We start from the raw sequence: 226109 nt of genomic DNA, 5'->3' as shown, positions 1-226109 counted from the left end.
CGCTGACGCGCCGTCCTGGAATGACAGAAACAAAGGCGGTCGCAGGCGCGACCGCCTTTTTGCTGTGCGGAATTGCCCTGCGTGGCGCGCGCATGGGTCTGTCGTCACACCGTTTGCATCGGGGGAACACCGCCCTTAATCAGGACGGGCATCACCCTCGAGCGACTCTAGCCCGTTGTCAGAACCTTCCCCGAACCATCCAGCGCCTTCCGGCGACGCGGAATCCGAGCCGCGGCCGGGCCGGGTCCGCAAGCCGATCGGCTGGTCGACCATCATCATCGCAGCTCTGGTGGCGGTGAGTGCGGCACTGGTCTGGCGGCGGGACGGCACCGACGGCGTTCTGGACATCCTCACCCACGATCTCTCGCTGTTCTCGGGCATCCTGCCGCGCGTGCTCGCCGGCTGCCTGCTCGGGGCATTCATCTCGGAGATCTTGCCGCACGAGAAGGTCTCGCGCTCGCTCGGGCCGAAATCCGGCCTGATGGGCCTGCTGATCGGCACCGCCTTCGGCGCGATTCTGCCCGGCGGTCCCTTCACGGCCTACCCGGTGGCGAGCGCACTGCTCGCGGTCGGCGCCGATTTCGGCGCCACCATCGCCATGGTCGTGAGCTGGACGCTGATCGGTTATGGCCGGGCGGTCGCCTGGGAAATCCCGATCATGGGCACCGATTTCACGCTGTGGCGGATCGTGATCTCGCTGCCGCTGCCGGTGCTCGCCGGCGCCCTCGGCCGCTTCGTCTATGTCAGGCTCTATCCGAAGCCGCTCGCGAAGGACGACGAGAGTTGAGCGCAGCGCTTCTGATCGACATCCTGCTGTGGGGCTCGGTGCTCGGCGTCGGGCTGATCGCCTTTCGTCGTGGGCGCCCGGTGTTCGTGGCCTCGCTGCGCGAGGGCACGATGGATTTCGTCAACATCGTGCCGCGGATTGCGCTTGGCGTGATCGGCTCCGGCTACATCGCCGCCATCATCCCGCAAGAGGTGATCACCGGCTGGCTCGGCCCTGATAGCGGCTGGCTCGGGGTTGCCACCGCCGTGGTCGCCGGCGCCGCCACGCCCGGCGGTCCCGTGGTCGGCTTCTCCATCGGCACCGTGGCGTTGAAGTCGGGGGGCGGGGTGCCGCAGGTGGTTGCCTATGTCGTCGCCTGGGCGCTGTTCGCCTTCCAGCGGGTGATCTTGTGGGAGATCCCGTTCATGCCCGCCCGTTTCGTCTGGTTCCGCTGCGCCGTCTCGGTGCCGTTCCCATTCGTGGCAGCCGCCATCGCCATGGTGATCGGCAAGCCCTGAGCCGCGATGTCAGTCCCGCCGTGGACAGGCGTAATGTTATAATATAACATCCGCAAATGGCTCCCGCCGCGTCCCACGCCCACCAGCACGACCATGCTCATGGCCATTCCCATGGTCACGGCCATGGACATTCGCACGGGCACGATCACGCCCACGCCCATGTCCACGATGCGACCTCGCCGCATCCGGCCCAGACCGCGCCTTGGTCGATCCTGCGCATGACCATGGCGGGCCGTCTCGCGGCCGCGCTCGCGGTCTGTGCCGTGCTGTGGGGCATCGTCTTGCTGGCGATGAGGTGACGATGGCAGCGTTGCACTTTCACAACGTCACGCTCGGCTATGACCGGCACCCCGCCGTGCATCATCTCAGCGGCGAGGTCGCGCCGGGCGCGCTGGTCGCGGTGATCGGCCCGAACGGCGCCGGTAAGTCGACGCTGTTGCGCGGCATCGTCGGCATCCTCAAGCCGCTCGACGGGACGATCCATCTCGGCGGGCTCGATGCCCGCGACATCGCCTATCTGCCGCAGAGCGCGGAGATCGACCGCAGCTTCCCGATCTCGGTGTTCGATTTTATCGGCACCGGGCTGTGGCGTGGCACAGGCCTTTTCGGCGGCATCGGCAAGGCGGCGCGCGACAAGATTCTCCGCGCGATCGGAGCCGTCGGCCTCAGCGGTTTCGAGAACCGCCCGATCGGCACGCTCTCCGGCGGTCAGATGCAGCGCGTGCTGTTCGCCCGTGTGCTGCTCCAGGATGCCAGCCTGATCGTGCTCGACGAGCCCTTCAACGCCATCGACAGCAAGACCACCGCCGATCTGCTCGCGCTGGTGAAGCGCTGGCACGGCGAGGGCCGTACCGTGCTCGCCGCGCTGCACGACATGGAGATGGTGCGCAACCACTTCGCCGAAACGCTGGTGCTGGCGCGCGGCCCGGTCGCGTGGGGTCCGACGGCGGAGGTGCTGACGCCGGAAAACCTGCTGGTCGCGATGCGGATGTGCGAGGCCTTCGACGACAGCGCGGCGGCGTGCGCGGCCGATGATGTCAGCTCGCGGGCGGCCTGAATCCGATGCTCTATGACGCGCTGATCGGTCCGTTCACCGAATTCGAGTTCATGCGGCGCGCTCTCGCCGCGGTGATCGCGTTGGCGCTGGCGGGGGCGCCGATCGGCGTGTTCCTGATGCTGCGCCGGATGAGCCTCGTCGGCGACGCCATGGCGCACGCGATCCTGCCTGGCGCGGCGGTCGGTTTCCTGCTCTCCGGCCTCAATCTGTTCGCGATGACGGCCGGTGGCCTGGTCGCCGGCTTTGCCGTCGCGATCCTCGCTGGCGTGGTCGCACGCTCGACCGGGCTGAAGGAAGATGCCTCGCTCGCCACCTTCTATCTCGCTTCGCTTGCGCTCGGCGTCACCATCGTCTCGATCAAGGGCACCAACATCGATCTCCTGCACGTGCTGTTCGGCAACATCCTCGCAATGGACGATCAGACCCTGCTGGTGGTCGCCTTCAACGCCACGGTGACGCTGCTGGTGCTCGCGGTGATCTACCGCCCGCTGGTGATCGAGAGCGTCGATCCCCTGTTCCTGCGCACCGTGAGCCGCGCCGGCGGCCCCGCCCATCTCGCCTTCCTCGCGCTGGTCGTCATCAACCTCGTCAACGGCTTTCAGGCGCTGGGCACGCTGCTGGCGGTGGGGCTGATGATCCTGCCTGCGGGCATCGCAAGGTTCTGGTCGCGCGATCTCACCGCGATGATCTGCATCGCCGTCATTGCTGCTGCGGTGTCCGGCTATGCCGGCCTCGTGCTCTCATTTCAGACCCGCGTGCCTTCGGGCCCTGCGATCATTCTGGTGGCGACGGTGCTCTACATCGTCTCCATCCTGTTCGGCCGCGTCGGCGGCATCGTCCGGCAGCTGTTTCCTGGCCGGCATCTGGAAGCATGACGATGCGGCTCATCCTGGTCTTTGCACTGTTGCTGATCGCCTCGCCGCTGCGGGCCGCGGAGCGGCTCAACGTCGTCGCGAGCTTCTCGATCCTCGGCGATTTCGTCCGCAATGTCGGTGGTGACCGCATCAACCTGACGACGCTGGTCGGGCCCGACGGCGACGTCCACGTCTATACGCCGGCCCCTGCCGATGCCAAGCGGGTCGCGGCGGCGAAGCTCGTCATCGTCAACGGGCTCGGGCTGGAGGGCTGGCTGCCGCGCCTCGTGCAATCCGCAGGGAGCAAGGCCAAGGTGATCACCGCGAGCGCCGGCATCGCGCCGCTGAAGCTGGGCTCAGCCGCTGATCCCCACGCCTGGCAGTCCATCCCGAACGCCAAGATCTACGTTACCGACATTGCGAGCGCGCTCGCCGCGGCCGCTCCTGACGACGCGGAGTTTTTCCGCGGCCAGGCCAAGGCCTATCTGGAAAAGCTCGAAACGCTGGATCGCGAGGTCCGCGACGCCGTCGCAAAAATCCCGCCGGAGCGGCGAAAGGTGATCTCCACCCATGACGCCTTCGGCTATTTTTCCGCCGAATACGGTATCCGGTTCATTGCCCCCCGGGGCGTCTCCACGGAGAGCGAGCCGAGCGCGCGAGATATCGCCGCCATCATCGGCCAGATCAAGGCCGCGAGGATCCCGGCCGTGTTCCTTGAAAATATCAGCGACGATCGCCTGATCCGGCGGATCGCCGCCGAGACCGGCGCCAAGGTCGGTGGCATCCTGGTTTCGGACGGTTTGACCGGCGAAAAGGGCCCTGCACCCACTTACATTGACATGGTCAGGCACAATATAAAGGCCCTGACCAGCGCGCTTGACCATTAGGGCAGGGGCCACCCCGCCTCGCGTCGCGCGAAAAAGCCTTGAAGTCCGGAGTTGTTATGTCTGACGCGACCTCCCAGAAGATTCCCGTGACCGTGCTGACCGGCTATCTCGGCGCCGGCAAGACCACGCTGCTCAACCGCATCCTGTCGGAGAACCACGGCAAGAAATACGCCGTCATCGTCAACGAATTCGGCGAGATCGGCATCGACAACGACCTCATCATCGGCGCCGATGAGGAAGTGTTCGAGATGAACAACGGCTGCATCTGCTGCACCGTACGAGGCGACCTCGTCCGCATCATGGACGGCCTGATGAAGCGCAAGGGCAAGTTCGACGCCATCATCGTCGAGACCACCGGTCTTGCCGATCCCGCCCCCGTCGCGCAGACTTTCTTCGTCGATGAGGACGTGCAGAAGAACGCCCGGCTCGATGCGGTCGTGACGGTCGCCGACGCCAAATGGCTGTCCGACCGTTTGAAGGATGCACCAGAGGCCAAGAACCAGATCGCCTTTGCCGACGTCATCGTTCTGAACAAGACCGACCTCGTCAACAAGGGCGAGCTCGCCGAGGTCGAGGCCCGCATTCGCGGCATCAATCCCTATGCGAAGCTGCATCGCACCGAGCGCTGCGCGGTGGCGCTGGCCGACGTGCTCGACCGCGGCGCCTTCGACCTCGACCGCATCCTCGACATCGAGCCGGCTTTCCTGGAGGCCGACGATCATGACCACGATCATGATCATCACCACCATCACGGCCACGATCGCCATCACCATGATCACGGCCACGGCCTGAAGCACTATCACGACGAGGAGATGCAGTCGCTCTCGCTCAAGACCGACAAGCCGCTAGATCCCAACGTGTTCATGCCCTGGCTGCAGAACCTGGTGCAGGTCGAGGGCGGCAAGATCCTGCGCTCCAAGGGCATCCTCGCCTTCCACGACGACGACGATCGCTACGTCTTCCAGGGCGTCCACATGATGCTGGAGGGCAACCACCAGCGGAAGTGGAAGGAGGGCGAGCCGCGCGAGAGCCGCCTCGTCTTCATCGGCCGCGAATTGCCCGAAGAGGCGATCCGCAAGGGTTTCGAGAGCTGCATCGTCTCGTGATGAAAGAGTTTACGCCAGCGCCCGAGTCCGCTTCGATCGTTTCCGTCACCGACCGCGTCCAGCCGATTGCGCTCGGCATGGCCGTGACCTCGGTGCATTTCCTGAAGGATCGCGCCGCCTTCGTCGGCGGCGAGGAGAACGTCGCATTCGTCGATGCCAATTGCGAGATCACCACGGTTGCCGTGCATAGCGGCGGCATTCTCTCGACCGCCTCCGACGGCAAGCGCCTCGTCATGGGCGGCGACGACGGCAAGGTCGTCTCGATCGATGCCAAGGGCGAGGTGACGCTGCTCGCCACCGATCCCAAGCGGCGCTGGATCGACGCGGTGGCGCTGCACGCCGACGGCGCGTTCGCCTGGTCGGCCGGCAAGACCGCGACCGTCAAGAGCGGCAAGGCTGAGGAGAAGTCGATCGACGTGCCCTCGACGGTCGGCGGCCTTGCCTTCGCGCCGAAGGGCCTGCGGCTCGCAATCGCGCATTACAACGGCGTGACACTGTGGTTTCCGAACATGGCGGGATCGGCCGAATTCCTGCCCTGGGCCGGCTCGCATCACGCGGTCACCTTCAGCCCCGACAACAAATTCCTGGTCACCGCCATGCACGAGCCGGCGCTGCACGGCTGGCGGCTCGCCGACAACAGGCACATGCGCATGACCGGCTATCCGGGCCGCGTCCGCTCGATGTCGTGGAGCGCCGGCGGCAAGGGGCTGGCGACCTCGGGCGCCGACACCGTGATCATCTGGCCGTTCGGCAGCAAGGACGGCCCGATGGGCAAGGAGCCCGCGATGCTCGCGCCGCTGCAGGCGCGCGTCTCCGCGGTCGCCTGTCATCCCAAGAACGACATCCTCGCCGCCGGTTACAGCGATGGCACCGTGCTGATGGTCCGTCTGGAGGATGGCGCGGAGATCCTGGTCCGCCGCAATGGCACGCCGCCGGTGGCCGCGATCGCCTGGAACGCCAAAGGCACGCTGCTGGCCTTTGCCGACGAAAATGGGGACGGCGGTCTGGTCGAGCTTTAATCTGTCATGGTTCCCGCCGTATAGGGAACCATGCGATTTCTGACGACCTTCCAGCTTGCCGACTTTGGCGACACCCTGGTCAGCCTGATCACGGCCTTCGTGCTGGGCACGCTGATCGGCGCCGAACGGCAATACCGTCAGCGCACCGCGGGGCTGCGCACCAACGTGCTGGTCGCGGTGGGCGCTGCCGCCTTCGTCGATCTCGCCATGCAGCTGGATGGCGCCGACGGCGCGGTCCGGGTGATCGCCTATGTCGTCTCCGGCATCGGCTTCCTGGGAGCCGGCGTCATCATGAAGCAGGGCATGGATGTGCGCGGGCTCAACACCGCGGCGACGCTGTGGGCCTCGGCCGCGGTCGGCTCCTGTGCCGGCGCCGACATGATCGCACAGGCGGCCGCGCTGACCGTGTTCGTCATCGCCGGCAACACCATGCTGCGCCCGCTGGTCAACGCCATCAACCGCATCCCGCTGAACGAGAAGGCGCTGGAGGCGACCTACTATTTCAAGCTCGCGGTTGCGGCCAACGCCTTGCCCGACATGCGCGACCGCCTCGTCGACAAGCTCGAAGCGGCGAAATATGCGGTGGCCGATATCGAGGTCGCCGAGATCAGCGACGGCATTCTGGAGATCGCCGCCAAGCTGGTTGCGACCGCGGTCGACCCGAACGAGCTGAACGCGGTCGCGACCGATCTGCAGCATCTGCCGGGCGTGCGGCATGCAACTTGGGAAGTCAGCACGACGGAGTAGCGCGGCGTTTTGGCGCGTGCGGGTGGGTTCCGCGCGTTTTCGGTTCCGGAACCGGCGCGCCCCAGTTTCGTTGATTCCGCGAACAAAGGCGGTGATCGACATGCCCGGCCGAGATGACAAGCTTAGACTGAAGCTCAACCTGACAATCGCCGGTGCGCTGTTCGCAGCAGGCGTTGCGGTGTCGGTGATGTCCCTGGCGCAAATCCGCGCCGAAAGCCGCATGCAGCTGGCGCAGGCGACGCCCCCGCTCCAGGGCACCCCGTCCGACGAACAGAGCAAGGTGCCCGCGGAGGCGAAGCCCGGCGGCGATCGTCCGACGACGCCGGCCCCCGAGCCCGCACGGCCGGAGTCGCAGACGCAGGGCGCGGCTGGTGCGGCCAAACCGGCGCTGCCGCCGGCCCCGGCCGAGAAGATCGCGCCGCCCATGGAGAAGAAGTAGTTTTTCCGGTCATTCCGGGGCACGCGAAGCGCGAACTACGGTGCGCAATTGCGCACCTGAGAATCCATTTACCTGCAGAGTCTGCCGCCCGATGGATTCCGGGCTCGCGCCAAGTGGCGCGCCCCGGAATGACGGGCGGAGAGAGCCCCGCCTCACCGCACCAGGATATTCCGGAACTGCCAGGGATCGCTGGTGTCGATGTCCTCCGGGAACAGTCCCGGACGATCCGTCAGCGGCGTCCAGTCGGTATAAAAGCCCTTCACCGGGCCGAGATAGGGCAGCTGAATTTCGAGCAGGCGCTCGAAATCCATCTCGTCGGCCTCGACGATGCCTTCGTTCGGGTTCTCCAGCGCCCAGACCATGCCGCCGAGCACGGCGGAGGTCACCTGCAGGCCGGTGGCGTTCTGGTAGGGCGCGAGCTCGCGGGTCTCTTCGATGGAGAGCTGCGAGCCGAACCAATAGGCGTTCTTGTCATGGCCGAACAGCAGCACGCCGAGCTCGTCGATGCCGTCGACGATCTCGTTCTCGTCGAGGATGTGGTGCTTCTCCTGCATCTTCCCGGCGCGGCCGAACATTTCATGCAGCGACAGCACGGCATCGTCGGCCGGATGGTAGGCATAGTGGCAGGTCGGCCGGTAGATCGCCTTGCCCGAGGCGTCGCGTACGGTGAAGTAATCGGCGATCGAGATCGATTCGTTGTGGGTGACCAGGAAGCCATACTGGGCGCCGCGGGTCGGGCACCAGGTGCGCACGCGCGTGTTGGCGCCGGGTTGCATCAGATAGATGGCAGCGCCGCAGCCGGCTTCATGGGTGTGCGCATTCTCGGGCATCCATTTCTCATGGGTGCCCCAGCCGAGCTCGGATGGCTGCATGCCTTCCGACAGGAAGCCTTCCACCGACCAGGTGTTGACGAAGACGTCCGGCTCCTTCGGCTTCTTCGAGCGCTGGGTGTCGCGCTCGGCGATGTGGATGCCCTTGATGCCGGCCTGCCGCATCAAATCCGCCCATTCGCCTTTGGTCTTCGGCCTGGGTGCATTGAGCTTCAGATCGGCGGCGACATTGAGCAGCGCCTGCTTGACGAAGAAGGAGACCATGCCGGGATTGGCGCCGCAGCAGGAGATGGCCGTGGTCGAGCCGGCGGGACGGGCCTTCTTGGCGGCCAGCGTCGTTTCGCGTAGCGCGTAATTGGAGCGCGCTTCCGGACCCTTCGAGGAATCGAAATAGAAGCCAAGCCAGGGCTCGTTGACGGTGTCGATGTAGAGCGCGCCGAGCTCGTTGCAGAGCTCCATGATGTCGGTCGAGCCGGTATCGACCGACAGATTGACGCAGAACCCCTGGCCGCCGCCCTCGGTGAGCAGCGGGGTCAGCACCTCGCGGTAATTGTCCTTGGTCAGCCCCTTCTGGATGAAGCGGACATTGTGCTTCTCGCAAAGCGCCTTGCGGCCCTCGTCCTTGGGATCGAGCACGGTGATGCGCGACTTGTCGTAATCGAGATGCCGCTCGATCAGGGGCAGCGTGCCTTTGCCGATGGAGCCGAAGCCGACCATGACGATGGGGCCGGTGATCTTCGCGTAGATCTGCGAGGGAGGGCTCATGGGATGGGTTCTCCGGAACGTGCTGGCAGTGAGGGATGGATCAGGCGCTGCGGCGCTTGTCAGATGCTGCGGCGCTTGGCGGTGACTTCGATCTCGACCTTCATCTCGGGCCTCGCCAGGGCAGAGACGACCAGCAAGGTCGCCGCCGGCCTGATGTCGCCGAGGACCTCGCCGCAGACGGCGAAGTGGGCATCGATATAGCTGGCGTCGGTCACGTAATAGGTCGCACGGACGATATCGGCCATCTCGAATCCGCCCTCCTGCAGGGCGGCGGCGATGGTCTTGAAGCAGTTGCGTGACTGGCTCGTGACATCTGATGGCATCGTCATCGTGGTGTAGTCATAGCCGGTGGTTCCCGCGACGAAGGCGAACTCGCCGTCGATCACGGCACGGCTGTAGCCGACGGACTTCTCGAGCGGGGAGCCGGTGGAGATCAGGCGACGGGACATGGTCATGGGCCTCGACTGAAGGGGTGTTTCGCGGGGTTAAAGGGCGTTTCCGGCGCCTGCGCAACCCCAAAGGAACGGGCCTCGCGCAGGCGCGGCAGGGCGTCGCCACTCGATGCGGCTGCGGTCTTCGCTACGCCAGCGATCCCTCAGGCCGCGTGCGCCTCAGGCGCGCGAACCGACCTCCGTTTGGGCAGGGCCGCGCCGGTCGGGACGATCATCCCGGCGGCGCCATCGAGCGCGCCATCAGTGAACTCGATCGCCAGCAGGCGGTTGCGCTCGAACGGGCCGGGCAGCGACAGCTCGGCGGTCTTCTCGGCTGTGAAGCCGAAGCGGGCGTAATAGGGGGCATCGCCGAGCAGGATCACGGCGCCATGCCCGCGCGCCCGGGCGGCAGCCAGCGCTTGTTGCATCAGCGCGGCGCCGATCCCGAGCTCGCGGCAGGCAGGGTCGACCGCCAGCGGTCCGAGGACCAGAGCGGGCCTGCCTCCGGCGCTGACATGCCACAGCCGCACGGTTCCCACGAGCTTGCCCTCGCGCATCGCCGACAGGGCAAGGCCTGCAGCGGGCGCGCGTCCGTCGCGCAGGCGCTGGCAGGTGCGGCCATGGCGGTTCTCGCCAAAGCAAGCATCGAGCAGCGCTTCACGCGTCGCGACGTCTCCAGCACGTTCCGCACGGATCACGAACGGAGCGGCTTTCGAGGTGAGGGCAACTTGCGGCTTCCGAGGAGCAGTCATGGCACGTCAGTCCCCGCTTGAACCGGCGTGCGCACAGCACGCCTGTCCAAGACGTCGTCAGAAATCGAGATGTTGGATGAGGAGCCGGCGGACCGGCTCCCGGGTTCGTCAGGCCTCTGGAAAAGAGAGGCGGATCAGATGTGGTACGTCCGCAGCGGCGGAATGCCGTTGAACGCCACCGACGAGTAGGTCGACGTATAAGCCCCGGTGCCTTCGATCAGCACCTTGTCGCCGATCTCGAGCGTCACCGGAAGCGGATACGGGGTCTTCTCGTACAGCACATCGGCGCTGTCGCAGGTCGGACCTGCGAGCACGCACGGGGTCATGTCCGCGCCGTCGTGACGGGTGCGGATGGCGTAGCGGATCGACTCGTCCATGGTCTCGGCGAGACCGCCGAACTTGCCGATGTCCAGGTACACCCAGCGCACCTCGTCCTCATCGCTCTTCTTCGAGATGAGCACGACCTCGGATTCGATGATGCCGGCGTTGCCCACCATGCCGCGGCCCGGCTCGATGATGGTCTCCGGGATCTGGTTGCCGAAGTGCTTGCGCAGCGCGCGGAAGATCGAGCGGCCGTAGGTGACGACCGGCGGCACGTCCTTCAGGTACTTGGTCGGGAAGCCGCCGCCCATGTTGACCATGGACAGGTTGATGCCGCGCTCGGCGCAGTCGCGGAACACCTGCGAGGCCATCGCCAGTGCACGGTCCCACGCCTTCACCTTGCGCTGTTGCGAGCCGACATGGAAGGAGATGCCGCACGGCTCCAGGCCCAGGCGCTTGGCGAGGTCGAGCACCTCGACCGCCATCTCCGGGTCGCAGCCGAACTTGCGCGACAGCGGCCACTCGGCGCCGGCGCAGTCATAGAGGATGCGGCAGAACACCTTCGCGCCGGGAGCGGCGCGGGCGATCTTCTCGACCTCGGCGGCGCAATCGACCGCGAACAGGCGAATGCCGAGCGCGAAGGCGCGCGCGATGTCGCGCTCCTTCTTGATCGTGTTGCCGAAGGAGATGCGGTCGGGCGTCGCACCCGCAGCCAGCGCCATCTCGATCTCGGCGACCGTGGCGGTGTCGAAGCAGGAGCCCATGGACGCCAGCAAGGCCAGCACTTCCGGCGCCGGGTTCGCCTTGACGGCATAGAACACGCGGCTGTCGGGCAGCGCCTTGGCGAAGCTCTGGTAATTGTCGCGCACGACCTCGAGGTCGACGACGAGGCACGGCTCGGTGTCGAGGCCTTCGTTGCGGCGGTTGCGCAGGAATTCCTGGATACGTTCGGTCATGGCACTCTCCAACGGTCCCAGCGACGGGAGCCGTATCAACGTGACGTCTGATGAGAGTGCTTCGGCCGCATCGCGCGATGGAGGCGCGCTGGGGCCAAAAAACTCAAACCAGACTGTGCTGCCGTGGATTGGTTGGGAGAGTTTCCCGCCCGCTCACCTGGCAATGAAGGACAAGCCTTTTCAGTAGCCCGCGCCGGCGTTGGACTGCCGGTAGAGACCAAAAAAGCCCGATCCGTCGTTGCTTTAAGTCGCGTCCCCCGTTGAGAGCGGGGTGCGCCGGTTCGCCTCCGGCTGCCAGTCACGGTTGCAAAGAGCGAAGTCACCTTCGACATGGCATCTCTTTGAGAGAGATGCTGGGCGCTCCGGGTTTGCTTCGGTCGCTCGACGTTTCAGTCTCGACTTCCGCACTTCCGAAGAGCCCCTCGGCTTCTTCACCCCTTGGCGGCTGTCCGGCCTCTTGTCCGGATACCTACCGACTGACACACGACCACAGGCACGTGCGAAATTGGGCAAGTCCGCACATAAGCGTTTTGACTCTGGTTCGCAAGAATTTTTTTAGGCTGCGGACAGGATTGCCTAACATCTGCTTGCGCACTGTTGCGCGAGCGACGCGGAAGATGAACGCGCGTTAAGTTTTCGCCGCGCAGCGCGTGCTGCCCACGCGCGAGACGCGTCAGCCGCGCTTGGTGAAGGGCTCGATGCGCTGAGCGCCGCGGATGAAGGCGGTCATCACGAGCACGCCGAGTGCGAACAGCACGGCCTGCAGGATATGGGCGCCTTGGTCGCCGAGCCCGAACAGGATCGCGAGCGCCCAGCCGCCGGCAAACGCCGCGCCGAACACCTCGGCGCCGATCAGGATGGCGGCGCTGATGACGGTGATGACGCTGGACCAGACGATCTGGCGGGGCGATGAAGAAGGCGCGTTCATGGCTTCAGGGGATCCTGGCTTCGAGGGCCGCAATCTCCCCGAAAAGGAGGCTGGGGGCAAGGGCAAACGGCCCAAAAAAGCCCCACGCGTGCTATAGCTGGCCGCAACAATCGAGCCACGAAATCCGGGACTTGTGATGTCAGAACCCCGCCAAACTACGGACGCCGAGACCAATCCGCTGCTGAAGGCCTGGGTGACACCGTTCGCGACCCCGCCCTTCGACGAGATCAAGCCGGAGCATTTCCTGCCGGCCTTCGAGCAGGCCTTCGCCGACCATTCCGCCGAGATCGCGGCGATCACCAACGATCCCGCGGCGCCCGACTTCGCCAACACCATCACGGCGCTGGAGCGCTCGGGCAAGCTCCTGAGCAAGGTCGCGGCGGTCTTCTACGACCTCGTCTCGGCGCATTCCAACCCGGCCATCCTGGAGATCGACAAGGAGGTCTCCTTGCGGATGGCGCGGCACTGGAATCCGATCATGATGAACGCCGTGCTGTTCGGCCGCATCGCCCATCTGCACGAGAACCGCGCGGGTCTCGGTCTCACGCCCGAGCAGCTCCGTCTGCTGGAGCGCACCTACACCCGCTTCCACCGCTCCGGCGCCGGCCTCTCCGAGGAGGCCAAGACGCGGATGGCCGAGATCAACGAGCGGCTGGCCCAGCTCGGCACCGGCTTCAGCCACCATCTGCTCGGCGACGAGCAGGACTGGTTCCTGGAGCTCGGGGAGTCCGACCGCCAGGGCCTGCCGGAGAGCTTCGTCGCCAGCGCCAAGGCTGCGGCGGAAGAGCGCGGCATGGCAGGCAAGGCCATCGTCACGCTGTCGCGCTCCTCGGTCGAAACGTTCCTGAAGAGCTCCGCCCGGCGTGACCTCCGCGAGAAGGTCTACAAGGCCTTCATCGCGCGCGGCGACAACGGCAACGCCAATGACAACAATGCGACCATTGTCGAGATCCTGAAGCTGCGCGAGGAGAGCGCCGGGCTCCTGGGCTATCCGACCTACGCCGCCTACCGGCTCGAGGACTCCATGGCCAAGACGCCGGACGCGGTGCGCGGCCTGTTGGAGCGGGTCTGGAAGCCGGCCCGCGCCCGCGCGCTTGCCGACCGCGACGAGATGCAGGCGCTGATCACGGAGGAGGGCGGCAATTTCAAGCTCGCCCCTTGGGACTGGCGCTTCTACGCCGAGAAGCTGCGTCTGCAGCGCGCCAATTTCGACGATTCCGCGATCAAGCCGTATCTCGGTCTCGACAACATGATCGCCGCCGCCTTCGACTGCGCCACGCGCCTGTTCGGCGTCACCTTCGAGGAGCGCAAGGACGTTCCGGTCTGGCACCCGGACGTCCGGGTCTGGGAGATGAAGGACAGGGGCGGCAAGCACAAGGCGCTGTTCTATGGCGACTACTTCGCCCGGCCGTCCAAGCGCTCCGGCGCCTGGATGACCTCGCTGCGCGACCAGCAGAAGCTCGACGGCGACGTCGCGCCGCTGGTTCTCAACATCTGCAATTTCGCCAAGGGCGCCGGCGGCGAGCCGTCGCTGCTGTCGCCCGACGATGCCCGCACCCTGTTCCACGAGTTCGGCCACGGCCTGCACGGCATGCTCTCCAACGTGACCTATCCCTCGCTGTCGGGCACCTCCGTGTTCACCGACTTCGTCGAGCTGCCGTCACAGCTCTACGAGCACTGGCAGGAGCGGCCCGAGGTGCTGCAGAAGTTCGCCCGCCACTACCAGACCGGCGAGCCGCTGCCGGACGACCTGCTGCAACGCTTCCTCGCCGCGCGAAAATTCAACCAGGGCTTTGCCACGGTCGAGTTCGTCTCCTCGGCGCTGGTCGACCTGGAATTCCACACCCAGCCGGCCGCCGCCGCGCAGGATGTCCGCGCCTTCGAGAAACGCGAGCTGGAGAAGATCGGCATGCCCGAGGAGATCGCGCTGCGTCACCGGCCGACGCAGTTCGGCCACATCTTCACCGGCGACCATTACGCCGCCGGCTATTACAGCTACATGTGGTCGGAGGTGATGGACGCCGACGCCTTCGGCGCGTTCGAGGAGGCCGGCGACATCTTCGATCCCGCCGTGGCCAAGCGCCTGCACGACGACATCTATTCGTCGGGCGGATCGGTCGATCCGGAAGCCGCCTACGAGGCGTTCCGCGGCCGCCCGCCGGAGCCGGATGCGCTGCTCCGCCGCCGCGGCCTGCTCGAAGACGCCAGGGCAGCCTGATGAGCATGCGCGCCCTGTTCGGATACCTGCTCGCCGCCGCGATGACGCTCGCGGCCGGGGCAGCGAATGCACATCCGCATGTCTGGATCACCGCCACCAGCGAATTGCTCTATGCTGCCGACGGCAGCGTCACCGGCGTGCGCCACGCCTGGACCTTCGACGACATGTTCTCGGCCTATGCGGTGCAGGGGCTCGAGAGCAAGACCAAGGGCGCATACACAAGCGAGGAGCTGAAGCCCCTGGCGCAGACCAACGTCGAGTCCTTGAAGGAATACGCCTACTTCACCTTCGCCAAGGCCGACGGGAAGAAGGAGCGGTTCCAGGAGCCGGTCGACTATTTCCTCGACTACAAGGACACGGTGCTGACCCTGCACTTCACCTTGCCGCTGAAGAATCCGGTCAAGCCCAGGCAGCTGGTGCTCGAAGTGTTCGACCGCTCCTTGTTCATCGACTTCCAGATGGCCAAGGACAGTCCGGTCAAGCTGGTCGGTGCGCCCGCGGGGTGCCAGATGAAGCTGGAGCGGCCGAACGACGGCACCGCGAGCGCGCAGAAGCTGAACGAGCAGACCTTCCTGAACGGTGAGAACTCGAATTTCGGCATGATGTTCGCCAACAAGATCACGGTGGATTGCCCTTGAAGCCGCAACTCTCTTCGCTTGCGCGTGGGCTGCTCGCCACTGCCGCTGTGCTGCTGGTCGTGGCCGTGACTGATGCCGCCCTTCATGATCTTCTCGCGCAAAACCCGTTCGGTGCGCCGCGACCGGCGCAGGCGGCCCAGCCTGAAGCAAGCGGCCTCATCGGCTGGCTGCTCGCCAAGCAGTCGGAATTCTATCGCCAGATGTCGGCGACGATCCGCGCCGCGAAGTCCGATGGCTCGGCGGTGTGGACGCTGCTGTTCATCTCGTTCGCCTACGGCATCTTCCACGCCGCCGGTCCCGGCCACGGCAAGGCGGTGATCGCCTCCTATCTGGTCGCCAACCGCGAGACGGCGCGGCGCGGCATCGCGCTGTCCTTTGCCTCGGCCCTGATGCAGTCGCTGGTCGCGATCCTCATCGTCGGCATCTCGGCCTGGCTGCTGAATGCGACGGCCAAGACGATGTGCAAGGCGGAAGGCGTGATCGAGATTGCGAGCTACGCCCTGATCGCGCTGTTCGGCCTGCGCCTGGTCTGGGTCAAGGGCCGCACCTTCATCCGCGCATTTCAGGCCATCCAGCCGGTGCCGGCGATGGCGGGCGTGCCGCACGACCATGATCACCACCATCATGATGCGCATGATCATCATCACCACGATCACGGCCATGATCAACACCATGGCTACGGCCACGCTCACCATCACCACGGGCACGACCACGTCCACGACGAGCATTGCGGCCATTCCCACGGACCCACGCCAAGCGAACTCGCCGGCCCCGGCGGCTGGCGGCGCGGCTTCGCTGCGATCCTGACCGTCGGCATCCGCCCCTGCTCGGGCGCAATCCTGGTCCTGGTGTTCGCGCTGGCGCAGGGCCTGTTCTGGGCAGGGATCGCCGCGACCTTCCTGATGGGGTTGGGCACCGCGATCACGGTGGCGGCCATTGCTGTCGTTGCCGTCTCCGCCAAGGACATTGCCGCCCGCCTCAGCGCCGGACGCGACGGCGGTGGCGCGCTGTTTATGCGCGGCATCGAGTTCGGCGCCGCGAGTCTGGTCCTGCTGTTCGGCGTCGGCCTCCTGTTCGGCTACATTGCCGCCGAACGGACCACGTGTTTTTGAGGCGATAGATGTCGCGCGAACACTTCTGGTTCTTCCATCCGTTCCGGGTGCGCTATTCCGAGATCGACGGCCAGGGCGTCGTCTTCAACGCGCATTATTTGACCTATTTCGACACTACCATCACCGAATATTTCCGCGCGCTCGGCTTCGACCAATATGCGGATGCAAAGGCGAGCGGCATCGATTTCCACGTCGTCAAATCGCTGATCGAGTACAAGGCGCCTGTTAGGTTCGACTGGGAGCTCGACGTCGGCGCGCGCGTGGCGCGGATCGGCAATTCGAGCCTCCTGTTCGAGCTCGCCATCTTCCGGAAGGGCGGCACTGAGGCGCTGGTAACCGGCGAGATCGTCTGGGTCTACACGGACCAGAACACCCATCGTCCGGTCACGATCCCGGCATCAATGCGGGCACTGATCGCGACGCGAGAACGCCATCTTTCGGCGTGAAGCCGCTCACACCGGCAGAAACCGCTTCAATGCCGGCATGAAGAAGATGCCGAGATTGATCGCAAAGCCGATGCTCCAGAGGATCGAGCGCAGCGTCGGGCGGTTGCCGAGATACGTCAGCACATAGGCAATCCGCACGATCAGGAACAGCGCCGCGAGCTCGTCGATCAGCCGCTGCGGCGCTTCCCTGTATTCGGCGAGCAGCACCGCGAACGCAAAGAACGGAAACGTCTCGATGCCGTTCTGGTGCGCGCCGAGCGCGCGTTGCGACAGGGCGTCCTCATAGAAGGCGGGGTCGCGCGGCCGGGAATTGTCGAAGCGGCGAAACCTGATCCATTTGACCGTGACGATCGTCGACAGATAGAGCAGCAGCGCCCCGAAGACGCACCATTCCGCGAGTGTCATCCTGCCTCCCCCCGCTTGGGTGCGACCCTAGCGAACCCCGGCTCATCTTGACAAGTTCGGACCAACGCGCGACCCAACCAGTCATGAACAGCGTCCTCCCCCTCGAGACCGCGAAACCGGCCACCCGATCCGCCCTACCGCGCGTCGGCGTGCTCCTGATCAATCTCGGAACGCCCGATACGGCCGATGCTCCGGGCGTGCGGATCTACCTCAAGGAGTTCCTCAGCGACGCCCGCGTCATCGAGGACCAGGGCCTGATCTGGAAACTGGTGCTGAACGGGATCATTCTGCGCAGCCGTCCGCGCACCAAGGCGCTCGACTACCAGAAGATCTGGAACAATGAGCGGAACGAGTCGCCGCTGAAAACCATCACGCGCTCGCAAAGCGACAAGCTCGCGGCCGCCTTGTCGGACCGCGACAACGTCGTCGTGGATTGGGCGATGCGCTACGGCAATCCGTCGATCAAGTCGGGCATCGACGCGCTGATCGCGAAGGGCTGCGAGCGTATCCTGGCCGTGCCGCTCTATCCGCAATATTCGGCCTCGACCTCGGCGACCGTCTGCGACGAAGTCTTCCGCGTGCTCGCGCAGCTGCGGAACCAGCCGACTCTGCGGGTGACGCCGCCCTACTATGACGACAAAGCCTATATCGAGGCGCTCGCCGCCTCGATCGAGGGCCATCTGGCGACGCTGTCCTTCAAGCCGGAGCTGATCGTGGCATCCTTCCACGGCATGCCGAAAGCCTATGTCGACAAGGGCGATCCCTATCAGCAGCACTGCATCGCGACGACCGAGGCGCTGCGCCGCCGGCTCGGCATGGACGAGACCAAGCTGCTGCTGACCTTCCAGTCGCGCTTCGGCAACGACGAGTGGCTGCAGCCCTATACCGACAAGACCATGGAGCGGCTTGCCAAAGAGGGCGTGCGCCGCATCGCAGTGGTGACGCCGGGCTTTTCCGCCGACTGCCTGGAGACGCTGGAGGAGATCGCGCAGGAGAACGCGGAGATCTTCAAGCACAATGGCGGCGAGCAGTTTTCCGCGATCCCCTGCCTCAACGACAGCGGACCGGGCATGAACGTGATCCGCACCCTGGTGCTGCGCGAGCTCCAGGGCTGGATCTGATGGGCATCCCATGAACCGCCGCCGGTGCCTGGCGCTTCTTGGGATGCTCGCGGCGCTGCCGGCCCCGGCCCTGGCGCAGCAGCCGAACGCGACACGGCGGCTCGGCGTGCTCTCGGTCACGGCTGCTGATGATGCGATCGGCCAGACGCGCAGCATGGCCCTGGTCGAAGCGCTCGCCGGCCAAGGCTGGAAGGAGCGCGACAATCTCAAGATCGATTGGCGCAACGGCGGCGGCGAGCGCGCCCGCATCGCGCAGTTCGCCGACGAGCTGATCGCGCTCAAGCCCGACATCCTGCTTGCGGTCGGCACACCCTCGGTCGAAGAGCTGCGCCGGCGCACCACGACGATCCCGATCGTGTTCGCCGTCGTCACCGATCCCGTCAGCCAGGGTTTTGTCGAAAACCTCGCGCATCCCGGCGGCAACCTCACCGGCTTTACCGATTACGACGGTCCGCTCGCCGGCAAATGGCTGGAGATGCTGACGCAGGTCACGCCGAAGGTGTCCCGCGCTGCGGTCGTCTTCAATCCCGCCACCGCGCCGTTCGCGCCACTGATGTTGCGCGCCATCGAGGACGCCGCACGGACGCTGCGCCTGACGGTCGAGCCCGCGCCCGTCCATGACGCCGTCTCGATCGGGGCGCTGGCTTCCAGGCAAGACGGCGCCATCCTGGTCCTGCCGGACTTCTTCACCATGGCCAACCGCGCGCAACTGCTCTCGGCGATCGCACAGGCGCGTGTACCCGCGGTATTCTGGAGCCGGACGTTCGTCGATGAGGGTGGGCTGATGTCCTACAGCACCGACAGCGTCGAGCAGCTTCGCCGCGCCGCGGACTATATCGATCGGATCCTGAAGGGCGCACGGCCGGCCGACCTGCCGGTGCAGAATCCCACCAAGTTCGAGCTGGTGATCAACCTGAAGGCGGCGAGAGCGCTCGGCATCACGCTTTCCCCGGGCCTGCTTGCAATTGCGAATGACGTGATCGAATGAACCCGTCCGTGACGGACGCCTCGCCCGAATTCGCTAATTTCCGCTGCTAGAGCATGATCCGGAAAAGTGTGAAGCGGTTTTCCGAAAAGATCATGCTCAAACAATAACCTAAAGTGCGATGACGATTCATCCTGATCGCATCGCGCTTTAGGCCTGCGCCCGCGCGCTTTCAAGAGCCTGTCGCAAATACATATCGCGACCGTTCTCTTGCTGTGTGTCTTGTGTGGAATTGCTCCGATACCGACGTGAATTGCGACCGCTGAACCGGTAGGATCGTGATCCCGACCAATGACAGCGCCGGAAAGGGCTTTTTCCTGACGTCTTGTCCCGGCTTGGAGGAGATATGAGCGGCTTCGACATTTTCGCGATTGTTCTGGTTTTGCTCGTCATCGTCACGCTGGTCGCCGGCGTGAAGACGGTGCCGCAGGGCTATGACTGGACCATCGAGCGGTTCGGCAAATACACCCAGACGCTGAGCCCCGGGCTCAATTTGATCGTGCCCTATTTCGATCGCGTCGGGCGCAAGATCAACATGATGGAGCAGGTGATCGACATTCCCGAGCAGGAGGTGATCACCAAGGACAACGCCACGGTGACGGTGGACGGCGTCGCCTTCTATCAGGTGTTCGATGCCGCCAAGGCGAGCTACGAGGTCGCCAACCTGAACCAGGGGATCACGGTGCTGACCATGACCAACATCCGCTCGGTGATGGGCTCGATGGACCTCGACCAGGTGCTGTCGCACCGCGACGAAATCAACGAGCGCCTGCTCCGCGTGGTCGACGCCGCGGTCTCGCCCTGGGGCGTCAAGGTCAACCGCATCGAGATCAAGGACATCGTGCCGCCCGCCGACCTGGTCGAAGCCATGGGGCGGCAGATGAAGGCCGAGCGGGTCAAGCGCGCCGACATTCTCGCGGCCGAAGGCCAACGCCAGTCCGAGATCCTGCGCGCCGAGGGCGCCAAGCAGGGCCAGATCCTCCAGGCGGAAGGCCGCCGCGAGGCCGCCTTCCGCGATGCCGAGGCGCGCGAGCGGTCGGCGGAAGCCGAGGCCAAGGCCACGCAAATGGTCAGCGAGGCCATCGCCAAGGGCGATGTCGCTGCGCTAAACTATTTTATCGCCGACAAGTATATCAAGGCATTCGGGCAACTGGCCGACTCGCCGAACCAGAAGGTCATCATGCTTCCGGTCGAAGCGATGAGCATGCTGGGCTCGCTCGCCGGCATCGGCGAAATTGCGAAGGCCACGTTCGGGGAGAGCGCGGTGGCCGCGGCCCGCCGCGGCGGCTCGGTACCGTCGTCGGGCCCGACACCGCCGTTCGTGCCGCAGCAGTAACGGGACTATTCACAGAGGTCGTGTCATGACCGACATGTTCGTATCGCTCGGCAACTGGAACTGGCTGATCCTCGGCTTCATCCTGATGGCGTTGGAGGTGCTGGCGCCCGGCATCTTCCTGTTCTGGCTCGGGCTCGCTGCGCTGCTGGTCGGCCTGATCTCGTTCGCGGCGGCGATCTCCTGGCAGGTCCAGCTCGTGATGTTCGCGATCTTTGCCGCCGCTGCCGTGCCGGTCTGGCGCCGCCTCGCCAAGCCGAAGCCGGACGCCAGCGCCAGTCCGTTCCTCAACAAGCGCAGCGAAGCCCTGCTCGGCCGCGAGTTCACGCTGGAGAAGCCGATCATCGACGGCACCGGCACCGTGCGCATCGGCGACACGGTATGGCGCGTGGCTGGGCCCGATACGCCGGCCGGCACGCGGGTGAAGGTGGTACAGGTCGACGGCGCCAACCTGACGGTCGCCCCGGCGTGAGGACTTTTCCCCTCTCCCCTTGCGGGAGAGGGTGGCTCGCCGCAAAGCGGCGAGACGGGTGAGGGGTGTCTCTCCGCGATAGCTAAGCTGAGTTCGTGGAGAGAGACCCCTCATCCGGCGCTTCGCGCCACCTTCTCCCACAAGGGGAGAAGGAACACCAGCGCGTGGCAACGAGTGATGCTCACCTTCTCCATCGCTCCGCAAACCTGTGCAGTGGCATGAAGGTCTCGCACAATTCCCGGCCCAGCGGTGTCAGTCCGTAACCTCCGCCGTCGCCCAGCTCCACGAAGCCCGCCTCGCGCAGCTCGGTCAGCCGGGCCTGCAGCACTGTGGGCGAGGCCTCGTCGCAGGCGCTGCGCAGGGCGCGCGAGGTGAGGGGCTCTCCGCGCAACTCCCACAAGATCCGCAAGGCCCAGCGCCGGCCGAGCAGGTCGAGCAAAGCCATGATCGGCCGTCCGGTGCGCGAGCCGCGGACGCGGCGTTCTGCTGTTGTCGCCCGTTTCGCCATGGTCACCTCTTGCGTCATGCTACGGATAATGTAGCGTAGCGCTACGGTAAATGTAGCAACGGAAATCGCTCATGTCCCAGGCCTCACCGCGCATCGCCCCGCTCTCGCCGCCTTATCCCCTGGGCATCCAGGCGCAGTTCGACCGCATCATGCGCGGTGCGCCGCCGCTGGTGCTGTTCCGGGTGATGGCGGGCCATGACCGCGCCTGGGACAAGTTTCGCGCGGGCGGGCTGCTTGATCCGGGGCCGCTCTCGCTGCGGCAGCGTGAGATCGTCATCGACCGCACCTGCGCGCTGAACGGATGCGAATACGAATGGGGCGTGCATGTCGCGATCTTCGCCGGGCCGGCGAAGCTCACCGCGGAGGAGGTGCGCGCCACGGTGCTGGGTGATGCGAATTCGGCCCTTTGGTCGCCGGCCGAACAGGCGCTGATCGCAGCCGTCGACGCGCTGCATCATCGCGCGACGTTGAGCGACGATGAATTCGCCGCGCTCTCCGCGCATCACGACGAGGCGCAGATCCTGGAAATCATGCTGCTGTGCGGCTTCTATCGCACGGTGTCGTATTTGGCGAACGGGCTGCGCTTGCCGCTGGAGGAGAACGCGGCGCGGTTTCCGGCGCCGCTCTAGCGGCCGTCATTGCGAGGAGCGTCTCATCCTTACCGTCATTCCGGGGCGCGCGAAGCGCGAGCCCGGAATCCATCGGGCAGCGACCTCGGGGTGAAATGGATTCCGGGTTCGCGCCAAGTGGCGCGCCCCGGAATGACGGGTGAAGCGGGCTGCGCGCCCTACGCCACGCCCGCGCGCAGCAGATCGTGCAGATGCACGATCCCCACCACCTTGCCAGCTTCCGTCACCAGCAGCGAGGTGATCTTGCGGGTGTTCAGCACCTCGATCATCTCGGTCGCGAGCATCGAAGGCGGCACGGTCTTGGGCTGCTTCGTCATGATCTCGTCGACGGTCACCGTCAGCAGATCGGGCCGCATGTGGCGGCGCAGATCGCCGTCGGTGATGATGCCGACGGCCTCGCCCGCATCGTTAACGATGCAGACGCAGCCGAGCCCCTTCGCCGACATCTCGACCACGGCTTCCGACATCTCGGTGCCGAGCGGCTTGAGCGGAATCTCAGCGCCCGTGCGCATGTAGTCGCGGACGAATTTCAGCATCGCGCCCAGCTTGCCGCCGGGGTGGAAATGCGCGAACTCCAGCGCGGTGAAGCCGCGTCCCTCCAGCAGCGCGATCGCGAGCGCGTCGCCGATCGCGGCCTGCATCAGCGTCGAGGTGGTCGGCGCCAGATTGTGCGGGCAGGCCTCGCGCGCCTTGGGCAGCTCGATCACGAGGTCGGCGGCCTGGCCGAGCGAGGACGACGCGCTCGAGGTCACCGCGATCATGGGGATCGCAAAGCGCGCCGAATAGTTCACGAGGTTCTTCATCTCCGGCTGCTCGCCGGACCAGGACAGCGCCAGGATGACGTCGTCGGGCGTGATCATGCCGAGGTCGCCATGACCGGCTTCGGCGGCGTGCACGAAGAAGGAAGGCGTGCCGGTCGAGGCCAGCGTCGCGGCGATCTTGCGGCCCATATGGCCTGACTTGCCGAGCCCGGTGACGATGACGCGGCCCTTGGCATTGCGGATCAGCTCGACCGCCTTGGCGAACGGCTCGCCCAGCGGGCCGCGCAGCGCGCTAGCGAGCGCATTGATGCCGCCGCTCTCCGTCTCCAGCGTGCGGAGCGCGGATTCGACGCTATCGGGAATGGAGCCGGATGATTGGGTCATCAGCGGTTTCGAGCTCGGCATGGTCGGGTCCAGGGAGGAGGGGCGTTCGCCCATTGGCGCCTGCTTAGCACGCCCCGATCAGCGAGGCGACGCGCGGCCGGATGCCCTCAACCGGTCATTAACCATAATTGTTTTAACTCCATTAACGATGGTTCTCGCCAGTCGGCGGGGATGATCGAGAAAGTGTTTGATTTCGTTGGGGTAATTCCATCGTGGGGTCGTCTCCAGGCAGGGGCCGGAGCAAGGTCGCGCATTTCCTGCGCGCCTCTTTGCCGTGCCTCGCGCTGACCACCCTCGCAAGCGGCCCGGCGGCGGCCCAGGGGCTCACGCCCGACCTGTTCAATCCCAACCGCGGCGCCTTCGCCTCGCCTGAGACGCTGCCGACCCGCCGCACCGCCGGCGTACCCCAGGCGCCCTCCGATGCCTTGCCGAAACTGCCTGATCCCAACGCCGACCCGCGCCAGCGCCAGCAGGCGCCGGCGAGCTCGCGTGTCGGTCAGGTCCCGACCTACGGCCTGCCGGCCGCCACCGGCGCGAGCGGCTCCGGCTACGACTCGCTCAACCGCAAGCGCCAGCAGCCCAAGCTCTATCCGGGCCAGCCGAAGCCGAAGCGCGCCGCCGGTCCCGGCTCACCGCCGCCGCCCGCAACGCCGGCCACGACGCTGGGCCCGCCGCGCATCGCGCCACCGCCCTCCGAGACCGCGCACAAGGTCCCGGTGCCGGCGGCGATGGCGGGCAACGTGCCCGGCCAGCCGCTGCGCCGCCGCCTCAGGGCCGATGACGATCCGTTCGGCGCGGTCGGCGATTACGCCGGCAGCTTCCTGATCAAGGGCGGGCTCGAACTCTCCGCCGGCTACGACAGCAATCCGACGCGCCTCAACAGGCCCGTCGGCTCGCCGGCCTATGTCATCGCGCCCGATCTGCTCGTGGTGTCGGATTGGGAGCGCCACGCGCTGGTCGCCGATCTGCGTGGCTCGTTCTCGGGCTACACCAAGGACATGCCGGCGACGATCAACGGCTTGGCCTCGCCGTCGCCGGTCGAGGCCAATCGTCCCGATTTCAACGGCCATGTCGATGGCCGCCTCGACGTCACCCGCGATTTCAAGCTGACCTCGCAGCTGCGCCTGCGGCTCGCCACCGACAATCCTGGCAGCCCCAACGTGCAGGCCGGCCTGCAGAGATATCCGGTCTACGCCGCCTATGGCACGACGCTCGGCTTCGACCAGACCTTCAACCGCTTCCAGGTCGCGGCCGGCGCCACCATCGATCGCACCGCCTACACCGATTCCAAGCTCACCGACGGCTCGACCTTCAGCAACGACGACCGCAACTTCAACCAATATGGCGGCGTCGGCCGCTTCTCCTACGACCTCAAGCCCGGCCTAAAACCCTTCGTCGAGATCCAGGGCGATACCCGCGTCCACGACCAGGCTTCCGACCGCAACGGCTATTTCCGCGATTCCAACGGCGGCTATGCCAAGGTCGGCTCGTCCTTCGAGTTCTCGCGCATCCTCACCGGCGAGATCTCGGTCGGCTATTCCGCGCGCAGCTACACCGATCCGCGCCTCAGCCAGCTCGCAGGGTTTCTGACCACGGGCTCGCTGATCTGGAGCGCCAGCGGCCTCACCACGGTGAAGTTCTTCACCGACACGCAGATATCGGAGACCACGGTCCCCGGCTCATCCGGCGTCCTGGTGCGCACTTACTCCGCCCAAGTCGACCACGACTTCCGCCGCTGGCTCACCGCGGTCGGCAAGTTCACCTACGGCACGCTCGACTACCAGGGCCAGAACCGCAACGACAAGACCTACTCGTTCGAAAGCAATTTGATCTACAAGCTCAACCGCAACATCTGGGTCAAGGGCACGCTGCGCCACGACATCCTGAATTCGAGCCAGCCGGGCTCGAGCTCGCAGGGCACGGTGGTGCTGCTCGGGGTGAGGCTGCAGAATTGAGGCGCTTGTTAGCGCGTCGCACGAGACGAAGCCGAAAGGCGCGGCTCTCTCCAATTGTCATTCCGGGGCGCGCCACTTGGCGCGAGCCCGGAATCCATCGGGCGTCTGGGTTGGTGATGAATGGATTCTCAGGTGCGCAATTGCGCACCATAGCTCGCGCTTCGCGCGCCCCGGAATGACATCTCAGCGCGGCAAATCCGTCTTCCCCATAAGGAACGTATCGATCGACCGCGCGCACAGCCGGCCCTCGCGGATCGCCCACACGACGAGCGATTGCCCACGCCGCATGTCGCCGGCGGTGAACACGTTGGGGCGCGAGGTCTGGTAGTCCAGCGTGTTGGCCTTGACGTTGCCGCGCGGGTCGAGCTCGACCGCGAGCAGCTTGAGCAGGCCCTCGTGCACGGGATGGACGAAGCCCATCGCGAGCAGGACCAGCTCGGCATCGAGCTCGAACTCGGTGCCGGCAATCGGCTTGAACTTGTCGTCGACGCGGACGCAGTGCAGCTTCTTGACCTGGCCGTTCTCGCCCGAGAACTTCTGGGTCAGCACGGCGTATTCGCGCACCGCGCCTTCGGCCTGGCTCGAGGAGGTCCGCATCTTCAGCGGCCAGTTCGGCCAGGTCAGGCCCTTGTTCTCGCGCTCAGGGGGAGCGGGCATGATCTCGAGCTGCGTCACCGAGAGCGCGCCCTGGCGCAGCGAGGTGCCGATGCAGTCGCTTCCGGTGTCGCCGCCGCCGATGACGACGACATGCTTGCCGCCGGCCAGGATCTCCTGGACGCCGCCGAGCGGCTCCTCGGAGACGCGGCGGTTCTGCTGCGGGAGGAAGTCCATGGCGTAGTGGATGCCGGCGAGCTCGCGGCCGGGGATCGGCAGGTCGCGCGGGGCTTCCGCACCGCCGGTCAGCGCCACGGCGTCGTACTCGTTGAGCATCTCGCGCGGATCGACGTTGCCCTCAGCGCCGACATGGCTGTTGTAGTGGAAGGTGACGCCTTCAGCTTCCATCTGCGCCACGCGGCGGTCAATGACGCCCTTCTCCATCTTGAAGTCGGGGATGCCGTAGCGCAGCAGGCCGCCGGCCTTGGCGTACTTCTCGTAGAGGTGGACGTCGTGGCCGGCGCGCGCCAGCTGTTGGGCGCAGGCCATGCCGGCCGGGCCCGAGCCGATCACCGCGACCTTCTTGCCGGTCTTCTCCGCGGCGACTTCCGGCTTGAGCCAGCCATTGTCCCAGGCGCGGTCGACGATCGCGCATTCGATGGTCTTGATGGTGACGGGGTTGTCGTCGATGTTGAGCGTGCAGGATGCTTCGCAGGGCGCAGGGCAAATGCGGCCCGTGAACTCCGGGAAATTGTTGGTCGAATGCAGGTTGCGCGAGGCTTCTTCCCAATTGCCCTGGTAGACGAGGTCGTTCCAGTCGGGAATCTGGTTGTTGACCGGACAGCCCGGCGTGCCCGGCGCGACCGAGCCGGTGCCGTGGCAATAGGGAATGCCGCAATTCATGCAGCGCGCGGCCTGGTCGCGCACCTCCTTCTCGGAGAGCGGAACGACGAATTCCTTGTAATGCTTCACGCGCTCGGCGACCGGGGTGTACTTGCGGTCGTGCCGTTCGATTTCCAGAAAACCCGTGATCTTGCCCATTAAACCCGAAGTCCCTGCCGCTTAAATTCGTCTTGTTGTTTCCTCACCGTCATTGCGAGGAGCGAAGCGACGAAGCAATCCAGTCTTTTTTCCGCGGAGAGATTCTGGATTGCTTCGCTTCGCTCGCAATGACGAGGTGTAATGCCTTACGCCCCGATCGCGATTTTCGGCTCGGCGTCCGCGTTGGCCGCCATCTCGCGCAGCGCGCGCCGGTACTCGACCGGCATCACCTTGCGGAATTTGGGCAGCCAGTCCTTCCAATTGGCAAGGATGTCGGCGGCGCGCTTGGAGCCGGTGGCTTTGGCGTGGCGCGAGATCAGGACGTGCAGCCGCTCGACGTCGGAGGCGAGCAGGTTCCTGAACACGTCGACCCGGCCATGCGCCTCGAGGTCGCCGGCATGGTGATAGGTGCCGGCGTTGATCAGCTCCTCCGACAGCACCGGCTCGAGCTCGACCATGCTGAGGTTGCACAGCTTGTCGAAGTCGCCGGCCTCGTCGAGCACGTAGGCGATACCGCCGGACATGCCGGCCGCGAAGTTGCGCCCGGTCTTGCCGAGCACGACCACGATGCCGCCGGTCATGTATTCGCAGCAATGATCGCCCGCGCCCTCGACCACGGCGACCGCGCCCGAGTTACGCACGGCAAAACGCTCGCCGGCGATGCCACGGAAGTAGCACTCGCCCTCGATCGCGCCGTACATCACGGTGTTGCCGACGATGATGCTCTCTTCCGGCACGATGGCCGAGTTCCTCGGCGGCTTGACGATGATCTTGCCGCCCGAGAGGCCCTTGCCGACATAGTCGTTACCTTCACCTTCGAGCTCGAAGGTGACGCCGTGGGCGAGCCAGGCGCCGAAGGCCTGGCCCGCGGTGCCCTTGAGGCTGACATGGATGGTGTCGTGCGGCAGGCCGGCATGGCCGTAGATCTTGGCCACCGCGCCGGACAGCATCGCGCCTGCGGAGCGGTTGGTGCTGTTGATGGCGGCCTCGATCTTCACCGGCGCGCCGCGATCGAGCGCTGCCTGCGCCTTCTCGATCAGCGTGCGGTCGAGCACCGCCTCCAGATGATGGTTCTGGCGCTCGGAGTGATAGATCTTCTGGCCCTTCTCTTCCTTCTGCTTGACGAAGAGCTTGGAGAAGTCGAGCCCCTTGGCCTTCCAATGCGCGACCAGCTTGGTCTGGTCGAGCAGCTGCACCTGGCCGACCATCTCGTTGAAGGTGCGGAAGCCGAGCGAAGCCATGATCTCGCGGACTTCCTCGGCGACGAAGAAGAAGTAGTTGATCACGTGCTCGGGCTGGCCGGTGAAGCGCTTGCGCAGGACGGGGTCCTGGGTCGCGACGCCGACCGGGCAGGTGTTGAGGTGGCACTTGCGCATCATGATACAGCCGGCCGCAATCAAGGGAGCGGTGGCGAAGCCGAACTCGTCGGCGCCCAGCAGCGCGCCGATCACGACGTCACGGCCGGTGCGGAAGCCGCCGTCGACCTGGACCACGATGCGGCTGCGCAGCCGCTCGCGCACCAGGGTCTGGTGGGTTTCGGCGAGCCCGATTTCCCACGGCGATCCCGCATGCTTGATCGAGGTCAGGGGCGAAGCACCCGTGCCGCCCTCGAAGCCCGCGATGGTGACATGGTCGGCACGCGCCTTGGCAACGCCCGCGGCCACAGTGCCGACGCCGATCTCCGAGACGAGCTTGACCGAGACGTCGCCGGTCGGGTTGACGTTCTTGAGGTCGTAGATGAGCTGCGCCAGGTCCTCAATCGAGTAGATGTCGTGGTGCGGCGGCGGCGAGATCAGGCCGACGCCCGGCGTCGAGTGCCGGACTCTTGCGATGGTCGCGTCGACCTTGTGGCCGGGCAGCTGGCCGCCTTCGCCGGGCTTGGCACCCTGCGCCATCTTGATCTGCATCATGTCGGAGTTGACGAGATACTCCGTGGTGACGCCGAAGCGGCCCGAGGCGACTTGCTTGATCGCCGAACGCATGGAATCGCCGTTCGGCATCGGCTTGAAGCGGTCGGCTTCCTCGCCGCCTTCGCCGGTGTTCGACTTGCCGCCGATCCGGTTCATGGCGATCGCGAGCGTGGTGTGCGCCTCGCGCGAGATCGAGCCGAAGCTCATCGCGCCGGTGGCGAAGCGCTTGACGATCTCCTTGGCCGGCTCGACCTGGTCGAGCGGGATCGGCTTGCGCTTTTCTTCCTCCGCGTTCTTGATCCGGAACAGGCCGCGCAGCGTCAACAGGCGCTCCGACTGCTCGTTGAGGATCTTGGCGAAGGCGCGGTAGCGCTCCTGCGAATTGCCGCGCGCGGCGTGCTGCAGCAGCGACACAGACTCCGCGGTCCACGCATGGTCCTCGCCGCGGCTGCGATAGGCATATTCGCCGCCGACATCGAGCGCGGTCTTGTAGACCTGCGCCTCGCCGAACGCGTCGGCATGGCGGCGCACGGCTTCTTCCGCGATCTCCCCAAGGCCGACGCCCTCGACGCGGGTGTGCGTGCCGGCGAAGAACTTGGCGACGAAGTCGGCCTTGAGGCCGACCGCGTCGAAGATCTGCGCGCCGCAATAGGACTGGTAGGTCGAGATGCCCATCTTGGACATCACCTTGAGCAGGCCCTTGCCGATCGACTTGATGTAGCGCTTGACGATCTCATAGTCGTCGAGCGAGCCGGGCAGGCGGTCCTTCATCGCGGTGATGGTCTCGAACGCGAGGTAAGGATTGATCGCTTCGGCGCCGTAGCCGGCAAGGCAGGCGAAGTGATGCACTTCGCGCGGCTCGCCGGATTCGACGACGAGGCCGACCGAGGTGCGCAGGCCGGTGCGGATCAGGTGATGATGCACGGCGGCGCAGGCCAGCAGCGATGGGATCGGCACGCGGTCGGTGCCGACCATGCGGTCGGACAGGATGATGATGTTGACGCCCTCGCGCACCGCGCTTTCGGCGCGTGCGCAGAGCTCGTCCAGCACCTGGTCCATGCCCGCCGCACCGAGACCGGCGTGGAAGGTGGTGTCCAGCGTGCGCGACTTGAAGTGCGACTCCGCCACCTCCGAGATCGAGCGGATCTTTTCCAGGTCCGCGTCGGTCAGAATCGGCTGGCGCACTTCGAGGCGCTTGGTCGTGGCCATGCCCTGCAGGTCGAACAGGTTCGGCCGCGGCCCGATGATCGAGACCAGGCTCATCACCAGCTCCTCGCGAATCGGGTCGATCGGCGGGTTGGTGACCTGCGCGAAGTTCTGCTTGAAGTAGGTGAACAGCGGCTTGGCCTTGTCCGACAGCGCCGAGATCGGCGTGTCGTTGCCCATCGAGCCCGCGGCTTCCTCGCCCGTGGCCGCCATCGGCGTCATCAGGATGGTGATGTCTTCCTGGCTGTAGCCGAACGCCTGCTGACGGTCGAGCAGCGACAGGTTCGAGCGCACGCCCGTGGTCGGCACCTTCGGCAGGTCTTCGAGCACGATCTGGGTCCGCTCCAGCCACTCCTTGTAGGGATGGCTGGCGGCGAGCGAAGCCTTGATCTCGTCGTCCGGGATCAGGCGGCCTTGCTCGAGGTCGACCAGCAGCATCTTGCCCGGCTGCAGCCGCCACTTGGTGATGATCTGGTCCTCGGGGATCGTCAGCACACCCATCTCGGACGCCATGACGATGCGGTCGTCCTTGGTGACGAGATAGCGCGCGGGCCGGAGGCCGTTGCGGTCGAGCGTGGCGCCGATCTGGCGGCCGTCGGTGAAGGCGATCGCGGCGGGGCCGTCCCACGGCTCCATCAGCGCGGCATGATATTCGTAGAAGGCGCGGCGCTTCTCATCCATCAAGGGATTGCCGGCCCACGCCTCCGGGATCATCATCATGACGGCGTGCGGCAGCGAGTAGCCGCCCTGCACCAGGAATTCGAGCGCGTTGTCGAAGCAGGCGGTGTCCGACTGTCCCTCATAGGAGATCGGCCAGAGCCGGTTGATGTCCTTGCCGTAGAGCTCGGAGCTGACCGAAGCCTGGCGTGCCGCCATCCAGTTGACGTTGCCGCGCAGCGTGTTGATCTCGCCGTTATGCGCGATCATGCGGTAGGGATGCGCCAGCGACCAGGCCGGGAAGGTGTTGGTCGAGAAGCGCTGGTGCACGAGCGCGAGCGCGCTCTCGAAGTCAGCCTCGTGCAGATCGGGATAGTACTTGCCGAGCTGGTCGGCGAGGAACATGCCCTTGTAGATCACGGTGCGGCAGGACATCGAGCACGGGTAATAGCCGGCGAGGCCGCGGTCGCGGCGTTGGTAGATCGCCTGCGAGATCGACTTGCGCAGGATGTAGAGCCGGCGCTCGAACTCGTCCTCGGTCTTGGCGGTGCCGTTGCGGCCGATGAACACCTGCATGCAGGCGGGCTCGGTCGGCTTCACGGTGACGCCCAGCGAGGAATTGTCGGTCGGCACGTCGCGCCAGCCGAGCAGGGTCAGGCCCTCTTCCTTGATCTGGTCGGCGACGATGCTCTTGATGACGTTGCGCCAGGCGGTGTCGCGCGGCATGAACAACGCGCCGATGGCGTATTCGCCGGGCGCCGGCAACTTGAAGCCGAGTTCGGAGGCCTTACGGCTGAAGAAGGCGTGCGGGATCTGCACCAGAATGCCGGCGCCGTCACCCGCGCGCGGGTCGGCGCCGACGGCGCCGCGATGCTCGAGGTTGCAGAGGATGCTCAGCGCGTCCGAGACGATCTCGTGCGACTTCTTGCCCTTGATGTTGGCGATGAAGCCGACGCCGCAAGAGTCCTTCTCCAGGCTCGGATCGTACAGGCCTTCGGCTTTGGGGCGCGAATTGTGCTCTTGAATCGGTGAGGTGATCGGATCGGTCGTTTTCGAGGCGACCGTCGCCGACAGCTCTTCTGCCACGATGTTTGCGCGCTCGAATTGCGACCCGTTCATTGTTCCTGTCCTCTCCATGCGGCAAGCTGCCTCACCGCCATCTTCGGCGCACCTTGGGCGTCCCGCGGCACCCGCTCCTGGGCCACCGCTCGTCCTCTGCGAGCCGCATTTTCTTAAATTCAGGCCTAGGCGTTCTTCGTCCCCGAGAACGGCTTTGCCTGGTACCTTGCCGGCGCTCGAGAGCACCAGTTCTCGCTGCAATCCCTATGCCGGAACCGCAGGCAAAATTGAGACAGTCTTCCTGTCCTAACCATCACCTTGCCAAATTTTTGTCTAGCACACAAGCGCGCGGAAGTCCCGATTCCGCAGAAGTCAATCGATCGCTTTCCAAAAGTTGCGCAGCCCCGGTTTTGAGGCAAACACGCCCTGATCCGGCCCCGGCGGCGCCGAAATCCCAAATGAAGCTTCGGATCAACCCTTCGGAAGGCGCGCCACGCCGCGAGAAGCGAAAGAGGGCGGCCACCGGAGGGCCTGACAGGAGCGTCTGGATCATGAAGTTTTTCACAGGATGTGTGGCCGCCGCCGTGCTGGCGCTGGGTGCCAGTGCGGGGCAGGCCCAGGTTCCCGCGAGCGGTATCGCCAGAGGGGCCGTCATCGCGGTCTCGGATTTCGACGGGCCCTATGCGCCGCCGGAAGCCGCCCCGCCGCCGCGCTACGGTTATGGCTACGAGGAGCGCGGCCCTGCGCTGGCCTTGTTGCCGCCGACCGAGGTTTACGCCGTGCTGCGCGAAAATGGCTTCTCGCCGCTCGGCATTCCGCGCCTGCGCGGCGGCGTCTACACCATCGCGGTGATCGACAGAAACGGCGACGATGGCCGGCTGGTGATCGACGCCCGCGACGGGCGGATCATCCGCTTCATGCCCGCCCCTGACGCCTATGGCATGGCGCCCGCCTATGACGAGCGCGCGGTCGCGCCCTACGGGCCGCAAACCGCACTGCCGCCGACCGTGGTCCGCGGCGGCCCGCCGCGCCCGCCGGCGTCGATCCCGCATGTGGCAAGCCGCGCCGTGCCGCTGCCGAAGGCCGCCCCGCGGCGCGCCGAGCCGCCGGTCGTCGTTGCCAAGCCAGCCGAGCCGGCGGCGCAGGCAGCGCAGGCCCAACCCGCGCAGCAAGCCGCCGTGGTGCAAGCCAAGCCGACCGAAGCCGCTCCGCAAGCAACCGCGCCGACCGTCGGTCAGGTCAGGCCGGCCCCGACCATCCTGCCGACGCAGGAGATGCCAGCCGCACTGGGGCTGGATTAGGCCTCAGCAAACGGAAAGCGCCCGAGAATCTCTCGGGCGCTTTTGCGTGAACTGACTGCGCCTCAGCTCCGCGGATAGCCCGCCGCATCCAGGATCAGATTCGCCACCTCCTTTGGATGCGACACCAGCGAGAGGTGGCCGGCATCGAGCTCGATCGTGGTGGCGTTCATGCGCTTGGCGAGGAAGCGCTCGAAATCGGGGTTGATGGTGTAGTCGTTCTTCGACACCGCGTACCAGCTCGGCTTGGAGCGCCAGGCCGCCTCCGTGGTGCGGCCGGCGAAGATCGAGGCCGCCGTCGGCCATTGCACGGCGTAGAGCTCCTTGGCCTGCTCCGGCTTCACGCCGTTGGCGAAGTACTTCAGGAAGGCCTCTTCCGAGAGCTTGGTGTAGCCGTCGCGCTCGACGATGCCGGCGCGCGCCGGCCCGGCCGGAAACTGCTTCGACAGCGCCACGAAATCCTCGTTCGCATCGGGCGCGCGTGCGGCGACGTAGACGAGGCCGGTGACCTTCGGGTCGGTGCCGACCTGGCTGATCACGGTGCCGCCCCAGGAATGCGCGACCAGCACCGTCGGCCCGTCCTGCTCGGCCAGCGCCCGCTTGGTCGCCTCGACGGAGTCGCTGAGCGAGGACAGCGGATTCTGCACGGCGGTCACATGCAGGCCTGCAGCCTGCAGGATCGGGATCACCTCCGACCAGCTCGAGCCGTCGGCCCAGGCGCCGTGCACCAGCACGACGTTCTTCGCCTTGACCGTCTGCGGTGTCTGGGCATGAGCGAGGTTGAGGGGAGCGGCCAAAAGGCTCGCGGCGACGAAAAGGCTGCGCCAGAGTGACATGATCTTCTCCGTGTTTTTGGTTCGATGCCCAAAGGACGGAGAGCGAGGCGACGGTGTTACGCCATCACTGCTCTGTGATGCATTGCAACGAAAAAAACGCCCCGGGGCACCGGGGCGTTTTTCGCAACCTGGAAGTCGCTGGGTTTGGTCGCCTGGCTCAGGCGGCCTGCGCGGCGGAGTTCTCGATCACCTGCGCCTTGGCGCCGGCGTTGATCGCGATCTGGCGCGGCTTCTTGGCCTCGGGAATCTCGCGGACGAGGTCGACATGAAGCAGCCCGTTCTCGAGCGAGGCGTCCTTCACCTGCACGAAGTCGGCAAGCTGGAAGGCGCGCTCGAAGGCACGCGCGGCGATGCCGCGGTAGAGCACTTCGGATTTCGAGTTCTCGTTCGCGACCTTCTCGCCCTTGATCGTCAGCGTGTTTTCCTTCGCGACGATGGAGAGCTCATCCTTGGCAAAGCCCGAAACCGCAACGGTGATGCGGTAGGCATTCTCGCCGGTGCGCTCGATGTTGTAGGGGGGATAACCGGGGCTGCCGTCCGAGCTGGCCTGGTCGAGCAGGTTGAAGAGACGGTCGAAGCCGACGGTGGAACGATAGAACGGAGTGAGATCGTAGCTACGCATGGTCAAGTCCTCCATTGAGCGACTGTTGGTAACCCGCCCGCCAATCGGGCCGGGCTTTAGTCTGTGTGCAGCCTGATGTTCCGGTTCCGAAACACTGGTAGCGGCCTGCACGAAGGTGATATGGGTGGAACGAGACGGCGTTCAAGAGGGCGGGACAGGCGCCTTTTCGGCGCTTTGGCCCCTTGATTTGCAGCACTTCCCGCCCAAGCACGCCCAATGACGCTGGTCTCGATTCCCGCCAATCCGGTCCCCGAAAACGTCGTCAGCGGCACCATCAAGACCCCTGATGGCGTCGAGCTGCGCTTTGCGCGCTGGGCGCCGCCGGCGAACCGTAAGGGCACGGTCTGCGTCTTCACCGGGCGTAGCGAGCAGATCGAGAAATATTTCGAGACCGTGCGCGACCTGCGCGACCGCGGCTTTGCGGTGGCGATGATCGACTGGCGCGGGCAGGGCCATTCGTCGCGCCGCCTGCGCGATCCGCGCAAGGGCTATGTGCGCGACTTCGCCGATTTCGAGATCGACGTCGAGACCTTCGTGCAGCAGGTGGTGCTGCCGGATTGCCCGCCGCCATTCTTCGCGCTCGCCCATTCCATGGGCGGCACGGTGCTGCTGCGGGTGGCGCATGCCGGCAAGCGCTGGTTCGACCGCATGGTGCTGTCTGCGCCGATGATCGACCTGCCCGGGCGCACCACCTCGCTCCCCGTGCGTGCGCTGCTCAAGACGATGCGCCTGCTCGGGCAGGGCGGCCGCTATGTCCCCGGCGGCAGCGACCGCCTCACCGGGCTCGAACCCTTCATCAACAATCCCTTGACCAGCGATCCGGTCCGCTATGCGCGCAACGCCGCGATCCTGGAGGAAGACCCGACGCTTGGCCTAGCCTCGCCGACGGTCGCCTGGGCCGATACCGCCTTCCGCGCGATGCACACCTTCAAGCGCGTGAACTACCCCTCCCAGATCCGCCAGCCGATCCTGATGCTGGCGGCCTCCAACGATACCGTGGTCTCGACCGCGGCGATCGAGGAATTCGCCTATCATTTGCGCGCCGGCTCCCATCTCGTGATCGCCGGTGCCAAGCACGAGATCCTCCAGGAGCAGGACCGCTACCGCGCGCAGTTCTGGGCCGCCTTCGACGCCTTCGTGCCGGGCACGCCGCTGTTCAAGTGAGAAGAGATCGGGAGCCTCCACGAGGACGGTGAGAATCGGAGTCGAGGAGCGTCCTCATTCTCCGTCATTGCGAGGAGCTCTTGCGACGAAGCAATCCAGGCTATCTCCGCGGCGACAGCCTGGATTGCTTTGCTGCGCTCGCAATGACGAAGCAAGATTCTTTACAGCGTCTTCAGATACTCGATCAGGTCGTAGCGTTCGGCGTCGTCCTTGAACATGCGGCCGATGACGCCGGGGCGCTTCGACTCACCGTCCTTGCGCTCGAAGGAATGGCCGAGCACGCTGTTGCCCTGGATCGGCTTGCCGTCGGAGCCGGTCGCGGAGAACTCCGTTTCACCGGTCTTGCAGCGCTCGTCGGCGGCGACTGCGAAACCGACGGTGTCGGGGTCGTAGTCGCGGCGGCCCATGCAGAATTTTTGCGGACGCTCGTTCTGCGGCTTCAGCAGCCAGTACAGCGAAGGCACCGAGCCGTTGTGCAGGTAAGGCGCAGTGGCCCAGATGCCGTTCAAGGGCCTCGCGCGATAGCGCGGATCGGGCGCCGGATTGAGACAGTTCTTGCGCGCGAGATTCCACATCTGCGCCCGTTCGGCCTCCGGGATCTTCTCGTCGTCCATCCATTTGCGGGCGACGAGATCGACCACCGTCATGAGCCCGAGTGCATAGACCATCTCGTTGGGCGATTTGCTGGCGGTCGGGATCTCGCACTGCCACCACGTCTGCAGGTCAGCCGTGTTGACTTTCAGAAAGCCGGGCACGTCGACGGTCCGCTTGCTGAGAACGAGGGACTGCTCGGGATCGGTCTTGATCTCGTCGAGCGGGATCGTCACCGCATTCAGCACCTTGCTGTCGCCGCTCGGCTCCCAGCGCTTCGACGACCAGAAGGCCGGGGTGTTGATGTCAGGCAGATGGCATCCGGAGCACATCTCCGCGTAGATGGCGCGGCCGCGTTCGACCCGATCGGGCTTCAGCTTCCAGGCATCGCCGAGGATGTGCGAGGGCCATTTCGGTGCGAGCAGGCCGCCGAACTTCGGACCATCAGCCGCCTTGAATGGATTGGGGCCTCTCAGCATGTCCTCGATCCAGCCGAGCGTCCTGATGTTCACCGAGGAGCGCCACAGCCTGTCCTGCGGATAGGCATCGGACAAATTGAGCAGCGCCGTCACGCCGAGGGCTTCGCCGGCGTTGCGGATCAGCGGCTGCTCGATCGAGGCGTCGTACTGGGCGAATTTGAACCAGGGCACCGTCCAGATCGCGGGGTAGCTGACCGGCGCGTCCTGGGCGTGCAGGTTCTTCTCGAATCCCTTGACCCCGCTCATTGCGAGGTCCTGCGAAAACACCTGGTTGCCGATGCGGTTGAGGGCATCGAGCCGGCCGAACCCTTCCTCGGTGTCCTGCTGCTGCTTGCCGTCCCAGGTCGTCTTGCCTTCGATCGTCTTCTCGTAAGTCTTGGCCCAGTCGATCAGGAAGCTGCCGATCGTGCTCAGCTTCTGCTTGAGCGCGGCGCGGTCCGCCTTGCTGGCGTCGGGGCCGAGCACGCGATCGGCGAAACGCTGGAAGCGGAACGGGACGTACAGCGTGTAGGCGATCGACAGGCCGGTCGCGAGCTCGAGCTTCTTCAGGTCGGTCATCGCCGGGCCGCCGTCGAAACGGACGTCGATGCCCTGGTAATGGATCTGGCCGGTATGACAGGCGGCGCAGGTCAGTCCGATCATGTCGTCCTCGCGGCGGCTCGTCGCGGGATCGACCACGCCGGTCATGCGCGCGAAGCCGACCGGCAGGCCGTCAACGTTCTCCGCCGGCGTCCAGCGCGTCGACCAGTCCGACGCTTGCGTGGTCTCGTAGACATTGGCGTAGCCGAAGCGGCGCAGCGTCGCCGTGTCGGTCTGGATCGTCTGCGGGCTCGGGATGAAGCCGAAGCGTTCGAGATAGGCGCTGTCCTTGATCAGGCCCGGTTTGGAGAACAGGTGGAGCTGCGGCTGCTCCAGCGCCACGAACCACTCATAGGGCACCGGGAACGTCGCGGTGCCCTGGCTGGCGTGGTGGAACCAATGTCGGTCCTTGAGCGACCAGTTTTGCTCGAGCCAATAGGCAGCCTTGGTTTCGGGCATCGCCGGCAGGGGCGGCGGCAGGAGATTCACCAGCACGCCCTTCTGCGGCAGCATGGCACGAACCTGGTTGGGGAATTCGGCGACCGCGACCAGGGCGACGAGGCCGAGGCCGATGACGAACGCCGTGAGCGCGACCGCCCAGCGAAAGCGGAGCTGGCAGGACGACAGCAGCGGCTGCGATACGATCCGCTGATTGATGCGGTCGGGGAATTGGCGCTGTTCGAACAGCGTGCGCACGTCGGCCACGCTGAGATAGCGCTCTTCGCCCTGCTTGCCCTTGCCGATGATCTTCAAAAGGATGGGCCATTCGAACTTCATCAGCAGCGGGTAGTACCAGCGAGCGGCGCTGCCGGCGCGCTCGAGGTTGTCGCGCATGAAGGTCTTGATTTCCGCTGCGTTGAGGCCGGGCTCGCTGCTGCCGGTGTTCGGGTCGGTGTAGTTCCGGCCGAAGCTCGCGAGCCGCGCGATCTCGTCCTCGTCGATCTTGCCGTCGACGCCGAGGATGCGCGAGCCGGCGCCGCGCTTGTCCAGCGGGCCGCCGCGCAGCGCGTCGAGCTCCGCGCCCGAAAAGATGCTCTTCAGAATGTGCTTGACGCCGTTGGCGATCATCGCGACGCCGCGGACCTGGATGCGGGCCGAGACCTTCTTCAGCCCCGTCTCACCGGTCGCATTGGCGATGGTCTGCGACAGCGTGTTGAGCGGGACGGTGCCGCCCTCGACGAAGCCTTCGCCGACGAGGCCGCGCAGGAACGGGCAGGGATTGTTCGGCGAGACTGGAATCGAGGGATCGAGGGGCGGCTTCGAAGCGGGGTGATGCATGGCCCAAATCCTGAAAGCAGCGAATCTTGAAAAAGCAGGCGCGCTGTTAGAGCGCGGAAAGTCCTAACAAACCGACAGCACGATATACTACTTCAGCGTGTGACGAGTGTGGCCCATTTCACTGTCGTGTCAACAACGAGCAGGCGGTCGCACCGGAACCACGTCGGGCCTGCGGCCCCCTTCGTTCAGGATTCGGCGGCCCGTTTGACGTCGCTCTGGACCAGCGTCAGCTTGCCGAGCGGCACGCCGGCCTTCAGCAGCCCCTCGCGATAATGGGCGATGTCCTCGGGCCGCTTCCAGTGGAAGTTGCGCAAGTGCCTGTCGACATTCAGCGTTGGATAATTTGCCATCAGCACGCGGGCAGCTTCGCTGGCCTCGTCGCTTCGCCCGAGCTGCGCCAACGCCGCGGCGCGGATCGCCAGCGCCTGCATGTGATTCGGGTTGATGTAGAGCTGCTCGCGGGCCCACGACAGCGTCGCGTCATATTGGCGCAGAAGATAGTGACTGAACGCGTTCAGCGCCGACCATTGGTAGCGCGGGTCGCTGTTGTCGCGTTGCGCGGCCATCGAGAACAGCTCGATCGCCTCGCGGTGCTCGCCGATCATGAAATGGCAGATGCCGAGCACGCCGCGCGCGCCATTGTCGTAAGGGTTGAGCGCGACCGCGCGCTTGGCGGCGTCCATTGCCGCCTCGTGATGACCCTCCAATGCGTGCGCCCAGGTCAGGATCGAGAACGCGAAAGAGGAGCGCGGATCGAGCCGGACGCTGGTTTCGGCGAGGCTCATCGCCTCGGCCCACATCTCGCGCGTGCCCTTGACCCAGCCGAACTGAATGCTCTGGATCTGGATCGTGGCGAGATAGGCATGCGCGATCGACAGCTTGGGATCGAGCCCGATGGCCTCGCGGAATAGGTCGACCGCGACGGCCAGATCTTCCTTGGTTTGCCGATAGTAATGCGACAGCCCCTTGAGGAAGCGGTCCCAGGCGGTGACGTCGGTCGAGAGCCGCGCCGGCGCCGAGGCCTCGGCACGGACGATCTCTGTGGCGATGGCGGCGGACAAATTGGTGGTGATCTCGTCCTGCATCGCGAACAAATCGCCGATGTCGCGGTCGTAGCGGCCGGTCCAGAGCTGCTCGCCGGTCTCCGGCGCGATCAGCTCGGCGGTGACGCGGATCTTGGCGCCGGCGCGCCGCACCGAGCCCTGGATCAGATAGGTGGCGTCGATCTCGCGCGCGATCAGCCGGGTGCCCACGTTCTTGCCCTTGAAGGCGAAGGTCGAGTTGCGGCTCAGCACCCGATAGAAGGATTGCAGCGACAGCGCGTGGATCAGGTCCTCGGTGAGGCCGTCGGAGAAATATTCGTCCTGGGCGTCGCTGAGATTGGCAAAGGGCAGCACGCCGACGATGGCCGTGCGGTACTGCTGCGACAGCGCCGAGGCCTCACGGAGCTCGGGGGCAAGCGCCGGCGCGCCCTCGGGCGTCCAGGTAAAGACCCCGATCGCATCCTTGATGTTCTTGAAGCGATGGTTGCCGGCATCGGTCAGCGGCACGGCGAGATGCTTGCCCGCCTCCCGGTAGGCCTTGGCCGAGATCGCGAAGCCGCCGGGGCTCGCCACCGATTCCAGGCGGACGGCGATGTTGACATCGTCGCCGAAGACTTCGTCCTCGTCGGCGATGACGTCGCCCATGTGGATGCCGAGCCGGAACTGCATGGCGCGGTCGGCCGGCAGGTGGCGGTTGCGTTCTGCCATCAGCGTCTGCATCGCGATCGCCGCCTCGGCGGCGCCGACGATCGAGGCGAATTCCAGCAGGAAGCCGTCGCCGGTGTTCTTCACGACGCGGCCGCCGTGATTGAGGATAATCGGATGGATCGCGGCGCGATGGGCCTTGAAGGCGGCATGGGTGCCGGCCTCGTCGCTGCCCATCATGCGCGAATAGCCGGCGACATCGGCGCAGACGATGGCGGCCAGACGTCTTTCCATATCCTCAAAGCTCCAGGGGATTAGATGACCGGCCACAGCGTGGCGGTTGCCGCGAATCCCACATTTCAAGAACCCCGCCTTTATAGAGCAGATGCGCCGCAGCGGAAGCATGATCCGCATTGCAAATTCGAGGTAAATCCTGCGCAATCCCGGCGGTGGACGGGAACGGGCGAACCGACTAAGCGGAACCAGGACCGTCAGGACGGCAGCGGAGGACCTTCATGCTGGGCATTCACGAGATCGGGCTTTTCATCCTCTCGGGCGTGGTGCTCAACATCACGCCGGGGCCGGATTCGGTCTATGTGATCGGCCGCAGCATGCAGATGGGCTGGCGGGGCGGCGCCGCTGCCGCCCTGGGCATCAGTTGCGGCTGCTTCGTCCATGTCGCGGGTGCGGCGATCGGGCTCTCGGCTCTGCTGATGGCCTCGTCCACGGCCTTCTCGATCCTGAAGCTGGTCGGCGCGGCCTATCTCGTCGTGACCGGGCTTCAGATGCTGTGGTCGCGCCCGACGCTGGCTTCAGACCTGGACGAGCCGGTGCGGAGCTCATTGCAGCGGGTCTTCCTGCAGGGCGTCTTCACCAACGCGCTCAATCCCAAGGTCGCGCTGTTCTTCCTCGCCTTTCTGCCGCAATTCGTCGCAGCCGATGCCCCGCACAAGCCGCTCGCCTTCCTGACGCTCGGCCTGATCTTCATCTTTACGGGGACGCTGTGGTGCCTGGTGCTGGCGGCGTTCGCCGCCAGAGCCGCCTACCGGCTGCGGCAGCCCGAGGGCGCGATCGCCTGGGTCAACCGCGCGCTCGGCGGCCTCTTCATCTATCTCGGCATCCGCGTCGCCATGCTGGAGACACGGTAGCTCCTTCTAGTGAATGAGAAGCGGTCCGATCGAGGCTGCGCTCGGGAGGTTTCGATGATCCGTGGAAGCTGTCTGTGTGGCACCGTGCGGTTCGAGATCGAGAAGGTGCGCGCGCTGACGCACTGCCATTGCGTCAATTGCCGCAAGCTGAGCGGCGCGGCCTTCGCCACCTACGCGCATGTCGATGCCGACAAGTTTCGCTTCGTGGCGGGCGAGGACATGACGGCATCTTACGAATCCTCGCCGGGCAGTATCCGCTATCGTTGCAGGACCTGCGGCTGCCCGACGCCGGGCAAGGCGAGCTATCTCCCGACCGTCAGCATTCCCGCTGGCCTGCTCGATGACGACCCGGAAGTCCGGCCTCGCCTCCACGTTTTCACCTCGTCGCGCGCGTCGTGGTGGACAATCCAGGACGACCTGCCCCAGCACGAAAAATGGGTGCCGGGCTACGGGCCGAAATCGTAAGGCGCTTAAGCGAATTCTTTCGCCAGCGCGCTGCCGGCGAGGTAAAGGCCGAGCAGGATCATCGCGATCAGGAACCAGCGGCGAAACGCCTCCGCCGGCATCCGCGCCCGCACCGATTGGCCGATGAACATGCCGGCAAAGGCCATGGCGAGGCCCAAGGCGCCCGGCACGACATTGGCGGGCGTGAGCAGTCCGACCGCAGTCAAATTGAAGGCGAGCGCCAGTGTTGCGGTGGTGAAAAACACCCCGAGCGCCTGCACCAGTTCGTCCTTTTCCATGCCGATCGCCTGCATGAACGGCATCGACGGGATCACCTGCACGCCTGTTGAGGCCGAAATCACCCCGGTGATGACGCCGACCACGCCGCCGACCCATTTCTCGTTCTCGGGCGCGACGCGGAAGTGGAACTTGTTCAGTCCGATCACGGCGTAGACGACGAGCAGGGCGCCCAGCACGATCGTGCCGTAGCGCGCATGCGGCCCGGTCAGCGCGCCGGCATTGAGCCAGCAGCCGACCACGGTGCCGATCATCAGCGGCCACAGCCGCCGCAGGATGTCGCGCAAATACGGGCCGACGAAGGTCTGCCAGATGTTGGTGACGATGGCGGGAACGATGACGATGGCGATGGCGCGGCTCGGCGCCATGCTCACGGCGAGCAGGCCCATCGACACCGTCGGCAGGCCGAGCCCGACCACGCCCTTGACGAATCCGGCGAGCAGGAACACGGCGGCGATGAGGATGAGCAGCGGGTCGATCATGCCAGCACATTGACCGAAGCCGCGCCGGCGCACAATCTGGAGGTTACGGAGAGAGCCTTCGGCCTCAACGAAGGCTCAGGGAGCTCAAGGAGACATCGCATGCGCTTCGACCTGGTCGATCTCCAGCTCTTCATCGCGGTCGCCGACCAGCGCAGCATCACCCGCGGCGCGGAGCGCTCGCACCTCGCGCTGGCCTCGGCCAGCGCGCGCATCAAGGGGCTCGAGGATGCGCTCGGCGTCGCGCTGCTCAAGCGCGGCCGCCGCGGCGTCGAGTTGACCGCGGCCGGCGAGAGCCTGCTCGATCATGCCAGGCTCGTGATCCACCAGATCGACGCCATGCGCGGCGATCTCGCCGGCTTTGCCAGCGGCGTGCGCGCCAGCGTGCATTTCCTCGCCAACACGTCGGGCTTGTCGGAGCATCTGCCGAAAGCGCTCGCCGGCTTCCTGCGCCAGCATCGCGACGTCGCCGTCGACATCGAGGAGCGCGAGAGCACCGATATCGCGGCGGCGATCACCGCAGGCGCCGCCGATCTCGGCTTCGCCGCCGAGCACGCGCTGCCCGAGCATATCGAGCGCTTTCCCTTCAGCGAGGATCGCCTGACGCTGGTGACGTCGAAACGCGGCCCGTTCGCCGGCCGCCGCCAGATCGACTTTCAGGAGGCGGGGGCTTGCGACTTCGTCGGCCTGACCAGCGCCACCGCGCTCCAGATGCACATCGCGAAGCACGCCGCGCGGCTCGGCATGCGGCCGCATTTCCGCGCGCGCCTGCGCGACTTCGACGCGATCTGCCAAATGGTCGCGGCCGATGTCGGCGTGGCGCTGGTGCCCGAAGCCGCTGCCCGCCGCTGTGCCAAGACCATGCCGCTCGCCATGGTCCGCCTGCGCGATGCCTTCGCCAACCGCCGCCTCGTGATCTGCGCGCGCAGCTTCAAGGCGCTACCAAAGCCGGCCAAGCTGCTGGTGGAGCATTTGCGAGCAGAGGCGGTGTGAGGAGACTCTTACCCTCCCCTGGAGGGGTCCGGGACGAGCGTAGCTCGCCCGTGGGTCGGCTCACATTGAGCGGAGCGAAATGTGAGACGGGGTGGGGTGACGGTCTCTCCACTCCAACAGTGCCCGAGTGGAGAGATCACCCCACCCCGCTCGCGCTGCGCGCGATCGACCCTCCCCCTCCAGGGAAGGGTAAGAGCACTTACTTCCTGCGCCATCTCCGCTCCCGCGTCGGTGATGCAAGCTCGCCGCCCGCGCGCTACTGGTTCAAAAGCTTCAACGCTGCCTCGTGCACCCGTGCGTCGCCGGCGGCGATGATGCGGCCGCCGCCCTGGGCCGGCTTGCCTTCCCAGGTGGTGACGACGCCGCCGGCGCCGGTCACGATCGGGATCAGTGCCGCGATGTCATAGGGCTTCAGCTCGGTCTCGACCACGAGGTCGACGTGGCCCGCGGCAAGCATGCAATAGGAGTAGCAGTCGCCGCCATAGCGCGACAGCCGCGCGCTCTTCTCGATGTGGCCGAAGATGGCGCGGTCGCGCTCGTTCATCAGCAGCGGGCTGGTGGTGTAGGTCGTGGCCTCCGACAGCGAAGCGCAGCGGCGGACCTGGAGCCGGCGCTCGCCCGACGGCCCTTTATAATTGGCCGAACCGTTGTCGCCGGAAAAGCGCTCGCCGATGAAGGGCTGGTGCATCATGCCGAACACCGGCGTGCCCTTATGCAACAGCGCGATCAGCGTGCCCCAGATCGGAAAGCCGCCGATGAAGGATTTGGTGCCGTCGATGGGGTCGAGCACCCAGACATAGTCGGCGTCCTCGCGCTCGTTGCCGAATTCCTCGCCGACGATGCCGTGCTGGGGAAAGTTGGCCTTGATCAGCCGCCGCATCACCGCCTCCGCGGCGCGGTCGGCCTCCGTCACCGGGTCGAAATCCTTGGTCTTGCTCTTGTCGTCGATCGACAGCGAGGTGCGGAAGAACGGCAGGATGGTTTCGCCGGAGGCGGTGGCGAGCCGACCGATGAAGGCGGAGAAGTCGATCACCGTCACAGGCGAAATCCTCGAAGCGAAGTTGGAGAGCTTGCCTCCTGCCTAGCTCAATTCGACTGCCGCGTGCAGCGCTGTCTTGATGTTGCTCCCTGGTATTTTGGATGCCGGGGCGGGCTGCCCCATCCAGTCATCTGCTGGCCAAATATCGATCATGGAGTTGAAATCTTAGTTCCGACCTTGCCTTGTTCGTATGCAAATGACTATCAACCCATTGAATTCCCTTATCAAAGAAACTGAATCTGGGTTTCCATAGAAGCAACTGAGCCATGTGCGATTTGCATGGGAAACCGCGCAAAAGCCCTTGCACTTTGTGCGGCGCGGTCGCATATTGTTGCGGTGCGGTAGCGCCTCGCGTTACCGCTGCCCTCCTTGGGCGTTTCCTCCCTAGACTTGGGCCGCTTGCGTCATTCGCGAGCGGCCCTTTTTTCTGAGCCCCGCCGTTTTCATTTGGGGCGCGCAAGCTTGCGAAGCGAAAACGCAGTCGCGCGCAAGGCCTCGTCGTTTCAGAGAAGAAGCTGCGTCCTATTCCGCCGCGGCCTGGAACGGGCCGAGATCGGCGAACGGAATCGTGGTCGCCAGCACGTCGGCGAGAACGCCGAAGTCGGAGGCCACTTGCGCAAAGCGAGCGCTGCGCTCGCGCCGCCGCTCGTCCATGTAGATCGCGCGGTTGAGCTCGAGCTGCACGGCGTGCAGGCCGCTCGCGGGATTGCCGTAATGCTCGGTGATGAAGCCGCCGGCATAGGGCTTGTTGCGGCCGATCGAATAGCCGAGCCCGCTCATGGTCTCCTCGACGCGATCGGGCAAGAGCGGCGTGCAGCTGGTGCCGTAGCGATCGCCGATCACGACGTCGGGCCGGCGCGGCTCGTCCCTGCTGACGCCGACCGACGGCATCGAGTGGCAGTCGACCAGCACCACCGTGCCGAACATCTGGTGCACCTTGTTGATCAGCCGGCGCAGCGCGCGATGGTAGGGCTTGTACAGCGTCTCGATCCGCCCCAGCGCATCGTCGACCAGGAGGCGGTCGCGGTAGATCTCCTGGCCGTCGCCGACCACGCGGGGAATGGTGCCGAGGCCGCCGGCGACCCGCATCGAGCGGGTGTTGGCGAAGCTCGGCAGCCGGCCGGTGAACATGCGCGGGTCGAGCTCATAGGGCTCGCGGTTGACGTCGACATAGGAGCGGGGAAAGTTGACCCGCACCGTCGGAAAGCCGCGCGCGCTCAGATGGCCGATCAGCTCATCCATGAACGAATCTTCCGACCGTCGCAGCGTGGGCAGGTCGATCCGCGACGCCGCCAGGAATTCTTCAGGATAGGTCGAGCCGGAATGCGGCGAGTTGAAGATGACGGGCGCGCGCCATTCGGCAGGCTCGAAGATCTCGAAGGCTGGCGACATGTCGCCGTCAAAGCGGGTCATCTTCTCAGGCTTCGTCCCTTCGTGCCGCACGATCCGGACAAGCTCCGGGTCCAATGATTCGGCCGATCTCGCGGCTCTTATGTGTCGTCATTGTCCGGAATCGCAACCATTCTGCCAAGCGAAAAGATGTCATGGCCCCTTGGAACACGTCTTAACCGTGCAGGCATCGGGATGGGGACGCGCCGGTCCGGCTCGATTGATCTGGACCTCGTTCCGGTCCACAAAGAGCCGGCAGCGGGGCCGGCGCAGGGTTAAGATTTTCACCCCAAATTTACCCTCTGTCGGGCTTAGTGACCTCTGCTGATATCCTCTGGGGATTCGACGTTTCCTGCCATGCCAAAGATCCTGCTCGCCGAAGACGACAACGACATGCGCCGTTTCCTGGTCAAGGCGCTGGAAAACGCCGGTTTTCAGGTCTCGTCCCACGACAACGGCATGGCCGCCTATCAGCGGCTGCGGGAAGAGCCGTTCGAGATGCTGTTGACCGATATCGTGATGCCGGAAATGGACGGCATCGAGCTCGCCCGCCGAGCCTCGGAACTCGACCCCGACATCAAGATCATGTTCATCACTGGCTTTGCCGCGGTCGCCCTGAACTCGGATTCGGACGCCCCCAAGAACGCCAAGGTGCTGTCCAAGCCGGTGCATCTGCGCGAATTGGTCAGCGAAGTGAACAAGATGCTGGCGGCCTGAATCGGCCCCCTTCCGTCCTTGCGCCGGCTCCCCTGAGCCGTTATAGGGACCCCACCCGACACAAGTGGACTTTAGGGCACGTAGCTCAGCGGGAGAGCACTACCTTGACATGGTAGGGGTCACAGGTTCGATCCCTGTCGTGCCCACCACGCTTCGCCTTCGGCTTCGCGTGGCACAGCCTGGAAGATTGCGGCGAAGCGTGTCCGGCGTAGCTCGAAGAGCGAAGACGGACTGGTGCGGCTTGCTCGAAAGCTTCTAGCCCGTTGCAGCGACGCGCAATCCGGCCGCAGTTTCCCGGCCGCTGTCCCGGATGACCCTGCACTCCATCCGGGCTACAATGACATCTCCGACACGAGGCCGCCCATGACCGTGTCCGTCATCGAGCAAGCGAAGATCCAGGCGCAGGTGCTGGTGCCGCTGATCAAGACGTTGCAGGCCGAGCTCGGCGAGGCGCGCGCCAATGCGCTGGTGCGCAAGGCGCTCGGCGATCTCTATCGCGGCTTCGGCGAGGCGTTCTGGAAGGCCAAGAACGAGAGCAATCTCGGCAAGGCCGTGTCGTCGGCCTTCAAAACTTATGCCCGCGACGATGCGCTCGCTTATGACATGATCGAACAGACGGCGGACGCCTTCGCGTTCGACGTGACGCGCTGCGCCTATGCCGAGTTCTACAAGGCCCTGGGCGAGCCCGAACTCGGCTTCCTGCTGATCTGCACCGCGGACTTTGCGACCGCGGAGGGGTTCGGTCCCGACGTCAGGCTCACGCGCACGCAGACCATCATGCAGGGCGCCTCTCATTGCGATTTCCGCTACCGCCGGGATGGAGGCGGATCACAGTGAGAGGAGCGATGCGGACGATCTGTCTCGCCATGGCGATGCTGGCGCTGATGGCGCCGCGCGCCGACGCCGCGATCGTCGACTGGCAAGCCGAGCTCCAGCGCTGCCGCAGCTTGCGCCAGAACGTGGCGCCGCTGCTTCAGGCCGGCGAGGGGATCTCCGCCGTCGGCCGCTCCAGCAGGTCCGTCCGCCGCTGCATCTGGATCCAGCGGATGGCGGTGCGGAAGAGAATTCCCGGCGCGGAGGTGTGGTAGCCTGACCGAGCTCATGGCCCCGGCGTGACGAAGGCGGAGATGATCGTGCCGTCGTTGCCGAGCGCGATGTGCCAGTGCGAGGCTGCGCCACCCTGATGCCAGACGGAATAGACGTCCTGTCCTTGTGCGTTCACACCGAGGAATTCGATCGAGGTGATCGGACCCATTTCGGCAAGGCCCGGCTGCAGGCGCGGCAATTGCTTGCGTGTCGCCTCGGCCAAGTCGGCGCTCATCTCGCCGTAATTGGGCTGGCCCGATGCGACGCTCTCGATCAGACGGCGAAGCGCGGCCGCGGTCCCGGGATTGGCGGACCGGCTGCTCATACGAGACTCGATCGCGCGTTGGAGCTCTTGCGCCGTGCTCGTGTCGATGCGTGGCATGGTGTGATCGTTGCCGTGCTGGCGCAGGATCACGGCGGTAGGCACCCCATCCGGCCCGAGGGTAAACCGTAGCTCGACATCGATCTCCCGCGCGGCGAATTCCGTTTCGCCCACCGCGTAATATTGCGCCGAGCTTTGACCGCTCAGCCGTCCGGACAGATGATCCTGTTCACGCGTCACGGTGAAGACGGCGCTATGGAATTGGTATGTTCCGGCATAACGATCCAGCACCGCCTGCGGCAACTGAGTTTCTTTGGCTCTCGAGCGGAGCTGATCCGCAGCATCGGTCTTGGTGCTTTCCTCGTTGCTGCGGCCCGAGCCGGCCTGCTCCGCAGAACGGATTCGGGCCGCCAGGACATTCCAATCGGCCAGCCCGAACAACCTCGCGATGAGCTCGAGGCTCTCGCTGACGGTGAGGGAGACCGATCGGGCGTTGAGGGATTCTCGGAGCGTCTGCGCCATGGCTTTGGCGTCGCGGAAATCGCGCATACTCTGTTCCTTTGCAACATGAACGGAGAATGTCAGGGCTTGCGTTACTGACCCGTTCGCGTGAGCAAAGGAAGCGGGCGGCGGTCCGATACACTTCACCATACCCCGAAGGGCGCAAGCGGCCGGCGGTATCAACCTTTCGAAATTTTGCTTGAGAGCGCCATGCTTGTCAACCGACGTCGTCGGCGTCTCGACAAGGATCACGCATCACTCTTCCGTTGATGCACGACGCGCAGGCTGCAGCAGCAAGTCCTTCAGTCCGGTCGGATAGAGCTTCGGCCCGCCGTCCAGGTCGAGATCGGCAAGGTCGAACCACCGCGCGACGATCTGCTCTCCATTGTCCTCGCGGAAGTCGATGCGCTCCCGGCCGGCGAATGCGCCATCCGGAAACGCGACCTCCGCGATGTACATCACCTCGTGCCCGGTCGATCCCTCGTGCACAAAGATGTTCTCCAGCATCAAGGGCTCACCCACGATGCCGACGTCGATGCCGAGCTCTTCGTTGAATTCCCGCACCAAGGCCGCGCGCCAGCTCTCGCCGAACTCGATCGCGCCGCCGAGCGGGCGCCCCCCCTTGATCCGCCCCGCGTCGTCGCGCACCTCGGCCGCCAGCAGCCGCCCGCCGCGCCAATGCAGGCCGATCGCGACGACGCGGATACCGGGATGTGGGCGCCAAGTGGTCATGGCGGATCGTTAATCCGTGTCGCATGCTTTCGCAACGAGGGACGAGATCGTGTGCTTGCGATGGCGAGATGAGAGACCCGTCACTCCACCAGATACTTTTTCACCGCCGCTTCGTCCCACGCGATCCCGTTGCCCGGCTCCTCGCTCGGCAGCGCAAAGCCGTCCTTGATCTGCAGCCGCGTTGCCAGCACCGCGTCGGCCCAGTCGACATATTCCAGCCAATGCGCGGTCGGCGTCACGCAGAGCAGATGCGCGCTGACTTCAGAGAACAGGTGCGACGACATCTCGATGCCGGCAGCATGGGCAAGCGAAGCGGCGCGGAGCCAGCCGGTGACGCCGCCGATGCGCTGGACATCAGGCATCACGTAGTCGCAGGCCTCTGCCGAGAGCGCGGCTTGCATGGAAAACGCGCTGTCAAAATTCTCGCCGATCTGGACCGGCGTCTGCAGCGCGTCGGCAATGCGGGCGCAGCCGGCATGATCGTCGTGGCGGATCGGCTCCTCGATCCAGCTGAGGCCCTCGTCGTCGAGCATCTCACCGCGGCGGATCGCTTCGGTGACCGTCAGCGCCTGGTTGTAGTCGCACATCAGCGTGACCTCGTCGCCGACGGCCTTGCGCACCGCGCGCACGACGGCGAGATCCTCCCGCGCATCGCGTCGGCCGACGCGGATCTTTGCGGCGTGAAACCCCTCGGCCAGCAGCTTGTGGGCTTCCTCCACCGCGGCGCCTGCCGGCATGATGCCGAGCCCCTTCGAGTTGTAGGCGCGCACCGGCTTCGGCGTGCCGCCGAGCAGGCGGGCGAGCGGCAGGCCGCGCGAGCGCGCCAGCGCGTCCCATGCCGCCATGTCGATGCCGGATTGCGCCAGCCGCTGCAGGCCGGCGAGGCCCAGCAGCGTGAAGCGCTGGCTCAGCTTGCGCTCGATCTCGAACGGCAGCAGCTCGTCGCCGGCGACGAGGTCCGACATTTCCGTGACCATCGCCGCCAGCGGCTTCAAGGCCGAGGGCGTGAGCGAGAACAGATAGGAATGACCCACCGCGCCGTGGTCGGTCTCGCAGTCGATCAGCACCAGCGGTGCCTTGGCGACCGCCCCGGTCGCGGTCTGGAGCGGCAGGTTCATCGGCACGATCACGGGACGTGCCTGGAAGCGCTTGATGCGGACGGTCTCGGTCATGGCTCTCTCCCGGCGGAGCGGATGCAGGTCGGCGCCGATCTTAAGCATCCGTGATCAAACGAAAAGGCGCTTGCTGCGACCACCATAAAATGGGGTTGCGCCGGCCGGCAATTCTTGGCTCTGTGCCGCCGCATGCATTGTCTCGGATTCCGGAAGGATTTGCGACAAAATCGCACAGAACGGAGCCACAGGGTGAAACAAGAGATCTCCGAACAACAGCGCAAGAGTGGCATTCTCACGGGTGCCGCGATCGTCTTCCTCCTGCTCGCCCTGCCGGTCGCGGTGTGGCTGGACCTGACCGAGCTCAGCAAGACGGCGCTGCGCCGGCAGGCGATCGATCTCAACTCGGTGATCACGAGCGTGCGCAGCTACTACGCCTCCAACGTGGTCGGCCGCGTGCTGGCCAATCCGAACGGCAGCACCAAGGTCGTTCACAACTACGAATCCGTGCCCGGCGCGATCCCGATCCCCGCGACGCTGTCGCTGGAGCTCGGCCGGGTGATCGGAGCCCAGCAGGAGAACATCACTTATCGCTTCGTCTCGGACTTCCCGTTCCAGAACCGCGCTCCGCACCAGCTCGACAAGTTCGAGAAGGACGCGCTCGATGCGCTGCGCCGGGATCCCGAGCAGAAGATCGTGGAGACCGAGACCTCGCTGTTCAACGACAAGGTCCGCCTGGTTGCGCCCGTCACGATGGGTCCGGCCTGCGTCAGCTGCCACAACAGCCACCCCGAGAGCCCGAAGAAGGACTGGAAGGTGGGGGATGTCCGCGGCATCCAGGAGGTGATCATCGCCCAGCCGATCGCCGCCAACATCTTCTCGTTCAAGTTCCTGCTGGCCTATTTCGTGATCGCCGCCGGGAGCGGACTGGCGTTCCTGTCATTGCAGCGACGTCAGGCGCGCCGCATCAAGAACATGAACAAGGAGCTCGAATCCGCCAACGACTTCCTGGCCTCGCTGTCGATGAAGATCTCGCGCTACATCCCGCCGCAGGTCTACAAGAGCATCTTCTCGGGCCAGAAGGACGTCACCATCCATACCGAGCGCAAGAAGCTCACCATCTTCTTCTCCGACATCCAGAACTTCACCGCCACCGCCGAGCGGCTGCAGCCGGAGCAGCTGACCCAGCTCCTCAACGAATATTTCACGGAGATGTCGGCGATCGCCCACGAATATGGCGGCACCATCGACAAGTTCATCGGCGATGCCATGCTGATCTTCTTCGGCGACCCCGAGACCAAGGGCGATCGCGCCGATGCACAGGCCTGCCTGCAGATGGCCTGGCGCATGCAGCAGCGCCTTGCCGAGCTCAATGCGAAATGGCGGGCGTCCGGCATCGAGCAGCCGTTCCGCTCGCGCATGGGCATCAACTCGGGCTATTGCAATGTCGGAAATTTCGGGAGCGCCGACCGTATGGACTACACCATCATCGGTGCGGAGGCGAACCTCGCCGCGCGCCTGCAATCGATCGCTGAGCCCGGCGGCATCGTGCTGAGTTACGAGACCTTCGCCCTCGTCAGCGACATCGTCCGCGCCCACGCGCTGCCGGCGATCACGATGAAGGGCATCAGCCGCGAGGTGATCCCCTATTCGGTGGATGCACTGAGCGACAAAGCTGCGGAGAACAGCGGCATCATCACCGAACGCGCGCCGGGGCTCGAGCTCTATCTCGACCCCGCCGTGGTGAAATCAGGCGACGCCGCACGCGTGCGCTCGCTGCTGGAGAACGCGCTGGCCTCGCTGAAGCCGGCGTGAGGGTTTCTTACCCTCCCCTGGAGGGGTCCGGGACGAGCGTAGCTCGCCCGTAGGTCGATCGCGCGCAGCGCGAGCGGGGTGGGGTGATCTCTCAACACGGGCAGTTTACGACGTGGAGAGACCGTCACCCCACCCCGCTACGCATTCCGCTTCGCTGCATGCGTAGCGACCTACGGGCGAGCTACGCTCGTCCCGGACCCCTCCAGGGGAGGGTAAGTGACCTCACCTTGCCGCCCCTTCCGTGAACGCCGTCTCGATCACATCCCCAAACGGCTGCCACGACCGCCCGTCGAACTGCACCAGCCGCATCTGCCTGATCGGCAGGTAGCGGTTGGGCGAGGTGTTCATCCTGATGTTGGGCAATGCGACCGAAGGCTGATAGTCCCTGAGCGAGGCCGCCTGGCGCATGATGTTGTCGCGTGAAAAATCGTCGCCGCATTGCTTCAGCACCTGCGTCAGCGCCTCGGCCGCGGCGTAGCCATAGACGGCCGCACTGTTGTTGGTGCTTTCGACCCGATGGTATTTGTCCATGAAGGCGAACCAGTCCTTCATGCCGGGATCGTCCTTCCAGGCGGGATCGCTCGGATCCTTCAAAAAGGCCGCCGAAATCACGCCGGCAGAGTTTTCCAGCCCCGCGGGCGCCATCGCGTTGGCGATCGAGGCGGAGGCATCGTTGACGATGAAGACGGGACGCCAATTCAGGGACGCTGCCAGCTTGATCACCTTGGATGCGGTCGAGGGCACGCCGAGGAAGACGAAGATGTCGGCGCCGGCGCGCTTGAGGATCGAGACGTGCCCGTCGAGATGCTCGTCGGCAAGGTCGAAGGCGATGTCGACCAGGACGTGACGGTTGAGATCGCCGAGGCCCTCCTGGATGCCCTTGTAGAGCATGCGCCCGAACTGGTCGTTCTGCCAGAGCACGACGATCTTCTTCCTCGGGTAAGAGGCCTGGATGTAGTTGGCGTAGATGCGCCCTTCCGACCGGAACGACGGCTGCCAGCCCATGGTCCAGGGAAACGCGCTCGGCTGGCTCAGCTCCTCGTCGCCGGAGGCGACGAACAGTTGCGGGATCTTCTTCTCGTTCAGGTACGAGCGCGTGACGAGATTACCGGGCGTGCCGAACGAGCCGAACATCAGGTGCACGCCGTCCTTCTCGACCAGCTTGCGCGTCAGCTCCAGCGCGGTCGCCGGATCGGAATTGTCGTCGCGGGTGATGAAGCGGATCTTGCGGCCATTGATGCCGCCGCGCGCGTTGACCATGTCGAAATAGGCCGCTTCCGCCTGGCCGATCGCGCCGAATTCCGAGAGCGGCCCCGAATACGGCATAACATTGCCGATGCGGATTTCCTCATCGCTTGCGGGTTGATCCGAGTGCTGCTGCCGCGACATCGCGCCCAGCGATGCGATGGCAATCACGGAAACGAACAGCATCCTGCCGATGACGCGCATGTTCGATGCCTTGTGGTTGGCCCCCAACGAGGTCGGCTCAATCCCCACCAAGGCCGCTTGATCTAGGTCAAGCGTTTGGCAATCGTGTGGCTGTCGCGCTTCGATGAAAGCGGCAGGCGTGCTGCCGCAACGCGTTACGGCAACCCTCGCGCTTCCAGCTGACGCACCAGCAGCAGCGTCGGCTCCGCGAGGCTGTCGCCGGAACCATCGAGGCCGAAGGCGTTCGCGATGCCGTCGCGGCTGCGCAGCAGCGTGCTGCGCGGGCAATGGCCGGCGCCGCACAGCGTCTTCTTCAGCGTCTCGCCTTGCGCCACGAGGCCGGCGGAATCATCCGCGGCCCAGGCCAGCACGATCGGCACGTCGACATTGAGGATGCCGGGGAATACCGAGCGCTTGTCGTACTGGGTGGCGTCACCGCCGAGATAGGCCTTCTCGCTGTCGCTCGCGTCCTTGCCGACGCGGTAGATCCCGGACACCAGCACCACGCCCGCGACGTCGGCGCCGGCGGTCTGCAGCTCGGGATGCGCCAGCATGGTCGCGACGTGGAAGGCGCCGGCGCCGTAGCCGACCGCGACGATCTCGCGGGCATCGCCGTTGAAGAGGTCGATATTGCCATGAACCCAGGACAGCGCCGCGGCCACATCGGTCGCGCCGGCCGGCCAGGTCGCCGCGGGCGCCAGGCGATAATCGACGCGGACCCCGATCATGCCGTTGCGCGCGGCAAAGCACATGGCCTGGTCCTGGATCTGGCGCGCCAGCTCCGGCGCTCCGCGGTCGCCGGTGAAGGTATCTCCCGTCACGAACAGCAGCACCGGCCGCGGCGTGTCGGCCTTGGTTGCGCTGGTCGCGACATCGAGCACATTGGCCTCGCTCTCGCCATAGCGCAGGCCGCGCGAGAAGGTGACCTGCTCGCATAGCCGTGCGGTGCCGCCGGCGGTGGTGTCGGAATCGGTGAGGCCCGCCTGCACGAGACCCGAGGGCGGCCGGAGCCGGCCCGGCACGGGTCCGTGCGCGGAGGCCGCGGTCATGGCCAGAAACAGGAAAAATGTCAGAAAATGCTTCATGGGTGTGGCGGCCTTGCGGGGCTCATACTGGCTCGCTGATCTGGCTCGTCTTTTCGATTCATCTCATTAGTCAGCCGGCCTTGAGGCGAATTCGCGGCACCTTGGATGCGCAGCCGCCGTTTATCCCGATCCGTCAGGCCGTTGTCCAGCGCCGCCGAGGCTCGCGCCTGAAACGGCTTTCTACTGTGCATGGGGTTGTTTTCGCACCTTTTGTTTTGGCCTGGTCCGTCAGGCCCGCTTCATCGTCCGGAAGGTGATGGAATAGCGCCGCGCCGCGACCGGGGGGATGCTGTGCTCCCACTGCGACCGCGCCTCGCCGTCCATCATGTAGAGCGAGCGCGGCAGGGCGGTGAGCGTATGGCGCTCCCACTTGGCGCCGTTGCGGCGGCGGAAACGGAAAGCGCACGGCGAGCCCAGCGACAGGCCGAGCACCTTGTCGAAATGCGGCTTGTCGCGATGCCAGCCGATGCCGACGCCGACCTCGTATTCGGTGCACAGTACCTGCCGGACGCCGGCCTCCGGCAGCCCGGCCCAGGCCTCGACCTGGCGCGCGACCGGCCGCACCCAGTCCGGGATCGGATCGGCCTCGGCGAGACGCTGCAGCGTGTAGTCATAGCGATAGCCGAACGACGCCACCCGGCGGTTGCCCTCGAACGCGCCGAACTGAAAGCGCTGGAGCGGCAATGCTGCGATGCGGCCGATCAGATCCTGCTCGGCGGCATGATCGATAAAATCGTCCGTGTAGTGAAGGCCGGTCGGGCCTTCCTGCGGGTCGGCGAACAAACCTAGCTGCGTCATGCCTCGCATTTCCGTGATGGAACCTGTTGGCGTCTGATGCGACTTATCTATGACGCGGGAAGAAACGTGCGAGGCTGTCATGGCAGAGAAGCATACCGCCGATCCGGTTGAGATCATGCGGGCGACCGGTCATCCTGAGTTGGAATACGCCGCCGGCTGGACTATCGCCGGTCTCGCCACCATCGGCACCATCGTCGCCGTCTGGGTCTTTGCGATCTAGGCAACCGGAAACTGGAGCTCGAAGGCTGCGCCCTCGTCGGTCGGCTTAAGCCTGATCGAGCCGCCATGGCTCGCCATCACCGCGCGCGCGATCGCCAGCCCCATCCCGGTGCCGCCCTGGTCGCGGCGGGTGGTGAAGAACGCATCGAAGATCCTGTCGCGGTTCGGCGCCGAGATCGGCTCGCCGTCATTGCTGACCGTCACAAGTACGGTCGTCCGGGCGTCGACCGCCTCCAGCCTGATTGTCCCGGCCTTGTGCCGCAGCGCATTGTCGGCAATGTGCGACAGCACGATCAGCGCCTTCTCCGAGGACATTCCGATCGCCCGGTCGAGGCTGCCGCTGGCCTCGATCGCGCTTGCCGGAAACCGGCTTCTGAGATCGGCGATCACGGGCGCCAGCTCGGTGCGCTCGTTCTGCGGCAGGCTCTCGGCGCGGGCGAGCTCCCGCAGCCGCTGCGCCATCGCCTCCAGCCGCTGGGTATCCGACAGGATGTTGGCGATGAAGGTGTTCTGCTCGGCCGGCGTCAGGCCCTCGGCCTTGCCCTGAACCGAATCCTGCAGCAGCTCGGCCGCACCCTTGATCGAGGTCAGCGGCGATTTCAGCTCGTGGGTGAGATGGGCCGAAAAGGTCGCGATATAGTCGGAGCGCCGCGCCAGCTGCTCGGCCATGCCGAGAAAGCTGTGCGAGAGCTGGGCGAACTCGCGCGTGCCGTAATGCTTCAGCGGCTGGAACGCCTCCCGGTCGCCGCGGCCGATTCGGGCGGCGCGGTCGATCAGCTCGCGCATCGGCAGCGTGATGGTGCGTGAGAACACGAGGCCGATCGCGATGGTGCCGAGGATGACGGCAAGGCCGGCCAGCACGAACTTGGCCCGCTCCTGATAGAGATGGTCGAAAATGTTGCTCGGCGTGCGCGTCGTGTAGATCACGCCGGCGACGCGGTTGTTGACGATGACGGGCATGGCCGAAAACACGTGCACGCCGAGGCCGCGGCTGAAGGAATAGATCGGCGGCGGCGGCTTGTCCGGCACGCGGTTGCGTAAAGTCGCGCGGTATTGCCCGTGCAGGGCGTCCGCGACCTCCTCGATATGGGCGAGCGACTGCCCGACCTCCTGCCGCCCGGCAATCACCACGCCTTGCGGATCGAGGATGCGAAAGCCAGCCAATGTCACCTTCTGGGTCTCGCGGATGATCGGCGTCAGCCTGGCCCCGATCTCGACATAGGCTGCTTGCGCCTGCCCGGGCGCGGGCAATGCGTCGGGCCGCCGCCGCAACAGGTCGTTCGCGGTGAGGTCGAGCGCGGGGCGGATCGGTGTGACCTGGTCGCCGGGATCGGGCAGCACGCCCGGCGGCACCTCGGCGCCGAGCACGAGGCCGCTGTCGAGCCGGGCCGTCACCTCCTGCGCATAGATCGTCGCCAGCACGCGGCTCTGTGCGATCAGCTCGGCCTGGGTCTGGCGGATCAGCTGGTTGTCGTAGAGACGGAAGAAGAACAGGCCGACCAGCGGCAATATGCCGACCGTCGCCAGCACCGTGAAGATCACGAGGGTGAGCGACGGCCGCCATTTGTCGGGCGCGGCGCTCATGCCTCTTTCTCGCAGCGGCCGAGCTTGAAGCCGACGCCGTGGATGGTCTCGATCACGTTGTCGCAAGCAAGCGCCGCGAGCTTGGCGCGGATGTTGCGGATATGGCTGTCGATGGTGCGGTCGGAGACCTGGATGTTGAGCTGATAGGCCGCGCGCATCAGCTGCTCGCGGTTGAACACCGATGTCGGCCGGCTCAGGAACGCGCGCAGGATGCCGAACTCGATCGCGGTCAGCTTCAGCGGCGTGCCGGCAAAGGACGCGACGTGCTGCTCGGGATCGATCAACAGCCCGCCTTGCGTCAGCGCGGTGGGCCCGGCCTTGGCCTCGCCGTTGCGCGGGTTGAGGCGGCGCAGGATGACATTGACCCGCGCCACCAGCTCGCGCGGGCTGAACGGCTTCGTGACGTAGTCGTCGCCGCCGATCTCGAGGCCGAGGATGCGGTCGATCTCCTCGTCGCGCGCCGACAGGAACAGGATCGGCACGTCGGAGCCTTTGCGAATCTCGCGGCAGACGTCGAGGCCGTCGAACTCGGGCATGCCGATGTCCAGCACGATGAGATCGGGCCTGTCGGCAGCAAAGCGGAGAAGCGCCTCCCTGCCGTCGCGGGCATCGATCACGTCCATGCCGGCCTTCTTCAGGGCGACGCGGATGACCTCGCGGATGTGGCCTTCGTCGTCGACGATGAGAATGCGATGCGCCAAGAAACTCTCCGTGTCCTCGTCAACTCGCCGGCTGGCTGCCGGCCTGAGCTTTCGCCTCGGCGTCCAGCCTGCGCTGGAGTCGCCAGTTGCGAAAGCCCCAGCTTCGCCAGGCCAGGTCCTGACGCTGCTGTTCTACAAGGCGGTCGCGGCGTGACACAAGGCAGCCCTCTTTGACGGCGGGCCGTAGCGCGATCGCCTTGTCGATGGCTGGCACCGCCTGCGGCCCGAGCGTCAGGAGATAGTCGATGTCGATCTGCACGCCTTTTCCCGAAACTTCCCGGCTGTGGACGACATTGTAGTCGGCGATGAAGGCGTCGAAGTTCACGAGCGAGCAGCTATAGAGCACGATCGCCAATGCGGCGAGATTGGCGCCGATCAGCCATTGATTGGACCTGTCGAGCACGATGCGCGCGACGATCAGGATCAGGCCGAGCGCTACCAGTCCCATCCAGACGAACGCTGCAATCCGCCAATAGGTCAGCATGTAGATGTCGACATAGAGATCGAGCCGGCGGATGGAGGAGACGACCAGCAGCACGTTCTGTCCGACCCAGAGATAGACCAGCGGCCGGATCACCTTCGATTTCTCGGCCGGCCCGCCCGGACGCATCGCCACCAGCACGAAGGCAGCGGCGAGGAGGGCGGTCGCGATCAGCGGATAGGCGCCGCGATGGGCGTAGGCCGCATAGGTCATGTTGTCGGGCAGCGCCGCGTGGCCCCAGAGATAGATGCCGTCGAGAATGGACTGTGCCGCGAACAGCAGGTTGAACAGGATCAGCGAGCGCAGGACGGTGGAGGCGCCGAGAAATTCCGCCGAGACCAGGGGCGGCTGCGGTGACACGGGGCCCTCGGCCACGGCGGCGGCGACGATTGACCTGCGCCGCCAGCGCACATGGATGAACGGCCAAACCAGAGCCAGCATCAAGGTCCAGAACAGGACGCGCCACATATTGACATGGTTGAAGATGACCTTGGGATTGAGCAGGGACACCCATTGCTCGATCACCGGATTGGCGGCGGCGAACAATGCGATGAAGACGGTGCTGAGCGCAGCGGGCATCAGCCAGAGCGCGATGCCGCGGGTGAACGCCGACATGTTGAACATCTGGGGCGCCTCGAGGAAGAGCCTGAAGGGACCGACCAGGAGGAAATTGCACAGCGCGCGGGCGCGGTCGGTGACCCCGGTCGTATCAGGAGTGGTCGCAAGCAACAGCGCAATCGTCAGCGACGCGACGAGGATCAGGAAGGACAGCGTGTTGAGCTCCTCCACGGCCGGCGCGAGGCCGGCGGCGACGATGGCCCCGCTGATCGCCGCGCGCAGCCAGTCCACGGCCGCGTGATTGAACAGCACCGACACGCAGGCGGTCGCGACCGCAAACAGCGTCAGCGACAGCCCGATCCGCTGACCGTAGAACAGCCAGTCGGCGAGCCCGGCCAGCAGCAGCGCCATTGCGAGCTTGGCCGACAGTGCAGAAGGCCTGATCGGTTGGATATCCGTCGTCGAAGCCAGGCTCGTCATGTCCAGAAAGTCTCCGTGAATGGTGGCATCACGAATTCTGAACGGCACTTGTGCAGACGGCGGGATCATCGTCTGCACGGCTTCAGGAGTTTCTTGCAGTTTTCGTGCAGGCGCGCTTTTGCCTCTCGCGCAGCGCGATTCGCTTTGCTAGGTGCGAAACATTCATCGCCCATCGCACCTGGTGCATCATGCAATTGCTCAACCGCATCGGTCTCGCCCTGCTCTGGCTCGCCGCGCCGCTCGCTGCATTTGTCGCCGCGAACAAGAACGATCCCTATCTGCTCGTGCTGCGTGGCGCCGGAAACATCTCCCTTGTCGTCGCAAGCATCGCAATCGTCGCTCTTTTGTTGCGCAGCGGTCACTGGCGCACCTTCGCCGGCAAGGCGCTCGTCGTGCTCTGGTGCGTGCCGCCTGTCTTGATGTCCGCCGCGCATCTGAAGTTCGAGCTGCGCAAGCATGACGTTCTCGGCGCCGGCGCCGCCGAAGCGCGGCAGCTCGGGCCGCACTTCATGGTCGGCTATTCCTCCTTTCCCGAGGTCGCGCGTCTCGCCAGGCAGGGCCTGATCGGCGGCGTCTATGTCACCCGGCACAACATCCGCGGCCGTGCCATCGAGACGCTGCGGGCCGAGATCGCGGCGCTGCAGGATCTCAGGCGCGCAGCCGGCCTGCCGCCGCTGATCGTCGCCGCCGATCAGGAGGGCGGCATCGTCGGGCATCTTGCGCCGCCGCTGACGAAAGTGCCGGCGCTGGCGACGCTCACGGGACTGGCTTCCGATGAGCAGCAGGCCAAGGCCGAGGAGTTCGGCCGCATCCACGGCCGCGAGCTCGCCCACGTCGGCGTCAACCTCAATCTTGCGCCGGTGCTCGACCTCAAGCCGCCGGCGCGGCGCAACCGCCTCGATTTTCACACGCTGATCGGCCAGCGCGCGATTGCGAGCGATCCCGCCGTCGTCAGCACCATCGCGAGCGCCTATGTGCGCGGGCTGGAAGAGACGGGCGTCGGCGCCACGCTCAAGCATTTTCCCGGCATCGGCCGCGTGCGCGCCGACACGCATCACTTCAGCGCCAATCTCGACACGCCGGTGAAGGAGCTGGAGGCAACCGACTGGCTCCCGTTCCGCGAGGTGCTGTCGCGTTCGCGCAGCGCCCTCATGGTCGGCCACGTCACGGTCACAGCCGTCGATCCCGATCGCGCCGCCTCGCATTCGAAGCGCGTCGTCGAGGGAATCATTCGTGGGACGTGGGGCTACCAGGGCGTGGTGATGACCGACGACCTCATCATGGGCGCGATCTACCAGAACGACGTCTGCAAGGTCGTGGTCGAGGCGATCAATGCCGGCGTCGATCTGCTGCTGGTCGCCTATGACGGCGCGCAGTTCTACCGTGTCTTTGCCTGCGCCCTGGAAGGATCGCGACAGGGCAGGCTCGACGCGGCGATGCTGCAAGCGAGCACCGCGCGCCTGGAGCGCGGCTTTTCGACCATGCAGGCACGAGCTGCCTCACGCGCCATCAGCGTCGCCCGGCAGAATTAGCCCTTCGCGAACTGGCGGTAGTCCGGTTCACGGTGAAACCAGAATTCGTAGCCGGAGATGCCCTTTTGCATGGCAACGTCGTGGATCGGCTGGTTGAGCGGAACCACGGGGACGTCGCGCATACAGAGCGCGATGAAATCCTTCACCGTCCTGTCGTATTCGGCGGCATCGGTGGTGAAGCGCGCCTTGTCGATCAGGGCGTCCATCTCCCTGTTCTTGTATGAGGAGATGTTGAAGATCGAGTTGTTGCCGTGGAAATTCCAGTAGAAGTAATATTCGGGATAATCGAGCCAGCCGCTGAAGCGGTTGAGCGCGAGCGGCAGCTCCTTCTTGTTCAGCGTCGTGCGCCAGTTCGCGCCGGGAATCTTTTCGATTGCCGCCTTGATGCCGATCTTGGCGAGATTCTCCTGGATCAGGATCGCGGTCGGCTCGCCGACGGTGGCGGTGCCTGTGTCCAGCGACAGCGTCGTCTCCAGGCCGGCTTCGAAGCCCGCTTCCTTCAGCAGAGCCTTGGCCTTGTCGAGATCGGTGACGTAAGGAAACGGTTGCGGCCACACCGGCTTTGAGACTTCGGCGGTGCCGCCATACATGGGAACGGCGCGGCCGAAGAAGGCGCTGGTCTGAATCTGCTCGTACGGCATGGCCCAGGCGATGGCCTGGCGCAGCTTGACATTGTCGAACGGCGGCTTCGCGGTATTCAGCGCGACGTACCACAGCGCGTTCGGGATCGGCACGCCCGAGACCTTGACCTTGCCCTCCTTGATGATCTGCTCGAAATCGCGCGGGGCAAAGCCGCTGGAAATATCCGCATCGCCCCGCTCCAGCATGGCACGCCGCGTGCCGGCGGAGGGAACGTCGCGCGCGATCACGCGCTTGACCTTCGGCAGCGGCCCGCTCTTCCAGTCGTCGAAGCGCGTCAGCACGGTCTCGCTGCCCGGCTTCCAGCTCTCGATCTTGTAGGCGCCGCCGCCGGCCTCGTTGTTCTTCAGCCAGGCCAGCGCCCACGGGTCTTCCGGCGTCGCGTTCTTCCTGGCGAGCTCGGAATTGATGATGAAGGGCACGACGACGGCCACGTTGAACAGCAGCATCTTGTCCTTGCGGATATAGTCGATACGGAAAGTGTGGTCGTCGACCACCACGAACTGCTCCGGCTTTTCCAGCGATCCCGCCGACATCTGGAAGGTCGGAAAGCCGCCGACCTTCACGGCGCGGTCAAACGACCATTTGACGTCCTTGGCGGTCACAGGCGTGCCGTCGTGGAATTTTGCGTCCTTGCGAAGCTTGAAGGTGCAGGACATGCCGTCGGCGGCGACCTCCCAGCTCTCGGCGAGCTCGGGCGCGAGCTTCTCGCGGTCATACGACAACGTGCCGTCCGGCAGTGTCTTGGAGGCGTAGGTGAGCAGGCGGTCGTAGCAATTCCAGGACAGGCCGTTCACGGTCTGGTTGGAGCCGACGCCCTGCATGTCCAGCGAATTCGGCCCCAGCTCCTGCACCACCAGCAACGTCTCGCTGCGTCCCTGCGCCCAGGCAAGACGCGGCGCAAAGGCTGCCGTACCGGCGACACCGAGGCCGCCGAGCACGACGCTGCGGCGGTTCAAATCGAGGGGTGAAATGCTCAAGAGTGCCTCCCGTTCCGGAATTGTCCGGCATCGAGAGGCAAGCTGTATGCCAGAGCCAGGAAGCCCCAAGCCGCCCCGCGACAAGGCGAGGCGGCTTGGATCGATAGGTGTTGCGCGTCGGCGCGGACTACTCGGCCTGCTCCAGCGCGGCGGGCATCTTCGCCACCGACATCAGCGATCGCGCGACCTGGTTGAGCAGGAGATCGGCATTCTCTTCCTCGGCGAGAGATTTGGAGAGCAGGGCGACGATCGCGCTGTGGCGCAGCTGCTGCGCGAGGTTGCGCGCGGTGGTGTAGCCGGCCATCTCGTAATGCTCGACACGTTGCGCCGCAGAGATCAGCGCGAGGTCGGCGGCTGCATCCTCCTTCTCTTGGCTTTCCTTCATGACCTCCTGGCCTTCCTCGATCAGGCCCATCATGCCCTTGCAAGGCTTGGCGCGAGCGTTCTCGCCGAGCAGCTCGAAGCACTCGTTGATGCGCTCGACCTGGTTTTCGGTCTCGGCCAGATGCTGTTCGAACAGTTCCCGCAACTGGTCGAAGCGGGCGGACTGCGCCATCTTCGGGAGCGCCTTCGTCAGCTGCTTCTCGGCATGGAGGATGTCACGCAGCTCATGGAGCAGCAGATCGGTCAGGCCGGCCTCGTCTACAGGCGGCGAGCTCTCCGTGACGATCGGGGTGGCAGCGCCGGGATCGGCGGATTGCAGCGCAGGCGATTCCGTGAACACCCAGTCCTCGCCCTCGTTCCACGGGCCGCGGGTGTCGATTTCGCCATGGTCGCCGCTGCCGGTGGAATCGTTGAAGTACTGGTTCACGAGGCCGGGCGTCGGGGCAATCCGGCCGATGCTGAAGGCCGGCTTCGACAGGCTCTCGAGTGCGCGCGCGAACGCCTTCATATGCGTGATCTCGCGCGTCATCAGGAATTGCAGCGCGTCCTTGCTGCCGGCATCGTCGCAAAAATTGATCAGGCGCTCGTAGACGATCTTGGCACGCGCTTCGGCGGCGATGTTGCTGCGGAGATCGACGTCGAGCTCGCCCGTGATCTTGAGATAGTCGGCGGTCCAGGGATTGCCTTGCGAGTTGAACAGATTGACGCCGCCTCCGCCGGCAATCGCGATCAGAGGATCGGCCTCCGCCGCCTGGCGGTCATTCCGCGAGGGCGCAAGATGCATCCGGGCGAGGCAACCGACGACTTCGAGATGGCTGAGCTCTTCGGTGCCGATATCCATCAAGAGGTCCTTGCGGTCGGGATCCTCGCAATTCAGTCCCTGAATCGAATATTGCATCGCAGCCGCAAGTTCGCCGTTGGCGCCGCCAAACTGCTCGAGGAGCATATTGCCGAAGCGCGGATCGGGCTCGTCGACGCGCACGGTGAACATCAACTTCTTGACGTGGTGATACATGGGGGACTCGCGTGCTGGAGGAAAACTACGCGACAACGAGGCCTCCAGCCGTTCGTTCCTAAGTCTCTCCGATATTGAGGCTGTCGTTGCCCGGACGTCTGCCAGGGAGCGCGATGGCTTACGGTGTCACCGCACTGCGCGCGACGGCGCGCGGAGCCGTCAGTTCCTTCCAGGTCGAATTTGCCACATGCACCGGCGAGAAGGCGGGACGCTCGACGTATCGCCCATCGCCGGCCTCGGCGCGCAGGTCGCCATCCTTCCAGACGATACGGCCGCGCGACAGCGTCGCGGCCGCACCGCCGGTGCAGGCAAAACCCTCGAATACGTTGTAATCGATCCGGCTCATCTGCCGTTTGGCACTGATGGTCTTGCTCGACGTGGGATCCCACACCACAATATCGGCATCCGAGCCGACGGCGATCGCGCCCTTGCGCGGATAGATGTTGAGGATGCGGGCAATGTTCGCCGAGGTCACCGCGACGAATTCCTCTTTGGTCAGCCGCCCCGTGGCGACGCCCGCGGTCCAGAGCAGCGCCAGGCGATCTTCGAGGCCGCCGGTGCCGTTCGGGATCTTCCTGAAATCGCCGCGCCCGAACCGCTTCTGCTCGGTGGTGAAGGCGCAATGATCGGTCGCAACCACCTGGAGCGAGCCGGCTTGCAGGCCGGCCCAGAGGCTGTCCTGATGCTGTTTGTCGCGGAACGGCGGCGACATCACGCGCTGTGCGGCATGATCCCAGTCCTTGTTCTGATATTCACGCTCATCCAGCAGCAGATGCTGGATCAGCGGCTCGCCATAGACGCGCTTGCCGGCGGCGCGTGCCCGCGCGATGGCCTCATGCGCCTCGCGGCAGCTGGCGTGCACGATATAGACCGGCGTACCTGTCATATCGGCGATCATGATGGCGCGGTTGGTGGCTTCGCCCTCGACCTCCGGCGGCCGTGAATAGGCGTGGCCTTCCGGGCCCGTGACGCCGCGCGCGATCAGGGCGTCCTGCATCAGGGCGACGACGTCGCCGTTCTCAGCATGGACAACCGGCATGGCGCCGAGATGGGCGCAGCGCGCGAACGAATTGTAGAGCTCGTCGTCGTTCACCATCAGCGCGCCCTTGTAGGCCATGAAATGCTTGAAGGTGTTGATGCCGTAGGTTTTGACCACAATCTCCATCTCGTCATGGATCTGCTTGGACCATGACGTCACCGCCATGTGGAAGCCGTAGTCGCTGGCCGCCTTCTCGGATTTGTGCCGCCACTCCTGATATGCCGCGAGCATGGATTGGCCGGGATCGGGCAGGCAGAAATCCACCACCATCGTGGTGCCGCCGCTCAGCGCCGCCTTGGTTCCGGATTCGAAATCGTCGGCGGTGACGGTGCCCATGAACGGCATTTCGAGATGGGTGTGCGGATCGATCCCGCCCGGGATGACGTAGGCGCCGCCTGCATCGATGACCTCGCTACCTGTCGGCGCATCGAGCGCTGCGCCGATCGCGACGATGGTCTCGCCGTCGATCAGCACGTCCGCGCGGCGCGAATGATCGTGATTGACGACGGTGCCGCCGCGGATGAGGAGGGGCATGAGGTGCTCCGAGAGGTGAGGGACGGCTCGAAGGCTAAGCGCGCGACTGGCGATGCGACAGGTGAAATTTTAGTCAGCCGCCGCCGCTCCTTTCACGTCGTGCGCGATCAGCCCGTCGATCATCGCGCGCACGAGGCCCGTGATCTCCTTGCGCAGCGCCGGCAGCGGCACGGCCACCAGCTTCTGCTCCAGCCCGAGCGCCACCATGCCATGCACGGCCGAGAACAGGCTGCGTGCGGTGATGCCGAGTTCCTCCGGGCTGCGCCCAGGAAACAGTGCGGCTAGCGGCTGGTAGATATGACGGAACAGCTGCATCTGGTCGTGCACGGACCAATCCGGCACCAGCTTGCCCGCCTCCATCCGGTGCTCGAACAGCGCGCGCCAGAGCTGGAGGTTTTCGGCGGCGAAATCGCAATAGGCGAGGGCGATGCGGACCAGGGATTCCCGTGGCGATGGCTCGCCGGCATTTGTTGCGAGAGTCAGCGTCTCATCGAGCCGGAGCAGCGTGCGCGAGCCGACCCGCAGGATCAGTTCGTCGACATCAGCCACGAGATTGTAGACCGCGCCATTGGCGCAGCCGATCTCGCGGGCCAAATCGCGGGTCTTGAGACCCGCCAGCCCCCGCTCGGCGATCATCTGTTCGGCCGCCTGGATCAGGGCCGCACGCAATTTCTCTCGCCGTTCCAGGGCCTTAGTCATTCTTAACCAAATTCTTGAGCGTCGCTCAAAATAATATTGAACGATGTTCAAGGTTTCTGCTACAAACCATCTGTGAGCAACGCTCATAGACAGGGAGCAACCAATGTTCAAGACCGTCGTGACCCTCTTCCGCGGCAGCGTCGCCGCTGCGGGCGAGGAACTGGAAGATCGCACCGCCCTTCTGATCCTGGATCAGCAGATGCGCGATGCAGCCGCAGCCGTCGAGCGCAGCAAGCGCACGCTGGCGCTGGCAATCGCGCAGGACCAGCAGGAAGGCCGCAAGCTCGAGGCCACGAATGCGCGTATCGCCGATCTCGAGACCCGTGCCGTTGCGGCGCTGGATGGCGGCCGCGAGGACCTCGCCAAGGAGGCCGCCGAAGCCATTGCGGCGCTGGAGGCCGATCGCGATGCGGCCATGACGGCGCGCGCGCTGTTCGCGACCGAGATCATCAGGCTGAAGCGCCACGTCGCCAACGCGCAGGCCCGCATCACCGAGCTCGATCGCGGTCGCCGGATCGCCCGCGCCTCGGAAGCGGTGCGCTCGCTTCGCCGCAGCGGCATCGAGGCCGCGCGCCCCTATGAATCGACATTGCCGGAGGCGGAGGGGACGCTGAGGCGTCTGCGCGAGCGGCAGATGGAGGCTCAGGCGGCCGACGATGCCCTGGTCGAGCTCGACGCGGCCACCGGCCCGCTCGCCACCGCCGAACGACTCGCCGAGCAGGGCTTCGGCCCGCGGCTCAAGACGACCGCCGACGATGTGCTGGCGCGCTTGAAGTCCAGGCGCATGCCGGCGGCCTGATCTCAAGTTCCAATCCGAACGCAATCATCATTCCAATCGACAGGAGACCATCATGAACCAGAATGGCCAGCCCCACAGCGGCGCCTGGGTGAGCTTCACCTACGCGTCCTTCGCAGCTTCCGCCTTCCTCGTCGCCATCGGCATCTTCTTCCTGCCGATCGACCTCTGGATGAAGGGTTATCTCACCATGGGCATCGTGATGATGATCCAGACCTGCGTCACCCTGACCAAGACCGTGCGCGACAATCATGAGAGCAGCCGCCTCGTGAACCGCATCGAGGATGCCAAGGCCGAGCGGCTGCTGATGGAGGTCTCCAAGGCGGCGTAAGGCGAACGGTCGCAGCGCGCGCTCTGGGGCGACAGGGGCGCGCGCGGCAGGCAGGGTGCATTGTGCTTCGCGTGCAGGTGCGATATGGCTCTCGCGCTTTCCAGAGGCGGAGACGAGCTTTGTCGAAACAATCCCTGCGCGAGGAGGCCGAGCGCCTGATCCGCGAATCGATGGAAAAGAAGACCATCGTGGTCAAGCAGGGCACGACCCGCATCGAGGCTGTCTGCGGCAAGTGCGGAGCGCCGAACCGGGTGCAGGCGGAGAAGGGCCAGACCCGCGTCAAGTTCGCCTGCAAGAACTGCGGGCATAAGCAAGAGACGTTGTAGGCGTCTTCACCTCATCCGGGTCGCCCCCGGCGATGTGCGGCATCGTCCGGCGCGATCCGGCTAGAGGCCCTACGGCCTCTCCCTCACATCACCTGATGCACGTCGATCACGACGCGATCCGCATGGCGCGCCGCTGACGCCACGAAGATGTGCTCCATCAGCCAGCGGTACGTCTCGTGCCCGGTCTCGAACTTCGGCACGGTGCGGAAGTAGATCAGCTTCGGATCGACCGGCTCGCCGCGCTTGAGCTTGTGCAACAGCTCGACCGGGCCGAAGCGTATACCCTTGTTCTCGACATAGACGGTCGCACCGTCGTCGGTCTCGAAGGCGTATTTCGCTTCGAGATCGATCAGCTCGTTGGGCCGGATGGTCTGGAAGTCGGCGCCGAAGGGGAGCACCTTTCCGCTGACCGCGCCCGTCACCTCGCCGCCGATGATCGGAATGATCCGGCGGACGCCGATCCCGGTCTCGCCCGCGGTCACGACGTCGCCGATCCGCGCGGTGATGGTGAAGACGTATCTTGTTTCGAGGGTCGGGGTGGTCATGTCTGCCTCCAATTATCGACGAGCCTTCCCTTCTCCCCTTGTGGGAGAAGGTGGCGCGAAGCGCCGGATGAGGGGTCTATCTCCACAAGCGTGCTCGCGGAGAGAGACCCCTCACCCGTCTCGCCGCTATCGCGGCGAGCCACCCTCTCCCACAAGGGGAGAGGGGAAGCAGCCACGCCGTGCGGCATTCAATCTTGTCACCTCTAATGCGCCATCATGCGCGTCGGCAGCCAGGTTGCCAGCAGCGGGAAGGCGATCAGGATCACGAGGCGCACGAGGTCCGTTGCCACGAACGGGCTTACGCCCTTGAAGATGGTGGAGAAGGAGACGTCCTTCACCACGCTTTTTATGACGAAGACGTTCATGCCCACGGGCGGAGTGATCAGGCCGAGCTCGACGGTCACGACGATGATGATGCCGAACCAGATCGGATCGAACCCCAGATGCATGATCACCGGGAAGATGATCGGCACGGTCAGGATGATCATCGCCATGGCATCCATCAGGCAGCCGAGCACGAGATACATCACCATGATCAGCGCCAGCACGCCGTACGGACCGAGGCCGAGCCCGGTGAGGAATTCCGTCACCTTCTGCGGCGTCTGCGTCACCGTGAGGAAATAGCCGAAGATCAGCGCGCCGATCAGCACGGTGAACACCGCAGCCGCGGTGCGCGTCGCCTGCAGCAGCGAGGCCAGCACCTTCTCGCGGTCGAGGCGGCCGGTCAGCACGCCGATGATGAAGGCCCCGGTCGCGCCGACGCCGCCGGCTTCGGTCGGCGTGAAGCGCGGCAGGAAGGGCAGGCCGTAGAGGCCGCCGATGACGAAGATGAACAGCAGCACCGGTGCCCAGATCTCCTTCAACCCGGCAAAGCGCTCGCGCCACGGCGTCACCTTGCCCTTGGGCAGGAAGTCGGGACGGAAATAGCCGATCAGGGAGATCGTGATCATGTACATGGTCATCGCGAGCAGGCCCGGGATGATGCCGGCGATGAACAGCTTGCCGATGTCCTGCTCGGTGATGATGCCGTAGACCGCAAGAACAGTGGATGGCGGTAGCATCGCGCCCAGCGTGCCGCCGGCCGCGATCACGCCGGTGGCGAAGGATTGCGGATAGCCGAAGCGCCGCATCTCGGGATAGGCGACGGCGGAGAAGGTCGCCGCGGTCGCGACCGAGGAGCCGCAGATTGCGGCAAAGCCGCCGCAGGCGCCGACGGTGGCAATGCCGAGTCCGCCGCGCAAATGTCCGACGAAGCCGTTGGCGGCGCGGAATAGCTCGCGGCTCATGCCGGAATTGCTGACGAAGGAGCCCATCAGCAGGAACATCGGGATGACGCCGAAGGTGTAGTCGGTCACGGTGCGCATGGTGACCTGACCGACCATCTTCAGGGCCGGTGTCGAGCCCACGAGATAGCTGAAGCCGCACACGCCGACGAGGCCCATGGCCATGCCGACCGGCACGCGCAGCAGCATCAGGGCGAACAGGGCGACGAAGCCGATGACGGCGACGGCGTCGGTACTCATGGTTACTCCGTCACCTTGATCTTGGGTTCATGCATGTCTTCGGGGTGGAAGATCAGCCGGTACGTGCGGATCGCGATCAGCAGCACGGCGCAAACATCGCCGATCCACGCGACGAGGAAGAACGGCCATGTCGGCATGTGCAGGTCGAAGGTCTGAACGTTGTCGTTGTAGGTTAGCCGGACCTTGTCGAACAGCGTCCAGGTCTGCACGGTCACGACGAACAGCAGCACCAGGGTCGCGAACACGTCGATCCAGCGCTGATGGCGCGGCCCGACATTGCCCCAGACCAGGTCGACCGTGATGTGGGTGCCGCGATAGGAGGTCGCCGCGATGCCCCAGAAGATGAGGATGCCGAGCAGCATTCGGCCGATGTCGAAGCTGTCGGGGATCGAATAGTTCAGCGTGTTGCGCAAGAGCACCGACAGGAAGATGTCGAGCGCGACGATGCCGACGAAGCCGGCCGCGATCCATTCGATCGAGTCGATCACGCGATCCATCCAGGAGCGCTTCATGGGTGTTTCCTAAGCACTGCTATTCTCATTCTCGGCTCTGGCGACGGCACTTCGCCTCTCCCGCTTGCGGGGAGAGGCCGACACGCGAAGCGTGGCGGGTGAGGCGGACTATCCACGGTCCATTGTCACCGTCCTGCGGAGACTCCCCCTCACCCCAACCCTCTCCCCGCAAGCGGGGAGAGGGGGAAGAGACACGGTGCGCTCCTCACCTGCTCTCAGCTTGCAAGGCAACGGCGGCAGGACCAATCCCGCCGCCGCGTTTCCTTCGCCACCGCCGTCACTCCGCCAGCGCGTTGTATTTCTTCAGCGAGGCCTTGAGATCCGCGAGCGCGGCGTCGGGATCGGCGCCGGCCTTCTTGGCGCCGTCGCCCCAGGTCTTGACCAGCGGCTCGGCGGCCTTCTTCCAGGCCGCGATCTGCTCGGGCGTCAGCTTGTAGACCTCATGGCTGGATTCCGCCTTCACCTTGGCGATGCCGGCGTCCTCGAACTTGCCCCAATGCTCGCCGACCGCGCCTGCCATCTCGACCGTGCAGTTCTTGTCGATCGCGGCCTTCTGCTTGTCGGACATCGCGTTGTACTTGTCCTTGTTGATCACGAACACGAAGGTCGTGGTGTAGAGCGGCGCCTCCATGTCGTACTTGGTCACCTTGTCGATGCCGAACAGCACCAGTGAGCCCCAGGGGAAGGTGACGCCGTCGGCGACGCCGCGCTCGATGATGTCGCGCACTTCCGGCGCCGAGGACTGCACATTGGTGCCGCCAAGCGAGGTGACGAAGTTCGCCATGGTAGCGTGCGCCGGGCGGATCTTCATGCCCTTCACGTCCTCGGGGTTGACGATCTTCTTGGTGCGGGAATGGAACGAGGAGGGCGAGTGGACGAAGGCGAGGCAGTATTTGACGTCCTTCATCTCCTTCTCGGCAAATTTGCGATACCACGCGTCGAGCCCCATCGAGCCGCCCTTGGCATCCGAGATCAGGAACGGCAATTCCCCGGCGCCGATGATCGGGAAGCGGCCGGGCTGGTAGCCGGGATTGACATAGGTGACGTCGGCGATGCCGTCGCGCGCCATGTCGTAATGGTCGAAGGCCTTGCCGAGCTGCTGGGCCGGAAACACCTTGCCGGTAATGGTGCCGCCGGAATCCTTGTTCACCGCAGCCACCCAGTCTTCCAGCGATTTCTGCAGCGGATGCGATGCCGGCACCCAGTGCGAGACCTTCAGGTCAAATGTCTTGTCCTGCGCGAGCGCGGGGCTCACGCTTGCTGCCAGCAGCAAGGCCAGACAGGCTTTCCTCATCACGCGTCTCTCCCTTTTGCGACGGCGGGCTTCGTTGGCCCGGTCTCGTTAATTAACATGTTATCTAATTTGCCGGCGCGTTCAAGCCGGAACTGAGGCGCGCCGTGTCGCGCCATCTACGTCAGCCATGTTGCATGGATTTGTCGCTGCTCGGACGACCACCGCTCTCCTTTTGCGCAAACGTTATATGGTATAATTATCGCCTGCGAGCCTTTGCCACAAGCAGGCTGCGACCAAAGCCTAACAGGATCGGAAGCAGCATGTATTGCGGACAAAGGTCGCAATCGTCGGGCCGTTGCGGCGATGGGGGGCTCGTTTCAAACATCTGCACAAATTCCGTTTAAAGCTTTGTAGGTGATGCATTCCTCGCGTCATTCGCTTCCAATGCAGCCAAGGCAATGAAGCGAGACCGCCATGACCCGCACCGACATTCCCGCCGGCTACGAGCCACATTTCCGCAAAGCGCCCCTGACCGATCCCTGGGAGCCGCTCTATTCAAAGAAGACCGATAAGGGCGTCACCGTCGGACTGCGCCTGGCGACGCCGCACACCAACGCCCGCGGATTGATCCATGGCGGGCTGATCGCGGCGCTCGCTGACGCCGCCATGGGCTACAGCTGCGCCCAGGCGACGGGCTGGACCACGTCATTCGTCACCATCTCGCTGTCGGTCGACTATGTCGGCGCCGCCGAGATCGGCCAATGGCTGGCGGTCGAGGGCGAGGCGATCAAGACCGGGAACACGATCTGCTTCGCGCAGTGCCTGGTGAAGGCGGACGACGCCGTGATCGCGCGGGCCAGCGGCACGTTTCGGGTAGTGCCGAAGAAGGGGTGAGGCCCAACTCTCTCCGTCGTCATGCCCGGGGCAAGCCCGGCCATGACGGAAAAGATCACCCAAACCTCCACTCCGCCGTCTCCACCACGAGGTCGACGAACGCGCGCACCTTGGCCGAGAGCAGGCGCGAGGTCGGGTAGACGATGTGGATCGGCAGCGCCGGCTGCTCGTATTGCGCCAGCACGATCTTCAGGCGTCCGCGCTTCAGGCCCTCGGCGGCCTGATAGGCCAGTACCCGCGTCACGCCGCCGCCGGCCTCGGCATATTGCAGGGCGGCATCGGCGCTGTTGCTGATGAAGCGAGGCGACAGCGGCAGCCCGATATCGCGGCCGTCGCGCAGGAAGCGCCATTCGGACCAGGGGCCGAACTGGATGGTCTGGTGCGTGGCGAGCGCCTCCGGCGTCTTCGGCTCGCCATGACGCTTCAAATAGCCGGGCGCGGCCACCACGATCCGCCGCATCTCGCCGACCTGGCGCGCCACAAGCGAGGAATCGGCGAGATGGCCGATCCGCACCGCGGCATCGACGGCGTCCTCGACGAGGTTGACGAGATGGTCGGACAGCCTGAGTTCGGCGGCGACCTCGGGATAGCGCTTGAGATAGGCGGTCATGACCGGTCCGACATGCAGGCGGCCGAAGCCGACCGGCGCGGACACGACGAAACGCCCGCTCGGCCGGTTGCGTTCCTCCCGCGCCGAGCCGTCAGCCTCTTCGACGTCGGCGAGGATGCGCCGCGCGCGCTCCAAATAGCGCGTGCCGACGTCGGTCAGCGCCACCTGCCGCGTGGTCCGCTGCAGCAGCCGCGCGCCGAGATGCTCCTCGAGCGCCGCGATCATCCGCGTCACCGCCGAGGGCGACAGGCGCAGCTTGCGCGCCGCCGGCGCAAAGCCGCGCAGGTCGGCCACGGTGACGAAGACGTGCATGGCTTCGAGCCGGTCCATGGACATTATTGCATATATTGCAATGATGAAGTGTCAAGCTGCTCAATTGTTTTAGACGCCGAAAGGTCCAGATTAGGCGCGGAAGACGCAGCAATGCGCCGGAATTTCAGGAGATGTTCCGATGACGGCAGTTCACACCTATGCCAGCGACGTGGCCTTTTCGCCGGCGGTGAAGACGATCCAGGCGCGCAAGGGCTCGCGCGAGGCCTATGCGCGCAGCGAGCAGCGCGGCTGGCGCACCGAGGTCGACGACAATCTCGCCGCGTTCCTGGCCGACGCCAACAGCTTCTATTTCGCCACGGCTTCAGCCGACGGCCAGCCCTACATCCAGCACCGCGGCGGCCCGAAGGGCTTTCTCAAGGTGCTGGACAAGCAGACGCTCGCCTTCGCCGACTACGCCGGCAACCAGCAGTTCATCACGCAAGGAAATCTCTCGGAGAATCCCAAGGCCTACATCTTCGTGATGGACTACGCCCATCGTCGCCGTGTGAAGCTCTGGGGCGAGGCGCGCGTCGTCGAGGACGACGAAGCGCTGACCACGTCACTGATGCCGAAAGGCTACCGCGCCCGGCCCGAGCAGGTGATCCTGTTCAAGATCGCAGCCTGGGACACCAACTGCCCGCAGCACATCCCGCAGAAGTTTGATGCAGCCGATGTCGCGGCCGCGCTGGCCGCGCGGGATCAGCGGATCGCAGAGCTGGAGGCGGAGGTTGCGGCGTTGAAGGGGGAGAAGGCGGCAGGTTAAACGGCGCGCTTCGCCTCTCCCATCGTCCGGTGTCATGCCCCGCGAAGGCGGGGCATCCAGTACGCCGAGGCATTCGGTTCAATCGCGATCGTCTCGGAGTACTGGATCGCCCGCCTTCGCGGGCGATGACAATGAATAGGCCGAGGCGTCTCTAAACTAAATCACACTCTCGCCTTCGTGCTGGAAGCCGAGATAGCTCGCGGCCACCCGTTCGTTGGCGGCGATGTCGCTGGCCTTGCCGCTGAGCACGAACTCGCCGAGCTCCATGACGTAGGCGTGGTCCGCGATCTTCAGCGCGGCCTGCGCGTTCTGCTCGACCAGCAGCACGGAGACCCCGGCGGCGCGGAGCTCGGTGACGATACGGAAGATGTCGGCGACGATGATCGGGGCCAGGCCCAGGCTCGGCTCGTCCAGCATCAAGAGCTTCGGCTCGCCCATCAGCGCGCGGCCCATCGCGAGCATCTGCTGCTCGCCGCCGGAGAGCGTGCCGGCGAGCTGCTTGCGCCGCTCCTTGAGCCGCGGAAACAGCGCATAGACCCGCTCCATCGAGGCTTTGGCCTTGCTGCGCTCGATCCGGAACGCGCCCAGCTCGAGATTGTCCTCGACATTCATGGTCACGAACAATTCGCGATGCTCGGGAACGAGACCGAGGCCCATCGCGACACGGTCCTCGATGTCGAGGCGGGCGAGATCCTGCCCGGCAAAGGCGACGCGGCCCTTCAGCGGCAGGATTCCCATGATGGCCGAGAGCAGCGTGGTCTTGCCGGCGCCGTTGGCGCCGACAATGGTGACGATCTCGTTGGCGCCCACCTCGAGCGAGACCGAACGCACCGCCTCGACCTTGCCATAGGCGACATGCGCGTCGGTGACGGACAACAGCGTGCTCATGCCGCCACTCCGAGATAGGCCTTGATCACTTCGGGATTGGTCTTGATCGTCGCCGGCGTGCCCTCCGCGATCTTGGTGCCGAAATCGAGCACCACGATGCGGTCGGCAAGGTTCATCACGAAGCCCATGTCGTGCTCGACCAAGAGGACGGACATCCCGCCGTCGCGCAGCTCGCGGAGCAGCGCGGCGAGCCGCTGCTTTTCCATGTGGCGCAGGCCGGCGGCCGGCTCGTCGAGCAGCAGCAGCATCGGATCGACGCAGAGCGCGCGGGCGATCTCGACGATGCGCTGCTGGCCGAGCGAGAGCGAGCCTGCCAGCTGGTGCATCTGCTCGGCGAGGCCGACGCGCTCGATCTGGCGGGCGGCCTCGGCGAGCAGCTTGGCCTCGTCAGCGCGGTCGAGCCGCAGCATCGAGGAGATTGGGCCGGAATGGCCGCGCAAATGTGCGCCAATCGCGACGTTCTCCAGCACGGTCATGTCGGGGACGAGCTTGACGTGCTGGAAGGTCCTGCTGATACCGAGCTTGACGATCTCCTGCGGCGGCGCGTTGTCGACCTTCCTGCCGAGCACCGAGATCGAGCCCGAGGTTGCCGACAGCACGCCGGTAATCAGGTTGAAGGTCGTGCTCTTGCCGGCGCCGTTCGGGCCGATCAGCGCGACGATCTCGCGGGCCTGCACGTCGAAGGACACGTTGTTCACCGCGACCACGCCGCCAAATTGCTTTCGCGCCTTCTCGACCTGAAGCAGGACGCCGGTCTCGGCAGGCGCGCGGGTGCGATGCTCCAGCTTCAGCGAGGTGTCCGGCTTCCTGCCGTCGGTGCGCTCGGGGAAGAACGACATCAGCCAGGGCCAGAGGCCGCCGGGCGCAAGCTGCAGCAGCGCCACCAGCATGATGCCGAACACGATGGTCTCGACCTGGCCGGAGCCGGGCAGGATCAGCGGCAGATAGCTCTGCAGCACCTCTTTCAGGATCACGACAATCGCCGCGCCCAGCACGCCGCCCCAGACATAGCCGGCGCCGCCGACCACCGCGATGAAGAGATATTCGATGCCCATATGCGCGCCGAACGGCGTCGGGTTCACGGCGCGCTGGAGATGGGCGTAGAGCCACCCGGACAGGCCCGCGAGCACCGCGGCATGGATGAACACCAGCAGCTTTGCACGCGGCGTGTGGACGCCGAAGGCCTCGGCCGCGACATGGCCGCGGCGCAGCGCGCGGATGGCGCGGCCGGTGCGGGAGTCCAAGAGGTTCATCGTCAGCAGGGCCGAGAGGATCACGGCGATCCAGATCGCGTAATAGATCGAGCCGGGCGAGAGCATCTTGAAGGCACCGATCGACAGCGGCGGGATCGCCGAGATGCCGTCGTTACGTCCCAGAAACTCCAGCTTGCTGAACAGGTAGAACAGCCCAAGCCCCCAGGCGAGCGTGCCGAGCGGCAGGTAATGGCCGGAGAGGCGCACGGTGATCAGCCCGAGCAGCACCGCGAGCGAGCCGCTGACCACGAGCGACAGCGGCAGCGTCAGCCAGGGCGACAGGCCATAGGCCGTCGTCAGCACGGCGGTGGTGTAGGCACCGAAACCGACGAAGGCGGCCTGCCCGAACGAGGTGAGGCCGCCGACGCCGGTCAGCAGCACGAGGCCCATCGCGACCAGCGCGGCAAGGCCGATATTGTCGAGCAGCACGATCCAGAACGGGGGCACGCCCGGGATGAGCGGGATCGCCGCCATGAGGATCGCGAAGACGAGGATGGGAAGCCGGCTCTGCATCGGGCTCAGTCCTTCTCTTCCTCGACCGCGGGCGCGGCGAGCGAGCGCAGCAGCAGCACGGGGATCAGCAGCATGAAGACGATCACCTCCTTGTAGTTGGAGGCATAGAAGGACGAGAACGCCTCGACGATGCCGACCACCAGCGCCGCGACGGCGGTGAGGGGATAGCTGACGAGGCCGCCGATGATCGCGGCGACGAAGCCCTTCAGCCCGATCAGGAAGCCGGAGTCGTAATACAGTGTCGTGATCGGCACGATCAGGATGCCCGAGAGCGCGCCGATCACGGAGGCCAGCAGGAAGGCGATCTGGCCCGACAGCGTGGTGCGGATGCCGGCAAGCCGCGCCCCAAGCCGGTTGACCGCGGTCGCGCGCAGCGCCTTGCCGTAGAGCGTCAGGCCGAAGAACAGCCAGAGGGCGACGATGAAGGCGATGGTGATGGCATAGACGGTGATGCTCTGGCCGGTGAAGCGCAATGCGCCGGCGGTGAAGGCGCCGGACAGCACGGCAGGCCCGCGCTGGCCTTCGGCGCCGAAGAACAACAGGCCGAGGCCCTGCAGCGCGAGATGGACGCCGACCGAGGCGATCAGCAGCACCAGCACCGAAGTGTGCGCCAGCGGCTGGAAGGCGATGCGATAGAGATAGAGGCCGATCATCGCCACGATCACCAGCGACAGCGCGATGCAGACCGCGACCGGCGCCTTCTGCGCGGCGAGGGACAGGGTCAGCGCCAACACGATCGCGGGCAGCACGACGTTGGCGATGAAGCTGCGGACGACCAGCCGCCCGTGCAGCGCCTTGCGCGCCACGAACAGGTCGAAGACGAAGGCGCCGATGCCGAGCGCCAGCGCCAGCTTTGCCGTGCCCGGCATCTGGCCGGCGGCCAGCGAGGCATAGGTCAGCGCGCCATAGGTGACGAATTCGCCCTGGGGAATGAGGATGACGCGGGTGACGGCGAACACCAGCACCAGCGCCAGGCCGAGCAGCGCATAGATCGCGCCATTGGTGATGCCGTCCTGCACCAGGAACAGCATGATGGTGGTATTCAAGACCGGACGCTCCCCCTAATCCGGACCGGTCCCCTCGATTACGGTGGACGGTCCGCTCACAGCCATTGAAAAACGCAGGCGATATTTGGTATGGTCCATAACAATTATCAAATATAACTTCAAGGGTGGGAACGACCCGCCCCGGAATTTAGCGGGATTACGAGCACGAGGCGATGACCGTTTCCAAAACCGCTGAAAAGTCCTCCGACAAGCCGGCCGACGCGGCCAAGGGCCGCAAGGAGGCAGGCGAGCCGCAGGCGGAGGCCCTCCAGCTCGGCGAGCTTTCCGAGCAGCTCGGCTATGTCCTGAAACGTGCGCAGCTCAAGGTGTTCGAGAATTTCCTGCGCTGCATGGCCTCGCTCCAGCTGACGCCGGCGCAGTTCTCGGTGCTGCTCCTGGTCGAGAAAAACCCCGGCCGTAACCAGACCGAGATCGCCTCCACGCTCGGCATCCTCAGGCCGAACTTCGTAGCCATGCTCGACAATCTGGAGAGCCGCGACCTCTGTGCGCGGATCCGCTCCACCAACGACCGCCGCTCGCACATCCTGGTCTTGACCGACAAGGGCAAGGCCGTGCTGGCGCGCGCCAAGAAGCTCGTCGCCACCAAGCACGAGGCCCGGCTGAACGATCTGCTCGGCCAGGCCAACCGCGAAGCCCTGATCGAGATGCTCGCGAAGATCGCCAACGAGTTTTGACTCTTACCCTCTAGGGGAGGGTAAGCGAACGTCAATCCACCAAAATCACCCTGATGTCGTTCACGTTGGTCAGCGTCGGTCCAGGCTGTAGCAGGTCGCCGGTCGCCTCGAAAAACGTGGTGGCGTCGTTGTTGGCGAGATAGGCCTGCGGCTCGAGCCCCAGCGCCTTCATCTTCGCGAACGTCGCCGCATCGATCAGCGCGCCGGCGGGGTCGGTCGGGTGGCCGGCGCCGCCATCGGCGCCGTCGGTGTCGCCGGCCAGCGCCGCGATGCCGGAAGTGTCCTTCAAGAGCGAGGCCAGGGCCAGCGCGTATTCCTGGTTCGGCCCGCCGCGCCCGTTGCCGCGCACGGTGACCGTGAGTTCGCCGCCGGAGAGAATCGCGACGCGCTTGCCCTGGCTGCGTGCCTGAAGCGCCAGCCTGGCGTGATCGGCGGCGACCTCGCGCGCCTCGCCTTCGAGATCGGCGCCGAGATCGATGGTCTCGTAGCCGGCCTCGCGCGCGAGCTTGACCGCAGCGTCCAGCGACTGCTTGGGCCGCGCGATCAGCTCGAACGACGCGTGCGCAAAGGCGGCGTCGCCCGGCTTGCAGCTCTCGTTGTTGGGATCGTCGAGCGCGCGCCGCACCGCATCGTCGATGTCGAGCCTGTATTTCGCCACGATCGCGCGCGCATCCGCCAGCGTGGTCGGATCGGGCACGGTGGGGCCGGAGGCGATCGCGGACGGATCGTCATGCGGCACGTCGGAGATCGCGAGCGTCACGATCTCCGCGGCGTTGCTGCCAGCGCGGGCGAGGCGGCCGCCCTTGATCCGCGACAGGTGCTTGCGCACGACGTTCATCTCGCCGATCGGCGCGCCCGAGCGCAGCAGCGCCTTGTTGACCGCCTGCTTCTGCGCGAAGCTGATGCCGTCCACCGGCGCGATCCAGTTGGCCGAGCCGCCGCCGGTGAGCAGCACCAGCAGGAGATCGTCCGGCCCGGCCTCGCCCGCGAGTGCGAGCGTGTCGGCCGCGCCCTTCAGGCCCGCTTCGTCAGGCACGGGATGACCGGCCTCGACCACGCGAATGCTGCGCGCGGGCACGCCGTAGCCGTGGCGCGTGGTGGCGATGCCGACGAGGCGCTCCGGCGCCAATCCCAGCGCATCGAGATAATGCCGCTCCGCGGCTGCGGCCATTGCGCCGGCGCCCTTGCCGGCCGCAAGGCAGATCACGCGCCCCCTGGGCGCAGGCCGCAGGTGAGGGGCCAGCACCACGCTCGGATGGGCGGCAGCAACGGCAGTGTCGTAGAGCGCGCGGAGCAGGGGACGTCGGTCGGTCATGGACAATGGCCTTGCGCAGACTGGACTGGCGGCGACGAGGTCGCCGCCATCTGCCTACCGCATCGTGTGCCAAAGCGTAAGCGCCTTCGCCGTCATTCGATTGTGCAATCGCGTGATCATAATTGCCACACAAGCAAAAGCCCCCTGCGCGATCAGCGCAGGGGGCTCGTCGTCCGGGCTTTGAAGCTTCTAGCCGCCGGCGTCGGCGCTGATCACCTCGCCGAACAGGTCCCACTTGTCGCCCTTGAACTTCATCAGCTGCAGCGAGCTGATCGGTGCGAAGTCGTTCGGCCCGGTACTGATCTTGATGCCGGGCAGCAGCACTTCGGTGCGGAAGTCCTTCAGGCTCGCCGCCTGCTTCATGACGTTCTCGCGCGTGAGATTGTCGCCGCATTTCTTCAGCACTTCGACCAGCGTCTGCGCGACGCCGTAGCCGACGATGGTGCCGCCGTCGAGCTTGTCGCCCTCGGGGAAGTACTTCGTCATGAACTCCAGGAACGCCTTCATGCCGGCGTCGTCCTTCCACTGCGGATCGGAGACGTCCTTCAGATAGGCGGCCGAGATGATGTCCTGCGAATTCTCGAAGCCGGCGGGCTTGATCACGCTGCCGACCGAGGCCGAGACGTTGTTGAGGAAGTGGGTCGGCTTCCAGCCGATCTCGGAGATCTTCTTGATCGCCTGCGCCGCGAACTTCGGCGTGGTGATGTTGATGAAGACGTCGGCGCCGGTGGCTTTCAGCTTGACGATGTGGTTGTCGATGGTCGGCTCCGACGTCTCGTAGCTTTCCTCCAGCACGATCATGCTCGCGGCCTTGGCCCCCAAGCCGTCCTTAAGGCCCTTCAGGTAATCCTTGCCGTAATCGTCGTTCTGGTAGAGCACGCCGATCTTGGCGTTCGGCATGGCCTTGAGGATGTATTTCGCGTAGATCTGCGTCTCGCTCTGGTAGTTGGGTTGCCAGCCCATGGTCCACGGGAAGTTCTGCGGATCGTTCCACTTGGTAGCGCCGGTGGCGACGAACAGCTGCGGCACCTTCTTCGAGTTCATGTATTTCTGGATCGCGGAGTTCGGCGGCGTGCCGAGCGAGTTGAAGACGAGCAGCACCTCGTCGCTCTCGACCAGCTTGCGCGCCTGCTCCACCGTCTTCGGCGGCGAGTAGGCGTCGTCGTAGGAGACGAAATTGATCTTGCGGCCGTTGATGCCGCCCTCTTCGTTGATCTTCTTGAAATAGGCGGCTTCGGTGCGACCGATGATGCCGTAGGCGGAGGCCGGTCCGCTGTAGGGCATGATGTTGCCGATCTTGATCTCGGTGTCGGTCGCACCGGTATCGTATTTTTTTTGGGCCGTTGCGGTTGAGGCCGAGGCCGCGATGAGCGCGAGCGCCAATGATGCGGCCGCAAGCTTGCCGGTGACAGCAGGCATTCCAATCTCCCTGTTTCTTCTTTGTGTGTGCGTCCCTTTTCTTGTCTCGTTTTTCTTCGCGACGCGGCCGCAATTCAATACGATTTGCCTGAACGCTTCAAGGAAAAGCCCCTGCGGCATGGCCGCAGGGGCTGCGTCTTTAGTCGATTTGGCTACATCTTGAGCAAGTGGTTAATGGTCAGCCGCCGACGTCGCCGCTCAGCACCTCGCCAAATGGCACCCAATGCTCGCCCTTGAACCGGATCAGCTGCAGTTGCGAGAGCGGCGCGAAATCGGTCGCCGAGGTGTTGACCTTGATGCCCGGCAACAGGCCCGCCGGCTCGAAGTCCTTGATGTTGGCGGCCTGCTTCATGATGTTCTCGCGGGTGAGATTGTCACCGCAGGCCTTGAGCACGTGAACGAGGCCTTGGGCGACGATGTAGCCGTACATTACCGAGGCATCGGCGCGGTTCGCTTCCGGATAGTACTTATCCAGAAATTCGTTCCAGGCGATCATCGCCTTGTCGTTTTTCCACTGCGCGTCGGTGGGATCCTTGAAGTACTGCGACGAGATGATGTCCTGCGCGTTCTCGAAGCCGGCCGGCTTGATTACGCTGCCGATCGAGGCCGAGACGTTGTTGAGGAAGTGCAGCGGCTTCCAGCCGATCTCGGCGTTCTTCTTGATCGCCTGTGCCGCGAATTTCGGCGTCGTGATGTTGAAGAACACGTCGGCGTTGGTCGACTTCATCTTGACGATGTGGGAGTCGATGGTCGGCTCGGAGACTTCGTAGCTGTCCTCGATGACGATCATCGAGGCGGCCTTGGCGCCGAGCCCGTCCTTGAACCCCTTCAGATAGTCCTTGCCGTAATCGTCGTTCTGGTAGAGCACGGCGATCTTGGCGTTCGGATGGTTCTTCAGGATGTACTTGGCGTAGATGATCGACTCGATCTGGTAGTTGGGTTGCCAGCCCATCGTCCACGGGAAGGTCTGCGGGTCGTTCCACTTCGTGGCGCCGGTGGCGACGAACAGCTGCGGAACCTTCTTCTGGTTCATGTACTTCTGGATCGCCGAGTTCGGCGGGGTGCCGAGCGAGTTGAAGATCAGCAGCACCTCGTCGCTCTCGACCAGCTTGCGCGCCTGCTCCACGGTCTTCGGCGGGGAATAGGCGTCGTCATAGGTGATGAAGTTGATCTTGCGGCCGTTAATGCCGCCTTCTGCGTTGATCTTGCGGAAATAGGCCTCTTCGGTCTTGCCGATCACGCCGTAGGCGGACGCGGGACCGCTATAGGGCATGATGTTGCCGATCTTGATCTCCGTGTCGGATGCGCCGGTGTCGTATTTCTTCTGCGCGAGCGCTGTCGTGGACAGCGTGGCGGCTAGCACGAGGGCAGCCGAGAAGGCCCCCAATCGCACATGCATTGCAGGCATTTTGATCTCCCTGGACAGGATTGAATGTGTCGTTTGTTCTTATTGGGAGCGATCGTTGCGCGTCGCTCCGTCACGCATTCAATACCTATCCACGGCCGTCAGCAAGAAGAACGCCTGCACGGGCCTCGCGCAGGCGGCGATCTCGTCGAAGGCGGTGCTGAATATTCCGGCGCGTGAGATTCTTTTTGCGGGGCAAACTCACCGCTTGAGTTGCTTTACGAGAAGGCGGCTATTTTGAATTGCGTCGTTCAGTGGCTCATCTCGCTCGAGATGATGTCGCCGAACAGCTCCCATTTCCTGCCCTTGAAGCGCATCATCTGCAGCTGCTCGATCGGGGCGAAATCGTCGGGCGCGGTGTTGATCTTGATGCCTGGCAGCAGCGTGTCGGGTGCGAAGTCCTTCAGGCTGGCGGCCTGCTTCATGACGTTCTCGCGGGTGAGATCGTCGCCGCACATCTGCAGCACCTTCACAATGGTCTGTGCGGCGGCATAGCCGTACACGACGCCGGCATCGAGCTTGTTGGCCCTGGGCTCGTATTGCGCGAGGAAACTGTAGAACTTCTTCATGCCGTCGTCGGCATTCCACTGCGGGTCGGAGCCGTCCTTGGTGTAGGTCGCCGACAGGATGCCTTGCGAGACTTCAATGCCCGCCGGCTCCAATACGCCGCTGACCGAAGCCGAGACGTTGGAGATGATGTGCATCGGATGCCAGTTGATCTCCGCGGCTTTCTTGATTCCCTGCGCGGCGAATTTCTGGTTGGTGAGGCTGATGAAGATATCGGCGCCGGCCGCCTTCAGCTTCACGACTCGCTCGTCGATTGCGGGCTCGGACGTGTCGTAGGCCTCCTCCCGCACGATCATCGAAGCCTTGGCGCCGAGGCCCTCCTTCAACCCGTTTAGATAGTCCTTGCCGAAATCGTCGTTCTGGTAGAGCACGCCGATCTTTCCGTTTGGCTTCTCCTTCATGATGTATTTGGCATAGATCCGGGCCTCGCTGACGTAGCTCGGCTGCCAGCCCATGGTCCAGGGATATTGCTTGGGGTCGTTCCATTTCGAGGCGCCGCTCGCCACGAACAATTGCGGCACCTTCTTCTCGTTCATGTACTTGCGGATGGCGCTGTTGGTGGAGGTGCCGAGCGAGCCGAAGATCAGCAGCACATTGTCGCTCTCGACCAGTTTTCGCGCCTGTTCCACCGTCTTCGGCGGCGAATAGCCGTCGTCATAGGAGATGAATCTGATCTTGCGGCCGTTGATGCCGCCCTCGGCATTGATCTTGTTGAAGTAGGCTTCCTCGGTCCTGCCGATCGCAGCATAGCCGGAGGCCGGACCGCTGTAGGGCATGATGTTACCGATCTTGATCTCGGTATCGGACGCGCCGCTGTCGTATTTCTTCTGCGCCAGCGCCTCGCCGCTCATTGCAGTGCACAAGGCAAGCGCGGCCCAGAGCGTCGCAACCTGGGAACGAACGGCGGCCATTGCTCTCCTACCCCGGGATGGATCGATCGCATTGAACAAGATTGGCGCCTGTCGTCAACAAAAAGCCCCCGCGACTGTCCGCGGGGGCTCCTCGTCCTCGATCATCGCGTCACGCATCACTCGGAGGCGACGTCACCGCTGATGATCTCGCCGAACAGTTCCCACTTCTCGCCCTTGAAGCGCATCATCTGCAGCTGCGCGATCGGAGCGAAGTCGGTGGCGCTGGTGTTGATCTTGACGCCGGGCAGCAGCGTATCCGGGGCAAAGTCCTTCAACGAGGCGGCCTGCTTCATGATGTTGGCGCGAGTGAGATCGTCACCGCACATCTCCAGCACCTTGGCCAGCGTCGAGGCGGCGCCATAGCCATAAACCATGCTGGTGTCCGACTTGTCGGCACCCGGCATGTACTTGTCGACGAACTCGTTCCACTTCTTCATGCCGGGGTCGTTGGCCCATTGCGGATCCGTGGAGTCCTTGGCGTAGGCGGCCGACAGCACGCCCTGCGCGTTCTCGAAGCCGGCCGGCTTCATCACGCTGCCGACCGAGATCGACACGTTGGTGAGGATCTGGAGCGGCTTCCAGCTGAGCTCGGCGGTCTTCTTGATGGTCTGGGCCGCGAACTTCGGCGTGGTGTAGATCAGCAGCACGTCGGGATTGGCGGCCTTGATCTTGACGATATGGCCGTCGATCGACGGCTCGGAGACCTCGTAGCTCTCCTCCATGACGATCATGGACGAGGCCTTGGCGCCGAGGCCGTCCTTGGTGCCCTTGAGGTAGTCTTTGCCGAAATCGTCGTTCTGGTAGAGGATCGCGATCTTGGCGTCCGGCTTCTCCTTCATCAGCCATTTCGCGTAGATCTGCGCTTCGCTCTGGTAGGAGGGCTGCCAGCCCATGGTCCAGGGGAAGTTCTTCGGGTCGTTCCACTTGGTGGCGCCGGTCGCGACGAAGAGCTGCGGGATCTTCTTGGAGTTGAGATATTTCTGGATCGCACTGTTCGAGGGCGTGCCGAGCGGGTTGAAAACGACCAGCACCTCGTCGCTCTCGACCAGCTTGCGGACCTGCTCGACGGCCTTCGGCGGCGAATAGCCGTCGTCATAGGTGACGAAGTTGATCTTGCGGCCGTTGATGCCGCCCTTGTCGTTGATCATCTTGAAATAGGCTTCTTCGGTCTTGCCGATGATGCCATAGGCCGACGCCGGACCGCTGTACGGCATGATGTTGCCGATCTTGATCTCGGTATCGGACGCGCCGGTGTCGTATTTCTTTTGGGCGAGTGCAGCGCCGGAGGTGAGAGTGATGGCCGCCGTTGCCGTGATCAGCGCGGCGGCTCGCAGTGTTCTTCCAAAATACAATTCGGTCTCCTTGGTTAATTCAACGGGTCTTCAATTCTTCCTGAGCTTGCCGACGAGTTGCTGGCCCAGGATCGCGACCTGCCTTGCGCCGTGCGGCACGAGGTAGATGACGAGGAACAGCAGCACGCCGAATACCGCGCCGGAGAGGCCCTTGGAGATGCTCTCCGCCATGTTCGGCACGAAGATGATGAAGGCCGCACCGACGAACGAGCCGGGCAGCCAGCCGACGCCGCCGACCACCATGCCGAGGAACAGCGAGATCGCGAGCGTGATGGTGTAGCTGTCGGGCGCGACGAACTGCACCGCGATGGCGCCGAGCGAGCCGGCAACGCCGGTGATGCCGGCGGACACGCCGAAAGCCAGCGTCTTGTACAGCGCGACGTTGACTCCCATCGAGGAGGCCGCGATCTCGTTGTCGCGGATCGCCATGAAGGCGCGGCCCGAGCGGGAACGCAACAGGTTCACCGAGAAGATGTAGATCGCGACCGTCACGGCGAGCGTGAAGTAGTACAGCCACATGTCCTGCGACATCGGCAGGCCGAACGGCGCGTCCGGCTTGGTGACGACGAGGCCCTGCACGCCGCCGGTCCAGTGCTCGAGGAAGTTCAGCTTGAGCAGCTGCGGCATCGCAGTCGCAAGCGCGAAGGTCGCGAGTGCGAGATAGATGCCGGACAGCCGCAGCGCCGGCTTGCCGAACAGGTAACCGAATCCGAAGCAAATCACGGCGGAGATCGGAATGGTCAGCGCGTAGTTGACGTTGGCATGTTCCATCAGCACCGCCGACACATAGGCGCCGACGGCGTAGAACGCGCTCTGGCCGAGCGAGAACTGGCCGCTTCCGCCGGTCAGGATGTTCAGCGCCAGCACCGCGAGCCCGTAGATCAGGAGCATCGTCATTTGGAAGATGATGAAGTTCTTGACGAACATCGGCACGATCAACAGCGCGGCCAGCACCACCAGCGAGGTGCCGGTGCCCAGCGTCATGGCCCGCTTCGGAACCGCCTCGACCGCCTCGTGGCCCTCAGCGACGACTTCTTCTGCTGCGCTCATGATCAAACTCGCTTGACGATATGCCGGCCGAACAGACCAGCGGGTTTGACGACCAGGACGGAGATGATCAGCGCGAGCGCGATCGGGAGTTTCAGCTCATTGCCGACGCCGGGAATGTAGGTACCGGCCAGATTCTCGAACACGCCGACCAGGAAGCCGCCGACCACGGCGCCGAACGGGCTCGACAGCCCGCCGAGCACCGCCGCGGCGAAGCCGTAGATCAGCACGCCGCCCATCATGTTCGGCTCGAGGAATACGACAGGTGCGATCAGCATGCCGGCGATCGAGCCGATCGCGGTCGCCATGCCCCAGCCGAGCGCGATCATCCAGCTCGTGTTGATGCCGACGAGGCGGGCCGATTCGGGCACCGACGCTGCGGCTCGCATCGCAAGGCCGATGCGCGTGTACTGGAAGAAGAAATAGAGCGCGAGCAGCAGCGCCACGGTGACGCCGATCATGCCGGCCTGGTGCGTCGAGATCAGCTGGCTGCCGAGAAACGGTGCGGAGCCGAACGGGGTCGGATATTGCTTGATCGTGAAGTCCCAGATCAGGCCCGCCGAGGAGTTGATGATCGCAAACAGCGCGATGAAGCCGGCGACGTTGGTGAGCACCGGCGCCTTGACGAGCGGCTTGAACAGGATGCGCTCGATCGCGATGCCGGCAACGAAAGAAAATGCCAGCGTGATCAGGAAGGCAGCCCAATAAGATACGCCCCACTGCATCAGCTGCCATGAGATGAAGGTCGAGAACATCGCCATCTCGCCTTGCGCGAAGTTGAGATGGTCGATGGCCTGGTAGATCATGACCACGGCGAGCGCCATGCATGCATAGATCGCCCCCGTGGCGATGCCGGCCAGGACCTGGTTGGTGAACAGCTCCATTGTGCCGGCTCCCTCAGTAACCCAGATAGGATTTGCGGATTTCTTCGTTGTTCGCGATGTCCTTGGCCTTGCCCGACATCACGATGCGCCCGGTCTCGATCACATAGGCCTGGTCGGCGAGCTCGAGCGCGAGCTGGGCGTTCTGCTCGACCACCAGGATCGAGACCTTGTCCTCGCGGTTGATCTTGCCGAGGATGCCGAACAGGTCGCGCACCACCAGCGGCGCGAGGCCGAAGGAGGGCTCGTCGAGCAGCATCAGCCGCGGTCGCAGCATCAGCGCGCGGGCGACCGCGAGCATCTGCTGCTCGCCGCCGGAGAGCGTGCCGGCCTGCTGGGTATGGCGCTGCTTCAACACTGGGAAATGCGCGTACATGCGCTCGATGTCGGAGACGATGCCGGCGCGGTCCTTGCGGGTGATGGCCCCCAGCTGGAGATTCTCCTCCACCGTCATGTTGGTAAAGGTGCCGCGGCCCTGCGGCACGTGGGCGATGCCGAACCGCACGATGCTCTCGGTCGAACGGTTGTTCAGCGGCTTGCCTTCGAACTCGACGCCGCCGGTGGAGCGCACCATGTTGCAGATCGCGCGCAGTGTGGTGGTCTTGCCGGCGCCGTTGGCGCCCAGCAGCGTCACGAGCGAACCCTCGTTGAGCGAGAAGGACAGGCCATGGAGCGCCTGGACCTGGCCGTAATAAGCGCGCAGGTCCTTGACGTTGAGCAGTGGCGTCATTGATCCTTGCTCCCGAGATAGGCCTTGATGACGTCCGGGTCCGCCTGCACCTGGGCGGGCGTGCCTTCCGCGAGCTTCTTGCCGAAATTCAGCGCGACGACATGGTCGGCGATCGACATCACGAGGCCCATGTGATGCTCGACCAGGAGCACGGTCATATGGCGCTCGTCGCGGATTTTGCGGATGAGATCGCCGAGCACATGAACTTCCTCGTGGTTGAGGCCGCCGGCGGGTTCGTCGAGCAGCAGGATCTTCGGATCGGCCGCCAGCGCACGCGCCAGCTCGACCCGCTTCTGCGTACCGAACGGTAGGCCGGATACGACGGTATGGGCGACGTCCTCGAGGTCGAGGTAAGCAAGGATCTCGTGCACCTTCTTGTTGATGCTGGTCTCGCTGCGCCGGACCCAGGCAAGCTTCAGGGAGTCGCTGATAATGTCGCTCGAGGTCTTCGAATGGGCGCCGACGCGGACGTTGTCCATCACCGAAAGGTTGGGAAACAGCGCCACGTTCTGGAAGGTGCGGCCGATGCCGATCTCGGCGATCCGGTGCGGCGGCCGCGTCAGGATGCTCACGCCGTCCATCAAGATGTCGCCGGACGACGGCTGGTACAGCCGCGACAGGCAGTTGAAGAGCGTGGTCTTGCCGGCGCCGTTCGGGCCGATCAATCCGAGGATGGCTCCCTTGTGCATGTCGAAGGACACGCCGTTGAGCGCGACGATGCCGCCGAACACGACGCTGACGTCGCGAACCGCGAGCAGGGGCGATCTACCCTGCGCGAGCTGTGCCTGCGTCATCTCGTCTCGCTCACGTCGTTCAGTGAGCGATGGGGCGATGCGAGCCGCTCCCGATGATGACAAAGGCTATCTGAATCCCTCGGCCACACGCGCAACTTTTCCTCCTGATTTCAGCTTTTTGCTGATGTCTTTTTTTGAATGCGGCATCAGACCCCCGAGCGCCGCCTCGATGTTCCTTACCATCGCTAAGAGACGCGGTCCAATGTCGTTGATCAAACGCTCTTCCGTGAAACGGAATGCGGGCGCGCCGCAATTGAATGCGTAAGGCCCGGTTCCGTCGTTGAGCTTGAGCGCGACGCCGGCGGCGCCGATGTCGTCGTGCCAATCGCCGACCGAAATCGCAAAGCCGTATTTCGCGACCGTCTCGCCGGAACGTTCCAAGCCCTCGCGCATCTTCGGCCAGCGGCTGCCGTAATGTTCGCGCAGGATGCGCGACACTTCGGCGCGACCTTCGTCATCGAGTGCCCAGAAATAGGCGCGGCCCATCGCACTGGTTGCAATCGGCACGCGCGAGCCGACGTCAAGTTGAACGCCGACGGTCTCGCTGCCGCGGCTCTGCCCGAAATAGATCATGCTGTGGCGGTCACGGCCGCCGACGGCGACGGCGCCGCCGGTCGCGCGCATCACCTCTTCGCGGAACGGCTCGGACAAATGCCGAACGCCCAGATTGGCCAGCGCCGCGTAGCCGAGCGACATCGCTGCCGGGGCGAGCTGGTACTTCTCGAAGCGAGGAACCGGCGTCAGATAGCCAAGCTTGGTCAGCGTGTAGGTCAGCCGCGACACGGTGGGCTTGGGCAGATTGGTGCGGGACGCAATCTCCTGATTGCCCAGCAGGCCGTCATTGGGTTGGAACGCGCGCAATACTTCCAGTCCGCGGGAAAGCGCGACGACGAAATTCCGATCGGTCGCGGTCTTCTTTCCTGTACGCTTCATCCCTGATCTGCTTCTTGCGCGGAGTCGTTGACAACGTCCGTGCTTCAAAATAACCCTGCCGTCAAGATGCGGAATTAAATTCCGCAATGCGAAATCGAATAAAAGTAAATCCCCACCAAGGAGGGACACCGTGAGCGAAGTGGTCAAGCTTGAGCGTCATGATGAAGTCGGGATCGTCACGGTCAACAGCCCGCCGGTCAATGCGCTGAGTGCCGCAGTCCGCGGCGGGATCCTCGAGTGCATCAAGGCCGCGATCGCCGATCCCGCCATCAAGGGCATCGTGCTGACCTGCGCCGGTCGCACCTTCATTGCCGGTGCCGACATCACCGAGTTCGGCAAGCCGCCGAAGCCGCCCGCGCTCAACGACGTGCTGTCCGAGATCGAAAACTCGCCCAAGCCGGTCGTTGCCGCGATCCACGGCACCGCGCTCGGCGGCGGCCTCGAGGTCGCGCTGGCCTGCCATTTCCGCGTCGCGGTGAAAGAGGCCAAGCTCGGCCTGCCCGAGGTGAAGCTCGGACTTCTGCCCGGCGCCGGTGGCACCCAGCGCCTGCCCCGTGCGGTGGGCCCGGAGCTTGCGGTCAAGATGATCGTCGGCGGCGACCCGATCGGGGCGGCGGAGGCGCTGAAGAACGGCCTGATCGAGGAGATCGTCGAGGGCCCGGCCTCCGGCGGCGAGGCTTTCGTGCGCAAGCTGCTCGCGGAGAAGCGCCCGCTGCGCCGCCTGCGCGACGACGATTCCAAGCTCGCAGCCGCCAAGGCCGACCGCTCGATCTTCACCAATGCGGTCGCGGCCATGACCAAGAAGTCGCGCGGCCTGGAGGCGCCGTTCGCCGCAGCCGACGCCGTCGGCTACGCCATCGACCTGCCGTTCGACGAAGGTCTGAAGAAGGAGCGCGAGGGCTTCCTCAAGCTCGTCGCCAGCGATCAGTCCAAGGCGCAGCGCTACGCCTTCTTCGCCGAGCGCGAGGCCAACAAGATCGCGGGCGTGCCTGAAGGCACCAAGCCGCGACCGGTGAACCGCGTCGCCATTCTCGGCGCCGGCACCATGGGCGGCGGCATCGCGATGTCCTTTGCCAATGCCGGCATTCCCGTCACCCTGATCGAGACCGGCGAGGAGCAGCTCAAGCGCGGCATGGGCGTAATGCAGAAGAACTGGGAAGCGACCGCCGCGCGCGGCGGCATCCCGGCCGATGCGCCCGCCAAGCGCATGGCGCTGATCGACGGCAAGGTCGGCATCGAGAATGTCGGCGATGCCGATCTCGTCATCGAGGCCGTGTTCGAGACCATGGCGGTGAAGAAGGAGGTGTTCGGCAAGCTCGACCAGTACGCCAAGCCGGGCGCGGTGCTCGCCTCCAACACCTCGTACCTGAACATCGATGAGATCGCGAAGTCGACCAAACGTCCGCAGGACGTGCTCGGCATGCACTTCTTCTCGCCGGCCAACGTCATGAAGCTGTGCGAGATCGTGCGTGCCGACAAGACCGCGCCGGATGCGCTGGTGACTGCAGTGACCATCGCGCGCAAGATCGCGAAGGTGCCGGCCGTGGTCGGCGTCTGCGACGGCTTCGTCGGCAACCGCATGCTGGCCCAGCGCGGCAAGCAGTCCGAGAAGCTGCTGTTCGAGGGCGCGCTGCCGCAGCAGGTCGATGCCGTCGTCACCAAGTTCGGCATGCCGATGGGGCCGTTCGCGATGAGCGATCTCGCCGGCCTCGACATCGGCTGGCGCTCGCGTAAGGACCGCGGCATCAAGTCGGAGATCGCGGACGCGCTGTGCGAGGCCGGCCGCTTCGGCCAGAAGACCGGCAAGGGCTATTACAAGTACGAGCAGGGTTCTCGTGCGCCGCTGCCCGACCCCGACGTCGAGAAGCTGATCGACGAGACCTTGCTGCGTCTCGGCCGCAAGAAGCGCGTCGTCAGCGACGAGGAGATCCTCGAGCGCATGATGTATCCGATGATCAACGAGGGCGCGAAGATCCTGGAAGAGGGCATCGCCGCGCGTCCCAGCGACATCGACGTGGTCTGGCTCTACGGCTATGGCTGGCCGATCTACCGTGGCGGCCCGATGTTCTGGGCCGACAGCGTCGGCCTCAAGCACATCGCCGAGCGCCTCGCCTTCTACGCTAAGGAGACCAACGATCCGAGCCTCGAGCCCGCCCCGCTGCTGAAGAAGCTCGCCGCGGAGGGCAAGACGTTTGCGTCGCTGGCTGCGGAGTCGAAAGCAGCGTGATCGGGGCTTCGTCCCAACCTTCGTCATTCCGGGATGCGCCGCAAGGCGCAGGCCCGGAATCCATAACCCCAGCTGGTGGTTATGGATTCCGGGCTCGCGACTTCGTCGCGCCCCGGAATGACGGTCTGTGTTAGTTGTTCGCTCGAGCAATCAGGAAAATGACCCATCCCGGCGAACAGTTTTATCCCGAGGGCGTGCGGTGGGACGACCCCATCGTCCAGGGCACGCTGCCGGACCTTCTCGCAAAGGCCGCCGCCGATTTCGGCCCGCGCACCGCGCTGGAATTCCGCGACCGGCCCATCAGCTACGCCGAGCTCGCAAGCTTGGCCGATCGCGCCGCCGCGGCGTTCCTGCGCGCTGGCATCGGCAGGAACAGCTCGGTCGCGCTGTTCCTCGGCAACACGCCCGATCATCCCGTCAGCTTCTTCGGCGCGCTGAAGGCCGGGGGCCGCGTCGCGCATCTGTCGCCGCTCGACGGCGAGATCGCGCTGACGCACAAGATCACCGATTCCGGCTCGCGCCTGCTCGTCACCTCCAACCTCCAGGCCCTGCTGCCGACCGCGCTGAAATTCCTCGACAAGGGCCTGATCGACAAGCTCGTGGTCTGCGAGGACGATCATTGGGGCAAGGTTGGCACGCCGCAGGCGGCGATCCCCGACGATCCCCGCATCGTCACGTTCAGGACCTTCGTCGAGGGCGCCACCGCGCCCACGCAATGGCCTGTCGTCGCGGCCGACGACGTCGCGCTGCTGCAATATACCGGCGGCACCACCGGCCTGCCGAAGGGCGCGATGCTCACGCACGGCAATCTCACCTCGGCGGTGTCGATCTACGACGTCTGGGGCAGGCCGGCCCGCGCCGCCCGCGGCGAGACAATCGAGCGCGTGATCTGCGTGCTGCCGCTGTTCCACATCTACGCGCTCACGGTGGTGCTGCTGTCCTCGCTCCGCCGCGGCAATCTGATCTCGCTGCATCAGCGCTTCGACGTCGAAGCCGTGATGCGCGACATCGAGGTCAAGCGTGCGACGTATTTCCCAGGCGTGCCGACGATGTGGATCGCGATCGCCGCGCTGCCCGATCTCGACAAACGCGACTTCTCCTCGCTGGTCACCATCGGCTCCGGCGGCGCGCCGCTGCCGGTGGAGATCGCCGGCTTCTTCGAGCGCAAGGTCGGCAAGAAGCTGAAGAGCGGCTGGGGCATGACCGAGACCTGCTCGCCCGGCACCGGCCATCCGCCCGAGGGCCCCGAGAAACCGGGCTCGATCGGCCTGACGCTGCCCGGCATCGAGCTCGACGTCGTCGCGCTCGACGATCCCAGGCGCGTACTGCCACCGGGCGAGATCGGCGAGATCCGCATCAAGGGCCCGAACGTCACCAAGGGCTACTGGAACAAGCCGGAGGGATCCACGGAAGCCTTCGTCGATGGCCGCTTTCTCACCGGCGACATCGGCTATGTCGATGCCGACGGCTACTTCTTCCTGGTCGACCGCAAGAAGGACATGATCATCTCCGGCGGTTTCAACGTCTATCCGCAGATGATCGAGCAGGCGATCTACACCATCCCGGGCGTGCACGAGGTGATCGTGCTCGGCATTCCCGATCCCTATCGCGGCGAAGCCGCCAAGGCCTTCATCAAGCTGAGGCCCGAGGCAAAGCCGTTCACGCTCGACGAGCTGCGCGCGCAGCTTGCCGGCAAGCTCGGCAGGCACGAATTGCCGGCCGCGGTCGAGTTCGTCGACGACCTGCCGCGGACGCCGGTCGGGAAATTGTCGCGCCACGAATTGCGCCAGCAGCAGAAACCGCTATCCGGGATTCGCGCTGCTGATGCCCCCGCAATGACGAAAATGAAGTAACGTTTCACAGGAGGATCCAATGGATCTCGCATTCACTAGAGAAGAGCAGGCGTTTCGCGACGAAGTCCGGCAGTTCTTCCGCGACAACGTGCCGCCGGATACGCGGCGCAAGCTGGTCGAGGGCCGTCACCTCTCCAAGGACGAGATGGTGACGTGGTGGCGCATCCTCAACAAGAAGGGCTGGGGCGTCAGCCATTGGCCGAAGGAATATGGCGGCACCGGCTGGACCAGCGTGCAGCACTACATCTTCAACGAGGAGCTGCAATCCTATCCGGCGCCGCAGCCGCTCGCCTTCGGCGTCAGCATGGTCGGCCCCGTCATCTACACCTTCGGCAACGAGGAGCAGAAGAAGAAGTACCTGCCGCGCATCGCCAATGTCGACGATTGGTGGTGCCAGGGCTTTTCGGAGCCCGGCTCCGGCTCCGACCTCGCCTCGCTCAAGACCAAGGCCGAGCGCCGTGGCGACAAATGGATCATCAACGGCCAGAAGACCTGGACCACGCTCGCCCAGCACGCCGACATGATCTTCTGCCTCTGCCGCACCGACAACAACGCCAAGAAGCAGATGGGCATCTCCTTCATCGTGTTCTCGATGAAGTCGAAGGGCGTCACCGTGCGCCCGATCCAGACCATCGACGGCGGCCGTGAGGTCAACGAGGTCTTCTTCGACGACGTCGAGGTTCCCTACGAGAACCTGATCGGCGAGGAGAACAAGGGTTGGGATTACGCCAAGTTCCTGCTCGGCAATGAGCGCACCGGCATCGCCCGCGTCGGCGTCTCCAAGGAGCGCATCCGCCGCATCAAGGATCTGGCCTCGAAGGTCGAATCCGCCGGCAAGCCGATCATCCAGGATCCCGCCTTCCGCGAGAAGCTGGCGGCCTGCGAGATCGAGCTGAAGGCGCTCGAGCTCACCCAGCTGCGCGTCGTCGCCGACGAAGGCAAGCACGGCAAGGGCAAGCCCAATCCGGCCTCCTCGGTGCTGAAGATCAAGGGCTCGGAGATCCAGCAGACCACCACCGAGCTTCTGATGGAAGTGATCGGCCCGTTCGCCGCGCCCTACGACGTGCACGGCGACGATGGCTCGAACGAAGCCATGGACTGGACCGCCCAGATCGCGCCGAGCTACTTCAACAACCGCAAGGTCTCGATCTACGGCGGCTCCAACGAGATCCAGCGCAACATCATCGCCAAGGCGGTGCTGGGGCTCTAGCAGTCATTCCGGGGCGCGCGTCAGCGCGAGCCCGGAATCCATAACCACGATCGGGAGTATGGATCCCGGGCTCGCGCGATGCGCGCCCCGGGATGACGAAGCCAGATAATTTCGGGTACGAGGAACCAAAGAAATGGATTTTGATCTGAACGAGGAGCAGCGGCTTCTCAAAGAAAGCATCGACGGCCTGCTGACCGATTCCTACGATTTCGAGCAGCGCAAGAAGTACATGGCGGAGAAGGGCGGCTGGAGCAAGACGGTCTGGCTCAAGCTCGCCGAGCAGGGCCTGCTCGGTCTGCCTTTCAGCGAGGCCGATGGCGGCTTCGGCGGCGGCGGCGTTGAGACCATGATCGTGATGGAAGCGCTCGGCAAGGCGCTGGTGCTGGAGCCGTATCTCGCCACCGTCGTGATCGGCGGCGGCTTCCTGCGTCATGCCGGCACCGATGCGCAGAAGGCCGCGCACGTGCCCGGCATCATCGACGGCAGCAAGACGCTGGCTTTCGCGCAGCTCGAGAAGAACTCGCGCTACGATCTGTTCGACGTCGTCACGACCGCGAAGAAGAAGGGCGATTCTTACGTGATCGACGGCGAGAAGTTCGTCGTGCTGAACGGCGAGAATGCGGATACCCTGATCGTCACCGCGCGCACCAAGGGCGACCGCCGCGACAAGTCAGGCATCGGCGTGTTCCTGGTCCCGGCCAACGCCAAGGGCGTCGCGAAAAAGTCCTATCCGACCCAGGACGGCCTGCACGCCGCCGACATCACCTTCACCGGTGTCGAGGTCGGTCCCGACGCCGTGCTCGGCAACCCCGAGGATTCGCTCGCGCTGATAGAGCGCGTGGTGGACGAAGCCCGCGTCGCGCTCTGCGCCGAGGCGGTCGGCCTGATGGACGAATCGCTCAAGACCACGGTCGAGTACATCAAGACCCGCAAGCAATTCGGCGTCGCGATCGGCTCGTTCCAGTCGCTGCAGCACCGCGCCTCCGACATGTTCGTCGCCACCGAGCAGGCGCGCTCGATGTCGATGTTCGCGACCATGGCGAACGACTTCGAGGACGCCAAGGAGCGCAGCAACGCGATCGCCGCGGCCAAGGTGCAGATCGGCAAGTCGCTGAAGTTCGTCGGCCAGCAGTCGATCCAGCTCCACGGCGGCATCGGCATGACCATGGAGGCCAAGATCGGCCACTACTTCAAGCGCCTCACCATGATCGAGAACACCTTCGGCGACACCGACTACCACCAGCGCCGCGTCGCCGACGCGGGCGGGTTGATCTGACCTGTCATCCCGGGGCGCGCGAAGCGCGAGCCCGGGATCCATCGGGCGGCAATACGTGCGGTGAAATGGATTCTCAGATGCGCAATTGCGCATAGTTCGCGCTATGCGCGCCCCGGAATGACCAGGAGGAGGCAACAACAATGAAGAACACCCCGTTCGATCTCACCGGCAAGGTCGCCGTGGTCACCGGCTCCAGCCGCGGCATCGGCCGCTCCTCCGCCGAGTTGCTCGCCAAGTTAGGCGCCAAGGTGGTTGTCTCCTCGCGCAAGGCCGACGCTTGCAAGGAAGTCGCCGACGGCATCAATGCCGCTGGCGGCGATGCCATCGTCATCCCCTGCAACATCGCGCGCAAGAACGAGGTCGAGGCGCTGATCGCGGGCGCGACGAAGCATTACGGCAAGATCGACATTCTCGTCTGCAATGCCGCCGTGAATCCCTATTACGGCCCGCTGCTCGACATATCAGATGAAGCCTTCGACAAGATCATGGGCTCGAACGTCAAGAGCAACATCTGGCTCTCCGCGCTCGCGATCCCGCAGATGGCGGAACGCGGCAAGGGCTCGGTGATCATCATCTCCTCGATCGGGGGCCTGCGCGGCTCCACCGTGATCGGCGCCTACGGCATCTCCAAGGCCGCCGACTTCGCGCTGTGCCGTTCGCTCGCCGGCGAATGGGGTCCGAAAGGCGTCCGCGTCAACTGCATCGCGCCCGGCCTCGTCAAGACCGACTTCGCCCGCGCGCTCTGGGAAGACGAAGCCAATCTGAAGCGCCGCACCGCCACCACGCCGCTCCGCCGCATCGGCGAACCCGACGAGATCGCCGGCGCCGTCGCCTACCTCGCCTCCGACGCCTCGAGCTTCATGACCGGCCAAACCATCGTCATCGACGGCGGCGTGACGACGGCGGCGGTGTAGCTCTCTCTTCCCCTCTCCCCTTGCGGGAGAGGGTGGCATAGGCGGCCTTCGGCCGCCGTTCTCAAGAACGCCGATGCTTCGCATCGGCTATGGCGAAGCGGCGAGACGGGTGAGGGGTATCCCTCCGCGTGTGACTCTTTTGCGGCTGTGTTCGCCGAAGCATACCCCTCATCCGGCGCCGTAGCCGAAGCCTTGCTTCGGCGTTCTTGAGAACGGCGGCCGACGGCCGCCTATGCCACCTTCTCCCACAAGGGGAGAAGGAAGGGCAGCGGCCCCCACTGATCCAAACCTTGACCTTGCCGCCCTAATCCGCTCCCTTTGGCGCGACACAATGACCCCTCCAGGGAAGACGCCCAAAGAAAACGCCAAGGTAAGCCGCCATGTCTTTCGTCCTCGCCATCGACCAGGGCACCACCTCCTCGCGCGCGATCGTGTTTCGCTCCGATATTTCCATTGCGGCGAAGGCGCAGGCCGAGTTTCCGCAGCACTTTCCGGCCTCCGGCTGGGTCGAGCACGAGCCGGAGGACATCTGGACCTCGACCGTGATGGTCTGCCGCGAGGCGATCGAGCACGCCGGCATCAGCGCAAAGGACATCGCCGCGATCGGCATCACCAACCAGCGCGAGACCACCGTGGTGTGGGACCGTGCGACAGGCCAGGCCGTGCACCGCGCCATCGTCTGGCAGGACCGTCGCACCGCCGACATCTGCGCCAAGCTGAAAGCCGACGGCCGCGAGCCCGTGATCTCTGAGAAGACCGGCCTGATCATCGATCCCTATTTCTCCGGAACCAAAGTCGCCTGGATCCTCGACCACGTTCCCGGTGCGCGGGCCCGCGCCGCGCGCGGCGAATTGATGTTCGGCACCATCGATTGCTATCTGCTCTGGCGCCTTACCGGCGGCAAGGTGCACGCCACCGACGCCACCAACGCCTCGCGCACGCTGCTGTTCAACATCCACACTGGCGCGTGGGACGACGAGCTCCTGGAGATCATCGGCGTGCCACGCTCGATGCTGCCCGAGGTGAAGGATTCCTCCGCCCGCTTCGGCGAGAGCACGCCGGACCTGTTCGGCGGCCCGATCGTCATCGCCGGCATCGCCGGCGACCAGCAGGCCGCCACCATCGGCCAGGCCTGCTTCCGCCCGGGCATGATGAAGTCGACCTACGGCACCGGTTGTTTCGCGCTGCTCAACACCGGCACCACGCCCGTCGTCTCCAAGAACAAGCTGCTCACCACCGTCGCCTATCAGCTCGATGGCAAACGCACCTACGCGCTGGAAGGCTCGATCTTCGTCGCCGGCTCCGCCGTGCAATGGCTGCGCGACGGCCTCGGCATCATCAAGCATGCCGCCGAAACCGGACCGCTTGCCGATCAGTCGGACTCCATGCAGAGCGTCTACCTGGTCCCCGCCTTCGTCGGCATGGGCGCGCCCTATTGGAATCCGCGCGTCCGCGGCGCGCTGTTCGGCCTCACCCGCAACACCGGCCCCGCCGAGCTCGCCCATGCCGCGCTGGAAAGCGTCTGCTACCAGACCTTCGATCTCTGGGCCGCAATGCGCGCGGACTGGCCGAGTTCGGAAACCGCAAGCGTCGTGCTCCGCGTCGACGGGGGCATGACCGCCTCCGACTGGACCATGCAGCGCCTCGCCGATCTCCTGGATGCGCCGGTCGACCGCCCGGTGATCCAGGAGACCACGGCGCTGGGCGCCGCCTACCTCGCTGGCCTCCAGGCGGGCGTTTATCCCGAGCCGACCAAGTTCGCCGACAATTGGCGCCTCGAGCACCGCTTCAAGCCCAACATGAGCCAGGCCACGCGCGAGCGGAAGCTCGCCGGCTGGGCGCGCGCGGTAAAGGGCGTGCTGGCGAGCGACGAGGGGGAGGGGTAGCGGCAAATGTCGTAGCCCGGATGGAGCGCAGCGTAATCCGGGTCCGCTGTCGATGGTGGCACAAATCCCGGATTGCGCTGCGCTCCATCCGGGCTACACCACCGCCTCTACACCGTCATTGCGAGGAGCTCTTGCGACGAAGCAATCCAGACTGCCTCTGCGGAAAGATCCTGGATTGCTTCGCTGCGCTCGCAATGACGGAGTGTGGCGCTGCTGTGGTGCCTCAAACGGCGCCGCCCGCTAACCGCTAACATAAGAAGAAACGAAGCATGATCGTCCCCGACGGCTATTCCGACGTCCCGAACGGCAAGATCGCCGCAATCGTCACCCATCTGGAGATGACTGCACCGCCCGCGCGCCGCGATGATCCGCCCGGCGCCTGGACCTTGCGCAAGGTCGATGCCCCCGCGCTTCCCTGGTACCGCGATCTCTTCCGCCGCGTCGGCGAGGGCTGGCTGTGGTTCTCGCGCGCGCGCATGACCGACGCCGAGCTCGCCGCGATCATCCATGCGCCTGGAATCGAGGTCTATGCCCTCGTCCTCGACGGTCGAGACGAAGGCCTGCTCGAGCTCGACTTCCGCGAGCCCGGCCAGTGCGAACTGACCTATTTCGGCGTCACCGCTCCCCTGATCGGCACCGGCGCCGCCCGCTTCCTGATGAACCGCGCGCTGGAGCGCGCCTGGTCGCGCGACGTCCGCCGCGTCTGGGTCCACACCTGCACGCTCGACCATCCCTCCGCCGTCGCGTTCTATCAACGCTCCGGCTTCCGCGCGTTTCGCCGCCAGATCGAAGTGGCGGATGATCCGCGGCTTGATGGCACGGCGCCGCGCGATGCAGCGCCGCATGTGCCGATCATCGAATAGTGCGCGACTGCCTCCTCGCCGTCATTGCGAGGAGCCCTTGCGACGAAGCAATCCAGAGTGTCCGCACGGAGAGATTCTGGATTGCTTCGCTGCGCTCGCAATGACGGGAGTCTGCGCTGCCGTTCTACGATCTCAAAACACCTCCTGCTTCCCCCGCGCCAGCGAAAACCCCCGCTGCATCGCGTTGAAGCACGTCAACCCCATCTGCTCCGACCGGCAGGTGAATCCCCCGCGCTGCCACACCTCGCCGTAGGCCAGCACCGGCAGCGAAGGGTCCATCACGGTGTCGCCGGCGCAAATGCGGCCAGCGGCGCCCTTCGCGCTCATCTCGAAGGCGTGGCCCCAGTCGAGCTCGCAATCGGCGGGCCGGCGCGGGCGCGCGTCCATGTTCATGATGTCGCAGCGGAGGACGCCCTGACCGTTGTCGGTGAAGAACTGGCAGGCGATGTTCTTCGACGGTGTCAGAAAGCCGATCGGGCGCTCCTGGGATTGGGCGGCGCCGATCATCGGCAGCAGGATCGCCATCAGGATCAGTCCGCGCCGTGCCGTCATGTCATTCCCGCTCAGCTCTCGAAATTCACCGCCGTCGTGTTTGCCCCGCAGACCAGAACTGCGACGCGCTCGGTAGGTGAGGGACGATAGCGGCCGGAGAGCACCGCGGCAAATGCAGCTGCGCCGCCGGGCTCGGCCACGAGGCGCAAGTGCGACCACAGCGCGGCCTGGGCCTGCCGGATCGCATCGTCGCTGACCAGAACGACGCGCTCGACATGGGCCCGCGCGACCGGAAACATCAGCTCGCCGACGCGCCGCGGCGCCAGGCTGTCGGCGGCGATGCCACCGGCCGGCGCATCGACCGGCGCGCCCGCCTCGAACGCTTTGTGAAGGGTCGGCGATTGCTCCGGCTCGACCGCGACGATGCGTGTCCGGCCGCCGTACCACGCCGCAATGCCGCCGATCAGCCCGCCGCCGCCGACCGCCACCAGCAGCGTGTCGATGCCGGGCGCATCCTGCTCAAGCTCCAGCCCGACGCTGCCCTGGCCGAGCAGGGTTTCGGCTTGATCGTAGGCATGGACGGCCAGCGCGCCGGTCTGCGCGACATGCGCCTCGCTCGCGGCGAGCGCATCGGCGTAGCGGCTGCCGGCGATCACGAGCTTTGCGCCATAGGTCCTGATCCGCTCGGCCTTGGCCGGCGAGGTGATGTCGGGCACGAAGATCGTGGCGGGAATGCCGAGCCGATGCGCGGCATAGGCAACGGCGGCGCCGTGATTGCCGCCGGACGCGGCGACCACACCGGCCTGCGGCACCTGCCGCAGCAGCAGATTGGCGAAGGCGCCGCGCGCCTTGAACGATCCGGAATGCTGCAGCATCTCGAGCTTGAACGTGACCGGCGCGGCCGGCAGGCCGAAATCGGCGAGGTCGGCCTGAACAAGCGGCGTGCGCCTGATATGCGGACGGATGACCGGCTCGGTCGCCGCGATCCGCTCCCGTGTGATGTCCATTGTCGCTGTCGCGATGCCGTCCAGGATAACCCAAGTGAGAGTTGACATCAATTAGGTAATTAGCAAAATGGCTAAATGAAATTTGCCGTCGCCCTGCGCGCGCTCGCCAACGAACGCCGCCTGCAGATCCTGGAATGGCTGCGGGATCCGCGGAAGCATTTTCGCGAGCAGGAAGACGGCGACCTGGTCGAGGACGGCGTCTGCGGATTGCTGATCGCCGAAAAGCTCGGGGTCAGCGCGCCGACATTGAGCGAGCACATGCGGGTGCTGACGGCAGCCAAGCTGGTGCGCGCCAAGCGGATCAAGCAGTGGACGATGTACAAGCGCAACGAGACCGCCATTGCCGCGATCAAGCGCTCGATCCAGGACGGCCTTTGAGCGCAAGGCGGTCGCGGGTCGTTGCAGCCGGCGCAATGCTCCGTTTCCGAGATATTTGTTGCGCCGCGCCGAGCTGGTCGTGGAGACTGATCGGCCCTGTCGTGTTCAATGATCGAGAAGAGCGAGAACCATGTTCCTGATCGGCCAATATGATTCCCCCTTCGTCCGCCGCGTCGCGATTGCGCTGCGGCTCTACGGGCTCGCCTTCGAGCACAGGCCATGGTCGACCTTCGGCGATGCCGACAAGATCGCGCCGTACAATCCGCTCCGCCGCGTGCCGACGCTGGTGCTCGACGACGGCGAGGCCCTGATCGAGAGCATGATCATCCTCGATTATCTCGATGACCTCGTCGGCGCGGACAAGGCCATGCTGCCGCGCGGCGGCATCGAGCGGCGCAGGCATTTGCGCATCTGCGCGCTCGCCTCCGGTCTCGGCGACAAGGCGGTGAGCCTGCTCTACGAGCGCGTGCTGCGGAAGGAGCAGCTCGCGCTGTGGGTCAAGCGTTGCCAGGCGCAGATCGCGGACGTGCTGAAAGTGCTCGAGGCCGAGCGCGCCAGGGTGACGACGCCATACTGGCTGGGCGACCGCATCGGCCACGCAGACGTTGCCGTCGCCTGCGTCGTCCGCTTCACCAGCGAAGCGCATCCGCAGCTGTTCGATGCCGCGCGCTATCCGGCGCTCGCGGCCCATAGCGAGCGCTGCGAGGCGCTGGCCCCGTTCAACGAGATCGCGCAGCCGCTGGCCCCGCCAAAGGGGTGAAGCGCTCTGTCATTCCGGGGCGCGCGAAGCGCGAGCCCGGAATCCATCGTGCAGCGGATGATGTGGAGCAATGGATTCCGGGCTCGCGCCAAGAGGCGCGCCCCGGAATGACAGCGCGGGGCCTGGCGAGAGTATCGGACGGCCACCGCAGTCGATGATGCAATAATACCCCTGTTTTGCCCGACGCCGCAACCGTGTTTTCGGCAAGTCAGAAAACGCCAAGCCTTTTCAACCCCATCGCTACTGTGCATGGGGTTGTTTTTCACGTTTGTGTTTCGGCGGCGTCTACCCCGCGCCGGCGCGCTTCTTCTGCCAGACCAAGTGCACCGCGCAGGTGCAGCCCGGCGGATGCGAGGCGAGGTCTTTCGGCATTTCGTCGTTCGCCGGCGTGGCGGCGAAGGGCTTGTCCTGCGACGGGATGTAGTTCAGCACCGGCGCGAGCCAGCGCTCGGCTTCGGCCACGCTCATGCCCTTGCGCGCGGCGTAGTCCTCGACCTGGTCGCGCTCGATCTTGCCGACGCCGAAATAATAGCTTTCGGGGCTGGCAAAATAGAGCCCGGAGACGGACGAGCCCGGCCACATCGCAAAGCTCTCCGTCAGCTTCACCCCGGCGGTGGCTTCCGCGTCGAGCAGCTCGAACAGCGTCGCCTTCTCGGTATGATCGGGCTGCGCGGGATAGCCGGGCGCGGGGCGGATTCCGGAGTACTTCTCCAGGATCAGCTCCTCGTTGGAGAGCGCCTCATCCGGTGCATAGGCCCAGAACTCGCGGCGGACGCGGGCGTGCATGCGTTCGGCAAAGGCCTCGGCGAGGCGGTCGGCCAGCGCCTTGCACAGGATCGAGGAATAGTCGTCGTTCGCCATCTTGAAGCGGTCGGCGACCGCGTCTTCGCCGATCCCTGCGGTGACGACGAAGCCGCCGATGTAATCGGGCACGCCGGCAGGCGCGATGAAGTCGGAGAGCGCAGCGTTGAAGCGGCCCTCGCGCTTCTCCAGTTGCTGACGCAGCGTATGCAGCGTCGCGATGCTCTTGGTCCTGTTATCGTCGGCATAGAGCACGATGTCGTCGCCTTGCGCATTGGCCGGCCAGAAGCCGATCGTCGCGCGCGCCCTGAACCACTTCTCCTTGACGATGGTGTCGAGCATCTTGCGCGCATCGTCATAGAGCGAACGCGCGACCTCGCCGACCTTGGCGTCGTCGAGGATGGCGGGGAAGCGTCCGGCGAGCTCCCAGGTCTGGAAGAACGGCGTCCAGTCGATGTAAGGCACGAGCTCGGCGAGATCGTAATCGTCGAAGCTCTTGATGCCGAGGAAGGTCGGCTTCACGGGCTTGCTCTTGGCAAAATCGACTGGCACGCGGTTGGCACGCGCGTCAGCCAGCTTCAGCCGCTTCTTGTCGGCCTGTGCGCGCAGATGCGCCTCCGAGATCTTGGCGTATTCGGCCCGCACCTCGGCCGCATAGGCCTCGCGCTTCTCCGGCGAGAGCAGCGCGGAGGCGACGCCGACCGCGCGGCTGGCGTCGTTGACATGCACGACCGGACCGGCGCGATAGCTCGGGTCGATCTTGACGGCCGTATGCACGCGGCTGGTGGTGGCGCCGCCGATCAGGAGCGGCAGCCTCAAGCCTTCGCGCTGCAACTCGCCGGCGAAGAACGCCATCTCGTCGAGCGAGGGCGTGATCAGGCCTGACAGGCCGACGATGTCAGCCTTCTCGGCCTTCACGGTCTCGACGATCTTCGCCGCCGGCACCATCACGCCGAGGTCGATGACCTCGAAATTGTTGCACTGGAGCACGATGCCGACGATGTTCTTGCCGATGTCGTGGACGTCGCCCTTCACCGTCGCGAGCACGATCTTGCCGGCGGACGAGGAGCCCTCAGTGCCGATGCCGCTCGCAAGGTTGCGCGCCTTCTCCTCCTCCATGAACGGCATGAGGTAAGCGACGGCCTGCTTCATGACGCGGGCGGACTTCACCACCTGCGGCAGGAACATCTTGCCGTCGCCGAAGAGATCGCCGACCACGTTCATGCCGGCCATCAGCGGGCCCTCGATGACGTCGAGCGGGCGCGAGGATTTCTTGCGGGCTTCTTCAGTGTCCTGCTCGATGAACTCGGTGATGCCATGCACCAGCGAATGCGACAGCCGCTTCTCCACCGGCCATTCGCGCCAGGCGAGATCGGCTTCCTTGCTTTCCGTCTTCTTGCCGCGGAATTTCTCGGCGAGCGCGAGCAGCCGCTCGGAGGCGCCCGGATCGCGGTTGAGGACGACGTCCTCGCACACTTGCCGCAGCTCGGGATCGATGTCGTCATAGACGATCATCTGTCCGGCATTGACGATGCCCATGTCCATCCCGGCCTTGATGGCGTGATACAGGAACACCGAGTGCATCGCCTCGCGCACGGGCTCGTTGCCGCGGAACGAGAACGACAAATTGGAGACGCCGCCCGAGACATGCGCGCCCGGCAGGTTCTGGCGGATCCAGCGCGTCGCCTCGATGAAGTCGACGCCGTAATTGTTGTGCTCCTCGAGGCCGGTCGCGATCGCGAAGATGTTCGGATCGAAGATGATGTCTTCCGGCGGGAAGCCGACCTTGTTCACCAGGATGTCGTAGGCGCGCTTGCAGATCTCGGTCTTGCGCGCGAACGTGTCGGCCTGGCCGACCTCGTCGAACGCCATCACGACAACGGCCGCGCCGTGGCGACGGGCGATCTTGGCCTCAAGGATGAACTTCTCCTCGCCTTCCTTCATCGAGATCGAGTTGACGACCGGCTTGCCCTGCACGCATTTCAGGCCGGCCTCGATCACCGAGAATTTCGAGGAATCGACCATCACAGGCACGCGCGCGATGTCGGGCTCGGCGGCGACGAGGTTGAGGAAGGTCACCATCGCCGCTTCGGAATCGAGCAGGCCCTCGTCCATGTTGACGTCGATGATCTGGGCCCCGTTCTCGACCTGGTCGCGCGCGACCTGCAGCGCGGCGGTGTAATCGCCTGATGTGATCAGCTTGCGGAAGCGGGCCGAGCCCGTGACGTTGGTGCGCTCGCCGACATTGACGAAGGGAATCGCGTCCGTCAGCACGAACGGCTCGAGGCCGGAGAGTCGCAGGCGCGGGGTGATCTCCGGCACGATGCGCGGCTTGTGCGGCGCCACTGCCGCAGCAATCGCCGCGATATGGTCCGGGGTCGTACCGCAGCAGCCGCCGACGATGTTGACGAGGCCGTCGCGCGCGAACTCGCCGATCAGCCGCGCCATGTATTCGGGCGTCTCGTCATACTGGCCAAACTCGTTGGGCAGGCCGGCATTGGGATAGGCGCACACGAGCGTGTCGGCGACGCGGCCGATATCGGCGATATGCGCGCGCAGGTCTTCGGCGCCGAGCGCGCAATTGAAGCCGATGGTAACGGGCTTGGCGTGCCGCACCGAATTCCAGAACGCTTCCGGCATCTGGCCCGACAGCAGGCGGCCGGACTTGTCGGTGATGGTGCCCGACACCATCACGGGAACGTCGATGCCGAGCTCCTCGGTGATCTCGGCGATCGCATAGAGCGCCGCCTTGGCGTTCAGCGTGTCGAAGATGGTCTCGACCAGCAGGAGGTCGACGCCGCCGTCGATCAGGCCGCGGATCTGCTCGCCATAGGATGTGCGCAGATCGTCGAAGGTGACGGCGCGGTAGCCGGGATTGGACACGTCGGGCGAGATCGAGGCGGTGCGGTTCGTCGGCCCGATGGCGCCGGCGACGAAGCGCGGCTTGCCGTCCTCGGCTTCGACACGCCGGGCGGCATTGCCGGCGAGGCGGGCGCCTTCGCGCGCCATCTCGTAGACGATGTCGGTGAGGTCGTAATCGGCCTGCGCGATCGAGGTCGTCGAGAACGTGTTGGTCGCGACGATGTCGGCGCCGGCGCGCAAATAGGCGGCGTGGATGTCCTCGATCGCCTGCGGCTGCGTCAGGATCAACAAATCGTTGTTGCCGCGCAGATCGCGATGGAAGTTCTTGAAGCGCTCGCCGCGGAAGGCTTTCTCGTCGAGCTGCAGATTCTGGATCATCGTGCCCATGGCGCCGTCGAGCACCAGGATGCGCTCGCGCGCAGCGTTCAGCAGGGCAGTTCGCTTCGGAGAGACGGTCACGGTCATTTTCTCTTACGCCGCCTTCTGCGCGCTCTTGGCGCGAATGCCGAGCAAATGGCTGATCGCGAACACGAGATCGGCGCGGTTCATGGTGTAGAAATGGAAGGTGTCGACGCCGTGCTTGGCGAGCTTCTGCACCTGGCCGGCCGCAACGGTCGCGGCCACCAGCTTGCGCGTCTCGGCATCGTCATCGAGGCCCTCGAACTTCGCCGCGAACCAGTCGGGCACCGTGGTGCCGGCGCGGGTCACGAAATTGCGCGCCTGCTTGAAATTGTGCATGGGCATGATGCCCGGCACGATCGGGATGTCGATGCCGCGCGCACGCACGCGGTCGAGATAGCGGAAGTAGAGATCGTTGTCGAAGAACACCTGCGTGATCGCGCGTGTCGCGCCGGCGTCGACCTTGGCCTTAAGCGTGTCGATATCGGCATCGAAGTCGCGCGCTTCGGGGTGCTTCTCGGGATAGGCGGAAACGGAGATTTCGATATCGCGGTGCCGCTTCTTGATCCCGGCGACCAGTTCGGCCGAGCTCTGATAGCCCTCGGGATGGCTCGAATAGGGCGTGCCGATGCCGCCGACGGGATCGCCGCGCAAGGCCACGATGTGGCGGACGCCGACCTCGTGATAGCGGTCGACGATCTCGTCGATCTCGCCGCGCGAAGCGCCGACGCAGGTCAGATGCGCCGCCGGCAGCAGCGCGGTCTCTTTCAGGATGCGCGTGATGGTCGAATGGGTGCGCTCGCGGGTCGAGCCGCCGGCGCCATAGGTCACCGAGACGAATTTCGGCTCGAGCGGGGCCAGCCGGTTGATGGTCTCCCAGAGATTGCGCTCCATCTCTTCCGTCTTCGGCGGAAAGAACTCGAAGGAGATCGCGGGCCGCTTCAGGTGCCTGTCCTGCCGGTCGGCTGTCGCAGGCGTCGTCAGGTCAGTCATGGCGCCACTCACTCCAATGTCAGGCCGGCAATCGGGGTCTAGCCTCGGAGAGCTAAAATACGGCAAAGGCCCCTTGATCGACAGCCCATCATGCATGGGAAGTTGCCCATTCAGGTGCAGTTCGACGGGTCATTCTTGCGAATCATGTTTTGGGTGGGAAGCGCGCTGCATGACATAATTTGTTGAATTTTCAGATATTATCTCTCGTGAGCCATCTTTTATGAACGATTTTCCTGGTGGGCAGATCAGAATCGTCTGCAAAGTAGCAGCGGTTGTCCCAACTCCAGCCGCTGGCGTGCCAGCCCGTCCGTACACGTCAGGCCTGCGCAGCCTGCCCATTGTCGCCGCGACCGCCTCCATTACGTTAAGCCGCCATGATCCCGCTCTCCGTCCTCGACCTCTCCGTCGTCACATCAGGCACCAAGCCCGCCGCGGCGCTGCGCAACAGCATCGATTTGGCGCGTCACGTCGATGGCCTCGGCTATGTCCGCTACTGGCTCGCCGAGCATCACAATCTTGCCTCCGTCGCGAGCCCCGCGCCCGACCTGATGATCGGCCAGATCGCGGCGGTGACGAAGCACCTCCGCGTCGGTTCCGGCGGGGTGATGCTGCCCAACCATGCGCCGCTGGTCGTCGCTGAGCGCTTCAAGATGCTGGAGGCGCTATTTCCGGGCCGGATCGATCTCGGTCTCGGCCGCGCGCCGGGCACCGATGGTGCGACGGCTTACGCGCTCAGGAGCCGGCTCGACCGCCGCGAGGGCGACGATTTCCTGGAGCGGCTGCACGAGTTGATCCTGTGGGAGACGCGCGAATTCCCCGCGGGGCACCCCTACAACAACGTCGTCGCAATGCCCGACGACACCAGACTGCCGCCTATCTGGCTGCTCGGCTCCAGCGATTATTCCTCGGAGCTGGCCGCCCAGGTCGGCATGGGCTTCGCCTTCGCCCATCATTTCGCGTCCCACGACGCGATCGATGCAATGGTGCATTACCGCAATCGTTTTCAGCCCTCGGCCTGGCGTGCGAGCCCGCATGCCATTCTCGCGGTCGCCGTTATCGCGGCCGATACCGACGAGGAGGCCGAAAGGCTTGCCTCGTCCTTCGACCTCAATCGCCTTCGCCGCGACCGCGGCCAATATCTACCGCTGCCGAGCGTCGAGGAGGCGATGGCCTATCCATATACGGACGCCGAGCGCACCTCGATCCTGCGCAACCGCTCGCGCCTGTTCGTCGGCAGTCCCGCGACGGTGCAGAAGAAGCTGCAGCCGCTGATCTACGCGAGCAAGCCGGACGAGCTGATGGTGATCACGGCGGTGTATGATCACGAGGCGCGAAAGAAGTCGTACTCGCTGCTGGCGGAGACGTTCGGGCTGGCGGCCGGGTAGCTTACCCTCCAGGGGAGGTGAGGGATCAATCCTGCACCTCGCTGAACGTGGCGCGGAACGGATGGCCCGGATAGACGCCGACGATGCGGAATTCGCGCGAGAAGAATTTCAGCTCCTCGATGGCGAAGGCGAGGCCCTTGTCATCGGGATGGCCGTCGACGTCGGCATAGAACTGCGTGGCGAAGAAATTGCCGTCGACCATGTAGCTCTCGAGCTTGGTCATGTTGACGCCATTGGTGGCGAAGCCGCCGAGCGCCTTGTAGAGCGCCGCCGGCAAATTGCGCACCCGGAACACAAAAGTCGTGACGAGCGGCCCGGTGCCTTGGGGCGCCCATTTCGGCTCGCGCGCCAGCACCACGAAGCGAGTGGTGTTGTGGGCCTCGTCCTCGATGTCCTCGGCGAGGATGTCGAGACCGTAGATCTTTGCAGCAAGGCGCGAGGCGATCGCGGCCACCGTCTTGTCCTTGCGCTCCGAGATGTCGCGGGCGCTGCCGGCGGTATCGGCATGCACGATCGGCTTGATGCCGAGCTTGCGGATGATGCGCCGGCACTGGCCGAGCGCATGCACATGGCTCTCGACGCTCTTGATGTCTTCGAGCTTGGTGCCCTTCACGGCCATCAGCTGATGCCGGACCGGCAGAAACCATTCGCCGACGATGAAGAGGCCGGACGCCGGCAGGAGGTGATGGATGTCGGCGACGCGGCCGGCGACCGAATTCTCGATCGGGATCATGCCGAGATCGGCCTCGCCCGACGAGATCGCCGACAGCGCGTCTTCGAATGTGGCGCAGGGCATCGGTTCGGCGTCGGGATAGGCCTCGACGATGGCGATGTGGGAATTGGCGCCAGGCTCGCCCTGGAATGCGATCTTCATCTTGCTCATGCTCGGCCTTGTAGCAGCGGCTCAGGATTTGGAAAGGATGCTGCGCGCGGTCTCGAGGTCCGCCGGCGTATCGACCCCGCGGGGCACGGTGTCGACGATGGTGAAATCGATGCGCATTCCGGCCTCAAGCGCCCGGAGCTGCTCGAGCTTCTCCTGCAATTCCAGCGGAGACGGCGGAAGAGAGACGTAGCGCTCCAGCGCGGCGCGGCGAAAGGCATAGAGGCCGATATGGTGGTAACGCGGTCCGTCGCCGGTCGGGGCGGTCGCGCGGGTGAAATAAAGTGCGCGCATCCGCCTGCCGCCAACCGAGGTTCCGATCGCCTTCACCACGCTTGGGGCGAGATCCTCTTCCTCGGTGTGGATCCGCGAGGCCAGCGTCGCGATGTCCACGGCCGGGTCTTGCAGCGGCGGCAGCACCTCGCGGATGTTGTCGATCGTGATGGTCGGGAAATCCCCCTGGACATTGACCACGATCTCGGCCTTGCCCTCGGGATCGAGCTTCTGCATGGCCTCGTGGATACGGTCCGAGCCGGAGGGGTGGTCGCCGCGGGTCATCACGGCCTCGCCGCCATGGGCGGTCACGACCGATGCGATCTCGTCGGTGTCGGTGGCCACCGCGACCCTGCCGATTGCGGCGGCCTCGGCACGGCGCAGCACATGCACGATCATCGGCAATCCCGCGATATCGGCGAGCGGCTTGCCGGGCAGGCGGGTGGCGGCCATGCGAGCCGGGATCAGCACCAGGATGCGGGGATCGATCATCGGGTTCAAAGGTCTGAGGTCAAGAGCCTGAAAACGGAGCGTTTTCCGCACCGGGACATGGGATGGGGACGGGCCTGAAGCCGGGTCGCTTATACGGGTTGCCAGACCCCGGGCAAACCGATATCTCAATGGCAAAACTCGGGGAAACAATAAGGAACGTTTGATTCTCCGAGGCTCGTCCTGCGGCCATCCGGGCCGCTGTTTCCTTCTTGCGGTGGGGCCTGGCCGGAAATGGACTCTTTCGAACTCAACAAGATTCTCGGCGCCGTGTTCGGCACCTGTCTCTTCCTGCTGGTGACGAGCTTCACCGCGAGTGCGCTGTTCTCCCCCAAGATGCCGGAAAAGCCGGGCTTCGAGATCGCGGTCAAGCAAGATGCCGGCTCCGGCAAGGAGGGCGCCGCTGCCGCCGCACCGTCCGAACCGATCGAAAAGCTGCTCCAAACCGCCTCCGTCGAGAAGGGCGCCGCGGCCGCCAAGAAGTGTGGCGCCTGCCACACCTTCGAGAAGGGCGGCCCGAACCGGGTCGGTCCGAACCTCTATGGCGTCGTTGGCGAGCCCAAGGGCCAGGGCCGTGGTGGCTTCAACTTCTCGGCCGCCATAAAGGCCAAGGGTGGCAACTGGAGCTTCGACGACCTCAACAAGTTCCTCGCCAATCCGAAGGGCTTCATTCCGGGCACCGCGATGGGCTTTGCCGGTGTTGCCAAGGATTCCGAACGTGCCGATATCATCGCCTATCTGAATTCGCAGTCGGAGAAACCTCAGCCGCTGCCGACGGCGTCAAAATAAGGTCCCAAGAACCGGCGCTCGAATACGGCCAGGCTGAAAAGTCTGGCCGTTTCCTTATCCGGGCCTCGCGGCGACGTTATCGGGGCGTTTGGCCGCATCCGATAGGCCGGCCGGGCTTCCAAGATGAGGAAAAAGCAACATATTCGGTCGAAACCTCGCCTATATTGGGAACTTAAAGGAGTAGCCTCCTTCAAGACAGGGATGTTGATTTGGCCATTACCCGACGCGATCTCCTGCTCACCGGCACTGCAGCCGCAGCGCTTCCAGCCCTTGGCTCCCTCGCGGGCGTTCCCGTCGGCGTGGCGCATGCGCAATCAGCAACTGAGCTGCCTTCCGGCGGGTTGCCTTGGCGCCACGCGCTGTCGCTGTTCGGAAAGGTCAAGTACCCCGCCGACTTCAAGCGCTTCGACTACGTCAATCCGGACGCCCCCAAAGGCGGTGTCGCGCGCCAGATCGCCGTCGGCACGTTCGACAATTTCAACATCGTTGTCTCGGGCGTGAAGGGCCAGGTCGCTGGTGCCGTCGCGTTCATCTATGAATCGCTCCTGACGCAGTCGCTCGACGAGGTCTCGACCGAATACGGCGCGCTGGCCGAAGCGGTCAGCCATCCCGACGATTTTTCCTTCGTCACCTATCGCCTGCGCCCGCAGGCGAAATGGCATGACGGCAAGCCTGTTACGCCGGAGGACGTGATCTTCTCGCTCGATTCCTTCAAGAAGAACCATCCGATGTACTCGGCCTATTACAGCCATGTGGTGAAGGCCGAGAAGGTCGGCGAGCGTGACGTGAAGTTCGTGTTCGACGCACCCGGCAACCGCGAGCTGCCGCTGATCGTGGGACAGCTGATCGTCCTTCCGAAACATTGGTGGGACGGGACGGACGCGCAGGGCCGCAAGCGCGATATCGCCACCACCACGCTGGAAGTGCCGCTCGGCTCGGGCCCTTACAAGGTCAAGGAATTCGTCGCAGGACGCTCGATCGCGCTGGAGCGCGTCAAGGACTATTGGGGCCGCGATCTTCCCATCAATGTGGGCCGCAATAATTTCGATGAGCTGCGCTACGAATATTTTCGCGACGGCACCGTTGCGATCGAGGCCTTCAAGGCCGACCAGGTCGATTGGCGCACCGAGAACAGCGCGAAGAGTTGGGCGACCGCCTATGATTTCCCGGCCGTGACCGAAAAGCGGGTGATCCTCGAGGAATTCGTCAATCGCAGCTCGGGCGTGATGCAGGCCTTCGTGCCGAACCTGCGCCGCGCCAAGTTCAGCGATCCGCGCGTGCGTCGTGCGCTCAACTACGCGTTCGACTTCGAGGAGATGAACAAGCAGATCTTCTACGGCCAGTACAAGCGCATCAGCAGCTATTTCGACGGCATCGAGGAGCTGATGGCAACGGGGTTGCCGCAGGGTAAGGAGCTCGAAATTCTCGAGACCGTCCGCGCCCAGGTACCGCCCGAGGTCTTCACGACGCCCTACACCAATCCTGTCGGGGGTAATCCGGAGGCGGTGCGCGACAATTTGCGTGAGGCGCTGCGCCTGTTCAAGGAAGCCGGCTACGAGGTGCGAGATCGCAAGCTGGTCGACGTCAAGACCGGTGCGCAGTTCTCGCTGGAATTGCTCAACTCGGATCCCAGCTTCGAACGAATTACGCTGTTCTACAAGCCGTCGCTGGAGCGGCTCGGCATTGCGGTGAGCGTTCGGACGGTCGATCCGACCCAGTATGAGAACAGGACGCGCGAGTGGGACTTCGACATCGTGACGAACTCCTGGGGCGAGTCGCAATCGCCGGGCAACGAGCAGCGCGAGTTCTGGTCCTCCAAATCGGCCGACATCGCCGGGTCGCGCAACATCGCCGGTATCAAGAATCCGGCCGTGGACAAGCTGATCGAGCGGGTGATCTACGCCACTGATCGCGACGATCTCGTCGCGGCCACCAAGGCCCTCGACCGCGTGTTGCTGTGGAATCACTACGTCGTGCCGCAATGGACCTACAACAAGGTGCGCACCGCGCGCTGGGATCGCTTCGGCCGGCCGACGGAATTGCCCAGGTATGGTCTGTCCGGCTTCCCGTTCATCTGGTGGTACGACGCAGACAAGGCGGCACGGATCGCAAAGAAATCGTGAAGGACAATCCCCGCATGACGCAGATGTCACGCCGCCATGTGCTGGTCCTGGGTGTTGGCGGCGCCCTCGGGGCGTCCGTCGGCGCGCCGCTGCTGCGCAGCGCGCGAGCATCGGAAGCGGCGACCGAGGCGCACGGCATGTCGGCATTCGGCGATCTCAAATATCCCGCCGACTTCCGTCATTTCGATTACGTCAATGTCGACGCGCCGAAAGGCGGCACGTTCTCGCTGATCCCGTCGGTGCGGGCCTACAATCAGTCCTACCAGACCTTCAACTCGCTCAACGCCTTCATCCTGAAAGGCGACGGCGCACAAGGTATGGGTATGACGTTCTCGCCGCTGATGATCCGCGCAGCTGACGAGCCCGACGCAATGTACGGGTTGGCGGCCAAATCCGTGCAGATATCGCCGGACAAGCTGGTCTACCGCTTCGCGATGCGACCCGAGGCGAAATTCCACGACGGGACCAGGCTCACCGCCCACGATGCAGCCTATTCGCTGACGACTCTGAAGACCAAGGGGCATCCGCTGATCACCGTGCAGATGCGCGACATGGTCAGTGCCGAAGCCCTCGACGATGCGACGCTCGTCGTCACCTTCGCCAAGGGGCGTGCACGCGACGTGCCGCTCTATGTCGCCAGCCTGCCGATCTTCTCGAAGGCGTACTACGCCTCCCGCCCGTTCGATGAATCGTCGCTGGAGATTCCGCTCGGCTCGGGCCCGTACAGGGTCGGCAGGTTCGAGGTCAATCGCTACATCGAGTTCGAGCGCGTGAAGGACTGGTGGGCCGCTGATCTGCCGCCCTGCCGCGGCAGCTATAATTTCGATGTCGTCCGCTATGAATTCTATCGCGACCGCGACGTCGCCTTCGAGGGCTTTACCGGCAAGAGCTATCTTTATCGCGAGGAGTTCACTTCGCGCATCTGGGCGACGCGCTATGACTTCCCCGCGGTGAAGGAAGGCCGAGTCAAGATGGAGGTCGTGCCCGACGATACGCCCTCCGGCGCGCAAGGCTGGTTCATCAATACGCGGCGCGACAAATTCAAAGACCCCCGCGTGCGCGAGGCCCTGATCAACGCTTTCGATTTCGAATGGACCAACAAGACGATCATGTACGGCGCCTATGCCCGCACGGTGTCGCCGTTCCAGAACTCGGACCTGATGGCTGGCAATGCGCCGCCTTCGCCGGAAGAGCTGAAGCTGCTGGAGCCGTTTCGCGGCCAGGTTCCTGACGAGGTGTTCGCGGCGCCGTTTACGCCGCCGGCCTCCGACGGCTCCGGACAGGACCGCAGCCTGCTCCGCAAGGCGCAGCAATTGCTGACCGAGGCCGGCGTGCCCATCAGGGACGGCAAGCGGGTGCTGCCGAACGGCGAATTGTTCAAGATCGAGTTCCTGCTGGATGAGCCCTCGTTCCAGCCGCACCACGCGCCTTACATCAAGAATCTCGCGACGCTCGGCATCGAAGCGAGCGTGCGCCTCGTCGATGCCGTACAGCACAAAGCCCGGCAGGAAGATTTCGATTTCGACATGACCATCCAGCGCTTCAGCATGTCGGCGACGCCAGGCGATGCCATGCGCGCGTTCTTCTCCTCGCAGGTCGCAAACACCAAGGGCTCGTACAATCTGGCTGGCGTCGCCAGTCCGGCGATCGACGCCATGATCGAGAAGATCATGGCGGCCGACAGCCGCGAAGACCTGACCGTCGCCTGCCGCGCCTTCGATCGCCTGTTCCGCGCCGGCCGGTATTGGGTGCCGCAATGGTACAACAAGACGCACCGGCTGGCTTATTGGGATCAGTTCGGACATCCGCCGAAGCTGCCGCGCTATGCCAACGGCGTCGGCGCGCCCGACATCTGGTGGTATGAGCCCGCCAAGGCGGCCAAGCTCGAGCAGGCAAAATAGCCATGAGCGCCTATATCGCCCGCCGCCTCCTGCTAATGATTCCGACCCTGCTTGGGATCCTCTTCGTGTCCTTCGTCGTGGTGCAATTCGCGCCCGGCGGCCCGGTTGAACGCGTGATCGCGCAGCTCTCGGGCGCCGACACCGGCGGCACCTCGCGCATATCGGGCGGCAGCGATTTTGCGCAGCGCGCGCCGGGGCAGGTCGGTGCGGGCGGCGATTCCGTCAACTCGAAATATCGCGGCGCGCAGGGCCTCGACCCCGATTTCATCAAGAAGCTGGAAGTGCAGTTCGGCTTCGACAAGCCGGCGCCGGAACGCTTCCTGCTGATGGTGTGGAACTTCGCCCGCTTCGATTTCGGCAAGAGCTATTTTCGCGACGTCAGCGTGCTGCAGCTCATCAAGGAAAAGCTGCCGGTCTCGATCTCGCTTGGCCTCTGGCTAACACTTCTGACCTACCTGATCTCGATCCCGCTCGGCATTCGCAAGGCCGTGAACGACGGGGCGCGGTTCGACACCTGGACCTCGACGGTGCTCGTGCTCGGCTATGCCATCCCCGGTTTTCTGTTCGCCATTCTCCTCATCATCCTGTTTGCCGGCGGCTCCTTCTTCAACTGGTTCCCGCTGCGCGGACTGACCTCGGACGGCTGGTCGCAGTTTCCCTGGTATTGGAAGATCATCGATTATTTCTGGCATCTGACGTTGCCACTTATCGCCATGGGGCTAGGTGCCTTCACCACCATGACGTTCCTGACCAAGAATTCGTTCCTGGATGAGATCCGCAAGCAATACGTCATGACCGCCCGCGCCAAGGGCTGCAGCGAGAACCGGGTGCTCTATGGCCACGTCTTCCGCAACGCGATGCTGATCGTGATCGCCGGCTTCCCCGGCACTTTTATCCACGCCTTCTTTTCCGGCTCGCTGCTGATCGAGACCATCTTCTCGCTGGACGGGCTCGGACTGCTCAGCTTCGAGAGCGTGCTCAATCGCGATTATCCCGTGGTGTTCGGCACGCTCTACATCTTCTCGCTGGTCGGCCTCGTGATCAACCTGATCTCCGACCTGACCTATATGTGGATCGACCCCCGGATCGATTTCGAAGCGCGGGAGGTCTGATGACGATCACCGCGCCGACGCCGATTGAGACCACAGCGAAGTCGCCGCTCGGCGATGCCGTTCCGATCACGCGCAAGCCGTTCGCTCCATCGCCGCTTAACCGGCGGCGGTGGCAGAACTTCAAGGCGAACCACCGCGGCTACTGGTCCTTCTGGATCTTCATCGGCCTGTTCGTGATCTCGCTGTTCGCCGAGCTGATCGCGAACGATCGGCCCTTCCTGATCAAGTTCGATGGCCGTCTCTATTGGCCGGCTTTCGTCACCTATTCGGAGACGACGTTCGGCGGCGATTTCGAGACGGCGGCCGATTACCGCGACCCCTACTTGCAGAAGCTGATCAAGGAGAAGGGCGGCAGCATCGTCTGGCCGCTGATCCGTTACTCCTACGATACCCACAATCTCGATCTGCCGACGCCGGCGCCGTCGCCGCCGACCTGGATGCTGACGGAGAAGCAGTGCAAGCCGGTGGTGGAGAAGAAGGGACTGAAGAGCTGCCGCGATCTCGAATACAATTGGCTCGGCACCGACGATCAGGGCCGCGACGTGGTGGCGCGGCTGATCTACGGCTTCCGCATCTCGGTGCTGTTCGGCCTTTGCCTCACCATCGTTTCGTCGGTCATCGGCATCGCGGCGGGTGCGGTGCAGGGCTATTTCGGCGGTTGGGTCGATCTGATCTTCCAGCGTTTCATCGAGATCTGGACCGCGATTCCATCGCTGTATCTTCTCCTGATCCTGTCCTCGGTGCTGGTGCCCGGTTTCTTCGTGCTACTCGGCATCTTGCTGCTGTTCTCCTGGGTCTCGCTGGTTGGCCTCGTGCGGGCCGAATTCCTGCGCGGGCGCAATTTCGAATACGTCCAGGCGGCACGTGCGCTCGGCGTCTCCAATCCTCTGATCATGTTCCGCCACCTGCTGCCTAACGCGATGGTCGCGACCATGACGTTCCTGCCGTTCATCGTTTCGAGCTCGGTGATGACGCTGACGGCGCTCGATTTCCTCGGCTTCGGCCTGCCACCGGGATCGCCCTCGCTCGGCGAATTGCTCTCGCAGGCCAAGGCCAATGTGCAGGCACCGTGGCTCGGCTTCTCCGGCTTCTTCTCGGTCGCGATCATGCTCTCGCTGTTGATCTTCATCGGTGAAGCCGTGCGCGACGCCTTCGACCCGCGCAAGACGTTCAGGTAAGGCCATGGATGCGATCAACCAGCCCCTGCTCGCCGTTCGCGACCTCTCGGTGGCCTTTCACCAGGGCGGCGCCACCACGCTTGCGGTCGACAAGGTCTCGTTCCAGATCAAGCGCGGCGAATGCGTGGCGCTGGTCGGCGAATCCGGCTCCGGCAAATCGGTCAGCGCGCTCTCGGTCCTGAAGCTGCTGCCGTATCCGAATGCCTCCCATCCGTCCGGCAGCATCCGCTTCAAGGGCCAGGAGTTGATCGACCAGTCCGAGCAGCAGATGCGGGAGATCAGGGGCAGCGACATCTCCATCATCTTCCAGGAGCCGATGACCTCGCTCAATCCGCTGCACACGATCGAGGCGCAGATCGGCGAGATCATCCAGCTGCACAATCCGACCAGCAATGCGCAGGCCCGCAAGCGGACGCTGGAGCTCTTGACCCAGGTCGGCATTCCCGATCCAGAGACGCGGCTGAACAGCTATCCGCACCAGCTCTCCGGCGGCCAGCGCCAGCGCGTGATGATCGCGATGGCGCTCGCCAACGAGCCGGATCTTCTGATCGCGGACGAGCCGACCACGGCGCTCGACGTCACGGTGCAGGCGCAGATCCTGGCGCTGCTCGCCGAGATCCGCGCGCGGCTCGGCATGAGCCTGCTGTTCATCACCCACGATCTCGGCATCGTGCGCCGGATCGCCGACATCGTCTGTGTCATGAAGGGCGGCGTGATCGTCGAGCAGGGTCCGGTCGAGCAGGTCTTCAAGACCCCGAAACATCCCTATACACGCGACCTGCTCGCGGCGGAGCCCAAGCCCGATCCGGCGCCGCCGCAGCCGAATGCGCCGGTGGTGATGTCGGCCAATGACCTAAAAGTCTGGTTCCCGATCAAGCGCGGCCTGATGCGCAAAACGGTCGGTCACATCAAGGCGGTCGATGGGGTCAGTGTCGCCGTACGCAAGGGCGAGACGCTCGGCGTGGTCGGCGAATCCGGCTCGGGCAAGACCACGCTGGGGCTGGCGCTGCTGCGGCTGATCTCCTCGAACGGACGCATCGTGTTCTTAGGGAACGACATCCAGGGCCTGCGCTTCAAGGAGATGCGTCCCTTCCGGCGCGACATGCAGATCGTGTTTCAGGATCCGTTCGGCTCGCTCTCACCGCGCATGTCGGTCGCCGACATCATCGCCGAGGGCCTGTCCGTGCATCAGCCGGCGCTCTCGCGCGAGGAACGCGAGGCGCGCGTGGTCAAGGCACTCGAGGATGTCGGACTCAATCCGGAGACGCGCTTCCGCTATCCGCACGAATTCTCCGGCGGCCAGCGTCAGCGCATCTCGATCGCGCGCGCGATCGTGCTGGAGCCTGATTTCGTCGTGCTGGACGAGCCGACCAGCGCGCTCGACATGCTGTTCCAGGCGCAGATGGTCGATCTGTTGCGCGAGCTCCAGCGCAAGCGCGAGCTCACCTACATGTTCATTTCGCACGATTTGCGTGTCGTCGCCTCGCTCGCCAGCCACCTCATCGTGATGCGCGGCGGCAAGGTGGTCGAGGAGGGGCAGGCGGCCGAATTGTTCAGGAATCCGAAGACGGATTATACCCGAGCGCTGTTCGCGGCCGCGTTCCGGCTGGAGACGGCCGGGAACGGGGCGGTGGCGACGTAGCGCTCCGTCAGAGCCGCTTGATCGCGACGACCTCGCTGCCAGCCGCCTTGATCCGCGCGATCGCCGGCTCGATCGGCTCGATCACCGTTGCCATGTGATGCGCATTGGCGTGAACCATGGTGGTGGCGTCGCGCACGATGGCGACATGACCTTTCCAGAAGATCAGATCGCCGCGCTGCGAGCTGCTCCGCTCGTGCGGCTCCAGCGTGCGGCCGAGACCGGCGAGCTGCATGTCGCTGTCGCGCGGGCAGCCGATCCCGGCTGATGTCAGCGAGACCTGGACGAGGCCGGAGCAATCGATGCCAAAGCTGCTCTTGCCGCCCCAGAGATAGGGCGTGCAGACGAAGCGCTCGGCCACCGCGACGAAATCCGGCTCGCGATGATCGAGCGGGATGAGGTGCGTTCTCGGCAGATATCTGCCGTCGTGCGTCACGGCGAAGCTGCCGTCCTCGCGCGCCACGGCAAGCTTCGATCCCATCACGAGCGTGTCGGCCGGCGGCAGCTTGATCGAGGGGCCGGGGAACGCAAACGTCCGCAGTGCGCCGACCAAGTGCGTTGCGGCAGCCGACGGTTTTGCGAGCGCCGCATCCGGGAGCCAGCCGACATAGCCATCGCTACTGAGCTGGCCCCAGGCCCAACCCTCGCCGTTGCGGTCGTAGATGGTGACGCGTTCGCCGCGCAGCGCTTCGGTCATCAACGTCGCGTTCGAGGACGGCTGCTCGCGCATGGGCGCGATCGGCTCAACGACCTCGAACTCGTCACCCTCGACGAAGCGCTGCGCCTCGACCTTGCCTTCGAGATATTTGGCGGCAAGGTCGCCCCGCGCCGGCGTCAGCCTCGGGTCGTGTCCTGGATCAGGCATAGCGCTCGCTCAGCAGTGCGTAGATGGCGCGTGCGGCCTGGCATTCGCCGCCCTCGGGCCGCGCCGGCTTCGCCGACGGCGTCCAGCCATAGATGTCGACATGGAGCCAGCTCTTGGCGTGCTCGACGAAGCGTTGCAGGAACAGCGCGCAGGTGATCGAGCCGGCGAAACCGCCCGAGGGTGCATTGGTGATGGTGGCGGCCTTGGAGTCCAGCCAGGCATCGTAGGGCGGCCACAGCGGCATGCGCCACAACGGATCGTTCTCCCTCATCGCGCAGCGCGCGAGGTCGGCAGCTAGCGTCTCATCATGGGTGTAGAACGGCGGCAGATCCGGCCCCAGTGCGACGCGGGCGGCGCCGGTCAGCGTGCCCAGGTCGATCAGCAGATCGGGCTTCTCCTCATCGGCCAGCGCCAGCGCGTCGGCGAGCACGAGGCGGCCTTCGGCGTCGGTGTTGCCGATCTCGACGGTGATCCCTTTGCGCGAGGTGAAGATATCGAGCGGACGGAAGGCATTGCCGGCGATGGCGTTCTCCACCGCCGGAATCAGCACGCGCAGCCGCAGCTTCAGCTTCGCATCCATCACCATGCGCGCCAGCGCCAGCACGTTGGCTGCGCCGCCCATGTCCTTCTTCATGATCAGCATGCCGCTCGACGGCTTCAGGTCGAGCCCGCCGGTGTCGAAACAGACGCCCTTGCCGACCAGCGTCACCTTGGGATGATCAGGATCGCCCCAGACGATGTCGATCAGCCGCGGCGCGCGGCTGGAGGCCATGCCGACGGCGTGGATCAGCGGAAAGTTCTTCGCCAGCTCTTCGCCGACGGTGCAGGAAAAGCTCGCGCCGAACTCGGTGGCGAGCGCTTGCGCGGCCGCGGCGAGCTCATCCGGGCCCATGTCGTTGGACGGCGTGTTGATGAGGTCGCGCGCGAGCATTGCCGCATCGGCAATCCGCTCGATCTCGGCCGCGTCGACACTGTCAGGCGGCACCAGCCGGATCTCGGGGCGATCTGCCTTGCGGTAGCGGGCAAAGCGGTAGCAACCCAGTGCGAAGGCGAGCGCGGCCAGCCGCGCATCGTGCGGTGCATTGGCAAACCGATAGGTGCCGGGCGGCAAGAGGCCGGGCAGGGCGCCGGGCCGAAACAGGTCGCGCGATCTTGCATCCTCTTCCTCGAGCCCGAACAGCACCTGCGCAATGGTGCCGTCGGTCGCGGGCAGCGCCAGATAGCTGCCCGGCTTGGCGGCGAAGGCGCTGGCACGCGCGAACTGGCGTTGCGCCGGCGGCAGCGTTTCGGCGACCTGATCCCAGCTCGATTTGGTGACGAAGGTGATCGGGGTGGCGGTGGATGACGTCTCGAAGACAGAAGGCATTGGCGGGTCCGGATCGTCAGTTCAGGCGAGTCATGCGAACGGACGAGACTTCGCAGAGTTTGGCCGCCGCTGCAATCGGCTTTGCCGTCACCGTTCAGCGAGCCGCTACTCGCCGCAAGGTGGGCATGCGGTTCGATGCGCTCGACGAGATCCGCGAGCGGCTTGCCATCGAGTATCGACCGGGCGCGACGAAACCGTCCGCGGACAAATCTCGTATCTCACGCCGAGAGCTGCCGTTCGCAACGCCACGGCCGCAGGGCTTTACTAGCGCTTAGGTTGTGGCATTATCGACGAGCATTTTAGATTGTGTCGCTTGTTCTGCATGAGCCCGAACGCAGACACGCGGCGGTATGGTGCTTGCCCAGGTTGGGTCGATACGGCTGAATCTGCTCGTCGAAGCATTTTTCTCATTGTTTGGGCGGCGCAGCATATGCAGATGAGCGGCGCAAAATGGATAGATCGTTCGTTGTTGCGCAGATTTCCGACCTGCATCTGGACGGGTCGGGCCGGCTGCTTCCGGCCATCGAGACGCTCAGGGCCGCGATTTGCGAGAAGATGGCGGCTGCCGCGAATGTTCCCGATCGCATCCTGCTGATCACGGGCGATCTGGTGGACGACCCAACGCCGCGCGCGCTCGACGAGGCGCTCGCCGTCGTCGCATGCTTCCGGCAGACGGGGCTATTCACCGACATCCAAGCCGTGGCAGGCAATCACGACGTCAAGCGGCCGAGCCAGCGTGCGGGCCGTCACGACGCCTACGATTACCTGCACCTGCCGCGGACGGCGAAGAATGTCTATTACCGTCAGGCAGGCCTCGACCTGGTGCTGCTCGATTCCAATCGCGCCAACTTGAAGGCGCTCGCGAGCGGCAAGATCGACGAGAGCGCTTACAAGGCGATGGTCGCCGATTCCGCCCGGCTGAGCGCCGAGGTCGCGGGAAGCATCGGTTCGGCCGGGTGCGCCGACTACGCCGAGCCGGCGGAAAATCTGGTTCGTGTGCTGGCCCTGCACCATCACCCACTGCCGCAGGCCACCGGCGAAGGAAAGCGCTTTCTAGGCATGCCGGACGAGCCGCTGATGTATCTCGCCGCACCCGCGACCTTCCTCGAGGCCGCCACCTCGCTCAACGTCGATCTGGTTCTGCACGGTCATCGCCATGTCGAGGGGCTGACCCGCTATTCCATCCCCGATCCGCGTGCGACGTCGAGCGAGAGCGGTGAGGCGTTCTGGCGCACGATCTACGTGCTCTCCTGTCCGTCCTCGACCGGGCAAGCCGGCGACGATGCCGGTTTCAACCTCGTCCATTTCGGCCCCGCGTCCCATGCCGGCCGCAACGAGCACCGCTTCGCGATCACCCGCTATACGAGGCTCCGCAACGATGCGGCCTTCAGGCCGCTCGATTCCAACCTGCCGGGCGGCGTCATCAGGCTGCCGGCGGGGCGGGACTTTTCCCGCGATCCGGCCGTCCAGTCGGCGATCGAGGCGGCCTCGTCCCGCACACTGAAACGCGACCAGGTCGCGGCGATCGTCCGCCGGCTGTTCATGCGTGGCAGCTTTTACGATGGGGCGGAGCCGAACTGGGCGATAGCGCTCTACACCTACATGGTCTCGGCCCATGCCTGGGCGGAGCTCGAGCGTAAGGCCGCGAGATCCCGGCCGGGATTCGACAGCGACGCGCTCGCCGCGGTGAAGACGTTGCTCGGCCGATTGATCGAGCAATCCGCTGACGTGCTCGGCATCGATCGCGCTCAGCTCGATGAGCTCTACGGGAGAGGCCTGATCAATTGTAACGACTTCCTGCGTCAGGTGCCGCGGCTGCCTTCTGAAGGTGTCGACGTTCAGCGGCGGGGGCGGCAGAGGCTGCAACTGCTGCTGGAGCTGGATCAGCAGGTGCAGGCGCTCGGCCCCGATCTCGGCCTCGGCGGCAAAGCGCCGCCGCAACCATCGCCGGCGTGAGAGAAGCGCGTCTGAGCGCTGTTAACCGGCCGTTAGGGTTAACATTCTACTGCTGACACGTTCGGCTCGATCGAGCAGCTCGAGAGTCAAAGCGTCATGCGTCAACGGATCAGGCTTACCCGGCTACTTGCTTCGACGTCGCTGGTCGCGACGGTGGCGATGAGCCTCGGCGGCTGCACGGCGATGTCGAAGCTCTCGGAGGTGACGGGCTCGGTCGGCCCCCGGGCGGACGCGGCCTCCGCCGATCGCGCGCCCACCGATCCGGCGCGTGCGGTCGAAGCCTATGGCGAGCGCTACCGCGCCAATCCCAAAGATGCCGACGCCGCGCTCGCCTATGGACAGGCCTTGCGCGCCAACGGCCAGCGCGCCCAGGCCGCCGCCGTGCTCGAGCAGGCGACCATCGCCAACCCCGGCAACAAGGCGCTGCTTGCCCAGTACGGCCGCGCGCTCGCCGACAACGGCAATTTCCAGCAGGCCTTCGACGTGCTGTCGAAGGCGCATTCGCCCGACAATCCGGACTGGCGCCTGCTCTCGGTGCAGGGCACCGCGCTCGACCAGATGGGCCGTCATGAGGAGGCGCGATCCTATTACGCGAGCGCGCTCAAGATCGCACCGGGTGATCCCGGCGTGCTCTCCAACCTCGGCCTGTCCTACATGCTGTCGAAAGAGCTGCCGAAGGCGGAAGAGGCGCTGCGGCAGGCGCATGCCTCGCCGCGTGCCAGCGCCCGGGTCCGGCAGAATCTCGGCCTGGTCGTCGGCCTGCAGGGCCGCTTCGCGGAGGCGGAGACCATCGTCAAGGCGGACCTGCCGCCGGACCAAGCTGCGGCCAATGTCGCCTATCTCAAGGAGATGCTGAGCCGTAGCGAGGCCCCGCGCGGCGCGCCGAAGCGGACGCCGGTCGCTTCGCTGAGCCAGCCCGGCTGATCATCTGACTTCCTGGCCTTGGTGGCGGACCGTACGGTCCAGCCCGGCTCATTGCATCTCGGTGACCTTGATGGCGGTGGGTCCGAGAATGACCACGAACAGCACAGGCAGGAAAAACAGGATCATCGGCACCGTGAGCTTCGGCGGCAGCGCGGCCGCCTTCTTCTCGGCCTCGTTCATGCGCATGTCGCGATTTTCCTGCGCCATGACGCGCAGGGAATGGCCGAGCGGAGTGCCGTATCGTTCCGCCTGTTGCAGCGCCAGACACACCGACTTGACGCCCTCGAGCCCGGTGCGCCGTGCCAGGTTCTCATAGGCGACCTTGCGATCCTGCAGGTAGGACAGCTCGGCCGTGGTCAGGGTGAACTCCTCCGACAGCGCGATCGACTGGCCCACGATTTCGGTCGCAACTTTCCGGAATGCCATCTCGACCGACATGCCCGATTCGATGCAGATCAGGAGCAAATCGAGCGCGTCGGGAAACGCACGCTTGATCGAGAGCTGGCGCTTGGAGATCGCATTCCTGAGGAACAGCATCGGCGCCTGGAGGCCGAGATAGGCGGCGCCGATACAGATGCCGATCTTGATCGGCATCGCCTGTTGCATGTTTCCGATCACGAACACGTAGAGGGCCGAGCCGATCAAGAACACGATCGGGGCGACCATGCGGGCAAACAGGAAGGTGATGTAGGGCGCCTGGCCGCGGTAACCCGCCATGATGAGCTTGTCCCGCGCAGCCTCCTGCGCGAGCCACTTGGTCAGGTTGAAGTCCTCGACCACCTTGGAGACGAGTTGCTTCGGCGTCTGGCGCAGTGAAACCTTCTCGCTCTTGTTGAGACGCTCACGCTCGCGCTGCCGGATGCGTTCACGCTCGCTCGCCACCGCCTTCATGCGCTTGGAGAGGCCCTCGCCGGCGAACAACGGCATCACCAGCGTATAGACGGTGGCGCTCGCGGCGATCGCCGCGAGCAGCATGGTCATGAAACGGACGTCGTGCAGTTTCGAGACGAGGAATTCGACCATGCGACACCGTCAGAAATCGAAGTTGATCATCTTCTTCATCACCAGGATGCCGATCGACATCCAGACGACGCAGCCGACCAGCATCAGCTGGCCGGTGGGATGAGTCCAAAGCACCGAGATGTATTGCGGCGTCGTGAGATAGACCAGGAACATCACGATCGGCGGCAGCGAGCCGATGATGCCGGCCGAGGCCTTGGCTTCCATCGACATCGCCTGGATCTTTTCCTTCATCTTCTTGCGGTCGCGCAGCACCTTGGAGAGGTTACCGAGCGCTTCGGAGAGGTTGCCGCCCGATTTCTGCTGGATCGACACCACGATCCCGAAGAAATTGGCTTCCGGCAGTGGCATGCGCTCGTAAAGCCGCGCGCAGGCCTCGCCCAGCGGCATGCCGATCGCCTGCGTCTCGATGATGGCCAGAAACTCGCTGCGCAGCGGCTCGGGCGAATCGGCGGCTACGACCTTGATCGATTCGAACAAGGGCAGGCCTGCCTTGATGCCGCGGACGATCACGTCGACCGCGTCGGGCAGTGCAGCCAGGAACTTGGTTTCGCGACGCTTCTTGAGGAAGCCGAGTGCCCAGCGCGGCAGGCCGAAGCCGCCGGCAAAGGCAAGACCGGCGGCGCCGATCAGGCCCCCGCCCGCGAACATAGCGGCCGCGAAAAAAACGCCGGCCACCACGGCGGACACGGTCCAGAACTTCTGCGGCGTCCAGTCGAGCCCGGCCTGCGACAGGCGGACGCTGAGCGGAGCGCTCTTCTCCTGGGCGCGCCGCGCCTCGAGGTCCTTCAGCGTGGACTCGACCTGCTCGCGGCGAGAGCGCTGGGTTTTCTCGGCCTGCCGGGCCGTGGGCGCTTCGGCGCGCGCGACCGAGGCACGGCGGCTTTCCGCCTTTCGCTCCCCAGACAGCACCGGATAGAGGAATACCCAGGCGATGCCACCCACTGCTGCGGTGGCGAGGAAGGCGAGGGCGAGGACCTGCATGTTCATGGCGCTGCCAATCTGCTCACGTCTTCGGCGCGACTTCCGCCGCGTCGAGCGCCGCGGCGAGGCGCTTCTCCTCGCCGTAATAGCGGGCGCGGTCCCAGAACTTCGGACGGCCGATGCCGGTTGAGCGGTGCCGGCCGATGATCTTGCCGTTGGCGTCCTCGCCGACCATGTCGTAGAGGAAGATGTCCTGGGTGATGATGGTGTCGCCTTCCATGCCCATCACCTCGGTGATGTGGGTGATGCGGCGGGAGCCGTCGCGCAGGCGCGCGGCCTGGATGATGACGTCGATCGAGGCGCAGATCATCTCGCGAATTGTTCGCGACGGAAGGGAAAAGCCGCCCATCGTGATCATGGATTCGCAGCGCGACAGCGCCTCGCGCGGGTTGTTGGCGTGCAGCGTGCCCATCGAGCCGTCATGGCCGGTGTTCATGGCCTGCAGCAGGTCGAAGGCTTCGGGTCCGCGGACCTCGCCGACGATGATGCGTTCGGGACGCATACGCAGGCAGTTGCGCACCAATTCGCGCATCGTGACCTGGCCCTCGCCCTCGATGTTGGGCGGACGGGTTTCCAGCCGCACCACGTGAGGCTGCTGCAGCTGGAGCTCGGCGGCGTCCTCGCAAGTGATGACGCGCTCGTCGTGCTCGATGTAGTTGGTGAGGCAGTTGAGCAGGGTCGTCTTGCCCGAGCCGGTACCGCCGGAAATCAGCACGTTGCAGCGGACGCGGCCGATGATCTGAAGGATCTCGGCGCCTTCCGGCGTGATCGCGCCGAACTTGACGAGCTGATCCAGCGTCAGCTTGTCTTTCTTGAATTTGCGGATGGTGAGCGCGGGGCCGTCGATCGACAGCGGCGGCACGATGGCGTTGACACGGGAGCCGTCGGCGAGGCGCGCGTCGCAGATCGGCGAGGATTCGTCGACGCGCCGGCCGACCTGGCTGACGATGCGCTGGCAGATATTGAGAAGCTGCTGGTTGTCGCGGAAGCGGATGCCGGTACGCTGGATCTTGCCGCCGACCTCAATGTAGACGGTGTTGGCGCCATTGACCATGATGTCGGCGATGTCGTCGCGCGACAATAGCGGCTCGAGCGGGCCGTAACCGAGGACGTCGTTGCAGATGTCGTCGAGCAGCTCCTCCTGCTCGGCGATCGACATCACGATGTTCTTGATCGCGATGATCTCGTTGACGATGTCGCGGATTTCCTCGCGCGCGGACTCCGAATCGAGCTTGGCGAGCTGGGCGAGGTCGATGGCCTCGATCAGCGCGCCGAAGATGGTCGCCTTGACCTCGTAATAATTGTCCGAACGCCGGCTCTCCATGGCCGGAGGCGGCGGAGCCTTGGCGGGCGCAAGCGGCGGCGAGGCGACGGCCGGCGGAGGCGGAGCGCGCGAAACCGTCGGCGCCTGAGCCGGGGCAGGCTCGAGCGACACGGCGCCGGGCTTGGGTGCCCGAAGGTCGGTGTCTGTTCCGCTACGCTTACCGAACACTTAACAACTCCATGCGGCGGCTTATCTTCCCCGCAACTTCTCAATCAGAGGTGAAAGCAGGGACGACTTTTGCTTCTTGGTCTCGCTGCGGCCGGTCAGGCGCTGGGCGATCTGCAGGAACATCTCGATCGACTTGTGGTTGGCGGAGATCTCCGCGATCATCTGGCCGTTGTTGGCCGCCGAGCCGAAGATCTGCGGTTCGAACGGGATCGAGACGACCGGCTGGCTCTCGATTGCCTTGGCGAACTCCGCGGCGGCGATCTCGGGCCGTTTCGGCACGCCGACCTGGTTCAGGCAGTAGAGCGGCGGCCGGTCGTTGGGGCGCGCGGCCTTCAACAGATCGAACAGGTTCTTGGTATTGCGCAGATTGGCGAGGTCGGGCGCGGCCACGATCAGGATGTCGTCCGCCCCGATCAAGGCCCGCTTGGTCCAGCCCGACCATTGATGCGGAACGTCGAGCACGATGCAGGGCATGGTAGAGCGCAGCGTGTCGAATACGGCATCGAACGCGTCAGTGCCGAAATCATAGACCCGGTCGAGCGTCGCAGGCGCCGCCAGCAGGCTGAGATGGTCGGTGCATTTCGACAGCAGGCGGTCGATGAACGCGGTGTCGACGCGGTCAGGCGAGAACACGGCGTCGGCGATACCCTGCGGCGGATCCTGGTTGTAGTCGAGCCCGGCGGTGCCGAAGGCGAGGTCGAGATCGGCGACGACGGCGTCCATCGCGAGGTCTCGCGCGATCGCCCACGCGACGTTGTGCGAGATGGTCGAAGCCCCGACGCCACCCTTGGCTCCGACCACGGCGATGATGCGGCCGACTGCCTTGGCTTCGGGGGCCGAGAACAGGTTGCAGATCGAGCGTACGACGTCGATCGCGCCGACCGGCGCGAGCACGTAATCGCTGACGCCGCGGCGCACCAGCTCGCGATAGAGCGTGACGTCGTTGATGCGGCCGATCACCACCACGCGGGTGCCGGCATCGCAGACGGTGGCGAGCTGGTCGAGTCCGCCCAGCAGGTCGTTGCGACCGTCGCTCTCGAGCACGATCACGTTCGGCGTGGGAGCCGAGCGGTAGGCTTCGATCGCGGCCGCCATGCCGCCCATCTGGATCTTCAGGTGAGCCTTGCCGAGACGGCGATCCTCGCCGGCCGACTGCACCGCGGCGGCCGTCTCCACGGTTTCGCAGAAGGCCTGAACTGAGACGCGCGGCGCAGGCGCAATATGCTCCTCGACCGGCGGAGGAGCTGCTGCCGGCTGCTCTTCGTGTGTCTGGCGCGCGTAACTGATCATTTGCCGGTGTCGCTGAGTTTGGCCCTGTCGGCCTCGGGATAGGTGGTCGCCGTCGTCGTTCCCTTGCGATACTTCTCGAACCCGGTGATGCGCCGCGGCGTGTATGACGGAGTTTCGGGCCGCGGCTGCTCAAGATCCGACGGATTGTCGACCATGGCCGCGAGGTTGCGCTGATAAGCGCAGCCGTAGTTGTAATAGTCCTTGTTCTCGAACCAGCGCTTGTTCTTCATCGAGGGTCCGATGTCTTCCGGCCACAGGCCGCAGGGACCGGCGACTGCGGCAATCCTGGAATAGGTGAGCCGGATCGGGGGGAGGAAGCGCTTGTCTTGCGGCTGGTAGGGGTGAAGGCTGACGCCGCGCGGCGGAACGCCTGCCGCCGCCAGCATCGCCTGGATCTCACGCATCGTATCGGCGACCGGGCGAGCATTGGGCGTATTGGAGGGCACGTCGATGCGAATCGCGCCGGTGCCTTCTTGCAACCACGCCGATGCCACGCCCATCACGTCAGCGCGTTGGGCCGCGGTTAATCCGCCGCGGGCATGACCCACGAAGACGACGATCGAGCGATTCTGCTCCTCGACCGCGATCGGATGGCGCTGCTTGTAGTCGTCGGGAATGGATGCCGTGAGGACTTCGTCGTGCTGGCAGCCCCCGACCGCGAGCGCGAGGCCGATGAGCGCGCCACCGAGGCTGATGGCGCGCTTGCGAAGCTGGGGTGGTCTCGTGATCATCGTGAAATCCCCGTTCCGCCTCAGTCGGTAATGAAGCCGTAGGTGCCGCGGTAGTTCTTGGCCGCTTCGGTCCGGCCCGGCACGCCGTAGATCCGGTTGATATTGCCGATCAGCTGCGCCTGCGGATCCGCAGGCGGGGCGAAGCCGTCATCCGGCCGCGACAGGTCTTTCGGCGCCACCGCGCGGACCACATAGGGCGTCACGATCACGACCAACTCGGTTGCATTGTTGACGAAGTCGCGGCTGCGGAACAGCGTGCCGAGGATCGGGAGCTGCATCAGCCCCGGCATTCCGTTGACAGCTTGCTTGGTCTGCTGCTGGATAAGGCCGGCCATCGCCATCGCGCCGCCGGACGGAATTTCCAGCGAAGTCTCTGCGCGGCGTGTCTTGATTGAGGGTACCGTCAGCGAGTTGACCGTGTTCGAGGTCACCGCCTGCGACAGCGTGATCGCATTCTCATTGGACAGTTCGGAGACCTCGGTCATCACCCGCAAGCTGATCTTGCCTTCGCTCAGGACCACAGGCGTAAAGTTGAGTGAGATGCCGAACTTCTTGAAGCTGATCTGAGTGGTACAGACGCGCGTGACGGGATCGCACGAATAACCTGCCGGCACCGGAAATTCGCCGCCGGCGAGAAAGGTGGCGGACTCCCCGGAGATCGCGGTCAGGTTCGGCTCGGCAAGCGTCCTGATCACGCCCGCGCTCTCCATCGCACGCAGGGTCGCCTGCACCGAAGGCGTCGCGCCGAAACTCGCAGTGAGATTGTTGCCATCCACCAGATTACGGCCGAGGGCCGTGAACGGGTTGGAGTTGCTGAAGCTCACCACCGATGTGCCGTAGTTGAGGTTGGCGGTGAGGTCGATACCGAGCTGCTTGACGATCGTACGCGCGACTTCGGCAACGGTCACCTTGAGCATGACTTGGTCGCGGCCGCGCACCACGATCGAGTTCACCACCTTGTCGACGCCGCCGGCCAGGCGCGCAGCGAGCTCGTTGGCCTGTTGCGCCTCCATAGGGTTGGCGGCCGTGCCGGACAGGACGATACCGTCGCCCAGGCCGTCGATCTGGATGTCTGAGTTGGGCAGAACCTGCTTCAGTGCGGCCCGCACGCCGTTGAGGTCGCGCTTCACCGCGATGTCGTAGGCCGCAATCTGCTGCCCGGCGGAATCGAAGAACACGATATTGGTCTGGCCGACCGCGGCGCCGATGATATAGGCGCGCTGTGCGGAGCGGACCACCGCATTGGCGATCTTGGGATCGGCGACCAGCACGTCCTTGATGTCGCGCGGCAGGTCGATCACGACCGACTTGCCGATGCCGAGCGAGAGGAAACGCGCGTTGATCTGGCCGTCCGCCGCGGCCTGCGGCAGAGGGCGGTAATCGGCGGCGACCGCCGGGGCGATCGTCGGGCTGAGCGCCAGCGCGAGGGCGGCCGAAAACGACAGGGCGCGGACCAGTGAGGTCCGCATCGTCGCCGAATCTGCCCTGTATTTGATGTCGACTGTCTTCATCGTGCCTTAGCCGCCTGACTTGGAATGCCGTAGCGAATGATCGAGACACCGTCGCGCTTCTGCGCGGAGTCATCGAGCGTGATCTCGCTCATCTTGACGTCGACGATGCTGCGCAGCGCCAGCGACAGCGTGCCGCTCTGACGCGCCGCGGAGAGCGTTGCGGTCTGCGCGGGATTGAGCTCGAGGGTGACGGTCTTGCCGATCACCGCGTTCTGCCCGTCCTTCTCCTTGGGTGCCTGGTCGATGGCCAGGACCCGGATATTGGCCAGGATGATCTCGGAGGTGACGATGTCGGGAGCGCCGCTGCTCTGATCCGGGTTCTTGAGCCGGCGGGTGAGCAGGACGTCGACGCGGTCGTTGGGCAGGATGAAGCCGCCCGCGCCGGTCTCCGGCGAGATCTCGGTCGAGATCGCCCGCATGCCGGTGGGCAGGATTGCCGCCATGAAGCCGGAACCTTCGGCCTTGACCAGCTTCTGGTCGCGGATCGGCTCGCCCTGGATGAAGGGCGCGCGCGCGATCGAGCCGGTCACCTGGGTCGCACCGTCGGGGCGCTCGTTGCGTCGGATGAAGGTGGCGCTGGCGGTCGCGGTCGGCCAGGTCTGCCATTGCACGTCTTCGGGCTTCACGGTCTGGCCGAGGCCGATATCGTTCTTGGCCACAAGGACGTCGACGGTCGGCAGCTGTGCGACCGGAACCGGAGGCGGCGCAGAATTGTCGGAGCCGCTCGCCAGGTACGCGGCGACGCCGCCGGCGCAGATGGCGACCGTCAGGACGACAATGCGTGCCCTATTCATACGCTTCAACTTTCCAACAATACGCCGCGACGCTGCCGCCGCCGTGATCGGCAGTTGACCAGCTATTCGTCAAAGCATGGTTAATGAGGCGTATCTAAATCGCCTTAACGCCGGGTTTACCCGGGGCGTTCAGCGCAGCGCGAGGCGAGCGAGGTCGATCGTCTTCACCCATTCGGTCTCCGGGTAGACCATCAGCGCGCTCAGCGCGAGCGCGATGCCGTAGGGAATGCCGCTCTCCTTGGCGTGCAGCCGTGCGAGCCAGGCCTGTCCTGCCAGCCCGTAAGGCAGCGGCCACTGCCGGAACTGCAGCAGGAGCAGCGTCAGCGCGCCGCCGAAGAGCGAGGCGTAGAGCAGGAAGTTCATCAGATGTGGGAAGCCGAACCAGAGCGCGACGGAGGCAGCGACCTTGGCGTCGCCGCCGCCCACCCAGCCCATGGCGAAGCAGGTGAAGGCCACGACCAGAACGAGCGCACCGGCGCCGACATGACTCAGCATCTCGTAAGGTGCCATGCCCCCGGCGAGGGCGAGCGCGAAGAAGCCCGCCACCAGCGCCAGCGATACGCGGTTCGAGATCGTCATCGTGAAGAGATCGCTCGCGGCGGCGAACGCCATCAGGGCCGGGAAGAGCAGAAGGCGCGCAAGGTCGAGAATCATGGGCTGCGTCTTGAGGCCTGGGTTTGTCGCGGGAGCTGCTTCGGGCGATGCTAGCGCGCGATGCTAAACAAACCGACAACGGCGGCACGGGCGCGCCCGGGCCCCGGCCGACGAACGCGCTTTCACCAGAAGCTGGCAATACGTGCGGCGAGCGCGACCGTCGCAACCAGCAGCGCAAGGCAGATCCAATAGACCGGCGAGCCGGCCTGCGCCGCTTCGGTCTCGTGGGCCGCGACCGCGGCATCGGTTCTGAACTCGTGCAACGCCACTGGAACTCGCCGTCTTCAGAAAAACAAACGCCCCGGAGGTCCGGGGCTTTTGCCGTCGTTCGTGGACCCGCTTACTTCAGCGAGGTGCTGATCGAGCTGAACTTGGCGTTCAGCGTGGTGCCGAGATTGTTGACGACGGTGATGATGGCCAGCGCGATGCCGGCGGCGATCAGGCCGTATTCGATGGCGGTCGCGCCGGATTCATCCTTCGCGAAACGCGCAATCAAGTTCTTCATGAACAAAACTCCGTCTGGGTGGGGACCGCCTCGTTCGGCGCTGTCGTTGACGCGACGACCATGAGAGCCGAGCTCTTTCGGGAGAGTTAATTCGACCGGGTAATCCCACGTCCGGCGCGATGCTTTTGCCCAGAGTGAATTTCGCCTTAAGACGGCACCTGCAAATTCGTTGCGGTTCCGGATGCGCCGCCAACGCGGCGCGTGCTTCACCCTCCCTTAAATTTCGCGGAGTAGGCCTTAAGCTACAGCGGAATTCGCGGAGAGAGGCGACGATGTCGAGCCTGCCCATGCAAGTCGCCTTGATGCTCGGCGAGACCATCGTCAAGGTGATCCCGGTCACCTTGGTGCTCGCGGCGGTCTTCACCGTGCTGGAGCATTTCTGGGCCTGCAATCCCGGCGCGCCGTGGTGGCGCAAGCGGGAGATCGTCACCGACATCTGCTACTGGTTCTTCGTTCCGGTGTTCGCCCGCACCATGCGGATTGGGCTGCTGGTTGTCGGCGCCAGCGTCGTCTTCAACATCCACGACGCCGACGAGCTCATCGCCTTTTACGACAATGGCCACGGTCCGCTGGCGCAGCTGCCGCTGTGGCTGCAGGCCGTGCTGTTCCTGGTGCTGTCCGATTTCATGCTGTACTGGCTGCATCGGCTTTTCCACGACGGCGGCTTCTGGAAATATCACGCCATCCATCATTCGTCGGAGGAGATCGGCTGGATCTCCGCGGCGCGCTTCCATCCGGTCAATCTCTTGCTCGGGACGATCAGCGTCGACGTCGTGCTGCTGATGGCAGGCATCTCCCCGAACGTCATGGTTTGGGTCGGCCCGTTCACCACCTTCCACTCGGCCTTCGTGCACGCCAACCTGAACTGGACTTTCGGACCGTTCAAATACGTGCTGGCGACGCCGGTCTTCCATCGCTGGCACCACACCTCGCTCGAAGAGGGCGGCGACACCAATTTCGCCGGAACGTTCCCGATCTGGGACGTGCTGTTCGGCACCTTCCGCATGCCGGAGGGCAGGCTGCCACAGGATTACGGCAAGGACGAAGCGGCCATGCCCAAGGAGATCGGGGGCCAGCTCGCCTATCCGTTCCGGCACTAAAGCATAATCCGAAAAAGTGCGAAGCAGTTTTCCGGAAAGATCATGCGTAAACAACAACCTAAAGCGCGATGACGATTCATCCAAAACTCATCGCGCTTTAGGGGACGGGCCCCGCAAATGTCCGTCCGTTCAAACAATACGCGGCGAGTTTGCGGAACGTTCACGAATTAAAGGCAGGTTAGCCGGGTCGGGCACCGGCTCCGCTGTATTCGTCGCTTCTGCCGGTTTGTGACGTCCCGGGGGTAAGAGTATGCGTAAAGAAATGCTGCGCCGTCATGTGCGCGTCTGTGTTCTGGTTGCCGCTGCGGTGCTGGCCTCGCCGGCCGCCAGCCTTGCCGAGCCCGTCGCCGATACCATCGCCGTCAATGTCGACCAGGCCAAGCTGGTGCGGCTGCCCGGCAAGGTGGCGACCATCGTGGTCGGCAATCCCCTGATCGCCGACGTCACGCTCCAGCCCGGCGGCATGATCGTCGTGACCGGAAAGGGCTACGGGGCCACCAACTTCATCGCGCTCGACCGCGGCGGCGAGATTCTGGTGGACCGCCAGATCCAGGTCGAAGGTCCGAGCGACCGGCTCGTCACCGTCTATCGCGGGGTCGAGCGGGAGTCCTACAGTTGCGTGCCGCTTTGCCAGCGCCGCGTGACGCTCGGCGACAGCGACACCTATTTCAACAACGCGATGAGCCAGGCCGGTACGCTGAGCAGCAGCGCCAGCGGAGGTGCGGGTGCCGGCGCGGCTGCCAAGCCAAACTAGCCCACGGGCGGGCCTCGATCCCGCCAAGCCACTCGATTCGAGGGCGGCACCTCGTTGCATGCCGTGCTTCCTCCCGCTTGCGGGCGCTGGTTAACGCGGTGTTAACGGCGCGGTCCGCCGGAAGCGGATCGTCTGAAACACTTAGACAATCAGTTTCCGCTATTGAACGGGCAGATGAACGCCGGCCGCTGGGGAATTTGACGAGATGCCATCGCCTGCACCTACGAGGTTCACGCTCCGGAAAGCGCTGCTCCGGTTTCGCGGCAACCGCCGCGGCTCCGCAGCCGTCGAATTTGCGCTGGTCGCACCGATGTTCTTCGCGCTGCTGTTCGCGATCCTCGAGACGGCGCTCATGTTCTTCTCCAGCCAGGTGCTCGAGACCATCGCGCAGGACTCCGCGCGCGCGATTCTAACCGGCCAGGCTCAGGCGCAGGGCGGCTCGGTGGCGGCCTGCCAGTCCGCGCCCAACACGGTCGCTGCATGCGATCAGACGACGTTCAAGACCTTCGTCTGCAGCAAGATTCCGGCGCTGTTCGATTGCAGCAAGCTGTACGTCGACGTCGTCAGCACCAGCTCGTTCGGGACGCTCAGCCTCACCAATTTCGGCAATTCCTGCACCTTCAATCCCTCCGGGATGCAGTACAGTGCCGGAACCTCCGGCCAGGTCGTCGTGGTGCGCCTGTTCTATCAATGGCCGCTCATCGTCACCGGCCTCGGCTACAACGCGGGATGCAGCAACAAGCGGCTGATGGTGGCGACGGTGGCGTTCAAGAACGAACCCTTCTGATGCAGATGGATCTGGGCGGACCGATGCGGGCGATTGCGAACATCTGGAGGAATGCACGCGGCTCCGTGCGCGGCTTCGTCGCCGACAAGCGCGCCCTGGCGGCGACCGAATTCGCGATCATCGTACCGCTGATGCTGGTGATGTTCTTCGGCACCGTGGAATTTTCGTCCGCCGTGGCGATCGACCGCAAAATCACGTTGATCGCGCGGACATTGTCCGATTTGACCTCGCAGTCGACCACGCTCAACGATGCCGGCATGAAGGATACGTTCACGGCAAGCATCTCCGTCGTCATGCCTTACGACGCTGCGCTCGTGAAGGGCACGATCTCCCAGATCTACATCGACGCCAACAGCATCGCCAAGGTCCAGTGGAGCAGGGCCGGCACGATTGCGAGCGGCGCGACGCAAGCCACGCTTGCGACCTCGGCTCGGAACGCCGGCGACACGGTCACCACGATGATTCCCCCGGCACTCTTGATTCCGTCGAGCTATCTCATCCTGAGCGAAGCCAACTACACTTACACGCCGACCATCGGCTACGTGTTGAAGTCGAGCGTAACCCTGAGCGATCTCTCCTACACGCGGCCGCGTCAGGTCACCTGCGTGCCCTACAACAACGTGCCGTCGACGTGTTGAGATCTGTCAGCCGCCCGTGACATGAAAAAGGCCGTGCGTTGCGCACGGCCTTTTTGCTTTGGCTCGCTGATCGGGCCGGCGCCCGGCGGGCTCAGCCCGCAGCGCGCAGGTTGTCCGCCGCAGACTTGCCGGAACGGCGGTCGGCCACGATCTCGTAGGAGATCTTCTGGCCCTCGCGGAGCGAGCCGAGGCCGGCGCGCTCCACGGCGCTGATGTGAACGAACACGTCCTGGCCGCCATCGTCGGGCTGAATGAAGCCATAGCCCTTGGTTGCGTTAAACCACTTCACGGTTCCCATGCTCACGGGGGTAGTCCCTCTCAGATAACACTATGTCGGAGCCCGCTCGCGCGGGCAGGGTTAGGATCGAATTTCTGGAAGGGTCGTCAGCGTGTCTGAACCGGCTGTACCGGTGGATGCCAATGTCGTCCGGCCGAAAATCGATTAATTCATTTTATCGGAAGCAACGGTTCGAAACAATCCGGACGCGCACGATTTTTTGATCCGCCGATGTCAACGGCGGATCAATCTACAGATCGGAATTCGAACCCGCGCCGCAGCCGACTAGCGGCGGCGGAATTGGCCGCCGCGCTGTCCGGGACGGGGCGGTCCGCCCGGCGTGCTGGGACGTTCGTCCTTGTGGCGGAAAATCAGCCGGCCCTTCTCGAGGTCATAGGGCGACATCTCCACCGTCACGCGGTCGCCCGCGAGCGTCTTGATGCGGTTCTTCTTCATCTTGCCGGCGGTATAGGCAACGATCTCGTGTCCGGCGTCGAGCTGCACGCGGTAGCGGGCATCGGGGAGGATTTCGGTGACCAGTCCTTCGAACTGGATCAGCTCTTCCTTAGCCATTGATATCTCCAGGTCGTGGACGGCTAGTGCGAATAGGGTTTGCGGTTCGGTTGGCTGTTTGGCCGACTCTGGCGGCGCAAAAAGGCAACGCCTTGTATCCCATCAGGGGTCCCGGCGCTATGCGCGGAACGCTGTTCCAGACGGTCGACAGGCGATGAATGCATCTTACCACCGGAGCGGCGGCGGCGAGAACCCTTGGGGGCATTCGGGCCACTGCCGGGCCGTCCGTCCGCATGCCTTGCCTCGGCGTGGCGTCCCTCACCGTGCCTGCCGTCGCCTTGCTTGCCGGCACTATGGTGGCGCCCGTCGGCATGCCGTTCGTCGGCGCGACGTCCGTCACCGTGGCGTGCGCCTTGCGGGCGCTGGCCCGGACGACCGCCCGGCCGGCCCTGTCGTTGCTGCGACGGGGCGGGACCGGCATCGCGGCGGCCGGCGTCGGTGCGGTGGTCCTCCCGCGGCAGGGCGACGCGAATCAGCCGCTCGATGTCGCGCAGATAGCCGAGCTCCTCGCCGCCCGCGACCAGCGAGATTGCGGTGCCGTCGGCTCCGGCGCGCGCGGTGCGGCCGATGCGGTGGACGTAGGTCTCCGGCACGTTCGGCAGGTCGAAGTTGATGACGTGACTGATGCCGTCGACGTCGATGCCGCGGGCGGCGATGTCGGTGGCGACCAGGGTGCGGATCTCTCCCGAGCGGAACTGGGCCAGCGTGCGCTCGCGATGGTTCTGCGACTTGTTGCCGTGGATGGCGTTGGCGGCGATCCCGGCCTTGGCCAGCGTCTTCACCACCTTGTCGGCGCCGTGCTTGGTGCGGGTGAAGACCAGCGCGCGGTTGATCGCCTCGTCCTGCAGCAGCTTGGTCAGGAAGGCCGGCTTGGCCGCGAAGTCGACCTGCAGGATGCGCTGGTTGATCCGCTCGGCGGTCGAGGACACCGGGGTCACCGCGACACGGGCGGGGTCGCGCAACATGGAATCGGCGAGCTCGGCGATGTCCTTCGGCATGGTGGCCGAGAAGAACAGCGTCTGCCGCTTGATCGGCAGCTTGGCGACGATTTTGCGAATGTCGTTGATGAAGCCCATGTCGAGCATGCGGTCGGCTTCGTCGAGCACGAGGAACTCGACGCTTGAAAGCTTCAAGCCGTTGCTCTGCACGAGGTCGAGCAGGCGGCCGGGGGTGGCGACCAGCACGTCGACGCCCTGCATCAGCGCGCGGACCTGGCGGCCCATCGGCACGCCGCCGATCGCGAGCGTCGAGGACAGGCGGATGTGGCGGCCGTAGGCGTTGAAGCTGTCGAGGATCTGCCCGGACAGCTCGCGGGTCGGCGACAGCACCAGCACGCGGGCGGTCTTGGGCTGCGGCTTGATGCGGTTCTCGAGCAGACGATGCAGGATCGGCAGCGCGAAGGACGCGGTCTTGCCGGTACCGGTCTGGGCGATGCCGACGACGTCGCGGCCGGTCAATGCCAGCGGGATGGTTTGGGCCTGGATCGGGGTTGGGGTGACGTAATTCTCTTCACGAAGAGCGCGCGCGATGGGTTCGGCGAGGCCGAAGTCCTGAAACGAAGTCAAAAGAGGGGTTCTTTCCATGTCAAAAGCGAACGCCCGGCGCATCAGCGCGGCGCGCGCAAAAGGGTGTCGAGAAGACACCTGCGTGTTTGGGGTGTCGGATGGCTTGGATGATATGGGGCAAGCCAGAGGCCCGTAGAGGGCTTAAGAACACGCGGCTCGCTACGACCCCTTGATTCGCAAGAGGTCTCGGACGCTCATATGGAACATCGAGGGGGCGCTTTCAAGGCACTTGCCTCCAAAACAGCGGGTGCGGTGCAAAAATACTGCTGCCAGAAATTTAGCCAGAATTGGCGATTTGCTTAGAAAGTAGTCTGACTGCCGCTTTCGCATACATTTATGTTGCCTATGATTTAGGCTGCAAGACTGCGGAGAAACTTCGATTTCTGGCAATTAGTTTTGCAAATTCAATAAGTTGATGGGTGCCCAGCCCATGGCATGGTTCTTGCGATTCCGTTAACCGCAGGCGGCCGTGGGGCCGTTTCGCAGCGTTTTTCACGTCTGCGTCAGGGAGATGAGGCACTCATGTTTAACAAATCCACTCACGATATAGCGGCGTCATTTAGCCGCCGCGGCGTGCTCGCTGCGACCGCCGGACTGATGCTCGGTCTGGCTTCATTGACTGGCGCAAAGGCCGCCGACGACACCATCAAGGTGGGTGTACTCCACTCCCTGTCCGGCACGATGGCAATCAGCGAAACCACGCTGAAGGACACCATCCTCTTCCTGATCGACGAGCAGAACAAGAAGGGCGGCGTGCTCGGCAAGAAGCTGGAGGCCGTCGTCGTCGATCCCGCATCGAACTGGCCGCTGTTCGCCGAGAAGGCGCGCGAGCTGATCACCAAGAACAAGGTCTCGGTCGTGTTCGGCTGCTGGACCTCGGTGTCGCGTAAGTCGGTGCTCCCGGTGTTCAAGGAGCTCAACAGCATCCTGTTCTACCCCGTGCAATACGAGGGTGAGGAGAGCGAGCGTAACGTGTTCTACACGGGGGCTGCGCCGAACCAGCAGGCGATCCCTGCCGTCGACTACCTCATGAAGGACGAGAAGGTGAAGCGCTGGGTGCTCGCGGGCACCGACTACGTCTATCCGCGCACCACCAACAAGATCCTGGAGGCCTATCTGAAGTCCAAGGGTGTCGCCCAGGAAGACATCATGATCAACTACACGCCGTTCGGTCATTCCGACTGGCAGACGATCGTGGCGGACATCAAGAAGTTCGGCTCGGCCGGCAAGAAGACCGCAGTGGTCTCGACCATCAACGGCGACGCCAACGTTCCCTTCTACAAGGAGCTCGGCAACCAGGGCATCAAGGCCAAGGACATCCCGGTGGTGGCGTTCTCGGTGGGTGAGGAAGAGCTCGCCGGCATCGACACCAAGCCGCTGGTCGGCCACCTCGCCGCCTGGAACTACTTCCAGTCGATCAAGTCGCCGGAGAACGAGAAGTTCATCAAGGCGTGGCAGGCCTACACCAAGAATCCGAAGCGCGTGACCAACGATCCGATGGAAGCGCACGTGATCGGCTTCGACATGTGGGTCAAGGCGGTCGAGAAGGTGAAGTCGACCGATCCCGACAAGGTCATCGACGCTCTCCCGGGCATCGAAGCCAAGAACCTGACCGGCGGCACCTCCAAGATGCTCCCGAACCACCATATCACCAAGCCGGTGTTCATCGGCGAGATCAAGGGCAACGGCCAGTTCGACGTGGTCTGGAAGACCCCGAGCCTCGTCCCCGGCGACGCCTGGTCGAAGGAGCTCGACGGCTCCAAGGACCTGATCGGCGACTGGGTCGGCAAGAAGTGCGGCAACTTCAACACCAAGTCCAACAAGTGCCTCGGCTCGGGCTCCTGATCCCGATCTGACGCTCCATTGCAAGACCGGAGAGGGCGGCGATCCCGCCGCCTTCTCCACTCATTTCTGCCGGGGTCATTCACAGTGCCAGCCCATTTGTCCGCTCGTCTCTGTTCGCTTGCACTCTCGTTGTTCCTGATTGCGTTCGCGCTGCCGGCCTTCGCCGGTCCGTTCGAGGATGCGGTCGCCAAATTCGCCAACGATGATTTTTCCGACACGGAAGAGGCGATCGGTGTGATCGCGGGCAGCGGCAGCAAGCTGGCTTTTCCGATCATCAATGCGCTTCAGGACGGTCGCCTCATGGCCGATCCCGACAGTAAGAAGGTCTACGTCACCGATGCGGACGGCAAGTCGATCGACGCTGCGACCGGCGAGGCCGTTGCCAGCGTTCCCGACAGTGCGAGCGCGGTTCGCCTCAACAACCGCCTGCGCCGCAGCGTCGACGCCGCACTCGGGAGCCTGACGCTGCAGTCTCCGGATCTGGGAACGCGCCTGCAAGCCGCGCAGTCCGTCTTCAAGTCGCACGAGGAGACCGCGCTCGAGGCGGTCGATGCCGCGCTTGCCAAGGAAGCCAACAAATCCGTCAAGGCGGCGCTCACTGAGGCCCGAGCCGCGATCCTGCTGTTCAAGTCCGACGCCACCGAGGTCGAGAAGCTCGAAGCGGTCGCAACCCTCAAGGCGCGGGGCGACCAGGATGCGCTGGCGCTGCTCACCGGCATGGGCGACCAGCCGGCCTCGGTCACCAAGGCCGCCGCGAGCGCGATCGGCTCGATCCAGAATTCGCTCGCGGTCTGGTCGATGGTGCAGAATGCCTGGTACGGTCTCTCGCTCGGCTCGGTGCTGCTGCTCGCCGCGATCGGGCTCGCCATTACATTCGGCGTGATGGGCGTCATCAACATGGCGCATGGCGAGATGGTGATGATCGGAGCCTACACCACCTTCGTGGTGCAGGAGGTGATCCGCACCCGCTATCCCGGCCTGTTCGACTATTCGCTCTTGATCGCCGTGCCGCTTGCCTTCCTCGTCGCCGGCGCGATCGGCGTCTTGATCGAGCGCAGCATCATCCGCTTCCTCTATGGCCGCCCGCTGGAGACGCTGCTCGCGACCTGGGGCCTGTCGCTGGTGCTGCAGCAGGCGGTACGCACCATGTTCGGCCCGACCAATCGCGAGGTCGGCAACCCCTCCTGGATGAGCGGCGCGTTCGAACTCGGCCAGATCACCATCACCTATAACCGGCTCTGGATTCTTCTCTTCACGCTCGCCGTGTTCGCGATCCTGCTCGCGATGCTGCGCTACACCGCGCTGGGCCTCGAAATGCGCGCGGTGACGCAGAACCGCCGCATGGCGGCTTCGATGGGCATCGCCACCTCGCGCGTCGACGCGCTGACCTTCGGCCTCGGCTCGGGCATTGCAGGCATCGCCGGCGTCGCGCTGTCGCAGATCGACAATGTCAGCCCCAATCTCGGCCAGAGCTACATCATCGACAGCTTCATGGTCGTGGTGTTCGGCGGGGTCGGCAATCTCTGGGGCACGCTGGTCGGCGCCTTCACGCTCGGCATCGCCAACAAGTTCCTGGAGCCGGTCGCCGGTGCCGTGCTCGGCAAGATCGCGATCCTGGTTCTCATCATCCTGTTCATTCAAAAGCGGCCGCGCGGCCTGTTCGCGCTCAAAGGCCGTGCGGTGGAAGCATGACCCCTCACATGCTGACGCGATCGCTGGACCGCAGCGCGACGATCTTCCTTGCCGTCGTCGCGACCTGCGGCATCCTCATTCCGCTCTCCAACCTGCTGCTGCCCGCGGGCTCGTTCCTGCAGGTGCCGACCTATCTCGTCGCGCTCTGGGGCAAGTATGTCTGCTACGCCATCCTGGCGCTGTCGATCGACCTGATCTGGGGCTATTGCGGCATCCTCTCGCTCGGTCACGGCGCCTTCTTCGCGCTCGGCGGCTACGCCATGGGCATGTACCTGATGCGGCAGATCGGCACCCGCGGCGTCTACGGCAATCCGATCCTGCCCGACTTCATGGTGTTCCTGAACTGGGAGAAGCTGCCCTGGTACTGGTACGGCTTCGACATGTTCTGGTTCGCGGCGCTGATGGTGCTGGTCGTACCGGGCCTGCTCGCCTTCTGCTTCGGCTGGCTCGCCTTCCGCTCACGTGTCACCGGCGTTTATCTGTCGATCATCACGCAGGCGATGACCTACGCGCTGCTGCTCGCCTTCTTCCGCAACGACTTTGGTTTCGGCGGCAATAACGGCCTGACCGACTTCAAGGACATCCTGGGCTTCAACGTCCAGGCGGAGGGGACGCGCGCCGCGTTGTTCGCGCTGAGCTGTCTGGCGCTGATCATCGGCTTCCTGATCTGCCGCGCCATCGTCTCCTCCAAGCTCGGCAAGGTCTTGATTGCCGTGCGCGACGCGGAATCGCGCACGCGCTTCCTCGGCTACCGCGTCGAATCCTACAAGCTGTTCGTGTTCACGGTGTCGGCCTGCATGGCCGGCGTTGCCGGCGCGCTCTACGTGCCGCAGGTCGGCATCATCAACCCGAGCGAATTCGCCCCCGGCAATTCGATCGAGGCGGTGATCTGGGTCGCGGTCGGCGGCCGCGGCACGCTGGTCGGCGCGGCGCTCGGCGCCGTCGTCGTCAACTACGCCAAGACGTTCTTCACCTCGGGCGTGCTCGCGCCGTACTGGCTGTTCATGCTGGGCGCATTGTTCATCCTGGTGACGCTGCTGCTGCCCAAGGGCATCGTCGGCACCTTCAATGCCTGGTGGGATCAATCGAAGGAAAGACGCACCTCCGCCACCTCCATGAGTGCCGCGGCCGAAGACGGCGTCACCGAACCCAAGATGGCGGAGTAAGCGGTCATGAACGTCATGGACACCCGCGCGACCTCCGCGATGCTTTATCTGGACGGCGTGCACGTCTCGTTCGACGGCTTCCACGCCATCAACAATCTGTCGCTGACGCTCGAGCCCGGCGAGATGCGCGCCATCATCGGCCCGAACGGCGCCGGCAAGACCACGATGATGGACATCATCACCGGCAAGACCAAGCCGGATGAAGGCACCGTGCTGTTCGACGGCGTCACCGACCTGACGCGCCTCGACGAGACCCGCATCGCCGAGCTCGGCATCGGCCGCAAGTTCCAGAAGCCGACCGTGTTCGAGAGCCAGACCGTGCAGGACAACCTCCTGCTGGCGCTCAATGTCGACCATTCGGTCCGCGGCACGCTGTTCTGGCGCGGCAGCAAGGCGGAGGCCGAACGCATCGACAAGGTGCTGGAGACGATCCGCCTCACCGAGGCTCGCAATCGTCTCGCCGGCAGCCTCAGCCACGGCCAGAAGCAATGGCTGGAGATCGGCATGCTGCTGGCGCAGGATCCGAAACTGCTGCTGGTCGACGAGCCCGTCGCGGGAATGACCGACGTCGAGACGCATCTCACCGCCGAGCTGCTGAAGGAAATCAACAAGACCCACACCGTCATGGTGGTCGAGCACGACATGACCTTCGTGCGCGAGCTTGGCGTCAAGGTCACCTGCCTGCACGAAGGCACGGTGCTCGCGGAAGGGACCATCGACCAGGTCTCGTCCAACGAGCGGGTCATCGAAGTGTATTTGGGAAGGTAGCGAATGGCGAATACAGAATGGCGAATGGACTGGCCGCTTCTCCTATTCGCTACTCGCCATTCGCTATTCGCCCGCAAAGGTGTTTCCGATGCTTGAAGTGAAAGACATCAACCTGTTTTACGGTGCTGCCCAGGCGTTGCGCGGCGTCTCGATCTCGGCCGAGCCCGGCAAGGTCACGTGCGTGCTCGGACGCAACGGCGTCGGCAAGACCTCGCTGCTGCGCGCGATGGTCGGGCAATATCCGATCTCGTCGGGCGCAATCGTGTTCGACGGCAGCGATATCACCGGCCTCAGGCCGTACGAGCGGGCGCGCAAGGGCATCGGCTTCGTGCCGCAGGGCCGCGAGATCTTCCCGCTGCTGACAGTCGAGGAGAACCTCAAGACCGGCTTCGGCCCGCTCAAGCGCGAGGACAAGCACATTCCGGACGACGTGTTCTCGCTGTTTCCGGTGCTGCAATCCATGCTGGGCCGGCGCGGCGGCGACCTCTCCGGCGGCCAGCAGCAGCAGCTCGCGATCGGCCGCGCGCTGGTGATGCGGCCAAAACTACTTTTGCTCGACGAGCCCACCGAAGGCATCCAGCCCTCGATCATCAAGGACATCGGCCGCGCCATCTCGTATCTGCGCAATCTCGGCAACATCGCCATTGTGCTGGTCGAACAATATCTCGACTTTGCCTGCGAACTCGGCGACAGTTTCGCGGTGATGGATCGCGGCGCAGTGAAGTTCACCTGCGACCGCTCCAATCTCGATCCGGCCGAGATCAGCCGCCAGATGGCGCTGTAGGCCATTCTGCCGCGACCGGCTGGGGAGGCGGATGCGCAGCGAATTGTCAGTCACATCCACCGTGTTTGAGGCAAACCGTGCCCGCGGCGCGGTGCGCTTCGACGTGCATGCGCGCGACGGGGTGACACGGCGCGGCACCTTGCATGAATCCGGTTCGCTCCGCGTCCGCTTTCCCTCGCCGGAAGATCAGGGTCTGTCCGGCGTGTTCGTCAACACGGCCGGCGGTGTTGCCGGCGGTGATCGCTTTGATATCGAGATAGCGGCGGCGGATGCAGCGCGGCTGACGCTGACCACAGCGGCCGCCGAAAAGGTCTATCGCACGCCCGGAGCGGCAGCGCAGCTCAACATCGCCCTGAAGGTCGGCGCGGACGCGCATCTTGCCTGGCTGCCCCAGGAGACGATTCTGTTCGACCGTGCCCGCGTCCAGCGCCGCTTCGACATCGACCTCGACGAGGCGGCCTCGCTCCTGCTCTGCGAGATCGTGGTGTTCGGCCGCACCGCCATGGGCGAGCGGATGGAGCAGGGCGAGTTCGTCGACCGCTGGCGGCTACGCCGCGGCGGGCGGCTGGTGTTCGCCGAGACGGTCCGGCTCGACGGCGATATCGGTGCCAAGCTTGCACGGCCCGCGGTCGCCAAAGGTGGCGCGGCGATCGGCACAGCCCTGATCGTGCCCGGCGACGAAGCCCTGGTCGAGCGCATCCGCGAGGCGTCGGAATCGTTCTCCGGCGAAGCCGGAATCTCGGCCTGGAATGGCTTTGCAATGGCGCGGTTCTGTGCCCAAGATGCGGCGCGCTTGCGCGCCGACATGATGACGGTGCTGGCGCGCACCGGTGCGGCCCTGCCGCGGCTCTGGCTGAACTAGACTGGTTGAATTGACGTGTTGAACGGAAGAGATGTCGCATGAATCTGTCTCCCCGCGAAAAGGACAAGCTTTTGATCTCGATGGCGGCGATCGTGGCCCGCCGCCGGCTGGACCGCGGCGTCAAGCTCAACCATCCCGAGGCGATCGCGATCATCTCCGACTTCATTCTGGAAGGCGCGCGTGACGGCCGCACCGTCGCCGAGCTGATGCAGTCAGGCGCGCAAGTTCTGACCCGCGACCAGGTGATGCCGGGCATTCCCGAGATGATCCACGACATCCAGGTCGAGGCGACTTTTCCTGATGGCACCAAGCTCGTCACCGTGCACGAGCCGATCAGGTAGGAGCAGAGCATGATCCCCGGCGAACTCTTCATTCAGGACGGCGAGATCGAGCTCAACGCCGGCCGCAAGACCGTGACGCTGACGGTCGCCAATACCGGCGACCGCCCGATCCAGGTTGGCTCGCACTACCATTTCTTCGAGACCAATCCCGCGCTGAAGTTCGACCGCAAGAAGGCGCGCGGCATGCGCCTCGACATCGCCGCCGGCACCGCCGTCCGCTTCGAACCCGGCCAGACCCGCGACGTTCAACTCGTCGCCATGGCGGGGAAGAAGACGATCTACGGCTTCCGCGGCGATGTGATGGGGAAGCTGTGACCTCCGCAGGAACGAGCACGCCGCGGCATGGTTGAGGCGGAAACGGAGGTAATTTCCATGCTCTCGCCAATCCGCCTCGTCTCGGAAGCTGCCGAGCTCGCCGCGCAGCGCCATAACGGCATGGCGCGCAAGGGCCGCGGCAACGAGCCCTATATCAATCATCTCGCCGAGGTCGCGAACCTGCTCGCGACCGCGACCAACGGCGCCGATGCCGAGCTGGTCGCGGCCGGCTGGCTGCACGATACCATCGAGGACACCGACACCACGCGCGAGGAACTCGCGCAGAGATTTTCCGATCGGGTCGCGTCCCTCGTTGCCGAGTGCACCGACGACATGAGCTTGCCGAAAGCGAAGCGGCGGCAGAAGCAGATCGAGGACGCGCCCCACAAATCGCCGGGCGCCAAGCTGATCAAGATCGCCGACAAGATCAGCAATACGGGCGCGCGCATTCAAACCGATCCGAGTGCTGGGGAGCGCGAAGATCTCGCCGACTATATCGCCTGGGCCACGCAGGTCGTGGCGGGGTGCCGCGGCGGCAATGCGTGGCTCGACGAAAAATTCGATGACGCCGTGAAAGCAGCAAAGGCCTTGCTGTGACCAACCAGACATTCAATCGCAAACGGGGCTTGTGATGTCCGTCAAGATGAAGCGTTCCGTCTATGCCGACATGTTCGGCCCGACCACCGGCGACAAGGTGCGGCTGGCCGACACCGACCTCATCATCGAGGTCGAGAAGGATTTCACCACCTATGGCGAGGAGGTGAAGTTCGGCGGCGGCAAGGTGATCCGCGATGGCATGGGGCAGTCGCAGGTCACCAACAGGCAGGGCGCGGCCGATACCGTCATCACCAATGCGCTGATCGTGGACCATTGGGGCATCGTGAAGGCCGACGTCGCTATCAAGGACGGCATGATCGCAGGCATCGGCAAGGCCGGCAATCCCGACATCCAGCCCGGGGTCACCATCATCATCGGCCCCGGCACCGACGTGATCGCGGGTGAGGGCAAGATCCTCACCGCCGGCGGCTTCGACAGCCACATCCATTTCATCTGTCCGCAGCAGATCGAGCACGCGCTGATGTCAGGGGTCACCTCGATGCTGGGGGGCGGCACCGGCCCGTCGCACGGCACCTTCGCGACCACCTGTACGCCGGGGCCCTGGCATATGGGGCGGATGATCCAGTCGTTCGACGCCTTCCCGGTCAATCTCGGCATTTCCGGCAAGGGCAACGCCTCGCGGCCCGCCGCGCTGGTCGAGATGATCAGGGCCGGCGCCTGTGCGCTGAAGCTGCACGAGGATTGGGGCACCACGCCGGCCGCGATCGACAATTGCCTGTCGGTCGCCGACGATCACGACATCCAGGTGATGATCCACACCGACACGCTGAACGAATCCGGCTTCGTCGAGGACACGATCAAGGCCTTCAAGGGACGCACCATCCACGCCTTCCACACCGAAGGCGCCGGCGGCGGCCATGCTCCTGACATCATCAAGGTCGCCGGCCTGAAGAACGTGCTGCCCTCGTCGACCAACCCGACGCGGCCGTTCACCCGCAACACCATCGACGAGCATCTGGACATGCTGATGGTGTGCCACCATCTGGATCCGTCCATCGCCGAAGATCTGGCGTTCGCCGAGAGCCGTATCCGCAAGGAGACGATCGCGGCCGAAGACATCCTGCACGACCTCGGCGCGCTCTCGATGATGTCCTCGGACTCGCAGGCCATGGGCCGCCTCGGCGAAGTCATCATCCGGACCTGGCAGACCGCGGACAAGATGAAAAAGCAGCGCGGGTCGCTGCCGCAGGACAAGGGCAAGGACAACGACAATTTCCGCGTCAAGCGCTACATCGCCAAGTACACCATCAATCCCGCCATCGCGCACGGCGTGTCGAAGCTGATCGGCTCGGTCGAGAAGGGCAAGCTTGCCGACCTCGTGCTGTGGTCGCCGGCCTTCTTCGGCGTCAAGCCGGACTGCATCGTCAAGGGCGGCACCATCGTCGCGGCGCCCATGGGCGATCCCAACGCCTCGATCCCGACGCCGCAGCCGGTGCATTACCAGCCGATGTTCGGCGCGTTCGGCAAGGCGCGTACGGCATCCTCGGTGGTGTTCACCTCCAAGGCCGCGGTCACCGGTGGCCTCGCGCGAAAGCTCGGCATCGAGAAGAAGCTCTATGCAGTCCAGAACACCCGCGGCAAAATCTCCAAGAAGAGCATGATCCACAACGACGCCACGCCCGATATCGAGGTCGATCCGGAGACCTATGAAGTGCGCGCCGATGGCGAGCTCCTGACCTGTGCTCCGGCGGAGGTGCTGCCGATGGCGCAGCGATATTTCATGTACTGAAATAGCGCCTCGACGCATGTCCCCGGCGGTGTCCCGGGACGGCTTTTTGCGGTTTTGCGTTCGGTCCCGCCTGGTCTAATGTCCCGCCCGGTATCGTAACCCTCAGAAGAAAAGCCGGGAGGATTTCTCGTGATCTACGTCGTTGCAACCTTGACCATCAAGCCCGAGACGCGCGCCGAATTCATTGCAGCCGCCACCGCCTGCATCAAGGAGACGCGGAAAGAGCCCGGCAATATCGCCTATGACCTGCATGAGAGCGTCACCGACCCTGCCAAGATGGTGTTTGTCGAACAGTGGGAGAATATGGAAGCGCTGGGGCCGCATCGGGCTGCCGAGCACATGAAGACGTTCGGCCGTGTTGCTGTGAAATGCTTCACGGCGCCGCCGAAGATCGAATACATCACGCCCGAGAAGGTCGAGACACGGTAAAGAGGTAAGACGCATGATCCGGGCGACGCAGGTCAGGGGACAGCACCGCTTCACGGAAGCTCCGTCGGACACGGTCGTGCTCGATTTCGACGATCGGCACCGTCGTCGCATGGTGATGACGGGAACGCGTGGTCTCGAATTCCTGCTCGACCTGGAACATGCCGTCGCGCTGCGCGGCGGGGATGCGCTGGTGCTGGAGGATGGAAGGCTGATCGAGGTGGTCGCGGCGCCCGAGCCGCTGCTCGAAATCCGCGGCCGCGATCCGCACCACCTCGTGCGCGTCGGCTGGCATCTCGGCAACCGTCATCTGCCGACCCAGATCATGGCCAAGGCCCTGCGCATCCGCCGCGATCACGTCATCGAGGCGATGGTGAAGGGCCTTGGCGCGCGTGTGATCGAGATCGAGGCGCCGTTCGATCCCGAAGGCGGCGCCTACGCCGATGCCGGCCACGCGCATGGACACGACCATGCGCATCACGATCGCGGCCATCATCACCATGACCATGGCCACCACCATGATCATGGCTCGCACGACCATAGCCACGAGCACCACCATCACCACGACGAGCATTGCGATCATCCCGACCATCACCACGGCCACAAGCATGCTCATGACCACAAATGAGCCGGTCGGCGCCGGTGATCTTGCCGAGGGCGAGGCGGCGGCGCTGTACCGGTTGATGACCTGGCTGTCGCCGGCATTTCCGGTGGGCGGTTTCTCCTATTCCAGCGGCATCGAATGGGCGGTCGAGGCGGCCGACGTGATCGACACGACGACGCTGGCGGATTGGCTCGATGCGATGCTCGGCGACGGCTCCGGCTTCTGTGACGCGACGTTTCTGGTCCACGCCTATCGCGCCACGGAATCGGGCGAGACGGCCGCATTGAACGAGATCGCCGAGCTCGCGAGCGCCTTCGTGCCGTCGCGCGAGCGGCAGCTGGAGACGACCTCGCAGGGCCGCGCCTTCATCGATATCTCGCGCGCCGCGTGGGATGCCGACGGACTGGACGCGACGGTCGCGGCATGCGGCGCGCCATTGGTCTATCCAGTCGCGGTGGGTGTGGTTGCCGCGATGCACGCCGTGCCGTTGGCGCCGACGCTGCACGCCTTCCTGCATGCGCTGGTCTCGAACTGGATTTCCGCCGCCAGCCGGCTCATTCCGCTCGGCCAGACCGATAGCCAGCGTGTGCTGGTGAAGCTGGAAGCCGCCGTCGCCGCCACCGCCAATCGCGCGCTGAATGCAACCTTGGATGATCTCGGCAGCGCGACGTTCCGGGCCGATCTCGCCAGCTTGCGGCACGAGACGCAATATACCCGCTTGTTTCGGTCGTGAGCGGTGCGGCCGTCAAGTCATCAGGAGAGAACGAGTCACATGGCGAAATCTCACGGTCCCTTGCGTGTCGGCGTCGGCGGTCCGGTCGGATCGGGCAAGACCGCGCTCATGGACCTGCTCTGCAAGACCATGCGCGAGCGCTATGACATTGCGGCGATCACCAACGACATCTACACCAAATGGGATGCGGAGTTCCTGGTGCGTTCGGGATCGCTGACGCCGGATCGCATCGCCGGCGTCGAGACCGGCGGTTGTCCGCACACGGCGATCCGCGAGGATGCCTCGATGAATCTCGCTGCGGTCGCGGACATGCGCGCCAAGTTTCCCGGACTTGACCTCGTGCTGATCGAATCCGGCGGCGACAATCTCGCTGCCACTTTTTCCCCGGAGCTGGCCGACCTCACCATCTATGTCATCGACGTCGCCGCTGGCGACAAGATCCCGTCCAAGGGCGGCCCCGGCATCACCCGGTCCGACCTCCTGGTCATCAACAAGACCGACCTTGCGCCCCATGTCGGCGCCTCCCTGGAGAAGATGGAGACGGACGCCAGGCGCATGCGCGGCGAACGTCCCTTCGTCATGACCAACCTCAAGAAGAGCGAGGGGCTCGACCGAATCGTCGGCTTCATCGAGGCCAAAGGCGGCCTGAAACGGGCGGGCTGACCGGACGCGACCAGTTGGCGCAGGCGTTTTTCGTCGTTAACGCTTGGGGCCGTGCCGCAACCCACGGAACAAATTTCGGACACGGCGATTAACTACCTCCGGCGCCCGGGGCGAATTCATCCCGGCCAGACCATCGGCCGGGCGGATTAAGCTTTTCAGGCGACCCAAGTTGCGTACTGATGCCTCCTCCTTCATTATCTCCGCCACTGGGGTTTACCCTGCTTCGGCCTCTGGCCGTTCGAGCGGCGTTCATGTGCTCCGTGTTCATTGCCGACCTCCTGCTTTCGCCTGAGTAATCGCGTGGTCAGGCTGGGTTTCATCATCGGCTTCATCGCTCTGCTCGGGGCCTTGCTCTCCGGGCTTGCGGCTTATCGCGTCCACGACCAGGAGCTGGCGCTGGACCGGATCGCGCTAGCGCGGGCGATCGACGTGCATGCGAGCCTGGTTCAGGACCGCCTGACCGAGCGGGAGCTGCTCGCGCGTGTCGCCTCGGGCCTGTTCCGCGCGCCGTCGGTGATCAAGCCGAACATGCTGGAGCCGCTGCGCTCGGCGATCTACGCCTTCAAGACCGACTTTGTGGTGGCCGGCTGGATCGCCCGGCTGAAGCCGAACGAGCTTGCGGACGCGCAAGCCGCCATCGCCAGCGCCGGCTTCCCGAATCCGCAGATCCGCTCGTTTGACGACAAGCCGATCAATCCTGCCGATGTCACCCAGCCGATCGACGTGCTGTTGGATCTCGAGCCGCGCAGCAACGAGACCACGGCCTTGCCCGGCCGCAGCTACGATCAGGATCCGGTTCGCAGCGCGATGCTCACGCGGGCGCGCGCCCAAAAGAGGTCGGTTGCCTCCGACCCGGTGCCGTTGATCCGCGGAAACGGGCCGATCGGCATCATCGTGGCCGCGCCAGTCGTTCCCGAGGGTGCGACGGAGCCGGCCGGCTTCGTCACATTTTCCTACGAGCTCGCCTCGCTGATGCTGGCCAATGACGACATGTCGCTGTTCGCGGTGGCGCTCAGGGATCCGCGCAAGGACGGCGGCGAGCTGATCGCCAATGATCAGGGCGTGGTCTCGACGCGGATCGCGGCGGCGGACGGGGCCCCGTCGGCGACGCGCACGGTGAGCTTCGGTGGCCGCGATTGGCAGCTCGGCTATTACGCGAAGACCAATTCGGTGCGCCGCGCCGAGCAGACCGCCATCATCGTAGCGGCGATCGGCTTTGCCATCACCGCAATGGTGTGCGGCCTGTTCGGTTACGTCGCCTACAACAATCTGCGGCTCAGCCGGGAGATCCAGGTCAGGATCGGATTCGAGCGGCGGTTGACCGCGGTGATCGACGAGCTCAACCACCGCGTCAAGAACATCCTGGCGGTGATCCAGTCGATCGTGACGCGCACCTTGCGCCACGGCTCGGACATCGACATCGCGCGCGAGCTCCTGATCGGGCGCATCCACGCCATGTCCAATGTGGTGTCGCTGCTCAGCGAGAGCCAGTGGCAGGGTGTCAAGTTGAAGGGCCTGTTCGAGGCGCGCGCGATTCCGCATGCCGATCGCATCGCCGTCACCGGCCCCGACATCGCGGTCAGCGCGCGTGCCGCACAGAGCCTGTCGCTGCTGTTCTTCGAGCTCGCCTCGCATTCCGACGAGGGCCTGTCGCTGGTCGGCAAGCACCCGCACATCACCGCCAACTGGACGGTGACCGGCGAGGAGGGCGACGAGGTCTTCCATTTCCGCTGGGAGGAGTTCAACACCAGCGAGGCGACGCGCCGGCCCGATTCCGATTTCGGCCTGATCCTGCTCGACCGCGTCGCGCCCGAGGCGCTGGGCGGGACCGCCAAGCGCTTCTTCACCGACGTCTCCTACGTCTATGAATTGACCGCGCCGATGGAGACGGTCGTCGACATGACCGAGCGCGACCGCACGGATAAAATCTCGGCGCCGGTCAGGCCGGTGCGCGGCTAACCTTTCGGTTGCAACACCAGATCGACGAGGCTGCGCGCGTAGCCGGGTGTGATCGGCGCGATGCCGAAGATATAGCGGTAGAACAGGCTGCCATAGATCGCGTCGTAGAGATTCTCAGGAGGACCCTCGGCCTGAATGCTGCCGTCCTTCTGGCCGGCGGCGATCATGTCCACCAGCGCGTCGCGGCGGAATTGCAGGTACCGGGCGTAGAACAGCTCGGCCGACCCGGTCTTGGAAATGCATTCGGAGACGACGGCGAGCTGCACCTTGCCGAACTCGCCCTGCAGCGCCTCGGCATAGGCGGCGGCGTGGCGCCGCGCGCGCGCCGCGGGCGTGCCCGCGCTCGCGGGCGGCAGCGGCAGCATCTGCGACGCATGGTGGAGGAAGGCGTCGATCAGCAGCGCTTCCCGCGACGGCCACCATTTGTAGATCGTCATCTTGGAGACGCTGGAGTGCCGTGCGATCGCATCGATGGTGGTGGCGGCAAGGCCGGTGGTCGCCATCAGTGCATAGGCGCTTTCGAGGATGGCGTTGGTGGTCTCAATCGACCTTGGCCGGCCGCGCCGGGGCGCGCGCTCCGCCTCTTCACGCCCGTCTTTCGCCATCGCCACGCCCGGTCTCCTCACGCAGGGTCCCGGCATAGCCCAGGGGCGGCATTCGGCCTAGCAGAATCGCACGATTTCGTCGCGAAGCGATCAGCTCTGGGCCTGCTGCCGCAGGGCTGCCGGCAGATCCTGCCGTTTCGACCAGGCGATGTAGTAGGCGAGCCCGGTCATCGCCGCGAAGCCGGTGATGCTCACCGCCACCTGCATCACCGCCAGGTTCGGCCCGGTGATTAGGATGAGGTGGCCAGCGAAGGATAGGAACACGGCGACGCAGAATACCGCGAGCCATTCCTCACCACATGCGATCACCGCTTGCAGCGGTTTCCATCTCAGGCCGGGGTGATCCGCCGGAATGAGATGGGTGGCAATGAACGCGAGGGCGAGGAAGTGGACCACCCGATAGGGAGCGAGGTTTTCCTTGTCGGTCGGAGCGATGCTGTTGAGGAGCAGATCGGGCAGGTAAGCCGACAGCGCCGGCGAATGGCGCATCAAGGTGACGGCCATCGCGAAGACCAGGTAGGCGCCGGCGAGGATCCGCAGCCAGGACATGCCGTGCAGCGCACGTCCCGGAGCGCCCGTCACGGCGAACCAGCCGCCCAGCACCATCAACATCTGCCAGCACAGCGGATTGAAGGTCCATTCCCCGTCCGGATAGATCCGAAAATTCCAGTCGAACCAGCGTGCGGCGAGATACAGCGCGACCGATGCCGCCAGCGTCAGGTTCGGGCCCCGCAGCAGGCCCCACAACGCGAACGGAAAGAACGCCATCAGCGGGACCATCAGCTGCAGCAGGTCAAGGTTCAGCGGCTCTTCCTGGAGCACGAGACCGCGGACCAGGATGCGCAGTGGATGCTCGAGAATTCCGGAGATGTTGTATTGGTGGATGATCTCCGGCGCCATCGATTGCCTGGCGACATAGGCGATGGCATCGATATAGATCACGAACAGCACGACATAGGCGGCATAGAGCCGCCAGACCCGGCGAAAGATGCGCGTCGCCGCGACCAAGTAGCCGCGTTCCAGCGCCATCCTGCCATGGATGATGGCGACCCCATACCCCACCACGAACACGAACAGGTCCGCCGCGCCGCTGAAGCCGAAATTGCGCAGCGTCAGCAGGTTGACGACGTTGTTGGGAATATGGTCGACGAATATGGACCAATTGGCGATGCCGAGCGTCAGATAGAGCCTGGCGTCATGCTGGAATGCGGCGAGGTTCGCCTTGACGGACGGTTTCATTGAGCAAAATAGCTTTGGGAATCAGGATGATGCTTTTAACGGCAACCGCCTGCTCGTCCGAGTAGCGTTTGCGTGAGCAGGGAAGAACCGCGCCAAACGGCGTCAAATGTGCCGCTTGCTCTATGAAATGCAGATAGATGCGCGCGCAGTAATTATAATGCCGGACTCTACTCGGCAGGTTCGGCCGACACCTCGTCGGACACGCCGGCGCGGCTCGCCAGGATGCCCAGGGCGACGCCCCCGATCGCCAGGATCGGCAGCAGCCGCTTGACGCCGATGGCACGAACGATCTGGAGCCCGGTGGCGAGGAGCATCGGATCTGCAAGCATGCTCTGCGCGGCCGATTTCGCGGCGCGCTCGGCCGCGATCTGGGCGCGTTTCTGCACCTCGCGCTTGTAGCTCCAATAGGAGCCTGCCGCGGCCAGGGTCAACAGGAAGAAGATGCCGGCGCCGGCAAGACAAGCCTGCACCGGGCCATATTTCTGCAGCACCCAAATGAAGACGGCGGCACAGAGGAAGCCTGTGGTCACGAGCAGCGCGAAGGCAGCGCCCGCGGCAAGGGAGGTCAGCCGAACCGTCGTGCCGGTTGATGCGCTGATGCCGTCGATGATGCGCTGAAACATGGCCTTGCTCCTCAATCCCCGCCAGCCGAATGGTCACGAGCCAACAGCGGCGGCGTGCCGCCGCCGTATCAAATGGGCGTCGACATCCTTAGCGACGCCAGGCGACGCCGATCAGGAAGCCGATGCCGAGCGCCAGCCCGACGGTCGCCAGCGGCCGCTGCGTGATCGCCTCTTCCAGCGTCTCCTCGATCGAGCCGTAGGCGTCATGTGCAGCTTCCATCATCGCGCTGCCGCGCTCGGACATGTCGTCCATCGCGGAGTCCATGTTCTCGCGCGCCTGGCGATAGCCGCGGCGAGCCTGCTTGCTGGTGGAGTTGGCGAAAGTATTGAGCGCGTCGGTGATCTGGTCGGTGAGGGCGGCGATATCGCTTTTCACGGCTGCTACATCCTTTTCGAGGCGGTCTCGGGTGGCTTTGTCGGTCCAGTCTCTCATCCCGGCTTCGGCATTGGGCGTGGACATCGGGAGCTCCGAACTGTTGACGGCTGAGATGGGCGGAGAACGTTTCGTCGCCGGGTAAGTTCCGTTCGCTGAAACCGGTCAGGCTTGCGGCAGCTGCGGCGAATTCTCCGGCAATAGGTGGTCCTTCAGGATCAGCGCGACGATCAGGAGCGGCGACGACAGGAACGCGCCCATCGGCCCCCACAGCCAGGTCCAGAACGCGAGCGCGAGCAGCACGGCGAGCGCGTTCAGGGCGAGCCGCCGCCCGATGATCGTCGGCGTGATGAAGTGACCCTCGAGAAAGGTGAGGCCACCGAAGGCGAGCGCGGCCATCAGGCCGCCGCCGAGGGTCGGGAAGGCGATCAGCCCGACCACGACCAGCACCACGAACATCGCCACGGGCCCGATGATCGGGATGAAGTTGAGCGTGGCCGCCAGTGCGCCGAGCCCGGCCGGATTGGGCATTCCGGTCAGCGCACAGATCAGGCCGGTGGCGACGCCGACGCCGACATTGATGAGGGTGACGGTCAGCAGATAATTGCCGAGATGGACCTCGATCTCGTTGAGGATCCGGAGCGTGCGCAGCCGCGCGTCGTGATTGCTGAAGGTCATGATCATGGCCCGCCGCAGGTCGCGCCAGCTTGCGATGAACAGGATCAGGGTGACGAAGAACAGCAGGAATTCGGTAAAGGTCGGTGACAGGAATTCCAGCGTCGGCTGCACCCACTCGATCTTGGGCATGTGCAGGCTCGGCAATCCCTCCGAGCCGCCGAGCATGGCTTGCAGCTCCCGCCAGAGCGCAAGCGGCCGGTCGAACACGTGCAGCTTGTCCTTCAATTGCGCGCCGAGCTCTGGCAGGCGCGTGCTCCACGCCATGACCGGCGAAGCGATCAACGCGACGGCGAAAGCGACCACCGCGCTCACTGCGACCACGATCAGCACGGCGCCGACGCTGCGTGGGACCTTGCTTCGCTCCAGGAAGGTGGCCGCCGGAGACAGCATGGTCCCGATGACGAACGCCATCACGACCGGCAGGAAGAACGCCCGGCCGACATAGAGCACGGCGACGATGGCGATCAGCAACAGCCCGGCCAGCGCGAACGCGACGAATTCAGTGCGGCGGATCACCGGCGGCAGCTCGACATGGCTCTCGGGAAGCGGATCGCCTTCGCTGTTGCCGGAAATCAAACGTTCACTGGGTAGGACGCGCACAATATCTCTCCCGCACGGAATCCGTGATCCGCGCGCCCATTGATGACGTGACTAATGCTTGGGCGGCGTGCTGGTTCCATCGCGGCTTCGTGAACGGATGCTCGCTTGACTGTGACGTCGCTGCCGCACGCTGCGCCGGAACTTCGATCGAGGCGGCGGAGTTTGTTGAGGCAGCGCATCACCTGATGCACATCCAACGGGGCAGCTCATGACAAAGTTGTTTGCAGTCCGTCGCAGCTTCTCGCCGCGCGCCGTCGGCGCGTTCGCCTTCGCAACCGCTCTTCTCGCAGTGCCGGTGGGCACCGCAAGCGCCCAAACCTTCGGCTATGCGCCGATGCAGCGGGTGTATCCGCAGGACCTTTACTCGCAGGGCCAATACTTGCAGGGCCAACACTTGCAGGACCAAGGCTATTCGCAGGATGACATCAACGAGGCGCCGCAGGTCGCCGATGAGGATGCCCAATTGCCCGACCGGCTGCGCAGGCAGATCGTCGGCTTTGACCGGAGCGAGCCGGCCGGTACCATCGTCATCGATACCAACAGCACCTATCTCTATTACGTGCTCGGAGGCGGCCGCGCGATCCGCTACGGCGTCGGCGTCGGCCGCGAGGGCTTTACCTGGTCGGGCGTGCAAAGCGTCAGCCGCAAGGCCGAGTGGCCGGACTGGCATCCGCCGGCCGAGATGATCGCGCGCCAGCCCTATCTGCCGCGCTTCGTCGCCGGCGGGCCCGGCAACCCGCTCGGTGCGCGCGCGATGTATCTCGGCTCGAGCCAATACCGCATCCACGGCACCAATGATCCCTCCACCATCGGCAAGTTCGTCTCGTCCGGCTGCATCCGCATGACCAACGAGGACGTCGTCGACCTGTATAGCCGCGTCAATGTCGGCGCCAAGGTCGTGGTGCTGCCGAAGAACGCGCCGTTAATGGCGAAGGGAGGTGATCCCGTGCGCAAGCGTCCGGCCGTGACGACACTGCCTTCGGGTCGGCAGGCGCTGAACATGACCACGTCGGCCGTGAATTAGTCTGCGAGGTCCTATGGCGAGACGGCTGATTGACAAACTGGCGGGCGGAGCGGCGATTGTCGTCGTCGTCTCCAGCGGGCTGGCGATGGCGCCGTCGGCGCATGCGCAGGATTTCTTCTCGGGCCTGTTCGGCGGCTTTCGGATGCGGCCGCCGCCGGAAATCCGGATGCCTTTCCCCACCGACGATATGCCGCGCTATGAGGCGCCACGCCAGCGCGCGTCCTACGGCGGCGGCACCGCCTATTGCGTGCGCAGCTGCGACGGTCGCTACTTCCCGGCACAAGGCAATGATGCCGAGAGCAAGGCGCAATCCTGCAAGAGCTTCTGCCCTGCCTCGGAGACCTCGCTCGTCTATGGCGGCAACATCGACGATGCCACGACTGAGAAGGGAAAGTCCTATTCCGACCTGCCGAACGCGTTCCGCTATCGCAACGAGATCGTCGCGGGCTGTACCTGCAACGGCAAGGACCCGGTCGGGCTCGCATCGGTCAAGGTCGAGGACGACCCGACCCTGCGCAAGGGCGACATCGTCGCCGGCGCCAATGGCCTCGTGGTCGCCAGCCGCAATGCCAATGACCGCCGTGGCGTCGCGATGAACTTCTCGCCGCTGCCGGAATCGGTGCGTGCCAGATTCCGTCAAGTCCCGGTGGTGGCGAAGGAGTAGGGAGCGCCCGATCGGACGGCGTCCGAACCTTGTCGGACGGCCAAATGCTGGACTAGGCCCGCCGCGGGACGTTGCGCGGCAGGGTTTCCGAGATGGAACCGGCTTGGGTGCAGCGCGTTAGAACAGCGTAGCAATTGCCTGAAGGGGGCCTCGCGATGCTGGTCGGCGTACTCGTCACCTTTCTCGTCGTCATTCTTGTGCTTTATCTCATCAACATGCTGCCAATGGACGGCCGCGCCAAGCAGATCGCGCGCGTCATCGTCATCATCATCGGCATTGTCTCATTGCTGAAATATCTCGCGGTGTTCTAGCGGGGGTAGGCGCGTAGCCCGGATGGAGCGAAGCAAATCCGGAGTCTTGCCACAGCGAAACCGATCCCGGATTGCGCTACGCTGCATCCGGGCTACGAATGCAAATGTTTTCAAATCAAAAGCCCCGGCTTTCGCCGGGGCTTCGTTCGTGCTGCTTCAGTGCAGCGACTTCAGCCAGTCGTCGACATCCTGACGGACCTGGTCCTTGGCCTTGCCGTAACGCTCCTGCAACCGGCCCTCAAGCTGCTCGCGGCGGCCCTCGATCAGCTGGAGGTCGTCGTCAGTGAGCTTGCCCCATTTCTCCTTGGCCGATCCCTTGAACTGCTTCCAGTTTCCTTCGATCCGATTCCAGTCCATGACCATCTCCCGTTGGTTGATGGCCCGACAACGCGAGGCGCACGCAGCCTGTTCCGTGACACAGCGCGACGTTTCGCCCAACGAAAAAGCCCCGGTTTCCGCCGGGGCTTTCGATGTTCCGTGACTCTGCTCAGCCGAGCGCCTCTTTATCCAAGAGCCTCTTTTATCGAAGAGCCTCTTTATGCAAGAGCCTTTTTATGCAAGAGCCTTGGCCTCGCGGCGGCGCGCGGTGAGGATGTATTCGGTGTAGCCGTTCGGCTGCTCGCGCCCCTTGAAGATGAGGTCGCAGGCGGCCTTGAAGGCGACGCCGTCGAAGGCGGGCGCCATCGGCTTGTAGATGGGATCATCCGCGTTCTGCTTGTCGACGACGACGGCCATGCGCTTAAGCGATTCCATCACCTGCGCCTCGGTGATGACGCCCTGATGCAGCCAGTTGGCAAGGTGCTGGCTGGAAATGCGCAAGGTGGCGCGGTCTTCCATCAGGCCGACGTCGTGGATGTCGGGCACCTTCGAGCAGCCGACGCCCTGGTCGATCCAGCGCACGACATAGCCCAGGATGCCCTGGCAATTGTTGTCGATCTCCTGCCTGACGTCATCGGGCGCCCAGTTCGACTTCGACACCGGAATGGTGAGGATGTCGGACAGCTTTGCGCGCGGTCCGCCCTTGGCGAGTTCCTCCTGGCGCGCGATGACGTTGACCTGGTGGTAGTGCAGCGCGTGCAGCGTCGCCGCGGTCGGCGAGGGCACCCAGGCGGTGGTGGCGCCGGCCTGCGGATGGCCGAGCTTCTGTGCCAGCATGTCCGCCATCTTGTCGGGCGCGGCCCACATACCTTTGCCGATCTGGGCGTGGCCGGGCAGGCCATCGATCAGGCCCATGTCGACGTTCCAGTCCTCATAGGCCTTGATCCAGGCCTGCGCCTTCATCTCGTTCTTGCGGATCATCGGGCCCGCTTCCATCGAGGTGTGGATCTCGTCGCCGGTGCGGTCGAGGAAGCCGGTGTTGATGAACATGATGCGCTTGGAGGCGCGCTGGATGCAGGCCTTGAGGTTGACGGTGGTGCGTCGCTCCTCGTCCATGATGCCGACCTTGAGCGTGTTCTCGGGCAGGCCGAGCATCTTCTCGACGCGGTCGAAAATCTCGCAGGTCAGCGAGACCTCGTCCGGGCCGTGCATCTTCGGCTTGACGATGTAGGCAGAACCGGTGCGGCTGTTCTTGACCTTGGAATTGCCCTTGAGGTCGTGGATCGCGAGCAGGCCCGAGACGGCGGCGTCCAGCAGGCCCTCCGGAACCTCTTCGCCCTTCTCGTCGAGCACCGCGTCCGTGAACATGTGGTGACCGCAATTGCGCATCAACAGCAGGCTGCGGCCGTGCAGCTTGAGCTCGCCCTTGCCGTCCGGCGTCTTGTAGAGGCGGTCGGAATTGAGCGAACGCGTCAGCGTCTTGCCGCCCTTCTCGAAATCGGCCGACAACGTGCCGTTCATCAGGCCGAGCGTGTTGCGGTAGACCAGCACCTTGTCCTCGGCATCGACAGCGGCGACCGAGTCCTCCATGTCGAGGATGGTGGAGACCGCGGCCTCCATGATCATGTCGGCGACGCCGGCCGGATCGTCCTTGCCGATCGCGCTGCTGCGGTCGATCTTGACCTCGATATGCAGGCCGTTGTTGACGAGCAGCACGGCGCTCGGCGCAGCCGCATCGCCCTGGAAGCCCGCGAACTGCGCGGCGTTCTTCAGCGCGGTGGCGTTGCCGCTCTTCAGCTTCACCGCGAGCTGGCTCGCGACGATGCTATAGCCGGTCACGTCGGTGTGGCTGCCGGTCGCGAGCGGCACGGCGTTATCGAGGAACGCCTTGGCCTTGGCGATCACCTTGTCGCCGCGTGCCTTGTTGTAGCCCTTGCCGCTCTCGGACGGATCATGCGGAATCGCATCGGTACCGTAGAAGGCGTCATAGAGCGAGCCCCAGCGTGCGTTCGCCGCGTTCAGCGCGTAGCGCGCATTGGTGAGCGGCACGACAAGCTGCGGGCCGCAGATCTTGCCGATCTCCTCGTCGACATTGGCGGTCTCGACCTTCTGCGTCGCCGGCTCCGGGACGAGATAGCCGATCTCCTTTAGGAAGGCGGTGTAGGCATTGAGGTCGAACGCCTTGCCTTTATTGGCGCGGTGCCAGTCGTCGATCTTGGCCTGCAGATTGTCGCGGAATGCGAGCAGCTCGCGGTTCTTCGGTCCCAGCTCCTTGATGATGCCGGCCAGCCCGGCCCAGAACGCATCCGGCGCGATCCCGGTTTTCGGGGCCGCTTCCTTGGCGATGAAGTCAAACAGGACGGGTGCGATCTTCAATCCGTGGGCGTCGACGCGTTTCATGATGGGCTTTCTTGTTGGAAATGGCTGTTTTTGGCTGCTTTTGACCCGACAGCAGCAAAATGCGCCCACGCGGGGCGGCTTTCGGGGGCCTATTAGCCCCAAAAAAGAGGCCGTGAGAAGACCCCCGGGAGCTTGTCAAAATGTCAAGGCGAGGATCTGGATTGGTACGCCGTTACAGACTTGAGCCCAGCTCCGCACCACGCGCACAACTGCGCTCCCTCCCCCGCTTGCGGGGGAGGGTTGGGGAGAGGGTGTCTCCGCGTCGGGATTGTTGAGATTAACTGAGGATGTCCCTATGCAGCGAGAGCCCTCACCCGCCGCGCTCTGCGAGCGCGTCGGCCTCTCCCGCAAGCGGGAGAGGCGGAGCAAGCCCGCAGACAGTCCTCGTGCAATTCATATGCGATCGCCCACCCCCGCAAGGGCTCGCAAGGGGGAGGGACGCACCGCCCGTGTAGGCGGCAGCGAGCGCATCAACGAATGCGCGTGCCTCAAATATTCGCAGCGAGGTCCACGAGCTCGTCGAACAGCACGCCTGATGCCTTCAGCATCTGCTCGATCTCGTCGGCCGCTTCCGCAACCGTCCGCTTCGACGTATCGATCACGAGCTCGGCGGCCTCAGGCTTCTCGTAGTCGTTGCCAATGCCGGTGAACGAGGCGAGTGCGCCGGCGCGGGCTTTCTTGTAATGGCCCTTGGGATCGCGCTCCTCGCACACCTCGGCGGGCGTCGCGACATGGATTTCGCGAAACGCGGTGTCGGCGATGCGACGCGCGGCGGCGCGATCTTCGCGCGCGGGCGAGACCGCCGCGACGATGGCGATGTGGCCGTTGCGGGCGAGATGCGTCGCGACCTCGGCGAGGCGGCGGATGTTCTCGCTGCGATCAGTGGCGGAGAAGCCGAGATCGCTGTTGAGCCCGGCGCGCAGCGTGTCGCCATCGAGCAGGATCGGCGAGCCGCCATTGGTGAAGAGACGCCGCTCCAGCGCCCGCGCCAGCGTCGACTTGCCGGAGGCCGGCAGGCCGGTAAGCCAGACCACGGCGCCATTGTGGCGGTAGCGGGCCGAGCGCTCGTCGCTACGCAGCGCCGATTCCACCGGCACGATGTCGACAGGCACGGCACGCTGGCCGGCATCGACCGACAGCACCAGGCCACCGCCGGCGATGCGCCCGGACACCTCGATCACGAGGCGGCCGGTGCGCGGATTTTCGGTGTAGGGATCGGTCGCGATCGGATTGGACAGGGAGATGTCGATCTCGCCGACATGGTTGCGACCGATCGCCTTGTTCTCGCTGCTCGAGAGCTCGCCGGGATCGACCGCCTTCTCGATGGCGACCACGGTGGCGCGGCTTTCCTTGGGGCCGCAGCGCACCAAAAGCTGGTCGCCCTTGGCAAGCGGCTTGTCGTGCAGCCAGAAGATGCGCGCGCGCAGCCGCCGCGTCTCGCGCGGGGCGCTGCCCGCATGCGCGATGATGTCGCCGCGCTCGATGAACAATTCGCGGTCGAGCGTGATGCCGACCGAGCGGCCGGCGCCCTGACGGCCCGCTACCGGCGTCGCCGGCCAGCTCTCGACCGTCTTGATCTTGGCGATCTTACCGGCCGGCATGATCACGATCTCGTCGCCGGCAATCAGGCTGCCGGATTCGATGCGGCCGGCGACGATGCGGCGGTCGTCGAACTTGTAGATCGCCTGCACCGGCAGCCGCAGCGCCAGCGCTTCCAGCGGACGCGCCGGCTCGAGGTGATCAAGCGCCTCGACCACGGTCGGTCCCTTGTACCAAGAGATGCGGTCGGTGCGCATCGCGACGCCGTCGCCGTCACGCGCGGAAATCGGGATCACGGCCGTGGGCGTCACGCCGAGGCCGTTCAGATGCGCGGAGATCTCGTCGCTGATGTCCTTGAAGCGTGCGGCGGAGAAATCGACGCGGTCCATCTTGTTGACGACGACCGCGACCTGCTTCACCCCGAGCAGATGCAGGAGATAGCCGTGCCGCCTGGTCTGGTCGCGCACGCCCTCCAGCGCGTCGATGATCAGCACCGCACCGTCGGCCTGCGATGCGCCGGTGATCATGTTGCGCAGGAATTCGGCGTGGCCGGGCGCATCGATCAGCACGATGTCGCGCGAATTGGTGCGGAAGCGGATCTGGGTGGTGTCGATGGTGATGCCCTGGTCGCGCTCTGTCTGCAGCGCGTCGAGCAGGAACGACCATTCGAACGGCATGCCGCGCCGCGCGCTGACGGCCTTGAGCATTTCGAGCTTGCCCTCGGGCAGGCTGCCGGTTTCATGCAGAAGGCGGCCGACCAGGGTTGACTTGCCGTGGTCAACATGGCCGACGATGACGATGCGGACCTGGGGACGCGTGGTGCCGTTCGGCGTGCCGGGCGAGGCTGACGTGACGATCATGTTCATGGCCGCGTCCTTGATCAGAGATAGCCGGCGACACGAAGGCGCTCGAAGGCGTCCTCGGTCTCGTGGTCGAGCGCGCGCCCCGAGCGCTCCGGCACCTTGGTCTGTTCGAGCTCGATCAGGATCTCGTCGATGTTCGAGGCATTCGAGGCAACCGGATTGGTGATGTCCTGGTCACCCAGCGAGCGATAACGCTTGCCGTTCTTGGCGAGGTACAGCGGAATGATCGGGATGTTCTCGCGCTTGGTGTAGGCCCAGATGTCGGCCTCGGTCCAATGCAGGATCGGATGGATGCGCAGATGCGCGCCTTGAGGCGGCGAGGCGTTGAAATGATCCCAGAATTCCGGCGGCTGGTCGCGCACGTCCCAATTGCCCTCCAAGCCGCGCGGCGAGAACACCCGCTCCTTGGCGCGCGTTGCTTCCTCGTCGCGGCGGATGCCGGCGATCAGGCCGTCAAAGCCATACTTTGCGAGCGCCATCTTGAGGCCCTCGGTCTTGCGCGCGGCGGAACGGGCGGCCGGCGGCAGCGTTGGGTCGACGGCATCGATCGGCGGGCAGGGCTCGACGCGCAGATCGAGATCCCATTCCTTGCCGTAATGATCGCGGAAGCGATACATCTCCGGAAACTTCTTGCCGGTATCGACGTGAAGGGCCGGGAACGGCATCTTGCCGAAGAAGGCTTTCCGCGCCAGCCAGATCATGACGTTGGAGTCCTTGCCGAGTGACCACAACAGGGCAATCTTCTTCAGCCGGGCAAAGGCCTCACGGAAGATGTAGATGCTCTGCGCTTCGAGCTGGTCGAGATGGTCCATGCTCGAGGCAAGTTCGGCAGCAAATTCTTGCGCGCGCACGCGCTCAGCCAGCGCCGGATTGCTCAGTCGATCAGCAGCGGAATCGTCCTTGAGAAGATGCATCTCTGCCACTTTGCGTTTGGAGGCGAAAATTCTATAGTTGCGGTGCGGAAGAGAAGAAAAAATTTTCTCTTTGCGCGCTCGAAACGAGACATATATAGAAAATAATTCCAGTCAACCCCGTTTGTGGGGAAGCGAGTATCACATGCGGTTCTTGCCGGTGTTTCTCGATCTCAAGGCCGGCCCGGTGGTCCTCATCGGGACGGGCGAGCTTTTGCGCGCCAAGCTGCGCGTGCTCGCCGCTGCCGGCGCGCGCCTGCGCGTGCATGCGATCGACGGCAATCATGACCTTGGCCTCGGCTCCGAAGACTCCGCGCGCATCGAGATCGCGGCGGGCGATCCGCTCACGGCGGATCTTTCCGGCGTCATCGCCGTCGTTTGCGCCGGCGCAGGCGATGTCGGTGTCGCCATGTCGGCTCGCGCCAAAGCGGCTGGCCTGCCCGTCAACGTCATGGACGACCTCGAGCATTCCAGCTTCATCTTTCCGGCCATCGTCGATCGCGGCGATGTCGTGGTCGCGGTCGGCACGGGCGGCACCTCCCCGGTGGTGGCGCGGCGCGTGCGCGAGAAGATCGAGGCGCTGCTGCCGGCGCGCATTGGCGAGCTCGCCGAGTTCATCGGCACCTTCCGCAAGTCGATCAACGAGCGCATCGCCGAGTTTCCGCTGCGCCGCCGCTTCTGGGAGCGCGTCATCGACGGTCCTATCGGCGCCGCCATGCTCGCCGGCCGCAACAGCGAAGCCGATGCATCGCTCAAGGCGATCTCCGATCCCACCGCGTTCGCGCGCGCCGACAAGCCGGAAGGCTCCGTCGCGCTGGTCGGCGCTGGCCCCGGCGATCCCGATCTGCTCACCATCAAGGCGCTGCGCGCGCTGCAGGACGCGGACATCGTCTTTTATGACGAGCTGGTCTCGCCCGAGATTCTCGACCGCATTCGCCGCGACACCACGCGCTTTGCGGTCGGCCGCCGCGTGGGCAAGCCCGGCATCGGCCAGGACGCCATCAACAAGCGCATGATCGAGGCCGCGCAATCGGGCCAGCGCGTCGTGCGGCTGAAGGGCGGCGATCCCTTCGTGTTCGGCCGCGGCGGCGAAGAGGTGGAAGCGTTGCGCGCCGCCGGCGTCGCCTATTCGATCATTCCCGGCATCACCGCAGGGCTCGGCGCCGCTGCCGATTTCGAGGTGCCGCTCACTTATCGTCACGAAGCGACCCGCATCACCTTCCTCACCGCACACAAGGCCCGCGATGCAGAGAACGTGGATTGGTCGACACTGACCGACACCAAGATGACCGTCGTGGTCTACATGGGCATGACCGCAGCGCCCGCCGTGCGCGCAGGCTTGTTCGCGGCCGGCCGCTCGCCGGAGACGCCGGTCGGCGTGTTCGCCCGCGTCACGCGGCCCGATGCGCAAGGCGCAATTGGCACGCTGCGCGATCTGCCGGAACTGGTGCGGCGGATCCATGGCGGTCCCGCCATCCTCATCATCGGCGACGTGGTCCGGCATGCCGGCTCGCTTCGCCGCCAGACACCCAAACAAATCATCTCTGACCTATTGGATGCAGCCGAATGACCTCTCCGCTCGAACAAAAGAAGATCCGTATCGCCGGCCCCTCGGTCGTGACCGCCAACCGCACCTGGGACGGCATCGTGGTTTACCGCACCGCCGCCAACAGCTGGTCCGCCGAGCTGTCGGAAGCCGCGATCGTGCGCAACTCCGACGAGGCCAAGGCGTTGCTTGCGGAAGCCGTGGCCGATGACGTCGGCGCCATCGGCCCCTATATCGCGCCGGTGCAGATCGGCGACGATGGCAAGGTCCAGCCCGGCAATCTGCGCGAGCAGATTCGCCGCACCGGCGTCACCATCGGACAGCCGGCCCAGGTTTAAGGCACCCACTTATGTATGCTTACGACGAAATCGACCGCACGCTCGTCAACGAGCGCGTCTCGGAGTTCCGCGACCAGGTGAAGCGGCGCCTTTCCGGCGAGCTCACCGAGGACGAGTTCAAGATCCTGCGTTTGCAGAACGGCGTCTATCTGCAGCTGCACGCTTATATGTTCCGCGTCGCGATTCCCTATGGCACTCTGGCGACGAACCAGATGCGGGCGCTCGCCCATGTCGCGCGCAAATACGATCGCGGCTACGGCCACTTCACCACGCGGCAGAATATCCAGTTCAACTGGATCAAGCTCGCCGAGCTGCCGGATGCACTCGAAGACCTCGCCAAGGTCGGCATCCACGCGATGCAGACCTCCGGCAACAACATGCGCAATGTCACCTCGGACCAGTGGGCCGGCGTCGCGCCGGGCGAGATCGAGGATCCGCGCATCTGGTCGGAGCTGATCCGCCAGCACACCACGTTGCATCCGGAATTCTCGTTCCTGCCGCGCAAGTTCAAGATCGCGATCACCGCCTCGGACCACGACCGCGCCGCGATCAAGATCCACGACATCGGCCTGCGCTTGATCAAGAACGAGAAGGGCGAGACCGGCTTCGAGGTTCTGGTCGGCGGCGGTCTCGGCCGGACGCCGTTCATCGCCAAGACCATCAAGCACTTCGTGCACGGCCGCGACATCCTCAGCTACATCGAGGCGATCTTACGCGTCTACAATCAGTACGGCCGCCGCGACAACATCTACAAGGCGCGCATCAAGATCCTGGTGCACGAGCTCGGCATCGAGAAATTCTCGCGCGAGGTCGAGGACGAGTGGCAGCATATCCGCAACTCCTCGCTCCAGATCGACGAGGAGGTGATCGAGGACATCCGCTCGCGCTTCACCTATCCGGCTTACGAGAAGCTGCCGCATATGCCGGACGAGCTGCGCCAGGCCGCGGCCGACCCCGATTTCGAGGCATGGCGCAAGAACTCGGTGGCCCCGCACAAGGTGCAGGGTTACTCCATCGTCACGATCTCGCTGAAGCCGACCGGCGGGCCTCCGGGCGATGCCACCGCCGAGCAGATGGACGCGCTGGCAGATCTTGCCGACAAATATTCCTTCGGCGAGATCCGCGTCGGCCACGAGCAGAATCTAGCGCTGCCGCACGTCGCCAAGCGCGACCTGCCGGCACTGTGGAAGGCGCTCGACAAGCTCGGGCTGGCGACGCCCAACGTCAACCTGATCACCGACATCATCGCTTGCCCCGGGCTCGACTATTGCTCGCTGGCGAATGCCCGCTCGATTCCGATCGCGCAGGAGCTGACGCGGCGCTTCGCCAATCACGAGCTCGCTAACCTGATCGGCCGTCTGCACATCAACATCTCCGGCTGCATCAATGCCTGCGGCCATCACCATGTCGGCCATATCGGCATTCTCGGCGTCGAGAAGAACGGCGAGGAGGTCTACCAGATCACCATCGGCGGCCGTGCCGACGAGAACGCCGCGCTCGGCACCCTGATCGGTCCCGGCGTCAAGTTCGACGAGGTCGCCGACGTGGTCGAGGACATCGTGGAAGCCTATCTGGCGCTGCGCGAGCGGCCCGAAGAGCTGTTCATGGACACGGTGAAGCGCCTCGGCGTCGAACCCTTCAAGGAGCGCGTCTATGCCACTCGTTAATGGCGGAAAGATCACGGACGACCGCTTCGTCAAGCTCGCCGTCGACACGCCGCTGCCCGAGGGCGGCGACATCCTGGTGCCCGCCGAGCGCTTCCTCGGCGAGGCCGAGGGCTTGCTCAAGCGCGCCGGAAAGGTCGGGGTGATCTGGCCCAACAATCGCGACATCGCCGAGCTCGTGCCGTATCTCGGCCAGATCGCCGCCGTCGCGCTGGTGTTCCCGACCTTCCGTGACGGGCGCGCCTACAGCCAGGCGCGGCTGCTGCGCGAACGTTACAACTACCGCGGCGAATTGCGCGCGACCGGTCAGGTGCTGCGCGACCAGTTCGTGTTCATGCTGCGCGCCGGCTTCGATGCCTTCGAGGTCAAGAAGCAGGCCGATGCGGAGGCCTTCATGCAGACCGCGAAGCGCTATTCGGTGTTCTACCAGCCGACCGGCGATGGCCGCATCACAGCGCTGCACCGGCGCATGCAATTGCGCCACTCCGAAGGGGTCGGCACGTGAACGCGATCGCGCCTCAGGTTTCGCCCGTGTCTGCGCTACCTTCGGCGGACGAGCTCGATCGCGCCTTGCGCGATGCCTCGCCTGCGGAGGTCATTGCCGCGGCGCTGAAGACGGTCGGGCGCGAGAAGCTTGCGCTGGTGTCCTCGTTCGGTACTGAATCGGCGACGCTGTTGAAGGTCATGTCGGATGTCGATCCCGCAATCCCCGTGATCTTTCTCGACACCGGCTGGTTGTTCGAGGAGACGCTGGCCTATCGCGATACGCTCATTGCGACGCTGGGCCTGAAGGACGTTCGCTCGATCAAGCCGGCCGAGGAGACGCTGTCGCGCGAAGATCCCGACCGCGACCTCTGGTTCTCCGATCCCGACGCCTGCTGCCGCATCCGCAAGGTCGAGCCGCTGGCGCGTGCGCTGAAGCCGTTCGGCGCCTGGCTCAACGGCCGCAAGCGCTTTCAGGGCAATGCGCGCGCCGACATTCCGGTCGTCGAGGACGATGGCGCGCGGCTGAAGTTCAATCCCTTCGCCAACGTCTCGCGCGAGGAGATCGAGGCGATCTTCACCCGCGCTAAATTGCCGCGGCACCCTCTGGTTGTGTCAGGATTCCTGTCGGTTGGGTGTATGCCTTGCACCAGCAGAACGACTGAGGGCGAGGATGCACGCGCCGGCCGGTGGCGCGGCCGGGCCAAGACAGAATGCGGCATCCATACGATGAAGACTTCGTAGCACAGTCACGCTGCGAGCTAGCGAACAAGAAAATCGGGTTCCGTTGACACAAGAGCGTTTCGCCACGAGTTATGCCTGCCGTCGATGACGCCGATGTCGTCGAGGTGAATGGAGATGGACATGATGCGCCGTATCGTTCCGCTCGCCGCAGGATTGCTCGCGACGGGGTTCTGGGCAGGCTCGGCTCTGGCCGCCGACATCAATTTGCTGAACGTGTCGTACGATCCGACGCGCGAGCTCTATGTCGAGTTCAACAAGGCGTTCGCGAGCGCCTACCAGAAGGAAACCGGCAAGAGCGTCGAGATCAAGCAGTCGCACGGCGGCAGCGGCTCGCAGGCGCGCGCGGTGATCGACGGCTTGCAGGCTGATGTGGTGACGCTGGCGCTCGCCTATGACATCGACGCCATCGCGAGCAAGCGCCTCACCGCGACGGATTGGCAGAAACGGCTGCCACAGAATTCGTCGCCCTACACGTCGACCATCGTGTTCTTGGTGCGCAAGGGCAATCCCAAGGGCATCAAGGACTGGGATGATCTGATCAAGCCGGGCGTTGCCGTCATCACGCCGAACCCGAAAACGTCGGGCGGCGCGCGCTGGAATTATCTTGCCGCCTGGGGCTTTGCGCAAAAGAAATACGGTTCGGCCGACAAGGCCAAGGACTTCGTTGGGAAGCTCTTCCAGCAGGTGCCGGTGCTCGATACCGGCGCCCGGGGCGCCACTGTGACCTTTGTCGAGCGCGGCGTCGGTGACGTGCTGCTCGCCTGGGAGAACGAGGCGTTCCTGGCCCTCAAGGAATTCGGTGCGAACAAGTTCGAGATCGTTGCACCGCCGCAGTCGATCCTCGCCGAGCCGCCGGTCGCGATCGTGGACAAGGTTGCCGACAAAAAGGGCACCCGCAATGCGGCTGACGCCTACCTCCAATACTGGTACACCAAGGAAGGGCAGGAAATCGCCGCGCGCAATTTCTACCGTCCGCGTGATGCCGAGACCGCCAAAAAGTACGAAAATGCCTTCGCCAAGGTCGAGCTGTTCACGATCGACGACGTCTTCGGCGGCTGGACCAAGGCACAGAAGGAACATTTTGCAGACGGCGGCGTTTTCGATCAGATTTACAAGAACTGATCGGGCGCTGTCGTAGGGGGCTTTAGCAGGGGGCCTGGTGAGCGCACTCGCAGCACGACGCCGGACATTGCCGGGCTTCGGTCTCACCATGGGACTGACGCTTTCCTGGCTGTCCGTGATCATCCTGATTCCACTCGCCGGCCTGTTCCTGAGATCGCTTGAGCTCAGCCCCGAGCAGTTCTGGAACATCCTCTCCAGCCGCCGCACCCTGAACGCGCTCCGCGTCTCGTTCGGCCTCGCCTTTGCGGCGGCTTGCGTCAATCTGGTGATGGGCAGCATCATCGTCTGGGCGCTGGTGCGCTACCGCTTCCCCGGCCGCCGCATCTTCGATGCCATCGTCGACGTGCCGTTTGCGCTGCCGACGGCGGTGGCCGGCGTCGCGCTGACGGCGCTGTTCGCCGAGAAGGGCTGGCTGGGGGCGCCGCTTGCCGCGCTCGGCCTCAAGGTGGCGTTCACGCCGGTCGGCATCTTCGTCGCCATGATCTTCATCGGCATTCCCTTCGTTGTCCGCACCGTGCAGCCGGTGCTGCAGGATCTCGACCCTGAAATCGAGGAAGCCGCGGGCAGCCTGGGGGCCAGCCGCTTGCAGACCATCGTTCGCGTGATCCTGCCTTCGCTCGCGCCGGCGCTGCTCACGGGCCTCGCGCTCGCCTTCGCCCGCGCGGTCGGTGAATACGGCTCGGTGATCTTCATCGCCGGCAATCTGCCCAACGTCTCCGAGATCGCGCCGCTCTTGATCGTGATACGCCTGTCCGAATTCCGTTACGCCGATGCGACCGCGATTGCGGTGGTCATGCTGGTCGTCTCCTTCGTCATCATCTTCGCGGTCAATCGGCTCCAGCGCTGGGCGCAGAGCCGGATCCCGGCGCGCTGAGGGCGGACCATGACGATGCAGATCGCAGATTCCGTGTCGCTCTCGGCCTCCGACTCGCAGGCACGCGCGCACGCGGCGGCGGCGCGGAACAATTTGCGCACCGAGCCGCGCGCTGTCCGCATCGTCATCATCACGCTGGCGTTGCTGTTTCTCACCGTCTTCGTCGTGCTGCCGCTGGTCGTCGTGTTCGCGCAGGCATTTTCGCGCGGCATCCTCGCCTATTTCGCCGCGCTCGCCGAGCCGGAGGCGATGGCGGCGATCAAGCTGACGTTGATCGTCGCGGCGATCTCGGTCGGGCTCAATCTGGTGTTCGGCCTCGTCGCCGCCTGGGCGATTGCAAAATTCGAGTTTCCGGGCAAGACCTTCCTGATCACGCTGATCGACCTGCCGTTCTCGGTCAGCCCGGTGATCTCGGGCCTCGTCTTCGTGCTATTGTTCGGCGCGCAAGGCTATTTCGGCAGCTGGCTGCGCGAGCACGACATCCAGATCCTGTTCGCGGTCCCCGGCATCGCGCTCGCCACCACCTTCGTGACCTTCCCCTTCGTGGCGCGCGCGCTGATCCCCCTGATGCAGGAGCAGGGCACGCAGGAGGAGGAGGCCGCGATCTCGCTCGGCGCCTCCGGCCTGCAGACCTTCTTCCGCGTCACCCTGCCCAACATCAAATGGGGCGTGCTCTACGGCGTCCTGCTCTGCAACGCGCGCGCGATGGGCGAGTTCGGTGCGGTCTCCGTCGTCTCCGGCCACATCCGCGGCGAGACCAACACCATGCCGCTCTTGGTCGAGATCCTCTACAACGAATACCAGTTCGTCGCCGCTTTCGCGATCGCCTCGCTGCTCGCAATGCTGGCGCTGATCACGCTGATCGCAAAAACCGTTCTCGAACGTCATCTCGACGAAGGACAAGACGCCAGTGACCATTGAAGTCAAGAATCTCGTCAAGAAATTCGGCAGTTTTGCAGCCCTCGACGGCGTCGATCTCAAGGTCAACGACGGTGAGCTGCTGGCGCTGCTCGGCCCGTCCGGCTCCGGCAAGACCACCTTGCTGCGGATCATCGCCGGCCTCGATTGGCCGGACTCGGGCGAAGTCTCCTTCAACGGTGAGGACGCGCTGGCGCAAGGAGCCCGCGAGCGTCACGTCGGCTTCGTGTTCCAGCACTATGCGTTGTTCCGCCACATGACGGTGTTCGAGAACGTTGCCTTTGGCCTCCGCGTGCAGCCGCGCGCGGTCCGAAAGGATGAGGCTGCGATCCGCTCGCGCGTCAAGGAGCTGCTCGATCTGGTGCAGCTCGACTGGCTCGCCGACCGCTATCCAAGCCAGCTCTCCGGCGGCCAGCGTCAGCGCATCGCGCTCGCCCGTGCGCTTGCGATCGAGCCGCGCATCCTCCTGCTCGATGAACCCTTCGGCGCGCTCGACGCCAAGGTGCGCAAGGAGCTGCGCAAATGGCTGCGCTCGCTGCATCACGAGATCCACGTCACCTCGATCTTCGTCACGCACGACCAGGAGGAGGCGCTGGAAGTCGCCAACCGCGTCGTGGTGATGGACAAGGGACGGATCGAGCAGATCGGCTCGCCCGACGACGTCTACGACAATCCGGCGACGGCGTTCGTGCACGGCTTCATCGGCGAATCCATCGTGCTGCCGATCCAGATCGGCGATGGTGCGATCCGGCTCGGCGACCGGCAGCTCGATCTGGCGGCCGATGGGCTTGCGCCTGGCGCGTCGAAGCTGTTCGTGCGGCGACATGACATGCTGGTCGGCCCGCCCGGCAGCGGCGCCTTCGAGGGCGCGGTCCAGCACGTCCGCAATTTCGGTCCGGTGCAGCGGGCGGAAGTAGCCCTGTCCGGCGGCGAGACCATCGAGATCGACGCCCCCCGCGACAAGGAACTGCGCGCCGGCGACACCATCGGCCTCAATCCGCGTCGCTACCGGATTTTTGCGGGCTGAGCCAACCGTCATTCCGCCGCGGAATGACGGCTCAAATTCTCTTCAAAATTCACCTTTCAGCCATTGTTGGTATGCAACAACAGCCCCTCATTTGGGGGCCCCGATTCATGCGCGCTGCAGCCGCAATTCTCATCATGTTGCTGCTCGCCGGTTGTGCCGGCAACGAAGCACCGGTCCAGCAGCCGTCGATGTATGCCGACATGGCGGTGCCGGGCTCCAAGCTCGACGTCCAGGCAGCTGCAATCATGATCTCGCAATACCGCCAGAACAACGGGCTCGGTACGGTCGTGGTCGACCCGGATTTGACGCGGCTCGCCGAATCCCAATCGGGCGCGATGGCGGCGGCCAACAAGATGGACCACGACGTCCGCGCGCCGCTCGCCAAGCGTCTGGCCTCTGGCGGTTATCCTGCCACCGTGGCGGTCGAGAACATCTCGGCCGGCTATCATACGCTGGCGGAAGCGTTTTCCGGCTGGCGCGACTCGCCTCCGCACCGCGCGAACATGCTCAAGAGCGGTGTCACAAAATTGGGCATCGCGGCGAGCTATGCTCCAGGCACCAAATACAAGGTGTTCTGGACCATGATCCTGGCCTCCACCGAGCCTCGATAAGCCAGACTTGATCCCGGGGATGCATTGACGTCGCGGCGGAGTGTCGCCACGGTGGCCAGCCTTTTGCTATTGTTCCCGCATGACCGATCATAGTCCGGAAACCGCAACAATCCCCACGAATGCGCAGCGCGTCCTGGTCCTCCAGGGCGGCGGCGCGCTCGGCTCGTACCAGGCTGGCGCCTTCCAGGCGCTGTGTGGCTACGGCTTCGATCCGGAATGGGTCGCCGGCATCTCGATCGGCGCGGTCAATGCCGCCATCATCGCCGGCAATGAGGGGCACACCCGCGTCGAGCGGCTCAAGGAATTCTGGGAAATGGTGTCGGCCCCGGTGCCGTGGAAGCCGGTCGGCAAGAGCGACCGCAGCCGCGAGCTGTTCAATTCCACCAGTGCCGCGCTGATTGCGACGTTCGGCGTGCCCGGCTTCTTCACGCCACGCATTCCGTCGGCGCCGCTGTGGCCGCCGGGGCATCGCGAGGCCGAAAGCTATTACGATACCTCGCCGCTGAAGAAGACGCTGGAGCGACTCGTCGATTTCGACCGCATCAACGATCTGAAGACACGCCTGTCGGTCGGCGCGGTCGGCGTCACCTCGGGCAATTTCAGATATTTCGACAATTACGCGTTCAAGAAGCTCGGCAAGAAGATCGGCCCCGAGCACATCATGGCCTCCGGCGCGCTGCCGCCGGGCTTTCCCTCCGTCGTCATCGACGGCGAGCATTATTGGGACGGCGGCATCGCCTCCAACACTCCGCTCGACTACGTGCTCGATGCCGAGGTCGAACGCGACATGCTGATCTTTCAGGTCGATTTGTTTTCCGCGCGCGGCGACCTGCCGAACTCGCTGCTGGAGGCCGCCGAGCGCGAGAAGGACATCCGCTATTCCAGCCGCACGCGGATGAACACCGACAAGAACAAGCAGCTGCACAACGCCCGCAGGGCCGTGCGCGATCTGATCGGCAAATTGCCGGACTATCTCAAGAACGATCCTTCCGTCGAATTCCTGGCGAAAGTGTCGCGCGAAAGCACCGTCACCGTGGTGCATCTGATCTACCGCAGCAAGAACTACGAATCCTCGTCCAAGGATTACGATTTCTCGCACATTGCCATGGTCGAGCATTGGGAGGCCGGCGTTCGTGACGTGCACCTGTCGATGCGCCACAAGGACTGGCTGGAGCGGCCGCAGTCCGGCGAGACCATGGTGACCTACGATCTCACGGGGGACGTCACCGCGCCCCCGGCAAAAAGGAGCGAATAGAATGGGTACTCTGTCAGGCAAGAACGCCCTCGTGACCGGATCGACCAGCGGCATCGGGCTCGCTTACGCGCGCGCCTTCGCCGGCGCCGGTGCCAACGTCGTCATCAACGGTTTCGGCTCGCCGGAGGACATCGAGAAGGAGCGCGCCAAGATCGAATCCGATTTCGGCGTCAAGGCGGTCTACTCGCCCGCCGACATGACCAAGCCCGCCGAGGTCGCCGGCATGATCGCGCTCGGCGAGAAGACGTTCGGCTCGGTCGACATCCTCGTCAACAATGCCGGCATCCAGTTCGTCTCGCCGATCGAGGAATTCCCGCCGGAGAAATGGGACCAGATCATCGCGATCAATCTGTCCTCGGCCTTCCACGCCATCCGCGCCGCAGTGCCCGGCATGAAGAAGAAGGGCTGGGGCCGCATCATCAACACGGCGTCGGCGCACTCGCTAGTGGCCTCGCCATTCAAGTCGGCCTACGTCTCGGCCAAGCACGGCATCGCCGGCCTCACCAAGACCGTGGCGCTGGAAGTCGCGACCCACAAGATCACCTGCAACTGCATCAGCCCCGGCTACGTCTGGACCCCGCTGGTCGAGAAGCAAATCCCCGACACGATGAAGGCACGCAATCTGACGCGCGAGCAGGTCATCAACGATGTGCTGCTCGATGCGCAGCCGACCAAGGAGTTCGTCACCTCCGAGCAGGTCGCCGCGCTCGCCCTGTTCCTGTGCAGCGACGACGCCGCCCAGATCACCGGCACCAACCTCTCGATAGACGGCGGCTGGACCGCGGAGTAGGCGCACAGTGCTGTAGGGTGGGCAAAGGTGCCAGCGCCGTGCCCACCATCTTTCCGCTGTTCGCGACCAGCGTCAGTGGCACTGGGTGTCTCACCTCTTCCCGCGCCTACTGCGAACCAGCCGTTCTCAGGTCCGAGGCGAACCATATTGGCTTTCCGGCTCGTTCAGTCCGGCAAGGGGCCGCCGCGACGCGTGGCGGATATGGACGATATGAACGAACTCGCCGGTGACACGGTAAAATATCCGAAATGGATAGCGGACGACCGTTGCCACGCGGACTTGGGAACGTTGTGTGACCCGTGGCGATGAGAAAGGCGCACGCCGGACGCGCTCGATAACATCCGCAAATCTTCGTCCGATGGCATCGGCGATCGCTGGGCTGGCGTTGCTGGCATAATAGGTTGCAATGTCTTCGAGGTCAGCAAGCGCCTCTCGGGACCAGACGACCTTCATCCGCGCCTGAATTTCGCGAAGACTTCTGCGACCTCGGCATCCGTAGCGAACTCGCCGCGATCTATGGAGGCTAACGCAGCGTCGATACTTCGCAGCTCTTCCTGCGTCGCAACATACTCGCCGCCGAGCAGTTCGCTCTCGATTTCGCTGGCAATCGCAACCAGCTCGTTCTGGGCCTCTTCGGGCCAAGTCTGGGCACGTTCCAGAAGATCTCGCAGATCGCTTGCAGCCATACCCAACTATATCAGGTGCCGAAGAGGTTTCCAATCATCTCAAGCTGATGGCTAACGTCCGAACGCCAGCACGTGCAGCCCCAGCCGCTGCCGCACGATCCAGAACAGCAGCACCGTCTCGAAGGTGAGGGAGATCGAGGTTGCAGCCGCGGCGCCATGGCCGCCGTAGCGCGGCACCAGCGCGATGCAGAGCACGAGGTTCATCATGAAGGCTAGCGCATAGGCGAGCGCGCAGATCTTCTGCTGGCCGAGCATGTTGAGCAGGCGCTCGACCGGCCCGATCGCAGAGCGGACCACGAGCCCGATCGCGGCGACGAACATGATGTCGTAGCCGACGGTGAATTGCGGCCCGAACAGCCAGAGCAGCGGCTTGCCGAGCGCGAGCAGCACGATGGTCGCGGCCAGCGACGGCCAGAACGTCCAGGTGATGGCATGCGCGACGTAGGCCGACAGGCGCGCCTTGTCGCCGCTGGCATTGTATTCGGCGAAGCGGTGTGCCGTCGTGGCTGACATCGCGTAGTGGATGAACGAGACCAGCGCCAGCGTCTTCACCACGGCGAAATAGACGCCGACCTCGTCCGAGGGACGGAATTGCTGCAGCACCAGCACGTCGGTGTAGGACAGGAGCAGGTAGAAGCTCTCGACCAGCAGGATCGGTAGCGAGACGGCGAGCCAGCCCTTGACGTCATAGGCCTTCGGTCCCGGTGTGATGTGATCGGCGAGCTTGCGGTTCAGCACCACCATCTGCCCGGCCATCGCGATCCATACCGCGCAAAGGCTTGCGACCATCGCGGCGACGGCGCCGAGGTGATAGCCGAGCAGGAAGGCGAGCGCCGTGATGCCGATGATCAGCGCCTGGCGGATGATGAATTGCGGCATCAGGCCGAGTTGCACCCAGTCGTGCGAGCGCGCGATGCCGTCCTGGGTGTTGGCGACCACGAAAGCGGGCAGCGTCATGCAGCCGATATAGAGCGGCAGCACCTCGGCGGGATCGATCCAGGGCGACAGCAATTTGACGATGCCAGCAAGGCCGAGCGACGTCAGCGTGGACACGGCAAAGGTCAGCCAGCGGCTGCCGGACAGGAAGCCGCGCAGCAGCGCGTGCGCGCCGTTGGCGCGGTACTCCGGAATGATTTTCTGCGCGGAGGCCGAGATGCCGAAATCCATCATGCTGCCGAGCAGCAGCACCCAGGTCCAGACATAGACGTAGATGCCGTAATCGGACGTGCCCATCCAGCGCGCCAGCAGCACCTGCGAGACATAAGCGAGGCCGGCGCTGATGACGCGAATGATGAAGATGGTGCCGGCGAGCCGCCGCGTCAGCGACGCCTCGCTCGATCCGCCCGCGAGCTTGGCACGCAGCCGCGCGACCAGCCCGGCCGGTCCGGTCGTTGCGGGTGGTGCATCCATCACGGCCAATTCGAACAATCCCCAGCGACCTGCAGCGGCAGGCGAGGGATTAGCAACCATTCGTTAAGATTCGGTTGGGCGGACGCTAGTTCAAATTCGTGTTGAACTCGTACGCCTTCTCCGGCCCGACCAGCGTGAACTTCAGCGCCGCGCCCTCGGGCTTGGCGCCCGGCGGCAGCCCGTCGAGCTCGAACGAGAAGCGCACGACCCCGGGCGGGCTGGGCTGCACCGGCGCCGGAATCGGCAGCGCCCAATCGGGCGTCGGGCCTTCCACGAACAGATTGACCTTGCGGCTGTCCGGCGCCACCACATCGACCACTACGTTCTTGGGCCCGTCCCGCTTGACGTCGCGAATGGTGAGCGGGTTGGGGTCGCCGATATTGGCGGGCTTCGGCACGGTGTCGAGCGCGGCACGCAAGTTCGCGTCCTCGGTCGAGGCGACGCTGTTGAAGCCGAGCTCGGCGCTGGCCTCTACGGGAATGCAGAGCTTCTCGCACACCGCGTAGTTGATCTCGGCCCTCAAGGTCACCGGCTTGTCCGCGGCCTTGGCGACGATGCGCAGGGGCAGCACGACCTGGTCGCGATAGCCGATCGAATGGCCGCCCGCGCCGTCATCGAACTTCAGCGGTGCCGGCCACATCACCGTCACCGCCTCGACATTGTCGGACTTGGAGAAGTCGAACCGGGGGGGAACGCCGGAATCGCCGGGCGACCGCCAGTAGGTCTTCCAGCCGGGCTGCAGCTGGAAGGCGATACCGCCGAGCAGCACCGCGCCGCTGCGCGAGCCCGCCAGGAGCCGCACCGCGGAATGTCCATCGCGCTGCCAAGGCGATGCGTCATCGGCACGGGCCGCGATAGCCAACGACGACGCGAGCAGGGTTGTCGCGACGCCAATCGCCGCACGCAGGGGAACAATGCTGGACATGGCACGTCTTTACAGGGTCACCCAGGGCCAAACCATTGAATTGCTTGTGATGGATGCACCCGAATCAACTCGCCGCAACCCTTGATTTGACAGCCGCCCGGCCCGACATCAGGATAGGAATTGAAACCGGAGTGCTCGAGCGATGGCTCCCACAGGCAAGAGGACGGGCGAAAGCACCCGCAGCTCGGGCGCCGCGCTGCCCAGTTCCGGCGGCTATCTCGACGGCCGGCTCCTGATCGCAATGCCCGTGATGGGCGATTCCCGCTTCGAGCGCTCGGTGATCTATCTTTGCGCCCATTCGGCGGAGGGGGCGATGGGCATCATCGTGAACCACCCCGCCGGCAGCATCGATTTCCCCGAGCTCTTGCAGCAGCTCGGCATCATCAAGAAGGGCGAGCACATCAAGCTGCCGGAGAATGCCGAAAGTATGAAGGTGCTGCGGGGCGGGCCGGTCGACACCGGGCGCGGCTTCGTGCTGCATTCCAGCGACTTCTACATCGAGAACGCCACGCTGCGGATCGATGACGGCGTCTGCCTGACCGCGACGGTCGACATTCTGCGCGCCATCGCCAACGGCTCCGGCCCCAAGCACGCCATCCTCGCGCTCGGCTATGCCGGCTGGGCGCCGGGCCAGCTCGAGACGGAGATCCAGAGCAACGGCTGGCTGCATTGCGACGCGGACGCGGATCTGATTTTCGGCGACGACGTCGAGGACAAGTACAATCGCGCTTTGCAGAAGATCGGCATCGACCCCGGTATGCTCTCGAACGAGGCCGGGCACGCGTAGCGTTATCGGCCGCTATTGCCACACTCTCCACTGCCCTCAGTTATTCTCCGCTGTCGTCCCGGATCGGCGCTTCGCGCCGGACAACGCTACGCGTTGCCCAGCGCTCCGCTTGTCCGGGACGACGACCGAATTTGTGGCTACTCCGACCCGGCCTACTCCGCCGCCTGCTGCTGCACCGTCGGCTCCGTCCCTGCCACCGTCGCGCGGCGCATGTCGCGGGGCTGGGACTGGTCGTAGCGGCGGACGCGGTGCATGGTCTGGCGGTTGTCCCACATCACGAGGTCATGCAGCTTCCATTTGTGCACGTAGACGAACTCGGGTTGCGTGGCGTGCTCGGTCAGATCGCGCAGCAATAGCCGCCCCTCGGGCATGCTCATGCCGACGACCTTGCCGGCATGCGATGACAGATACAGCGACTTGCGGCGATGCACGGGGTGCGTGCGCACCAGCCGTTGCAGCACCGGCTTGAACATCTCCTTCTCTTCGTCGGTGTATTCGGTGAAGCCGAGCGATCCCCGCGAATACATCAGCGAATGCTCGCAGACGAGATCCTCGATCTCCGCCTTGGTCTCGTCGTCGAGCGCGTCATAGGCCGCGCGCATGTCGGCGAACTCGGTGTTGCCGCCCTTCGGGTTCACCACGCGCGCCGATAGCAGCGAGAATTTTGCGGGGATCGGACGGAACGAGCTGTCCGAGTGCCACAGGCAATTGCCGAGGTTGAACAGATTGGCGCGGCTGTCCTTGGGCAGCGGCTTGCCGTCCTTACCGAGGTTGGAGACGTCGTTCAGGCCTGAGGTGAGGCGGTGTTCATCCGCCTTGGTGATGTTGCCGCCGCGCGCCTCCTCGCGCTGGCCAAAATTCAGCGCGAATGCCATCTGCTGCTCGTCGGTGATGTCCTGGTCGTGGAAGACGAGCACCGCGTACTTGTCCATCGCGGCCTCGATCTCGCGCGCCTGATCCGGCGTGAGCGGCTTGCGCAAGTCGAGGCCGGACACCTCGCCGACGAAATGTTTCTGAAGCTGCCGGATGGCGATGGTCATTGCGTTCCTCCCGCATCTACGAGCGGTTTCCCCGCTCTGTTTGTGGAAAAAATGACTCCCGCATCCGGCGATGTCAACGCGCCGCGCGCATGGCTCTCACGCGTTCCGCGCCATCAGCCCGCCATCGACCGGGATCACCGCGCCGGTGAGGAAGGACGCCGCCGGAAGGCACAGGCTCAGCGTCATATGCGCGACCTCTTCAGGGTCGCCGTAGCGGCCGAGTGCGGTGCGGCGCTTGGCGTAGATGGTCTTGTGCTCCTCCGGGATGCGGTCGGTGATTTTTGTGCGGATCGGTCCGGGGCAGATGCAGTTGACGGTGATGCCCTCGCGGCCGAGCTCCACCGCCAGCGAGCGGGTGAGGCTCACGACGCCGCCCTTCGCGGCCGAATACGGGCTGTGCAATGCGGTGGCGCCGAGCGCCTCGGTCGAGGCGATGTTGACGATGCGGGGACTCTTCGACTTGCGCAAGTGCGGCAGCGCGGCGCGGATGATGCGTGGGTGCGCCGTCAGCATCACGGCGATGCCCTTCGCCCAGGCGTCCTCGTAGCCCTCATCGTCGATCGCGACGCGCACGGAGATGCCGGCATTGTTGACGACGATGTCGAGGGCGCCGAAATGCGCGGCGACATCGCCGACCACACGTTTGATTTCGCCGCCGTCGGCGACGTCGAGCTTCCACGCCCTTGCCGCGCCTCCGCTTGCCGCAATCTCCCTGGCGACGTCCTGCGCGCCTTGCTCGTCGAAATCGGTGACGGCGACGTTCGCACCTTCGTTTCCGAACACGCGCGCTGTGGCGCGCCCCATGCCGCTGGCTGCGCCAGTGACGAGCACGGTGAGCCCCTTCACGGACCGGCTGAGCTCCCTGACGTCGGACATGCTGTTCCCTCGCGCCGAACTGGTTCTTGTTGTGATTGACAAGGCTGGCATCGATCCGCAGACAGGTCAAACAAGCAGAAAACAAAAGGGGAGGCCGACAATGGCAAATGAGCTCGATTACTCAGGCAAGCAGGTGCTGGTGGTCGGCGGTTCCAGCGGCATCGGCAACGGCATCGCGCAGGCCTTTCGCGCCAAGGGCGCAGCTGTTGCCGTCTGCGGCACGCGTGCTCGCGCAACGGAATATTCAGCCGACGAAGGCTCCGATCTCGAAGGTCTTGCTTACGCGCAGCTCGATGTCGGCAATTCCGGTGCGATCGAAGCATTCAAGCCGTCGTTCGACCGTCTCGACATCCTGGTGCTCGCGCAGGGCGCGGTGATCTACCGCCGCGGCGAATTCGAGATGGCGGGCTTCCGCAAGGTCGTCGAGATCAATCTGATGAGCCTGATGGCCTGCGCGACGCGCTTTCATTCCATGTTGCGGGACGCGAAGGGCGCGCTGATCATCGTGTCCTCGACCGCGGCCTATCATTCCACCATGGGCAATCCCGCCTACAATGCCTCGAAGACCGGTGCGGTCGGATTGACGCGGACGCTGGGCGAGGCCTGGGCCGAGGACGGCATCCGCGTCAACGGCATCGCGCCAGGGCTCGTCGACACCAAGATGACGAAGGTGACGACCGACAATCCGAAGCGGCTCGAAGGCGCGCTCGCACGCATCCCGCTGCGGCGATTGGGTACGCCGGCCGACATGGCGGGCGCGGCGCTGTTCCTGGCCTCGCCGCTGTCGTCCTACATCATCGGCCAGACGCTGGTCGTCGATGGCGGCCTGATTCTATAGGAGAGCCTAAGGAACCGCGCTGCGTCTGATCGGTTACTTCGGCTGACCACCGAGGAGGATCATCATGGACACGGATCGGATTGTTGGATCGGCGAAGGAATATGCCGGACGCGCGGAAGGCGCGATCGGAGACATGGCAGGCGATGCCAAGACGCAGGCGTCGGGCAAGGCGCGGGAAGCCGCGGGCACGGTGCAGAATCTCTACGGCCAGGCCAAGGATGCCGTGCGCGACGCCACGGACACCGCCGCGGGCTATGCCAAGGACGCCTACGAGAACAGTGGTGAGACTTTCCGCGACGGCTCGAAGGCCATTGCGCAGAAGGTGCAGGACAATCCGCTCGGCGCGCTGCTGGTTGCCGGCGGCATCGGCTTCGCGCTGGCGCTGCTGATGTCGCGTCCTGCCCGCCGCCCGCCGTCACGCTGGCGCTATTACGGCTAGTTGCCGAAACGCCTGTCACGCGTGCCCCGGCTCAGCGATGCAGCGTGAGACGCTGCATCGCTGAGCCGGGGCCATCTTTTCTGAATGCCGCACGAATTGGGTCCCGACTCTGCGCCGCATCACCAGAAGGTGCAGCGTTGCGTCCGGGACACGAGATCTTACCTTACCGGAACATCTCGGCGGAACGGCCGACGTTAGCCGGCGGACGCGGGATCCCAGGATTGGGATTCGGATTGCGCGGCCCGGGCGGCGGCGCCATTTGGCGCGGCGGCGGGGGCTGTGGCGAGCCGAAGCCGAAGAAATCACGGAATGTGGGCGTTGCCTGGGCCGGCAGTTGCGGGGCGACCTGCGGCTTCTTCGGCGCGAGCTTTGGCGGTGCGATCGCGGCGGCGGCGCCCGGTGCGCCCTGAGCCGCCCCGCCGTCCGGCGTCGTTGCCGCCATCGGCGTATCGCCCTTGGCCTGCTCGCGGCCGACTTCCCGGCGCGGCCAGGCATAATCGTCGGCGCGGCCGGCCGGGGCTGCCAGCGGTTCACCCTTTACCATGGTCTTGGCGGCGAGCGCATCGACGGCGGCGGGACGCGTGCCCGGTCCGCCCAGCAATTGATCGGTCGAGATCGAGGCTGCAACCAGCGGCACGATCGGTCCGGCCAACGGCCGCGGCGCGGGCTTGCCCGGCTCGGCGCTGGTGTCGGGCGTCGCGGGCTCGCTCGGCAGCGCGATCGGGCCGGAGCGTCCGGCAAGCAGACGCGTGATCTCGCGCTCGACATAATGCGCGAGCTTGCGCGCGCCGGCCTTGGTGAAATAGATGCCGTCGGAGCTGCGGAGCTGGCGGATCTGGCCTTCGAAGTCCGGGCCCTTCTGCAGGAAGCGGCCGGCTTCGTCGACGAAGCCGTCCCATACGTCGACATAGGTGATGCCGGCCTTGGCCGCGCCCTCACGGTACAGCGAATCCAGGAACAGCGTGTCCGCGGTGCCCTTCGGTCCGCGGACCGCGGGCAGGCCGACCCAGAGCACCGGCACGCCCTTGGTTTTGAGGACGGCCGCGAGCTCCTCGATCTTCTTGCCGTAGAGCTCGACCCAGCGCTCGTCACGGAATTCGTAGAGGCCGTTCGGATTGCGCGCGGTCTTTTCCGGCGCGGCTGCCGGCGTGTCGGCATTGTCGGCGTCGTCCTGCGGCAGGTCGGCGTCGGCAGGCTTATCGTCCGGCTTGGCGGCGCTGTCGCCGGGCTTGGCGTCGCTGGGCTTGCCTTGCGGCTTTGCGCGCGCACCCTTGTCGTTCTTCTTATCTTTGTCCTTCTCCGCGGCCGGCTTGTCGGGTTTGTCGGCGGCCGGCTCGCGGATCGCGACGCGGTCGTTGAGGCCGAGCATGACGACGATCACGTCGGGCTTTTCGGTCTCGAGAATGCCCTTGGCCGCCGCGGCCCAGTCCGCGGGCTCGCCCTTGGGCTGGTACCTGATCAGGCCGGACGTGGTCTTGTGCTTGCGGATCACGCCCATGTCGGGCTGCTCGGCGTAGGCGTCTTCGAGGCCATAGGCGAGCCAGTCGGCCATGGCATCGCCGATCACCAGCACGTTCTTCTCAGGAATCGTGTCGCGCTTGGCCGGTGCCGGCGCGCGTGAAAAATCCTGGCGCGGCGCCTGCGGCGGCGGCTGGAAGGGTGCGAAGAAGTCGCCGCCGAACCATCCGCCACCTCCGCCGCCCCGTGGTGGCGGTGGTGGGGCCGAACGCTGCGGCGGACCGCCGAAGCCAGGGAAGTTGAAGAACTGCGCCGAAGCGGGTGCCGCCACCGACACCAGGATCGCAAGCGCCGTCCCCAGCGCGATCAACGGGCCGGTCTCGGTCAGCGCCTTGAACAGGGACTTCTTCGACATGCGATCTCGGGCACGCGCAATGGGGGATCGGAGTTAGCTCAATATAATAACGGAATCAGGCGCCAAACGGGCAAATTCCATCGCAGATTCTTGTCCATAGACCGGGGAACACCAGTCCCGGTCAAGGCTATCAGCCAAAATCCCCCTTCAAGGTTACTTCGAGCGCGATTTTACCGCCCGCGCAGCCGGTCCAGCACGTCGGAGGAGGCAAAACCGTCGGCGGGGACCCCGATCGAGGCCTGGAAGTTGCGCAGGGCCTCCCTGGTCATGCCGCCGAATTGGCCGTCCGGGGTGCCCTTGTAGTAGCCGCGCTGAGCCAGCAGCTGCTGCAGCTCCAGCCGTTCGGTGCGGGACAGCTCGCGCTCCTGCCGCGGCCAGGGCTGCACGAAAGGCTGTCCCCCGCGCAGGCGGTCGGCGAAATGGCCGATCGCCAGCGCATAGGCTTCCGCCGGGTTGTACTTCATGATGACGCGGTAATTCTGCAGCATCAAAAAGCCCGGTCCCTGCGCGCCGGCGGGTGCCAGGAGGTAAGCCTTGTCCGCAGGATGCGGGAAGGCCTGGTTGTTCGGACGCTTGAGCCCGAGCTTCTCCCATTGCGCGATCGGCATCGCCTTGGCGCGGTCGGCCAACATGTAGTTGAAGCCTTGCGGTACCACGACCTCGTAGCCCCAGGTCTGGCCTGGCTGCCAGCCGTCCTTCTTCAGATTGTTGGCGGTCGACGCGATCAGGTCGGTCGGATTGTCGACGACGTCGCGCCGGCCGTCGCCGTCGCCGTCCACCGCGAAGCGCTTGAACGCGGTCGGCATGAACTGGGTCGGGCCGAAGGCGCCGGCCCAGGAGCCGCGCAGCTGCTCCGGACGCAAATCGCCGCGGTTGAGGATCTCCAGCGCGGAGAGGAATTCGTCCTTGAAATAGGCTTGGCGGCGGCCGATGCAGGCGAGCGTCGCGGTCGATTGCAGCACGCTGCGATCGCCGATCTGCGTCGAGTAATTGGACTCGATGCCCCAGATCGAGGCGATGATGTAGCGGTCGACACCGGTGGCCTTTTCGGTGGCGTCGAACTGCGTCTTGTATTTGGCGAGGACCTCGCGGCCCTTGGCGAGGCGGTTGTCGTTCACCAGGATGTCGAGATAGGCCCAGATCGACTTGGTGAATTCCGGCTGCGAATCCATGAGGTCCATGATGCGCAGGTCGGGTGAGAGCCCGGCGGTGAAGCGCTGAAAGTTCTCCTGCGTGACGCCGCGTCGTGCGGCATCGGGCCACATCGCAGCGACGCAATTGTTGAAATTGCCGGCAGCCTCGCGGATCGCGGCGGCCGTCATCAAGGGATGGCCGGAGGCGCCGTCCTCGCCGCTCCACGGCAATGGACCCGTCGGCGCGCCGCTCGGGCCAGGTGTGGGTTGCGCCGGTGCCGGGTTCGATCCCGAGAAGATGCCGCCGAACAGGTTGGACAGGCCGTTCTGCGCCTGGGCGTGTGCGCCGGCCGGCAGCAGCAAAGCGGCCGCAACGACCGCGCCGCCAGCCCGTGTCGCCAGTCCCGCCATTGATTGCATCATGTTCCACCCGTCGGCCTGAAAAACCCGCCACAGGAGGCCTGGTTAGCGTTGCCAATAGCTTAACAAAGGTGAAATTTTGGTGGCGGCCTTTTTCTTAACTCCGTCGGGGCGAGGCCCCACATCCGCCTTTGTTGGCGGCTGCAAACAGGCTAGCAAGGATGCCATTGCTCCCGTCCCATGTGCCCCAAGGTATTCGATCGATCCCATGAAGATTCGCAAAGCCGTATTCCCCGTCGCCGGCCTCGGCACCCGCGTCCTGCCTGCCACCAAGGCGATGCCGAAGGAAATGCTGACCATCGTCGACAAGCCGCTGATCCAATACGTCTATGACGAGGCGAAGGAAGCCGGCATCGAGCACTTTGTCTTCGTCACCGGCCGCAACAAGGCTGTCATCGAGGATCATTTCGACCGGATGTTCGAGCTCGACGCGACGCTGGCCGCGCGCGGCAAGAAAGCCGAGCAGGATATCCTGGCGCAGAACCAGCCCGAAGCCGGCGCGGTCAGCTTCACCCGCCAGCAGGCGCCGCTCGGCCTCGGCCACGCGGTCTGGTGCGCGCGCGACATCGTCGGCAACGAGCCGTTCGCCGTCGTGCTGCCGGACGAGCTCGTGCTCAACACGCCCGGCTGCCTGAAGCAGATGATCGAGATAGCGTCCTCGCTCGGCGAGAAATCCAACCTGATCGCGGTCGAAGCGGTGCCCGATCACCTGACCCATCAATACGGCATTTGCGGCGTCGGCAAGCGCAACGGCAAGATGTTCGAGGTCGACGGCATGGTCGAGAAGCCGGCCAAGGGCACCGCGCCCTCCAACCTTTCGATCACCGGCCGCTACATCCTGCAGCCCGAGATCTTCAAGATCCTGGAGACCCAGGAGCGCGGCGCCGGCGGCGAGATCCAGCTCACCGACGCCATGATCGGGCTTGCCAAGACGCAGAAATTCTACGGCGTCGAGTTCGAGGGCGAGCGCCATGATTGCGGCTCCAAGCCCGGCTTCCTGCGCGCCAACATCGCCTATGGCTTGAAGCGGCCGGAATTGCGCGACGGCCTGGTCGCGGAGATGAAGAAGTATCTGGGGCAGTAGCTCCCGCCGTCATCGCGAGCGAAGCGAAGCAATCCAGAATCCTTCCGCTGAGGAAGTCTGGATTGCTTCGTCGCAAGAGCTCCTCGCAATGACGAGAGCGAGAGACCGCCTCACGCCACCAGCGACAGCTGCGGCAGGCTCGCCACCACCGACTGGTTGCGCCCGCCGGCCTTGGCGGCGTAGAGCGCCTTGTCGGCGGCGGCAACCAGTAGCGGCCAGTCCATGCCGGCGGCGGGGACGAGGCTCGCGATGCCGCAGGACACCGTCGACATCGCCTGATCGTCGGACCAGCCCTGCACCTTGAGGCGGATCATCTCCGCCACCTTGTGGGCCTCAGTGGCCGAGGTGTTCGGCAGCAGCACGGCGAATTCCTCGCCGCCATAGCGCGCCGCGCAATCGCCGGCGCGGCTCACCGAATCGGAAATGCAGATGGCGATGCCGACCAGCACCTGATCGCCGGCCTGATGGCCGAACGTGTCGTTGTAGGCCTTGAAGTGATCGGTATCGATCATGAGCAGCGCGATCGGCGCCTTCTGGCGCATGGCGCGCCGCCATTCGACGTCGATGACGGAATCGAATTTGCGGCGGTTTTTCAAGCCCGTGAGCGCGTCGGTCGTCGCCAACTCCTCGAGCTTGCGCTCGGCCTCGGCGCGCCGGCCGATCTCGCGCGCGAGCACGAGGGTCGATCCCAGCACGAACAGGATGAGCGCCAGCACCACGGTGCCGATGCGGAGCGCCTCCCTTTGCCAGAGTGCGAACACCGCGGCCAAAGGCTTGCCGGCGACCACGAACAGCGGACCATTGTTCTTGCTGCGGACATAGAGCCGCGGGGTCGCATCGACCGGGCCCTGTCCCGAATAGGCGGCGCCGACCCTGAGATTGTCGGCCTTCCAGTTCTGACGGTCGTTCAGGTTCGTGCCGATGATGTCGAGATCGAACGGTCGCCGCATGATGATGGTGCGGTCGCGCTTGAGCACGGTGATGGTGTCCTCAGGGTCGAGGTTGAGCCGATCGAACAGCTCGTGGAAATAGCTGAAGCGGATCGAGCCGGCGACCACGCCCATGAAGCCGCCGTCAGCGTCACTGATGCGCCGGCTCAACACGATCGAGTAGGCGCCGCGAAACAGCATGGGACGGCTGATGAACAGCTCCGTGCCGGGATTATCCCGGTGGACCTTGAAGTAGTCCTCCTCGCTGCGGTCCTCGGGCAGGGGATCGAGCGTGGACGCATCGATGGTCAGCCGGCCCTCGGCGTCGAACACCTGGATGGCGCCGAAATGTTTGGCGGTGGTTGCGTGGTCGAACAGGATCAGGTGACGGATCGTCTTTGAGACCGTCGCCAGCTCGGGCAGCAGCATGTTGCTGGCCACCGCCTTCAGCGACAAATCGTAGATCTCGACGTTGCGGCTGACGTCGGACTCGATCGTGGTCGCGAGGTTCTCCAGCGTCTGGCGGGCGAGTGCCTCCTCGCCGCGGCGCATGTCGAGCATGACGTTGACGCAAATGGCGGAAAAACCGATCACCGTCACCACGGACGAGATGATCAGCAGCTTCGCCGAAATCCGCCACGGCCGGCGGGCCGCAACGTCGCGCCATCCAGAGAACATTTTTCGCTCCTGTCCATAGTGGATGCGCCCGAAAGCTTGCGTAGTGTTTAAGCCGCGACGGCGCTGCCGCAATGAGTTAAGAATCGGTTTATGCGGCTGACGGTTTTGAGCAGCCTGACTTCGCCCCGGACGAGAGGACGAGTGTGAACGACTACGACGCGTTGCGCGATTATCTGCTGCGGCAGAAGCAGGAGGAGCTCGTGCTGAGCTTTGAGCAGATCGAGGAGATCATCGGCGCGGCGCTGCCGCGCGCGGCCCAGCGTGCCTCATGGTGGGACAGCCTTCGCAGCCCCGACATCCAGATGCCGCAACGCGAAGCCTGCCTCGCCGCCGGCTTCGTGGCGACACGCATGCCGGACGGCCAGAGCGTCCGGTTCAGGAAGCAGAAGGGTGAGCGGCGGCGCTAGTGCGTGACTACCCTTCTCCCCTTGCGGGAGAAGGTGGCGCGAAGCGCCGGATGAGGGGTATGTCTCCGCGCATTCAGATGGATTTGGACGTGGGGAGAGATACCCCTCACCCCCGCTCGCTTGCGAGCGGACCCTCTCCCGCAAGGGGAGAGGGGAAGATCAACTCGCAGCTTCCAGCCGCACTTCCGTGAGCAGACGCATCGCCGCGTCCGCGTCCATCGGCTCGCCGAAGGCAAAACCTTGCGCGTATTCGCAGCCCATCTGGTAGAGCTCGACGGCGTCCGAATCGGTCTCGGCGCCTTCGGCGACGACGTCCATGCCGAGGTCATGCGCGAGCGCGATGATCGACTTCAGGATCACGGGGCGGGTGCCGCGGCTGGTGGTGCGTACGAACGACTGGTCGATCTTGATAGTGTCGAACGGGAAGCGCTGCAGATAGGCCAGCGAGGAGTGGCCTGTGCCGAAATCGTCGAGCGACAGCCCGGTGCCGAGCTCGCGGATCCGGGTCAACATCTGGGCTGCGTGCTCCGGATTCTCCATCACCAGCGATTCCGTCAGCTCGAGCTTGAGCGTGCCGCGCGCCACCGAGGAGCGCGACAGCACGGTACGGACATCGTGGATCAAATCGTGGCGCAGCAGCTGCCGCGAGGAGACGTTGACGGAAGCGAAGATCGGCTCGCGCGAGCGCATCGCCCGCTGCCACACCGAAAGCTGCTTGGCGGTCTGGTCGAGCACGAACATGCCGAGGTCGACGATCAACCCGGTCTCCTCGGCGATGGTGATGAACTCGGAGGGCGCCATGCGTCCGAGCTTCGGGTGGTCCCAGCGCGCCAGGGCCTCGAAACCGGCGATGGAGCGATCCTCCAGCCGCACGATCGGCTGGTACAGGATCGTGATCTCTTGGCGCTCGATGGCGCGGCGCAACTCGCTCTCCAGCGTCAGGCGGTCGGTCTTGCGCGCCCGCATCGCCGGCTTGTAGACGTCGATGCGGTCGCCGCCGATCCGCTTGGAGTGATACATCGCCAGCTCGGCGTCCTTGATGATCTCGTCCGTGAGCTGGGTTTGCGGATCGGACAGCGCGAGGCCGATCGACGCGGTGAGGAAGATCTCGCGGTCGTTGAAGGCGATCGGCGCGCGGATGGTCTTGCGGATGGTCTCGGCGAAAGCGGTGATGCGGGCCGGGTCCTGCTCCGACAGCAGGATCAGGCCGAATTGGTCGCCGGCCATCCGCGCCAGCGTGTCCTGCGGCTTCAGGATGCGGGTGAGGCGGCGCGCCAGCGTGAGCAGGATGGAATCGCCGACCGCGATGCCGACGGAATCGTTGACCTGCTTGAAGCGGTCGAGGTCGATCACCATCAGCGTCGGCCGCAGCGTCGGCATGGTCTTGGCGAAATGCGCGACCGCGCCCAGCCGGTCCATGAACAGTTTCCGGTTGGGCAGGCCGGTGAGATTGTCATGCACGGAATCGTGCAGCAGGCGCTCCTCGGCGTTGCGCAGCTCGGTGACGTCAGTGAGCGTGCCGACCACGCGCGAGACCTCGCCGTCCGAGCCGACCACCGGGCGCGCCTTGAGCGCGAACCACATGAAGTGGCCGTCCGGCGTGCGCAGACGGAAATCCTGCACCAGGCGGCCGCGGCGCTGGTCGAGCACGCTGTCGAGCGCGGCGCGGAAACGGTCCTGGTCGAGCGGATGCAGTACTTCTAACCAGGAGGCGGCCGGGCCTTCCAGCGTCCCGCGCTTCAGCCCGAGCAGGGCTTCGGTCTCGGGACTGGTGAACACCTTGTCGGCGGAGACGTCCCAGTCCCAAATCAGGTCGCCGGAGCCGGCCAGTGCCAAAGCGCGCCGCTCGATGTCGGAGACGACGCCGGTGCTGGCGCCGCCGCCGGCAAAGGCGTGCTGCATCACCGTGAAGCCGATCAGCATCACGATCAGCACGAGGCCGCCGAGCAAAGCAGGGCCGACGATGTCGTTGGTGACCGAGCCCGCCACCGTCATGCCGGCCGCGACCACCCAGACCACGAGGAGGAACCAGGTCGGGATCAAGAGCACGGCGCGGTCGAAGCCGTGGGTGGAGAGATAGACGATCAGCGCGAAGCCGGCGAAGGCGATCAGCACCAGCGAGATGCGGGCGATGCCGGAGGCCACCGCCGGGTCGAACAGCGCGAGCGCCACCAGCGAGCCGAGGAACGCGAGCCAGCCGACGGTGATGTGCGAATAGCGCACGTGCCAGCGGCTGAGATTGAGATAGGCGAACAGGAACACCAGGAGTGTCGCCGCCAGGATCGCTTCGCCCGCCGCGCGCCAGATGCGCTCGGCGTTGTTCGACATGTCGAGCACCTTGCCCCAGAAGCCGAAATCGACGCCGATATAGACCAGCACCGCCCAGGCCAGCGCCGCCGCGGCCGGGAACATGATGCTGCCCTTCACCACGAACAGGATGGTCAGCACCAAGGCAAGCAAGCCGGAGATGCCGATCACGATGCCCTGGTACAGCGTGAAGGAGTTGACCTTGTCCTTGTAGGCTTCCGGCTCCCACAGATAGAGCTGCGGCAGCTTGTCGGTGCGCAGTTCCGCGACGAAGGTGACGACGGCGCCGGGGTCGAGCGTGATGCGGAACACGTCCGCGGTGGCGCTTTCCTGCCGTTCCGGCCGGTCGCCGATCGAGGGCGTGATGGTCGCGATGCGCGACAGGCCGAGGTCGGGCCACAGCAATCCCGAGGAGACGATCCGGTAATGCGGAGCGACGATCAGGCGGTCGAGCTGGTCGTCGGTGTTGTTGGCGAGCGCGAACACCACCCAGTTCTGTCCGCCCTCGCGGGCGCGCACCTCGATGCGGCGGACGATGCCGTCGGTGCCGGGTGCGGTGGAGACCTGGATACGATCGGCATCGCTGCGCTGATGCTCGAGCACGCCGGTGAGGTCGATCGCGGGCGCGTCGCTGCGGACGCTGACGGCGTCGAGCGCGCGCGCAGGATACGCGGCGACAAGAATCATGAGGCCCAGCGCGATGGGCGCGAGGCACCTGATCAGACGCAAGGTCAGTTCTCCGCGTTCGACGCAAACTCGTCAGTGCAAGGCAAATCTAAAAGGCGATTTCAGACCGGACCGATGCGGTTCGGTGCGTCGCGATAGATGCCACGAAAGCGAGGAAAATCAAAGGGTTTCCGGCTTGCCCTGTGGGCCAGCGGCCTAGGCCTCCAACACAATTTTGCCAATATGTGCGCTCGTTTCCATGCGCCGGTGGGCGTCTGCCGCCTTTTCCAGCGGGAAAGTGCTGTCCATCACCGGCTTGACGCGGCCTTCGCGCAAAAGCGGCATCACTTTCTGCTCGATCGCGGCCACCATCGCCGCCTTGTCCGCATTACTACGGGGGCGCAAGGTCGAGCCGGTATGGGTCAGGCGCTTGACCATCACCTTGGCGATGTTGACGCTGACCTTGGGGCCGTTGAGGGTCGCGATCTGGACGATGCGGCCGTCGACCGCGGCGGCATCATAGTTGCGGTCGACATAGTCGCCGGCGACCATGTCGAGGATCAGGTTGATGCCAACGTTGTTGGTCTCCGCCTTCACCACGGCGACGAAGTCTTCGGTCTTGTAGTTGATGGCGCGGTCGGCCCCCAGTTTGAGGCAGGCGTCGATCTTGTCCTGCGATCCCACGGTGACGAACACTTTCGCACCGAAGGCTTTGGCAAGCTGAATGGCCATGGTGCCGATGCCGGACGAGCCGCCATGGATCAGCAGCGTCTCGCCGGCCTTGAGGCCGCCGCGTTCGAACACATTGTGCCAGACCGTCATCAGTGTTTCCGGCAGCGCGCCGGCTTCCTTCATCGACAGCGCCGGCGGCACTTTCATCGCCTGGGCGTCCTGGGCGATGCAGTACTGCGCATAGCCGCCGCCGGCGACCAGCGACATCACCTTGTCGCCGACCTTGTGCCGCTTGGCGTTGCTGCCGACCGCGACGACTTCGCCTGATATCTCGAGGCCGGGCAGGTCGCTGGCGCCGGGCGGCGGCGGATAGGCGCCGGAGCGCTGCGCCACGTCGGGCCGGTTGACGCCGGCAGCTTCGACCTTGACCAGGATCTCGTCGGGGCCGGGCTGCGGAACACTGCGTTGCTCCGGCACCAGCACCTCCGGCCCGCCGGGCTTGGAGATGGCGACCACGGTCATTTGCGCGGGCAGCTTGTCCATGATGTGTCCTTGAGCAAAAGTGCGGGAGGAAACGAGGCCCTTGCTTAGCCAGCGCGGTGCAGGCTGGCAACCGCCTTAGGCCGTGTGGTCCGGTCCGCGGACGAGAGGAGCAACGACGATGCCGCTAGAAGAGGACGATCGCCCGCGCAAAAAGATCAGCCATGAAATTGGGCAGGACCTCTCACTTTTGTCAGTGGAGGAACTGACCGAGCGCGTGGCGCTGCTCAAGACCGAGATCGCAAGACTGGAAGAAGCCACCGCCAAGAAACGCGCCTCGCGCGATGCGGCGAACAGTATTTTCAAGTCGTAGTGGTCGCCGCACAACGACTGTCGTCCCGGACGCGTGGGCCGAACTTTCCCCGCCTCGTCATTCCGGGGCGGCGCGTCAGCGCCGAGCCCGGAATCCATAATCCAGGCTCTTGCAAAAGGGCGCGCCAAGAGAGCCGGGCCGTTCCATCCGCTCGTGGTTATGGATTCTCAGATGCGCAATTGCGCATCGTAGCTCGCGACTTCGTCGCGCCCCGGAATGACGACGGAGAGTCTGTTCCCGCAGCACACTCGGCCACTGGCTCACATGACTAATGAACTCTGAAAAAATTAGCTCGTTTACTTCGGATTAAGCTTTCGGGTTTATGACTGGAACTGTCCTCGTTTGGACACCGAGTGGCTCCTGTCCACTCTGTTTGACGCCTCCCTGTTATCAACTTTCAAAGCCGCCGGTCTCCGGCGGCTCTTTTTTGCGTTCACTGCCCGGTTTGCACCTCTCATCCCGGTTGCATTCGAAAGGATTGACCCGCAGAAACCATATCCGCGCTTGTCACTGGACTCCGCGTCCCGCCCGCGCAATGATTTGTTCATCATAAGCCGGCGGCAAAGCCGGGCAGTCAAACAGTTGCGTAAGAGGCGTTAACCATGGAACGTTTGCAGGCCGACGGCGCGCTCGTTCAGCTCAGTGAGCGATTCACCAATTCTGCGGCGTTCGGCAATTTGTTCCGTGAGGGCATGGACCTCGTCGAGGAGACCGCCGCCTATCTCGACGGCGCCGGCCGCGTCGAGGCCAAGGCGCTCGACCGCGCCGTCAGCCTCACCTATGCGACCGAGAGCATGCGCCTCACCACGCGCCTGATGCAGCTCGCCTCCTGGCTGCTGCTGCACCGCGCGGTCAAGGAAGGCGAGATGACGCTAAGCCAGGCCAATCGCGAGAAGACCAAGGTCAAGCTCACCGCCGCCGATCCCGGTCCCGCCGACACCATCGAGAAGCTGCCCGCGCAGCTTCAGGACCTGATCCATCGCTCGATGAGCCTGCAGACCCGCGTCCGCCGCCTCGACAGCACGATCCACACCCCGCCGGCCGAGCAGGCCACGATCGGCAACCCGCTGGTGCCGCACCTCAACGCGCTGAAGGCCGCGTTCGAGCGGTAGGGTCTATCAACAATCGTAATTCCGGGACGCGCCTCTTGGCGCGGGCCCGGAATCCATACTCCCGATCGAGGTTATGGATTCTCAGATGCGCAATTGCGCATCGTAGCTCGCGACTTCGTCGCGCCCCGGAATGACAGCCCCAAAACAAAAACGCCCCCGGTCTCCCGGGGGCGTTTTCATCTCCAGCCTTGCGGCCGGCTCAATCCTTCTTGAGAAAGCCCGAAAACTTCTTCTGGAAGCGCGAGACGCGGCCGCCGCGGTCCATGATCTGGGCGGAGCCGCCGGTCCAGGCCGGGTGCGACTTCGGGTCGATGTCGAGGTTCAGCGTGTCGCCTTCCTTGCCCCAGGTCGAGCGGGTCAGGTACTCGGTTCCGTCGGTCATGACGACCTTAATCGTATGATAATTCGGGTGAATTTCGGCTTTCATGGCAATTCCTCGGCGCTCCGGCGCCTTCTTGGGTGGCTCGCGAATGACGGATTTGGGCGGCTCTATACCTCACGAAACACCGCAAAACAAGCCATGCCCGCGCGCTGGACCGGGTTTGCCCCTAAGGGACTTCCCGGATTTGCCACTACTTCTGCACCAGCCTATTGGGAGCAGATCAATGCAACGGGTCGGATCTCATGAGCGCAGTGGAACGGCTGGATGACCACGATGTCGAACGGCCCGCAATGAACGCCGCGGACAATCCCTCGATCGAGGCCGAGCTGATCGAAGCGCCGGCCAAGGGCCGCGCCAAGCTGCGGCCGCTGCTCGCGCTCGCGCCGTATGTGATCCGCTATCGCGGTCGCGCGGCGCTGGCCTTCGTCGCGCTCACGATCGCCGCGCTGACCACGCTGCTGGTGCCGGTCGCGGTGCGCCGGATGATCGATTTCGGCCTGACGCCCGAGGGCATCGAGCTGATCAACAGCTACTTCTCGGTGATGCTCGCGGTCGTCGCCGTGCTCGCGATCGCCAGTGCCGCGCGCTACTACCTCGTGATGACGATCGGCGAACGCATCGTCGCCGATCTCCGGCGCGACGTCTTCGCCCATCTGCTGTCGCTCTCTCCCGCCTTCTTCGATTCCGCCCGCAGCGGCGAATTGATCTCGCGCCTCACTGCCGACACCACCCAGCTGAAATCGGCGGTCGGTGCCTCCGTCTCGATCGCGCTGCGCAACCTGATGATGTTCCTCGGCGCGACGGCGATGATGGTGATCACGAGCCCGAAGCTGTCGGGCTTCGTGCTGCTGGCCATCCCTTTGATCGTGCTGCCGCTGGTGGCGTTCGGGCGCTGGGTGCGGCGCCTGTCGCGCAATGCGCAGGACACGCTCGCCGACGCCTCCGCCTATGCCGGCGAATTGGTCGGTGCGATCCGCACCGTGCAGGCCTATACCAGCGAGCAATTTGCCGAGAAGCGTTTCGGCGGCGAGGTCGAGCAGGCCTATGAAGCCGCGCGCACCTCGACCCAGGCCCGCGCCGTGCTCACGGCGATCATCATCTTCATCGTGTTCGCAAGCGTGGTCGCCATCCTCTGGATCGGCTCGCATGACGTGCTCACCGGCGCGATCACGCCGGGCCGGCTCGGCCAGTTCGTGCTGTATGCGGTGTTCGCCGCAGCGGGGCTCGGCCAGCTCAGCGAGGTCTGGGGCGAGGTCTCGGCGGCGTCGGGCGCGGCCGAGCGCCTGTTCGAGATCCTCCACGTCAAGCCCGAGATCACCGCGCCTGCGACGCCGCTTGCGCTGCCGGTGCCGGCGCGCGGCGAGGTCGGCTTCGATCGGGTCAGCTTCGCCTATCCGGCGCGGTCCGACGTCAAGGTGCTCGACGCCGTGTCGTTCACCGTGCGCCCCGGCGAGAAGGTCGCGATCGTCGGTCCCTCCGGGGCCGGCAAGAGCACCATCTTTCATCTGCTGCTGCGCTTCTACGATCCGCGCAGCGGGACGATCTCGCTCGACGGCGTGCCGGTCAAGTCCGCCGACCCCGGCGATTTCCGCGCGCGCATCGCATTGGTGCCGCAGGAATCCGTGGTGTTCGCCGCGAGCGCCCGCGAGAACATCCGCTTCGGCCGGCCCGATGCGACCGATGCCGAGGTCGAGCGCGCCGCCGAGCTCGCCCATGCCGCCGAATTCATCCGCCGCCTGCCCGAAGGTTTCGAGACTGCGCTCGGCGAGCGCGGCGTGACGCTCTCCGGCGGCCAGCGCCAGCGCATCGCGATCGCGCGCGCCATCCTGCGCGACGCGCCGCTGTTGCTGCTGGACGAAGCCACCTCCGCGCTCGACGCCGAAAGCGAGACGCTGGTGCAGACCGCGCTGGAAGAGCTGATGCGCCACCGCACCACGCTCGTCATCGCCCACCGCCTCGCCACCGTGCTCTCCTGCGACCGCATCCTGGTGATGGACCAGGGCCGGATCGTCGAGCAGGGCACGCATGCCGAGCTCGTCGCGGCGAACGGGCTCTATGCGCGGCTGGCGCGGCTGCAGTTCGAGGGCGCGTAGACGCCTCACACGGCGGAAAGTACCGGGGACCTCACGCCTTCCACACCATCTTCAACACCGGCCGCCCCGAGGTCGGGTTCACGTCGTCGCCCGCATGGGCGAAGCCGCTACGCTCGTAGAAGCGGATCGCGCGGGCATTGTCCTTGTTGACGAGCAGCGTGACGCCCGAGGGCGACAGCCGCTTGGCCTCGTCGACCAGCAGCCTTGCCGCGTCGGAGCCCCAATGCGCGGGATCGACGACGAGCTGGTCGAGATAGCCTTCGCCGTCGACGGTGACGAAACCGACCAGCGCGCCGCCCTGCTCCGCCACCACGATCTGGGCCTTCGGCACCAGATCCCTCAGCCAGCGCTCGCGCCACCATTCGAGCCGTGCGGCGAAGTCGATCTGCGGATAGGCCTGCTGCCAGGTGCGATGCCAGAGATCGATCGCGACGGCTTCGTCTTCGGGTCGGTAAAGGCGGAGGTGGAGCGCGCTCACTACCGCTCCGTCAGCTTCAGCTCGATGCGGCGATTGCGCTTGTAGGCCTCCTCGGTGTTGCCGGTATCGAGCGGCTGGAATTCGCCGAAGCCGGCCGCGACGAGGCGCTGGGCGGGCACGCCGAGCGAGACCAGATATTGCACCACTGAGATCGAGCGCGCCGCGGACAGGTCCCAGTTCGACCTGAAGTTCGCGCCGCTCACCGGCCGCACGTCGGTATGGCCGTCGACGCGCAGCACCCAGGGGATGTCGCTCGGGATCTTCTTGTCGAGCTCGATCAGCGCCGCTGCCAAGGTGTCGAGCTCGGCGCGGCCCTCGGGCAGCAGCACCGCCTGTCCCGTGTCGAAGAACACTTCGGACTGGAACACGAAGCGGTCGCCGACGATGCGGATGTCGGGGCGGTTGCCGAGGATGGCGCGCAGCCGGCCGAAGAATTCCGAGCGGTAGCGCGACAGTTCCTGCACGCGCTGCGCCAGTGCCACGTTCAGGCGGGAGCCGAGGTCGGCGATGCGGTTCTGCGATTCCTTGTCGCGCTTCTCGGAGGCATCGAGCGCCTCCTCCAGGGCCGCCAATTGCCGGCGCAGCGCGCTGATCTGCTGGTTCAGCACCTCGATCTGCGCCAGCGCCCGCGCCGAAACCGCCTTCTCCGAGTCCAATGCCTTGCCGAGCTCGGCGGTCTTGCCTTGCGCATCGTTGCCGGCGGCAGCCAAGCCGTCATAGAGGCCCTTGATGCGGTCGCGCTCGGACTCGGCCGAGGCGAGCCCGGCTTTCAGCGACGAGACCTGGTCGTCGAGGGTGAGCTTGCCGAGCTTCTCCAGCGACAACAGCTCGTTGAGCTGGGCGATCTTGGCGTTGAGCTGCTCCAGCGCCTTGTCCTTGCCGGTGACCTCCTGCGACAGGAAGAACTGCACCACGAGGAACACCGACAGCAGGAACACGATCGACAGCACCAGCGTCGACAGCGCGTCGACGAAGCCGGGCCAGTAGTTGAGACCGCCTTCGCTGCGGCGGGCGCGGGCAAGGGCCATGTCATCCGTCTCCACTCTTGTGTCCCGGACGCGGTGCAGCGTGCAACGCCGCTGCGCAGAGCCGGGACCCATCTTGTCCCTGACGCTGGGCCCCGGCTCAGCGATGCATCATTTCATGCTGCGTCGCGTCCGGGGCACAACACCGTCTCAACTCTTCTCGGGCTGGCGCGCGATCCGCTCCAGCAGGCGGCGGATCTCGCGGTTCTGCTCGCCCTGGCCGTCGGCCCATTCGCGGATCATCTGCTGCTCGGTGCGCATGTGCGAGACCAGCGCCTGGATGGCTTCGGCAAGGCTCGCCATCGCCGCGGTGGTGCCGCGGCCGGCGCTGCCTTCCTCGAGCACGGACCGCAGCCGTTCGACCGCGGCCTGAAGCTCGCCGCTGGCGACGCCGCCGCCGGTCGCGACAGGCGCCTCGCCGTTGCCATACTCGCGCACTGTGGTGGCGAGCCAGTCTTCGAGATCGGTGTAGAAGCGGTTCTGCGCCTGGCTCGATTGCAGATCGAGGAAGCCGAGGATCAGCGAGCCGGCAAGGCCGAACAGCGAGCTGGAGAAGGAGATGCCCATGCCGCCGAGCGGGGCGGCGAGACCTTCCTTCAGCGTGTCGAACAGCGCCCCGGAATCGCTCCCGACCTTGAGCCCGTCGATCACCTTGCCCACCGAGCCCACCGTCTCGATCAGGCCCCAGAAGGTGCCGAGCAGGCCGAGGAAAACCAAGAGGCCGGTCATGTAGCGGGAGATGTCGCGGGCCTCGTCCAGGCGGGTCGCGATCGAATCGAGCAGGTGCCGCATCGTGGTCTGGGTGATGGTCATCCGCCCCGAGCGCTCCCCGCCAAGGATCGCAGCCATCGGCGCCAGCAGCTTGGGGTGGCGGGCCGGCGCCAGGCCGGGATCGGCGACGCGGAAATTGTTGACCCAGGAGACTTCGGGATAGAGCCGGATGACCTGGCGGAAGGCCAGGATGATGCCGATGAACAGCACCCCTCCGATCAGGGCGTTGAGCCCGGGATTGGCGAAGAAGGCCTGGACGATCTGCTTGTAGAGCACCACGCTCACCAGCGTGCACAGCACCAGGAAGACCAGCATCCGCACCAGGAAGACGCTGGGCGAGGACAGTTTGGTGTACTCGATGTCCATGGTGGATCGGGAAGTGCCAGACCGCATGCCGGTATCATCCGTTACGTAAAGCTTGCTTGCGGCGCGCACTATGGCACAGCGCCGGCCCAAAAAAAGCGCCGGATGCGCCGATTTCGGGGACAGCTCGGGGAACCCGGACCGGAAGCGGTGCTTTGATAAGCAGGTCTCTGCAGAAGTTCGCCATTCGGGGGGCGCATGAGCGTCGTTTCCGCGATCATCGGGACTGCCGAGCGTGTGCCGCTGCCGGACGTGGTGATCCGCGCCGCGATCCAGCGCCTGTGCTCCCGCATGGCGACGCGCCTGTCCGGGCTGGGCCTCGGCGACGATGCCGCCTTCGCCGGGCGGATGATGCTGCGGCCGATCGCCGAGGGCGCGGCAGCGGGGCATGACGCGGTGCCCGCGGCCTTCTTCGCCGACTTGCTCGGCCCCAAACGCAAATTCTCCTCCTGCTTCTACAAGACCGACGCGACCACCTTGCGGGAGGCGGAGGAGGAGGCGCTGCGCCAGACCGTCGAGCATGCCGGCCTGACCGACGGCCAGGCCATTCTGGAGCTTGGCTGTGGCTGGGGCTCGCTGTCGCTGTGGATGGCACGGCAATTTCCGCACGCGACGGTGACGGCGGTCGCGGCCTCGCAGGCGCAGCGCGCCTCCGTCGAGGAGGAGGCGCGGCGGCGCGGGCTGCTGAATCTGCGCGTGGTCACGGCCGACATGAACGTGTTCGCGCCCGATGGCCAGTTCGACCGCATCGTCTCGGTCGAGATGTTCGAGCGGATGAGCAACTGGCGCAAGCTGATGACGCGCGTGCGGTCATGGCTCGCGCCGGAGGGACGGTTCTTCATGCACGTCGTCACCCACCGGTCCGGCTCGCATCTGCCTGACCCGGCCGATCGCGACGACTGGATCGCGCAATACGTCTACACAGGCGGGCTGATGCCGAGCCATCACCTCGTCAGGCAGTTCGACGATATCTTTGCCATCGAGAAGGAATGGTGCTGGAGCGGCACGCACTACCAGCGCACCGCCAACGACTGGCTGGCCAATTTCGATGCCCATCGCGAGGCCATCGAAGCCTCCTTGCACGGGGTCCACGGCGAGGAGACCGCTCTCTGGATGCGTCGCTGGCGCTGGTTCCTGCTCGCGACCTCGGGCCTGTTCGGTTACGCCGACGGAACAGAATGGGGCGTCAGCCATTACCGGATGAAGGCCGCCGAGTAATTGCGATGTTCGGCCGCACACGCGGCGGTGGAACTTAGATTCACAATCAAGTTACACCGCAAAAGACTTCTGATTTCAACAGGATAAGCTGTGTGACAATGAGCCGCCTGCGCCATGCGTTGCATCGCAGCAGATGCATTCTATTTTGGCGGCATCAGCCGCGTGCAAAAGGTCCAGAACGGGCTTCGCGCGAGCATGATCAGTTTCAACAATCGGGGCATCCCACTTCATGTTTGGAATTCGAGCGCGATCGGCATGCGTTGCAATGATGCTCGCGGCCCTTGCGCCGCTGCTGGGTGCTTGCGAGGAATCCAGTTCCGCGGTGTCCGCCGCCCAGCCGCCTGCCCCTGACGTCAGCATCGTTATCGTCAAGCCGCAGCCGCGCGCCGTGGTGCGCGAGCTGCCGGGCCGCATCGCCCCGACCCGGGTCTCCGAAGTCCGGCCGCGCGTGTCCGGCATCGTGGTAGAGCGCCTGTTCCGCCAGGGCAGCGAGGTCAGGGCCGGCGATCCGCTCTACCGCATCGATCCGCGCCCGTTCGAGGTCGAGGTCATGGCCAACGAGGCCGCGCTGGCGAAGGCCGAAGCGGCATTGGCGCAGGCCAAGCAGCAGGCGCATCGTATCGCCACCCTGACCAGGGATCGCGCCGCGCCCGAAGCCGAGAACGAGAAGGCGATTGCGGCCGAACGCCAGGCCCATGCCGAGGTCGAGGGCCGCAAGGCCGAGCTCGCGCGGGCCAGGCTTAATCTCGACTACGCCACCGTGCGTGCGCCGATCGACGGCGTGGTCGGCGCGGCCCTCGTCAGCGAGGGCGCGCTCGCCGTGCAGAACGAGACCAATCTCGCCACCATCCAGCAGCTCGATCCGATCTATGCCGACTTTACCCAGTCGGTGACCGAGCTCAACCAGCTCCGCCGCGCCTTCGAGACCGGCGACCTCGATCGCATCGCCGCCGATGCCGCCAAGGTGCGCCTCGTGCTCGACGACAACACCATCTATTCGCTCGACGGCAAGCTGCTGTTCTCCGACGCCAAGGTCGACGCCCACACCGGGCAGGTGACGTTGCGCGGCGAGTTCCCCAATCCCAAGCGCGAGCTGCTCCCGGGCATGTATGTCCGGGTCCGCATCGACCAGGGTCTCGATTCCGATGCGATCGCGGTGCCGCAGCAGGCGATCCAGCGCAATGGCGGCGGCGGCAGCGAGGTGTTCGTCGTCAAGGACGACAATCACATCGCGGTGCAGCCGGTGCGCACCGGCTCGGTGCAGGACGGCCTCTGGTTCATCACCGAAGGCCTGAAGTCCGGCGACAAGGTCGTGGTCGAAGGCTTCCAGAAATTCGCGGCCGGCGACAAGGTCAAGCCGCAATCCTGGTCGGAGGCGGAAGCGACCGCAGACAACCGGCACGCTCAGCAGCTCACGCGGTAACGCTCCGCGCAGCAAGTGTCGTCCTTAACCTGAGGAGCCCGCTGCAAGCGGGCGTCTCGAAGGATGGCCGCGGGAGAGAGCCGGGCCTTCATGGTTCTCGCGGCGATGCGCGGCATCGTCCGGAGCGCGCGTTCCGCGCTCCTCACCATGAGGGTCTAACCGAACAACGAGGATAAAACGGCCAATGCCGAGTTTCTTCATCGACAGGCCGATCTTCGCCTGGGTGGTCGCGCTGTTCATCTGCTTGATCGGCGCGATCGCGGTGCCGCTGCTGCCGATCGCGCAATATCCGATCATCGCGCCGCCCTCGATCTCGGTCTCGACCAGCTATCCCGGCGCCTCGCCGGAAAACCTCTACAATAGCGTCACGCGGCTGATCGAGGAGGAGCTCAACGGCGCCGCCAACATCCTCAATTTCGAATCGACCAGCGACTCGCTCGGCCAGGTCGAGATCATCGCCAATTTCCAGCCGGGCACCGACACCAGTGCCGCCTCGGTCGAGGTCCAGAACCGCATCAAGCGCGTCGAGGCGCGCCTGCCGCGCGCGGTGATGCAGCAGGGCATCCTGATCGAGGAAGCCTCGAGCGCAGTGCTGCAGATCATCACACTGAACTCGACTGACGGCAGCCTGGATGAAGTCGGCCTCGGCGACTTCATGATCCGCAACGTGCTCGGCGAGATCCGCCGCATTCCCGGCGTCGGCCGCGCCACACTGTACTCGACCGAGCGCTCGCTTCGTGTCTGGGTCGATCCGGCCAAGCTGGTCGGCTATGGCCTGACCGCCGACGACGTCAACAAGGCCATCACCGCGCAGAACGCGCAGGTCGCTTCCGGCAGCATCGGCGCCGAGCCGTCGACCTCGAACCAGCGCACCTCGGCACTGGTGCTGGTCAAAGGCCAGCTCTCCTCGCCCGACGAGTTCGGCGCCATCATCCTGCGCGCCAATGCCGACGGCTCGACCGTGCGCCTGCGCGACGTCGCGCGCATCGAGGTCGGCGGCCTCAGCTACCAGTTCAACACGCGCCTCGACGGCAAGCCGACGGCGGGCCTGTCGGTCCTGATGTCGCCGACCGGCAATGCGCTGGCGACCGCCAGCGCGGTCGAAGCGAAGATGAAGGAGCTGTCGCGCTTCTTCCCGGCCAACATCACCTACGAGATCCCCTACAACATCACCCCTGTGGTCGAGGCCTCGATCGAGAAGGTGCTGACGACGCTGGTCGAAGCCGTGGTGCTGGTGTTCGTGGTGATGTTCTTGTTCCTGCAGAACATCCGCTACACCATCATTCCGACCATCGTGGTCCCGGTGGCGCTGCTGGGCGCCTGCTCCACGCTGCTGCTCGCCGGCTATTCCATCAACATGCTCTCGATGTTCGGCATGGTGCTGGCGGTCGGCATCCTCGTCGACGACGCCATCGTCGTGGTCGAGAACGTCGAGCGCATCATGGCCGAGGAAGGCCTGCCGCCGAAGGAAGCGACGCGGAAAGCCATGTCGCAGATCACCGGCGCCATCATCGGCATCACGCTGGTGCTGATGGCGGTGTTCGTGCCGATGGCGTTCTTCCCGGGCTCGGTCGGCATCATCTACCGCCAGTTCTCCGTCACCATGGTCGCCGCGATCGGCTTCTCCGCCTTCCTGGCGCTGTCGTTGACGCCGGCGCTGTGCGCGACGCTGTTGAAGCCTGTGGCAAAGGGGCACGGTCATTCGACCAACTTCGTGTTCGGCTGGTTCAACCGCATGCTCGAAGGCGTCAAGGAACGCTATTCGCGCACCGTCGGCTTTTCGCTGAATCGCACCGGCCGCTTGATGCTGGTTTATGCCGCGCTGCTGGTCGGCCTGTCCTGGGCCTTCGTCAACCTGCCCGGCGGCTTCCTGCCCGTCGACGACCAGGGCTTCATCACCACCGACGTGCAGACGCCCTCGGATTCGTCCTATGCCCGCACCGAGGCCGTGATCGAGAAGGTCGAAAAATATCTCGCCGCGCGGCCGGGCGTCGACAACGTCACCTTCCTCACCGGCTTCAGCTTCTCCGGCCAGGGCATGAACACCGCCCAGGCCTTCATCACGCTGAAGGACTGGTCGGAGCGCGGGCCGAAGGACTCCGCTGCCGCGATCGTCAACGACGTCAACCGCGACCTGGGCTCGTCGATCCGCGACGCAAAAATCTCGGCGCTGCAGCCGCCGCCGATCGACAATCTCGGCAACTCGTCCGGCTTCTCGTTCCGCCTCCAGGATCGCGGCCAGAAGGGCTATCAGCAATTGATGCGCGCCGCCGACCAGCTGATCGCGGAGGCCAATGCCAGCCCGGTGCTGCAGAAGGTCTATATCGAAGGCCTGCCCGAGGCGGGCGTGGTCAATCTCATGATCGACCGCGAGAAGGCCGGCGCGTTCGGCGTCACCTTCGAGGACATCAACAACACCATTTCGACCAATCTCGGCTCGAACTACATCAACGACTTCCCGAACCGCGGTCGCATGCAGCGCGTCGTGGTGCAGGCGGACGCGCGCGACCGCATGCGGGCCGAGGACATCCTCAACTACAACGTCAAGAACAGCCGCGGCCAGCTGGTGCCGTTCTCGTCCTTCACCACGATCGAATGGGCGCGCGGCCCGACACAGATCGCCGGCTTCAACTATTATCCGGCGGTGCGCATCTCCGGCGAGGCCAGGCCCGGCTTCACCTCGGGCGATGCCATCGCCGAGATGGAGCGGCTCGCCGACCGGTTGCCGCGCGGTTTCGGCTATGAATGGACCGGACAGTCGCTGCAGGAGAAGCTGTCGGGCTCGCAGGCGCCGTTCCTGCTCGCCCTGTCGGTGTTCGTGGTGTTCCTGTGCCTCGCCGCGCTCTACGAGAGCTGGACCATTCCGCTCGCGGTGCTGCTCACCGTGCCGCTCGGCATCGTCGGCGCGGTCACTGCCGCCATGCTGCGCGGCCTGCCCAACGACGTCTATTTCACCGTCGGCCTGATCACCATCATCGGCCTCGCCGCCAAGGACGCGATCCTGATCATCGAGTTCGCGAAAGACTTGCGGAAGGAAGGCAAGCCGCTGGTCGAAGCCACCATCGAAGCCTGCCGCCTGCGCTTCCGCCCCATTTTGATGACCGGCCTTGCCTTCATCTGCGGCGTGCTGCCGATGGCCATCGCCCACGGCGCCGGCGGCGCCAGCCAGCAGGCGCTCGGCAGCGTGGTGATGGGCGGCATGATTGCGGTGGTGATCCTGGCGCTGTTGATGGTGCCGGTGTTCTTCGTCTCGGTGCAGCGCGTGCTGGGCGGGGACAGGGAGCCGAACGCGGCGCGGGACGCTGAAGCGCACGGCCGACCGGCGCGGGCGCACACCGGCCACTGACGTACCGGTCCGTCATTCCGGGGCGTGCGAAGCACGAGCCCGGAATCCAGCGGGCCACCATTGACGAGGATCAATGGATTCCGGGCTCGCGCCAAGAGGCGCGCCCCGGAATGACAGGGGAATGTGGAGCGCGAGCTGCCGCCTTAAGCCGGCTTCCGCAAGATCTTCACCAGCTCCCCGTGCACGTACTCATTCCCGCACACGACGTGCCCGGTGACCAGCGGGTCGCCCGGCGTTGCGATATCGCTGATGGTGCCGCCGGCTTCGCGCACCATCAGCATACCGGCCGCGATGTCCCAGGATTGCAAATCGCGCTCCCAATACCCGTCGAGCCGGCCGGCGGCGACGAAGGCGAGATCGAGCGAGGCGGCGCCGAAACGGCGGAGGCCCGCGACGCGGTCCTGGATCGCCATCATTTCGCGGCGGAATTCCTCGTGGTCGCCGCGGCCGATATGGGGCAGGCCGCAGGCCACCACGCACTCGCTCAGCTGGCGGCGGCCGGCGACGCGCAGGCGCTGGTCGTTGAGGAAGGCGCCCTTGCCGCGCTCGGCGATGTAGAGCTCGTCATTGGCGGGGTTGTAGATCACGCCCGCAATCACGGTGCCCTCGCGCGCAAGCCCGATCGAGATCGCGAATTGCGGGATGCCGTGCAGGAAGTTGGTGGTGCCGTCCAGGGGATCGACGATCCAAGTGTGGCTCTTGTCGGTGCCCTCGCGCGCGCCCCCTTCCTCGCCGATGAAGCCGTAGCCGGGCCGGGCCTTGGCGAGGTCCTGGTAGAGGATCTCCTCGGCGCGCTTGTCGGCGAGCGAGACGAAATTGGCCGGTCCCTTCAGCGAGACCTGGAGATGCTCGATCTCGCCGAGATCTCGCTTGAGGCTGCGGCCGGCGCGGCGCGCCGCCTTGACCATGACGTTGATAGTGGCGGAATACAGCATATGCTTCTGGTCTTGATCGGGGGGAGGGGCGCGGAAACGCGCCTGTTTGGGGGACTGGGTGCCCCGTGAGGGGCCCCGCGTCAAGTCATTTGGACCCGAGCCACTTCCTGGCAGCGGCCTCGGCCTTGGCGCGGTCATCGGCCGGCAGATCGGAGAGCTGCTTGTCGAGCTCGGGGTCGCCCTTGCCGGCCGTCTTGGCCACCAGGTGCCATTTGAAGCCCTCGATCTTGTCCACGGGCGTGCCAACGCCGTTGATCAGCACCCAGGCCAGCCGGTTCTGCGCGATCGCGCTGCCCTGGCGGGAGGCCTTGCGAAGCAGGGCGACGGCTGCCGGCTGGTTCTTCGGCGTGCCGGTGCCGTTGAACATCGCGATGGCATATTCGACCTCGGCATCGACATTGTCGGCGATCGCGGCGGCCTGCAGCAGCCGCACCGCGCGTTCGGGGTCCTTCGGCACACCGGTGCCCTCCTTGTAGAAGGTCGCGAGCGCGTATTGCGCTTCGGGCAGGCCTGCATCGGCGGCTTGGCGCAGCAGTTCCGCCGAACGCCGGACGTCCTGCGGCAGCGTCTGGCCGTCCAAATAGAGCAGGGCGAGGTTATAGGCCGCCTTGGGCTCGCCGAGCTTGGCGGCGGAGGCCATCAGCCTGACCGCCTCGCTTTTGTCGACCGGGCCGCCGCGGCCGGAGATGCGCAGCATGGCGAGCGCGAACATCGCCTCGCGATCGCCGGCATCGGCGGCGCGCTTGTACCATTCGGCCGCCTTGACGTAGTCGCGCCTTATGCCCATGGCGTTGGAATAGAGCTCGCCGAGCATGGTCATCGCCTTGGCATCGCCCGCTTGTGCGCGCACCGTGGCGAGCTCGAACGCGGTCTTGTATTGCCCGCGCTGATAGGCGCCGAACACGAGGTCGACGTTGGGATCGTCGGACGGCGGCGCGGGGATCACGGTTGCCGGCTTGGGCGAAGCGGACGGCTTGGGAGATGCCGTAGGCTTCGGCGCCGGTGCTGCCTCCTTCTTCTTGGCAGGGGCGGGCGGCTTTGGCTTCTGCTTCTCTGCCGGTGCGCTCGGCGTCGTCGCCGGCGGGGTGATCTGCAGCTGCGCGGCCGCGGGTACTGTCAGCAGCAGCGTGGCGAGCATGGTGATGCACGGGAGCTTCATGTCGGGCGCTAGCCGTGCTCCTGGCCCGCAGGATCTTGGCTCGCAGGATCTTGGCCGGCCAGTGCCGTCGCATGAGCCTTCTTGATCGCGGCATCGACCTCGATCAGTGCGGCCTTGGGCCCGCGCGGATCGGCCCAGATGAAGTCGCCGACCAGCACGAAATCGGCGCCGCTGGCGGCGAAATCGTAGGCCTCGTCCAGCGTGGTGGCAAAGCCGACGCAGGGCGGCTCGAACAGCTCGGCCCACCAGTCCAGCCGCTCGGCGATCGCCTGCGACGACGGCCGCTGGCCTTTCGCATCGGGCTCGCCGAACAGCACGTAATCCGCGCCCATCTCGCCGGCATCCATGGAGTGGTGCCGCGTCGTCAGCCCGCCGACACCGGCGATGCGATCCGGCTTGAGCGACGGCAGCGCCTCCTTCAGCGCGGCGATGCCGGGCAGGTGCGCGCCGTCGGCGCCGCCGCGCGCGACGATATCAGGATGGCCGTCGACGAGGAGTGCCGCGCCCGTCTTCTGCACCGGCGGCGCCAATGCCTTGACGCGCGAGATCATGCCGCGCTGATCGGTCTCCTTCAGCCGCAGCAGCACGGCGGCGATGTCGGCGGACGCGATCAGCCCCGGTAGCTCGGCGACCAGCGTCGCGGTATCGTCGACGACGGGCGTCGCGAGATAGAGGCGCGGCGCCGGGCGCGGCGGAGGCGGTTTGTTCGACAAGGTCTAGGCTGCCTTCTGTTCCAGGCTGCTTTGCCATTCGCCCCTGGAGGCGAGGCCGTTCATGCGCGCGCGATGGCTGAAGGCGCGCTGGCCGGCCGCGACGTTCTCAGGCTTGCCCGACCAGGCCTTCTGCGGCGCGGCCTGCAGCGCGCGGCCGTAGGAGAAGGTCAGGCCCCAGGGCAGCGGACCGAGCTTGTGCATGGCGTTGAGATGCGCGGTCGCCTCCTCGTCCGTCTGGCCGCCGGACAGAAAGGCGATGCCGGGCACCGCCGCCGGCACGCAGGCCTTCAGCAGCCGTATCGTCTTCTCCGCGACCTCCTCGACCGAGGCCTGCTTCGGACATTTCTTGCCTGATATCGCCATGTTCGGCTTCAGCACCATGCCTTCCAGCGCCACGCGCTGCACGCGCAATTCCTGGAAGGTCTTGTTGAGCACGCGGCTCGTCACCTCGTAGCAGCGCTCGATGTCGTGGTCGCCGTCCATCAGCACCTCCGGCTCGACGATCGGCACGATCTGCGCGGCCTGGCACAGCGCAGCATAGCGCGCCAGCGCGTGGGCGTTGACGCTGATCGCGGTCATCGAGGGGATGCCGCTGCCGATGTCGATCACCGCGCGCCATTTGGCAAAGCGTGCGCCGCGCTCGTAATATTTCTTCAGCCGCTCGGCGAGCCTGTCGAGCCCGACCGTGACTGTTTCACCCGGGCACATCGGCAAGGCCTGCGTGCCTTCGTCGACCTTGATGCCGGGAATGGCGCCGGCCTGCTCGATCAGCTTGACCAGCGGCGTGCCGTCCTTGGCATTCTGCCAGATCGTCTCGTCATAGAGGATCACGCCGGAGATGTACTGGCTCATGGCGTCCTTGGCGCGAAATAGCATCTCGCGATAGTCGCGGCGGTTCTCCTCGGTCGATTCCACGCCGATGGCGTCGAAGCGCTTCTTGATGGTGCCGGAGGATTCGTCGGCAGCAAGGATGCCCTTGCCGGGCGCCACCATGGCGGTCGCGATCTTGTTGAGCTCAGTCAGATTCATCGAGAGGTCCTCCCAAAACGATTCTGCCCTTGCCCGTGAAAATAGACCGTTCTCGGGCAATTGCCGAGTTATCGTTCGTCGCAGGGTAAAGGGTCTTTCTGTCATTCCGGGATGCGCCGAAAGGCGCAGGCCCGGAATCCATAACCCCAGGCTGTGGTTATGGATTCCGGGCCCACGCTTCGCGTGTCCCGGAATGACGGGAGGATGTGACGGAGGCCTTACGCGACCCGGGGATCGAGCTCGCCCTTGGCGTAGCGCTTGGCCATCTCGGCGGTGGTCAGCACCTTCTTGATCTTGGAGGCCTGGCCTGCGGTGTTGAACTCCTGCAGGCGCTGCTTGCACAGCTTGGTCATGGCTTCCATCGCCGGCTTCAGGTACTTGCGCGGATCGAACTCTTCCGGGTTGTCCTTCAGAACTTTCCGGATCTGGCCGGTCATCGCCATGCGGTTGTCGGTGTCGATGTTGATCTTGCGCACGCCGTTCTTGATGCCGCGCTGGATCTCGGCCACCGGCACGCCCCAGGTCGGCTTCATCTTGCCGCCATAGGCGTTGATGATGTCCTGCAGGTCCTGCGGCACCGAGGAGGAGCCGTGCATGACGAGATGCGTGTTCGGCAGCTTGCGGTGGATCTCCTCGATCACGTTCATGGCGAGGATGTCGCCGTCGGGCTTGCGGGTGAACTTGTAAGCGCCGTGCGAGGTGCCCATCGCGATCGCGAGCGCGTCGACCTTGGTCTCCTGCACGAACTTGACGGCCTCGTCCGGATTGGTCAGCAGCTGGTCGTGGCTGAGCTTGCCTTCGGCGCCGTGGCCGTCTTCCTTGTCGCCCATGCCGGTTTCGAGCGAGCCGAGCACCCCTAACTCGCCCTCGACCGAGATGCCGCCGAGATGGGCCATCTCGGTGACAGTCTTGGTGACGCCGACATTGTAGCCCCAGTCGCCGGGGGTCTTGCCGTCGGCCTTGAGCGAGCCGTCCATCATCACCGAAGTGAAGCCGGCCTGGATCGCGGTCATGCAGGTCGCCGGCTCGTTGCCGTGGTCGAGATGAACGCAGACCGGAATGTGCGGATAGATCTCGGTCACCGCGTCCATCATGTGCTTGAGCATGACGTCGTTGGCGTAGGAGCGCGCGCCGCGCGAGGCCTGGATGATGACGGGCGCGTCGACCTGGTTGGCCGCGTCCATGATGGCCAGCGCCTGCTCCATGTTGTTGATGTTGAAGGCCGGTACGCCGTAATCGTTCTCCGCCGCGTGGTCGAGCAATTGACGTAACGTGATCCGAGCCATCTGTCTTTGTCTCCCGTTGGGGCCTCAAAGGCCGCTTGATTACTTGCTACGCAGAACTTCAACGCCGGGCAGGGGCTTGCCTTCCATCCATTCAAGGAACGCGCCACCGGCGGTCGACACATAGGTGAAGTCACCGGCCACATGGGCCTGGTTGAGCGCCGCGACGGTGTCGCCGCCGCCCGCGATCGAGATCAGCTTCTTGGCCTTGGTGCGCTCGGCGGCGTGCTTGGCGGCCGCGACCGTGCCGCGGTCGAACGGCTGCATCTCGAATGCGCCCAGGGGGCCGTTCCAGACCAGCGTCGCCGCATCGTCGATCGCGGCATGGACGCGCGCGATCGATTGCGGGCCGACGTCGAGGATCATGCCGTCGGCCGGGATCGCATCGAGTCCATAGGCATGCGACGGCGCGTTGGCGGCGAAGTGATAGGCGACGGTGGCGTCGACCGGGAGGATGATGGCGCAATTGGCGGCTTCCGCCTTCTCCATGATGCGCAGCGCGGTGGGGCTAAGATCCTTCTCGGCCAGCGACTTGCCGACCGCAACGCCCTGCGCGTGCAGGAAGGTGTTGGCCATGCCGCCGCCGATCACGAGCGCGTCGACCTTGGTGACGAGGTTTTCCAACAGGTCGATCTTGGTCGAGACCTTGGCGCCGCCGATGATGGCGATCACGGGCTTGCTCGGCGAGCCCAGCGCCTTCTCCAGCGCGTCCAGCTCGGCCTGCATGGTGCGGCCGGCATAGGCCGGCAGCTTGTGGCCGAGACCTTCGGTCGAGGCGTGGGCGCGGTGCGCGGCCGAGAACGCGTCATTGACCCAGATGTCGCCGAGCTTCGCGAGTTCCGCGACGAAGGCGGGATCGTTCTTTTCTTCCTCTTTGTGGAAGCGGGTGTTTTCCAGGCACAGGATGTCGCCATCCTTCAGGCCGGCGACCGCCTTGGCCGCGGGCTCGCCGATGCAATCCTCGGCAAACGCGACGGGCTTCTTCACCACCTTCGCCAGCGCCTCCGCGACGGGCTTGAGCGAGTCCTTGGCGTCGCGTCCCTTCGGCCGGCCGAAATGCGCGAGCAGGATGACCTTGCCGCCCTTGTCGGCGAGCTCGGTGATGGTCGGCGCCACGCGCTCGAGCCGGGTGGCGTCGGTGACGCGCCCGCTCTCCATGGGCACGTTGAGGTCGACGCGCAGCAGCACGCGCTTGCCCTTCACGTCGACGTCGTCGAGGGTGCGGAATTTAGCGGGCATCGTTCATCATCCGTGCGTCGGAGTGTCGGAATCGGGGGGAGGCGAATGGCCGTGGTCGCCGCTCCCTCCACCGTCTTTCGGAGACTTCACTGCGAGGCCCCGGCGAAATCCGTACGCGATCATCGCGATCAACAGTATGACGCCAGGGATGCCAATCCAGTGAGGAAGCACCTTGGCTTCCCTCAGATCACCTTCGCCATCGCGGCGGCGGTGTCCGCCATGCGGTTCGAAAAGCCCCACTCGTTGTCGTACCAGGACATCACGCGCACCAGCGTGCCGTTCTGCACCTTGGTCTGGTCCTCGTGGAAGGTCGAGGAGTGCGGGTCGTGGTTGAAGTCGATCGAGACGTTCGGCGCATTGGTGTAGCCGAGGATGCCCTTGAGCTGCTGCTCGCTGGCGCGCTTCATCGCCGCGTTGATCTCCTTGGCGTCGGTGGCGCGCTTGGCGACGATCTTGAGGTCGACGACCGAGACGTTCGGGGTCGGCACGCGGATCGCGACGCCGTCGAGCTTGCCCTTCAGCTCGGGCAGCACGAGGCCGATCGCCTTCGCAGCACCCGTCGAGGTCGGGATCATCGACATCGCCGCCGCGCGGCCGCGGTAGAGATCCTTGTGCATCGTGTCGAGCGTCGGCTGGTCGCCGGTATAGGCGTGGATCGTGGTCATGAAGCCGGTCTCGATGCCGACGAGATCGTTCAGCACCTTGGCAACCGGCGCAAGGCAGTTGGTGGTGCAGCTGCCGTTGGAGACGACGAGGTGATCCTTGGTCAGCGTGTCGTGGTTGACGCCGTAGACGATGGTGGCGTCGGCGCCGTCGGCGGGCGCGGAGACCAGCACGCGCTTGGCGCCGGCGGTCAGATGCGCGCTAGCCTTGTCCTTCGAGGTGAAGATGCCGGTGCATTCCATCGCAATGTCGACGCCGAGATCCTTCCAGGGCAGCTTCGAGGGATCGCGCTCGGCGGTGACCTTGATCTTGCCGTTGCCGAGGCTGATGGAGTCGCCGTCGACGGTGACGGTGCCGGGAAAGCGGCCATGGACGCTGTCGAAGCGGAGGAGATGAGCGTTGGTCTCGACCGGGCCGAGGTCGTTGATGCCGACGACCTCGATGTCCTTGCGGCCGGACTCGGCGATAGCCCGCAGGATGTTGCGGCCGATGCGGCCAAAACCGTTAATTCCGACGCGGACTGCCATGTTTCGTCTCCTTCAATGACCGTTGTCATCCCGCACAACGCGCTATACGCGCCTGCGAGGGTTTTTTAGGGGCGGACGCCCGGTTCGGCCGGGCGGTGCTTGATCATATGAGAGATTAGGTAGTCCTTTTTTGCGGCAAGCTCAACTCTCAGGAAACGCGCTTCAGCACAGCGTTAACCGCGGCCTCGGCGGTAATGCCGAAATGCTTGTAAAGCTCCTTGGCAGGGCCGCTTTCGCCGAACGAATGCATGCCGATGAATTCGCCATCCTGGCCAATCACGGCGTCCCAGCCCCAGCGCACGGCGGCCTCGATCGCGATCTTCACCGGCGCGTTGCCGATGATGGCGGCGCGCTTGGCCTCTGGTTGCGCTAACAACAGCTCCAGCGAGGGAACGGAGACAACGCGCGAAGCGACGCCGCGTTCCGCCAATTGTTTCTGGGCCGCGACCGCGATCTCGACCTCCGAGCCCGAGGCGAACAGCGTCGCCTTGGCTTCGCCCTGGGCGGCGACCAGCTCGTAGGCACCAGCCGCGCAGGGATTGTCGTTCGGTGCGGTGGTCCGCAGCTGCGGCAGGTTCTGCCGCGTCAGCGCCAGCACGGTCGGGCCATCGACGCGGTTGAGCGCGAGCTCCCAGCACTCGGCGACCTCGATGGCATCGCAGGGACGGAACACGCGCATGTTGGGAATGGCGCGGAGCGCTGCGAGATGCTCGACCGGCTGATGGGTCGGGCCGTCTTCGCCGAGACCGATCGAGTCATGGGTCATGACGTAGACGACACCGGCGCCCATCAGCGCGGCAAGGCGCATCGCCGGACGCGCATAATCGGTGAAGACGAGGAAGGTCGCGCCGTTCGGCGCGAAACCGCCGTGCAGGAAAATGCCGTTCATCGCGGCCGCCATGCCGTGCTCGCGGATGCCGTAATGGATGAAGCGGCCCTTCGGCGTCTTGGCCGAGAAGGCGGTCGCCGACTTCGCCTTGTTGTTGTTGGAGCCGGTGAGGTCGGCCGAGCCTGCCAGGAATTCCATCGGCATGGCGCCGGCGATGACTTCGATCACCGCTTCCGACGACTTGCGGGTGGCCGCGGTCATCGGCTTTTCCAGCAGCTCCTTCTTGTAGGCGCGAACGGCCTTGGCGAGCGAAGCGGGACGCTCGTGACGCAGGCGGCGCTCGAACTCGGCGCGCTTGCGGCTGCCGAGCTCACCGAGCCGCGCTTCCCATTCCTGGCGTGCCGCGGCGCCTCGGCTGCCGGCCGCGCGCCATGCCTTCAGCACGTCGTCGGCGACCGCGAACGGCTCGAGCGAAATGCCGAGATTTTCCTTGGCAGCCTTGAGCTCGTCGGCGCCGAGCGCTTCGCCGTGCACCTTCGAGGTGCCTTGCTTGTGCGGCGCGCCGAAGCCGATCGTGGTGCGGCAGGCGATCAGCGTGGGCTTGCTGGATTTCTTCGCGCGCGTGATCGCATCGGCGATCGCGGCCTGGTCGTGGCCATCGATCTTCTCGGCCGCCCAGCCCGCCGACTTGAAGCGCTTCACCTGGTCGACGGAATCGGAGATCGAGGTCGGGCCGTCGATCGAGATGCCGTTGTCGTCGTAGAGCACGATCAGCTTGTTGAGCTTCCAGTGGCCGGCCATCGCGATCGCTTCCTGCGACACGCCTTCCATCAGGTCGCCGTCGGAGGCGAGCACATAGGTGTGGTGGTCGACGATCTTCTTGCCGAATTCGGCGGCGAGCATCTTTTCGGCCAGCGCCATGCCGACCGCAGTCGAGATGCCCTGGCCGAGCGGGCCGGTGGTGGTCTCGATGCCCTTGGTGCGGAAGTTCTCGGGGTGGCCGGGGGTCAGCGAGTCGACCTGGCGGAACTGCTTGATCTGGTCCAGCGTCATCTCGGCATTGCCGGTCAAATACAGCAGCGAATAGAGCAGCATCGAGCCGTGGCCGGCCGAGAGCACGAAGCGGTCGCGGTCCGGCCAGGCGGGCGCAGTGGCATCGAATTTCAGGAACTGCGTGAACAGCACGGTGGCGATGTCGGCGGCGCCCATCGGCAGGCCGGGATGGCCCGATTTCGCCTTCTCGACAGCGTCCATCGAAAGGCCGCGGATCGCGTTGGCCATACGGGTGTGATCGACCTGCGTCATGTCTGAAATCCGTCTGAAATGAAGCGCTTGGCGATGGTTGCCCGCGCGGGGAGAAGCCTGGCGGCCACTGAAGGTTGGCGCTGGGATAGCACCTCGGTTCCGGGAGTCCAAGGCAATCGAACGCCGGTTTGGCCGCAAAAGTTGCCTGTGTGGACATCGGTTTTCCGCCGGGATCGCGCCGGGCGGAAGCGACGCAGCGACACGTCGTCCCGATTGAACAGTGCATAGTTTTGCGGCGGCGTTGCGCTTGGCTAGCTTGCTTTGTAAATTTCTGCTTCTAACCGCTTGCCGAACCGAGTCTTTTGCCGGACGGCAAGCTCCAGGGAAAGGCCACTGGGCAAAGGCCGCCAGGTTCCGCCGCTGACTGCATGAACGATCGCGTATCCAACAGTTCCGCCATGACGGAGTCGTCCGCCGTCGAGATCGAGATTGCGACCCGCAGACTCATGGCGGCGCTCGATGCGCTCGAAAGTGCGGTGGAGCGGCGTCGCGATGCCGATCGCGACGAGAACGAGCTTGCGGCGCGCATCCAGGCGCTCGGCGCGGATCGCTCGCGTCTTGCCGACGAGCTCGACGGCGCGCTGGTGAAGGCACGCAAGCTCGAGCGCACCAATCGCGAGATTTCTGACCGGCTGGATTCCGCGATCGTGACGATACGCTCGGTGCTCGATACCGGAGAGGACGGATGAGCCACATCAACGTCACCATCAACGGCCGGCAATATCGCATGGCCTGCGAGGAGGGCCAGGAGGTGCGGCTGCTCAAGCTCGCCGAGACGCTGGAGACGCGCATCCAGTCGCTGCGCGGAAAATTCGGCGAGATCGGCGATGCGCGCCTCACCGTCATGGCTGCGCTCACCGTGTGCGATGAGCTGATCGACACCACCAACCGCGTCCGCACCCTCGAGCAGGAATTGACCGAGCTCAGGGATTTCCGCAATGCCGCCGTCGAGCGCGCCAGGATGACGCAGACCGCGGTGGTCAACGCGCTGAACGCCGCCGCCGAGCGCATCGAGAAATCGACCCAGGTCCTGAACCGGACGGTGGGGAACGGCATCGCGATCGGCTGAAGCTCGATAGGAGCCGTGCCCTTACCCTCCCCTGGAGGGCCCTGGAGGGGGAGGGTCGATCGCGCGTAGCGCGAGCGGGGTGGGGTGATCTCTCCACACGGACAGTGCCCGTGGGGAGAGATCACCCCACCCCGCTCACATTTCGCTGCGCTCCATGTGAGCCGACCCACGGGCGAGCTTCGCTCGTCCCGGACCCCTCCAGGGGAGGGTAAGAAAGCGCGCAGCGGAAGCCGCACTCTCGTCGCACTGGCGATTCGTCAGTACAGTTGTTACATTGCCTGCGCGAGGCTGCGACGTGCGTCAGGAGCCATATATCCCCGGGGCCTTATCGATCCTTTAGGGAACTGTCCCTGGCCGGGCCCGTGGGCTCGGACATATGGTGCCCACCTACTTTCGTAGGGAACTCCGGGATCGAGTGCTTCAACGGCGTTCGCGGCTTCGCACTTTCGTTTGCTTCGTTTGTGCTTGTTGAAACGACTGCGGCCAATTCAACAGGTGTCATTCCCCCCGAGTGCGCAATTGCGCACGGGGCGGGGAATCCAGTACGCCGCGGCCCTTGTGTGAATCACCACCGCCTCTGGAATACTGGATCACCCGCATTCGCGGGTGATGACGTGGGGACCAAAGCACATGTCCAACTCCAAAGCCGAGCTCCGTGCCAAAGCCCTCGCCAAGCGCGATGCGCTGAGCGAGAAGAAACGCATCGCGGCCGCCGCAAATCTCGCCAAGCGCGGGCTACCGTTCAAGCTGCTGCCCGACAGCATCGTCTCCGGCTATTCGCCGATCCGCAGCGAGATCGATCCGATGCCGCTGCTCGCAAAGCTCGCGGAAGAGGGCGCCAGGCTGGCGCTGCCCTGCGTCACCGCGCGCGGCCAGTCGCTGATCTTCCGTCTCTTCCATCCGAACGACCGCCTGATGCTCGGCCCGCTCGGCATTCCCGAACCTTCACCTGCTGCGGCCGAAGTCATTCCCGACATCATGCTGACGCCGCTCGCCGCCTTCGACCGCCTCGGCCATCGCATCGGCTATGGCGCCGGGCATTACGATTTCACCTTCGCGCATTTGCGCAAAGCCAAGCACATCGTCGGCATCGGCCTTGCGTTTGCAGTGCAGGAGATCGAGGCGGTTCCGGCACTATCCCACGACGTGGCGCTCGATTATGTGCTAACGGAATCGGACGTGTTCGATTTCCGGAGTTCTGAAGTTGCGCATTCTCTTCGTGGGTGACGTCGTCGGCCGTAGCGGACGCGAGGCCGTCTCCGAATATCTGCCCGGCATGGTCAAGGACTGGTCGCTCGATCTCGTCGTCGTCAACGGCGAGAATTCGGCCGGTGGCTTCGGCATCACGGAAGCGATCTACCAGGAGTTTCTCGAGGCCGGCGCCGACGCGGTGACGCTCGGCAATCACTCCTGGGACCAGCGCGAGGCGCTGGTGTTCATCGAGCGCGCCGACCGCCTGGTGCGCCCCGCCAACTATCCGCGCGGCACGCCCGGCCGCGGCGCCGCCTTGGTCGAGACCAAGAACGGCAAGCACGCCCTCGTCGTCAACGCGCTCGGCCGCGTCTTCATGACCCCGTTCGACGATCCCTTCGCCGCGCTCGAGCGCGAGCTTGGCGCCTGTCCGCTCGGCGTCGCCGCCGACGCCATCGTCGTCGATTTCCATTGCGAGGCTTCAAGCGAGAAGCAGGGGATCGGCTTCTTCTGCGACGGCCGCGCCAGCCTCGTCGTCGGCACGCACACGCATGTGCCGACCGCCGACCACCAGATCCTGTCAGGCGGCACCGCCTACATGACCGACGCCGGCATGACCGGCGATTACGATTCCATCATCGGCATGCAGAAGGAAGAGCCGCTGCGGAGGTTCACATCAGGAATTCCGTCCGGCCGCTTCGAGCCGGCCGCAGGCGCCGCGACGCTCAGCGGCGTCGCCGTGGAAACGGACGATGCGACAGGGCTCGCGCTCAAGATCGCGCCGGTGCGCGTGGGTGGAAGGCTGGAGCCGACGACGCCGAAATTCTGGTTGAGCTGAAGCGCGAGCGAAATCACCCGGTGTCGTCCCCGGACGATTATATCAAACTTTGCCCTCAGCAGCGGACATCGACGGGCAACAAGGGAACTCCGCTTTGGGCCACAAGCGGAAGTCAACAGTCATTGGCGGCTGCGAGCCCTTCTCTTCGACAGATTGGATTCCGTTCAAGAAGCTGTCCGCAACATTGGTGTCATCGTCGGCGAAGAACCATGTTGTATCTCGCCGATGATCTTGAAGCCGTGGCGTTCATAAAGGGAGATGTTTCGCGGATTCGAACTTTCGAGGTAGGCGGCGATGCCCTCCTCGTCGCATCGTCGAAGAGCGTGCTTCATCAACAATGTGCCGAGACCTTGGCCGATCCAGTTCGGATCGGAGGCAATGAGAGGCAGATACCAATGGGGCTCGTGGGGATGATGTTCGGCCATTCCCTGGAGCATGTGTCCAATATCATCGGCGATCTCCGGACGCAGGGATTGCGCCATGAGTGCGTCCATGGCCGTTTCATCGGGCTCGACGCCGGGCGGCAGCCACAGGGCGGCCGCGCGAGCCCCTTCTGTGATGTAAGCTGTGCCATGCTCGAATGCCCGTCCGCCAAATGCCTTGACGAATTGAGGCATAATCCTGAGATATTCGGATGAATCGGGCCAAACCCAACGCGCCATCGGATCGGCTGCAAAGCCAAGTACAATGGTGCTGATAGTGCTTGCCTGAATGTTGGCGCCCGCAGATTTGATTTCCGAGTCTGCGCTCATGATATCGTCTCCAAGTCGTCGATGGCGTCGGCCACATTCATTCTAAGATGCAGCACAGGATAGTGGCCGGGCGCTACGGCGTCGCGCGCAATCACGCGTCAATCTCAGGTGACCGCGCCCCGCGCCGCGACTGGCCAAAGTGCCTCCACGCGGGAATCCGGCGTGTTGAAGCCGCGCACGCCGACATACCAGTCGTAGAGATTGACGGTCGGGTCGCAATGGCCGGGGATCAGCGTCACCTTGTCGCCGATCGCCAGTCGCGACGAAGCGCTGTCGAAATCGAGCAAGCCATGCTCGTCAGATGGCCGATGATAGCGCAGATCGGGCCGGCCGAGCACGACCGGAAATCCGCTGTCGTTCGACAGAGCCTTGTGGCCGGCATCGATGACCGCGTGTTCGCCGGCGCCTGTGCTCATCACCGTCGCGATCACGAACAGCGCATGCTCGAACGGATTGGCGTTGCGCGCCCCGTCGGCGAGGTTCTTGGCGTAGTCGGCGTCCATGAAGATATAGGAGCCCGCCTGCAATTCGTTCCAGATGCCGCTCGCGCCTTCGAGCTCGAATGTGCCGGTTCCCGCACCTCCAATCGTCCGGCACTGAAAGCCCGCGTCCTTGAGGACGCGCAGTGTCTCCGCGGTCGCGTTCGCGGCACCGGCGATGGCAGCGCGCCGCTCCTCCGGCGTGCGCAAATGCTGGGCAGAGCCGTGATAGGCCTGCAAGCCGCCGAACGATAGGAAGCGTGAAGCCGCCACCTGCCGCGCCAGGGTGGCCGCCGCCGGCCCCGGCCTGACGCCGCAGCGACCGGCGCCGACGTCGATTTCGACCAGGACTTCGATTTGCGATCCTGCCCGCTCCGCGGCGTGCGACAGTTGCTCGACCATGATCGCATCGTCCACGCAAACGCTGATGCGTGCGTGGCGAGCGAGGCCTGCGAGCCGTTCCAGCTTCCGCAGGCCCACCACCTCATTGCTGACGAGCACGTCACTCACCCCGCCCGCAACCAGGATCTCGGCCTCGGCGACCTTCTGGCAGCAGATGCCGATTGCGCCGCGCGCTATCTGCTTGGCCGCAATGATCGGTGATTTGTGGGTCTTCGCATGCGGACGCAAGCGAACGCCGAGCTTGCTCACCGCCGCCGCCATCGTGTCGAGATTGCGCTCGAAGGCGTCGAGGTCGATGATCAGCGCCGGTGTATCGATCTCGGAAAACGGCGCGCCGATTTGGGCGGGTGGACAGGACATCGAAAAGCCCGCTTGCTGTGTTCGGGTTCGCGCGGATGCGCGGCGGCATTTCTACGGCAACGTCGGCCGCCGCACCAGTGCAGTCGGCTTCTGTGCTCGGCGGACGGCGGGGAGAACCGCACGCCTCTCACAATTTCGGAATAATAGCATTTTGCCCCTGTTTTGCCCGACGAGTCAACGCGCGCCGGGGCCCGCCGGCGTAAGCCATTGATTCCGCACACCCCGGCTACTGTGCATGGGGTTGTTTTTTAGGTTTTGAGTCAAAGGCCTTAGCGCCGCCCGTCAGCCCTGCCGCAATCCCATCCGGAAGGCGCCCCAGTGCTTGCCGCGGATCATGATCGGCGAGGACAGGTCCTTCATCAGCACGAACTGCCCGCCGCCCATGTCGCGGCGATAGGTTTGCAGCAGGAAGGGTTTTGTGTTGGCCGCGACCTTCTTCACTGCGCGGTCGGTGAACAGGCGGCGGTTGCGGCAATTGGCGTTGTTCCAGACCGGGTCCTTGCCCTGCGGCAGGCGGTAGTTCGGATTGTGGGTCGGAAGGTAGCCGCCTTTGGCCCAGGCGACGCAGAACACGATGCGCGGATCGGAGTTCTGGATCGGGTCCTGGATCGCGGGCAGCACGCGGTCGGTGAACTCGACGTAGTTGGTCAGGTACTGCTTCGGATCGGTGCCTGATATCTCGCGGTAGGTCTCGTCCATGAGCTGGTCGAGCGTGATCTCGCCGCGGTCGATCGCAGCTTCGAACTCGGCCGAGATCCGCTTCGCGGTGTCGACGACGATGCGGATCAGCGGCGCGTCCGACGTCTCCACGCCGCTGTCGGCGATCAGCGCGATCAGGCCTTCGGAGACGTCGAGCAGCTTTGCTACCCGCTCGTCGGCGCTTCGGAGGTCGCGCGAGGAGAGGTCGACGCCCTTGGCGAGCTCGTTGAGCTCGCTGATCACGGTGTCGCAGTGGCCGAGATTGGAGGTCGCCGCGCGCGCGACGCCGTCGATCTCGGCTTCGACCGAGGCGAAGCCCTGCTGGACCCGCGAGATGATGCCGGAGATCGCTTGCGCGCCTTCGCCGGCGGTCTTGGCGCGCTGCGAGGCGTCGCTGCTCTCGCCGATCAGGCCTTCGATCTGGCCGTCGAGATCGCGCACGGTGTCGGAGATCTCATGCGTGGCCTGGCGCGTGGCCTCCGCGAGGCTCTTGACCTCGCTTGCGACCACCGCGAAGCCGCGGCCGGCAGTGCCGGCGCGCGCCGCCTCGATGGTGGCGTTGAGCGCGAGCAGATTGGTCTGCTTGGCGATCGCCTCGATCGAGCCGGAGACCTTCGCCACCTGCGCCAGCGCCGCGCCGACCGCGGACAGGCGTGCCTCGATCCGCTCCACCGCGGCGACGAGCTCGGAGATGTGGCTGACCGCGGTGTCGACGGCGCCGCGCGACTGCGCGATCTCGCCGACCGCGGCCGACGTCGTGGTTTGCACCGCCTGCGAGGCATTGGCGATGTCGTGGTTGGCCGAGACCATCGTCTCGGCCGTCTTCTGCAAATGGTGAAACCGTTCCGACTGGCTCGCGACGCGGTTGGCGACGTCCTGGACGTTGCCGGCGATGTCGGCGAGCTCGACGCCGAGACCGCCGATGCGGTCGGCGAGCTGGTCGATCAGGCGTTCGGCCAGCGTCCGGTTGGAGGCAGTGTCCAATACGGCAAGTTGTGCAGAGGACATGTACGGGCTCTCTCCAGTCGGAGCCGTTGATCGGCTCCTTGGCGGCATTCCGATTCCAGATCCGACCTTAGAGGATGATTCGCGCCCGGCGTCTTGCCCAGGAGTGCAGGTGCGTGCAGGTGCGTGCACGCGCGGGAGCGCTACAGCTTGTAGGCCGTGCGGAAGCCGCCCCAGTGCCGGCCCTGCACGCGGATCGGGACGTCGATCTCCCGCATCATCACCGTGTTCCCGTTGCCCATGTCGCGCGCATAGCTCTGGACCAGGTACGATCGCAGGTTGCGCGCGGCGGCCAGCCCCGCCGGATCGTTGAAGAGGCGCCGGTTGCGGCAGTTGGCCGTGTTCCAGGCGACATCGCCCGGCCGCTGCGGGTGCGAATAGATCTTGTTGTGCACCGGCAAGAAGCCGTTGCGGTCGACCATGGCGCAGAATGCCATCCGCGGCTCCCGCGCCAGGAAGGACTCCTGGAACGGCGGCAGGGCGCGGTCGGCCCAGTCGAGATATTTGGTGCGGTATTGCTGCGGATTGGTGCCGGCGATTTCCAAATAGTCCGTGTCGAAGAGGTCGTCGAGCTTGACCTCGCCGCGCGCAACCGCCTTCTCGAATATCTGCGTCAGCGCATTGCCGGCTTCCATGGCACGGGTGACGAACTCGGTGTTCTCCTCATGGATCGACCAGAGCTTGTCCTCGATCTTCTCGTTGAGAGCGGCGGTGGCGCCGACGAATTGCGCGCGGGCGCCGGCCTTGGATTGCTCGATCACGCGCAGGCGGCAGGCGCCGATGTCCTCTAAGCTGCCTTCGATCGTCGCTTGCGTTGCCAGCCGGCTTGCGTCCGCGCCGCCGATCAGCACGCCTTCCATCGCGATTTCATAGACCGGCATCACGGCGCGCGCGGTTTCGAATTTGAGGTGGCAGGGCAGCCGCTCGGTCTTGCGGCGGTCGTCGTGCTCGCTCTGGCGCAGCAGCACCGCGCAGCGCGATTTCAGCTTCTGGGCGAAGGTGGTGACGGCCTTGCCGGCGCTGGCGACGCTCTCGCCATGGGTCTCGGCCGCCTTGGTCGCCGCGTCGATCTCGGCCGCGCTCTCGCCGACCGAGATGATGAACTCCGAGGCGCTGGCGGCATTGCCGGAGACTTCGCTGGTCGTGGCATTCTGCTCGGCGACCGCGCCGTTGACGGTGTCGAACACCGGACGGATCGCCTCGATCGCCTGCGAGATGCGGTGCACGGCGTCCGCCGAACCGGCGGCGTCGCGCTGCAATGCGTCGATCTTCTTCGTGATCTCCTCGGTCGCACTCTGGGTCTGCACCGCGAGCGCCTTGACCTCGGTGGCAACGACGGCAAAGCCTTTTCCGGCTGCGCCCGCGCGCGCGGCCTCGATCGTCGAGTTGAGCGCGAGCAGCGTGGTCTGCCGCGCGATCTGCGCGATCAAATTGACGACGTTGCCGATGGCGGCGGAGGATTCGCGCAGGCGGTCGACATTGGCGCGGGCTTCCTGCGCGGCGGCGCTGGCCTCGTCGGCGAGCTTGCCGGCCGCGCGAACCTGTGCGCCGATGCCTTGCGCGGACTGGGTGAACTTGTCGGCGGCATGGGCGAAGGTGGAGGCGGTGGATTGCGCCGCGTTGGTCCGGCCGGTCAGGGCGTCGGTGCGGTCGCGAATGGCAGCGAGGGTCGCCGCGGTCGCCTCGGCGCCGCCAGCCACCGAATTGGCGGCGCGCTCAAGCTGGCG

General features: G+C 65.0%; 210 protein-coding genes, 1 tRNA gene and 1 other RNA gene (1 of these 212 only partly in view). 107 read left to right on the top strand and 105 right to left on the bottom strand.

Annotation, left to right across the window (positions count from 1 at the left end):
• Nucleotides 1–175: 175 nt before the first annotated feature.
• From I6F31_RS08205 to I6F31_RS08160, 10 genes are all read left to right on the top strand, one after another.
• Nucleotides 176–787 (top strand): permease, encoded by a 612-nt coding sequence (locus I6F31_RS08205; protein ID WP_057028225.1) that lies wholly within the window; start codon nt 176–178, stop codon nt 785–787.
• Entirely contained in the window at nt 784–1284 is a 501-nt protein-coding gene (locus I6F31_RS08200; protein WP_036036588.1) for a hypothetical protein, read from the top strand. The genes I6F31_RS08205 and I6F31_RS08200 overlap by 4 nt, the downstream gene beginning before the upstream one ends.
• Nucleotides 1285–1340: 56 nt before the next feature.
• Entirely contained in the window at nt 1341–1583 is a 243-nt protein-coding gene (locus I6F31_RS08195) for a hypothetical protein (RefSeq protein ID WP_035997699.1), read from the top strand.
• Between the two features lie 2 nt (nt 1584–1585).
• A complete protein-coding gene (locus I6F31_RS08190) occupies nt 1586–2341 on the top strand; it encodes an ABC transporter ATP-binding protein (protein ID WP_225185244.1) in 756 nt (251 codons plus the stop codon).
• 5 nt (nt 2342–2346) lie between these two features.
• The gene (locus I6F31_RS08185; RefSeq protein WP_225126496.1) at nt 2347–3216 is read left to right on the top strand and encodes a metal ABC transporter permease; all 870 of its coding nucleotides are present in this window, start codon (nt 2347–2349) and stop codon (nt 3214–3216) included.
• A gap of 2 nt (nt 3217–3218) precedes the next feature.
• On the top strand, nt 3219–4082 hold the full coding sequence (locus I6F31_RS08180) for a zinc ABC transporter substrate-binding protein (RefSeq protein WP_225185365.1): 864 nt from the start codon (nt 3219–3221) through the stop codon (nt 4080–4082).
• Nucleotides 4083–4138: 56 nt separating this feature from the next.
• On the top strand, nt 4139–5188 hold the full coding sequence (locus I6F31_RS08175) for a GTP-binding protein (RefSeq protein ID WP_225185243.1): 1050 nt from the start codon (nt 4139–4141) through the stop codon (nt 5186–5188).
• Nucleotides 5188–6207, top strand: coding sequence for a WD40 repeat domain-containing protein (locus tag I6F31_RS08170; protein WP_225185242.1), 1020 nt, complete (start codon nt 5188–5190; stop codon nt 6205–6207). Before I6F31_RS08175 ends, I6F31_RS08170 begins: the two co-directional genes overlap by 1 nt.
• Nucleotides 6208–6237: 30 nt before the next feature.
• The gene (locus I6F31_RS08165; protein WP_225185241.1) at nt 6238–6954 is read left to right on the top strand and encodes an MgtC/SapB family protein; all 717 of its coding nucleotides are present in this window, start codon (nt 6238–6240) and stop codon (nt 6952–6954) included.
• A gap of 100 nt (nt 6955–7054) precedes the next feature.
• Nucleotides 7055–7393 carry a hypothetical protein gene (locus I6F31_RS08160; protein ID WP_225185240.1) on the top strand — a complete coding sequence of 113 codons (339 nt, stop codon included), beginning with the start codon at nt 7055–7057 and terminating at the stop codon, nt 7391–7393.
• Between the two features lie 152 nt (nt 7394–7545).
• Here the strand turns inward: I6F31_RS08160 and I6F31_RS08155 are convergent, their stop codons facing one another.
• From I6F31_RS08155 to I6F31_RS08135, 5 genes are all read right to left on the bottom strand, one after another.
• Nucleotides 7546–8988, bottom strand: coding sequence for a homospermidine synthase (locus I6F31_RS08155; protein WP_035997714.1), 1443 nt, complete (start codon nt 8986–8988; stop codon nt 7546–7548).
• Between the two features lie 59 nt (nt 8989–9047).
• A complete protein-coding gene (locus I6F31_RS08150; RefSeq protein ID WP_225156845.1) occupies nt 9048–9437 on the bottom strand; it encodes a RidA family protein in 390 nt (129 codons plus the stop codon).
• Nucleotides 9438–9583: 146 nt separating this feature from the next.
• Nucleotides 9584–10171: an N-acetyltransferase gene (locus I6F31_RS08145; protein ID WP_035997718.1), complete on the bottom strand. Its 588-nt coding sequence runs from the start codon at nt 10169–10171 to the stop codon at nt 9584–9586.
• 134 nt (nt 10172–10305) lie between these two features.
• Nucleotides 10306–11448: a type III PLP-dependent enzyme gene (locus I6F31_RS08140; protein WP_035997723.1), complete on the bottom strand. Its 1143-nt coding sequence runs from the start codon at nt 11446–11448 to the stop codon at nt 10306–10308.
• A 673-nt stretch (nt 11449–12121) separates the two neighbouring features.
• Nucleotides 12122–12376, bottom strand: coding sequence for a hypothetical protein (locus tag I6F31_RS08135; protein ID WP_036021364.1), 255 nt, complete (start codon nt 12374–12376; stop codon nt 12122–12124).
• A 136-nt stretch (nt 12377–12512) separates the two neighbouring features.
• On the opposite strand from I6F31_RS08135, the gene I6F31_RS08130 reads away from it, so the two are divergent.
• The 4 genes from I6F31_RS08130 to I6F31_RS08115 are packed head-to-tail and all read left to right on the top strand — an operon-like array spanning nt 12513 to nt 16790.
• The gene (locus tag I6F31_RS08130; RefSeq protein ID WP_225185239.1) at nt 12513–14594 is read left to right on the top strand and encodes a M3 family metallopeptidase; all 2082 of its coding nucleotides are present in this window, start codon (nt 12513–12515) and stop codon (nt 14592–14594) included.
• Nucleotides 14594–15232 carry a DUF1007 family protein gene (locus I6F31_RS08125; RefSeq protein WP_225185238.1) on the top strand — a complete coding sequence of 213 codons (639 nt, stop codon included), beginning with the start codon at nt 14594–14596 and terminating at the stop codon, nt 15230–15232. The genes I6F31_RS08130 and I6F31_RS08125 overlap by 1 nt, the downstream gene beginning before the upstream one ends.
• The gene (locus I6F31_RS08120) at nt 15229–16344 is read left to right on the top strand and encodes a nickel/cobalt transporter (protein ID WP_225185237.1); all 1116 of its coding nucleotides are present in this window, start codon (nt 15229–15231) and stop codon (nt 16342–16344) included. Before I6F31_RS08125 ends, I6F31_RS08120 begins: the two co-directional genes overlap by 4 nt.
• A gap of 8 nt (nt 16345–16352) precedes the next feature.
• Nucleotides 16353–16790 carry a thioesterase family protein gene (locus tag I6F31_RS08115; protein ID WP_035997736.1) on the top strand — a complete coding sequence of 146 codons (438 nt, stop codon included), beginning with the start codon at nt 16353–16355 and terminating at the stop codon, nt 16788–16790.
• 6 nt (nt 16791–16796) lie between these two features.
• Here the strand turns inward: I6F31_RS08115 and I6F31_RS08110 are convergent, their stop codons facing one another.
• Nucleotides 16797–17195 (bottom strand): MAPEG family protein, encoded by a 399-nt coding sequence (locus I6F31_RS08110; protein WP_035997738.1) that lies wholly within the window; start codon nt 17193–17195, stop codon nt 16797–16799.
• An 83-nt stretch (nt 17196–17278) separates the two neighbouring features.
• On the opposite strand from I6F31_RS08110, the gene hemH reads away from it, so the two are divergent.
• From hemH to I6F31_RS08090, 4 genes are all read left to right on the top strand, one after another.
• Nucleotides 17279–18316 (top strand): ferrochelatase, encoded by a 1038-nt coding sequence (gene hemH / locus I6F31_RS08105; protein ID WP_225185236.1) that lies wholly within the window; start codon nt 17279–17281, stop codon nt 18314–18316.
• Nucleotides 18317–18326: 10 nt separating this feature from the next.
• Nucleotides 18327–19304: an ABC transporter substrate-binding protein gene (locus tag I6F31_RS08100; protein WP_225149306.1), complete on the top strand. Its 978-nt coding sequence runs from the start codon at nt 18327–18329 to the stop codon at nt 19302–19304.
• Nucleotides 19305–19647: 343 nt separating this feature from the next.
• Nucleotides 19648–20637, top strand: a complete 990-nt coding sequence (locus I6F31_RS08095; RefSeq protein WP_057028214.1) for an SPFH domain-containing protein — start codon at nt 19648–19650, stop codon at nt 20635–20637.
• Nucleotides 20638–20662: 25 nt separating this feature from the next.
• Nucleotides 20663–21106 carry an NfeD family protein gene (locus I6F31_RS08090; protein ID WP_225185235.1) on the top strand — a complete coding sequence of 148 codons (444 nt, stop codon included), beginning with the start codon at nt 20663–20665 and terminating at the stop codon, nt 21104–21106.
• 181 nt (nt 21107–21287) lie between these two features.
• Here the strand turns inward: I6F31_RS08090 and I6F31_RS08085 are convergent, their stop codons facing one another.
• Nucleotides 21288–21614: a helix-turn-helix domain-containing protein gene (locus tag I6F31_RS08085; RefSeq protein WP_035997791.1), complete on the bottom strand. Its 327-nt coding sequence runs from the start codon at nt 21612–21614 to the stop codon at nt 21288–21290.
• Between the two features lie 71 nt (nt 21615–21685).
• Between I6F31_RS08085 and I6F31_RS08080 the strand changes: the two genes are divergently transcribed.
• Complete coding sequence (locus I6F31_RS08080; RefSeq protein ID WP_036021381.1) at nt 21686–22243, top strand: carboxymuconolactone decarboxylase family protein; 558 nt, start codon at nt 21686–21688, stop codon at nt 22241–22243.
• A gap of 158 nt (nt 22244–22401) precedes the next feature.
• On the opposite strand, the gene I6F31_RS08075 is transcribed toward I6F31_RS08080, so the two are convergent.
• Nucleotides 22402–23409, bottom strand: coding sequence for a KpsF/GutQ family sugar-phosphate isomerase (locus tag I6F31_RS08075; protein WP_036021423.1), 1008 nt, complete (start codon nt 23407–23409; stop codon nt 22402–22404).
• A 191-nt stretch (nt 23410–23600) separates the two neighbouring features.
• Between I6F31_RS08075 and I6F31_RS08070 the strand changes: the two genes are divergently transcribed.
• Nucleotides 23601–25343 carry an outer membrane beta-barrel protein gene (locus tag I6F31_RS08070; protein ID WP_036021389.1) on the top strand — a complete coding sequence of 581 codons (1743 nt, stop codon included), beginning with the start codon at nt 23601–23603 and terminating at the stop codon, nt 25341–25343.
• 183 nt (nt 25344–25526) lie between these two features.
• Here I6F31_RS08070 and I6F31_RS08065 read toward each other — a convergent pair whose 3' ends face one another.
• Together I6F31_RS08065 and gltB are read right to left on the bottom strand one after the other, a co-directional pair.
• Nucleotides 25527–26978, bottom strand: a complete 1452-nt coding sequence (locus I6F31_RS08065; protein WP_225185234.1) for a glutamate synthase subunit beta — start codon at nt 26976–26978, stop codon at nt 25527–25529.
• Nucleotides 26979–27124: 146 nt separating this feature from the next.
• Complete coding sequence (gltB, locus tag I6F31_RS08060; protein ID WP_225156715.1) at nt 27125–31870, bottom strand: glutamate synthase large subunit; 4746 nt, start codon at nt 31868–31870, stop codon at nt 27125–27127.
• Nucleotides 31871–32361: 491 nt separating this feature from the next.
• Here gltB and I6F31_RS08055 point away from each other — a divergent pair, with 491 nt between their 5' ends.
• Nucleotides 32362–33111 carry a hypothetical protein gene (locus tag I6F31_RS08055; protein ID WP_225156716.1) on the top strand — a complete coding sequence of 250 codons (750 nt, stop codon included), beginning with the start codon at nt 32362–32364 and terminating at the stop codon, nt 33109–33111.
• 62 nt (nt 33112–33173) lie between these two features.
• On the opposite strand, the gene I6F31_RS08050 is transcribed toward I6F31_RS08055, so the two are convergent.
• Both I6F31_RS08050 and I6F31_RS08045 read right to left on the bottom strand, forming a co-directional pair.
• The gene (locus tag I6F31_RS08050; RefSeq protein ID WP_036036655.1) at nt 33174–33944 is read right to left on the bottom strand and encodes an alpha/beta hydrolase; all 771 of its coding nucleotides are present in this window, start codon (nt 33942–33944) and stop codon (nt 33174–33176) included.
• A 157-nt stretch (nt 33945–34101) separates the two neighbouring features.
• On the bottom strand, nt 34102–34566 hold the full coding sequence (locus I6F31_RS08045) for an Hsp20 family protein (RefSeq protein WP_035997846.1): 465 nt from the start codon (nt 34564–34566) through the stop codon (nt 34102–34104).
• 216 nt (nt 34567–34782) lie between these two features.
• Here I6F31_RS08045 and I6F31_RS08040 point away from each other — a divergent pair, with 216 nt between their 5' ends.
• Nucleotides 34783–35730, top strand: a complete 948-nt coding sequence (locus tag I6F31_RS08040; protein ID WP_035997802.1) for an alpha/beta hydrolase — start codon at nt 34783–34785, stop codon at nt 35728–35730.
• 161 nt (nt 35731–35891) lie between these two features.
• On the opposite strand, the gene I6F31_RS08035 is transcribed toward I6F31_RS08040, so the two are convergent.
• Both I6F31_RS08035 and I6F31_RS08030 read right to left on the bottom strand, forming a co-directional pair.
• Nucleotides 35892–38657 carry a di-heme-cytochrome C peroxidase gene (locus I6F31_RS08035; RefSeq protein WP_225185233.1) on the bottom strand — a complete coding sequence of 922 codons (2766 nt, stop codon included), beginning with the start codon at nt 38655–38657 and terminating at the stop codon, nt 35892–35894.
• 185 nt (nt 38658–38842) lie between these two features.
• Nucleotides 38843–40639 carry a tetratricopeptide repeat protein gene (locus I6F31_RS08030; protein ID WP_225185232.1) on the bottom strand — a complete coding sequence of 599 codons (1797 nt, stop codon included), beginning with the start codon at nt 40637–40639 and terminating at the stop codon, nt 38843–38845.
• 221 nt (nt 40640–40860) lie between these two features.
• Here I6F31_RS08030 and I6F31_RS08025 point away from each other — a divergent pair, with 221 nt between their 5' ends.
• The gene (locus I6F31_RS08025) at nt 40861–41493 is read left to right on the top strand and encodes a LysE family translocator (protein WP_225185231.1); all 633 of its coding nucleotides are present in this window, start codon (nt 40861–40863) and stop codon (nt 41491–41493) included.
• A gap of 54 nt (nt 41494–41547) precedes the next feature.
• A complete protein-coding gene (locus tag I6F31_RS08020; protein ID WP_036021404.1) occupies nt 41548–41958 on the top strand; it encodes a GFA family protein in 411 nt (136 codons plus the stop codon).
• Nucleotides 41959–41963: 5 nt separating this feature from the next.
• On the opposite strand, the gene I6F31_RS08015 is transcribed toward I6F31_RS08020, so the two are convergent.
• Complete coding sequence (locus tag I6F31_RS08015) at nt 41964–42716, bottom strand: sulfite exporter TauE/SafE family protein (RefSeq protein WP_225185230.1); 753 nt, start codon at nt 42714–42716, stop codon at nt 41964–41966.
• 99 nt (nt 42717–42815) lie between these two features.
• On the opposite strand from I6F31_RS08015, the gene I6F31_RS08010 reads away from it, so the two are divergent.
• Nucleotides 42816–43706 (top strand): LysR substrate-binding domain-containing protein, encoded by an 891-nt coding sequence (locus I6F31_RS08010; protein ID WP_109142392.1) that lies wholly within the window; start codon nt 42816–42818, stop codon nt 43704–43706.
• A 256-nt stretch (nt 43707–43962) separates the two neighbouring features.
• Here the strand turns inward: I6F31_RS08010 and hisN are convergent, their stop codons facing one another.
• Together hisN and I6F31_RS08000 are read right to left on the bottom strand one after the other, a co-directional pair.
• On the bottom strand, nt 43963–44745 hold the full coding sequence (hisN, locus tag I6F31_RS08005; protein ID WP_035997821.1) for a histidinol-phosphatase: 783 nt from the start codon (nt 44743–44745) through the stop codon (nt 43963–43965).
• 522 nt (nt 44746–45267) lie between these two features.
• Nucleotides 45268–46158, bottom strand: a complete 891-nt coding sequence (locus I6F31_RS08000; RefSeq protein ID WP_036021434.1) for an N-formylglutamate amidohydrolase — start codon at nt 46156–46158, stop codon at nt 45268–45270.
• Nucleotides 46159–46491: 333 nt separating this feature from the next.
• On the opposite strand from I6F31_RS08000, the gene I6F31_RS07995 reads away from it, so the two are divergent.
• From I6F31_RS07995 to I6F31_RS07980, 4 genes are all read left to right on the top strand, one after another.
• The gene (locus tag I6F31_RS07995; protein ID WP_007597092.1) at nt 46492–46851 is read left to right on the top strand and encodes a response regulator; all 360 of its coding nucleotides are present in this window, start codon (nt 46492–46494) and stop codon (nt 46849–46851) included.
• A 74-nt stretch (nt 46852–46925) separates the two neighbouring features.
• Nucleotides 46926–47000: transfer RNA gene (locus I6F31_RS07990), tRNA-Val, on the top strand.
• Between the two features lie 214 nt (nt 47001–47214).
• Entirely contained in the window at nt 47215–47688 is a 474-nt protein-coding gene (locus tag I6F31_RS07985; RefSeq protein ID WP_225146359.1) for an L-2-amino-thiazoline-4-carboxylic acid hydrolase, read from the top strand.
• Between the two features lie 8 nt (nt 47689–47696).
• Nucleotides 47697–47939: a hypothetical protein gene (locus I6F31_RS07980; protein WP_036021432.1), complete on the top strand. Its 243-nt coding sequence runs from the start codon at nt 47697–47699 to the stop codon at nt 47937–47939.
• An 11-nt stretch (nt 47940–47950) separates the two neighbouring features.
• Here the strand turns inward: I6F31_RS07980 and I6F31_RS07975 are convergent, their stop codons facing one another.
• From I6F31_RS07975 to I6F31_RS07965, 3 genes are all read right to left on the bottom strand, one after another.
• Nucleotides 47951–48808, bottom strand: a complete 858-nt coding sequence (locus I6F31_RS07975) for a glyoxalase superfamily protein (RefSeq protein WP_035997829.1) — start codon at nt 48806–48808, stop codon at nt 47951–47953.
• A gap of 207 nt (nt 48809–49015) precedes the next feature.
• Nucleotides 49016–49492 (bottom strand): NUDIX hydrolase, encoded by a 477-nt coding sequence (locus tag I6F31_RS07970; RefSeq protein ID WP_225146361.1) that lies wholly within the window; start codon nt 49490–49492, stop codon nt 49016–49018.
• An 80-nt stretch (nt 49493–49572) separates the two neighbouring features.
• The gene (locus I6F31_RS07965) at nt 49573–50664 is read right to left on the bottom strand and encodes an enolase C-terminal domain-like protein (protein WP_036021436.1); all 1092 of its coding nucleotides are present in this window, start codon (nt 50662–50664) and stop codon (nt 49573–49575) included.
• Between the two features lie 192 nt (nt 50665–50856).
• Here I6F31_RS07965 and I6F31_RS07960 point away from each other — a divergent pair, with 192 nt between their 5' ends.
• Complete coding sequence (locus I6F31_RS07960) at nt 50857–52419, top strand: adenylate/guanylate cyclase domain-containing protein (protein WP_225185229.1); 1563 nt, start codon at nt 50857–50859, stop codon at nt 52417–52419.
• Nucleotides 52420–52641: 222 nt separating this feature from the next.
• On the opposite strand, the gene I6F31_RS07955 is transcribed toward I6F31_RS07960, so the two are convergent.
• The 3 genes from I6F31_RS07955 to I6F31_RS07945 all read right to left on the bottom strand — a co-directional run bounded on the left by I6F31_RS07955 (nt 52642) and on the right by I6F31_RS07945 (nt 55730).
• On the bottom strand, nt 52642–53868 hold the full coding sequence (locus tag I6F31_RS07955; protein WP_225183091.1) for an ABC transporter substrate-binding protein: 1227 nt from the start codon (nt 53866–53868) through the stop codon (nt 52642–52644).
• A 134-nt stretch (nt 53869–54002) separates the two neighbouring features.
• Nucleotides 54003–54932 (bottom strand): alpha/beta hydrolase, encoded by a 930-nt coding sequence (locus I6F31_RS07950; RefSeq protein ID WP_225185228.1) that lies wholly within the window; start codon nt 54930–54932, stop codon nt 54003–54005.
• 228 nt (nt 54933–55160) lie between these two features.
• Nucleotides 55161–55730, bottom strand: a complete 570-nt coding sequence (locus tag I6F31_RS07945; RefSeq protein ID WP_225126456.1) for an alpha-ketoglutarate-dependent dioxygenase AlkB — start codon at nt 55728–55730, stop codon at nt 55161–55163.
• 79 nt (nt 55731–55809) lie between these two features.
• Between I6F31_RS07945 and I6F31_RS07940 the strand changes: the two genes are divergently transcribed.
• Entirely contained in the window at nt 55810–55950 is a 141-nt protein-coding gene (locus I6F31_RS07940; protein WP_167361649.1) for a hypothetical protein, read from the top strand.
• Here I6F31_RS07940 and I6F31_RS07935 read toward each other — a convergent pair.
• Genes I6F31_RS07935 through I6F31_RS07925 form a run of 3 tightly spaced genes read right to left on the bottom strand, consistent with a single transcriptional unit; the run spans nt 55947 to nt 59753 of the window.
• Nucleotides 55947–57533, bottom strand: a complete 1587-nt coding sequence (locus I6F31_RS07935) for an ATP-binding protein (RefSeq protein ID WP_225185227.1) — start codon at nt 57531–57533, stop codon at nt 55947–55949. The two genes, I6F31_RS07940 and I6F31_RS07935, sit on opposite strands and share 4 nt — an antisense overlap.
• Nucleotides 57530–58234 carry a response regulator transcription factor gene (locus I6F31_RS07930; protein WP_225185226.1) on the bottom strand — a complete coding sequence of 235 codons (705 nt, stop codon included), beginning with the start codon at nt 58232–58234 and terminating at the stop codon, nt 57530–57532. Before I6F31_RS07930 ends, I6F31_RS07935 begins: the two co-directional genes overlap by 4 nt.
• Nucleotides 58235–58253: 19 nt before the next feature.
• Entirely contained in the window at nt 58254–59753 is a 1500-nt protein-coding gene (locus I6F31_RS07925) for a DUF4173 domain-containing protein (RefSeq protein WP_225185225.1), read from the bottom strand.
• 188 nt (nt 59754–59941) lie between these two features.
• Between I6F31_RS07925 and I6F31_RS07920 the strand changes: the two genes are divergently transcribed.
• Entirely contained in the window at nt 59942–61285 is a 1344-nt protein-coding gene (locus tag I6F31_RS07920) for a glycoside hydrolase family 3 N-terminal domain-containing protein (RefSeq protein ID WP_225174972.1), read from the top strand.
• Here I6F31_RS07920 and I6F31_RS07915 read toward each other — a convergent pair.
• The 4 genes from I6F31_RS07915 to I6F31_RS07900 all read right to left on the bottom strand — a co-directional run bounded on the left by I6F31_RS07915 (nt 61282) and on the right by I6F31_RS07900 (nt 66575).
• A complete protein-coding gene (locus I6F31_RS07915) occupies nt 61282–62904 on the bottom strand; it encodes an ABC transporter substrate-binding protein (RefSeq protein ID WP_225185224.1) in 1623 nt (540 codons plus the stop codon). The two genes, I6F31_RS07920 and I6F31_RS07915, sit on opposite strands and share 4 nt — an antisense overlap.
• 127 nt (nt 62905–63031) lie before the next feature.
• A complete protein-coding gene (locus tag I6F31_RS07910) occupies nt 63032–64303 on the bottom strand; it encodes a DUF892 family protein (protein ID WP_057028193.1) in 1272 nt (423 codons plus the stop codon).
• A 118-nt stretch (nt 64304–64421) separates the two neighbouring features.
• Nucleotides 64422–65876 (bottom strand): dihydropyrimidinase, encoded by a 1455-nt coding sequence (hydA, locus tag I6F31_RS07905; RefSeq protein ID WP_225185223.1) that lies wholly within the window; start codon nt 65874–65876, stop codon nt 64422–64424.
• A gap of 69 nt (nt 65877–65945) precedes the next feature.
• Nucleotides 65946–66575 (bottom strand): TetR/AcrR family transcriptional regulator, encoded by a 630-nt coding sequence (locus I6F31_RS07900; RefSeq protein WP_225185364.1) that lies wholly within the window; start codon nt 66573–66575, stop codon nt 65946–65948.
• Nucleotides 66576–66678: 103 nt separating this feature from the next.
• Between I6F31_RS07900 and I6F31_RS07895 the strand changes: the two genes are divergently transcribed.
• The 3 genes from I6F31_RS07895 to I6F31_RS07885 all read left to right on the top strand — a co-directional run bounded on the left by I6F31_RS07895 (nt 66679) and on the right by I6F31_RS07885 (nt 68028).
• Nucleotides 66679–67374 (top strand): PspA/IM30 family protein, encoded by a 696-nt coding sequence (locus tag I6F31_RS07895; RefSeq protein WP_035997892.1) that lies wholly within the window; start codon nt 66679–66681, stop codon nt 67372–67374.
• Nucleotides 67375–67426: 52 nt separating this feature from the next.
• A complete protein-coding gene (locus I6F31_RS07890; RefSeq protein WP_035997898.1) occupies nt 67427–67702 on the top strand; it encodes a YiaA/YiaB family inner membrane protein in 276 nt (91 codons plus the stop codon).
• A 119-nt stretch (nt 67703–67821) separates the two neighbouring features.
• Nucleotides 67822–68028 (top strand): hypothetical protein, encoded by a 207-nt coding sequence (locus I6F31_RS07885; protein ID WP_025033895.1) that lies wholly within the window; start codon nt 67822–67824, stop codon nt 68026–68028.
• Between the two features lie 83 nt (nt 68029–68111).
• Here I6F31_RS07885 and I6F31_RS07880 read toward each other — a convergent pair whose 3' ends face one another.
• The 4 genes from I6F31_RS07880 to I6F31_RS07865 form a co-directional block, all read right to left on the bottom strand.
• On the bottom strand, nt 68112–68573 hold the full coding sequence (locus I6F31_RS07880) for a DUF3237 domain-containing protein (RefSeq protein WP_057028190.1): 462 nt from the start codon (nt 68571–68573) through the stop codon (nt 68112–68114).
• Between the two features lie 203 nt (nt 68574–68776).
• The gene (locus tag I6F31_RS07875) at nt 68777–70096 is read right to left on the bottom strand and encodes a TRAP transporter permease (protein WP_057028189.1); all 1320 of its coding nucleotides are present in this window, start codon (nt 70094–70096) and stop codon (nt 68777–68779) included.
• Nucleotides 70097–70098: 2 nt separating this feature from the next.
• Complete coding sequence (locus I6F31_RS07870; RefSeq protein WP_035997911.1) at nt 70099–70608, bottom strand: TRAP transporter small permease; 510 nt, start codon at nt 70606–70608, stop codon at nt 70099–70101.
• Between the two features lie 277 nt (nt 70609–70885).
• Nucleotides 70886–71902, bottom strand: coding sequence for a TRAP transporter substrate-binding protein (locus tag I6F31_RS07865; RefSeq protein ID WP_036021503.1), 1017 nt, complete (start codon nt 71900–71902; stop codon nt 70886–70888).
• Nucleotides 71903–72316: 414 nt separating this feature from the next.
• Here I6F31_RS07865 and I6F31_RS07860 point away from each other — a divergent pair, with 414 nt between their 5' ends.
• On the top strand, nt 72317–72736 hold the full coding sequence (locus I6F31_RS07860) for a PaaI family thioesterase (protein WP_035997915.1): 420 nt from the start codon (nt 72317–72319) through the stop codon (nt 72734–72736).
• Between the two features lie 55 nt (nt 72737–72791).
• On the opposite strand, the gene I6F31_RS07855 is transcribed toward I6F31_RS07860, so the two are convergent.
• The gene (locus I6F31_RS07855) at nt 72792–73676 is read right to left on the bottom strand and encodes a LysR family transcriptional regulator (RefSeq protein WP_225185222.1); all 885 of its coding nucleotides are present in this window, start codon (nt 73674–73676) and stop codon (nt 72792–72794) included.
• 121 nt (nt 73677–73797) lie between these two features.
• Here I6F31_RS07855 and I6F31_RS07850 point away from each other — a divergent pair, with 121 nt between their 5' ends.
• Nucleotides 73798–74421 (top strand): pyridoxamine 5'-phosphate oxidase family protein, encoded by a 624-nt coding sequence (locus I6F31_RS07850; protein WP_225185221.1) that lies wholly within the window; start codon nt 73798–73800, stop codon nt 74419–74421.
• A 156-nt stretch (nt 74422–74577) separates the two neighbouring features.
• On the opposite strand, the gene I6F31_RS07845 is transcribed toward I6F31_RS07850, so the two are convergent.
• The 3 genes from I6F31_RS07845 to I6F31_RS07835 are packed head-to-tail and all read right to left on the bottom strand — an operon-like array spanning nt 74578 to nt 78121.
• Nucleotides 74578–75309, bottom strand: coding sequence for an ABC transporter ATP-binding protein (locus I6F31_RS07845; RefSeq protein ID WP_035997921.1), 732 nt, complete (start codon nt 75307–75309; stop codon nt 74578–74580).
• On the bottom strand, nt 75306–77075 hold the full coding sequence (locus I6F31_RS07840) for a branched-chain amino acid ABC transporter ATP-binding protein/permease (RefSeq protein WP_225185220.1): 1770 nt from the start codon (nt 77073–77075) through the stop codon (nt 75306–75308). Before I6F31_RS07840 ends, I6F31_RS07845 begins: the two co-directional genes overlap by 4 nt.
• 5 nt (nt 77076–77080) lie before the next feature.
• A complete protein-coding gene (locus tag I6F31_RS07835; RefSeq protein ID WP_225111654.1) occupies nt 77081–78121 on the bottom strand; it encodes a branched-chain amino acid ABC transporter permease in 1041 nt (346 codons plus the stop codon).
• Between the two features lie 173 nt (nt 78122–78294).
• Between I6F31_RS07835 and I6F31_RS07830 the strand changes: the two genes are divergently transcribed.
• Nucleotides 78295–78816 (top strand): MarR family transcriptional regulator, encoded by a 522-nt coding sequence (locus I6F31_RS07830; RefSeq protein WP_035997926.1) that lies wholly within the window; start codon nt 78295–78297, stop codon nt 78814–78816.
• Between the two features lie 31 nt (nt 78817–78847).
• Here I6F31_RS07830 and I6F31_RS07825 read toward each other — a convergent pair whose 3' ends face one another.
• From I6F31_RS07825 to I6F31_RS07780, 10 genes are all read right to left on the bottom strand, one after another.
• On the bottom strand, nt 78848–80131 hold the full coding sequence (locus I6F31_RS07825; protein ID WP_225185219.1) for a glycerate kinase: 1284 nt from the start codon (nt 80129–80131) through the stop codon (nt 78848–78850).
• Nucleotides 80132–80320: 189 nt separating this feature from the next.
• The gene (locus I6F31_RS07820; protein ID WP_035997932.1) at nt 80321–81550 is read right to left on the bottom strand and encodes an ABC transporter substrate-binding protein; all 1230 of its coding nucleotides are present in this window, start codon (nt 81548–81550) and stop codon (nt 80321–80323) included.
• Between the two features lie 178 nt (nt 81551–81728).
• Nucleotides 81729–82958, bottom strand: coding sequence for an ABC transporter substrate-binding protein (locus I6F31_RS07815; protein ID WP_035997935.1), 1230 nt, complete (start codon nt 82956–82958; stop codon nt 81729–81731).
• A gap of 248 nt (nt 82959–83206) precedes the next feature.
• Nucleotides 83207–84433 (bottom strand): ABC transporter substrate-binding protein, encoded by a 1227-nt coding sequence (locus I6F31_RS07810; RefSeq protein WP_109142407.1) that lies wholly within the window; start codon nt 84431–84433, stop codon nt 83207–83209.
• A 116-nt stretch (nt 84434–84549) separates the two neighbouring features.
• Nucleotides 84550–85785 carry an ABC transporter substrate-binding protein gene (locus tag I6F31_RS07805; protein ID WP_036021515.1) on the bottom strand — a complete coding sequence of 412 codons (1236 nt, stop codon included), beginning with the start codon at nt 85783–85785 and terminating at the stop codon, nt 84550–84552.
• A 30-nt stretch (nt 85786–85815) separates the two neighbouring features.
• The gene (locus I6F31_RS07800; RefSeq protein WP_036021517.1) at nt 85816–86835 is read right to left on the bottom strand and encodes a branched-chain amino acid ABC transporter permease; all 1020 of its coding nucleotides are present in this window, start codon (nt 86833–86835) and stop codon (nt 85816–85818) included.
• A 2-nt stretch (nt 86836–86837) separates the two neighbouring features.
• Nucleotides 86838–87716 (bottom strand): branched-chain amino acid ABC transporter permease, encoded by an 879-nt coding sequence (locus tag I6F31_RS07795; protein WP_035997949.1) that lies wholly within the window; start codon nt 87714–87716, stop codon nt 86838–86840.
• Between the two features lie 13 nt (nt 87717–87729).
• Nucleotides 87730–88443: an ABC transporter ATP-binding protein gene (locus I6F31_RS07790; RefSeq protein ID WP_035997952.1), complete on the bottom strand. Its 714-nt coding sequence runs from the start codon at nt 88441–88443 to the stop codon at nt 87730–87732.
• Entirely contained in the window at nt 88440–89237 is a 798-nt protein-coding gene (locus I6F31_RS07785; RefSeq protein WP_225134601.1) for an ABC transporter ATP-binding protein, read from the bottom strand. The genes I6F31_RS07790 and I6F31_RS07785 overlap by 4 nt, the downstream gene beginning before the upstream one ends.
• A 66-nt stretch (nt 89238–89303) precedes the next feature.
• A complete protein-coding gene (locus I6F31_RS07780) occupies nt 89304–90170 on the bottom strand; it encodes an IclR family transcriptional regulator (protein WP_035997958.1) in 867 nt (288 codons plus the stop codon).
• A gap of 130 nt (nt 90171–90300) precedes the next feature.
• Here I6F31_RS07780 and I6F31_RS07775 point away from each other — a divergent pair, with 130 nt between their 5' ends.
• From I6F31_RS07775 to I6F31_RS07745, 7 genes are all read left to right on the top strand, one after another.
• Nucleotides 90301–92397 carry a 3-hydroxyacyl-CoA dehydrogenase NAD-binding domain-containing protein gene (locus I6F31_RS07775; RefSeq protein WP_225185218.1) on the top strand — a complete coding sequence of 699 codons (2097 nt, stop codon included), beginning with the start codon at nt 90301–90303 and terminating at the stop codon, nt 92395–92397.
• A 158-nt stretch (nt 92398–92555) separates the two neighbouring features.
• Nucleotides 92556–94250, top strand: coding sequence for a dicarboxylate--CoA ligase PimA (gene pimA / locus I6F31_RS07770; RefSeq protein ID WP_225185217.1), 1695 nt, complete (start codon nt 92556–92558; stop codon nt 94248–94250).
• A 19-nt stretch (nt 94251–94269) separates the two neighbouring features.
• On the top strand, nt 94270–95460 hold the full coding sequence (gene pimC, locus I6F31_RS07765; RefSeq protein ID WP_035997966.1) for a pimeloyl-CoA dehydrogenase large subunit: 1191 nt from the start codon (nt 94270–94272) through the stop codon (nt 95458–95460).
• A 133-nt stretch (nt 95461–95593) separates the two neighbouring features.
• The gene (gene pimD, locus I6F31_RS07760) at nt 95594–96736 is read left to right on the top strand and encodes a pimeloyl-CoA dehydrogenase small subunit (protein WP_225185216.1); all 1143 of its coding nucleotides are present in this window, start codon (nt 95594–95596) and stop codon (nt 96734–96736) included.
• 140 nt (nt 96737–96876) lie between these two features.
• Nucleotides 96877–97650: an SDR family oxidoreductase gene (locus I6F31_RS07755; protein WP_225185215.1), complete on the top strand. Its 774-nt coding sequence runs from the start codon at nt 96877–96879 to the stop codon at nt 97648–97650.
• Nucleotides 97651–98030: 380 nt separating this feature from the next.
• Nucleotides 98031–99536: a glycerol kinase GlpK gene (glpK, locus tag I6F31_RS07750; protein WP_225185214.1), complete on the top strand. Its 1506-nt coding sequence runs from the start codon at nt 98031–98033 to the stop codon at nt 99534–99536.
• 269 nt (nt 99537–99805) lie between these two features.
• Nucleotides 99806–100399, top strand: a complete 594-nt coding sequence (locus I6F31_RS07745; RefSeq protein ID WP_225185213.1) for a GNAT family N-acetyltransferase — start codon at nt 99806–99808, stop codon at nt 100397–100399.
• A 132-nt stretch (nt 100400–100531) separates the two neighbouring features.
• On the opposite strand, the gene I6F31_RS07740 is transcribed toward I6F31_RS07745, so the two are convergent.
• Nucleotides 100532–100924: a DUF6636 domain-containing protein gene (locus I6F31_RS07740; RefSeq protein ID WP_225141043.1), complete on the bottom strand. Its 393-nt coding sequence runs from the start codon at nt 100922–100924 to the stop codon at nt 100532–100534.
• Between the two features lie 38 nt (nt 100925–100962).
• A complete protein-coding gene (locus I6F31_RS07735) occupies nt 100963–101946 on the bottom strand; it encodes a threonine/serine dehydratase (protein WP_225185212.1) in 984 nt (327 codons plus the stop codon).
• 27 nt (nt 101947–101973) lie between these two features.
• Here I6F31_RS07735 and I6F31_RS07730 point away from each other — a divergent pair, with 27 nt between their 5' ends.
• A complete protein-coding gene (locus I6F31_RS07730; protein ID WP_036021541.1) occupies nt 101974–102276 on the top strand; it encodes a helix-turn-helix domain-containing protein in 303 nt (100 codons plus the stop codon).
• A 130-nt stretch (nt 102277–102406) separates the two neighbouring features.
• A complete protein-coding gene (locus tag I6F31_RS07725) occupies nt 102407–103036 on the top strand; it encodes a glutathione S-transferase family protein (protein WP_225185211.1) in 630 nt (209 codons plus the stop codon).
• A gap of 285 nt (nt 103037–103321) precedes the next feature.
• Here I6F31_RS07725 and metH read toward each other — a convergent pair whose 3' ends face one another.
• A complete protein-coding gene (gene metH, locus I6F31_RS07720) occupies nt 103322–107164 on the bottom strand; it encodes a methionine synthase (RefSeq protein ID WP_225185210.1) in 3843 nt (1280 codons plus the stop codon).
• A 6-nt stretch (nt 107165–107170) separates the two neighbouring features.
• Nucleotides 107171–108091, bottom strand: a complete 921-nt coding sequence (gene metF, locus I6F31_RS07715) for a methylenetetrahydrofolate reductase [NAD(P)H] (RefSeq protein ID WP_225185209.1) — start codon at nt 108089–108091, stop codon at nt 107171–107173.
• A gap of 374 nt (nt 108092–108465) precedes the next feature.
• Here metF and I6F31_RS07710 point away from each other — a divergent pair, with 374 nt between their 5' ends.
• Nucleotides 108466–109476, top strand: a complete 1011-nt coding sequence (locus I6F31_RS07710) for an LLM class flavin-dependent oxidoreductase (protein ID WP_225185208.1) — start codon at nt 108466–108468, stop codon at nt 109474–109476.
• Between the two features lie 25 nt (nt 109477–109501).
• Here I6F31_RS07710 and I6F31_RS07705 read toward each other — a convergent pair whose 3' ends face one another.
• Together I6F31_RS07705 and I6F31_RS07700 are read right to left on the bottom strand one after the other, a co-directional pair.
• The gene (locus I6F31_RS07705) at nt 109502–110359 is read right to left on the bottom strand and encodes a prephenate dehydratase (RefSeq protein WP_035998021.1); all 858 of its coding nucleotides are present in this window, start codon (nt 110357–110359) and stop codon (nt 109502–109504) included.
• A gap of 21 nt (nt 110360–110380) precedes the next feature.
• Nucleotides 110381–111121, bottom strand: coding sequence for a 3-deoxy-manno-octulosonate cytidylyltransferase (locus I6F31_RS07700; RefSeq protein WP_035998024.1), 741 nt, complete (start codon nt 111119–111121; stop codon nt 110381–110383).
• 231 nt (nt 111122–111352) lie between these two features.
• On the opposite strand from I6F31_RS07700, the gene I6F31_RS07695 reads away from it, so the two are divergent.
• The 6 genes from I6F31_RS07695 to I6F31_RS07670 all read left to right on the top strand — a co-directional run bounded on the left by I6F31_RS07695 (nt 111353) and on the right by I6F31_RS07670 (nt 119863).
• Nucleotides 111353–111907, top strand: a complete 555-nt coding sequence (locus I6F31_RS07695) for a c-type cytochrome (protein WP_225126432.1) — start codon at nt 111353–111355, stop codon at nt 111905–111907.
• A 209-nt stretch (nt 111908–112116) separates the two neighbouring features.
• Nucleotides 112117–114030 (top strand): extracellular solute-binding protein, encoded by a 1914-nt coding sequence (locus I6F31_RS07690; protein WP_036021576.1) that lies wholly within the window; start codon nt 112117–112119, stop codon nt 114028–114030.
• Between the two features lie 14 nt (nt 114031–114044).
• Entirely contained in the window at nt 114045–115931 is a 1887-nt protein-coding gene (locus I6F31_RS07685; RefSeq protein ID WP_225185207.1) for an extracellular solute-binding protein, read from the top strand.
• Between the two features lie 2 nt (nt 115932–115933).
• Nucleotides 115934–117043 (top strand): microcin C ABC transporter permease YejB, encoded by a 1110-nt coding sequence (locus I6F31_RS07680; protein WP_035998032.1) that lies wholly within the window; start codon nt 115934–115936, stop codon nt 117041–117043.
• Nucleotides 117043–118221 (top strand): ABC transporter permease, encoded by a 1179-nt coding sequence (locus I6F31_RS07675; protein ID WP_036021579.1) that lies wholly within the window; start codon nt 117043–117045, stop codon nt 118219–118221. The genes I6F31_RS07680 and I6F31_RS07675 overlap by 1 nt, the downstream gene beginning before the upstream one ends.
• A 4-nt stretch (nt 118222–118225) precedes the next feature.
• Entirely contained in the window at nt 118226–119863 is a 1638-nt protein-coding gene (locus I6F31_RS07670) for an ABC transporter ATP-binding protein (protein ID WP_225146388.1), read from the top strand.
• A gap of 7 nt (nt 119864–119870) precedes the next feature.
• On the opposite strand, the gene I6F31_RS07665 is transcribed toward I6F31_RS07670, so the two are convergent.
• Nucleotides 119871–120725, bottom strand: a complete 855-nt coding sequence (locus I6F31_RS07665) for an NlpC/P60 family protein (RefSeq protein ID WP_225126427.1) — start codon at nt 120723–120725, stop codon at nt 119871–119873.
• Entirely contained in the window at nt 120718–122091 is a 1374-nt protein-coding gene (locus I6F31_RS07660) for a leucyl aminopeptidase family protein (protein ID WP_225185206.1), read from the bottom strand. The genes I6F31_RS07665 and I6F31_RS07660 overlap by 8 nt, the downstream gene beginning before the upstream one ends.
• Before the next feature lie 59 nt (nt 122092–122150).
• Here I6F31_RS07660 and I6F31_RS07655 point away from each other — a divergent pair, with 59 nt between their 5' ends.
• The 3 genes from I6F31_RS07655 to I6F31_RS07645 all read left to right on the top strand — a co-directional run bounded on the left by I6F31_RS07655 (nt 122151) and on the right by I6F31_RS07645 (nt 124971).
• Nucleotides 122151–122366, top strand: coding sequence for a hypothetical protein (locus I6F31_RS07655; protein ID WP_225185205.1), 216 nt, complete (start codon nt 122151–122153; stop codon nt 122364–122366).
• A 175-nt stretch (nt 122367–122541) separates the two neighbouring features.
• The gene (locus I6F31_RS07650; RefSeq protein WP_225185204.1) at nt 122542–124047 is read left to right on the top strand and encodes a metallophosphoesterase; all 1506 of its coding nucleotides are present in this window, start codon (nt 122542–122544) and stop codon (nt 124045–124047) included.
• A 96-nt stretch (nt 124048–124143) separates the two neighbouring features.
• The gene (locus I6F31_RS07645) at nt 124144–124971 is read left to right on the top strand and encodes a tetratricopeptide repeat protein (RefSeq protein WP_036021589.1); all 828 of its coding nucleotides are present in this window, start codon (nt 124144–124146) and stop codon (nt 124969–124971) included.
• Nucleotides 124972–125019: 48 nt separating this feature from the next.
• Here the strand turns inward: I6F31_RS07645 and I6F31_RS07640 are convergent, their stop codons facing one another.
• The 10 genes from I6F31_RS07640 to I6F31_RS07595 all read right to left on the bottom strand — a co-directional run bounded on the left by I6F31_RS07640 (nt 125020) and on the right by I6F31_RS07595 (nt 133952).
• The gene (locus I6F31_RS07640; RefSeq protein ID WP_036021591.1) at nt 125020–125994 is read right to left on the bottom strand and encodes a type II secretion system F family protein; all 975 of its coding nucleotides are present in this window, start codon (nt 125992–125994) and stop codon (nt 125020–125022) included.
• A gap of 9 nt (nt 125995–126003) precedes the next feature.
• The gene (locus I6F31_RS07635; RefSeq protein ID WP_057028159.1) at nt 126004–126981 is read right to left on the bottom strand and encodes a type II secretion system F family protein; all 978 of its coding nucleotides are present in this window, start codon (nt 126979–126981) and stop codon (nt 126004–126006) included.
• Between the two features lie 16 nt (nt 126982–126997).
• Nucleotides 126998–128467: a CpaF family protein gene (locus I6F31_RS07630; RefSeq protein WP_225185203.1), complete on the bottom strand. Its 1470-nt coding sequence runs from the start codon at nt 128465–128467 to the stop codon at nt 126998–127000.
• Nucleotides 128468–128488: 21 nt separating this feature from the next.
• The gene (locus I6F31_RS07625; RefSeq protein WP_035998070.1) at nt 128489–129757 is read right to left on the bottom strand and encodes an AAA family ATPase; all 1269 of its coding nucleotides are present in this window, start codon (nt 129755–129757) and stop codon (nt 128489–128491) included.
• Entirely contained in the window at nt 129754–130488 is a 735-nt protein-coding gene (locus I6F31_RS07620; RefSeq protein WP_035998073.1) for a CpaD family pilus assembly protein, read from the bottom strand. Before I6F31_RS07620 ends, I6F31_RS07625 begins: the two co-directional genes overlap by 4 nt.
• 20 nt (nt 130489–130508) lie before the next feature.
• The gene (locus I6F31_RS07615) at nt 130509–131999 is read right to left on the bottom strand and encodes a type II and III secretion system protein family protein (protein ID WP_225185202.1); all 1491 of its coding nucleotides are present in this window, start codon (nt 131997–131999) and stop codon (nt 130509–130511) included.
• Nucleotides 131996–132793: a Flp pilus assembly protein CpaB gene (cpaB, locus tag I6F31_RS07610; protein WP_035998075.1), complete on the bottom strand. Its 798-nt coding sequence runs from the start codon at nt 132791–132793 to the stop codon at nt 131996–131998. Before cpaB ends, I6F31_RS07615 begins: the two co-directional genes overlap by 4 nt.
• Before the next feature lie 129 nt (nt 132794–132922).
• Nucleotides 132923–133447: a prepilin peptidase gene (locus I6F31_RS07605; protein ID WP_035998077.1), complete on the bottom strand. Its 525-nt coding sequence runs from the start codon at nt 133445–133447 to the stop codon at nt 132923–132925.
• Between the two features lie 122 nt (nt 133448–133569).
• Nucleotides 133570–133710 carry a hypothetical protein gene (locus I6F31_RS07600; RefSeq protein WP_162131143.1) on the bottom strand — a complete coding sequence of 47 codons (141 nt, stop codon included), beginning with the start codon at nt 133708–133710 and terminating at the stop codon, nt 133570–133572.
• Between the two features lie 77 nt (nt 133711–133787).
• A complete protein-coding gene (locus I6F31_RS07595) occupies nt 133788–133952 on the bottom strand; it encodes a Flp family type IVb pilin (protein ID WP_025033956.1) in 165 nt (54 codons plus the stop codon).
• Between the two features lie 272 nt (nt 133953–134224).
• Between I6F31_RS07595 and I6F31_RS07590 the strand changes: the two genes are divergently transcribed.
• From I6F31_RS07590 to I6F31_RS07575, 4 genes are all read left to right on the top strand, one after another.
• The gene (locus tag I6F31_RS07590) at nt 134225–135052 is read left to right on the top strand and encodes a sterol desaturase family protein (protein WP_036036840.1); all 828 of its coding nucleotides are present in this window, start codon (nt 134225–134227) and stop codon (nt 135050–135052) included.
• Nucleotides 135053–135302: 250 nt separating this feature from the next.
• On the top strand, nt 135303–135806 hold the full coding sequence (locus I6F31_RS07585; RefSeq protein ID WP_035998084.1) for a pilus assembly protein N-terminal domain-containing protein: 504 nt from the start codon (nt 135303–135305) through the stop codon (nt 135804–135806).
• 205 nt (nt 135807–136011) lie between these two features.
• Nucleotides 136012–136593, top strand: a complete 582-nt coding sequence (locus I6F31_RS07580; protein ID WP_035998094.1) for a TadE/TadG family type IV pilus assembly protein — start codon at nt 136012–136014, stop codon at nt 136591–136593.
• 5 nt (nt 136594–136598) lie between these two features.
• Complete coding sequence (locus I6F31_RS07575; RefSeq protein WP_081493699.1) at nt 136599–137231, top strand: TadE/TadG family type IV pilus assembly protein; 633 nt, start codon at nt 136599–136601, stop codon at nt 137229–137231.
• 91 nt (nt 137232–137322) lie between these two features.
• Here I6F31_RS07575 and I6F31_RS07570 read toward each other — a convergent pair whose 3' ends face one another.
• The 3 genes from I6F31_RS07570 to I6F31_RS07560 form a co-directional block, all read right to left on the bottom strand.
• On the bottom strand, nt 137323–137535 hold the full coding sequence (locus tag I6F31_RS07570; RefSeq protein ID WP_035998097.1) for a cold-shock protein: 213 nt from the start codon (nt 137533–137535) through the stop codon (nt 137323–137325).
• A 258-nt stretch (nt 137536–137793) separates the two neighbouring features.
• The gene (infA, locus tag I6F31_RS07565) at nt 137794–138081 is read right to left on the bottom strand and encodes a translation initiation factor IF-1 (RefSeq protein WP_035998101.1); all 288 of its coding nucleotides are present in this window, start codon (nt 138079–138081) and stop codon (nt 137794–137796) included.
• 23 nt (nt 138082–138104) lie between these two features.
• On the bottom strand, nt 138105–139688 hold the full coding sequence (locus tag I6F31_RS07560) for a DEAD/DEAH box helicase (protein ID WP_225134623.1): 1584 nt from the start codon (nt 139686–139688) through the stop codon (nt 138105–138107).
• 480 nt (nt 139689–140168) lie between these two features.
• Here I6F31_RS07560 and urtA point away from each other — a divergent pair, with 480 nt between their 5' ends.
• The 15 genes from urtA (at nt 140169) to I6F31_RS07485 (ending at nt 154151) form a co-directional block, all read left to right on the top strand.
• A complete protein-coding gene (urtA, locus tag I6F31_RS07555; protein ID WP_035998103.1) occupies nt 140169–141491 on the top strand; it encodes an urea ABC transporter substrate-binding protein in 1323 nt (440 codons plus the stop codon).
• A gap of 84 nt (nt 141492–141575) precedes the next feature.
• Nucleotides 141576–143183 (top strand): urea ABC transporter permease subunit UrtB, encoded by a 1608-nt coding sequence (gene urtB / locus I6F31_RS07550; RefSeq protein WP_035998106.1) that lies wholly within the window; start codon nt 141576–141578, stop codon nt 143181–143183.
• The gene (urtC, locus tag I6F31_RS07545) at nt 143180–144349 is read left to right on the top strand and encodes an urea ABC transporter permease subunit UrtC (protein ID WP_225146393.1); all 1170 of its coding nucleotides are present in this window, start codon (nt 143180–143182) and stop codon (nt 144347–144349) included. The genes urtB and urtC overlap by 4 nt, the downstream gene beginning before the upstream one ends.
• 6 nt (nt 144350–144355) lie before the next feature.
• A complete protein-coding gene (gene urtD / locus I6F31_RS07540; protein WP_036021617.1) occupies nt 144356–145117 on the top strand; it encodes an urea ABC transporter ATP-binding protein UrtD in 762 nt (253 codons plus the stop codon).
• Nucleotides 145118–145205: 88 nt separating this feature from the next.
• Complete coding sequence (urtE, locus tag I6F31_RS07535) at nt 145206–145901, top strand: urea ABC transporter ATP-binding subunit UrtE (RefSeq protein WP_225141073.1); 696 nt, start codon at nt 145206–145208, stop codon at nt 145899–145901.
• 31 nt (nt 145902–145932) lie between these two features.
• Nucleotides 145933–146763 (top strand): urease accessory protein UreD, encoded by an 831-nt coding sequence (locus I6F31_RS07530; RefSeq protein ID WP_225146394.1) that lies wholly within the window; start codon nt 145933–145935, stop codon nt 146761–146763.
• 38 nt (nt 146764–146801) lie between these two features.
• Nucleotides 146802–147104: an urease subunit gamma gene (locus I6F31_RS07525; protein ID WP_007605424.1), complete on the top strand. Its 303-nt coding sequence runs from the start codon at nt 146802–146804 to the stop codon at nt 147102–147104.
• A 9-nt stretch (nt 147105–147113) separates the two neighbouring features.
• Complete coding sequence (locus I6F31_RS07520) at nt 147114–147419, top strand: urease subunit beta (RefSeq protein WP_026202067.1); 306 nt, start codon at nt 147114–147116, stop codon at nt 147417–147419.
• Nucleotides 147420–147476: 57 nt separating this feature from the next.
• Nucleotides 147477–148016, top strand: a complete 540-nt coding sequence (locus I6F31_RS07515) for an HD domain-containing protein (protein ID WP_036021623.1) — start codon at nt 147477–147479, stop codon at nt 148014–148016.
• A 34-nt stretch (nt 148017–148050) separates the two neighbouring features.
• Nucleotides 148051–149766: an urease subunit alpha gene (ureC, locus tag I6F31_RS07510; protein WP_057028153.1), complete on the top strand. Its 1716-nt coding sequence runs from the start codon at nt 148051–148053 to the stop codon at nt 149764–149766.
• Nucleotides 149767–149895: 129 nt separating this feature from the next.
• Entirely contained in the window at nt 149896–150195 is a 300-nt protein-coding gene (locus tag I6F31_RS07505; protein ID WP_035998129.1) for a putative quinol monooxygenase, read from the top strand.
• A 13-nt stretch (nt 150196–150208) separates the two neighbouring features.
• Entirely contained in the window at nt 150209–150820 is a 612-nt protein-coding gene (locus I6F31_RS07500) for an urease accessory protein UreE (protein WP_225146395.1), read from the top strand.
• Nucleotides 150801–151529, top strand: coding sequence for an urease accessory protein UreF (locus tag I6F31_RS07495; RefSeq protein ID WP_225146507.1), 729 nt, complete (start codon nt 150801–150803; stop codon nt 151527–151529). Before I6F31_RS07500 ends, I6F31_RS07495 begins: the two co-directional genes overlap by 20 nt.
• Nucleotides 151530–151568: 39 nt before the next feature.
• Nucleotides 151569–152192 carry an urease accessory protein UreG gene (ureG, locus tag I6F31_RS07490; protein ID WP_025033975.1) on the top strand — a complete coding sequence of 208 codons (624 nt, stop codon included), beginning with the start codon at nt 151569–151571 and terminating at the stop codon, nt 152190–152192.
• 300 nt (nt 152193–152492) lie between these two features.
• Complete coding sequence (locus tag I6F31_RS07485) at nt 152493–154151, top strand: HWE histidine kinase domain-containing protein (RefSeq protein ID WP_035998135.1); 1659 nt, start codon at nt 152493–152495, stop codon at nt 154149–154151.
• Here I6F31_RS07485 and I6F31_RS07480 read toward each other — a convergent pair.
• The 5 genes from I6F31_RS07480 to I6F31_RS07460 form a co-directional block, all read right to left on the bottom strand.
• Nucleotides 154148–154756 (bottom strand): TetR/AcrR family transcriptional regulator, encoded by a 609-nt coding sequence (locus I6F31_RS07480; RefSeq protein WP_035998138.1) that lies wholly within the window; start codon nt 154754–154756, stop codon nt 154148–154150. The genes I6F31_RS07485 and I6F31_RS07480 overlap by 4 nt on opposite strands.
• A gap of 90 nt (nt 154757–154846) precedes the next feature.
• On the bottom strand, nt 154847–155995 hold the full coding sequence (locus tag I6F31_RS07475; RefSeq protein WP_035998141.1) for an OpgC domain-containing protein: 1149 nt from the start codon (nt 155993–155995) through the stop codon (nt 154847–154849).
• A gap of 167 nt (nt 155996–156162) precedes the next feature.
• A complete protein-coding gene (locus I6F31_RS07470; protein WP_057028148.1) occupies nt 156163–156618 on the bottom strand; it encodes a hypothetical protein in 456 nt (151 codons plus the stop codon).
• An 88-nt stretch (nt 156619–156706) separates the two neighbouring features.
• Nucleotides 156707–157078 (bottom strand): DUF883 family protein, encoded by a 372-nt coding sequence (locus tag I6F31_RS07465; RefSeq protein ID WP_035998171.1) that lies wholly within the window; start codon nt 157076–157078, stop codon nt 156707–156709.
• A gap of 78 nt (nt 157079–157156) precedes the next feature.
• Nucleotides 157157–158269 carry an AI-2E family transporter gene (locus tag I6F31_RS07460; RefSeq protein ID WP_035998174.1) on the bottom strand — a complete coding sequence of 371 codons (1113 nt, stop codon included), beginning with the start codon at nt 158267–158269 and terminating at the stop codon, nt 157157–157159.
• A gap of 208 nt (nt 158270–158477) precedes the next feature.
• Here I6F31_RS07460 and I6F31_RS07455 point away from each other — a divergent pair, with 208 nt between their 5' ends.
• The 3 genes from I6F31_RS07455 (at nt 158478) to I6F31_RS07445 (ending at nt 160268) form a co-directional block, all read left to right on the top strand.
• Nucleotides 158478–159293: a L,D-transpeptidase gene (locus I6F31_RS07455; RefSeq protein ID WP_035998178.1), complete on the top strand. Its 816-nt coding sequence runs from the start codon at nt 158478–158480 to the stop codon at nt 159291–159293.
• Nucleotides 159294–159306: 13 nt separating this feature from the next.
• Nucleotides 159307–159957: a DUF2865 domain-containing protein gene (locus I6F31_RS07450; RefSeq protein ID WP_035998181.1), complete on the top strand. Its 651-nt coding sequence runs from the start codon at nt 159307–159309 to the stop codon at nt 159955–159957.
• 155 nt (nt 159958–160112) lie between these two features.
• Nucleotides 160113–160268, top strand: a complete 156-nt coding sequence (locus I6F31_RS07445; RefSeq protein WP_008546817.1) for a Thivi_2564 family membrane protein — start codon at nt 160113–160115, stop codon at nt 160266–160268.
• Between the two features lie 156 nt (nt 160269–160424).
• On the opposite strand, the gene I6F31_RS07440 is transcribed toward I6F31_RS07445, so the two are convergent.
• The 4 genes from I6F31_RS07440 to cysD all read right to left on the bottom strand — a co-directional run bounded on the left by I6F31_RS07440 (nt 160425) and on the right by cysD (nt 166200).
• Nucleotides 160425–160625: a CsbD family protein gene (locus I6F31_RS07440; RefSeq protein WP_008546815.1), complete on the bottom strand. Its 201-nt coding sequence runs from the start codon at nt 160623–160625 to the stop codon at nt 160425–160427.
• A 195-nt stretch (nt 160626–160820) separates the two neighbouring features.
• Nucleotides 160821–162986: a malate synthase G gene (locus I6F31_RS07435; protein WP_035998186.1), complete on the bottom strand. Its 2166-nt coding sequence runs from the start codon at nt 162984–162986 to the stop codon at nt 160821–160823.
• 488 nt (nt 162987–163474) lie between these two features.
• On the bottom strand, nt 163475–165391 hold the full coding sequence (gene cysC / locus I6F31_RS07430) for an adenylyl-sulfate kinase (protein ID WP_225139305.1): 1917 nt from the start codon (nt 165389–165391) through the stop codon (nt 163475–163477).
• Between the two features lie 14 nt (nt 165392–165405).
• The gene (gene cysD, locus I6F31_RS07425) at nt 165406–166200 is read right to left on the bottom strand and encodes a sulfate adenylyltransferase subunit CysD (RefSeq protein ID WP_035998209.1); all 795 of its coding nucleotides are present in this window, start codon (nt 166198–166200) and stop codon (nt 165406–165408) included.
• Between the two features lie 244 nt (nt 166201–166444).
• Here cysD and cysG point away from each other — a divergent pair, with 244 nt between their 5' ends.
• From cysG to I6F31_RS07365, 12 genes are all read left to right on the top strand, one after another.
• On the top strand, nt 166445–167869 hold the full coding sequence (cysG, locus tag I6F31_RS07420) for a siroheme synthase CysG (RefSeq protein ID WP_225185201.1): 1425 nt from the start codon (nt 166445–166447) through the stop codon (nt 167867–167869).
• On the top strand, nt 167866–168183 hold the full coding sequence (locus tag I6F31_RS07415) for a DUF2849 domain-containing protein (RefSeq protein ID WP_036021663.1): 318 nt from the start codon (nt 167866–167868) through the stop codon (nt 168181–168183). The genes cysG and I6F31_RS07415 overlap by 4 nt, the downstream gene beginning before the upstream one ends.
• Before the next feature lie 11 nt (nt 168184–168194).
• Nucleotides 168195–169850: a nitrite/sulfite reductase gene (locus I6F31_RS07410; protein ID WP_109142442.1), complete on the top strand. Its 1656-nt coding sequence runs from the start codon at nt 168195–168197 to the stop codon at nt 169848–169850.
• Nucleotides 169837–170352 (top strand): DUF934 domain-containing protein, encoded by a 516-nt coding sequence (locus I6F31_RS07405; protein WP_035998199.1) that lies wholly within the window; start codon nt 169837–169839, stop codon nt 170350–170352. The genes I6F31_RS07410 and I6F31_RS07405 overlap by 14 nt, the downstream gene beginning before the upstream one ends.
• Nucleotides 170349–171074 (top strand): phosphoadenylyl-sulfate reductase, encoded by a 726-nt coding sequence (locus I6F31_RS07400; RefSeq protein WP_109142443.1) that lies wholly within the window; start codon nt 170349–170351, stop codon nt 171072–171074. Before I6F31_RS07405 ends, I6F31_RS07400 begins: the two co-directional genes overlap by 4 nt.
• A 120-nt stretch (nt 171075–171194) precedes the next feature.
• Nucleotides 171195–172196, top strand: a complete 1002-nt coding sequence (locus I6F31_RS07395) for a sulfate ABC transporter substrate-binding protein (RefSeq protein WP_192893080.1) — start codon at nt 171195–171197, stop codon at nt 172194–172196.
• A gap of 37 nt (nt 172197–172233) precedes the next feature.
• Complete coding sequence (gene cysT, locus I6F31_RS07390; RefSeq protein ID WP_074447692.1) at nt 172234–173070, top strand: sulfate ABC transporter permease subunit CysT; 837 nt, start codon at nt 172234–172236, stop codon at nt 173068–173070.
• 9 nt (nt 173071–173079) lie between these two features.
• Nucleotides 173080–173991, top strand: a complete 912-nt coding sequence (gene cysW / locus I6F31_RS07385) for a sulfate ABC transporter permease subunit CysW (RefSeq protein ID WP_036021670.1) — start codon at nt 173080–173082, stop codon at nt 173989–173991.
• A complete protein-coding gene (locus I6F31_RS07380) occupies nt 173981–175015 on the top strand; it encodes a sulfate ABC transporter ATP-binding protein (protein WP_035998225.1) in 1035 nt (344 codons plus the stop codon). Before cysW ends, I6F31_RS07380 begins: the two co-directional genes overlap by 11 nt.
• A gap of 107 nt (nt 175016–175122) precedes the next feature.
• A complete protein-coding gene (locus tag I6F31_RS07375; protein WP_035998228.1) occupies nt 175123–175626 on the top strand; it encodes a CAP domain-containing protein in 504 nt (167 codons plus the stop codon).
• Nucleotides 175627–175705: 79 nt separating this feature from the next.
• The gene (locus I6F31_RS07370; protein ID WP_225185200.1) at nt 175706–176881 is read left to right on the top strand and encodes a patatin-like phospholipase family protein; all 1176 of its coding nucleotides are present in this window, start codon (nt 175706–175708) and stop codon (nt 176879–176881) included.
• A gap of 1 nt (nt 176882) precedes the next feature.
• A complete protein-coding gene (locus tag I6F31_RS07365; protein ID WP_225126393.1) occupies nt 176883–177671 on the top strand; it encodes a 3-hydroxybutyrate dehydrogenase in 789 nt (262 codons plus the stop codon).
• 126 nt (nt 177672–177797) lie between these two features.
• On the opposite strand, the gene I6F31_RS07360 is transcribed toward I6F31_RS07365, so the two are convergent.
• From I6F31_RS07360 to I6F31_RS07345, 4 genes are all read right to left on the bottom strand, one after another.
• Nucleotides 177798–178124 (bottom strand): type II toxin-antitoxin system RelE/ParE family toxin, encoded by a 327-nt coding sequence (locus I6F31_RS07360; RefSeq protein ID WP_225134638.1) that lies wholly within the window; start codon nt 178122–178124, stop codon nt 177798–177800.
• Nucleotides 178121–178357 (bottom strand): hypothetical protein, encoded by a 237-nt coding sequence (locus I6F31_RS07355; RefSeq protein ID WP_057028137.1) that lies wholly within the window; start codon nt 178355–178357, stop codon nt 178121–178123. The genes I6F31_RS07360 and I6F31_RS07355 overlap by 4 nt, the downstream gene beginning before the upstream one ends.
• A gap of 51 nt (nt 178358–178408) precedes the next feature.
• The gene (locus I6F31_RS07350) at nt 178409–179767 is read right to left on the bottom strand and encodes a flippase (RefSeq protein WP_225146404.1); all 1359 of its coding nucleotides are present in this window, start codon (nt 179765–179767) and stop codon (nt 178409–178411) included.
• 85 nt (nt 179768–179852) lie between these two features.
• Entirely contained in the window at nt 179853–180692 is an 840-nt protein-coding gene (locus I6F31_RS07345; RefSeq protein WP_035998237.1) for a protein-disulfide reductase DsbD domain-containing protein, read from the bottom strand.
• Between the two features lie 142 nt (nt 180693–180834).
• Between I6F31_RS07345 and I6F31_RS07340 the strand changes: the two genes are divergently transcribed.
• A complete protein-coding gene (locus I6F31_RS07340) occupies nt 180835–181479 on the top strand; it encodes a YqgE/AlgH family protein (RefSeq protein WP_035998239.1) in 645 nt (214 codons plus the stop codon).
• A 152-nt stretch (nt 181480–181631) separates the two neighbouring features.
• Here I6F31_RS07340 and I6F31_RS07335 read toward each other — a convergent pair whose 3' ends face one another.
• Entirely contained in the window at nt 181632–182519 is an 888-nt protein-coding gene (locus I6F31_RS07335) for a TauD/TfdA family dioxygenase (RefSeq protein ID WP_035998242.1), read from the bottom strand.
• A gap of 96 nt (nt 182520–182615) precedes the next feature.
• A complete protein-coding gene (locus I6F31_RS07330) occupies nt 182616–183395 on the bottom strand; it encodes an SDR family NAD(P)-dependent oxidoreductase (protein WP_074447693.1) in 780 nt (259 codons plus the stop codon).
• Between the two features lie 100 nt (nt 183396–183495).
• Between I6F31_RS07330 and I6F31_RS07325 the strand changes: the two genes are divergently transcribed.
• Both I6F31_RS07325 and I6F31_RS07320 read left to right on the top strand, forming a co-directional pair.
• On the top strand, nt 183496–184233 hold the full coding sequence (locus I6F31_RS07325; RefSeq protein WP_036021684.1) for an SDR family oxidoreductase: 738 nt from the start codon (nt 183496–183498) through the stop codon (nt 184231–184233).
• A 64-nt stretch (nt 184234–184297) separates the two neighbouring features.
• Nucleotides 184298–184672: a CsbD family protein gene (locus tag I6F31_RS07320; RefSeq protein ID WP_035998251.1), complete on the top strand. Its 375-nt coding sequence runs from the start codon at nt 184298–184300 to the stop codon at nt 184670–184672.
• 163 nt (nt 184673–184835) lie between these two features.
• Here the strand turns inward: I6F31_RS07320 and I6F31_RS07315 are convergent, their stop codons facing one another.
• Together I6F31_RS07315 and I6F31_RS07310 are read right to left on the bottom strand one after the other, a co-directional pair.
• Entirely contained in the window at nt 184836–186545 is a 1710-nt protein-coding gene (locus tag I6F31_RS07315; protein ID WP_225146405.1) for a DUF459 domain-containing protein, read from the bottom strand.
• Between the two features lie 170 nt (nt 186546–186715).
• Entirely contained in the window at nt 186716–188101 is a 1386-nt protein-coding gene (locus I6F31_RS07310) for a lytic murein transglycosylase (protein WP_225126389.1), read from the bottom strand.
• Nucleotides 188102–188306: 205 nt separating this feature from the next.
• On the opposite strand from I6F31_RS07310, the gene I6F31_RS07305 reads away from it, so the two are divergent.
• Nucleotides 188307–189182: a UTP--glucose-1-phosphate uridylyltransferase gene (locus I6F31_RS07305; RefSeq protein ID WP_225126387.1), complete on the top strand. Its 876-nt coding sequence runs from the start codon at nt 188307–188309 to the stop codon at nt 189180–189182.
• A 110-nt stretch (nt 189183–189292) separates the two neighbouring features.
• Here I6F31_RS07305 and I6F31_RS07300 read toward each other — a convergent pair whose 3' ends face one another.
• On the bottom strand, nt 189293–190789 hold the full coding sequence (locus I6F31_RS07300; RefSeq protein ID WP_225126385.1) for a diguanylate cyclase: 1497 nt from the start codon (nt 190787–190789) through the stop codon (nt 189293–189295).
• A gap of 143 nt (nt 190790–190932) precedes the next feature.
• On the opposite strand from I6F31_RS07300, the gene I6F31_RS07295 reads away from it, so the two are divergent.
• Nucleotides 190933–191196, top strand: a complete 264-nt coding sequence (locus I6F31_RS07295; RefSeq protein WP_035998268.1) for a hypothetical protein — start codon at nt 190933–190935, stop codon at nt 191194–191196.
• A gap of 159 nt (nt 191197–191355) precedes the next feature.
• On the opposite strand, the gene I6F31_RS07290 is transcribed toward I6F31_RS07295, so the two are convergent.
• On the bottom strand, nt 191356–194232 hold the full coding sequence (locus tag I6F31_RS07290; protein ID WP_035998272.1) for an EAL domain-containing protein: 2877 nt from the start codon (nt 194230–194232) through the stop codon (nt 191356–191358).
• Nucleotides 194233–194385: 153 nt separating this feature from the next.
• On the bottom strand, nt 194386–195384 hold the full coding sequence (locus I6F31_RS07285) for an NAD(P)H-quinone oxidoreductase (RefSeq protein WP_035998275.1): 999 nt from the start codon (nt 195382–195384) through the stop codon (nt 194386–194388).
• 118 nt (nt 195385–195502) lie between these two features.
• Here I6F31_RS07285 and I6F31_RS07280 point away from each other — a divergent pair, with 118 nt between their 5' ends.
• Both I6F31_RS07280 and I6F31_RS07275 read left to right on the top strand, forming a co-directional pair.
• Entirely contained in the window at nt 195503–195694 is a 192-nt protein-coding gene (locus tag I6F31_RS07280) for a DUF1192 domain-containing protein (protein ID WP_225111693.1), read from the top strand.
• 602 nt (nt 195695–196296) lie between these two features.
• Nucleotides 196297–196806: a DUF1465 family protein gene (locus tag I6F31_RS07275; protein WP_035998279.1), complete on the top strand. Its 510-nt coding sequence runs from the start codon at nt 196297–196299 to the stop codon at nt 196804–196806.
• A gap of 199 nt (nt 196807–197005) precedes the next feature.
• On the opposite strand, the gene rpmE is transcribed toward I6F31_RS07275, so the two are convergent.
• Nucleotides 197006–197233: a 50S ribosomal protein L31 gene (rpmE, locus tag I6F31_RS07270; protein WP_027573780.1), complete on the bottom strand. Its 228-nt coding sequence runs from the start codon at nt 197231–197233 to the stop codon at nt 197006–197008.
• A gap of 197 nt (nt 197234–197430) precedes the next feature.
• On the opposite strand from rpmE, the gene I6F31_RS07265 reads away from it, so the two are divergent.
• Nucleotides 197431–199281: an ABC transporter ATP-binding protein/permease gene (locus I6F31_RS07265; RefSeq protein ID WP_225185199.1), complete on the top strand. Its 1851-nt coding sequence runs from the start codon at nt 197431–197433 to the stop codon at nt 199279–199281.
• Nucleotides 199282–199312: 31 nt separating this feature from the next.
• On the opposite strand, the gene I6F31_RS07260 is transcribed toward I6F31_RS07265, so the two are convergent.
• The 3 genes from I6F31_RS07260 to I6F31_RS07250 all read right to left on the bottom strand — a co-directional run bounded on the left by I6F31_RS07260 (nt 199313) and on the right by I6F31_RS07250 (nt 201948).
• Nucleotides 199313–199759, bottom strand: a complete 447-nt coding sequence (locus I6F31_RS07260; RefSeq protein WP_036021703.1) for a GNAT family N-acetyltransferase — start codon at nt 199757–199759, stop codon at nt 199313–199315.
• The gene (locus I6F31_RS07255) at nt 199759–200787 is read right to left on the bottom strand and encodes a peptidoglycan -binding protein (protein WP_036021776.1); all 1029 of its coding nucleotides are present in this window, start codon (nt 200785–200787) and stop codon (nt 199759–199761) included. Before I6F31_RS07255 ends, I6F31_RS07260 begins: the two co-directional genes overlap by 1 nt.
• Before the next feature lie 147 nt (nt 200788–200934).
• Nucleotides 200935–201948, bottom strand: a complete 1014-nt coding sequence (locus tag I6F31_RS07250) for a hypothetical protein (protein WP_036021706.1) — start codon at nt 201946–201948, stop codon at nt 200935–200937.
• A 168-nt stretch (nt 201949–202116) separates the two neighbouring features.
• On the opposite strand from I6F31_RS07250, the gene I6F31_RS07245 reads away from it, so the two are divergent.
• The 3 genes from I6F31_RS07245 to I6F31_RS07235 all read left to right on the top strand — a co-directional run bounded on the left by I6F31_RS07245 (nt 202117) and on the right by I6F31_RS07235 (nt 207905).
• Nucleotides 202117–203136, top strand: coding sequence for a cyclopropane-fatty-acyl-phospholipid synthase family protein (locus I6F31_RS07245; RefSeq protein WP_225185198.1), 1020 nt, complete (start codon nt 202117–202119; stop codon nt 203134–203136).
• A 265-nt stretch (nt 203137–203401) separates the two neighbouring features.
• Nucleotides 203402–204559 (top strand): efflux RND transporter periplasmic adaptor subunit, encoded by a 1158-nt coding sequence (locus tag I6F31_RS07240; protein ID WP_035998298.1) that lies wholly within the window; start codon nt 203402–203404, stop codon nt 204557–204559.
• A 184-nt stretch (nt 204560–204743) separates the two neighbouring features.
• Nucleotides 204744–207905: a multidrug efflux RND transporter permease subunit gene (locus I6F31_RS07235; RefSeq protein WP_225149269.1), complete on the top strand. Its 3162-nt coding sequence runs from the start codon at nt 204744–204746 to the stop codon at nt 207903–207905.
• Nucleotides 207906–208048: 143 nt separating this feature from the next.
• On the opposite strand, the gene I6F31_RS07230 is transcribed toward I6F31_RS07235, so the two are convergent.
• From I6F31_RS07230 to tkt, 8 genes are all read right to left on the bottom strand, one after another.
• Nucleotides 208049–208840: an inositol monophosphatase family protein gene (locus I6F31_RS07230; protein ID WP_225185197.1), complete on the bottom strand. Its 792-nt coding sequence runs from the start codon at nt 208838–208840 to the stop codon at nt 208049–208051.
• A gap of 85 nt (nt 208841–208925) precedes the next feature.
• On the bottom strand, nt 208926–209999 hold the full coding sequence (locus tag I6F31_RS07225) for a tetratricopeptide repeat protein (RefSeq protein ID WP_225126373.1): 1074 nt from the start codon (nt 209997–209999) through the stop codon (nt 208926–208928).
• Nucleotides 210000–210007: 8 nt separating this feature from the next.
• A complete protein-coding gene (locus I6F31_RS07220; RefSeq protein WP_225185196.1) occupies nt 210008–210712 on the bottom strand; it encodes a thiamine phosphate synthase in 705 nt (234 codons plus the stop codon).
• 3 nt (nt 210713–210715) lie between these two features.
• Entirely contained in the window at nt 210716–211741 is a 1026-nt protein-coding gene (locus I6F31_RS07215) for a class I fructose-bisphosphate aldolase (RefSeq protein WP_225185195.1), read from the bottom strand.
• Between the two features lie 218 nt (nt 211742–211959).
• On the bottom strand, nt 211960–213027 hold the full coding sequence (fba, locus tag I6F31_RS07210) for a class II fructose-bisphosphate aldolase (protein ID WP_036021720.1): 1068 nt from the start codon (nt 213025–213027) through the stop codon (nt 211960–211962).
• A gap of 39 nt (nt 213028–213066) precedes the next feature.
• Nucleotides 213067–214263 carry a phosphoglycerate kinase gene (locus I6F31_RS07205; protein WP_109142460.1) on the bottom strand — a complete coding sequence of 399 codons (1197 nt, stop codon included), beginning with the start codon at nt 214261–214263 and terminating at the stop codon, nt 213067–213069.
• A gap of 182 nt (nt 214264–214445) precedes the next feature.
• Nucleotides 214446–215453: a type I glyceraldehyde-3-phosphate dehydrogenase gene (gene gap / locus I6F31_RS07200; RefSeq protein ID WP_035998321.1), complete on the bottom strand. Its 1008-nt coding sequence runs from the start codon at nt 215451–215453 to the stop codon at nt 214446–214448.
• A 148-nt stretch (nt 215454–215601) separates the two neighbouring features.
• The gene (gene tkt, locus I6F31_RS07195) at nt 215602–217587 is read right to left on the bottom strand and encodes a transketolase (RefSeq protein WP_225141107.1); all 1986 of its coding nucleotides are present in this window, start codon (nt 217585–217587) and stop codon (nt 215602–215604) included.
• Nucleotides 217588–217985: 398 nt separating this feature from the next.
• Here tkt and I6F31_RS07190 point away from each other — a divergent pair, with 398 nt between their 5' ends.
• The 5 genes from I6F31_RS07190 (at nt 217986) to I6F31_RS07170 (ending at nt 220685) form a co-directional block, all read left to right on the top strand.
• A complete protein-coding gene (locus I6F31_RS07190) occupies nt 217986–218276 on the top strand; it encodes a DUF4164 domain-containing protein (RefSeq protein ID WP_011084341.1) in 291 nt (96 codons plus the stop codon).
• Nucleotides 218273–218656, top strand: coding sequence for a cell division protein ZapA (locus I6F31_RS07185; RefSeq protein WP_035998340.1), 384 nt, complete (start codon nt 218273–218275; stop codon nt 218654–218656). Before I6F31_RS07190 ends, I6F31_RS07185 begins: the two co-directional genes overlap by 4 nt.
• Before the next feature lie 282 nt (nt 218657–218938).
• A non-coding RNA gene (ssrS, locus tag I6F31_RS07180) (6S RNA) lies at nt 218939–219099 on the top strand.
• A gap of 187 nt (nt 219100–219286) precedes the next feature.
• Nucleotides 219287–219883, top strand: a complete 597-nt coding sequence (locus I6F31_RS07175; RefSeq protein ID WP_225185194.1) for a 5-formyltetrahydrofolate cyclo-ligase — start codon at nt 219287–219289, stop codon at nt 219881–219883.
• Complete coding sequence (locus I6F31_RS07170) at nt 219861–220685, top strand: TIGR00282 family metallophosphoesterase (RefSeq protein ID WP_035998346.1); 825 nt, start codon at nt 219861–219863, stop codon at nt 220683–220685. Before I6F31_RS07175 ends, I6F31_RS07170 begins: the two co-directional genes overlap by 23 nt.
• A 164-nt stretch (nt 220686–220849) precedes the next feature.
• Here the strand turns inward: I6F31_RS07170 and I6F31_RS07165 are convergent, their stop codons facing one another.
• The 4 genes from I6F31_RS07165 to I6F31_RS07150 form a co-directional block, all read right to left on the bottom strand.
• Complete coding sequence (locus I6F31_RS07165; protein ID WP_085971997.1) at nt 220850–221437, bottom strand: N-acetyltransferase; 588 nt, start codon at nt 221435–221437, stop codon at nt 220850–220852.
• Nucleotides 221438–221541: 104 nt separating this feature from the next.
• Entirely contained in the window at nt 221542–222678 is a 1137-nt protein-coding gene (locus I6F31_RS07160) for a DSD1 family PLP-dependent enzyme (RefSeq protein WP_225136330.1), read from the bottom strand.
• Nucleotides 222679–222960: 282 nt separating this feature from the next.
• The gene (locus I6F31_RS07155) at nt 222961–224385 is read right to left on the bottom strand and encodes a methyl-accepting chemotaxis protein (RefSeq protein WP_225146413.1); all 1425 of its coding nucleotides are present in this window, start codon (nt 224383–224385) and stop codon (nt 222961–222963) included.
• Between the two features lie 140 nt (nt 224386–224525).
• Nucleotides 224526–226109, bottom strand: the 3' portion of a protein-coding gene (locus I6F31_RS07150) for a methyl-accepting chemotaxis protein (protein WP_225146414.1). The gene runs 165 nt beyond the window's last position; only the last 1584 of its 1749 coding nucleotides appear in the window; the start codon falls outside the window, past its right edge; it ends in the stop codon at nt 224526–224528.

This window comes from Bradyrhizobium sp. NBAIM01 (assembly GCF_020194115.1).
GTDB lineage: Bacteria > Pseudomonadota > Alphaproteobacteria > Rhizobiales > Xanthobacteraceae > Bradyrhizobium > Bradyrhizobium yuanmingense.
Note: the sequence above shows the minus strand (reverse complement) of the source record. Positions and strands in the feature narration are given on the sequence as shown.

What these genes read in the sequence shown, in the direction of transcription:
- I6F31_RS08195 (WP_035997699.1), top strand. Translation starts at nt 1,341, where the DNA reads ATGGCTCCCGCCGCGTCCCACGCCCACCAGCACGACCATGCTCATGGC.
- I6F31_RS08190 (WP_225185244.1), top strand. Translation starts at nt 1,586, where the DNA reads ATGGCAGCGTTGCACTTTCACAACGTCACGCTCGGCTATGACCGGCAC.
- I6F31_RS08185 (WP_225126496.1), top strand. Translation starts at nt 2,347, where the DNA reads ATGCTCTATGACGCGCTGATCGGTCCGTTCACCGAATTCGAGTTCATG.
- I6F31_RS08180 (WP_225185365.1), top strand. Translation starts at nt 3,219, where the DNA reads ATGCGGCTCATCCTGGTCTTTGCACTGTTGCTGATCGCCTCGCCGCTG.
- I6F31_RS08175 (WP_225185243.1), top strand. Translation starts at nt 4,139, where the DNA reads ATGTCTGACGCGACCTCCCAGAAGATTCCCGTGACCGTGCTGACCGGC.
- I6F31_RS08170 (WP_225185242.1), top strand. Translation starts at nt 5,188, where the DNA reads ATGAAAGAGTTTACGCCAGCGCCCGAGTCCGCTTCGATCGTTTCCGTC.
- I6F31_RS08165 (WP_225185241.1), top strand. Translation starts at nt 6,238, where the DNA reads ATGCGATTTCTGACGACCTTCCAGCTTGCCGACTTTGGCGACACCCTG.
- I6F31_RS08160 (WP_225185240.1), top strand. Translation starts at nt 7,055, where the DNA reads ATGCCCGGCCGAGATGACAAGCTTAGACTGAAGCTCAACCTGACAATC.
- I6F31_RS08155 (WP_035997714.1), bottom strand. Translation starts at nt 8,988, where the DNA reads ATGAGCCCTCCCTCGCAGATCTACGCGAAGATCACCGGCCCCATCGTC.
- I6F31_RS08150 (WP_225156845.1), bottom strand. Translation starts at nt 9,437, where the DNA reads ATGTCCCGTCGCCTGATCTCCACCGGCTCCCCGCTCGAGAAGTCCGTC.
- I6F31_RS08145 (WP_035997718.1), bottom strand. Translation starts at nt 10,171, where the DNA reads ATGACTGCTCCTCGGAAGCCGCAAGTTGCCCTCACCTCGAAAGCCGCT.
- I6F31_RS08140 (WP_035997723.1), bottom strand. Translation starts at nt 11,448, where the DNA reads ATGACCGAACGTATCCAGGAATTCCTGCGCAACCGCCGCAACGAAGGC.
- I6F31_RS08135 (WP_036021364.1), bottom strand. Translation starts at nt 12,376, where the DNA reads ATGAACGCGCCTTCTTCATCGCCCCGCCAGATCGTCTGGTCCAGCGTC.
- I6F31_RS08130 (WP_225185239.1), top strand. Translation starts at nt 12,513, where the DNA reads ATGTCAGAACCCCGCCAAACTACGGACGCCGAGACCAATCCGCTGCTG.
- I6F31_RS08125 (WP_225185238.1), top strand. Translation starts at nt 14,594, where the DNA reads ATGAGCATGCGCGCCCTGTTCGGATACCTGCTCGCCGCCGCGATGACG.
- I6F31_RS08115 (WP_035997736.1), top strand. Translation starts at nt 16,353, where the DNA reads ATGTCGCGCGAACACTTCTGGTTCTTCCATCCGTTCCGGGTGCGCTAT.
- I6F31_RS08110 (WP_035997738.1), bottom strand. Translation starts at nt 17,195, where the DNA reads ATGACACTCGCGGAATGGTGCGTCTTCGGGGCGCTGCTGCTCTATCTG.
- hemH (WP_225185236.1), top strand. Translation starts at nt 17,279, where the DNA reads ATGAACAGCGTCCTCCCCCTCGAGACCGCGAAACCGGCCACCCGATCC.
- I6F31_RS08100 (WP_225149306.1), top strand. Translation starts at nt 18,327, where the DNA reads ATGAACCGCCGCCGGTGCCTGGCGCTTCTTGGGATGCTCGCGGCGCTG.
- I6F31_RS08095 (WP_057028214.1), top strand. Translation starts at nt 19,648, where the DNA reads ATGAGCGGCTTCGACATTTTCGCGATTGTTCTGGTTTTGCTCGTCATC.
- I6F31_RS08090 (WP_225185235.1), top strand. Translation starts at nt 20,663, where the DNA reads ATGACCGACATGTTCGTATCGCTCGGCAACTGGAACTGGCTGATCCTC.
- I6F31_RS08085 (WP_035997791.1), bottom strand. Translation starts at nt 21,614, where the DNA reads ATGGCGAAACGGGCGACAACAGCAGAACGCCGCGTCCGCGGCTCGCGC.
- I6F31_RS08080 (WP_036021381.1), top strand. Translation starts at nt 21,686, where the DNA reads ATGTCCCAGGCCTCACCGCGCATCGCCCCGCTCTCGCCGCCTTATCCC.
- I6F31_RS08075 (WP_036021423.1), bottom strand. Translation starts at nt 23,409, where the DNA reads ATGCCGAGCTCGAAACCGCTGATGACCCAATCATCCGGCTCCATTCCC.
- I6F31_RS08065 (WP_225185234.1), bottom strand. Translation starts at nt 26,978, where the DNA reads ATGGGCAAGATCACGGGTTTTCTGGAAATCGAACGGCACGACCGCAAG.
- gltB (WP_225156715.1), bottom strand. Translation starts at nt 31,870, where the DNA reads ATGAACGGGTCGCAATTCGAGCGCGCAAACATCGTGGCAGAAGAGCTG.
- I6F31_RS08055 (WP_225156716.1), top strand. Translation starts at nt 32,362, where the DNA reads ATGAAGTTTTTCACAGGATGTGTGGCCGCCGCCGTGCTGGCGCTGGGT.
- I6F31_RS08050 (WP_036036655.1), bottom strand. Translation starts at nt 33,944, where the DNA reads ATGTCACTCTGGCGCAGCCTTTTCGTCGCCGCGAGCCTTTTGGCCGCT.
- I6F31_RS08045 (WP_035997846.1), bottom strand. Translation starts at nt 34,566, where the DNA reads ATGCGTAGCTACGATCTCACTCCGTTCTATCGTTCCACCGTCGGCTTC.
- I6F31_RS08040 (WP_035997802.1), top strand. Translation starts at nt 34,783, where the DNA reads ATGACGCTGGTCTCGATTCCCGCCAATCCGGTCCCCGAAAACGTCGTC.
- I6F31_RS08035 (WP_225185233.1), bottom strand. Translation starts at nt 38,657, where the DNA reads ATGCATCACCCCGCTTCGAAGCCGCCCCTCGATCCCTCGATTCCAGTC.
- I6F31_RS08030 (WP_225185232.1), bottom strand. Translation starts at nt 40,639, where the DNA reads ATGGAAAGACGTCTGGCCGCCATCGTCTGCGCCGATGTCGCCGGCTAT.
- I6F31_RS08025 (WP_225185231.1), top strand. Translation starts at nt 40,861, where the DNA reads ATGCTGGGCATTCACGAGATCGGGCTTTTCATCCTCTCGGGCGTGGTG.
- I6F31_RS08020 (WP_036021404.1), top strand. Translation starts at nt 41,548, where the DNA reads ATGATCCGTGGAAGCTGTCTGTGTGGCACCGTGCGGTTCGAGATCGAG.
- I6F31_RS08015 (WP_225185230.1), bottom strand. Translation starts at nt 42,716, where the DNA reads ATGATCGACCCGCTGCTCATCCTCATCGCCGCCGTGTTCCTGCTCGCC.
- I6F31_RS08010 (WP_109142392.1), top strand. Translation starts at nt 42,816, where the DNA reads ATGCGCTTCGACCTGGTCGATCTCCAGCTCTTCATCGCGGTCGCCGAC.
- I6F31_RS08000 (WP_036021434.1), bottom strand. Translation starts at nt 46,158, where the DNA reads ATGACCCGCTTTGACGGCGACATGTCGCCAGCCTTCGAGATCTTCGAG.
- I6F31_RS07995 (WP_007597092.1), top strand. Translation starts at nt 46,492, where the DNA reads ATGCCAAAGATCCTGCTCGCCGAAGACGACAACGACATGCGCCGTTTC.
- I6F31_RS07985 (WP_225146359.1), top strand. Translation starts at nt 47,215, where the DNA reads ATGACCGTGTCCGTCATCGAGCAAGCGAAGATCCAGGCGCAGGTGCTG.
- I6F31_RS07980 (WP_036021432.1), top strand. Translation starts at nt 47,697, where the DNA reads ATGCGGACGATCTGTCTCGCCATGGCGATGCTGGCGCTGATGGCGCCG.
- I6F31_RS07975 (WP_035997829.1), bottom strand. Translation starts at nt 48,808, where the DNA reads ATGCGCGATTTCCGCGACGCCAAAGCCATGGCGCAGACGCTCCGAGAA.
- I6F31_RS07970 (WP_225146361.1), bottom strand. Translation starts at nt 49,492, where the DNA reads ATGACCACTTGGCGCCCACATCCCGGTATCCGCGTCGTCGCGATCGGC.
- I6F31_RS07965 (WP_036021436.1), bottom strand. Translation starts at nt 50,664, where the DNA reads ATGACCGAGACCGTCCGCATCAAGCGCTTCCAGGCACGTCCCGTGATC.
- I6F31_RS07955 (WP_225183091.1), bottom strand. Translation starts at nt 53,868, where the DNA reads ATGCGCGTCATCGGCAGGATGCTGTTCGTTTCCGTGATTGCCATCGCA.
- I6F31_RS07950 (WP_225185228.1), bottom strand. Translation starts at nt 54,932, where the DNA reads ATGAAGCATTTTCTGACATTTTTCCTGTTTCTGGCCATGACCGCGGCC.
- I6F31_RS07945 (WP_225126456.1), bottom strand. Translation starts at nt 55,730, where the DNA reads ATGACGCAGCTAGGTTTGTTCGCCGACCCGCAGGAAGGCCCGACCGGC.
- I6F31_RS07940 (WP_167361649.1), top strand. Translation starts at nt 55,810, where the DNA reads ATGGCAGAGAAGCATACCGCCGATCCGGTTGAGATCATGCGGGCGACC.
- I6F31_RS07935 (WP_225185227.1), bottom strand. Translation starts at nt 57,533, where the DNA reads ATGAGCGCCGCGCCCGACAAATGGCGGCCGTCGCTCACCCTCGTGATC.
- I6F31_RS07925 (WP_225185225.1), bottom strand. Translation starts at nt 59,753, where the DNA reads ATGACGAGCCTGGCTTCGACGACGGATATCCAACCGATCAGGCCTTCT.
- I6F31_RS07920 (WP_225174972.1), top strand. Translation starts at nt 59,942, where the DNA reads ATGCAATTGCTCAACCGCATCGGTCTCGCCCTGCTCTGGCTCGCCGCG.
- I6F31_RS07910 (WP_057028193.1), bottom strand. Translation starts at nt 64,303, where the DNA reads ATGTATCACCACGTCAAGAAGTTGATGTTCACCGTGCGCGTCGACGAG.
- hydA (WP_225185223.1), bottom strand. Translation starts at nt 65,876, where the DNA reads ATGCCCCTCCTCATCCGCGGCGGCACCGTCGTCAATCACGATCATTCG.
- I6F31_RS07900 (WP_225185364.1), bottom strand. Translation starts at nt 66,575, where the DNA reads ATGACTAAGGCCCTGGAACGGCGAGAGAAATTGCGTGCGGCCCTGATC.
- I6F31_RS07895 (WP_035997892.1), top strand. Translation starts at nt 66,679, where the DNA reads ATGTTCAAGACCGTCGTGACCCTCTTCCGCGGCAGCGTCGCCGCTGCG.
- I6F31_RS07890 (WP_035997898.1), top strand. Translation starts at nt 67,427, where the DNA reads ATGAACCAGAATGGCCAGCCCCACAGCGGCGCCTGGGTGAGCTTCACC.
- I6F31_RS07880 (WP_057028190.1), bottom strand. Translation starts at nt 68,573, where the DNA reads ATGACCACCCCGACCCTCGAAACAAGATACGTCTTCACCATCACCGCG.
- I6F31_RS07875 (WP_057028189.1), bottom strand. Translation starts at nt 70,096, where the DNA reads ATGAGTACCGACGCCGTCGCCGTCATCGGCTTCGTCGCCCTGTTCGCC.
- I6F31_RS07870 (WP_035997911.1), bottom strand. Translation starts at nt 70,608, where the DNA reads ATGAAGCGCTCCTGGATGGATCGCGTGATCGACTCGATCGAATGGATC.
- I6F31_RS07865 (WP_036021503.1), bottom strand. Translation starts at nt 71,902, where the DNA reads ATGAGGAAAGCCTGTCTGGCCTTGCTGCTGGCAGCAAGCGTGAGCCCC.
- I6F31_RS07860 (WP_035997915.1), top strand. Translation starts at nt 72,317, where the DNA reads ATGACCCGCACCGACATTCCCGCCGGCTACGAGCCACATTTCCGCAAA.
- I6F31_RS07855 (WP_225185222.1), bottom strand. Translation starts at nt 73,676, where the DNA reads ATGGACCGGCTCGAAGCCATGCACGTCTTCGTCACCGTGGCCGACCTG.
- I6F31_RS07850 (WP_225185221.1), top strand. Translation starts at nt 73,798, where the DNA reads ATGACGGCAGTTCACACCTATGCCAGCGACGTGGCCTTTTCGCCGGCG.
- I6F31_RS07845 (WP_035997921.1), bottom strand. Translation starts at nt 75,309, where the DNA reads ATGAGCACGCTGTTGTCCGTCACCGACGCGCATGTCGCCTATGGCAAG.
- I6F31_RS07840 (WP_225185220.1), bottom strand. Translation starts at nt 77,075, where the DNA reads ATGCAGAGCCGGCTTCCCATCCTCGTCTTCGCGATCCTCATGGCGGCG.
- I6F31_RS07830 (WP_035997926.1), top strand. Translation starts at nt 78,295, where the DNA reads ATGACCGTTTCCAAAACCGCTGAAAAGTCCTCCGACAAGCCGGCCGAC.
- I6F31_RS07825 (WP_225185219.1), bottom strand. Translation starts at nt 80,131, where the DNA reads ATGACCGACCGACGTCCCCTGCTCCGCGCGCTCTACGACACTGCCGTT.
- I6F31_RS07820 (WP_035997932.1), bottom strand. Translation starts at nt 81,550, where the DNA reads ATGCCTGCTGTCACCGGCAAGCTTGCGGCCGCATCATTGGCGCTCGCG.
- I6F31_RS07815 (WP_035997935.1), bottom strand. Translation starts at nt 82,958, where the DNA reads ATGCCTGCAATGCATGTGCGATTGGGGGCCTTCTCGGCTGCCCTCGTG.
- I6F31_RS07810 (WP_109142407.1), bottom strand. Translation starts at nt 84,433, where the DNA reads ATGGCCGCCGTTCGTTCCCAGGTTGCGACGCTCTGGGCCGCGCTTGCC.
- I6F31_RS07800 (WP_036021517.1), bottom strand. Translation starts at nt 86,835, where the DNA reads ATGAGCGCAGCAGAAGAAGTCGTCGCTGAGGGCCACGAGGCGGTCGAG.
- I6F31_RS07795 (WP_035997949.1), bottom strand. Translation starts at nt 87,716, where the DNA reads ATGGAGCTGTTCACCAACCAGGTCCTGGCCGGCATCGCCACGGGGGCG.
- I6F31_RS07790 (WP_035997952.1), bottom strand. Translation starts at nt 88,443, where the DNA reads ATGACGCCACTGCTCAACGTCAAGGACCTGCGCGCTTATTACGGCCAG.
- I6F31_RS07785 (WP_225134601.1), bottom strand. Translation starts at nt 89,237, where the DNA reads ATGACGCAGGCACAGCTCGCGCAGGGTAGATCGCCCCTGCTCGCGGTT.
- I6F31_RS07780 (WP_035997958.1), bottom strand. Translation starts at nt 90,170, where the DNA reads ATGAAGCGTACAGGAAAGAAGACCGCGACCGATCGGAATTTCGTCGTC.
- pimA (WP_225185217.1), top strand. Translation starts at nt 92,556, where the DNA reads ATGACCCATCCCGGCGAACAGTTTTATCCCGAGGGCGTGCGGTGGGAC.
- pimC (WP_035997966.1), top strand. Translation starts at nt 94,270, where the DNA reads ATGGATCTCGCATTCACTAGAGAAGAGCAGGCGTTTCGCGACGAAGTC.
- pimD (WP_225185216.1), top strand. Translation starts at nt 95,594, where the DNA reads ATGGATTTTGATCTGAACGAGGAGCAGCGGCTTCTCAAAGAAAGCATC.
- I6F31_RS07755 (WP_225185215.1), top strand. Translation starts at nt 96,877, where the DNA reads ATGAAGAACACCCCGTTCGATCTCACCGGCAAGGTCGCCGTGGTCACC.
- glpK (WP_225185214.1), top strand. Translation starts at nt 98,031, where the DNA reads ATGTCTTTCGTCCTCGCCATCGACCAGGGCACCACCTCCTCGCGCGCG.
- I6F31_RS07745 (WP_225185213.1), top strand. Translation starts at nt 99,806, where the DNA reads ATGATCGTCCCCGACGGCTATTCCGACGTCCCGAACGGCAAGATCGCC.
- I6F31_RS07740 (WP_225141043.1), bottom strand. Translation starts at nt 100,924, where the DNA reads ATGGCGATCCTGCTGCCGATGATCGGCGCCGCCCAATCCCAGGAGCGC.
- I6F31_RS07735 (WP_225185212.1), bottom strand. Translation starts at nt 101,946, where the DNA reads ATGTCAACTCTCACTTGGGTTATCCTGGACGGCATCGCGACAGCGACA.
- I6F31_RS07730 (WP_036021541.1), top strand. Translation starts at nt 101,974, where the DNA reads ATGAAATTTGCCGTCGCCCTGCGCGCGCTCGCCAACGAACGCCGCCTG.
- I6F31_RS07725 (WP_225185211.1), top strand. Translation starts at nt 102,407, where the DNA reads ATGTTCCTGATCGGCCAATATGATTCCCCCTTCGTCCGCCGCGTCGCG.
- metH (WP_225185210.1), bottom strand. Translation starts at nt 107,164, where the DNA reads ATGACCGTGACCGTCTCTCCGAAGCGAACTGCCCTGCTGAACGCTGCG.
- metF (WP_225185209.1), bottom strand. Translation starts at nt 108,091, where the DNA reads ATGACTGACCTGACGACGCCTGCGACAGCCGACCGGCAGGACAGGCAC.
- I6F31_RS07710 (WP_225185208.1), top strand. Translation starts at nt 108,466, where the DNA reads ATGATCCCGCTCTCCGTCCTCGACCTCTCCGTCGTCACATCAGGCACC.
- I6F31_RS07705 (WP_035998021.1), bottom strand. Translation starts at nt 110,359, where the DNA reads ATGAGCAAGATGAAGATCGCATTCCAGGGCGAGCCTGGCGCCAATTCC.
- I6F31_RS07700 (WP_035998024.1), bottom strand. Translation starts at nt 111,121, where the DNA reads ATGATCGATCCCCGCATCCTGGTGCTGATCCCGGCTCGCATGGCCGCC.
- I6F31_RS07695 (WP_225126432.1), top strand. Translation starts at nt 111,353, where the DNA reads ATGGACTCTTTCGAACTCAACAAGATTCTCGGCGCCGTGTTCGGCACC.
- I6F31_RS07685 (WP_225185207.1), top strand. Translation starts at nt 114,045, where the DNA reads ATGACGCAGATGTCACGCCGCCATGTGCTGGTCCTGGGTGTTGGCGGC.
- I6F31_RS07680 (WP_035998032.1), top strand. Translation starts at nt 115,934, where the DNA reads ATGAGCGCCTATATCGCCCGCCGCCTCCTGCTAATGATTCCGACCCTG.
- I6F31_RS07675 (WP_036021579.1), top strand. Translation starts at nt 117,043, where the DNA reads ATGACGATCACCGCGCCGACGCCGATTGAGACCACAGCGAAGTCGCCG.
- I6F31_RS07670 (WP_225146388.1), top strand. Translation starts at nt 118,226, where the DNA reads ATGGATGCGATCAACCAGCCCCTGCTCGCCGTTCGCGACCTCTCGGTG.
- I6F31_RS07665 (WP_225126427.1), bottom strand. Translation starts at nt 120,725, where the DNA reads ATGCCTGATCCAGGACACGACCCGAGGCTGACGCCGGCGCGGGGCGAC.
- I6F31_RS07660 (WP_225185206.1), bottom strand. Translation starts at nt 122,091, where the DNA reads ATGCCTTCTGTCTTCGAGACGTCATCCACCGCCACCCCGATCACCTTC.
- I6F31_RS07650 (WP_225185204.1), top strand. Translation starts at nt 122,542, where the DNA reads ATGGATAGATCGTTCGTTGTTGCGCAGATTTCCGACCTGCATCTGGAC.
- I6F31_RS07645 (WP_036021589.1), top strand. Translation starts at nt 124,144, where the DNA reads ATGCGTCAACGGATCAGGCTTACCCGGCTACTTGCTTCGACGTCGCTG.
- I6F31_RS07640 (WP_036021591.1), bottom strand. Translation starts at nt 125,994, where the DNA reads ATGGTCGAATTCCTCGTCTCGAAACTGCACGACGTCCGTTTCATGACC.
- I6F31_RS07635 (WP_057028159.1), bottom strand. Translation starts at nt 126,981, where the DNA reads ATGAACATGCAGGTCCTCGCCCTCGCCTTCCTCGCCACCGCAGCAGTG.
- I6F31_RS07625 (WP_035998070.1), bottom strand. Translation starts at nt 129,757, where the DNA reads ATGATCAGTTACGCGCGCCAGACACACGAAGAGCAGCCGGCAGCAGCT.
- I6F31_RS07620 (WP_035998073.1), bottom strand. Translation starts at nt 130,488, where the DNA reads ATGATCACGAGACCACCCCAGCTTCGCAAGCGCGCCATCAGCCTCGGT.
- I6F31_RS07615 (WP_225185202.1), bottom strand. Translation starts at nt 131,999, where the DNA reads ATGAAGACAGTCGACATCAAATACAGGGCAGATTCGGCGACGATGCGG.
- cpaB (WP_035998075.1), bottom strand. Translation starts at nt 132,793, where the DNA reads ATGAATAGGGCACGCATTGTCGTCCTGACGGTCGCCATCTGCGCCGGC.
- I6F31_RS07605 (WP_035998077.1), bottom strand. Translation starts at nt 133,447, where the DNA reads ATGATTCTCGACCTTGCGCGCCTTCTGCTCTTCCCGGCCCTGATGGCG.
- I6F31_RS07595 (WP_025033956.1), bottom strand. Translation starts at nt 133,952, where the DNA reads ATGAAGAACTTGATTGCGCGTTTCGCGAAGGATGAATCCGGCGCGACC.
- I6F31_RS07590 (WP_036036840.1), top strand. Translation starts at nt 134,225, where the DNA reads ATGTCGAGCCTGCCCATGCAAGTCGCCTTGATGCTCGGCGAGACCATC.
- I6F31_RS07585 (WP_035998084.1), top strand. Translation starts at nt 135,303, where the DNA reads ATGCGTAAAGAAATGCTGCGCCGTCATGTGCGCGTCTGTGTTCTGGTT.
- I6F31_RS07580 (WP_035998094.1), top strand. Translation starts at nt 136,012, where the DNA reads ATGCCATCGCCTGCACCTACGAGGTTCACGCTCCGGAAAGCGCTGCTC.
- I6F31_RS07575 (WP_081493699.1), top strand. Translation starts at nt 136,599, where the DNA reads ATGGATCTGGGCGGACCGATGCGGGCGATTGCGAACATCTGGAGGAAT.
- infA (WP_035998101.1), bottom strand. Translation starts at nt 138,081, where the DNA reads ATGGCTAAGGAAGAGCTGATCCAGTTCGAAGGACTGGTCACCGAAATC.
- I6F31_RS07560 (WP_225134623.1), bottom strand. Translation starts at nt 139,688, where the DNA reads ATGCGCCGGGCGTTCGCTTTTGACATGGAAAGAACCCCTCTTTTGACT.
- urtA (WP_035998103.1), top strand. Translation starts at nt 140,169, where the DNA reads ATGTTTAACAAATCCACTCACGATATAGCGGCGTCATTTAGCCGCCGC.
- urtC (WP_225146393.1), top strand. Translation starts at nt 143,180, where the DNA reads ATGACCCCTCACATGCTGACGCGATCGCTGGACCGCAGCGCGACGATC.
- urtD (WP_036021617.1), top strand. Translation starts at nt 144,356, where the DNA reads ATGAACGTCATGGACACCCGCGCGACCTCCGCGATGCTTTATCTGGAC.
- urtE (WP_225141073.1), top strand. Translation starts at nt 145,206, where the DNA reads ATGCTTGAAGTGAAAGACATCAACCTGTTTTACGGTGCTGCCCAGGCG.
- I6F31_RS07530 (WP_225146394.1), top strand. Translation starts at nt 145,933, where the DNA reads ATGCGCAGCGAATTGTCAGTCACATCCACCGTGTTTGAGGCAAACCGT.
- I6F31_RS07525 (WP_007605424.1), top strand. Translation starts at nt 146,802, where the DNA reads ATGAATCTGTCTCCCCGCGAAAAGGACAAGCTTTTGATCTCGATGGCG.
- I6F31_RS07520 (WP_026202067.1), top strand. Translation starts at nt 147,114, where the DNA reads ATGATCCCCGGCGAACTCTTCATTCAGGACGGCGAGATCGAGCTCAAC.
- I6F31_RS07515 (WP_036021623.1), top strand. Translation starts at nt 147,477, where the DNA reads ATGCTCTCGCCAATCCGCCTCGTCTCGGAAGCTGCCGAGCTCGCCGCG.
- ureC (WP_057028153.1), top strand. Translation starts at nt 148,051, where the DNA reads ATGTCCGTCAAGATGAAGCGTTCCGTCTATGCCGACATGTTCGGCCCG.
- I6F31_RS07500 (WP_225146395.1), top strand. Translation starts at nt 150,209, where the DNA reads ATGATCCGGGCGACGCAGGTCAGGGGACAGCACCGCTTCACGGAAGCT.
- I6F31_RS07495 (WP_225146507.1), top strand. Translation starts at nt 150,801, where the DNA reads ATGCTCATGACCACAAATGAGCCGGTCGGCGCCGGTGATCTTGCCGAG.
- ureG (WP_025033975.1), top strand. Translation starts at nt 151,569, where the DNA reads ATGGCGAAATCTCACGGTCCCTTGCGTGTCGGCGTCGGCGGTCCGGTC.
- I6F31_RS07480 (WP_035998138.1), bottom strand. Translation starts at nt 154,756, where the DNA reads ATGGCGAAAGACGGGCGTGAAGAGGCGGAGCGCGCGCCCCGGCGCGGC.
- I6F31_RS07475 (WP_035998141.1), bottom strand. Translation starts at nt 155,995, where the DNA reads ATGAAACCGTCCGTCAAGGCGAACCTCGCCGCATTCCAGCATGACGCC.
- I6F31_RS07470 (WP_057028148.1), bottom strand. Translation starts at nt 156,618, where the DNA reads ATGTTTCAGCGCATCATCGACGGCATCAGCGCATCAACCGGCACGACG.
- I6F31_RS07465 (WP_035998171.1), bottom strand. Translation starts at nt 157,078, where the DNA reads ATGTCCACGCCCAATGCCGAAGCCGGGATGAGAGACTGGACCGACAAA.
- I6F31_RS07455 (WP_035998178.1), top strand. Translation starts at nt 158,478, where the DNA reads ATGACAAAGTTGTTTGCAGTCCGTCGCAGCTTCTCGCCGCGCGCCGTC.
- I6F31_RS07450 (WP_035998181.1), top strand. Translation starts at nt 159,307, where the DNA reads ATGGCGAGACGGCTGATTGACAAACTGGCGGGCGGAGCGGCGATTGTC.
- I6F31_RS07445 (WP_008546817.1), top strand. Translation starts at nt 160,113, where the DNA reads ATGCTGGTCGGCGTACTCGTCACCTTTCTCGTCGTCATTCTTGTGCTT.
- I6F31_RS07440 (WP_008546815.1), bottom strand. Translation starts at nt 160,625, where the DNA reads ATGGACTGGAATCGGATCGAAGGAAACTGGAAGCAGTTCAAGGGATCG.
- I6F31_RS07435 (WP_035998186.1), bottom strand. Translation starts at nt 162,986, where the DNA reads ATGAAACGCGTCGACGCCCACGGATTGAAGATCGCACCCGTCCTGTTT.
- cysC (WP_225139305.1), bottom strand. Translation starts at nt 165,391, where the DNA reads ATGAACATGATCGTCACGTCAGCCTCGCCCGGCACGCCGAACGGCACC.
- cysD (WP_035998209.1), bottom strand. Translation starts at nt 166,200, where the DNA reads ATGGACCATCTCGACCAGCTCGAAGCGCAGAGCATCTACATCTTCCGT.
- cysG (WP_225185201.1), top strand. Translation starts at nt 166,445, where the DNA reads ATGCGGTTCTTGCCGGTGTTTCTCGATCTCAAGGCCGGCCCGGTGGTC.
- I6F31_RS07415 (WP_036021663.1), top strand. Translation starts at nt 167,866, where the DNA reads ATGACCTCTCCGCTCGAACAAAAGAAGATCCGTATCGCCGGCCCCTCG.
- I6F31_RS07410 (WP_109142442.1), top strand. Translation starts at nt 168,195, where the DNA reads ATGTATGCTTACGACGAAATCGACCGCACGCTCGTCAACGAGCGCGTC.
- I6F31_RS07405 (WP_035998199.1), top strand. Translation starts at nt 169,837, where the DNA reads ATGCCACTCGTTAATGGCGGAAAGATCACGGACGACCGCTTCGTCAAG.
- I6F31_RS07395 (WP_192893080.1), top strand. Translation starts at nt 171,195, where the DNA reads ATGATGCGCCGTATCGTTCCGCTCGCCGCAGGATTGCTCGCGACGGGG.
- cysW (WP_036021670.1), top strand. Translation starts at nt 173,080, where the DNA reads ATGACGATGCAGATCGCAGATTCCGTGTCGCTCTCGGCCTCCGACTCG.
- I6F31_RS07375 (WP_035998228.1), top strand. Translation starts at nt 175,123, where the DNA reads ATGCGCGCTGCAGCCGCAATTCTCATCATGTTGCTGCTCGCCGGTTGT.
- I6F31_RS07370 (WP_225185200.1), top strand. Translation starts at nt 175,706, where the DNA reads ATGACCGATCATAGTCCGGAAACCGCAACAATCCCCACGAATGCGCAG.
- I6F31_RS07365 (WP_225126393.1), top strand. Translation starts at nt 176,883, where the DNA reads ATGGGTACTCTGTCAGGCAAGAACGCCCTCGTGACCGGATCGACCAGC.
- I6F31_RS07360 (WP_225134638.1), bottom strand. Translation starts at nt 178,124, where the DNA reads ATGAAGGTCGTCTGGTCCCGAGAGGCGCTTGCTGACCTCGAAGACATT.
- I6F31_RS07355 (WP_057028137.1), bottom strand. Translation starts at nt 178,357, where the DNA reads ATGGCTGCAAGCGATCTGCGAGATCTTCTGGAACGTGCCCAGACTTGG.
- I6F31_RS07350 (WP_225146404.1), bottom strand. Translation starts at nt 179,767, where the DNA reads ATGGATGCACCACCCGCAACGACCGGACCGGCCGGGCTGGTCGCGCGG.
- I6F31_RS07345 (WP_035998237.1), bottom strand. Translation starts at nt 180,692, where the DNA reads ATGTCCAGCATTGTTCCCCTGCGTGCGGCGATTGGCGTCGCGACAACC.
- I6F31_RS07340 (WP_035998239.1), top strand. Translation starts at nt 180,835, where the DNA reads ATGGCTCCCACAGGCAAGAGGACGGGCGAAAGCACCCGCAGCTCGGGC.
- I6F31_RS07335 (WP_035998242.1), bottom strand. Translation starts at nt 182,519, where the DNA reads ATGACCATCGCCATCCGGCAGCTTCAGAAACATTTCGTCGGCGAGGTG.
- I6F31_RS07330 (WP_074447693.1), bottom strand. Translation starts at nt 183,395, where the DNA reads ATGTCCGACGTCAGGGAGCTCAGCCGGTCCGTGAAGGGGCTCACCGTG.
- I6F31_RS07325 (WP_036021684.1), top strand. Translation starts at nt 183,496, where the DNA reads ATGGCAAATGAGCTCGATTACTCAGGCAAGCAGGTGCTGGTGGTCGGC.
- I6F31_RS07320 (WP_035998251.1), top strand. Translation starts at nt 184,298, where the DNA reads ATGGACACGGATCGGATTGTTGGATCGGCGAAGGAATATGCCGGACGC.
- I6F31_RS07315 (WP_225146405.1), bottom strand. Translation starts at nt 186,545, where the DNA reads ATGTCGAAGAAGTCCCTGTTCAAGGCGCTGACCGAGACCGGCCCGTTG.
- I6F31_RS07310 (WP_225126389.1), bottom strand. Translation starts at nt 188,101, where the DNA reads ATGATGCAATCAATGGCGGGACTGGCGACACGGGCTGGCGGCGCGGTC.
- I6F31_RS07305 (WP_225126387.1), top strand. Translation starts at nt 188,307, where the DNA reads ATGAAGATTCGCAAAGCCGTATTCCCCGTCGCCGGCCTCGGCACCCGC.
- I6F31_RS07300 (WP_225126385.1), bottom strand. Translation starts at nt 190,789, where the DNA reads ATGTTCTCTGGATGGCGCGACGTTGCGGCCCGCCGGCCGTGGCGGATT.
- I6F31_RS07285 (WP_035998275.1), bottom strand. Translation starts at nt 195,384, where the DNA reads ATGGACAAGCTGCCCGCGCAAATGACCGTGGTCGCCATCTCCAAGCCC.
- I6F31_RS07280 (WP_225111693.1), top strand. Translation starts at nt 195,503, where the DNA reads ATGCCGCTAGAAGAGGACGATCGCCCGCGCAAAAAGATCAGCCATGAA.
- I6F31_RS07275 (WP_035998279.1), top strand. Translation starts at nt 196,297, where the DNA reads ATGGAACGTTTGCAGGCCGACGGCGCGCTCGTTCAGCTCAGTGAGCGA.
- rpmE (WP_027573780.1), bottom strand. Translation starts at nt 197,233, where the DNA reads ATGAAAGCCGAAATTCACCCGAATTATCATACGATTAAGGTCGTCATG.
- I6F31_RS07265 (WP_225185199.1), top strand. Translation starts at nt 197,431, where the DNA reads ATGAGCGCAGTGGAACGGCTGGATGACCACGATGTCGAACGGCCCGCA.
- I6F31_RS07255 (WP_036021776.1), bottom strand. Translation starts at nt 200,787, where the DNA reads ATGGCCCTTGCCCGCGCCCGCCGCAGCGAAGGCGGTCTCAACTACTGG.
- I6F31_RS07250 (WP_036021706.1), bottom strand. Translation starts at nt 201,948, where the DNA reads ATGCGGTCTGGCACTTCCCGATCCACCATGGACATCGAGTACACCAAA.
- I6F31_RS07245 (WP_225185198.1), top strand. Translation starts at nt 202,117, where the DNA reads ATGAGCGTCGTTTCCGCGATCATCGGGACTGCCGAGCGTGTGCCGCTG.
- I6F31_RS07240 (WP_035998298.1), top strand. Translation starts at nt 203,402, where the DNA reads ATGATGCTCGCGGCCCTTGCGCCGCTGCTGGGTGCTTGCGAGGAATCC.
- I6F31_RS07235 (WP_225149269.1), top strand. Translation starts at nt 204,744, where the DNA reads ATGCCGAGTTTCTTCATCGACAGGCCGATCTTCGCCTGGGTGGTCGCG.
- I6F31_RS07230 (WP_225185197.1), bottom strand. Translation starts at nt 208,840, where the DNA reads ATGCTGTATTCCGCCACTATCAACGTCATGGTCAAGGCGGCGCGCCGC.
- I6F31_RS07225 (WP_225126373.1), bottom strand. Translation starts at nt 209,999, where the DNA reads ATGAAGCTCCCGTGCATCACCATGCTCGCCACGCTGCTGCTGACAGTA.
- I6F31_RS07215 (WP_225185195.1), bottom strand. Translation starts at nt 211,741, where the DNA reads ATGAATCTGACTGAGCTCAACAAGATCGCGACCGCCATGGTGGCGCCC.
- fba (WP_036021720.1), bottom strand. Translation starts at nt 213,027, where the DNA reads ATGGCTCGGATCACGTTACGTCAATTGCTCGACCACGCGGCGGAGAAC.
- I6F31_RS07205 (WP_109142460.1), bottom strand. Translation starts at nt 214,263, where the DNA reads ATGCCCGCTAAATTCCGCACCCTCGACGACGTCGACGTGAAGGGCAAG.
- gap (WP_035998321.1), bottom strand. Translation starts at nt 215,453, where the DNA reads ATGGCAGTCCGCGTCGGAATTAACGGTTTTGGCCGCATCGGCCGCAAC.
- tkt (WP_225141107.1), bottom strand. Translation starts at nt 217,587, where the DNA reads ATGACGCAGGTCGATCACACCCGTATGGCCAACGCGATCCGCGGCCTT.
- I6F31_RS07190 (WP_011084341.1), top strand. Translation starts at nt 217,986, where the DNA reads ATGACGGAGTCGTCCGCCGTCGAGATCGAGATTGCGACCCGCAGACTC.
- I6F31_RS07185 (WP_035998340.1), top strand. Translation starts at nt 218,273, where the DNA reads ATGAGCCACATCAACGTCACCATCAACGGCCGGCAATATCGCATGGCC.
- I6F31_RS07175 (WP_225185194.1), top strand. Translation starts at nt 219,287, where the DNA reads ATGTCCAACTCCAAAGCCGAGCTCCGTGCCAAAGCCCTCGCCAAGCGC.
- I6F31_RS07165 (WP_085971997.1), bottom strand. Translation starts at nt 221,437, where the DNA reads ATGAGCGCAGACTCGGAAATCAAATCTGCGGGCGCCAACATTCAGGCA.
- I6F31_RS07160 (WP_225136330.1), bottom strand. Translation starts at nt 222,678, where the DNA reads ATGTCCTGTCCACCCGCCCAAATCGGCGCGCCGTTTTCCGAGATCGAT.
- I6F31_RS07155 (WP_225146413.1), bottom strand. Translation starts at nt 224,385, where the DNA reads ATGTCCTCTGCACAACTTGCCGTATTGGACACTGCCTCCAACCGGACG.